The following is a 172,722-nucleotide window of genomic DNA, read 5'->3' as shown; positions in this document are numbered from 1 at the left end:
CTTCTTGAGTAAGATGAGTATAGTTCATGATGCAACTTTGACTTTGGTCGGTCGGAAGCAAAATGCTAGCTCATCTTGCTTCCTTCCAATAATTTAATCTCTGTTGCACTTCATTTGAGAATCCAAGTCATTAAAAATATCACTTTTAATATCGGTATAAATATTTAATATAGAAATTAGTTGCCCTCTAGAAAAAACTTTAAACCCATCTGACATTTCCCTAGAGTAGTTTGATTGATCATGTGTTTTAAAATAAATTGCTAATACCTTTTCGTTGATGCCATTTGCTTTTTTTAGTGCCACATCTCTATAACGTTTTAATTGATCGCCGTGTGTTTTAGAAGAAGTCTTATCTTCAATAACCACATAATAATCATTAATTTTCAAAAAAATATCAATTCCTTCGACTTGTTTAGAAAGTTCAAAAGTGATGATTTCTTCAGGCATTATTTTATCTTCTAATTCAAAAAATTTTTGAATTAGATTTAAAGCACATTGTTTAATATTTAAGTCAACAAAGTTATATTTAGGATTAGCATGGTCTAACAACCAAAAAATAAAAGCATCTTGTGATAATTCTTTTGTAGCAAAAGTAAATATATTAGGTTTGATCATAGTTTAAATATCAAAAAAATAAGGGCTGATTACTCAGCCCTTATTTTTAACTCAAAATACTTTAATTTTCAACAAATTAAGCCAATTGAGCAGCAGCAATTTTCTTAGTGTCCACGTTTTTCGCAGCATCTGTATACTCGCTCATCTTGTCGAAGTTCAAGTACTGATAGATGTCAGCAGACATGCTGTCAATTTGAGCTGCATACTGTTGATATTCTTCTGGAGTTGGCAATTTACCAAGTACAGCAGCAACAGCAGCAAGTTCAGCAGAAGCCAGGTAAACGTTAGCACCTTGACCTAAACGGTTCGGGAAGTTACGGGTAGAAGTCGATACACAAGTGGTGTTCGGCGCTACACGTGCTTGGTTACCCATACACAGTGAACAACCTGGCATTTCTGTACGAGCGCCAGCTTTACCATAAGTGTTATAGAAACCTTCTTCCATCAACTGGTGTTCATCCATACGAGTTGGAGGAGCTAACCATAGACGAGTAGACAAAGAACCACCTGGTACTTTTTCTAGAAGTTTACCAGCTGCACGGAAGTGACCGATGTTTGTCATACAAGAACCGATGAACACTTCATCAATTTTGTCGCCTTGAACGTCAGAAAGAAGTTTTGCATCATCTGGATCGTTCGGGCAGCAAAGGATAGGTTCTTTGATATCAGCAAGGTCGATTTCATATACTTTCGTGTATTCAGCATCAGCATCAGCTTTAAGAAGTGATGGGTTCGCCAACCATTTTTCCATGTTCTCAACACGGCGAGCCATAGTACGCGCATCGCCATAACCTTGAGAAATCATCCACTTCAGCATAGTGATGTTTGAGCGCAGGTATTCAGCAACTTTCTCTTCAGAAAGAGTGATAGAACAGCCCGCTGCTGAACGTTCAGCAGAAGCATCAGAAAGTTCGAATGCCTGCTCAACAGTCAGGTCAGTTTCCATTTCTGTCAGGTCGATCTCAAGGATACGGCCAGAGAAGATGTTCTTCTTACCTTTCTTCTCTACAGTCAGGTCACCCTCTTTAATTGCATAGTAAGGAATTGCATGTACCAGGTCACGTAGCGTGATACCAGGTTGCATTTTGCCTTTGAATTTCACCAGTACAGATTCAGGCATATCTAGTGGCATAACACCAGTTGCAGCAGCGAATGCTACAAGACCAGAACCTGCCGGGAATGAAATACCAATTGGGAAACGAGTATGCGAGTCACCACCAGTACCTACTGTATCTGGAAGAAGCATACGGTTTAACCACGAGTGGATAATACCATCGCCTGGACGTAAAGAAACACCACCACGGTTCATGATGAAATCAGGAAGCGTGTGTTGCATTTGAACGTCAACTGGTTTCGGATATGCAGCTGTGTGACAGAAAGATTGCATTACCAGGTCAGCAGAGAAACCTAAGCAAGCCAAGTCTTTCAATTCGTCACGAGTCATCGGACCTGTAGTATCTTGCGAACCAACAGTTGTCATACGTGGTTCACAGTAAGTGCCTGGACGAACACCCTGACCTTCAGGAAGACCACAAGCGCGACCTACCATTTTTTGAGCTTGAGTGAAGCCTTTACCTGTATTCTCAGGCTGAACTGGAGTACGGAATAAAGTAGATGGAGCAAGACCTAACTCTTCACGTGCTTTAGTCGTTAAACCACGACCAATAATCAGGTTAATACGACCACCAGCACGTACTTCATCTAGAAGTACTGGAGTTTTCAGTTCAGCTTCAGCGATTTGTGCGCCATCTTTGAACGCTGTTACTTTTGCAGCAGCATGATCAATTTTCAGAGTGATTTCATCACCCATGTTCATGTTAGAAACATCGATCTCAACTGGTAATGCACCCGCATCTTCCATCGTGTTGAAGAAAATCGGAGCAATTTTACCACCTAAGCAGTAACCACCATCTTTTTTGTTCGGGATGTGAGCAATCTCGTCACCGAAGAACCAAAGAACCGAGTTCGTTGCAGATTTACGAGATGAACCTGTACCAACAACGTCACCCACATAAGCAACTTGGTTGCCTTTCGCGATAAGCTCTTTAATTTGGCTTAATGGACCAACTTCACCAGGTTTTTCAGGGTTGATGCCATCACGTTCGTTTTTCAGCATTGCATTTGCGTGCAATGGAATGTCTGGACGGCTCCAAGCATCTTGAGCTGGAGACAGGTCATCTGTGTTGGTTTCGCCAGTTACTTTAAAAACGGTTAGTTTAATTTCTTCAGGAACGTCTTTACGGCTAGTGAACCATTCAGCGTCAGCCCAAGATTGAAGAACTGCTTTCGCGTTTGCATTGCCCGCTTTTGCTTTGTCAGCAACGTCATGGAACGCATCAAATACTAGCAGCGTTTTTTTCAGCGCTTCAGCAGCAAGTTCACCTAGAGCAGCGTCATCTAAAAGTTCAACTAAAGGAGCAACGTTATAACCACCAAGCATAGTGCCCAGTAAGTAAACCGCACGTTCTTTAGAAACCAGTGGAGAAGTTGCTTCACCTTTAGCCACAGCAGCTAAGAATGCAGCTTTAACATAAGCAGCTTGGTCAACACCCGCTGGAACACGGTTTTCAAGCAAATCAACTAAGAATGCTTCTTCGCCAGCTGGTGGATTTTTGAATAATTCAACTAATGCAGCAGTTTGAGTATCATCAAGTGGCTTCGGTGGGACTCCGAGTGCGGCACGTTCTGCAACGTGTTGGCGGTAAGCTTCTAGCACGGTGTTATTCCTCTTTTTTAAAAAATTATTTATGATTTCCTGCTTATACAAAGCTTCATAAATAATATGGACTCCAAAATTTTACTAAACTTCCAGTTAAAAGTTAATGCAAGTAAAGTGTTTCTTTGTGATGCTCGTTATTTTATAAATAAATGATACCCATAATGATCATTCAATAATCAAGAGCCATCTGCTTGCATAAATTAACGACGGTTATGAACCCTTTTAACTGAATTTGATGCATAAAAAAGGCAACACTGATGTTGCCTGATTTATATAAAAAAAGATACTCCACCTTAGTGGACTGTAGTTGAGTTTAAATATTGCTGGAATGAATCTCTACAGCCTTCAAACTTAAGAAACCATTGATCTTCACAGGTAGTGCTATGGTTGCTACTGGCAAAGGAAATATCCACCTGATACAGCTGCTTATCCTGTTCTATAATTTTTTTAAAAACCACCCGGTCACCCACACTCAATACATAGTGACCACCACTAATTATTGCAAAACCATGTTCATCTTCTAACAGCAAATCACAGTGATGCAAATACTTAACGACTTTCATCTTATGTTGCTCCTGAAGTCTTGGAGTTAAATTTATTATTCAATATTCAGATAAGCTTTTCTATATTTTAGATTTAGTAATTGTCACAAATTATATATTTACTTAGGCTATTTAATAGTCATTAAAAACAGGGGCTGAATTAAAGTTTTACAACTTTATAAGAGCAAACTGACTTCATCAGGAATAAAAAAACCGTTTCTTAGAACGGTTTATAATCTGGCATTTCATCATGCGGTGTAGCAATACACTTTTGCGTAAACTCAGCCCGCACTTTTTCACGTGCCGCAGCTACATCCTGATTAATTTCTTCTTTTGGAAGTGCATAAATTTCATCAATGATGCTCAGGATAAATGTCCGAGTTGTATCATCATCAATCTTGTTGGCATGTTCAATTGCCTTGTCTTTTTCAATCGCGTTCTGACGGTCCAGCATAATGGTACGCGCGGCATTTCCCACACTACGGCAGTAACCTTGCCATTGCTCTTCCGGGGTTAAAGGTTTCTTCTCGGCACAACCCACCAGCGCCACCATAAACGATAAGACCAATAATTTTTTCATGAACTTCTCCTTCCACAAGGCAATATAAAAGATCAGGCAGGATTTGTCATTTAAAATACAAATCCTGTGCTTTAAGTAGAAGAGTCTAATCCGGTCTTTAACAGGCGAAGCTTCGGAAGAAATTAACCGCAAGTCGCCTGTAAAACTTTTTTGCTGGTTGCATCTACAGTTACAGTGATACGTGCGTCATTATAATCCATGGTAACGACATCCCCCGGATGAATGACCCTTACCAGCTGGGCTTGAGTTTTCTGCTTGATCTGTGCTTCGGTCAAATCTGCCTGTCCAACCAAGGCCATGGCCTGTTCAGGTACACATTTGGGCTGACTCATATTGTAATATTCCCATTCTTCAATGACCTGTTGATTTTTTAGATGACAGTAACCAACTTGCCCCTGCGCTTCGGTACGTAATTCCAGTTTTCCACCTTGGCTGACACAATATTGACTTGCCGGATTGACCATGCCTAATACGGGCTGGTAGTCATGATTCTGCGTAACGCTGGTACAGCCGGCGAGCAAAAGGGTGGCCAACATGCCAGATAAACCAGATAAGATTATTTTTTGCATATTCAGCCTTCTTCTGAAATTATTGACGCTTAATTTAGCATATTCACTTCACAGCTCCAGCGATGTGCTGAGTCTGCTCCTTATATTTATGTACAAGCTGTAGTTTTATCTTTATTAAATAACTTTTCTGATTTTAAATAGGTCTTCTACTAAATGTTTTAATTCTTAGATCAGCATTAAAAAACCGCTTGATTTAAAAGCGGTTTTTTTTCAAGACAATTTACTTTTTAAACGGAAAAGCATATTTCACAATACGTTTGAGTACACTGCCATATTGTTTCACCAGACTGGCATTGTTGTAGTGCAAGCCATATTTTTTACATACCGCTTCCACTTTTGGCGCCATCTGACGATAACGGCGTGCAGGGATATCCGGATATAAGTGATGCTCAATCTGATGGCTTAAATGTCCAGTCAGGATATGAAAGGCTTCTGAACCTGTCAGATTAGAAGATCCACGTATCTGACGCATGTACCAGTGACCACGACTTTCATTTTGCATGACGGATTTCGGGAATACTTCTACATCTTTAGTAAAGTGACCACAGAAAATCACACTAAAAGTCCAGATATTACGAATGCCATTGGCCACCAGATTCCCCGTAAATACCGGCAGCGCCGCCGGACCAGCAATGACCGGAAAGAAAACATAATCCTTAAACAACTGCTTGCCAATTTTGCGCTGCATCGGTGCCCACTCTTCTTGCATTTTCTGCTTAGTTTTGCGGCCCTTCAAGTATTTACCCAGCTCAAGATTTTGAATTGCGACGCCCCACTGGAACAGCAAACAGAATGGCACGGCATAAATCGGTTGTAATAAAAAGCCCGGCTTCCAGCGCTGCTCAGGGAACAGGCGCAGCAGGCCATAACCGATATCATCATCCATCCCTTTGATATTGGTATAGGTATGGTGTTTAAAGTTATGCGTCTGACGCCAGTTATCAGAAGTACCGACAATATCCCACTCATAAGTTTGACCCTTCAGCTTAGGATCATTCATCCAGTCATACTGGCCATGCATGACATTATGACCCAATTCCATATTTTCCATAATTTTGGCAAAGCTTAATAGACCTGTCCCCAAAACCCAGGCTGGCGGAAACCAGCCTGCAAACAACAAGGCACGACCTGCAATTGAGGAATATCGAATTGCAGAATACACCTTGTGGATATACTTGGCATCTTTTTCGCCCAGATCATTCAGCACTTCCTGCTTGATTGCATCCAGCTCAGCTGCGAGCTCATCCAGTTCAAACTGGCTCAATTCACGGTTTTTAGGGTTTTTAAAATATTCAACTTTGACTGGCATATTCATAAGATAAGACTCGCTTATAGGTCAATGACTAGATCGGTCTGTGCCGAGTTAACACAAATTTTCAAGGCATTACCGGGTTCGGTACTTTGTGCGCCATTGACCAGACTTTTGGTTGCACCTTCAACTTTATTACAGACACATTTGTTGCAAATTCCCATACGGCAGCCATGTGCAGGTTTAATATTTTGATGCTCCAGACTCACCAGAATTGACTGGCCTTTAGGAATACTGACGGTCTTTTTGGACCGGGTCAGTGTGATATTCACAAAACCAGTATCAGACATATCGCCCAAACTCATACTAAAGGCTTCGCTTTTGAACAGTTTGACCGAACTAAACAGCGGTTCTGCGGTCGATACAAAGCCGGAAGGCCCACAGGCATATACCACGCTTTGCTCAAGGTTTTGTAACTGTGTCAGATAACTTGCATCTAAACGTGGCGCAGCCTGCTGTTCCTGAGTGGCAAATACCTGATAACTGAAGTTAGGATATTTACGTGCCAATGCTTCAAAGCGTGTAATAAAAGCAGCCTCCTGATTGTGCTTGACCCAATACCATAGAGTCACAGGCACGGAAAACTCAGTTTTCTGATCCAAGGCTTCCAGTATGCTGAGCATCGGTGTAATACCACTTCCTGCGGCCAGCAGAATCATCGGATGCGCTTGTTCAGGCAAGGTCATATCACCAAAAGGCTGACCAAACTCAATAATGTCGCCGACTTTGGCCTGTTCAGCCAACCAGTTACTCACCTTGCCGGCATTGACTTGCTTTACGGTAAGTAAAACATGCTGCTGATCCAGACGTGTCAGGCTATAGCTGCGTTCATAGCGAATTCCCTTGATCACTACAAATACAGGGTGATGCTGGCCGGCTTCACCAAATTTGAATAAACGATTGACCCGAATTTTGAAACTCAGCATATCCCGTGCAGCAGTTTCTATATGCACAATTTTGCCTAAAGCCTGATTGAATGACCATAAAGGATTCAGTTTTTGCGCCCAGAAGTTGATCGCATGCTGGTCGATTACACTCTCGCCGAGCGTAGTTAAAGGCATTTTAAGTTTTTCGAGTACCTGCATCGTAAAGACACCACCGTGGATTTTCCATTATTATACATCTGTATATATATTTGTATATACGAATGTATTGTTTCTAATTATTTCACAAGCCGATTCCCCTTGGTTATAATGTAATAATGCTTTAATTAACCCCTTCTCCTGAAAGAGCTTTCAATGAAAATGAGCAGTGACGCCTCCTTACAATCAAACAACATTGATGAGCCAATTGTGGTACGTAGTGTGGGCCGTAAAGCGACTATTACCAAAGAAGAACTTTTTCAGGCAGCCTTAAACCTGATTGGGCCAGAAAAGAGTATCTCGTCCTTAAGTTTACGTGAAGTTGCACGTGAAGCTGGCATTGCACCAAACAGTTTTTATCGCCATTTTAAGGATATTGATGAACTGGCAATCGAGCTGATTGATCGTGCCGGGATTGTATTGCGTCAGATTTTGCATGAAGCACGCCTGCAGGCATCACGCCAGAGCAGCATCATTCGCAGCTCAGTAGAAGTATTTATTGCCCAGCTCGATGCAGATGAAGGCAATCTGAGCCTGTTATTACGTGAAGGCTATACCGGCTCCAAGTCTTATAAGCAGGCCGTAGAGCGTCAGCTGAATTATTTCCAGCAGGAGTTGCAGGAAGATTTGATCCGCTTCGAGCGTCTGAATAATAAAAAATTATTTCATCCGGATATTGTGTCTAAGGCGATTACCCAATTGGTATTTAATATGGGGGCCAATGTAATTGATATGCCAGCTGCAGAACGTCAGGAAATCGCAGAACAAACGATGATTATGATTCGAATGATTCTGGAAGGAGCCCGTCATCTGGAACAATCCCAACTGAATTAACTGAAAGTTAAGTCAATACAACAAGAGACTCAGATCAAGCCTCTTGCTTTATGGTTTAAAGCAACTGCAGCTGGGCATTGACATGATTTGCTGTTGCTTCAGGATGTTCAAGCGGAAACATATGACCGCCCTGCACCACCGAATATTCTATCTGGTAAAACCTCTGTATTCCTTGTGGTAGTCCTTGCTGATAAAACTGGCTATGTTCAGCGGTAACCAGATGCACGGGAACTTGCGGGGGTTTACGTGGCGTTCTCCACCACCAGGCCGGCACTGTCCGGAAAATTTCAGCTTCAATCTGTTTCGGAATACGCAATGTGACTCCACCCTGTGGATTGGCCACTAGTCCACTTGCAATATAATCATCAAAACACTGCTCATCAAAATGTTTAAACAGGCGATTCATCCTGAGCGCTTCAGCCGCGGCCTGGCGCGATGGCCAGTAATCTTTACGCTTTAAGGTAATACCTGCCGGGGTAAAACGGTCAATACTTTTCAGGTTCAGTTTTTTTACCAGCTCAAAAAGTGCACTTTTTCTTCCGATAACAAACGGCGGGTCCATAATCACCAGTCTGGAAAAAAGTTCTGGCCGGCGATATGCCGCCATAAGCGTAATTAAGCCGCCAAAAGAGTGCCCTACCCCCACCACTTTCTGGCCCGGTGCCTGCTGCTGAATATCATCGATGACTTCATCCACCAGATAACGCCAGTCTTTGGTGATCGGGTAGTGTGGATTCATTCCAATCAACGGAATGGATTTGACCGTATATTCATCCTGAAAATGATCTAAAAACTTTCGATAGCTCGCAGAGGGAATACCATTCGCATGCGTAAAATATAATACGGGTTTCATTTTTATCTTTGCTTATCTTCTGAGATATTGCCTCAGCTTAATCATTCAAACTTGAATGCTATAGGGCAGAAATCATCAATCTATGACTTTAAAGTCACAGGCCTTTGATAACAGGAACTTTATAACTGGACTCAGCATTATTTTTGTGCAACCACCAGACTTTGCATCGGTAGAAAAATTGCTCCACAGGTGGTTTTATCTCCAGCCAGGACCACTGCCCGGCCATGAACCTGAAACGACGGATCAGCAGCAATCGCCATGACGACAAGCTGGCATTTTGGACAATAATGTTTCATTGCATGTAAATGAACTGCAACGCCATTGACCAGAAAAGAAGCTTCTTCTTCAACGACCACCCCACCATGTGAAGTTTTGGCTCCGATGGTAATTAAGGCTTTAGACATATTGTTTTTCTTTATAATTTTAAGGAAGTCAAAATTTTAACCAAAAATAGACCCATACACAAAATGGCCCGATTAAAGGTCTGGCTTGCTAAAAGTTTAAAAATAAAAGCAGCCCGAAGACTGCTTTTAAGAAATATCTTTTTGCTCAATGAGCGTTTATGGTTTTACCACCACCATTACCTGAATACCTTCAGGCGTCACCGATAATCCATCCAGCAGGCTTAAGCCTTCTTTTTGCAACTTCTGTAAACGGGCAATTTCATCTTCACGGATACTTGGGTTGAACTGCTTCAGATAAGTCAGACGGTCAATTTCATATTGCCATTTATTACCATACACTTCTTTGGCCTGCTGCTTGAAGTTTGGTAAATTCGCACGTGCCAGTTCAAGAGCTTGCTGGTAACGTGCCTCAATAATATCACGACGGGCTTTGACCACCTGACGGCAGCTATTACCATCTAGATGATGTAAATACGGTTTCAGGATTTCTGGGGCAATCTTCTGTGACAGATCCTGACCTTTTTCACTCAGCAAGACGCGAATCAATTGCTGTGGCAGGCTAGACGGCAGGTTCAGCGCTTTAGGTGCAATAACATCAACTTTAAACCAGACTTCCAGCAATACAGAACCTTGCGGTAAAGCGGCTGACTTTAACACAGCAACGTTGGTACTGCCAAAACCTTGAGTATTGATCATTTCCATCACACTTTCGGTAAATGGATGCTCAAGGGTCAGGTACTGTGCATCTTCCCTGATTTGCGCCTGATCACGGTAGAACGTTGCTGTCATACCATCTTCGTCCAGCGTCAAACCTTGTACCTGCATCTGATCTGTGGGCTTGATGATTACGGTTCCATTGCTTTGCTCATCAAAATCAATGTTGGTCGATGCCATAAAGCGTTTCATAAACACAGGCAGATTTGTGTTGTCATCATAGTCTTCGAGTGCCTTGACAATTTCCTGCGCCACAACAGGACGACAAGAATTATACTCAAGCAGTCGGTCACGGCCAGCCTGCAACTCGGCTTCCAGTGCTTCACGTTGTACGCTGACTTCTTCCAGCAGATCTTCAAATTCTTGGCCTTTATCCGCCAGCAGGCAATCTTTTAATGCCACAATGAAGTTTTCTTGCAAAGTTTGCGCTGTAGGTGAAATATTGCTAAAAATATTCAGGGCTTCGTTATACCAGCGGAACATCCGCTCTTGCGCTGTACCCACTAAATAAGGCACGTGAATCTGAATACGGTTTTCCTGACCGATCCGGTCCAGACGGCCAATACGCTGTTCCAGCACATCAGGATTCGCCGGCAAGTCAAATAGAATCAGATCAGAAGCAAACTGGAAGTTACGCCCTTCAGAACCAATTTCTGAACAGAGCAGAATCTGTGCACCATAAGAGTCTTCAGCAAAATAAGCCGCTGCCTGGTCACGTTCCAGCAGGCTCATCCCCTCATGGAACATCGCGGTACGGATACCGGCATGTAAGCGAAGTACATTTTCTAGCGCTTCTACCACCGGACCGCTGCGTGCAATCAGCAATACCTTCTTGTGTTTCAGATCGGTACGCAATTTTTCCATCAACCACATGACACGTGGATCAGTCTCCATCCATGAGCCATCGAGCTGGGCTTCTTCCGGCCACATCTGTTCACGTAGCTTGCCATCTTTAGACCAGTTTTCTGGTGCTGGCAGTGGTACAGGCTGACAGTCACGGCCCGGGAAGCCCTGAATGGCTTCACGCGTGTTACGAAACAGAATACGACCGGTGCCATGACGGTCCAGCAGTTCATGAATCGCACGGAAGCGTTGTTCTGCTGTATCTTCAATCGCATGACCTAGCAAGTCTTCAATTGCAGTCAGATGTTCTGCTTCAAGTGGCATATCTGACATCAAGGCTTCAGCAATTTTAGCAGTATGCTGATATTGTTCTTCTTCATCCAGGAAACGGTCCAGTGAGCTGAAACGCTGCGGATCAAGTAAGCGCAGACGCGCAAAGTGACTTTCTACGCCCAGCTGTTCTGGTGTTGCGGTAAGCAGTAAAACGCCTGCTGTGTGCTCTGCCAGCTCTTCAACCAGATCATAACGGTCATTACCGCCTTCTTCTTCGCTCCACATTAAATGGTGCGCTTCATCGACCACCAGCAAATCGAAACCCGCTTCTAAAGCCTGTTCACGCAAATCTTCATGGTCAATCATCAAATCGACAGATGCAATGATGCGCTGCTCGGTCAGGAACGGGTTAAGATCCGGATCATGTTCCTTGATCGAAGCGGTACGGGTCAGATCAAACAGGGAGAATTCCAGATTGAAACGGCGGCGCATTTCAATCATCCACTGATATTGTAATGAATCTGGAACCAGAATCAGGATACGTTCAGAACGTCCTGTTTTAAGTTGCTGGTGCATGATCAGGCCGGCTTCAATGGTTTTACCCAAGCCAACTTCATCAGCCAGTAATACACGCGGCGCAAAACGCTGGCCAACTTCATGGGCAATATACAGCTGATGGGGAATCAGCCCAACACGTGAACCAATCAGGCCACGTAAGGGACTGCTTTGCATATTGGCTTGCATCAGCAAGGCTTCAATACGCAGGTCATACCATTCTTTATAATCAATCTGGCTGGCCAGCAAACGATCCAGAGGCTTGGACAGCTGAATACTTGCACCCACACGGGTTTCATTGAGGGCTTTACGCTCTTCGCTGCCATCTTCAAGCGTGCGTACTACGTGGTAACGGACCACGCCATGACGGTCTTCGACCGATTCCACGGTCCAGTAAATACCTTCCTGATCTTGCAGCTCGTCATTGGCATTAAAAATGATGCGGGACAAAGGTGCATTGCTACGTGCATAGACACGCGTTTCATCGCTTTTTGGGAATAAAATGCTGACCGATCGTTCATCAACATCAATGAGAACTCCTAAGCCGAGTTCTGTTTCAGTATCTGATAACCAACGTTGACCAATAGCAAATTGCTGCAATTTTTCCACCTTTATCTTAAGTACAAGATTATGAATATCAGGCTCCATCACGAAATGTCATTGGAGCAAAACTTCACACCTTCAAGCAATGTATTTTGACATAAAGCCCACTAAAAAGTGAGTATAATTCACGCCGATTAAAAAACTCACCCCTAGAATGGCGCCGGACAATAAAATTCAACCGGTTGTTGTGTGTGAGGATGAGAGAAACTTAAACGTTCGGCATGCAAACATAAGCGTACGCTCAGCTGTTGCTGCTCAGGTGTAGCATACAAGGTATCTCCAATAATAGGATGTCCAAGATACTGCATATGCACACGCAGCTGATGTGAACGCCCCGTAATCGGAGTCAATTTTACACGAGTGACAGCTTGTCCCTGAATTTCAAAATGTTCAATGGCCTGCCAATGGGTGAGTGCAGGCTTATTATGATTTGGCTCTGCAATATGTAATGGCGGATGGTCCGGATCATAAATCACGGGAACATCCACCATTCCTTCGCCATCCAGAATTCCCGCCACAATTGCCTGATAGGTTTTATCCGTCTGGCGTTCCTGAAATTGGCGAGAAATAGATTTTTGCCCTTCCCGACTCAAGGCAAACACCAAAATGCCGGAGGTGTCCCGATCCAGACGATGGATGAGCAAGGTTTTGGGCTCTATTTTCATGAGACGGCTAATGAGACAGTCTTGTAAATCTTCTGTTTTCCCTGGAACTGTAAGCAAACCAGCCGGTTTATGGATGACCATAAAATCCTTATCACGATGTATCAGATGTTCGGTTAGAAAATTACTCAAAGTTCAATCCCAGGCTGATCGCGAAAAATAAGGCGGCCATAATAGAAAGCTTGGCGAATAATTACAATGCGCTTTTATATAAATGCCGAAGAAATTTCCGATTATGTGGAGTAAATTACTCAATCACTCTCTAGCGGTGTACAGATTGCAGCACAAAACTTGCCAATTCATGCAAAGAAACATGTTCAAGCACATCTTCATAACGCAGCTCTGCACCATGTGCGCGCCATACTCCAACCAGGCTGACCATTGCTACAGAGTCCAGTCCATACTGTTTTAAATCAATATAAGGATCAATTTCCAGAGCATCCATATCCAGCTGTTCAGCCACCGCTAACATAATGCCTTTGATCGACAGTACATAGTTTGACGGCGCACTTAAACTCCATAAACGTGTCAGGCTATAACTGCTCATGTGATGTAAACCCTGCTGCGAGATATTCTCAATCCACTGGATATGCTGCTCCTGATTGGCCAGAAAAACTGCATCATCCACCACACAGATGTGCTCTGTCACGCTTTGCAGATGCGGTAAAATCTGTTTCAGCATCGGCGTCACCTGTCCTGCAAAAATCAGTTGGGGGTGGGTTGAGGCATATTCACCGAGTTGTTGCATGCCCTGCATCAGGTCATCACCATATAAATCAACAATCGGAATATCCAGTGCTTTGGCTTTATTGCTAATCTGAATAAGATTTTTCATGAGTTCCGTGTCTTGTATTCCAGTCTGCATGCGCAGGTTATGTAATCCCACCAAGACCAAAACCGATTCATTGGCAGCAAGTTGCCATTTAGCTGGCGATGGAGTGAATTGGATTTTTTTAGGCATGGGATATAGCATGGGAAACTCTAAAGCGACATTTGCCGGATATTTTAGCGCAGATGAGTTTTTAAATTGAGTTTAAATCGAAATAAGCCCATAAGAGCTGTAGGTTAAGTAGGTGTCAAAAAATCTGATAAACAAGCTATTATGATTCAATAAGTGATTAAAAATCATAAGGTAGTTTATATAGACAGGATTGTCGGCATTTATTTACTTGGTTGTAAATATTGTGGGCAAGTGGAACATGGGATGGGTCTGAGTCTATCAAAGGATGGGAAATTATTTTTTCTTAAATGTGGAAGATAGTTGACATGAAGAATAGCTTAAAGCAATGGCTTTTATGTTAAATGAAGGATTTACTTTTCAACTTCCAAACCATGGTTTGCCAAATTTAGATATTCATATGGAGCATCTTCTGCTGGATAACGTAAATTATTCACACCATAAATTTGCGCAATACTCCAGATGATACTTTCACCAGCAGGCAATAAGTTTGGCTGAATTTTATAAATAGTGTCTTGATAGGCGGTATCACTATCAATAAATTTCCAGCCTTCCCTCTTGAAGGAAGCAATTATGTCTTCTAGCCAAGCGGCATTAATAGCTCTTATATGCAGTAAAAGTACATGGTTTGGAGAGCGTCCTAATGTTTGTACGGCTAAATCATCATAATATTTCGCTCGGTCAAGTAAATGAACAATGTAAGCTTGTTTTAATTTAGCCAGGCTTGTTTGATCTTTTTCTTGATGATATTTCAGAAACAATTGATTGTAATACCAATCACTCGCATCGATGCTAACAGCGCCAGATTTATAGCTATGGCTACTCAGCCATTTACGCACATTATCCCTTTTTTCTAGAGTATTTCCCTCTTTAAGAAATGGAAAGCGGTAACGTGGTATAAATCCCGCTAATGAGGAAAACATTTCATGGCCTTGTTGCATATCTTGTAAATAAGTAGATAAATTTACTTCATCTTTATTAAGATTTAGATGTAAATTTCCATGATTACCAATACGATGGCCTTGTTTACCCCAATTAGAAATTATATTTAATCCGTTTGTTCCTCCAATTTTACGTATACTCGGATAAACGATTGCCTGGATTTTATTTTGTTTTAATGTACTTAAAATATCTTCATTGATGTGTTGAGCATCTGAATTAATTGATGGGTCTAAACCATCATCGAAACTCAAAGCTACGCTTTTTGCGATAGCTACATTAGATAAACCCAAGCAAAGGCTTAAGATAATTTTTTTAAGCATCGAGTGACTCTATTATTTGAAATTACTGATAGTAAAATACAAGCTTAATATTTTATTTTATAGTAAAAATTCACTAAAATTAATATAATACAGATTATACGCAGCCCCAATCTTAGATTGGGGCTTTTTAATGTTCGGATAACCACCTTTTTATATTAAATGCAGTGGATTTATTTAATCCGCTCACCATTTTCATCAATAATCATTTCACCATCCTCTTTAGTAAAAGCTCCTAATTGAGGTGCAGACAAAATATCTAAAACGAGTTCAGAGGGTCTACAAAGCTTTACACCGACCTCTGTCACCACAAATGGACGATTAATTAAAATTGGATACTCAAGCATAAAATGAATGAGCTGTTCATCTGTCCAGTGTTGCTGATCTAATTGAAGAGTTGCAAAGGGTTCTACATTTTTACGAATAGCTTCACGTACAGAAAGGCCTGATTTTTCAATTAGATTCATGAGTTCAGTCTTGCTTGGAGGGTTAAGAAGATACTCAATAATTTCAGGTTCTACGCCTGCATTTCGAATTAGCGCCAGTGTATTTCTGGATGTTCCGCAAGCAGGGTTATGATAGATCTTAACTTTTGATGACATTGGATTTACTCAGGCATTCATAATATTGCATTTATATATGGATATACGTATATTCGCAATAGCATATATGTGAGCATCGATTATGGATCAAGCAGATTTCTTTAAGTGCCTATCTGACCCGACACGTCTAGATATTTTAAAAATTATTTTAGAAAGACAAAATGTATGTGTGTGTGAAATCACAGAGATATTACAACTGAGCCAACCTAAGATTTCTCGTCACTTGGCTTTACTTCGCAACCTCTCAATTTTGCTAGATGAGCGTAAAGGACAATGGGTGTACTACCGATTAAATCCCGATTTACCAGAATGGGTAAATGCAGTTCTCAATGTGTTAAGTAATGAAGTAGTGAATACAGCTGCGAGCAATCTATCTATCTCTATGCAATGCGAGTAATTCAATGTCCGCCTCAAAGCTCTCCTTCTTAGACCGAAACCTCACCCTATGGATTTTCATTGCCATGGCATTAGGCGTAGGTATTGGGGTATTTTTCCCTCAAACATCCGTGGTACTCGATCAATTAAGCATTAACTCAGTAAATATCCCTATCGCAATAGGGCTTATTTTGATGATGTATCCGCCACTTGCCAAGGTAGACTATGCGACCTTGCCTAAAGTCTTTGAAGATAAGCGTACCCTTGCATTATCTCTCATTCAAAACTGGCTCATAGCACCTTGCTTAATGTTTGGTTTGGCAATCATTTTTTTGCACGCCTATCCTGAATACATGACAGGTCTCATTCTGATTGGTTTAGCCCGATGTATTGCTATGGTCCTGGTGTGGAATGGCCTGGCATGTGGCGATAATCAGTATGTTGCAGCCTTAGTTGCATTTAACAGTATCTTCCAGATCTTGTTCTTTAGTACTTATGCCTGGTTATTCTTGACCTTCTTACCGCCATTCTTTGGAGTAGAGGCACAAATCATTAATGTGAGCTTTTGGACGATTACCCATGCTGTTCTGGTTTATCTAGGTATTCCCTTCTTACTTGGCTTTTTAACCCGCTTGATCTTAGTCAAACAGAAAGGCTTAGATTGGTATCAAACCAGATTTATCCCAAAGATTAGCCCTATCAGTCTTATTGCGCTTCTATTTACGATTGTAGCCATGTTTAGTCTTAAAGGTGGTGAGGTGGTTAGCCTTCCTCTAGATGTGCTTAGAATTGCTATTCCTTTGACAATCTACTTTGTTGCGATGTTCTTCATCAGCTTCTTTATGAGTAAATGGATGGGTAACGACTATCCTAAAACCACTGCTATTTCCTTTACTGCGGCAGGCAACAATTTTGAATTAGCACTGGCTGTAGCCATTGCCACTTTTGGATTAGCCTCACCTGTAGCCTTCACAACCGTGATCGGACCACTTGTTGAAGTTCCTGTATTGATTGCCTTGGTGACAGTTTCGCTATGGCTTAGAAAAAAAGTGTTTAAAGAGGTATGAGTCGAATGAGCTTACCAAATATTGATCTTAGTCTTTTAGAAAAACCTACTTTAGAAAAAGTTCAGGCACAGCACCTTGACCATCCACCGAGAATATTGCTCCTGTATGGCTCAAATCGTGAGAGATCATATAGCCGTTTAGCAGTTCAGGAAGCAGGTCGAATTTTGGAATACTTCGGTGCAGAAGTGAAAATCTTCCATCCAAAAGGGCTACCCCTCCCTGAAGATGGTGATATGCAACATCCAAAGGTAAAAGAATTGCATGAGCTTTTAGCATGGTCAGAGGGCATGGTTTGGTGCTCTCCTGAGCGTCATGGTTCAATGAGTTCAATTTTAAAAGCGCAAATTGACTGGATTCCATTAGCTGCAGGTGCAATACGTGCAACGCAAGGTAAAACTTTAGCGGTAATGCAAGTATGTGGTGGCTCACAGTCCTTTAATGCGGTAAATCAATTGCGGATTTTAGGACGCTGGATGCGTATGATCACCATCCCAAATCAGTCCTCAGTGCCTAAAGCATTTCTTGAGTTTGAAGAGGATGGCCGTATGAAACCTTCATCTTATTACCGGAGGATCGTAGATGTGATGGAAGAACTTTATAAATTTACGCTTTTAACCCGGGGGCAGTCTGCGTATCTGACTGACCGTTATTCTGAACGTGTAGAAAGTGCGGAAGAACTTTCACAACGCGTAAATCAAAAGAATATTTAAGTTTTCCAATATTAAATAATACACATTATGCGAAGCTGAAAAATAGGAACTTAAAAGTTCCTATTTTTATTTCAGCTCCCTGACCAAACCCAAAAATAGAATTACCACCAGCCTTTTCGACCTGTCAGCACTGCATCAGCACAGCGTAAAGCTTCCTGCGTCAATCCCCATAACCGGTAATCCCCTGTTAATGAACCTGTAGGAAAATTATGTGTATACGCAAAACTTAAATTACGCTCCGGATCACACCAAGCTCCGGACCCATTAAACCCCACATGCCCAAACCCTTGAGAAGCTTTACCTAAGCTTAATATCCGGTGATAGCCTAAACGCCAATGCATTGGCAAAGGCATAATCCGGTCACGGCGAGTATATTGCACTTGGCTCAGACGCTGAAAATTTTCAGTTGAAATATAGGTTTCCCCCTGCCAACTACCATGATTGGCAAGCATGGCATAGATTTTTGCCAGACTCCGCGCAGTAAATACTCCATTGGCTGAAGGAATAACGGCCTGTAAACCCTGATTACTAAAGAAACTAAAAGTCTTCATACCTTTAGGAATCATTCCGTCCTGAAAATCTTGTGGACTTTGACCACTCCATATCAATGCACGCTCCATTAAATTAGGCTTTCGAGCTGCGGTTTTTTTAACTTTGACTTGTGAAGATGACTGGGTCGTAAAAATTGGTCGTGCAACTCGTGGTAGTTCTTGCGCTGGCACACCAAAATAGGCACCATCGAGCTCCAAAGGCTGTACCAGATAATGCTGCATCAATGATTGTAGACTCTGGCCGGTGGCTTTTTCCAGTGCACCACCCACCTGCCAGCCAAAGGTCAAAGGCTGATAAGCAGCATCCGTTGCCACCTTAAAACGCGGTTTTGCTGCTGCTACCCGTTCCAGCATCTGAGGCCAGTTGGCCATTTCGGCTGCATCATCAATAATATTACGAATATCAAACAGTCCGCTTTGATGACTGAGCATATGTGCTAATGTAATTTTATCTTTAGCCTGCTGGGCAAACTCAGGCCAATAGTCAGCAACTGGTCGATCGTAATCAATCAGGTCTTGACTTGCCAGAATATGCGCCAATGTCGCCAGCACTCCCTTACCAGTGGAATAGCACAGTGACATGGTATCTGCTTGCCAAGCTTCGTTTTCCGACTTTTTACCAGTGTAAATATCCAAGACTTTTTGTCCCTGAAAATAAATCACCAGCGCAGCCCCACCCTGTTCAGTACGGGCATGCTGCAAGCGGCTAAACTGCTCTGCCAGAGCTTTAAAACGTTCATCTACCACTCCCTGGTAGTTTTCTTTGTCAGCAAGCACATAGTCTTTTAAAGGTTGTAATATTCTGTCCATAGAATCTTGATCTCATAAAAATAAAAAGCCTAAATCGAGTTTAGGCTTTTTTTAAATTAAATTGCTTTTACGCTACCACTCACATGCGGTTTTTGATTTTTACTGTTTCGAATCAGGAAGTCGGTTTGATTGGCGGCTTGTGCAGTCAGGAATTCCACTTTGGAAGGCAAATACACTGGCAACTTAAACCAGACATCTGCCTCATATGCATCAGGTAATGATAAATTAGCCAAAGCTTTGGCTTTACTCCACATTCCGTGGGCAATCGCCTGTTTAAAACCAAATGCTTTTGCAGTGAGCGCATGAATATGAATCAGGTTAAAGTCCCCTGAAGTCATAGCATAACGGCGGCCAGTATTTTCAGAAACCTCCCATTCGCCATTCAGCTGATACGCGGGTGTCTTATTTTCTGCTACTTTGACAGCAGCTTTAACACTATTCTTTTGACGGCATAAATAAGTCGTCAACGCTTCAACTACAACCTGATCACCTGCTTTCACCGTAGTAATGAAATCAAATTGCATACCTTTGTCATGCGGCTGCAATTCACCAAATTTGCAGGATAGCATGAGAGATTCATTGACCCCGATTTTACGATACTGCTTGACCTGATTACGAATATGCACCAGACCTAGAATCGGAAATGGAAATGCTTCCGAAGTCATCATGTGCATTTGCAGGCTTTGAGAAAGTACAGTCAAATAAATCGCTGGGATATAACCATTATTTTTAAAGCCACAAACTTCATTATAGATTTTCAGATGTTTCTGATCCACCTTAAATGAATCCACCACATATTCAACTTGCGGCAGAACTTTTTCAGCTTTTGGCTTTTTGAAAACCAAACCTTGAATCACTTTTGGATAAGCTAAATAAGGCTTTGGAAGTTGACTAAAATGGCGCGTATTCATACTAAACCTTCAAAATATTTTTTTCATTTATAAAGTGCTTTCTCCCTTTAGGGAGAGTTAGAGAGGGTTGATGAGGAATATTTCCTTTCACTTTCCCTCTTCTAAATCCTCTCCTGAGCTTTAAATTAAAGCGCAGGAGAGGACTTGAATGCTTTAAGCCCCTAACAGGCTCTGGCCACATACACGAATCACATTGCCATTTAAACCAGAAGATGCCGTCGATGCAAACATGGCAATGGCTTCTGCCACATCCACTGGATGGCCACCCTGACTCATGGAGTTCATACGGCGTCCTGCTTCACGAATCGCAAATGGAATTGCAGCAGTCATTTGCGTTTCAATGAAACCTGGTGCCACGGCATTAATAGTTATACCATTTTTTAATGTCGGTGCTGTGAATTTTACCACCCCGATCACACCGGCTTTAGACGCTGCATAGTTGGTTTGACCCAGGTTACCTGCAATACCTGAAATAGAAGATACACAGATAATGCGGCCATTTGCATTCAGGCCATCATTGGAAAGCAGATAGTCATTCACACGTTCAATTGCAGACAAGTTGATATTAATCACCAGATCCCAAAGTTCAGGCTTCATATTGGCTAATGTCTTGTCACGCGTAATGCCTGCATTATGCACAATAATATCCAGACCGCCCTGTGCTGCGGCAGCTGCCTTGATTTTCTCGCCTGCATCAGCTGCAGTAATGTCAAGTGCCAATGTAGAACCGCCAATTTCCCCTGCAACACGATCTAGGTCAGCTTGCTGCTGCGGAACGTCCAGACAAATGACATGTGCGCCATCACGTGCCAGTATGTGTGCAATGGCTTCACCGATACCACGGCTTGCACCTGTCACCACAGCAGTTTTCCCTGCCAGTGGCTGCGCCCAGTCCACATCGACCTTTTCAGCTTTAGATACCCGAATCACCTGACCTGAAACATAAGCTGAGCGCGGAGAAATCGCAAAACGTACAGCTGATTCAAGATTATCTTCAGCACCGGTATCCACATAGATCAGGTTTGCCGCAATCCCTTTTTTAAACTCTTTAGCGACTGATTTGACAAAGCCTTCCAGTGCACGTTGAGCAATCGCCTGACTCACCGATGTTGCAGTTTCAGGGCTAGTACCGATGACCAGTACTCGGCCAGAGCTTTGAATTTGACGGGCAATCGGATTAAAAAACTCATAAAGCGATTTTAATTGCTCGGAGTTTTCAATTCCTGAGGCATCAAAAATTACCACTTTAAATTTAGATTCTTTATCACCTGAATTAAAAGCACTCAGATTCAAACCTGACTGTGCCGCTGCATGCTGAAGTTCAGAATTATTACCCGCATAACTGTTGGCATGAATATTAGCAAGAACTTGTGCAATTGAGCCGGTTAAAGGACTTTTAGGCGCCGCACCAAATAAAACCGCTCCTTTGACTACCGGGGTTGCAGATTCAAAACGCTCTAAAGAAGTTGGGGATGGCAGCCCCAAATTTTTAATGACAAATTTACCAATAGGAGATTTTGCGAAAGTTTGATACTGATCAGTCATGCTTATTATCTCTCATAAAAATTAGTTTTTTGATCGGTCTAAAGTTATCCTTTTAACATCAATATGATGCCAAACACATCTATTTCAATAGATCTACCAGGTTTTGCCCAATAATACTTGAGATACCCAATAGATGACTTGACCTGAGCGCAGTCTGTAATGTCATTGCAGTCAATACAGCCTATGCTCATCTATGCTAATGTAAGCAGCATAAAGATGATCAATTTGCCTGGTAAAGCCTTATGAGCAAAACAACTCAAGAAAATCCAGCAGTCGAGAGTCCTGTAGAAAAAGTTGTGTCAAAACCATCAACTCGTACTAAAGCGGCCAGCAAAAGTACGCACACAAATTCTGCTACAGAAAAAAATTCGACTAAAACCACGCGTACACGCCAGATGTCTACGCGTACTAAAAACTCGACTTCAACTAAAACCGCTTCCGTTTCAAAAACACAGCCTTCTGTTCAACAGGATAATAATATGAGCCAAAACACAGTTCGCCGCGTCGCTATTATTGGTGGTAACCGTATTCCATTTGCACGTTCTAATGGTGCTTATTTTACCGCGTCTAATACAGACATGTTTACTGCCGCACTGAATGGACTAGTTGAACGTTTTAATCTGCAAGGTCAACGTCTGGGTGAGGTCGTTGCAGGTGCAGTGCTAAAACATAGCCGTGATTTCAATATGACGCGTGAGTGTGTACTGAATACCGCACTTGCTCCTGAAACACCGGCGTATGACATACAGCAAGCTTGTGGTACCGGTTTACAGGCCGCTTTTCTGGTGGCAAACAAAATTGCTCTGGGTCAAATTGAAGTCGGTGTTGCCGGTGGTGTAGATACCACTTCTGATGCGCCAATTGCATTTGGTGATGGCTTACGCAAAGCCCTACTTGAGCTGAACATTGCCAAAACAGCTAAAGACCGCTTAAAGGCTCTAACAAAAATTAATGTCAAAGATCTGATGGACGCACCTAAAAATGGTGAGCCACGTACCGGCCTATCTATGGGTGATCATCAGGCTATCACTACTCTGGAATGGGGCATTTCACGCGAAGCACAAGATGAACTGGCTGCCTCCTCACACCAGAAAATGGCAGCAGCTTATGAAGAAGGTTTCTTTGATGACCTGATCACGCCATTCCTAGGTCTGGAGCGTGACAATAACCTGCGTCCTGACTCATCTGTCGAAAAACTGGCAAAATTAAAGCCTGCTTTTGGTAAGGGTGATGCGCGTACCATGACTGCAGGTAACTCGACTCCACTGACTGATGGTGCATCTTGTGTACTTTTGGCCTCTGAGGAATGGGCGAAAGCCAATGGTCATGAAGTCCTGGCTTACTTAACTTTCCAAGAAACAGCAGCAGTTGATTTTGTGGAGAAAAAAGAAGGCTTACTGATGGCACCTGCCTACGCAGTTCCACGTATGCTGGAACGTGCAGGCTTGAAACTTGAAGATTTCGACTATTATGAAATTCATGAAGCATTTGCATCACAAGTTCTGTCTACCCTAAAAGCTTGGGAAGATCCTACCTTCTGTAAAGAGCGCTTAGGTCTGGATGCGCCATTAGGTACAATTGACCGTGCAAAACTGAATGTAAAAGGTTCTTCACTTGCCGCAGGCCATCCATTTGCTGCAACTGGTGGCCGTATTATTGCCACTGCTGCAAAACTGCTGAACCAAAAAGGTTCAGGTCGTGTCTTGGTGTCAATCTGTGCTGCGGGTGGTCAGGGTGTAACTGCGATTATTGAAAAATAACTCAGTACGGGCCTAATAAAAAAACCGCTCAAAAGAGCGGTTTTTTTATTACAGATGAGTCAACTTAAAAACGATAACCTACCCCTAGATAGGTAATAATGGGATCTATATCAATCTTTGTGGTTGCGTGAATCAATTGCTCATCGCTGGTTTGATTAATCACGCTAATCTTAGTTTTGTTATTCAGTTTCGCATAGGAAACGGAAGCTGCTGTAAACCAGTTAGGGCTAAAGTCATAAGTAAAACCGGCGGTTACGATCGGTGCAATAGCATCGTCCGCATCGACATCCACACGCATCTCTCCAGAAGATACTTTGCCATCGAGTGCTGCACCCGCTTTATCATCCTTAATATTTTGAATCATGTGGCCCGCCGCCACCAGATCTGACTTAACGCCTTTATCTAATTCAATATCATTAAAATAAGCATACATCAAACCTGCTCCCACATAGGGTCTGAACTTATTCACCCCTGATTTTCCAAATTGGTACTGTACCTGTAATGCCGGGGTCCAAGCTCTTGCAGTAGCAGCTTTACTATATTTATCTAAGTCCGTAATCGGAACCGCATAATCCAAAGGCAATCCTTCTGGAAATAACAAGCCGGCTAAGCCTCCAGGTTGTGCATTACCTGTTAATGGAGCCGTAATCATGCCCTTTCCTTTAATATCAACTTTAGGGGGAATCCCTCCAATTACCTGTAAAGAAACATGATCATTAAGATGATAATTGACCATTAAACCCAAAGTGTCGACATCATCTGCTTCCAGCCCTGTTCCTTCTGCCGACCAGCTCTCCAAACCGTTTAAGGTCGCCTTACCGGCAATTGACTCTTTAATATTGCCCTGGCCATCCGTCATCATTCCATTAATCAAGCTATTTTCAAGTAAAGTCCCAAGATACTCTTGTAGATTTACCGTATTAGCGCCATCTTGAATTGTTGCATTCGGATCAATGGCTTTTAAAAAGCCTTCTTCTGTAATTGTGCCTACTTTAGCAACCGTTCCATTTGCCACTGCAGTATTAATATTAAAAGGGTTAGCTTTTCCTTGTGGCATCACATGTAGCCAACCTGCAGAGACCGAAAAACGTTTAAATTCTTGCTCAGCACTCGCTACTTGTGTCATCCCTAATAAAATTACAGGTGTGATTAATTTAATTAATTTCATCAACTAACTCCTTGTGTTGTTTGTTTTTTTTCATCCTTAAGAAAAAATTATTATCACTTTCATATTAAAACTTATGTAATAAATATTGTTTTTTATACTTGTTTTATGTTTTAAAATTTTACTTTTTGTTAAAAAAACCTTTTTAGACAGCAAAAAAGGCCTGTATTTATCATTACAGGCCTTCTTGAGCTTTAGCACTGAAGTTTAACGATATTCTGGCTGATAACCTAAACGGGCTTCTATCTGATCAAAGCACCATTGGAAAATAAAGGTATAGACCAAAATACACATCGTCATACTAAAATCCAGTAGAATCGCCTGCCAGAGTGACATATTCATGGCATACGCCACCATCGGAATAGTCACTAGCAGCAGACCACCTTCAAAACCAATCGCATGTAAGATCCGTACACCGACTGTTCTTTTTAATTTTCTTTTGGCTTCAAATTTTTCAAAAAAATGATTGAAAATCATATTCCAAATCACAGAAGTCACCGCCATGGCTACACCCAAAGTACCTGTGACTTCCAGCGGAACTTCAAAAATAAAACTTAATGCTATCGCAATGATCACCAACAGGATGATTTCATAACTGAGTGCATGAACAATCCTTCTTTTGGAAATCAACATGTTTTCAATACTCTTCCAATTTACAATAGCAGATATTCTATTTTCATAATATTGATTAATCGAGTTAGAATCTTTCAATATTATTGAAAGGTTGAAGTCAATGAATATCAATCAAGAACAATTGATCATTTTTAAAACCGTCATTGAAACAGGGTCATTTTCTGCTGCTGCAAGAAAACTGGGTAAAGTACCCTCGGCAGTGAGCATGTCTATTGCCAATTTAGAGATTGATCTCAATTTAACACTTTTTCTACGCAAAGGTCGCGAGCCTTTGCCTACCGCCCAAGCACTTACACTCTATGAAAAAACCGAACAGCTACTGATTGAAATAAATCAATGGAAACAGCAGGCGCACGCATTAAGCACAGGTTTGGAGTCAGCCTTAAATATTGTAGTAGTGTCCGAACTTCTCCATACCCGGTGGACCGATTATATTGCTTTACTTGAAGCCGAGTTTCCAAGCTTACAAATTAATGTATTCTCAGCCCCACAAGAAGATGCCTTGAAAATGTTGATGAATCAAACTGCTCAACTCGCGCTGATGTTTGAACGTGAACAGCTCGAAAACCGTGAACAATTTGTGGAATTAAAACGAGAAACTTTAGTTCCGGTCGCCAACAAAGCCTTTGATTTAGCCCAATATCCACAGGTCAGTTTTGAACAAATCCTGCAAAGCCGCCAGATTGTTGTCGCCAGTCGGGATAAGAGCATCAAGCCGGAATTATTATATTCAAAACAATACTGGCGTACCGACAATCATCACTCGGCTTGCGCATTGATCATGCAAAATTTTGGCTGGGGTGTGCTGCCTTTAGAAATGCTCAATGAAAATCCGATCCTTAAAAAACATTTAAAAGTACTGGATCTGCTCGATTTCACGCCAAAATTTGAATATTTTGTAGATTTAGTCTGGAGCCGAGAAAATCAACTTGGCGCTGCTGCTCGTTTTTTGATTAATCACATCAGAAATCAGCGGAAAACATCAGTTTCATGACGTGTTCCGCTGTATTTTCACTTGGGTTAAAACGACTTTGTGATATAACTAATTGTACAAGTAATAACTTCAAGAATTAGATATCAATGACTCAATCTGCGTTAAACCAATTAAAAAACTTAACCACTATTGTTGCTGACAGCAGTGATTTAACTGCTATTGAAAAATTTCGTCCATTAGATGCAACAACCAATCCTTCCCTTATTACTGCTGCAGCCAATCAGGCGGAGAATAAAAGCTTAATCGAAGCTGCTTTTCAGCAGGCACAGCAGGAAGGATATTCAGAAGATGCATTGATTGAACGAAGTATTGACATTTTAACGGTCAAGTTTGGTGTAGAAATTTTAAAGCTCATTGAAGGGCGTGTCTCGACTGAAGTCGATGCTGCCCTGTCTTATGATACTAAAGCGACCATTGCAAAAGCCAAAGAATTGCTCGAACTGTATGCGCAATATGGTATTTCTTCGGATCGCCTGCTGATCAAGATTGCTTCGACCTGGGAAGGAATTCAGGCCGCCAAGGTACTGGAACAAGAAGGTATTCACACCAACCTGACCTTGCTATTCGGCCAGCATCAGGCCCATGCCTGTGCAGACGCCAAAGTCACTCTCATTTCTCCTTTCGTAGGGCGTATTCTGGACTGGTACAAAAAGGCTGAAGCGGTGGATGCCTATCCGATTGAAAAAGATCCGGGCGTATTATCGGTTAAAAATATTTATACATTTTATAAAGCCCATAGAATTCAAACTGAAATCATGGGAGCCAGTTTCCGCAGTATTGATCAGGTGTTGGGACTCAGTGGCTGCGATTTACTGACAGTTGCACCTAATTTGCTGGCTGAGCTGGAAAATGACTTCCGTGAAGTACAGCCACAGCTTTCAGCCGCCGCAATTCCTGTACAGGCCGATCTTCAGCCGATCAGCTATGCCGAATTCCAGGAGCAGCTAGAACAAGATCAAATGGCCAGTGAATTGCTGCAAGGCGGGATTCAGGGCTTTATTAAAGCACGTGAACAACTGGCTGCCTTATTACGTGAAACCTTTCTAAGCCCGACTGAAATCTAAGGAATTTTATAAATCTCTTTAAGTCGATGGGGTTATAATACTGCATCGGCTTTTTCTTTTGCGAGCTCTTCGTGTTTGGTATCACAGATATGACGACCTATATTATCGGAACAATTTTAATTGTGATACTTCCCGGCCCGAACTCCCTGTATGTCATGTCAATTGCTTCCCGTTTTGGTATCAAAACCGGCTATATGGGAGCACTCGGTGTCTATACCGGCGATACGATCCTGATTCTGTGTACAGCCTTGGGAGCTGCCTCACTTTTACATGCCTTTCCCCTTTTGTTTATCGGCTTAAAGGTTGTTGGCGCACTGTATTTAAGCTATTTAGGTATAAAACTGATTATCTCGGCTTATAAGACCTTTTTTCCACGAAAACCGGTTCAACTCCATTCAATTGATTCAACAGCCTCTAAAAGCCCGGAGACAATTCGACCTTTTAGAACAGCATTGACAATCAGTATTTTAAATCCCAAAGCGATTTTGTTTTATCTGTCATTTTTTGTGCAGTTCGTAGATCCAGCCTATTCTTATCCTGCGCTCACCTTTATCTTGCTGGCCCTCATTTTGCAAATTATCAGCATGAGCTATTTGTCTATCCTGATTTTTTCCGGGATTAAACTGGCTACTTATTTCAATGAAAACTATAAATTGACGGCTACTGCGGTCGCACTGGTAGGCTTATTATTCTGCGCCTTTGGTTTTAAACTGGCAACTTCAACCCTCTAAAATTGTTTATATGCAATCATTTTCAAGTGTGAAATGAGATAAAAAACTCCCTCATAGATTGTGTTTATAGATGAAAAGCGTATGATTTAGGCGCATTAAAAAATTGTATTATGAACGATGTCAAAACTATTACAAGATTTCTCCCTGCCGGCGGTCATGGCGGGTTTTATGACCTGCATGATTGGCATCAGTGTCTCTGCAGTACTGGTGATTGAAGCCGCTCAAAGTCTGGGAGCAAGTCCGGCACAAATCAGCTCCTGGTTATGGGCACTCGGGATTGGAATAGGCCTTTCAGGATTTTTACTGTCCTGGAAGTATAAATACCCCATTTCAACAGCCTGGTCGACGGCAGGACTGGCCCTGATTATTGCCTCTAATGGACATTATAGTCTGGCCGAAGCGATAGGCGCCTTTTTGGTCTGCGGGCTATTGGTGGCGGGTCTCGGATTTTTTGGAGTTTTTGAGCGAATTTTCCAGTTTATTCCACAAAGCTTGACGTCTGCCATGCTAGCGGGTGTCTTGCTTAAATTCGGAATTTCAGTTTTTGGCAGCCTGCAACAATCCTGGACATTTGTACTGAGTGTACTGGCCATTTATCTTATCTCTAAGAAGCTCAGCACACGCTATAGTATTGTTATCACAGTATTTGCAGCGATCTTTCTATGTCCTTTTTTTATTGAATTTCACCCGCCTGACTTGAACTGGGCTATCGCTCAACCGGTCTGGACCACGCCTGAGTTTAGCCTGTCTGCTATTTTGGGCTTGGCTTTACCTTTGCTGGTTATTAATCTGGCATCCCAATACCTGCCTGGACTGGCCGTGATTAAAAGCTATGGTTATCCGCCTAAAGTGAATCCGATTCTCGGCTGGACCGGTATGACCCAGGCAATTCTGGCACCTTTTGGCTGCTTTAGTGTCAATCTGGCCGCTATTAGTGCTGCCGTTAGCCTGGATGCCCAAGCACATCCAGATCCACAAAAACGCTATATTGCCGGTATGAGTGGCGGGCTTTGTTATATGCTGATGGGTCTTTTTGCAGCCACCCTGAGTAATTTGTTGATGGCTTTTCCCAGTATTCTGATCACTGTACTAGCCGGCATTGCCCTGTTTGGTACAATCGGTCATAACATTGCGCTGGCTTTTCAGGACAGTCATGAGCGTGAGGCGGCCCTAATGACTTTTTTATTCAGTGCCTCGAATATCCAGTTTTTAGGTATTGGTTCAGCATTCTGGGGACTGTTACTGGGTATCCTGGTGTATCTGTTATTCAAATCCAAACCGAAAACAGCCTGAATATTGGCTTAAGCACATTCGGCTTAAGCCCGTTCAGGTAAATTTCCTGAATCCAAAAGAGGCTAAAATCAAATAAAAATGAATCAAAACTCACAAGGAATACTGATGTAAAAACTCAATGGTCTTGAAAAAAGTCTGCTGGCTTTCTTTCTTGGCCATAAAAAACTGATATTCATGAATCAGCCAAGCCTTAGACTCTGGATAAAAGACGGGCATCACAGGAATATTTTTGGCTTCAAGTGCGCGTACAAAGGGAATGGATTGGGTATCGGTCAAAAAGTCCTTATTTCCCCCACTAATAAAAACAGGTGGATACGTAGTCGAAAGCTGATGAATGGGGGAAATCTGTTGAAGAAATTGTGTATTCTCTTTTTGATCCCCGATATAGGCTTGTAACAGATTATCTACACCCCACTCCATGATTTTGAGTTCAGGTGCCTGATGAATAAAGCTTTCCAGATCATAGATCCCGCAATGCAGAATCAGCCCTCTAAGCTGCTCCGGCTGAATACTCGGACTAAAACCAGACTGCCGTGCAAATTCAGGATTAGTTAACAGTGCAGCATAATGGCTCGCCAAATTGGCACCCGCAGAATCTCCAGCTAGATACAGCTGCCTTGCATCAATCTGATAGCGCTCTGCATATGTTTTAATAAATTCGAGCGCCTGATTAATCTGATGTAATTGCGCAGGATAAACCACTTGGGGTGCAAACTGATACTGTACAGCGACCACATTATACCCTTGCGCTGCTAGCAGTTTGAAATAACCACGCGCATGCTCTTTAGAGCCAGAAATCCACCCGCCTCCATGTATCCAGATAACGGTTGGTCGAGGGCCAAGCTCCTGAACATTTTGTGGTTGATACAAATCCAGATTTAAATTCTGCTCAGTCGCATAGACAATATTGGAGTGTACCCGCACCGTTTCAGGCGCATAACGGTCCATCAACTTTTGCTGCATGCCGGTAGTTAAATTAAAGGCGCTTGCAATAATCCGGTTATTTTGTACCGTGCTTTGACAGCCTGCCAGGCTCAATCCTCCAAGCAATGCCAGACAGATTCCTGAATACCTCAAAATAGCCCCCATAATATTTCAATCCTGACCAACAGCAGTCCCAGCAGAAGCATATAAAAATTATATGATGAAGGCGATAGGCCTGGGGAATAAAAACTAAAATCCGAGTATTTTCCTCAATTTTATTCGCTTAAATTTCATACTGTTTATGTGAAATATATTTGTAATTAAATGAGTTTTTATGCCCTTTCAGCTTTTTGCAATTGCACCTGTTACAGCACTGTGTTATCAATAAATCAAAGCCTAAAAAACACATGACATCCGGAGAAAAACGATGGCCTATCAAAATATTTTAGTTCCAGTAGATGGCTCAGAAATTTCTTTTTCTGCTGTTCAGCATGCTGCAAAAATTGCCAAAGCTTTTGGCAGCCGACTTTACTTGATCAGCCTGATTGCAGAAGATCCTTTTACTGAGGCAGATTTTTATTATAGCTCCACAATTATGAAAGAATATTTTGCACAGGCGCATGCCAATGCTAAAAACTCTTTAAAACAGGCGGCTGCTCTTGCAGAAGCAGAAGGTATTGAGGCCGATACGCGCATTGTGACGGGCCTGGTGAATGCGGAACATATTGTAAATACAGCACAGGAAATTCAGGCTGATTTAATTGTCATGGGTTCACATGGCCGTAAAGGATTTCAGAAAATGATTCTGGGCAGTTTCGCACAGGATGTACTCGGCGCAACACAAGTACCTGTCATGGTTGTAAAAAAATAATCTGAACAATCTTCTGGCTTTTTGCGCACCTGAACAATGCGCAAAAAACTTTAAAGACTGCCCTTAAAAACTAAGTTTCTATTCCTTCAAATAAAATTTGGATTTGTCCCTCTTGTACTGCCCATAACTGTTATAACAATGATGAGGAAACACCATGCAAAATTACGATAATCTTCTGGTCGCACTCGATGAATCCTCGATTTCCTATGCCGCGGCAGAGCATGCCTTGGAAATGGCAAAGGTTTTTCATAGCAAAGTTACCTTATTAAGTGTTATTGCTGTCGATCCATTTAAAGGCGTCGATTTTTATAAAGTTGCGCCGGCAGTAACTGATTATTTTCTGCAGGCAGAGCAACATGCCTTAGATCGTCTAACTGAACTAAAGGAAAGTTTTATTCGTGACGGCGTTCCAGTGATCACTAAAATCATTCATGGCATGGCGCCCTCGGAGGGTATCTTGCAGGCTTCTTTAGATTCACCGACTGACCTGATTATTATGGGTTCGCATGGCCGCAAAGGTTTGCAGAAGCTGATGCTCGGCAGTGTTGCACAAAATGTGCTAGCACAATCTGAAATTCCGGTCCTGATTGTAAAGCAGTAAATTTCTCCTATTAAAATAAAAAGCCTGTACTTGACAGGCTTTTCTTTTAACGCATTTTTTGGTTCAATTCATTCAGAAATCTTTCTGCATCCTGTTGACTGGCAAACACCTTTTTATGTTCAGCCGCCTGATGAACAGAATAAGGCGTATATTGGATAGAAATTTCAAATAGATTATTGACCGGTTTTTTACTAACCTGCAGCGCAATAATATGTTGAGTGTTTAGATAAAAACCATCTTCGATTTTCACTAACATCTTGAATCCCCCCTCATCATTTAATTGAAAGACATTTTCATAATTTCGATGCTCAGCAGAACAAGCAAGCGACGCTCTGCTGCAAACCATCTGTACACCTGTATGTGATAAATTAGGCAAAATCTGCTTTCAAATACGCCTTCCCTCCTTTTAGCAGAAATGACAAAGCCGGATCATCTGATCCGGCTTCTTTAATCATACTTTTTACACGTTCAGCATACTATTCAACGTTTCTGAAACGTTTTTAGATTTCACCACCGGCTTTAAAGCTTCGAGTTGGGCTTTGACTTCGCTACGCTGTGGTTCAATCAGCGTATACCAGCGAGATAATGCCTGCAGTAAACGTGAACCCACAATCGGGTTTTTCTCATCCAGATATTTCGCCAGACCAATATAATGCTCTACACCAAAACTCCAGCTATTGACCGGGTTGGCATTCAAGCCACCACTCACCGCACGGATACGGTTTGGTGTCTTCAGGTCATAATCCGGATGTGCAGTTAGCGCCTGAATCTCTTCTGCTGTTACTTGCGGATGAGCTGCTTGCAGCATAAACCATTGGTCGAGTGCCAGCGCCTCATCTTTAAAGCGGGTATAAAAGTCATCGAGCAGTGCTTTTGCTTGCGGTGCATCATTCCAGACCAGTACACGCAATGCCCCTAAGCGCTCAGACATATTGCGGGTATTTTGATATTGCTGCTCTGCCAGTTCAAACGCTGATTCATCTCCCTGACGTGCCATCATCATCAGCAGGATATTTTTCAGCGCACGTGTACCCATCGCCTGTGAGAAATCAGCTTGCAGATCAGGGTCAAGGCTCAGATAGATATCTTTGGCTGTCGCACCAAACGCACGTGCCAAAGTATGCAATAAGGCATCACGCTGTTCCTGAATCGTGGCCGGGCTATAATCCTGATTAATACGGCTGCCTAAATAGCCTTCAGATGGCACATCAAACAGGCGCGATGCCAGTAATGGATCTTTCTGGATAACCTCAGGCAGTGTCTTCAGCATGGTTTCGATATAAATATCTGAAGGATGATTGTCCAGTAGAATACGCTCTAACAGGGTTTGAGCCGCCTGCCACTGGTTAAAACCATTGGTTTCATAGTGCAGCAAGAAGGCCAGCTCTTCATCTGAATAGTTAAATTCCAGATCCACCGGTGCAGAGAAATTACGCAGTAAAGACACCACGGGTTTACTGCTTACGCCGTTAAATTCGATCGTTGCCTCATTCTGATCAAACAGGTATACCCCGTCTTTGACCAAATTCTCAAACAAGGCTTCAGAATTCAGGACCAGTTGTTCGCCGCTTGCTGCATCAAACAGGGCCAGAGCCACTGGAATTGGCACGGCTTTCAGATTCGGATATTTCGGATGCACTTTCAGGCTTTGTTTTAAGCTCAGGCGATAGGTTTGCGATGCCGCCTCATAGTGCCCTTCTGCGACCAGTTTTGGTGTACCTGGCTGGTTGTACCAAGTCAGGAAGTTGGAAAGATCAACACCTGAACCTGCCGTTAAAGCCGCAATCCAATCCTCTACGGTAACTGCCTGACCATCATGACGGCGGAAATACTCATCTGTGCCCTGACGGAATTTTTCCTTACCCAGCAGGGTTGCCATCATGCGGTTAATTTCCGCGCCTTTTTCATACACAGTTGCAGTATAGAAGTTATTGATTTCGACAAAATGATCCGGGCGCGGCGGATGTGATAAAGGGCCTGAATCTTCCGGGAACTGATGGGCTTTAAGAACGGCCACATCATCAATCCGCTGTACGGCGGCAGACTGCAAGTCTTCCGAGAAAGACTGGTCACGAAACACCGTTAAACCTTCTTTTAAACACAGCTGGAACCAGTCACGACAGGTAATCCGGTTGCCGGTCCAGTTATGGAAATATTCATGGGCAATCACAGATTGTACCCGCATGATCGCGGCATCAGTCGTATATTCCTCATCGGCTAGTACACATGAGGTATTAAAGATATTCAGGCCTTTGTTTTCCATAGCGCCCATATTAAAGGCACTGGTCGCCACAATCATATAGTTATCAAGGTCATATGGCAGGCCATAATGCTCTTCATCCCAACGCATAGAATGTTTAAGTGCTTCCATGGCAATCTTGCATTTTGGAATATCTTTTTCTTCAGCATAAATTTCCAGCGCCACATTTCGGCCTTCCGAAGTGACATAGGAGTCTTTCATGACGGCCAGATCACCAATCACGCAGGCAAATAAATAGCTCGGCTTTTTGGTGGGGTCTTCCCAAATGGCATAATGCCGGCCCTCGCCGGCTTCACCGGTTTCCAGCAGGTTACCATTCGCCAATAGCACAGGATATTTTTTATCCGCTTCGACACGCGTCGTAAATACTGACAATACATCCGGACGGTCAGGATAGAAACTGATCTTGCGAAAACCTTCTGGTTCATTTTGGGTAACAAACAGATCTGAACTGGCCTGATACAGACCTTCCAGCATGGTATTGGTTTCAGGATGAATTTTCACGACTGTTTCAATCACGGCCTGATCAGGCGCCTGAGCAATTACCAGTTGTTCACTGTCGAGCTGATAATCCTTTTCAGTCAACTGCTGACCATTTAACCTGATCGATTGCAGCTCCAGATCACGGCCCAGCAAAACCAGAGGACCCTCAGTCCGACGTTGCATAACCAGTTTGCTACTCACCAGAGTATGATCCTCATAAACCTGAATATTCAGATCAATCGAATCAACCACGAAAACAGGTTTTTGATAGTCTTTTAAATAAATGGTTTGATCAGCTTCGATCACCGGATTCGCCGCAATATTCATATCCTGTCCTAATCTTTTATCGTTCTGACATATTCGATGTCAAAAGCATCTGTCAAATGATAAACACTGTGGGTGCTTTTCTTTTCCTAGCTCTAATATGGGCGCTCAGTGCAGCACTTTCAATGCATTTTGTATAATCAGAGAGCAATTGTATCCCACGAAAAAGTCTCCCTGCCAAATGAGGAGAAGATTTGATATTTTTTATAAGCCGATGCTTTGAAAATTAAGATAAGTGAATGCTGAGCTGAAAGCTGAAAGCTGAAAGCTGAAAGCTGAATCAGGGTGACATTGAAGCTCATCAGAGCTTAGCACTTTATCTTTTCCCATTGAGCTCTTTTGTCCCAGCGCTTCCTGTTCTGTTCAGACTGCCTACTGATCGGCCCTGTCATCCTCTTGCCAGCTGTGTATAATCATCTTTCCTTTTTGAGTTTATATATGCCTTATGGTCTTTAATGTTCTGCAAAAACAGCTTGATGAAAGTACACAATGCCCGCTTTGCAGGGCGTCGATGTATTGGATTGAAGCGGAACAATATGATCAGGATATTAACTTGCATGAATGCAGTCATTGCCAGCATCAGCTTTATCCTGAGCAAAAGCACAACTGTTATTGTGAGCATTGTCTAGCACAGCGTAAACGGCTGCTCAAAGAAACCCGACTACAGGAAAATCATCAGCATCACAAGAAACAGGATCAACGTGAATATGAACTGACTCAGCTCAGTTTCCTGCATAAGCTGTTCTTGCTGGCTATTCTGGATGATCAGGTTCAGGAACATATTCATCATCACGAATATATTGACTGGCAACAGATCAAATATCACATGATTAGCCCTAACTATCTGTTCCAGCAAGGGCTGATCAAAAATCTGCTGAGAGACCAGATTTTGATTCCTAAAGATATTGCTTCGGAAAACCAGCACTATTATATCAATGTTCGTCTGGATGGTTATTCTGAACCCAGCCTGTTTAGTATTGCCCAGCAACTGCGCGCCTGGTTTTATGAAAATCTAAGCAAAGGCGTACCTTTTAAAAGTTCAGATGAAGTCAAAGATGCCCTGTATACTTTACTGTATCAGGAAATTATTCAGTTTGCCCAGTTCTATTGTCGGACTTGGGGTATCCAGATTGCAGGAAACAAAAGCTTTCAAGCCTTCTGTTATCGCTTGCTGGATGTACTGGCCGTTGGGCAGATTTATTATCTGGTTCAGAATGCGCTGGAATATCTCTATAAGCAAAAAGCCCTACAACCACGTAATGAAAATTTCATCAATACCAATCTGTTAAAGAAAACCTTGCAGCAATACCGCGAACGCGCTCTCAATGAGAAATGGGAAACCTTTACCCTGCCACGTCCCACTCAGCTTCCTTTAAGCAAGATGAGCGGCATCCTGTTTTATCGTCTGCTGGGTTATGATGAAAATATCTTTTTTCAGCCGATCTGGCGCTCATGGCATAAAATCGAACCGCGGCTAAAATTTTACTCGCAAAAACGCTGTATGCACTGTGGCTCACAAGAACTGTCTGTTGACTATGATGCCAACGACTATGTCAGCTTGTTCTGCCGTAATTGCAAGCATCAGGATCACTATTTTACGCGCTGACCGGCTTCCTCCACAGTTTTCTATTTTTAGAATTGATCATTATGAATACGTCTTCATCCAACTTAGAGCACATGCTTCTTGAGCAGATCTGTGAAGCCTGGCATCAACTTCAGCAAGAGCAGCCTCTGGTTCATATTATGACCAATGCGGTGGCCAGCAATTATGTGGCTAACGTCCTGCTCGCAGCAAATGCTTCACCGGCCATGATTGACAATCCCTATGAGGCTGAAAGTTTTATCAGCATTGCAGCTGCACTTAGTCTGAATCTGGGGACACCGACCACGGAACAGGTCGAAGCCATGCAAATCGCTGCGCGTACAGCCCATAGCTTAGGCAAGCCCTGGGTACTGGACCCGGTCGGTTATGGATCAGTATTACACTGGCGTTCAGCAGTCGTGGATCAACTTATCAACTATCAGCCGACGATTCTACGCGGCAATGCTTCAGAAATTGGCAGCATGGCTGGCAAGAAGACTGAATCTAAAGGCGTAGGCAGCACCGTAGATAGTGCCGAGGTTTATTTACAAGCCCAATGTCTGCTTGAACAAACCCCATGTATCGCGATTTCAGGCGAGTCAGATTATATTATTTCCAGAGACTATCCGGTGCTTCAGGTACTTGGTGGCTCTTATTTGCAACCCCGCGTGACGGCGACAGGATGTGCGCTGGGTGCCTTGATTACCGCATATAGCGCCGTGGCGGCGCCGGTGATTGCTGCCTTGGCTGCCCATGTACATTTTTCGATTGCAGGTCAACGGGCTTTTCAAACATCCCGGCAGCTCGGGCACTTCAATGTCGCTTTTCTGGATGAAATTCATCAGCTTAATATCGATAGCATGAGCCAGCAGGCCAATTTTAAAATTTTGCATCCTTAAAACCAGATTAGCCAGGAGGTTGGCTGCTCTCAGGCAAGTTCATGCTGTATAGCAAGTCACTTCCTATCAAGCAATCCCTAAAACTTAATGGCCAATTCAGGCCAAATAGTTCTAAGTGGATTCTGTAAAATACTGAAATAAGGATTATCTATCTTTTAAACCCATACTCCAGTTTATCTTTCCTGATAGGACGGTCTTCTTTAAATACTTAGATATAAAAAAACCAGCTGTCATGACGACAACTGGCTGGTTTGACTTATTGATAGTGGCTATTTAGCAGCCTATCCAACCGGGTAATGAATACTCACCGTCTTAATCCGGTTATTTTCAACGTCAGTCACCTTGAACTGGATACCCTGATAGTTCAATTCCGTCCCTACTTCAACCGCAGTATGGGTTTTGTCCAGAATCAGACCTGCAACACTGATATAGCCCGAATCTTCCTCAATCAGATCCATCAGGCCCAGCTCAAGTTCAAGCTGATAAAGATCCAGCATGCCTGAAGCTTTCCAGTGATTCTCATCAATTTTGACCAGATCTAGCTGCTCATCAGCATCCGGGAATTCACCAGCAATTGCCTCAAAGACATCCAGCGGTGAAATCAGCCCCTGTACATGTCCAAATTCATCGCTGACCAGTACCAGAGAGCCTTTCGAGGCACGTAAGGTATTGATTGCATCAATCACTTTCATGCGTTCAAAAATATAGATCGGACGATGACGCTTGATTAAGGCTTTGAACTCCTCCGGCTCATCCAGCACATCTAACAGCTCTTTGGCGCGTACTACGCTCAGGACTTTATCCAGCCCACCACGGCATACCGGAAAGAGACTATGTGGCACCGACAGAATTTTTTCCCGGATTTCTTCAGGACTGTCATCCAGGTTGACCCAGGAAATCTGGTTGCGCGGTGTCATAATTGAGGCCACAGAACGCTCGGCAAGTGTTAAAACACCTCCAATCATATAGCGTTCTTCATCTGCAAAGGCTTCTTGTGCCTCATTTTTTTCAGTTCCCGCAGTTTCAATACGCCCGCCCATCAACTTGAGAATAGAGTCTGCAGTACGGTGACGTAAGGGAATTTTAGCTTCATGTTTAGCAACATTACGCTGGCTAAACTGATTGAATGCTTCAATAGCAATTGCCACGCCAATACCAGAATAGATATAACCTTTCGGAATATGGAAACCAAAACCCTCGGCAATCAGGCTGATTCCAATTAATAGCAGGAAGCTGAGACACAGAATGACCACCGTCGGATGCTGGTTCACGAAAGTAGTTAATGGCTTAGATGCAAATAGCATGACGCCCATCGCAATCACCATCGCGGCCATCATGATGTAGATATTATCAACCATGCCGATGGCAGTAATCACCGAGTCCAGAGAGAATACAGCATCCAGAATCACAATCTGAACCACTACAGCACTAAAACTTGCGTAGGCTACATTTGTTGTAACTTTAAGCTCAGGCTTTCCTTCAACTTTTTCATGCAGTTCCCCCACAGCTTTATAGACCAGGAATAAACCACCGAAAAGTAAAATCAGATCACGTCCAGAAAATGTTAAATCAGATATTTGAATTAATGGCCGGGTCAGGGTGACCAGCCATGAAATTGCAAATAACAGCCCCAAACGCATAAACAAGGCCAGAGACAGGCCTATCACACGTGCCTTGTCTCGCTGCTCAGGAGGTAATTTTTCCGCCAGAATCGCAACAAAGACCAGGTTATCAATACCTAAAACTATTTCAAGAATAACAAGTGTTATTAAACCTACCCAAATTCCGGGATCTAATAAAAACTCCATTAGACACCCACCCCATTTGAGTCATTCAGAGAACAAGATGGAAGATGAGCACACGGCGAAGGATCCATTCAATTTTAACCTTTTTAACTTAGATTCCCACATTATGCATAAAATCAGAATTCTATGACCAATTAATTTACACAAAATTTACACGAGATTTACCAGAAATTTTCTCCTCCAGCTCTCTTTAAGCTGTTTTTTAACCGACAAATTTATTTTCTAAATAACTTATTACAAATTCTTTTAAAAGCTTTTATCTATTGAATAAAGTACCAAACTGATCGGGTGTGTTCGATAAAAGATCTTGTTAAGAACGGATTTTTCTATGCTCGTAAAAAAATTATTGACTCATCAGTTCAATCTCTTCAGCAAAGAAAAAATTCCGACGAAGTCATACTTCCATTCCTATTTACATGAATAACATTATTTTTTTTAAAGAATAGAGGCTTTATATACAGGCTAGAATGCTGATTTAATATATTTTTCTTATATCAAAAAGCTTGAAATTTGCACATATTATTGATTAAGATAACGTTTAATTTTTTGGGGGCTAATCCGTGAAAAATCTGATGTCATTTGGTCTGTGATTACACTTTTAATTGATTAAGCATCAGAACCGCCCTGAATTCTTGGGATTAAAGCAATTTATAAATAGTTTGGTTTTTATATTAAGAAGCTCTTAAAAAATGCCAAACAATTAACATTTTCTAAATAAAGGTTGAAACACATATAAACTTTTTCATAAAATGTTAATGCTTTAAAACAATAAATAAAAGGAACACTTTATGACTAAAAAATATGCAAAATTTCTACCTTGTGCCGACGACTTTAACCTGGAAAATTTTCCTTATTACTGGGTCACTCAAGTACATGCGCAATATGTATTAAATGTAGACCACGCGCTGAAAAAATATGGGGTAGATAACTCGCGTCGCCGTATTCTTCTGGCTCTAAAGTCCAAACCCCATGCCAGCGTGTCCGATCTCTCTGAAATGGTGGTATCGAAAATGTCGACCACCACCAAGATCGTTTATCGACTCAAAGATGAAGGTTTAGTAGAAACTTATTCTTGTGAAGATGATGCGCGTATCACACGTGTCGTACTCACAGAAAAAGGGATGCAAATGACTCACAAGATTAACGACCTGACCAATGTGGTACTTGAACAGTCTTTTGATGGGCTTACTCCACTGCAAATTGAAAAGACCATAGAAAGCTTACGTCATATTTTTAAAAATTTGGCTCGTTAAACTGTTGTTCTTTCTTGTCTAGGGGACGAAATCAATAACTATAATAATGCACGATCCGTCATGAGTTGCTAGAATTTCAAGAATCAAAAAAGTTCAGTTGCAAACTGTCTTTCTTGATTCTTTCTTTTGGCACATGTGAGCATTCAAATTCTTCGACTGGAAAGCCTTCTACAAAGCTGCGTATATCAGCATGCTTCAAGCTTAACCATTCCTCCAAACGCTCATGTGGAATCACAATCACGGAGCGTTTAATATTGCCCGGCTCATGAAAGTCTTTCATCATGGGATGGTCGATTGCATCCATGGTAAGCATGGTGGCAGAGCGCACCACTTCATTCTGTATCCGTGCAATTTCATACAGTGCTGCAATAAAGGTCGCTTTGCCATCTTTACGCCTTACTCCCCAACGCTGCGGTTTATGATCAAAGTATTTTGACTCATAAAACTCTGATACTGGAATCACCCCAAATTTGCACTTTGCTGTTGCCTCGGAAAAAGTCGGTTTTTGTAATAAGGTTTCATTTCTTGCATTGTAGGTTTTCAGCCCAATTGTTTTATCTTCTGCCCATTTGGGAATTAAACCAAAATTTACTGAACGCCATTCTAAAGCTTGGCCAGAATTAAATAATAAAGGCACAGCATAATTGGGATACACTTCCTCAACATATTCAAAAGGAATTTCCGGCAATCCCAAATCATGTAATTGTTCTACAGTTAAAGGCTTAAAATTGGCGCACATGGCTCACTGAACGTAATTTCTCTCTTGCTAATTATAAGCCATGTTTTGCCTGAAGACCTGTAGTGATTTTATACAGCTTCGTATCATACATTAGGTAGTGTAACCCACTGGGTACGGGTAAATTCCTCAAAAATCCAGCGTCCATTAAACCGCCCCAAGCCAGAGTTTTTCTCACCACCGAAAGGAGCATTTGGCTGGTCAGCCACCGTTATTCCATTGATATGGCTCATACCAATATCCAACTGTGCCACAAAGTCCAGACCGCGTTCCATATTCGAGGTACATACCGCACTAGACAGGCCAAAACGGGTATCATTCGCCAGTTCTAAAGCATGAGCTTCATTACGGGCTTTCAGGATCGGTAAAATAGGTCCAAAACTTTCCTCCTGTGCCAGTTCTGTTTCAGGTGCGACTTGAGTAAAAACATGTGGATAAACCAGATTCCCCTCAATTCCCCCCTCATAAACCAGCTGGGCGCCCTGTTCTTTGCCTCTTTGAATCAAGTGCTGATGTTTCTTGACTTGACTCTGGTTAATAATCGGCCCAATCAGAGTTTCTGGCAGATTAGGATCCCCGACAGGAATAGTTTTGATCCGCTCAAGCAGTTTTTCTACATATACATCATGAAGCGAAGCATCCACAATGACACGATTGGTGCTCATGCAGATTTGCCCTTGATGAATAAAGCGTCCCATTACGGTTAACTCAACCGCCAGATCCACGTCAGCATCGTCCAGAATCACCAAAGGGGCATTTCCGCCCAATTCAAGCGCTATCCGTTTTATTCTGCTACTGGCTAAAGCCTTGGCACCTACATTTTGTCCGACTTCGGTAGAGCCGGTAAAAGAAATCATTTTGGGCACCGAATGCTCAACAAAATAATCACCAATTTCGCTGCCTGCACCCGCAATAATATTCAGCACTCCTGTAGGAACACCGGCTTCTTCAAATAATTTTCCGAGTAATGTTCCACCTGTCACTGGCGTATCACTTGCCGGTTTGAGCACCACAGTATTACCACAGGCAATTGCTGTTGCGACAGAACGCATAGATAAATGAAATGGAAAATTCCAGGGACTAATTACCCCAATGACCCCCAAAGGCTTGCGCAATACCCAGCTTTTACGTTGCGGATCCTGGCTCTGTAATTCTTCAGTCTGCAACTGATCTGGAAAACTTTGGCTTTCTTTAATAATGCCCAAAGCCGCTTCGACTTCAAGACCCGCTTTTAGACGGGTACTACCGGATTCAACAATCAGCCAGTCAATGATTTCTTCACGGCGTAACTGAATAATCTGGTGCAGTTTATGCAAAACATCCTGACGCAATTGCACTGATTTCAGCGCAGCTTCCTGAAAAGCCTTAATTGCAGCAGTATAGGCAGCATCCACATCTGCCGTACTGGCTGCCTGTAAATTAAAAATAAGATCCTGAGTATAAGGATTAAGGTTTTGAATAATTTGTTGTGAGCGGCCTGGCTGCCATTTTCCTGCAATAAACTGCTGATCCAGAGCTGTATAATGTACCATTCTGTTACCTATTGTTTTTGATCTCTCTACTTACTTTATCAGAACAGTTTGGCTTTGCCAGTTCCTTTCCTTTTGGCTAGGTTAGCGTTCTCCCATTCCGCTCAGGCATAAAAAAAGCCCCCGAAGAGGCTTTTTTAAATTAACAGGGATTAATCACCTGTATAACCTTTAAGTTTCAAACGTGCTGCGTGTAATAGCGGCTCTGTATAACCTGAAGGCTGTTCGCCTCCTTTAAAGATCAAGTCAGAAGCTGCCTGGAACGCAATATTGTTTGCAAAGTCGGCTGACATTGGCGTATACAGTGGATCATTGGCATTTTGCTCATCCACAATTTTTGCCATGCGCTGCATCACATCTTCAACCTGCTCACGCGTTACGATACCGTGACGTAACCAGTTCGCTACGTGCTGGGAAGAAATACGTAAAGTTGCACGGTCTTCCATCAAGCCCACATTATTAATGTCTGGCACTTTAGAACAGCCTACACCCAGATCAACCCAACGAACCACATAACCCAAGATACCCTGACAGTTATTTTCCAGTTCTTTTAGCTTCTCTTCTTCAGACCAGTTAGTGTCAGTCGCAAGAGGTGGAGTTAACAAGTCATCGAGTGGCAATGCTTCAGTTGACAGCAATTCCTGCTGGCGGTCTGCCACATTGATTTGATGATAGTGAATTGCGTGAATTACTGCACCAGTAGGAGACGGAACCCATGCACAGCTTGCACCTGCTTCTGGATGCTCACTCTTGGTTTTGTACATGTCTAGCAGCATGTCCGGTTTTGGCCACATGCCTTTACCAATTTGTGCTTTACCACGTAAACCGGTTTGCAGACCTACCATCACGTTACGATTTTCGTACGCTGGGAACCAGATTTGACCTTTCACTTCACCCTTACGAACGAATGGACCCGCTTCCATAAAGGTATGAATTTCATCACCGGTACGGTCCATGAAACCTGTATTAATGAAGATCGTGCGATCTTTAGCTTGCGCAATACAGTTTTTCAGGTTGACAGATGTACGGCGCTCTTCATCCATAATCCCGATTTTCAGGGTTTTTGCAGGAAGACCGAGTGCCTGTTCAGCGCGCTCAAACAACTCAACCGCAAATGCAACCTCTTCAGGACCGTGCATTTTTGGCTTCACAATGTACATAGAACCTTTGCGTGAGTTCTTGATCGTGTTTTCACCTTTGATATCTGCAAAAGACAGCAATGGCGTAATTAACGCATCCATGATGCCTTCGTAAATTTCAGCACCATCAACCAGGATCGCCGGGTTAGTCATTAGATGACCTACGTTACGAAGTAACATTAATGAACGGCCATGAAGCTTGGTCTCGCCGCCTTCCAGGTTTTTGAACGTACGGTCAGCATTTAATTTACGAGTAATGGTTTTGCCATTTTTCTCGATAGACTCTTCCAGCGTACCTTTCATCAAACCTAACCAGTTACGGTAGCCTTCAACTTTCTCTTCTGCATCTACAGCCGCGATAGAATCTTCTAAATCCTGAATAGTTGTTACCGCAGCTTCAAGAACAATGTCTTTTACGCCGGCTGCATCTGCCTGACCAATCTGGCTATCTGCATCAATCTGGATAATTGCGTGCAGGCCATTATTTTTTAATACGATTTCAGATGGTGACGCTGCTTCGCCATTAAAGCCAACAAATTGTGCTGCATTTGCAAGAGTGGTCGTTGAACCATCTTTTAAACTAACAACCAGCTTGTCGCCCTCAACTGCATATTGGGTAGCCTCTGCATGTGAGCCTTGCGCCAGCGGGAAAGTTTCATTCAGGAAGTTTTTCGCGAATGCAATAACTTTCTCCCCACGTTTAGGGTTATAGCCTTTACCTTTTTCAGCTCCATCTTCTTCAGAGATGACGTCGAAGCCATAGAGTGCATCATATAATGAACCCCAGCGCGCATTGGCTGCGTTCAGGCAGTAACGTGCATTACGTACTGGAACCACCAGCTGCGGGCCTGCCAGTACTGCAATCTCTTCGTCTACGTTCTCAGTGCTGATGCGGAAATCTTCTACTTCTGGTAGCAAGTAGCCAATTTCAGTCAAGAAAGCTTTGTAAGCTTGTAATTCAAATGTGTTATTGCGATGCCATTCATCAATTTTAGCCTGAATCTCATCACGCTTAGCCAAAAGTGCTTTGTTTTTAGGGCTAAGATCAACAACGACTTGTTCAAAGTTTTTCCAGTAGGTTTCACTGTCCAAACCAGAACCTGGTAGTGCTTCATTTTCGATAAAATCGTAAAGTTCTTTAGCAATCGCTAACTTGCCTTTTTGAATACGTGCAGTCATTGTCTTTCCTGATATTGCTACTTTTTATACAAGAGATTCTAGTATACCGATTAAAATCTAGCTGAATAGTATTATCACATTGCTAAATACCGAGCATTTTTCCAATATGAATACCCTCATCATATTCATATAAGATCGTATTTAATTCGTGGATCTATCATTCTGCTAAATACCCTAATGACAGTGTATAAAGTTTTTGAAATGGAGACATTAGACTTAAGTTCAGATTTTTGAATAAAAGTTGTCCGTTCTTTTTATACAAGGTCATATTTAGATCAAGATTAAGCCATGTTTAATCGCGGTTGTCGACTCTTTCAGATTTTATGCTGATAAAAAAAGTGCCGGTTGAAGACCAGCACTTTTGACTTTTATTCAGGCTCACTTGAGGCAATTTTTTCAATCTGGCGATGCTCTGAGCACAGATATTCATCCGACTGCATCTCTAGTAGACGTGAACGGGTCCGTTCAATTTCAAAGGCCAGCTTCTCACCTTGGTAAATATCAATGATATTATCCTCCGAGGTGAGCAGCAATTTGACTCCACGGTCATAAAATTCATCGACCAGATAAATAAAACGGCGGGTTCCGTCGTTCAGGAAATCGGTTAAATGCGGCACATTACTGACCAGCACAGTATTATAAATATTGGAGATTTCAATAAAGTCAGCAGGACTGCGCGGTTTTAGACACAACTCTGAAAATTCACACCATAATACGTCTTCAGTATGTGCCACTGTTTCTACGATACGATTATTGATAATAATCGGTTCCTGAGATTGAACCTGGGTCTGGGTCAAGGCCTTAAAGCGTTGAGCCATCCAGTTTTTATTTTCATGCGTTAATGGATATTTAAACAGCTGTGCCTGCTTTAGCACACGCAGACGGTAATCCACGCCTGCATCGACATTTAGAATCACACAATTTTTCTTGACCAATTCAATCGTAGGCAAAAAGCGATCACGGTGAATACCGTTTTTATATAGACCATCCGGTGCAATATTGGAAGTTGCCACCAAGGTAATCCCACGCTCAAAGAGTTTCTGAAACAAATCGCTCAGAATCATGGCATCCGTAACGTTGGATACAAAAAACTCATCAAAACAGATAATGACCGCTTCTTTATAAATTTGATCGGCCACGGAATCTAATGGATTACGCTGGCCCGATAATTTGTTTAATTCACGATGTACATATTGCATGAAATGATGAAAGTGCATGCGGGTTTTGCGGCGAAATGGAATCGACTCATAAAACTGATCCATCAACCAGGTTTTTCCACGTCCGACACCGCCCCACATATATACCCCTTTGGGCGCAGTTTGGCGACGAAAACGGCGGAAGGCTTTTTTAGACGCCTTAAAACGCTGTATCAATTCCAGCCAGACACGGTTCAATTCATGTACTGCCATGGCCTGTGCATCATCCGGCATAAACTGCCCTGAAGATAAAGCCTGCGCATAACGTTCTGCAGGAGAAATCGGATTAAAAGCGGTACTGTGCTGAGAATTAAAATCGGACATAAAATTTCGTACTATTTAGGATCAATTTAATTATAGCGAAGTTCAATGATCACGCTATAACACTTTGGCATAAACAAACTTAGGCTATTTTACATATTGTCGCGGACTTTGCCCAAACCAGCGCTTAAACGCATGATTAAAAGCCGCCGGCTCAGAATAGCCCAAGAGCTCTGCAATCATTTCAATGGAATACTGTTTATACTCAATCAACCGCAAAGCTTTGTCTTTAATAATCTCTTCTCGAATCTGCTTATAACTGGTCCCCACTTGCTGTAACTGATGGCGCAAGGTGCGCTCCGGAATACTCAGGGCTTGTGCAGTTTCTGCCATTGTCGGCATCATCCCGTTTTGCAACTCCAGATAATCTTGTACCCGCTGTACCACAGTCGGTGTATTTTCATCTTCATGCAAACGCTGCACTTCGGCCAGACATTTAGCTTCATAGAGTGCAAAAGTCACTGCATCCTCTGAAGGAATCCTGATATCCAATACCGCTTCATCAAACCAGAATGCAGCACTTGTACTCGAATACTGAAGCTGCGGACCATAATAGTCACGGTACATTTTCTGGATATCAGGATCTTCCGGCTGGGCAAATGGCAGCTCGACCTTTAGATCAGGCCTGGCCAATCCCATCATTCTGTAAATATCCTGAATAAACTTATAAGTTCCTGAAATTTCACATTGGGCACGAAGTTGACCCAGGGGGGTCAGTAAATCTTCAGGCTGATAACACAACGCCACCGCATGCGCTGAACGCTTCAGGCTTAAATGTCCTGTCAGATGTGTCAAACCCTGATATTCAATGCCTTTTTTAAGCACCGTAGCGATATTATCACTGGTCACCAGCAACATCAGCAAAGGTCCATAGCCAGCAAGTGCATAATGTTGTCCAATTTCCAGGCCTGCCTCTGCTGCAACAGATTCACCAATCACCCTGAACACATCTTTTTCAAGCTCAGGATGAATCACAGCTGCAGGATCAAGAGCATCTGCATGTATACCAATACCCTGCAAACGCTCATCCACATCTACGCCTGCCTTGCGCATTCCCTGAATTATATACAGTAAACCCAGAATTGATCTTTTCATAAGTTTTTCAAATTCAGAACGTCTTTTATTTTTTACTATATTAAGGCACAGTTGCAAATTGCCGAATATATCAATATTAATGTCATCGGCATCATGTTATCGCGCTAGAAACTCTATTATGCTGGGTTAAAAATATGTATATCAGGAATATAAAAATATGCGAGATGCATCATCTACACAGAATATTCAAAAAACCACAATAGCAATTATAGGGGCTGGATTTGGTGGCCTTGGCATGGCCATACGCCTGCTCCAGTCAGGAATCAGAGACTTTATCATTCTTGAAAAAGCAGATGATGTCGGTGGAACATGGCGTGAAAACCAGTATCCCGGTGCAGCATGTGATGTACAGTCGCATCTGTATTCCCTGTCCTTTGCCCCGAAGACCGATTGGAGCAAACGTTATGCCGAAGCTCCTGAAATTTTTGCCTATATTCAGGATCTGGCTCAAAACTATAACCTGAACAACTACTGTCAGTTTAACAGTGAGGTAAAATCGGCAAGCTATCAGGAAAATGACTGCGAATGGCATCTAGAACTAAACAATAATCGTAAAGTGATTGCTCAGTTCATGGTCTTGGCTTCGGGTCCCTTGCATGTACCTCAAATTCCTCATATCAAAGGCATTGAAAAATTTAAGGGTAAAGTATTCCACTCCTCCCACTGGGATCACGAATACAATCTGACTGACAAAAATGTAGCCTCAATTGGCACCGGTGGCAGTGCCATTCAGTACATTCCAAAAATTGCAGTTGAAGTCAAAAACCTGTATGTATTCCAGCGTACCGCAGCCTGGGTAATTCCACGTGATGAGCGGGTCTATCAGGCTCTGGATAAAAAGCTGTTCAGCCGCTTTGACTGGTTCCGAAAAATTCACCGTGCGCGGCTTTACTGGTCGAATGAATCGCGGGTTGTACCTATTGTTCAACCACAGATCATGAAATATGGACAGAAACTGGCTGAAGCGTTTATCCGTTATCAGGTCAAGAATAAGGCCACTGCAAAAAAACTGACCCCTGACTATATTATGGGATGTAAGCGCATCCTGATTTCCAACACCTACTTCCCGACCTTCAACCGTCCAAATGTTGAACTGATTACTGAAGGCATTCAGGAGGTTAGGGAAAATAGTATTATTACCCAAGATGGGAAAGAACGTCCCATCGACTGCCTGATTTATGGGACTGGCTTTATTACCGATCCAAGAATCTATCTAAACTCCTTTGCATGTTATGGTCAAAATGGTCTTGAACTGAAAGATGCCTGGAAAACGGGAGCGGAAAGTTATTACGGCATCTGCACCAAAGGTTTCCCGAACCTGTTCCAATTGCTGGGTCCCAATACCATACTTGCGCACAACTCGGTTATTTTTATGATCGAATCCCAGATAAATTATATTCTACAGCTGATTCAGCTGGTAAAACGGACACAATGTGAAGCCATTGTGGTAAAAGACGACATTCAGGAACAGTTTAACCACGATATTCAGGAACAGCTAAAAGGTACAGTATGGCAATCGGGCTGCGTCAGCTGGTATCAGCAGGATGGTGGTAAAAACTTTGCCCTCTGGCCAACCTATACCTGGAAATACTGGTTACAGACCCGCAAACCAAATCCGGCAGCTTACAGATTGCTGAATAAATCTTCAGGAAACCGTGCAGCTTAAACATGATTTGGTCATAATAGGCAGGTATTCCATTACCTGCCTATTTGTATGCAATCTTTGTGGCTTATTTTTCAGTTACTGTTTTGTCTGTTTTTCGGCTTTGTTCTGGCAAAAAGAATTCCGGAGTGGCTGGAAAAATTCGCTTTTAAAATATTGCCTTATTTTACCTATATTCTATTGATTGCGATTGCAATTGAGTTTTCTCAGACGCTGCACAGCATTACCAGCCCATCGCTAATTCTCTCTAGTTCCCTCAGTATTGCGCTTGCAACTTCTTTAGGCGCTTTTATCTGCTGCTATGCGCTCTATAAAGCTATAGGTGTTACGCCCTTGCAGGGAAAGGTGTCTGCTGAATTATTGCTAAGCTCCCTGATCAATATCAGCTATGCCTTCATTGCACTTGGTTTGGGTTATGCAATTGCTGAATTTTCCAGCCACCATGATTACAGCTTGCATATCAGTACCTGGCATTTATTACTGGTCTATATGCTGCTAATCGGGCTTGACTTAGCCTATTCTCCCCTGGATAAATCCTGGCTGAACTGGCGCATCATGCTGGTTCCTGTGGGCTGTATTGTAGGCTCATTATTGGGGGTGGTCTTATATTCGTTCTGGAACTCGCACATCGCCTTAAAAGACCTGATCATGCTCTCACAAGGATATGGTTTCTATTCAATGTCCGGTGTGGTCGTAACCGAACTCAAAAATGCAGAGCTTGGCAGTATCGCACTGATGAATGACCTGTTCCGGGAGATTTTTGCCATTCTGTTTATGTACATGATCGGATGGCGCTATCCACGTTCTGCAATTTCATCTGCCGGCGCAACCGCGATGGATGTCACTTTACCTATGGTGAAACAGGCATGTGGCAATGACTTTATTCCTCATGCGATGGTTAGCGGTTTTGTGTTATCGGTATTGGCACCGATTTTAGTCAGTGTATTGGCGGCAATCTAAACTGGGTTTTAAACTCTGACTCATCACCATTTGCGAAAATCTCTCGCTCTTTTAAAGAAAAACTAGAAAATTGCAAACCTAATCATTATTTCTTAGTGTCTATTTTCTTTATCCATAAAAAAGCCTTTCAGTTGAAAGGCTTTTTTATGCTGCAAGACTTACAAAGTCAGCAAAATATCTTTTAACATCTGACGAGGATTTTCCGATTTCGTAATCGGACGGCCAATCACTAAATGCGTAGCACCATCTAGCATCGCCTGCTTTGGTGTCAAAATACGCTTTTGGTCATCAGCACTTGAGCCTTCTGGACGAATACCCGGGGTGACCAACGCAAACTCTGCACCTAAATTTTCACGCAGCATTTTTGCTTCTTGAGCTGAACATACCACCCCATCCAGACCGCTCTCTTTAGTTAATTTTGCAAGACGCTTAACCTGCTCAAAAGGCTCAATATCCAGCCCCAAATCCGCCAGATCTTCACGCCCCATTGAGGTTAATACTGTTACTGCAATCAGCTGGGTATTATAGTTCCCGGCTTTTAAACGCTCGACACAGGTTTCCATCATTTTACGTCCACCCGAAGCGTGAACATTCACCATCCATACACCCATATCCGCAGCAGCACATACCGCTTGTGCAGTTGTGTTTGGAATATCGTGAAATTTTAAATCTAAAAATACTTCAAAACCTTCACCATGTAAGGCTTTAACAATAGAGGAGCCCTCATGGGTAAATAGTTCTTTACCGACTTTTACACGGCATAATTGAGGGTCTAATTGTCCGGCAATAGTCATTGCGTCATAATGACTTTTCGCATCTAAGGCAACAATAATACTCATGAGGAGACCCTTCAAACTGACAAAATTAAGGCATTATACGGATTAAGCCAAAAACGACCAAGAATATTTTTAAAATCAATTTAAAATTCAAACCAAGCTTTTTATTTTTATAGTCTTTAATAGTGTAAAGCCTAATAAAAAACGCCTTTGAGCTGAGCTTAAAGGCGCTGAAATTAATATATTTGCATATTCAGTCAAGACCTCTGACTGCATACACTAATTTAAAGGGGTGTAGATGGTCGATCATTAGGGTTAATATCTAATACTGTTTTTTCATGGCGGCTCTGGGCAGCAGCCTCAGCAGCCATCATTTTCGCAGTATTTAACTGTTCTTTACGCAGATGATCAATATCTTTATGGAGTCGTTTAATTTCCCAACTGGTTTGAAATACACGGAATACTTGCACGCCCAATAATAAGCCAACAACGACCCCTAAAGATAAAGTAAGTAACAGTAATAGCCCCAGACGCATGGCTGGAACCTGAGTGAAAAGCAGGTCTACTGATAACTCGGTGCCATTTTGTAAAACAAGAGCCAATGAATAACCAAAAAGTACCAGTAAAAGAACAACCAGAATGTAACGCATAGCTACCCCGTAAATATTATGGCTTCATTGCCGATTCGTTTACTGCGTCACGTAAGGCTTTACCAGGCTTGAAATGTGGAACAGCTTTTGCTGCCACTTCTACTGACTTACCTGTTTTTGGGTTACGACCCACACGAGGCTCACGATGATGCAGTGCGAAGCTACCAAATCCGCGGATTTCAATACGGTTGTCGGCTGATAAAGCCTCAATCATTTGATCAATCATGATTTTAACCGCTTCTTCCACCAATGGCTCAGCCAAATGTGGATTTTTTAATGCAATACGCTCTATTAAGTCAGACTTATTAAGTGCTTCAGTAGTCATCTGCGACCTCTTTAATTATCAAGCTACTTGGGATCTATTCCCAGATAATAACCTGTTTAAATACAAAACGGTAGCGCAATAATTAAATACTACGCTACCGTTTACAGTATTTGTATAGAAAGTATCAGTTAACTTACATTAACAATACATTCCATCATCTACTATTAATTGTTCATTTGCGCCTTGATCAAGTCACCAATAGTCTTAGGACCATTGTCTTGAGCTACAGCAGTAGTTTTCAGGTTAGCAACTGCTTCTTTCTCTTCAGCTTCATCTTTCGCTTTGATAGACAAGTTGATAGAGCGAGATTTACGATCTACGTTGATAATCTTAGCTTCAACTTCTTGACCAACTTCTAAGAATTTAGTCGCATCTTCAACACGGTCGCGATTGATTTCAGATGCTTTAAGAGTTGCTTCAACTTCGTCAGCTAACTTAACAGTAGCGCCTTTAGCGTCAACTGCAGTTACAGTACCTTTCACCAGCGCACCGCGTTCGTTAGCCGCCAAGAAATCGTTGAATGGATCGCTGTTCAACTGCTTGATACCAAGGCTGATACGGTTGCCTTCAGCATCTACAGACAGGATAACCGCTTCAACAGTGTCACCTTTCTTGTAGCGACGGATAGCTTCTTCGCCTTGCTCGTTCCAAGAGATGTCAGACAAGTGAACTAGGCCATCGATACCGCCTGGTAAACCGATGAAGATACCGAAGTCAGTGATTGACTTGATCGTACCTGAAACTTTTTCACCTTTATCGTGGTTCTTAGCAAACTCTTCCCATGGGTTAGCACGAGTTTGTTTAATACCAAGAGAGATACGACGACGCTCTTCATCAACTTCAAGAACCATCACATCAACTTCGTCACCGATCTGAACAACTTTAGATGGGTGGATGTTTTTGTTTGTGTGGTCCATTTCTGAAACGTGTACTAAGCCTTCAACGCCTTCAGCGATTTCAGCGAAGCAACCATAGTCAGTTAAGTTAGTTACACGAGCTTTAACGATAGAACCTTTAGGGTAACGGCTCATGATCGCTAACCATGGATCTTCGCCTAATTGCTTAAGGCCTAAAGATACGCGGTTACGCTCACGGTCAAACTTAAGTACTTTAACAGTAACTTCTTGACCTACTTCAACAACTTCTGATGGGTGCTTGATACGTTTCCAAGCCATGTCAGTGATGTGAAGAAGACCGTCAATACCGCCAAGGTCAACGAACGCACCATAGTCAGTAAGGTTCTTGATTGTACCAGTAACTGTTTGACCTTCTTCAAGCTGAGCAAGAAGCGCTTCACGGTCAGCTGAAGATTCAGCTTCCATAACCGCACGACGTGAAACAACAACGTTGTTACGTTTAGCATCAAGCTTGATAACCTTGAACTCTAACTCTTTACCTTCAAGGTGAGTCGTGTCACGGATAGGACGAGTGTCTACAAGTGAACCTGGTAAGAACGCACGTACTGGACCGATGTCAACAGTGAAACCACCTTTAACTTTACCAGAGATAACACCAGTAACGATTTCGCCGTCTTCAAAGATTTTTTCAAGTTTAGTCCAAGTTTCAGCGCGTTTAGCTTTTTCGCGTGAAAGAACTGTTTGACCCATACCGTTGTCAAGTGCTTCAACAACTACGTCAACTGTGTCGCCTACTTGAACTTCAAGTTCGCGTTGTTCATTTAAGAACTCCGCACGGTCAACAACACCTTCAGATTTAAGACCAGTGTCAACAGTTACCCAGTCAGAGTCGATGCTTACTACAACGCCCTGGATGACAGCGCCCTTTTCAACGTTGAGGTTTAATTCACTTTCTTCAAAGAGGGCTGCAAAAGATTCGGTCATGATATTTCCGATAAAGTCAGCGGTCTTGGATCAGACAAGGCCGGTTTAATTAAGCATCTACATAGTCCTTATAAAACTGATCAAGCTATGCATTTGCTGAAAAAATAGGTTATTTGGCTAAGCGCTGATTGACATAAGTTGTCATCAACCGGAATACTTCATCGATATTCAGATCAGAACTATCGATAATGTACGCATCATCAGCAGGCTTGAGCGGAGCAACTGTACGCTCCATATCTCGTTTATCCCGCGCCTGAATATTAGCTAAAATGTCGTTTATTTTAACATCCAGCCCCATTCCCTGCAACTGCTTTAGGCGCCTTTGCGCACGTGATTCGGCCGATGCCGTCAAATAAATTTTGGCTTGTGCCTGAGGAAAAATCGCAGTCGCCATATCTCGACCATCGGCCACCAGGCCGGGCGCCTGTGCAAAAGCATGTTGACGCGCCACCAACGCTGCTCTAAGTTCAGGAATTGCGGCTACTTTTGAGGCAAACTCCCCCACCCGTTCAGTACGGATCGTTTGAGAAACATCTTCGCCCTCTAAAAGCACCTGAGTCCCGGCAATACTGCTGACAAACTGTATATCTAAATTTGTTGCAGATTGTATGCACTCTGCGAGCCGCTTATCCATTTCCTCCAGCAAGCCATGTTGATGCAATGACAGCCCTAAAAGACGATATAAGGCACCTGAATCCAATAGATGAAACTGATAATGGTCTGCCAGTTTCGCAGCCAAGGTGCCTTTACCAGATCCACTTGGACCATCAATAGTAATAATTTGAACTGTCATTACGCTTCCGTTGTTGTTTAAACAGATTTTGCAAGTTTTGCGAGTCCTAGTTTAATCCCAGTTTTTAACTGTGCAAGGATCAATTTACTGGTCAAAGGAACACGCGTCTGCAATTCGATAGTATAAGTCACCAAGGTTTTATCCGCCTCTTTTTCCTCAAACTCAATAATACCCAAATGATGCTTGATCAGAGGATTTTTAACAATTTTATATTCAATTCGCTGATTTTCTTCGAGTAAAGTAATCTGTTCCTTTAACGGTTTGATTGGACCGATTCCCATGCTCCGCACCGAACCCACTCCATCGGGGCGTTCAGCATCAGCAGAATCCTTAATACGCTTGACCTGTAATGGCGCAAAGGCAATATTATAAGTTGCATGTTTGGACAGCAGATCAAAAACCTGAGCAACAGATGCGGGAAATTCCTTTTTGACTTGAATAGAGTTCATTATTTTTCCTGTGTATGACTTGTTTTAAGGTGAGAAAATTCTAGCGGATAATATTCATTTATTTTTGGGTATTGCGTAACTTTTCTTGTCGCTTGAGCTCACGCTTCTGTTCGCGGCGCTGCTTAAAAAAAATGCTCAGCTGTTCGGAGCATTGCTGCTGCATACAGCCTGCTTCAAAGGAAAAGACATGGTTATAATACCCAGTTTCAAAAAGCTTGCGGGCACTGACCAAAGAACCAGCTTTCGGCTCGGTCGTTCCGAACACCACCCGAGATACGCGTGCATGTACCAATGCCCCTACACACATGGTGCAAGGCTCCAAGGTTACATAGAGTACAGCATCATCGGGCAGGCGATAATTTTGCAGATTGTGGCAGGCTTCACGTAACGCCACGATTTCGGCATGGGCTGTAGGGTCGTTCAGGGAGATAGGCGCATTGAATCCACGTCCAATTACCTGCTGTTGACTTACAATCACTGCACCCACAGGAATTTCCCCCTGTTCAGCAGCCAATGCAGCCTGCTCATAGGCAAGCTGCATCCAGTCTTCATCTTTATAGTGTGTTTCAGACATTCAGCTTCAGATCACACCATAATGCTTGAGCAATTCATTCCAGCTTTCAATCGTCGTGACAGGCGGGTTGGCTGAAAGAATTCCTTTCAGGCTTAAATCGCTTCCTTGGCTCCATTCTGGTGACAGGTCTTTATCGACCAGGCGGGCACGCACCCCTTCGACAAAGTCCGCATGACGAATTTTCCAGTCGGAAATCTGGGTTTCCAGTTCAAATACTTCATTCCAGGAATGTACCTGCTTCCCCCATTGCCACAATAACCAGGTCAATGCAGCCGTAGTCGGTGAACCTTTTTGCAGATTTTCACTGGCCTGACGCAACCAGTCACTACGCGCATCACTTAAACCGATAATCGACTCATAATCATGCTCAAAGTTTAGCCCACGGCAAACACTTTGAATCACATCGAGTGAGTTTTGTAATGGTCCTGGGCCTACCGGACGATGCATGCTGTTCAGCGTATCATCAATTGCTCGAAAATCGCCTGCCGGATAATGATCCCAGTCAATATTCACCACCCTGTTCAGAACAGTGTCACGTGCGGCATCACAGATATGCGTTGCCCAGCCAATTCCATAAGCACCTGCGGCTGTCATAATCGAGCCGGTCAAACCAGTAAACAGGCCAATCGCGCCACGATCCGCCAGGAAGCGTGTTGCACCAACATCCGGATACAGACCAATATTAATTTCTGGCATCGCCAGACGGGAGTACGGTGTTACCAAGCGGAATGGCGCGGCCATAAACAGGCCCAGGCCACCACCCATAACATAGCCTTCACCCCATACCAATATGGGTTTTGCATAGTTATGCAATAGAAGATCCAGCGCATATTCTTGTTCAAAAAATTTATTGGCTGTCGCTACTTCATCATTGATGACCAATTGACGCAGCTTGCGCACATCTCCACCCGCACAAAATGCTTTGGGCGTAGTAGAATCCAGCCAGATTGCTTTTACATTTTCATCCGTATAAAAATCCTGAAAAACTTCAAGCAATGCCGTCACAATCGATTCATCGAGAGCATGTAAGGATTTCGGACGATTCAAGCGAACAATGCGCCACCCGTTGTGCGCTTCTTCAACAATCAAATCCGGATGATAAGATTTATTTACAGGAGAGTAAGTCATGCGTCCAGCTGCCAATCTATAGGCTCAATGCCATGTTGTTTAAGATAATTATTTGTTTTTGAAAACACTTTGCAACCAAAGAAACCACCCCGGTTTGCGGCTAAAGGCGAAGGATGAGCAGCCTTTAATACGAGATGTTTATTCTGGTCAATGCGCTGTCCTTTACGCTGTGCGTATGCGCCCCAAAGGATAAAGACAATATGTTCGCGCTGTTCATTTAATATGTCAATCACGTGATCGGTAAACTCTTCCCACCCACGTTTTTGATGCGAAGTCGGCTGACTGGCTTCTACGGTCAGGACAGCATTGAGCAATAGCACCCCTTGCTCTGCCCAGTGGGTTAAATCGCCATGCTTAGGGCTTTCCACCCCCAGATCATTGTGCAATTCATGAAAGATATTACGTAAAGAAGGCGGCAATGGTACGCCCTTCTGCACCGAAAAACTTAAGCCATGCGCCTGATTCGGACCATGATAAGGGTCCTGCCCTAAAATCACTACTTTAACCCGGTCCAGCGGAGTGATATTTAAGGCATTAAAAATCAGATGATTCGGTGGATAAATAATTTTATCTGCTTTTTTCTCTTCAATTAAAAACGCTTTTAACGCATCCATTTTGGAACCGAGCAAAAAATCACTCAAAGCGTATTTCCAGCTTTCATCTAACTGAACTTTACTCAGTTTAGCCATTTGCTGTTCATTTAAAGACATTCTTCAATCCTAAATCTATGTCAGTATGCGTCAGTCCTGCGCTTTTAGCGTTTGACCTGTAAATCCACAGTCGGGTTGTGAAAGGCGATTCCCTGTTTCAGTTTATTATACATCTGCGGCTCAGTCCATTCGGCCTGTACCTGCTCTGAAAACTCAATCTGATCTAGAGTCAATAACCCCATCTGCTCATTTTCAATATCTTCCAGGAAGCTTTGTGCATAGCCAGTATCCGTTTCATGTACGATTACTGAATATACTTCGACATCCCCTTCACCATTCTGGGTGACGGTCGAGGCCAGCACTTGCTGTGCCAGAAAGAAGAAAATACGGGAAAACTGTTCCGCAGAGGGCGATACAGGCAAAGAGATCCAACGTGCACTAAACTTCTTGCAAGCCTGAATATACTCCGGATCGTCCTGCTGCCAGAAACAAATGGCATGATCAAAAGAATCATAAAGGTCTTTAATTACACCTTTGAGCAAACCAAAATCATAGACCATCTGACCATGATCCAATTTCGACGCTTTTAGCAGTAACTCGACTTTATAACTATGACCATGAATCGAACGCTTGCAGCGGTCCGATGTGCAGTTACGCACAATATGAGCATTTTCAAATTTAAATAACTTACGAATTAACATATGCCCTAATATCGTCAAAAAATAGGTGAATATCTTTGGATTATAGACCAAAAGTGGATAAAGAAGGATTAATTTTGCTGTTCAGGCTGATGGGAAAAAAGGATCATGTAGATGAACAATGACTTGGGCACTTTTAACCTGTCAAATTAAAACGGCGCCATGCTGCGATATGCGATATGAACCTGCTGTTCCTGACGCACTAAATCGCTGCTGAACTGGCGCTTGCGTTCACTCAGCATCACTTCAATCCGGGCCTTGAAATAATGAGATTGTATGCCTAATAAATTATTGACCAGATTACGCTTATCTGCACTGACCTGACTAAAAGGTTCAATGGCCCAAAGCTCTGACACACTGGAAAAATGCTCCAGATTTGCCTGACGTTTTTTCAAAACTTGCTGTATGCCATGAATATCCAGCTTTTCATCCATACTGGCCAGAAGAAAAGCTGATGCGGTATTAATATTCACCGGACTATCCGATAGTGGAGCAGCGGTCACATACGGGGCAATCAGTTGATATTTATTTTCCTCAAAGCCGCGTACCAATTTTAGCTGTTCCACACTATGAAATTTGGTGTTGGGAGGCAGGGCCGCATCTAGCAGGCCCTGGTAATAATTGGACTCTGCCCCCATAGGCCCGACAGGTATATCATCAGCATCCTGCCAGTCAATTACCGCTTCACTGAGCTGCTCAGGCAATCCGGCACGCTTTAAAATTTTCTCAAACCATATCTTGGCATGCTCATTAACATTACCTTCCTTGGTAAGCAGACTGTTTAGGTTGAACTTGCCCGATTCATCTTGCAATACCCCCGAGACATACCCGTCTTCCACCGGGAAAGCAGGCATGGGCTGAGCCCAGGTTTCATTTAAATGGTCTACATCTGGGGCATTTTTAGCATCATCGACCAACAACTCAGCAAAAAAAGCTTCTGCACTTTTGGCATACATTAAAGACTGATTTTGGCGCATTAAATAAGCCGTACTTTCCGCAGTGGCCGTCTGGCGCTTTGCAATAGTGGCCGCGAGAATTGTAGCCAATGCTACCATGACCAGAATGGTGATCAGTGCTATACCCTGCTGCTGTTGAATCGCGATCGTTTTCTTCATCTGTATTTCTTGTTATGGTTGGCCTTGGGGAGCAAGCAGAAAATCTGTATTTAGCAGGCTGAATATCCATTCATAATTCACCCCATTTACGGTTAATTTGATTTTAATGCCTTTCGGCAGGCGCTGTTTTTGCGCCACCTGGTTGAGATCAGCTGAAGAATCTGGCCACTGAGTCAGCTCATTCGGATTGAGCACTAAAATTTCAAATTGTTCGACATGATTGAGCAAGACGCTGGATTCTGGCTGATCACGTCCGGTCTGGTTCAGATTACGGTATTTTAAACGGTAAAGCTTTTGCTCCTCTGAACGGTACTGGTATTCCACGCGCTCATCAGGCGAAATACCTTCCTGCAAAGGATCAGTTACGCCTGTTTTACTAAAATTAAAACGTCCATTTTGTAAAACCAGTGCAGGTTGAATCTGGCCATTTATATTGGCTGTCAGTGGTACCGCCTGCACCGTATCACGTAAAATCTGCTGATAAGTATCCTGTAACTGGTTTAAACGGTATTCATGCATCGCATTCTGGTCTTTGCTTTTATTAATATAATCAAAAACCTGCCAACCTAGTGCAGAAAGCACCGCAAAAATGGTAATGGCGACCAATAATTCAACTAAGGTAAATCCTTGAGGCTTCATGGTACTGGATTCTTACGGTGATTAAAAAATGTCAGGGTGCTAATACCAGATTCCACTTGCCCACTTTCAGTATTGATGAGACTAACTTGTAACTCAATCCGCTGCACATTGGGGCTAATGGTCTGCTCGCTCCGTTTATCAATCTGCCAGGTTTCGTCCTGCTGGATGAGTTGCCTTGAAGATGTTCCACTCAGCCACTCCTGATTGATTTCCATTTGTGCCGCTTCATTCAATGCAACAAATTGGGCTTTAGTTCTAAGTACTGCATGGGCAGTAGACTGGGTATATTGCATCGCCACTTTGGTCAGGGTCATGGCCGCTGTAGCAAAGATAGCTAAAGCCACCATAACTTCTAGCAAGGTAAAACCTGAAACAGACTGAAATCGGCTCTTCTTTGAGCGAAGAGCACCTGTTTTGCAAATCATTTTGGAAACGGTGCTTGTGAAGTGAGCGTCCGCAAGGTCTTGTTTCGGCACTCGGTTCAATACAGCCTCATGCATTAAATCTTTAGCCGGCATTGATTTTACCCAGATGATCAATTTCTATTGGATGGCCTACTTCACGGTTTTCCAGAAAAAACTGGATACGTACCGGTTTCACTTCACCATTGCCCAGCCAGATCAGCTTGGGCGTATCTGCCTGAGTCAGGTCAGGGTTCTGAGCATTTGTATAACGCTGTTCCAGAGACTGCACCTGAAAAGACACCTGCTCCGGTAAATTACGCAGCTTAAATTCTGCATAATTCTGCCATTTTTGTGCATTGATCGTGGACTGGGTCTGTGGTCGATATTCCGTGACCGCATAACGAAACGGCGTCACATCTGTCGCAGGCTGAATAGTCAATGCCAATATACGTGACTGATCATTGGCTTCTCTTAAAATACGCTGTAGGTCCAGCAGCAGAACTTCCCTCGCCTGCATGGCTTTACGCTGCTCGACCCCGCCTGTATTTATCAAAACCAGTGAGGCCATAATTCCCATAATCACAATGACGACCATTAGTTCTACTAAGGTAAATCCACGGATGTGATAAGGAGAACTGGTCATACCCAAGCCTTAGACCAATTGCCCGACTGAATGCACGTGTTTGGGCAAGGCCAGAGCCTGATCAATATAAGCGACCCGCAAAGTATCTCGTGAACCCAGATAACGCTGATAGAAGCTGGAATTCAGAATCGCTGCCGCACCATAAGTCAGTGACCAGATTGAGGCCAGATAATCACGTACCGACATACTGCTATTGATGGAAGCCAGATAAGTTTCAGTCATACGGATAATCAGACGTAAACGTTGTTTACGCACCTGATAAAGTTCGCTAAACAGATGCTGAATTCCCACACCCGTTGTTGAAAGTCGTTCTTCAATCTGGTGAAACAGCACGGTACGTTCAGGATGATGTAAATGGTGCAGCATAAAGAAAGCCAGATGTTCAGGAAAAGCCTTGTCACTGTCCTGGATCATTTCCAGCAACATGCGCTCATTACGGATAATCAGCAGCATGTACAGTTCATCTTTACTTTGAAAGTGTTTATAGAGTGTCCCTTTGGCCAGATCCAGCTCGGCAGCAAGTGCATCCAGAGTCATGCCTGCTTCACCATTTTCCAGCAGAAGCTGCTCTGCCACTTGAAAAATTAAGGTTTCTCTTGCTCGAAACTGAGCCTGACGATCCATCTTCACCCTATAACTCTCTTGTCTCTTATCTAACTTTATTTACTTTAAATTAAGCAGGTTCTCAAAGTTTTGCTTTGTGATTTCAGCCATTTCTTCTAGCGACTTATCATATACATCGCAAAGCGCTTTGGCTACATAAGGAACGTATTTAGGCTCATTAGATTTACCGCGATACGGCATCGGAGCCAGATAAGGACTATCGGTTTCAATCAGCACTCGGTCCAGCGGAACCTGTTTGGCAACGTCACGCAGATCCTGGGCATTTTTAAAAGAAACAATACCGGAGAAAGACACATAGTAACCGCAGTCTAAAACGGCTTTGGCGGTTGCCCAATCTTCGGTAAAACAGTGCAAAATGCCATGTGTAGATTTTTCTGCACGAATGATGTCAACTGTATCGTGCTTGGCCGCGCGGGTATGTACCACCACCGGTTTTTTCACGATTTGTGAAGCATGAATATGACGGGCAAAACAGTCTTTCTGTTCAGAAATGAAGTCGGTACTATGATAATAATCCAGGCCAGTCTCACCAATTGCCCAGACTTTTTCAGGCTGCGCCAGCTCCACCAGATATTCTGTGGTGGCACGCGCCATAGTGGCAGCCTCTTCACAAGGATGAACGCCGACGGTATAACCGACATCTGCATGACGCGCCGCAATCTTGGCCAGCTCGATATGATCATCCAGATCGACCGAGATACTCATGAACTTTGATACACCTGCTTCACGAGCCTGCGCAAGGGCCTGATCCAGATCACCATCATAAGGTGTTAAATCAAGCATCGTTAAATGACAATGAGTATCTACAAACACAATGAGTTTCCTACCAAAGGTAAATTAACTACATAGTGTAACTTTTACGTCCTACAGATTTAAGACCTGCAACCAGACGTTCTGCTTCATTTTTGAAAAAAACGCCTTTTTCACCTGTCAACTGGATCCCGAAGCCTTGTGGTTTGAGGCCATTTTGCTTTTGGGACACCCAGATCACCTTACCGGTTAACGGAATTTTCTGGCTTTGTTCAGGCAAAGTGGTTAATACAAAAACCTCCTCACCGAGTTTAACGGGCTGCTTGGAAGGAATAAAAAGTCCACCACCCACCACATAAGGCATGTAACTGGCAAAGAGCGTTTCCAGATCCGCTATATTGGCATGAATAATCCCGCCCATACGTGGTTGCATATCGTTTCCCCTTAATTAAAGATTCATCAGTTTGATACACAATTCATCGAGTACCAGATTACTTTGTACGTTCTGCTCGAGATATCGCTTGGCTTGCTGAAAATCTTCATAAATCTTAAAAAGTGTTTCTAATGAATATTGTTCGGCCAGCACATCGAAGTTCAAATCAATGTTTTTTACCGCCTGATTTAGCTTGACACAAATCAAATCGGACAACAAGTATTCAAACATTTGACCAAATTCACCAAAACTCAAGCTTTTATTCCACTTGGTCGCAATTGCCATCGGCATATTTTTTTGGGTGACCAGTTTGCTCCAGTCTGCCAGAAATTCCTGACGTAAAGGCAACCAGCTACTTTGAGCCACTTCAACTGCCTGTAAAGGCATCTGATTTGACAGGCTCATCAGCAGCTGTTGCTGGCTTGAACCTGCGTCAGGCAATTGTTGCTGGACATACGCACTAAACTGCTCAGCTGAAATCCGGTCCAAAGCAAAGTGTTGCAGGCGACTCCGGATTGTGGCCGGTAATTTCAGATAATGATCGGCGAGCAGGATAATGACAATATTTTCACCCGGCTCTTCCAGAGTTTTTAATAAAGCATTTGAAGAGGCAATATTCAGGGCTTCTGCCGGTTCAATCACAATAACCCGCCAGCCATCTACGGTCTGTTGCACAAAAGGCAAAAGATCGCGGATTTTTTCAATCCTGATTTTGGCGTTCTGTTTTTTATTGTCTTCATCCGTGCTGATGTGCACATAATTCGGATGGGTATCGGCTTTGAGCCACTGACAGCTGCCGCATTCACCACAGGCCCCGGCAGGCTGACGATTCAGGCACAATATCCAAGCCAAAAACTGCTGGCTAAAAGCTTCTTTACCGCAACCTTTTTTTCCATAAAATAATAACCCATGCCCCAGTTTGGGAAAACGGCCAGTCAACGTTTCCCAAACCTGTTGCTGCCATGGATAAATCTGTGCTTTGACATCAAAAGGCATGTATTTGACTCTTCTTAGGCAAAATGGGAAAGATCCATCTGATTCAATCGATCCAGATCTTCCTGGGTATCTACCCCTGGCGGCAAGCTGGCTTCAGCCACCGCAATGGCAATATGATGGCCATTTTCCAGCACCCGTAATTGTTCTAGAGATTCCAGTTTCTCTAGCACACCCATTTCCCAGGTCACATATTCTTGCAACAGTTTGACCCGATAGGCATATAGGCCTAAATGACGATAGGCCTGATCATGCAGCTTTGGTTCAGCCAGCTTGGCTCCCTCACGGTCATAAGGAATGGTGGCACGGCTAAAATACAGTGCTTGATTGTGTTTTGACATCACCACTTTAACAATGCTGTCACGCTTAAATTCTGCTAGCTGATAAATAGGCTCACATAGCGTCGACATGGAAGATTCAGGCTGATCTTCTAACAACTGCGCCACCTGCTTCACCAGTTGTGCCGGCAGTAAAGGTTCATCGCCCTGCACGTTTACAATGATGTCATCACTCGCCCAACCCTTGATTCGAGCCACTTCGCTTAAACGGTCCGTACCGGAAGGATGATCAGCTGAAGTCAGCACCACATCCACACCTTCGGCTTGGCAGACTTCTGCAATACGTTGATCATCGGTCGCCACACACAGATCGTCAAAACCTTGCACTTTTTTAGCCTGATCGACCACACGCAGAATCATGGGACGTCCATGAATATTCAGCAAAGGTTTACCAGGTAAACGTGAACTCGAAAATCGTGCAGGAATGACTATATGTTTCATCGAAAATAAACCTTAGGAAATGGAAATACCCTGTTGGAGCAATTGCTGTTGTAATACCGAATAACAGGCATCAGACAAGACCGCATTTACCGGCACCACCCAGATTTCACGCTGATAATCTGGGTATTTCTGGAGCAATGTCATCATTTTGACCGCATCTTTTTCAGTGGTAATGATGGGATGATTATCTTCAAATTGCAGATCTTCAATTGCATAATCATGATGATCTGGAAATTCATGGCACTGGAACTGCTGCAAACCAAGGCTTTTTAGCGTCTGATAAAAACGTTGTGGAAAACCAATACCGACCACGGCATAAAAATTAGTTTCAGGATCAAAGCTTTTACTACTGTCCTGATTCAATAGATAAGGCTGTGATGCAGCCAGATGCATATGTAAAGAAGAGGTCGGATTGGCGGCATGTTCAATGATGGTACCCGTCTCCAGCCGCGTCACCGGTTCACGCAGATAACCTTCTGGCAAGAGCTTCTGGTTGCCCAGACCGCGATTATTGTCCAGCACAATCCACTCAATCTGACGATTTAAAGCCCAGTGCTGTAAACCATCATCGCAGATCACCAGATCCAGCGCATGCTTTTCCAGTAAAAGCTCAATACTTTTCTGCCGATTAGGCCCTACGGCCATCGGCACACCGGTCGCCTGAACAATCAAGGCAGGTTCATCTCCCACCACCTCTGGTGCAGTATTTAAATCGACATAAGCAGGAAAAGCACCTTTCCCGCCATAGCCCCGGCTAATCACCCCGACCCGCACACCTTTTTGCGTTAAATACTCTACCAAGTGAATCAGTAAAGGAGTTTTACCACTCCCTCCTACTGTAATATTGCCAATCACCATAACCGGGACAGGAGCCGTATAACTGGTCTTGATTCCTTTGCGGTAAAGCCACTGATTGCTCACAAAACCCAGACGATAGAGCCATGACAAGGGACGCAGCACCACCAGCCACTTTGCCTGTGCATTCCAAGCATCCTGAATGATCTGTGCCAAAGCCATGACTTAAGACTCCTCGAAGTTACGTTGATGCAGCTGATAATACGCTCCTTGACACGCGATCAGTTCGGCATGGCTGCCCTGCTCGACAATACGTCCCTGATCCATCACCACAATCCGGTCTGCATTTTCAATCGTGGAGAGGCGGTGAGCAATCACAATAGTCGTACGACCTTGCATGGCCTGATCAAAAGCACGCTGAATATAATATTCAGATTCATTATCCAGCGCACTCGTGGCTTCATCCAGAATCAGAATCGGTGCATCTTTCAAGATTGCCCGGGCAATCGCAATACGTTGACGCTGTCCGCCAGACAAGTTCAAGCCTTGAGCACCCAAAGGGGTATCATAGCCCTGCGGTAAAGCCCTAATAAAATCATGTGCATAAGCCGCTTTAGCCGCTGCAATCACTTCTGCATCCGTGGCATTTTCCAGCTGACCATAGGCAATATTTTCACGTACAGTACGGTTAAACAGCACGACTTGCTGGTTCACCATCGCAATCTGGGTGCGTAAAGCGGTGAGCTCAAAATCAGTAATCAGTTTTTGATCCAGTAAAATCTGCCCCGAGCTCACTTCCTGATAACGGACCAGCAGATTGACCAGCGAGGTTTTACCGGCACCAGAACGCCCGACCAGCGCTACGGTTTCACCTGCTTTAACTTTCAGACTGAAATCATGAATTGCATGATGGCCATCCGCATAGATCAGATTGACCTTTTCAAACTGGATCTCGCCTTTTAATGAATCGGTCAGCGTTCCGCTATTCTGCTCTTCCGGCATATCTAGAAGGTCAAAGACTGAATGTGCTGCTGCCATACCGCGCTGAATTTTCTCATTTACATCTGTCAAGGCTTTGATTGGTCTGGCCAGCATGCCGGCAGCGGTAATATAAGCCACAAATTCACCCGCAGAAGTGTCGCGTAGGATCTCTGGGCGCAAGGCAATAAACATCACAATGCTGAGGGAAATAGACATGATCAGCTGTACAACCGGACTGTTCAGCTGCTGTACCGCAACCATTTTCAAACCACGGCGCAGGTTTTCCATCGAATTATAGCGAAAACGTTCCTGCTCATAACTCTGACCACCAAAACCTTTTACAACCAGATTGGCATTGACCGTTTCCTGCACCACATGGTTGACATCACCCATCGTGTCCTGCACCTGCTGAGAAAGCCGGCGCATGCGTTTGGCCGCCTGACGAATAATCAAGCCGATGACTGGTCCAAAAACCAGAATACATAAGGTCAAACGCCAGTTGCTATATAGGAGATAGCCCAACAAGGCAATGGTGATCAAACCTTGCTGTATGATGGTTCTGAGTGCTTCCGTTGAGGCTCCTGTGAGCTGCTCGACGTTATACATGATTTTAGCCGTAATATGGCCGCTGGTATTGTCGAGAAAATATTGTGCGGGTAAACGCAATAATTTCGCAAACACTTCCTGCCGGATATTAAACACCAGATTACGGGAAATGACCGCCGTATAATAGCCACCCAGAAACAGCCCCAGACCACGGAAGAACATCAATATGACAACCAGGAAAGGGAAAAGTGAAGTAAAGCCCTGATCTCGATTTTCAATCGCCTCAATAATATGTTCCAGTAATTTGGCGACAGAAACCTCTGTTGCCGCATTAATGGTAAAACCCAGAAGAACAAGCAGTGCTATTCCCCAGAAGGGCTTTAAATAACTTAGCAGGCGAAGATAGACCTTGAAATCGTGCTTCACTAATAACCTCGAGTTGGTACTTTCGTACTGATATTGACATTCACAAAGCCAAGCTGCCCTGCTACATCCATGACACGAATAACATCCTGATGACTTGCTTTTGCATCCGCTGCAATCACAAACATTAAATCACGGCGCTCATTCGAAATCTGTTTAATTGCGGTATTAAGATCAGCCGCTTCTTTACTCGCTATAGACTGACCGTTGACCGCATAGTGACCATTGGCATCTACAATCACTTCAATTTTCTGATCAAAATTTTTCGGTGGCACCCCCTGTGCATCAGGCAAGGTCAGGTTCATCCGGCTCATCTGGTTAAACGTGGTAGACAGCAATAAAAACACCAGAATAAACAGCAGACAGTCAATCATCGGCGTGAGATTGATATGCACATCCTCGACCTGATTGCGTTTAAATTTCATCGCCTGCTCCTAACCTGCTTTCTTGATGTGTTCTTTGACATCCGAAGCATGGCGGTAGAACAAGCTAGCATGAAACAAGGTCGCCTGCTGTTCAAGTTCTGCGACATATTCCTGTACCAGACGCTGAAAATAACGATGTGCAAACACCGCAGGAACTGCAATCAACATCCCAGCTGCTGTGGTGATCAAGGCTTTGGAAATTCCCGGCATCATCAGCACCGGATCACTGTTTGTGCCAATATCAATCATCAGAAAGGATTCAATAATTCCGATCACGGTTCCGAGCAAACCCAGCAACGGAGCTACTGCGCTTAAAGTCCCCAGAAAATTGATATTTTTTTCTAAATAGGTGATTTCCTGAGATGCCATCGCTTCCATCTGCGCGCGGGCATACTGCTCGGACTGATCGCGTGCCTCTGCACCGACACTAAAGATCCGCCCCAATGCGCTGCTTTTTAAGGTCGCACTCTGCTGCAGCTTTTCGATGGCCTCATCTGCCCCCTGTGTCGGACCTATCAGAAGTGAGCTTGGCAGTACCAGACTCTTTTTTAAGCGAATGAGCCGCTCGACCGAAATTGCGACCATAAAAATCGAACACAATACCAGCGGCAGCATAAGCCAACCGCCTGCTTTGACCAATTCCCACATCTGATTTATTCCCCAATAAAAACAAATTATAAATTATTTATTCATCACCCAAAATTGCAAGAATACCATCCAGCTCTTCCAGAGAGTGATAGCTGATCACCAATTTTCCTTTACCTTGGCGGTTATAGTCAATTTTAACGTCTGCACTGAAACGTTCAGATAAACGCTGGCTTAATTGCTGAATATCCGGTGCGATTGCCGCTTTCTGCTTTTCTGTTTTAGGCATATTGAAATCACGCACCAGCTGTTCAGTCTGACGTACCGACAAACTCTTTTCAATCACCATATCGGCGACTTTCAGCTGATCTTTGGTTTTTAAGGTCAGGATGGCACGCGCATGCCCCATATCCAGCAAGCCCTGCTGCATAAAGTCCTTGACTTCTTCTGCCAAGGTCAACAGGCGCAGCAGGTTACTGACGGTGGTACGTGCTTTACCGACCGTATCGGCAATTTCCTGATGACTCAGACCAAACTCATCATGGAAGCGCTGCAAGGCCATTGCCTGATCAATCGGATTCAGATCCTGACGCTGGATATTTTCAATCAGGGCCAGTGCAATCGCCACCTGATCATTCAGATTACGGACAATTGCCGGAATCTCTGTCAGGCCCGCCAGTTGCGCCGCACGCCAGCGACGTTCGCCCGCAATAATTTCATATGGATAACGTTCATCATCGACCGGACGAATCACGATAGGCTGCATGATGCCATGCTTTTCAATCGAGGCGGCCAGCTCCTGCAAATCCTGTTCTTTAATATGACGGCGAGGCTGATATTCACCACGTTTAAGCAAATTTACATCAATCTGTTTCAACTGGCCATGATCGAGGCCTTGAGCTTCAAGTTGTAATTTTTCTTTTTGAATTGATCCCAGCAAGGCATCCAAACCACGACCTTTGGCGAGTCCACGTTTCTTGACGGTCATGCTTTACTTCCTTTTTTCACTCTGCTTTTCTTTAATACTTCAGCCGCCAGATTTAAATAAGCAACTGCACCCTTTGAACTTTTCTCGAAATAAATCACCGGCAAACCGTGTGCCGGAGCTTCTGCCAGACGGACATTACGCGGGATCACGGTGTCATACAGCTTTTGCCCAAAATATTGTTCGAGTTCTTCAGAAACATCACGAGTCAGGGCATTACGTGCATCATACATGGTACGTAACACACCCACGATTTGGAGTTCCGGATTCAGCGCCTGCTGGATCCGATCAATGGTCTGGGTCAGATCTGCCAACCCCTCCAGCGCATAGTACTCACACTGCATTGGAATAATCACGCCATCGACTGCAGCCAGAGCATTGACAGTAATCAGACTCAAACTTGGAGCACAGTCCACAATAATATAGTCGAATGCAGATTCGACTTCCTGCAATGCTTCGCGCAAAATGAACTCGCGCCCTTTTTGCTCCGCAATCGCCAGCTCTACCCCGGCCAGGTCACGGTTGGCACCTAAAACCTTATAACCGACTTCCGCCTTGGTAATAGCGGTTTCAATCGGCACTTCACCCAGCAATACGTCCGTAATCGAATACAGCAGGTCATTCTTTTGAATGCCTGAGCCCATGGTCGCGTTTCCCTGTGAATCCATATCCACCAGTAAAACACGTTTTTTTAACACAGCTAAGGATGCCGCCAAATTTACTGCGGTTGTGGTTTTACCGACACCACCCTTTTGGTTTGCAATCGCAATAATTTGTGCCATGTTGACCCCAATCCTTTGAAAATATCAAATATGTTTTAATAAAAGTAAATGACGCTGTTCGTCTAAACGCGGAACTTTCAGCTCAATAACCTGACAGCTAAACTCATCTTTTAATGCATCCACTTCATCGGCAGGAATCAAGCCTTTCATAGAGGCAATAATACTTTGCTCATGCATATACGGCCGAGAGGCATTGACAAAGTCAGTCAATGAGGCAAATGCACGACTGGTAATCACATCAAACTGGCCCAGCTCATTGATACTGTCTTCATTTTCTACACGGGTTTGTACCGCGATGACATTTTTTAATTTTAAATCAGCAATAAACTGCTTCAGGAAACGGATTTTCTTACCGTTTGAATCGAGTAGCACACATTCACGCTCCGGCTGACAAAGCGCAATAATCATACCCGGCATACCGCCACCTGTGCCAATATCCAGCAGACGACCTGCTGGCAGATCTTTCAAGATGCTCAGACTATCAAGCAGATGCTTGACCAGCATCTCCTTAGGATCACGAATCGCGGTCAAATTGTATGCTTTATTCCAAAGTACCAAAGCATCCTGGTACTTAAGTAATAAATTTAAAGCTTCATCAGACAGCACTAAACCTAAAGCCTGGCTACCCTGCTTTAGTTCTTGAAAAAACGTGTGCATAAACAATCAACGCTCGAAAAAGTTAGGTGGAAGTATACCGATTTCTCTATATTGGGACAGTAGGGAGTGCTTAGTGAATATTCACTTAAGTAGACTTCCCTTCACGGATCGCCAAATCCAGTGCAGTTAAACGTTCAGGTGTGCCCACATCCACCCAAAGACCGGATAGTTTAGAGGCAGCGACCTTGTTTTCCAGCATCGCCGCTTTTAATAAAGGTGCTAAAGGACGCTTTCCGGCCTCCAGTCCCTCAAACATTTTAGGATCAATCACCGATACACCGCTAAAGGTCAGGTTTTCACCTGTGACTGACTGCTCAAAGGTATATGCCTTTCCTTCAGCCAGCGTAAAGTCACCTTGCGGATGCTGCTCCGGATTTTGCACCAGAACCAGATGAGCCAGATTTTCAGCCAGCTCAATCTTTAATAGCGGCGCAAAATCCATCGTGGTCCAGACATCACCATTGACCAGAATAAATGGCTCATTTCCTAATAATGGTAAGGCATTGATAATCCCGCCCGCGGTTTCCAAGCCTTCAGCCTCACGTGTCCAGCGAATATTGACACCAAACTGTGAACCATCACCCAGCGCACCAATCAGCACATCGGCCAGCCAGGCAGAATTGATGACAATTTCAGTCACTCCAATCTGTTTAAGCTTTTCAATATGCCAAACAATTAAAGGCTTACCCCCCACTTCTAGTAATGGCTTTGGTTTATAGAGGGTTAATGGACGCATGCGATTACCGAGGCCCGCAGCTAAAATCATGGCTTTCATTTAAGCAGCCACCTCGTATAAACCATATTTTGCTTCAAAGGCTGGCATGACTTTTTCATGCATGAATTGCATGAATGGCTGTAATTCTGCATACGGTTTGGTCTCTTGCAGCAGATACCACATCACCCGTGGCAGGTCTTTGAGATAAGCTGATTTACCATCGCGTTCAAACAAACGTACAAAAATACCCAAAATCTTGATATGACGCTGAATCGCCATCATATCGGCATCTTTTTTGAACTGCTCAAAATCACGTTCTTGCTTGGATGCTGCCGGTAACAGGTCATAGAATATTTTAAACCACTGATAAACGCGGTCTGCATTCCACTGTACATAAGCATCACGAGTGATTGAAATCAGGTCATAGGTATCTGCACCGATCACCGCATCCTGAAAATCAATCACGCCCAGCTCAGTCTCATTCTCAATTTTCATCAGGTTACGGCTATGAAAATCACGATGTACAATCACTTGTGGCTGTGCCAGAGCCGCATTGGCCAGAATTGCAAAAGTACGTTTGATCAGGGCAGTATCAGCTTCTGTCGGCTGAATTTCTAGAGCTGGCAACATCCAGTCCGTCAGCAGCTCCATTTCTGAAATCAGCTTTTCATAAGAGTAGACAGGAAGCTGACCTTCTCCCGGAATCGATTGTAACTGGATTAACTGCTTAAAACTCTGCTCATAATAGGCATCCACCGTTTCATCATTCAGCAGATTGGACAGCAATACATCACCAAAATCTTCTAGCAGCAAAAAGCCTTGTTTCAAGTCTTTGGACACGATATGCGGAACGCGCACGCCATGTGCATCAAAAAACTCATCAATCGTCACAAAAGGTACACAATCTTCTTTTTCTGGAGGTGCATCCATGAGCATAAATGTTTTATTATTCAGTTTGATTCGTGCATAACGACGGAAGCTAGCATCGCCTGCTAAAAAATGAGTTTCAAACTGATCTGAACCAAGTACAGAGGCAATCCAGGATTGTATTGATTGTTCGCGTGGTGTGTTCATTTGCAATATATTCTAATACAGGCTGAGTTTTTAAAGTGCTAAGTGTAGCTACTTATCAACTTTTTCTCTATGATGCGACAATAATTAATTGCGATAAAAGCATGATTGGTTAATGAGACAAATGAAGCATCACTTTAAAATCAACCCTCTAGCGACTGCGATCTTAACCCTTTTATGTGGCAGCTCAGCATCAAGCTATGCTGCTTCAACTGTCTCATCCGATGTAAATGCAGAACAACTCAAACAGCGCATTAATGAGACCTATCCAGGTGAAGCATTTTTCTCCCAGTATTATATCGACAAGTCTGCTCCAGAAGTCCAGCAGCGCCAAGGCAAAGCGCTAAGTTCAGCCTATTGTGAGGGTGCCTGGATTACCCCGATTTCACCGGATACACCGGCGATTGATCCAGAACAGGCGACTTCGACTATTACGGCAGATTATGGACATTATAATCCGACAGGTGATTCTTATCTGGAAGGTAATGTACTTATAGACCAGCAAGGCCGCCAGATTCGAGCAGAAAGAGTCACCATTGATCAGACTCAAACCTATGCCCAGGCAGAAGGACATGTGCAGCTGGCGCAGGGCGGCCTGATCTCGCAAAGTGATGATATCAATTATAATTTAAAAACCCAGCAAGGCGACCTGAACAACAGTTTTTATATTGCAGAACAGCAACATGCTCATGGCCGTGCAAAAAAGATTGCCAAAACCTCAGACAATACCCTTGAGCTGGAAAATGCCACTTATTCTACCTGTCCACCTGAGCAAAAACCGACCTGGAAAATTCAGGCAGACGAAATCAAGCTAAACCAGGAAACCGGACGCGGGGAAACTCGCAATACCAAACTATACGTTAAAGACGTTCCTGTTTTGGCGGTGCCTTATTTCAACTTCCCGATTGATGACCGCCGCACGACAGGTATTCTCACCCCAACCTTTGGCTTTACCAATGATGGCGGCCTGGAACTTGGTGTACCCGTCTATTTAAATCTGGCGCCACAATATGATGCGACTGTGACGCCGCGGTATATCGGTGACCGTGGTGCGATGCTGGATGCGGAGTTCCGCTACTTAACTGAAAACTTTGGTGCAGGCCAGATCTGGGGGGGCTATCTGCCATCCGACGAAAGCTATGACAATGAAGACCGGAAAAACCTGCATTTCCTGCATAACTGGCAAATCAATGATCAGTTTTCTACCCATTTAGAGTATAACTATGCGTCGGACAAAGATTTTTTCTCTGATCTGGACAACAACCCGGATTCAAAAACTGACCTAAACCTGCGCCGTGCATGGGAACTGAACTATCAAAATGGTATTCCTGGACTGAAAGCGCTCTTCAAAGTTGAAGACTTCCAGACGCTTGATCCGAGTGTGTCCGATGAAGACCGCCCTTATGCCCGTTTGCCACAGCTTTTGGTGAATTATAAACGGGGCAATCCGCTTGGTTTCGAGGCTGAGTTTAATAACGATACGGCCTATTTCCAGAAAGATCTGAGAAATATTAAAGAGGCCAATCCAAATGGTACTGTTTATCAACCAAGTGGAACGCGAATCTATAATGACTTTTCAGTACGTTATAATCATCGTACGCCGTGGTCATTTGTCATTCCAGAAGTATCTGTCCGTAACATCAATACTTTTTATGATGAAGAAACTCAGAACCGCAGCTCATCCAGTGAGAACAACTCGGTGGTGGTACCAGAATTCACGCTGGATACGGGCCTGACTTTTGAAAAAGAAGGGCGTTATTTACAAACCTTAAGCCCTCGCCTGTTCTATGCTTATTCACCCTATGAAAATCAGCAAAACCAGCCGAATTTTGACTCGGTGGTGGCATCGATTAATTATGATCAACTATTCAGTCCACGCCGTTTTTATGGCCATGACCGTTTAGAAGACAATAACTTCGCATCTTTAGGGCTGAGCTATAGCCTATTTAATGAAGACGGTCTAGAGCGTTTACGTGCCAGTATCGGCCAAAGTTTCTTTTTTGAAGACCGTCGTGTAACCCTGGAACAAGACACGGATAAGTTTGATCGTGAAAGCCATACTGGCCCTGTGATTCAGCTGACCAGCCAACTCTCCAGCAATCTCCATGTCAATCTTAACTCCAGCTGGATGTCCAATGGCGATAATGCCCAGCGCGATTTGCAGGTTTATTATACGGGTGACCAGGGCAACCTGTATAACTTAGGCTATTTCTATCGCAAAGATATTCCAGAGCGCCAGGATCGTTATGATCAGGTGGTGGGCTCATTTATCCAGCCCATTGCCAACAACTGGCGTCTGGTTGGACATGCCCAGTTTGATCTGGACAATAGCGTGGCACGTGAATATTTACTTGGCGTAAACTATGAGTCATGCTGTTGGGGCATGTCGGTATATGGACGTTCATATTATAATGACCTGGACGATGTGAATGATTCGGGCGTCAAAGCCAAACGCGCAATTATGGCTGAAGTGACCTTGAAAGGCCTCGGTGGGTTAAGCAACAAACTCACTTCATTACTAGAAAATCGCATTCTAGGTTTTAACAATATCAATCAAACTTGGACAGAACGTTAATGAAGACAAAACAGTTAAAACATTTTTTTAAAGCGACCGCATTGGCACTGTGCCTTTCTTCAGCAATGACCACGTTTGCTATTGCTCAACCTAAAGATGAAGTCGTAGCTGTTGTCGACAATAGCGTTATTCTGCGTAGTGATCTGGCCCAAAGCGTAGCTGAAGTTACTCACCAGCTGCAAAAGCAGAACAAGCAGGTGCCACCCCAGCCCTATTTAGAGCAGCAGGCGCTGGAACAACTGATTTTACGTCAGGCACAACTGGAACAAGTTAAACGCTATAACATCCGTCCAGACGAAAAAGCGTTAAACGAAGCTGTATTGAAAGTTGCTCATGACTCTGGGTCATCGAGCCTCGAAGCCTTTCAGCAAAAACTGGATGCTATGGCACCAAATACCTATGCGTCTTTGCGTAACCGCATTGCGGAAGACTTGGCGCTTAACCGCCTGCGCCAGCAAATTGTGACATCACGTATTCAGATTAGTGATCAGGACGTGAAAAACTTCCTGAATACACCACAAGGTCAAGCTTTGCTCGGCAGTCAGGTGCATGTCTTGCATTTACGTATTACAGGCGAACATGCTGCACAAGTGGTCAACCAGGTAAAAAATGAGCTGAGCAAGACCAACGATATTCAGGCTATCAGCAAAAAATATACCAGCGCTGATGTGCAGGTTGAAGCTGCTGATATGGGCATGCGCAACCTGGCAGAAGTTCCAGCCGAGCTTGCCGCACGTATTACGACGCTACAGCCTGGCCAGACCTCAGAACTGATTACGGCTGCTGACGGTGTACATATACTCAAGCTTCTGGAACGTAAAGGCGGTGAGAAAAAGGCGCTTGTTCCCCAGTACCTCACTCGGCATATTCTAATTCAGCCATCTGAAGTGGTAAGCCCTGAAAATGCCAAACAAATGATTGACAGCCTGTACAACCGCTTAAAACAGGGCGAAGACTTCACCGTGCTGGCTTCCACTTTCTCCAGTGATCCGGGTTCGGCCCGTGATGGCGGCAGCTTGGGCTGGGTAAGCCCGGGAGTGATGGTACCTGAGTTTGAAGAGCGCATGAAAAATACACCTGTTGGCCAATTTAGCACACCATTCCAGTCTCAGTTTGGCTGGCATATTCTGCAAGTGACTGATACCCGCCAACAAGATATGACTCAGGAATATCAGGAACGTATGGCACGCCAGATTTTGGGTGAGCGCCAATTTGATGCCGAACTGGACAGCTGGTTACGCGAAATCCGCAACAATGCTTATGTTGAAGTTAAAGATCCGCAGCTTGATCCTAAACGCAACCATAAAGATTAAGGCGAAATTAACACGCCAGCTCTAAAACCTAATGCCGGTCAGTTTCAAAATTGACTGGCATTTTTTATTTCTTAATTTCTCGGGTGAAATGCAACAAAGCGTGATTTCTTAAAGCTCTAAGTTGATTTATAAATACTTCCATAGAATATTTAAAACCCACTCGTTCTTATTACTTCATTCAATTTCGATATAAAAAAACAGTAAAGAAAAATCCTGTATTTACAATATATTGATTTTAAAAAAATTTTATAAAACAAAGGTTTTCTATGGAAAATATTACTGAATTATTTTAAACGCTCTCTACAAAAAAATTAATAAATCTTTAGAAAAAGCTTTTAATTTCTGATTAAAAAGTCAGCCTTAAGCTTGACTGAAATAATGACTATGGTCATCTCATTCTATTAATACAAGTTTAGGTTCTTTAAATATTTTTATTGAAATAAGTCAACTAATTATTGCGAGTGAGTCATATGTAGTGAGCTCAAAATCCTTGCTGAATATTTCACTAGAGCAGACTGAGACTATTGTTAAGTATGAGCTAGCATTGCCATTAATCGCCATTACCTTCTAACAATCCTCTACCGATCCTTACAATTCAACTATACATCTTCAATGCCGGTTGGCATAAGTTCAAAACATAAGATAATAAATATTCAGTGGAGGAAAGCATATGCAAAACCTGCTAACCGTGATCTCATGGACTTATAGCCCTTCCAGCCGCCACCTGAAAATTATTTATAGTAATGGCGATATTGAACTGTACCATCCAGTTCCAGAATTTGTGTATAACAATCTGTTAAGACGTCAGGATAAAACGGCCTTTATACAAAAATATCTTGAATATAATCTACACTTTAACCGGATCGGTATTTATTAGGAGCAAATCAGACTAACTGAACTATAAATTACTACGGAGTAACCTGCACTGACTGGAATATCTTGAGCATAAAATATAGATTCTGCTGAATCAGAGGAAAAATCAACTGCTTCAGCATGAGAAATGAGATGATCAACCACGCATAAACTAACATTTGGCTTGAGTCATCGAGCCAAATGGCATCAACAAGAATAATAAGCCTTTCGTTCAATATCCAGTAAAATATCATTAAACATGCTTTGTGCTGCTTCTTGATATAACGTGTGGAACCTTCCCCCTGCCATCTCTGAATGCTTAAAGTGCTCGCACTAGCTTAAACCGCTCTACCTCACGATCATCCGGGCAAGTAATTGTTTCTGTAAACATCAATAGTGGCCGAACCCAAATCGAATAATCACCATATAAACACTGATAAACCACCAATTTTTCTTCAGTCTCACTATGGGTCGCGACATGCAGCACCTGGTAAAGTTGCCCCTTATAATGCTGATAGATTCCACGTTGTAAGTCCATTGATCTGCTCCTTAAAACTCACGCTATATTAGCTGAAAAATAGTAACTTGCCGGCTAAGTTTACTTGAAAAATTAATTATTCATGCCATATATACGTCTGAAATTCATTACGAATCTCTCCATTAATTAGCAAATACGATTAAACCAACAAAAATAAACTGTTTTGCCTATTTATGCATTTCTATTATCATTTACTTATCAAATAAATTTTTACTCCCTTGGAGATGTTAGCAATGTTGGATCAAAATACTTCCGCCCAACTCAAAACCTTACTTGAACGCCTTGAAGCGCCTATTGAGCTGGTGGCCACTTTAGATCAATCAGATAAATCTGCCAAAATCAAAGAACTGGTGGAAGAAGTCGCTGCTCTGTCTGATCGGGTGACTGCCCGTTTTGATGGTCAGAACAAACGTGTACCCAGCTTTGGAATTGCCAAAGCCGGTGAACAGCCACGGGTGTTCTTTGCAGGTTTGCCAATGGGCCATGAGTTTACTTCCCTGATTCTGGCATTGTTACAAACGTCGGGTTATGCCCCGAAAGTCTCTGATGAGGTGCTGGCTAATATTAAAAGCCTGAATATCCAGTCTGACTTCGATGTCTTTGTCTCTTTAAGCTGCCATAACTGCCCGGATGTGGTGCAGGCACTTAACCTGATTGCCATCTATAACCCGGGTACCACTGCGACCATGATTGATGGAGCCTTCTTCCAGGATGAAGTGGAAGAGCGCAAAATCATGGCGGTGCCGATGGTCTTCCAGGATAACAATCATATCGGTCAGGGTCGTATGACGCTGGAAGAAATCATTGCCAAACTGGATAGCAATGCAGCAGCCAAAGATGCAGAAAAACTGAATGCCAAACAAGCCTTTGATGTGCTGGTGATTGGTGGAGGACCTGCGGGGAATACCGCTGCGATTTATGCTGCCCGTAAAGGCATTCGTACCGGGATCGTGGCTGAGCGCATGGGCGGTCAGGTCATGGATACCATGGATATTGAAAACTTTACCTCTGTCCAGAAAACCCAGGGTCCAAAGTTTGCAGCAGAAATGGAAGCCCATGTACGTGAATACGAGGTGGACATCATGAACCTGCAGCGTGTCTCGGCGATTAAAGGTGCCGATGAAACCTCTAATGGTCTGGTAGAAGTCACCCTTGAAAATGGTGCAAAACTTGCCTCAAAAACTGTGGTGCTATCCACAGGGGCACGCTGGAGAGAGATGAATGTTCCGGGAGAGCAGGAATACAAGACCCGTGGCGTGGCGTACTGTCCGCACTGTGATGGCCCCCTGTTTAAAGGCAAACGTGTTGCCGTGATTGGTGGCGGTAACTCGGGTGTGGAGGCAGCGATTGATCTGGCAGGTCTGGTTGAGCATGTCACCCTGATTGAGTTCGATACCAAACTGCGTGCTGACCAGGTCTTGCAAGACAAGTTAAACAGTCTGCCAAATACCAGCATCATCAAGAATGCGCTGTCTACTGAAGTGCTGGGAGATGGTTCACAGGTCACCGGCCTGAAATACAAGGACCGTGCTACAGATGAAGAGCATGTGGTTGAGCTGGCCGGCATCTTCGTACAGATTGGTTTGCTGCCAAATACCGACTTTCTGAAAGGCAGCAAAGTCGAGCTAAGCAACCGCGGTGAGATTGTGATCAATGAGCGCAATGAAACCAGCATGAAAGGTGTGTTTGCTGCGGGTGACTGTACTACTGTTCCCTACAAGCAGATTATCATTGCCACTGGTGAAGGTGCAAAAGCCTCGTTGTCTGCTTTCGATTACATGATACGCTCAGGACAATAATTTCAAATTGACTGAAGGAAGTCCGCTTAATGCGGACTTTTTTATCACATCATCTTTTAAAAATTACTTTTTAATTTAAAGTTTGATCAATTATTTTTTATTATTCCCCTTTTTTTATTTCCCTTTAATTGCTCTACTTGATTGCTCTACTTGGCCTGTAATTAATTTTTATCATCTATTATCTGTATGTTATTGTCGGCAATCTCGTATTGTCAGCTTTAAAAAGCTGTCCTATGATAAAGCCACAACCTCCTCTTTCATGATCAAAAATAAAAAGGATAATATCCCGGGAGAAGAACAGTGCAATATCAATATCATTGTACGTGCTGCGAAAAAGTGGTCGACTCCACAGAAAAATCATGTCCACATTGCGGTTCACACCATATTCGCAGTCCTTTTGGTTTCTGGATTTTTTGTCTGGTTGCCTGCCTCGTTACAGCACTTGTCTTTAAAGCTGTACATGTTTATATCCAGTCTCAACAGGAAAAGCCTGCTCACTTGAGCATTCTGGATGTACTACAAGAAGAAAATAAACGTTTTCGCTAAACTGACTTAACATCCGATAACCTAGACCTGATGTTTATCAGGTCTTTTTATGCACTTAGATTAGCATTTAAAATCCTATCTCCCACCCTTTCCTGTTTTTCTCTCCAGTTCAGGATTTGCTATACTGCTTTTTTGCAGATGAGTATTTTTACTTATGGTTCAGTTGATTAAAAAAGGTGGTTTACGCGAGCGTGCCAATCGCAGTCGCCGCTATCAAGATTCAGAAAATACAATAACCACGCTAAAACCCAATCGTTATACAAATAGCCAGAAGCAGGAGGTTTTATGCTTCATGCCTGAAGAAAAAAAGACAATCCCACCTGCTCAAAAACCAGACTAACTCATCAAAACCAACGCATCGTACCAAAGCCAGAGTGCAAAGATCAGAAATAACCCACCCGAGGCAATATCAATATAACTGCCTGAGCGTTGATATAGGTTTTTAATCTTGGGCCGGGAAATCAGCAACATCAGCAAGCTGAAGGTAATGAAAGTTTGCAGCGGAATAATCACTGTCAGTTGAGCCTTAAGGTACTGTGAGGCCGTTGAACTTAATGCCAGTGAAAATACACTGCTAAAATAAATCAATGTCTTGGGGTTAGACAGATTGGTGAATAAGCCCAATGTGAAATAGTTTTTTGGCTCATTCACTGCCTTGCTATCATCAGCTGTTTGATGCCGATTTTTAAAACTTTGCCAGCTCCCACTTAGCATGGCCCACCCCATTTTTGCCAGAAACAGTCCACCCACTATCATTAGTAACTGCTGAATCCAGGGAAATTGGTTTATTAAGACCGTGAAACCGGCCAGCGTTAATACCACCCATACCACAATACCGAGTGAAATCCCGGCAATAATCTTTAAGGCATTGGTTCGTGTGGTGGAAGCTGCACTTTTCGCAATAAGGAGAACATCTGGACCTGGGCTTAGTTGAGCAACAAAATGAAGGAGACAAATGGTAAAAAGCAAAGACATTCAAATCTCATCTCTGTATAAAAACTGATTATAACTTTGCTTCAAAGAATGAGAAAGTCCCCATAAAAAAGCCGAATCATCGGATTCGGCCTGAAATATTCAGCAGTGTGTCCTAATCTTTTTTTGGACCGACATCTTTCATTCCAATTTTTTTGGCATCGGGGGTCACTTCACGTGCTTCGCCATCAATAATCGTTGAGTCACTACGTCCTTGCTGGTTTTGCATATCCTGCATTTGACGCATCAGCTCAGAAAACGGGTTTTGACCTTGAGGGCTGCCCATACCCCCCATCATTTTTTCCATCATGGCCTGTTGACGTTTCATCATCACTTTCATCATGGCAACCTTAAAGGCTTGCTGAACAGGTGGGATCAGCATCAATAGTGCCAACACATCCGTAATCAGACCTGGAATTAACAGGAAAAAACCTGCCAGAATTTTAGGCAAATTCGACGATAATGCAGGATCTGCACTCATTTGTCCCATTTGCATCTGCTGCATTTGTGGCATAACTCCCGCAGAATATTTGCGGATCATGTTCATGCCTATAAAAAACGCGGCAATAAACCAGAAAAATACGTACCACATGCTCCCGACGAGGTCACCCACGCCAATCCACACAAATACTTCGAGGATTAAGCCTGCAAGGATAATAAGAAATAATTTCATGAAAATTAATCTGATCTCAGTTCAATAAATATTAAGATGCCGTAATCAACTGCTTCATCAGGATCAAGCTTTTTTGATACGCTTATGTAACAATATGGGCATTATTTTAGTTTTAAAGTGCAGGCATGTCATTAATTATCGGGATTGATCCCGGCTCACGTTTAACTGGCTACGGAATTATTCAAAAAGAAGGCTCAAAACTGACTTTTGTCGATGCAGGCACCATCAGAACTGAAACAACAGAAATGCCTGAACGCTTAAAGCGGATTTTTGCGGGTGTAGAGCGTATTGTTAAATTTTATGGGCCAACTGAGGCGGCTGTAGAACAGGTCTTTATGGCGCAGAACCCCGACTCTGCCCTTAAACTGGGTCAAGCTCGTGGAGCAGCCGTTGCAGCACTGGTCAATCTGGATCTAAAAGTCGCTGAATATACAGCGCGACAGATTAAACAGTCGGTGGTGGGCTATGGGGCGGCAGATAAAGAACAGGTACAGATGATGGTCATGCGGATTCTTAACTTGACCATTAAGCCCCAGCAAGATGCTGCCGATGCGCTGGCTGCTGCAATTTGTCATGCTCATGCTTCAGGCAGCATGAGTAAAATGGCAGTACTGAATGCACTCGGCGGGATGGCACGTGGACGTAGTCGGGTCAGCAGTCGTCGCCGTTAAACTTTAACTTAAAATCTAAAAAATCTTGAATATCCAAGCTATTTATATCTAAAACATGCCACTGAATTTCGGTTAAGTCTGCACCTAATGGTCCAGTCAGGCTTAGCTGGAGTATTTTCTGAATAATCTTTTCTGGGCCTAATATTATCACTTTGACTTAGTCGGTAACTAAACTTCCGATATGGTCTTTCAGGTCCAGTTCAATCGCCTGCTGTTCAAACCAGCGGCAAATCCTATCCCCTTAAAATCACCAATCAGTAATTTTTGAGGTTGGCATTTTAGTGTTCTTCCCGGTTAATAACTTGATAAATCGTGTGCTTCATCTCCTGGGCCTGCAAACCGCGCTCCCCGGTTTGGGCCAGACGGTCTCCTGCTAGAGCATGCAAAGTCACTATGTCATGTAAACTGAGCTGATCGGCAAACTGTGCTTTCAAACTGGCAATCATGCCTGCCAAGACATCTCCCATACCTCCGGTGCCCATCCCGGCGTTGCCAGCAGTGCAAATATAGAGCTGATCTTCCAGAATCAGGCTACCTGCACCTTTAAGTACCCATTGACCCTGATACTGTTTTTGCAGCTGCCAGATTGCCTGTATACGGTCTGCTTCGACTTGATCAGTATGGCAACCCAGTAAAGTGGCTGCCTCGCCGGGATGTGGTGTGGCATAGGTTTTATGATTTAGATTTTGGGGCTGTCTGGCCAGAAACCATAATGCGTCTGCATCCAGCACAACTTCCAAATTACTTTGCTGAAGCAAATCAAACCAGGCGGTATATTGCTGTTCTGCCCATACATCACGCCCTAGCCCCATACCAAAACAGACTGCATCGACTTGCTGTAGCAGAGCTGCGCGCTGCTCTTGATTGAGCGCATTGATATCACGCACCATGATATTCGGTGCACGTGCTAAAATCGCTGTATGATGTCTAGCATTACAGATCACCGTCACTTTACCTGCTCCGGCCACAAAGGCCGCTTCGGCCGCCATCATCACTGCACCGCCCATATCAGCATGTCCCCCAATCACCAGAACATGACCATAACTACCTTTATGACCAAAGGCTTCGCGCTTCGGCAAATAAATATCAGTAGGTGCAAGCTGTGCCAGTGCTTGAAGCTCAGAATCGGCAGGAATGACCGGGATCAGCTCAACCGTGCCACTATATGCTTTGCCTTTTCCAGTAAATAATCCGGCTTTTAAACCCAATACGGTGAAACAGTAATCGGCTTTGACGGCAACGGGCAAAGGCTGTCCGGTATTGGCATGCAAACCGCTGGGAATATCAATAGACACTTTAAATCCGGGCTGCTGATTGATCTTCTGAATAATATGCTGCCAGTTTGTATCCAGTTTCCGGTTCAGGCCAATACCAAATAAGGCATCCACATAAGCCTGATATTCTTTTTGAAAATTAAAATTTTGATAAATTTGTAGGCCCGCTTGCTGACTTTCCTGAATAGCGTAGTGCAGTTCTTGAGAGGGACCCGCTTCGGCAGCATAAATGTCTACCTGAAACCCAGCCTGCTTTAAATACTTTGCCACCAGATAACCATCACCAGCATTATTACCCTGCCCGCAACATACTGCAATTGTTCGGATTTTTTGAGTCTCGAATAAAGCAATCAAGCGCTGACTGATCAGCCAGGCGACCTGCTGCATTAAACCATACGCACTATTTTGCCGGGCAAACCAGCGCTGCTCCCATGCTTGTACATCCTGGCTATGGTAAACTGGAGACTGCATTTTTCCTTCCCTGCTTCTGGTTTATGACTACACCCAACTCTCAAGCGCAAATACCAATTTATCAACACGATCCTGACCAACTCAAAGCCTGGATCAAAGCGCAAGCACGAGAACTGGGCTTTTCTGATTGTGTCATTGCCAAACCGGATGCTCAAGCAGAATTAGCACGTCTGCAAGAATATCTAGATCGTGGTTATCATGGCGACATGAGGTTTCTGGAAGACAATCTGGAGAAGCGCGCCAACCCCGCATTACTGGTTCCAAATACCAAATCCATCATTTGTGTGAGAATGGATTATCTGGTGGAGGTTCCTGAGCCGCGCACGGTTCCGTTTGCACCCAATTCCGCCATTATTGCCCGTTATGCACGGGGCCGTGACTATCATAAAACTATGCGCGGACGGCTAAAAAACCTGGCGGCCAAAATCCGTGAAAAAGTAGGTGAATTTGAATCACGGCCTTTTGCTGACTCCGCCCCTATTTTTGAAAAATCTCTGGCTGAAAGCGCAGGTATGGGCTGGACCGGAAAACATACCCTGCTGATCCAGCAAAAATCCGGCTCATTTTTTGTTCTCGGTGAACTGTTTAGCTCACTTGAACTGCCTTTTGATGAGCCTGCAACCAAGCATTGTGGCTCCTGTACTGCATGTATTGATATTTGCCCCACTCAGGCTATTGTAGAACCTTATATGCTAGATGCACGGCGCTGTATTGCCTATTTGACTATTGAGTATAAAGGAATTATTCCTGAAAACTTAAGACGTGGAATTGGTAACCGGGTCTTTGGCTGCGATGATTGCCAACTGATCTGCCCATGGAACAGCTTTGCCCAGACCACTTCCGTGGAAGATTTTTATCCACGACATGGGCTGGATCAGCTTAGTTTGCTGGAACTATGGAACTGGGATGAAGCCACTTTTTTAAGCTCAACCGAAGGCAGTCCAATTCGCCGGACGGGCTACCAGAGCTTTATGCGTAATATCGCCATCGGCCTTGGGAATGCACCTTTTAGTGCAGCTATTTTACAGGCCTTAACTGAACGGCGTGATTTGCATGATGAGCTTGTGCAGGAGCATATCGATTGGGCCATTCAAGAACAACTAACAAAATCACGATAATTTGCAATTTTTACTTCGGTTCACACTTTTCCGTCAAAAGCCTTACACATCTTTCCTTCAAGCTGTGGCATAAAAAAAGACAGACAGATATTAGACCGGAGGTGAATATGCAAAAATCATCTAAAGATCAAAATCAGGAACAGCTGGACCAACTGCAAGATCAGAAGCAGCAACAGCAGCAGCCACAACAAGGTCCACTTAACTCCCCAAAAAACAATCAGCACGAACAGGATGAGCGTATCTTGGACAAGCAACATCGTACGGATTTACAGAATCAGAATATTCATGGAAATCATCGCGAATAATCTCCAACTTAACAGTCCAATGCAAAGTCCACCTTGTGTGGGCTTTGTTTTTTTCTATAAGGTCATATTTTGCTAATGAAGCTGCTCTAAGTTTTACTTAAGATGTAAGAATGATAAATCATATGGATAGATCCAAGGACAAAAATATGAGTACTCACCAGCCTTTACGGAATGATTGGTCACGAGAAGAGATAGAAACCCTGTATCAACAGCCTCTTATGGACCTTTTATTTCAAGCCCAGCGTACCCATCGTGAATATTTTGATGCCAATAGCATCCAGGTTAGTACCCTGCTTTCCATTAAAACCGGAAAATGTCCTGAAGATTGCAAATACTGTTCTCAGTCAGCGCATTATGATTCCAAACTTGAAGCTGAAAAACGTATTGCAGTTGAAAAAGTCATTCAGGAAGCCAAAGAGGCCCTAGCTTCGGGCAGCTCACGCTTCTGTATGGGCGCAGCCTGGCGCAATCCGCATGAACGCGATATGCCTTATGTACTGGAGATGGTTCGCGAAGTCAAAGCACTGGGGCTGGAAACCTGCATGACTTTGGGCATGTTAAATGCCTCTCAGGCTGACCGTTTAAAAGAAGCGGGGTTGGATTATTACAACCATAATCTGGATACTTCTCGTGAATACTATTCCCATATTATCAGTACTCGTAGTTTTGATGATCGCCTGAATACCCTGGATCATGTTCGTGGAGCAGGTCTAAAAGTTTGTAGTGGCGGGATTGTCGGGCTGGGCGAAAGCCGCAATGACCGTATTGGCTTATTGTTTGAACTTGCCACCTTACCTATTCATCCGGAGTCTGTACCGATTAATATGCTGGTACCGATTGAAGGCACACCAATGGCAGATGTCGAGAAACTAGATGTTATTGAATGGATTCGTACCATTGCCGTAGCACGTATCCTGATGCCAAAGAGCTATATCCGTCTTTCAGCTGGCCGTGAATCTTTAACTGATTCCGATCAGGCGTTGGCTTTTATGGCAGGTGCCAATTCGATTTTCTCGGGTGAGAAGTTATTGACGACCCCAAATACTGCCAAAGGCCGTGACCAGCAGCTTTTTGACAAACTGGGACTTGTTGCCGAACAGCCTAAACCAAGTATCCGCACATTAGCCACCGATGCTATGGCTGATGAGGCCATTGCCAGCGCCTCATAATTCTTTCCTGTTATTCAGAGCTCACCGTCGCAAAATTATGGGCGGTGATCAAAATTCCGTAGCTTGCATTCAGATAGTCCCCTATTCGAACCTGATCAACACCATTGGCATGATAGACAGTCAGTTCTTGGGATAGCGCATCATAATGAAAGGAATCATAACAATCTTGATGCAAGCTCAGCCAGTGTAAAGTATCTGCTAAATTACTATCGACAATATATGTTTGTGCATAGAAATCTTTGGCCATTTTCTTCCGCTATCCGTTAAATTTTTCACGATAATTTTAACGGATATATATTCATGCACAAATAAAAAGTGAGCTGAAGCTCACTTTTTATATTTTTTATGCTCTTATCTTTAGTCTTTACAAGTCCCACACTTGCGACACTCCCGATCTGCCCCGATTTCCTCCATTTGCTGGTATTCATAAATGTGTAAACAAAATAGTTTTCTTAATAATTGAAGCATCTTAAAACTCCTTTCATTATTTTTTATAGGCTTCTTTGAATTATCTCCTCCTGAGATAAAGAGATTTTAATGAAAAATCTCTTACTACTTATTAACATAATTTCTTGCTTTGTAAAATACATTTTGTCCACTTTTTAATGTTTAAATCACTTGTTTAATACCGCTTCAACTTAAAGCTCAGACCAGACCCTGTTGGCAGTTCCTATTTAAATAACAACAGACTCCCAATTGACTGAAAAAAATGCCCTTCAAGAAAAAACAGAAAGGCATTTTTAGCTTAAAACCTTGCGCTAAAACCAGATGATGACATTTCTCCGATCTATATTCCTTAAAGACTTTTTAGCGATGCAGCTTAAAAGTAGATTGCTCAGGTTGTGATCAATGCATTCAACCTCGAAAGGCTGCTTCAATTGCTGCAACATCAATTTTCTTCATCGTCATCATTGCATTAAATGCCCGCTTGGCAGCGGTACGGTCAGAACTGGTAAATGCTCGCGTTAAAGCAACCGGTGTAATTTGCCATGAAATCCCCCACTTATCCTTACACCAACCACAGTCACTTGCCTGACCTCCATTACCGACAATTGCATTCCAATAACGGTCAGTTTCACTTTGATCTTCAGTAGCGACTTGAAATGAAAAAGCTTCGTTATGCGTGAATGCAGGCCCACCATTAAGTCCAACGCATGCAACACCCAGCACGGTAAATTCAACAGTCAACACATCCCCTTCTTTTCCTGCAGGATAGTCTCCAGGGGCGCGATGAACCGCACTGACAAAAGAGTCCGGAAAGGTCTCAGCATAAAATTTTGCGGCCTCCTCGGCATTGTCATCGTACCAAAGGCAGATAGTATTCTTGGCTATATTGATCATTTCATCTCTCCTATAGAGATCAGGGCAGAGACTATTTTGCATGATTTTAAAGCCCTGCAGCTATCGGCCTAACCAAATTAGTACTGCACATTTGCTATATGTTACGCAAATCTGAATTGACTTTCTGATGATTATTTTTATATTGAATCGAGCTTACGGAAGCACTTAAGCCAGCGCTGATCATTACCCTAAAGCAAATGAACCACAGGATATTTTGAATCTTTCCGATGGTAATTTATTTTTTAATTTGATGTGAATCTAAACCAGTGGCTTTGTGGCAATAGGCAAGCGCTAGAAAATGACATGTGGCAGCCATTCATAATCTACTATACATCTCACCCTAAAATAAAAAAGAGCCTCATTTGAGGCTCTTTTTTTAACTAGAATCTAATTATGTATTAGTTTCAGCTGGAATTTTTGGATAGCTTACGCCGCCCATCTGTTCAGCGATACGAAGTACTTGGCAGCTATAACCAACTTCGTTGTCATACCATACATAAGCAGTTAAACGGTTACCTGAAGTAATAGTCGCTTGCGCGTCAAATACACCTGCCGTACGCGAACCGATAAAGTCAGAAGATACAACCTCTGTAGAATTTGTATAACCGATTTGACCTTGAAGGTTAGAATTAATTGAAATTTGACGAATGTATTCATTTACTTCATCACGATCAACTTCTTTATCCAAAGTCAGGTTCAAAATAGCAAGAGATACGTTCGGAGTAGGAACACGTACAGAGTTACCTGTCAATTTACCTTGAAGCGCTGGAAGTGCTTTCGCTACTGCTTTAGCAGCACCAGTTTCAGTAATAACCATGTTCAGCGTTGCTGCACGGCCACGACGATCCGCTTTATGGTAGTTGTCAATTAAGTTCTGGTCGTTTGTGAACGAGTGAACAGTTTCAACGTGACCATTTAATACGGTGTATTTGTCATGTAACACTTTTAGCGTTGGAGTGATTGCATTGGTGGTACAGCTTGCAGCAGAGATGATCTTGTCTTCATCAAGAATGTCCGCCTGGTTCACACCAAATACCACGTTCTTCATATCACCTTTACCAGGTGCAGTCAGAATTACGCGAGCAACGCCCGAACATTGCAAGTGCTGAGCAAGACCTTCAGCATCACGCCATTTACCGGTGTTATCGATCACAAGTGCATTTTCAATGCCGTAAGCAGTGTAGTCTACTTCAGACGGATTTGATGCATAGATCACTTTGATGAACTGACCGTTTGCAATGATTGCTTCGTTCTCTTCATCTACAGAAATTGTGCCTGCAAACGGACCATGGATAGAATCACGACGTAATAAAGACGCACGTTTTTCCAGGTCACCGTCAGATGATTTACGAACCACGATTGCTTTCAGATTCAAGCCACGACCAAGACCTGACTGGCTAATCATCAAACGTGCCAGGATACGGCCAATACGACCGAAACCGTAAAGAACGACATCTTTACCTTCAACAGAAGTTGCACTGCCTTCAAGAGATTTCACGGCATCTGCAACAAAGGCATCAATATCACCGCCTTTTTCTTTGTATTCAACAGCCAGTTTGCCTAGATCAATTTCAGCAGTACCAATGTTTTGCACTTTAACCAATGCTTCAAGAATTGGGAAAGTATCTACTACAGAAAGCTCAACATCTAATACGCGAGTACGGCGATGTGCCTTAAGAATCTGGATCACAGAACGGTTAATTAAAGAACGGCCGTAAACTGTAGCTACAATATTTTTTTCACGATACAACTGACCCATCAGGGCAATCATACGCTCCGCAAGTTCCTCACGGTTTTTCCAACGACCTTGGTGCTCTGCATGAAGGGCAACGATAGTGTCTTTACTCACAGATACGTCCTCTAATTAATTGTAAATCTAAGCATAAATTTCAAAACCTGATAATTGTAATGGAATTAGCCGCAAGTTTGAATCAAAAGCTGAATAACTCTTGAGGAAAATTTCGTATATTCACTATAAATTTTAAAAATAGCTCTAATTAGTCAAATGATTTTGCTTTTAAAAATAAATGAAACAGCATATTTGGCATAGAAACAACTTTTTTGTTAAATATTGTTTATTCATTCAATCCCGATCTGAAGGGTCCACGTAGTCTGGATATTTTTCCAGATTTCGCGCCAGCGTCAGACGCCGTTTATGCTGTTCCAGCAGGTACAGTACGCCTTCAATGACCAGTAGCAATACCGCCAGCCAAATGGAAATATAAGTCAGCCATTCACCCGCCCCAATCCGCTCGCCCAAAGCCATAGACGCAAAGGCCAGCAACACAGGTTCCAAATAGCTGAGTAATCCAAAAATGACAAAAGGCAAATAACGGCTGGCCAGAATATAACTTCCCAATCCTAATGCACTTAAAAAACCCAAGACAATGACCACCAGAACAAGGTGCTGCGCTTCAAGAATCAGCTGCATGGAATCGCTATGAACAAAGCCTAAATAAATCGCAACAGGTAAGATTAAAAACAGATCCCACCAGAAACCGCCCAGATGATCAGTCTGGAATTTACGGCGCATAAAGAAATACAGCGGATACGCCAATGCAACATAGACCGTTTCCCAGGCAACTGCACCAACCCGCCAGATTTCATGTCCTACACCCAAGATAGCAAGCGCTACTGCTGCTCTCTGCCAGTGTGACAACTTTTCTTTATAGATTACACATCCAACCAGAACCATAACCAGGGGCAATAGAAAATAACCCAAGGAAACTTCCAGGCCACGCCCATTAATCGGCCCCCACAAAAACAACCAAAGCTGGGTGGTACATAGAAATGAACTAAAAAGTAACCAGACTAAAAACATCGGTTCTTTCAGAATGCGCTGAAAGATATGGCTGATATATTTTAAATCACCTGACCACCACATAAATGCAGTCAGGAATGGAATGGTGGCCAGCATTCGCCAGGCAAAGGTCTGTTCGCTGTCCAAAGGCTGCATAAACGGGGTAAAAAGATACAAGACACCAAACACCACAGATGCCAGTACTGATAATGCGATCCCTTTATACATGCTTTTAACCTATAAAACTTCAGGCATATTATAGCGATTAGCCATAAATAAAGCTTGAATATCCCGCTATTCAACTTCCTGAGTATAAGTAAAAAAAATCAGAAACAGCAGCCGTAAAAAAACCATGCTTGGACATGGTTTTTATGAGCTTAACTTTTAAGGGTCAGTGGTCTGAACCTGTTTGGTCCGGATCAGATCGCTTAAGTCATAGCCTATCGATTGAGCATATTGCAGATATTCATTAAGCACCTTTTGATCAAGCTGTGGATCACGTGACAATACCCACATATATTTACGCCTCGGCTCTCCAACGAGTACCGTCTGATAGTGATCATCAAGTTTTAATACCCAATAATCGCCACGACCAACCGGTAACCAGCGGATAAACTCGGGTAAGAAGCTGACCTTGAGTTTGCTATTGTACGGGGGATTCTGAATGTATGCTTCTCCTAATGACTGCATCACCTGACCATCTTTCTGGACGCAGCGGTTATCTACATTGACGTTGCCGTTTTCATTTAAGGTATAAGTAGCCGTGACATTACGATCACACTTTTGCTGAAAAACAAGCGGCTTACGCGCCACCTCATACCAGGTTCCCAAGTAGCGATCCAGCTCTACCTTTTCAACGGTAGGCAATGGGGCTTTTTGTGCATAGGACATCGTCGCCATACCCAAACCAACCAGCACTGCACCACCCACCGCAATTTTTGCAAGTTTAAACCCCGCACGAGGGATATTTTTATTTTTCATATCTATACCTATGACACGAGTCTGATCACAATTTGTAAGCAATTTTATAAACTCACCTTAACGTGCTTCAATCCGTTTTTATGTAGCATTATGTTAGATTTATGCTTGATTTTAAGCGGACTATAGGATGAACGGTGAGTGAATTTTAGCTCAGCATCTGGGCTTTCAGGCGTAAAATTTCATCACGAATCCGCGCAGCCTGCTCAAACTGTAAATCCTTGGAAGCTTTGAGCATTTCTTTTTCCAGCTTACTGATATGTTTAGCAAACAGTTTCGGGTCCGCCATAATATGGCGTTCATCTGCGCTAATTGCACGTGCCTGATCAGAAGCTTTTAAGGTGATTGAATCATCACTTAAGTCTTCACCCGTATCAATTTCCTTAATGACCTGGCGCACAGCGCTACGCGGTGTAATACCATGTTCCTTATTAAATTGAATCTGTTTGGTGCGACGGCGATCCGTTTCATCAATGGCTTTTTGCATCGAGTCAGTAATACGATCTGCATACAAAATCGCTTTACCTTTCAGGTTACGCGCCGCCCGACCAATCGTCTGAATGAGAGAACGCTCTGAGCGCAGGAAGCCTTCTTTATCGGCATCGAGAATTGCAACCAGGGACACTTCCGGCATATCCAGACCTTCACGTAGCAGGTTAATGCCGACCAGTACATCATAAACACCGGTACGCAGCTCATGAATAATTTTGACACGCTCCACGGTATCAATGTCTGAGTGCAGATAAGCCACCTTCACCCCATATTCTTTTAAATAAGAACTGAGATCTTCGGCCATGCGTTTGGTCAAAGTCGTTACCAGCACCCGCTCATCCAGATCTTTACGCAAATTAATTTCAGACAATACATCATCGACTTGAGTCAGCACCGGACGAATTTCTATTTCCGGATCAATCAGACCTGTCGGGCGCACCACCTGCTCGACAATCTGCTGGGATTTTTCCAATTCATAACGTGCAGGCGTTGCACTGACATACACCGTGGCAGGAATAATACGCTCCCACTCTTCAAATTTCATTGGGCGGTTATCCAGTGCACTTGGTAGACGGAAGCCATAATTCACCAGATTTTCTTTACGGGAACGGTCACCTTTATACATGGCGCCAATTTGCGGTACGGTCACATGCGATTCGTCAATAATCAGCAAGGCATCATCGGGAATATAATCAAATAAAGTTGGAGGTGCTTCACCTGCCGGACGACCGGACAAATGCCGAGAATAGTTTTCAATCCCATTGGTATAGCCGAGCTGCTGCATCATTTCCAGATCATAACGGGTATGCTGCTCAATCCGCTGTGCTTCCAGCAACTTGTCATTTTCACGGAAAAATACCAAACGTTCTTTCAGTTCTTCCCGAATCGTCTCAATGGCTCGTGCCAGATTGTCTTTAGGCGTCACATAATGACTTTTTGGATAGATCGTAACCCGTGGCACTTTACGGATCATTTTTCCGCTTAAAGGATCAAACCAGCGGATCGAGTCAACTTCATCATCAAACAGTTCAATACGAATAGCATCCTGATCCGACTCTGCCGGGAAAATATCGATGATTTCGCCGCGAATCCGATAAGTACCACGTAAAAATTCAAGCTCATTACGGGTGTATTGCATCTCGACCAGTCGGCGAATAATATCATCGCGGCTGATCCGGTCTCCTTCTACCACATGTAGTAACATGCTCATATAGGCATTCGGATCACCCAAACCATAAATTGCAGAAACCGAGGCGACAATAATCGCATCACGGCGTTCCAACAATGCACGTGTGGCAGAAAGACGCATCTGGTCAATATGGTCATTAATGGCCGAATCTTTCTCGATAAATGTATCGGAAGATGGTACATAGGCCTCAGGCTGATAATAGTCATAATAACTGACGAAATACTCAACCGCATTATTCGGAAAAAATGCCTTGAATTCCCCATAAAGCTGCGCCGCCAGTGTTTTATTATGTGCCATGACAATAGTCGGACGCTGGGTACGTGCAATCACATTGGCCATGGTATAGGTTTTACCAGAACCTGTTACTCCAAGCAGAAGCTGATCGTGATAGCCCTGTTCAATTCCCTTCACCAGCTTTTCAATAGCTTGCGGCTGATCACCCGCAGGTTGATAACTGGTCACTAGTTCAAAGGGCTTTTTATCACTCATAGCTTCAATAAATTCACTGCGGATATCGATGCAATTTATTATGAGGGCAAATCTGAATTACTCAATCCCTGGCCAGGTTTCTGTTGAGTAAATAAAACAATATTACTATTCATTATTGGCTAGCACTTTAATCACGATCTCGTTTGACAGATCATCAAAAAAAATTAAAATTATGAAAGTAATATCTACAAAATCATAAGAAATAGACAAAAAATGAAAGATCAAGAATATCGAGAAATCGCTTTTAAAAATCAGTTTCGCTATATGGGCACTGGCATATTTTGTGTGGGTCTTTTCTATTTGCTTCTGGTCATCGAGACCTTATTGAATAAATATTTTTTATAAAAGATGTCACTTATGCAAAACAATAAATTAAGCATTTTCAGACAACAACTCTATTTAGGTTTGATCGGTATCCTATTCTGGATTATTGGCGGAATTTTGACGTATCTGTTTGGGTAGCTCTGCAACAATAATGCCTTGACCCTTATTGATTTCAAAGGCAACATGAAGCTAATCAGGATAGCGAATAAAAAGCCATGACTTACCATTATCATAATGAAAGTATTGTTAAATCCCTGCCAGAAAACACTGTTTTTGTATTTGGAAGTAACATGGCAGGCCAGCATGGTGGAGGTGCTGCTAGAACAGCACTAGAACACTTTGGTGCAGTAATGGGTGTGGGGCGTGGCTGGTCCGGTCAGAGTTATGCCATTCCGACCATGAATGAGCATTTACAACAAATGCCGTTATCGCAAATTCAGCACTATATTGATGACTTCAAGCTTTACACCAAGAACCATCCTAAAATAAAGTATTTTATTACTTCAATTGGATGCGGTATTGCCGGCTATAAAGTCGAAGAAATCGCGCCCATGTTCAAAGGCATTTCCCATAATGTCATTTTGCCGCAATCGTTCCGTCCTTTTGTAGAAAAGCCGCTCCCTAAAGTGACAGCAAAGTTTCTGCATACCATTTTTCGAGACTCTGTGATTTTCACGCCGGCCACAGATGAACTGATTGAAGTCCTCGCCCTAAGTGAAAATGAAAAAAGTCTGGCCAAAATCCTGTTAAATACCCAGATTTATCCAACAGATAGCAATGGACGAGAGCGGGTTTTTGAAATTGAAGATATTCTGCACAATCTAAGAGGAAAAATATTTGATTTTCAAGATAACTCAGAAGGTGCAATGTTATTTGGCGCGGTGATTTTGGCTTTATTAGAGCTGTATAATATCAATGAAAAAGACTTTATTGATGTCTGGAAGGGGAAACGGGAAATTTCGCCGCCCAAACCAGAAAATAAGGCACGTAAAAGTTTAAGATAATTCAAAAAGTATAAAAAAAGCCATGATCATCATGGCTTTTCTATGTCCGACGCTCTAATGTTTAGAGTGCTTAACGTTTTCCCATCGCACGACGGGTGCCACGTGGTGGCATCCAGGTACGGTCTGCATAACGCTCAGGTTTTGGTCTCAGATCTTCCAAGACTTCCTCTGCAGCAGACTGCTCGGCTTGTTTTATAGGAAAGGGCAAATTAACCAGCGGCTTTTTTTTGGGAGAATTTTGCGAATTCATGTGATCTACTCAATAATTTATGCGTTCTATTGTACAAAAAAATGAGCACTCCTGGGTACAACTCGTTCTAGTTAAATTTCTCACTTTCTTGGCTCAAAATTAAAATAAAAGCCTTTTTAAATCTCAAAATCTATATATTTTTTTTCAAAAAAACTTCATAAAAAAGCTAGAAAATGCCAATTACTAGCTTCGATGCAAGCTGAATAAGCAGAGTTTGACCCGCTCAGAAATTCAATTTTCACCCCATATCCCACTTGTTATTACACAAAAACATCGCAAATTAACCCAATAGTCATACTGATTACCAAACAAAACCCGTTCGTTACTTTTAGCTACTTGTTCAGCAGCTGAGTTTTTTGATGATATTCACATAAATTGTTCAATACAAAAACAAAGAAACACAACGAACATGGAGTTCTGGTTTAATGAAAACAATAATGCTTTGTATGGCAGGTATGGCCTCTTTACCTGTGCTTGCACATGCAAATTCACCTTATTTCAGCTTGCAAGATGGGGATGGCTTTAAACGCTTTTCTGTATCCGTCGGTGCCTTACATGTCATGCCACAAGGCAAAGCTCAACCTTTTAAAGTCAATACGGCGGTCGAGAATGGGAAAAGCTATACCAATGGCCCTATTCAGGTAGACACCGTTTTAAATAATCTTGATCCAAATGAAAAACAGGAAGCAGTCAAAATTTTATTAGAAGGAATTGGCTTTTTCACTGGAGGCACATTACCTGCTGGAATGAGTGGAACGACACAGATCAATGGTCTTTCTGAATGGAATAATTCTGGGAGTGGCTTAGAAGCAGATGATGTGACCACCCTGGGGATCATGACCAACTACTTCTTTACCGATAATGTTTCTTTCGAAATGAAAGCCGGTATTCCCCCTAAAGTTGACCTGCAAGGAAAAGGAAAGATTTTTGCCCCTTTCTCTGGCACTGCAACTCCTACACTGGGAAGCATTACCCTTCCACTAGAAATTGAGTTAAAGAAAGATATTGAAATTACAGACTTAGAAGCTTATGGTGCAGCCGCTTCTGCACGTGCCTGGACACCTGCTTTTGAGTTTCAATACCACTTCGGAAAAACTGGTGTAAATAAATTCCGCCCCTATGTTGGCTTAGGTTTGCTGTATGCTTATTTTAATGAGCTTGAAATTAACCCTCGAACAGAACAAGATCTGATTGCTGCCGGACATATGATTGCAAATATTCTCGATGGGAAAGCGGGCGCATCTTTAGAAAATAAACCAAATAGCAAGGCAAATCCAAAAGTAAAAGTCGAAGCTTCGGATGCCTTCGCTCCGGTTGCCACTGTCGGTTTTACTTATGATTTTAATGACCGATGGTTCGCGGTAGGTTCACTGTCTTATGCTCATTTAAATAATGAGACAACGATTACTGTCACTGACTCAACATTCGGGAAACTAATTGAATCTAAGGCAGAAATTGAGGTTAATCCTATTCTCGCTTATGCAGGTATTGGTATTCGCTTCTAGCCCTCTTGTGCTAAAAAGCAGAGCATGGACTCTGCTTTTTTATAATCTACTTTAAGCTATAAAACTTTAAATTTTCATAAATAAAAATTATAATTCAATTAATTTTTATTTTATCGCCTCCCCCGATTGAATCGAATACTATAACAATTAACTCTATATTCACGACGCACTTATGGCTGACAGTCAATTTTCCAGAACACTCATTTTTATGCTAATTGGTGCTGCCATAATTTTGGCGCTGTCCTTAGGTATCCGTCATGCCTTTGGACTCTATCTGATGCCAATGAGCGAGGAGTTTGGCTGGGGTCATAATGTTTTTAGCCTGGCAATTGCCATGCAGAACCTGATCTGGGGTGCGGTCCAGCCCGTGACTGGCGCCATTGCTGACAAATATGGCAGTAAAATTGTCGTTGCGGTGGGTGGAGTCTTATATACACTTGGTTTGCTGCTCATGGCAGTCAGTTCGACGGGGCTATTATTAAACCTGAGTGTGGGAGTGATTCTCGGATTAGCCTTATCTGCGACCTCATTTCCAGTATTATTATCTGCCGTAGGTCGGGCAGCTCCGCCAGAAAAACGCAGTCTGGCGATGGGGATTGCCAGTGCAGCCGGTTCCTTTGGCCAGTTTATTATGCTGCCTTCGACTCTGCTCCTTTTACAAAATGTAGGCTGGTCAGCCGCTCTGGTGGTCAGTGCCATTTTAATTGCCCTGATTATCCCCTTGGCCTGGATGCTGAAGGCACCTCTGTATGTTGATCCAAATGCCGTAGCTACTGCATCTAAAAGCCCGCTTAGCTTTAAACAGATTCTTGTGGTCGTTAAAAATCATAAACCGTTTTGGTTTCTGGCCATGGGCTTTTTTGTTTGTGGTTTTCAGGTGGTCTTTATTGGCATTCACTTACCTGGCTACCTGATTGATCATGGCTTTAATACCACGACAGGTACGGCTTTCTTGGCACTGGTGGGTCTGTTTAATATTGTAGGGACTTATACTGCCGGCTGGCTGGGCGGCAAATATTCCAAGCCTCATTTGCTGATGGGATTATATGGCCTGCGGGCGATTGCGATCAGTGCTTTTTTACTCCTGCCTTTAAGCACCTGGACGGTATATGCCTTTGGTATCATTATGGGGCTGTTATGGCTCTCTACCGTACCACTGACCAATGGTATTGTGGCAAATATGTTTGGGGTAAAATACCTGACGATGCTGAGTGGTATAGTATTCTTTACCCATCAGGTCGGTTCGTTTTTTGGTGGATGGCTCGGTGGTCTTAACCACGATTTAAGCGGTAATTATAATGCAGTCTGGATGCTGTCGATTGCTTTGAGTATTTTCGGGGTATGGGTGCATTTCTGGGTTAATGAGGAGCAAATTGTCCATGACTGATTCTACTGTGCTACTGAAGCTCTTGATTATCATTGCCCTAATCTTATTACTGATTCTGGCTATTGTGCTCTGGAGTCAGACACCCCAGCTGTTTGAATATTTTAATCAGGCTTTTTGCGCGCACTGATTGGCAAAAACTCAAAGATGTAACTTGTTCTAAGCATTTGTGAAATTAGTCTTGTTCAATCTAAAAACTCCGACCCATTATTTATTTTTATATAATTTTTCATAAAGTTATAAACTTTTTAGGTTTCATAGACGCTGAATTTTCTCAGATTACCGCTACTAAAAACTCAGCTGCCTTCGATAATGGTCGAAGCCATTAATCTGTTTTTCTATCCTTCAAACTCTTCTCTATTGATTTGATTTTTAAGAGTTATTCAGCTTATATTTCTGCTGACTTAAATTTAAACAAGCGGTAATCTACTTCTAAAATTACGTAACAAAACCTATGATTATTTTACTTTTCCTCACCTAATCCGCCTAGTGTATATGCCTTTTTCTGATTAGCTTATTCCTAAATCCAATCACTCAAGGAGAGGAAGATGAATGATATCCAGTTTGCAGATTGCGTGAAAACCTGTATGACCTGTTCCCTTACCTGTACCTATTGTGCAAGTGCCTGTTTAAAAGAAGAAGATCTGGAGATGATGCGGGAATGTATTCAACGCTGTCTGGACTGTGCAGATATTTGCCAGCTGTGTGCCCGCATGGAGCAGAAACAATCTCCTTTTATGAAAGAAATTTGTGAGCTTTGCGCTCAGGCCTGTGAATACTGCGCAGAAGAATGCGGCAAACATGAGCATGAACACTGCCAGCAATGTGCAGAAGCTTGCCGTCGCTGTGCGGCTGAATGTCGAAAAATGGCTGCCTGATCATTCACAAAGAAGTGTAGATAAAGTTAAAAAATCAGGAAAAATAAAAATCCCTCAATCTGCTTTGATTGAGGGATTTTTATTGACAACTGAACCGGGTGATTAGAATAGACGGTTCATGCCATTTAATGTTGCTACACGATAAGCTTCCGCCATGGTCGGATAGTTAAAGGTGGTTTCCACAAAATACTTGATGGTATTGTGCGGGCTGTTCATCACAGCCTGACCGATGTGGATAATTTCTGAAGCGTTATTGCCAAAACAATGCACCCCTAAAACTTCTAAAGTTTCACGATGGAACAAGATCTTCAATTCCCCAACGGTATCCCCGGTAATCTGCGCGCGTGCCAGATGACGAAATGACGCCTGCCCCACCTCGTATGGAATTTTCTCTTCGGTTAACTGTTGTTCAGTTTTACCGATAGATGAAATTTCCGGAATGGTATAAATTCCTGTTGGAATATCCGTAACTGGTGCGACGTTTTCCTCACCGTTCATGTTTGCACCGGCACAGCGACCCTGGTCATAGGCAGCAGAAGCCAGTGAAGGCCAGCCAATCACATCACCCGCAGCATAGATATTTTCAACTTCGGTCTGATATTGATCATTCACCGTCAGTTGACCACGGCTATTTGGTTTCAGGTTCACATTTTCCAGGCCTAAACCATCCGTATTACCTGAACGACCATTACACCATAAAATCGCATCTGCTTTGATTTTCTTGCCACTTTGAGTATGCAAGATCACATAGTCATCTGAAGTTTCCAGGAAGTCGATCTGTTCATTGTGACGAATTAACACGCCCTGCTCACGCAAGTGGTAAGACAGTGCATCAGAAATTTCATCATCTAGGTAGCTGAGCAACTTCGGCTGCGTATTAATGAGATCAACCTTATGACCCAAGCCGATAAAGATTGAGGCATATTCGCAACCAATTACCCCGGCCCCATAAATAATAATTTTTTGAATGGTGAAATCCAGTTCCAGAATTTTGTCTGAATCAAAGACACGCGGATGATTGAAATCAAGAATATCCGGACGGTATGGACGAGAACCGGTCGCAATCACCAGTTGCTGGAACATGATCGTTTCTTTAATCCCATCGGGTGCAAAGACAAAAATGGTATTTTGGTCCTGGACATAGGCACGGCCATGGTAAATATCAATTTTGTTACGGTCATAGAAGCGTGAGTGAGTGTCTACCTGCTGCTGAATGACTTTATGTGCATTGCGTAGCACTTGCTTCATCGTGAACTGTTTCCAGTCTCCTACTTTCTGGAACATTGGATCACGTTGATAACGGATAATACTGGATACCGTTTGACGCAATGCCTTACTTGGAATGGTTCCTACATGAGTACAGTTACCACCAAGTTGTTCACGCATATCAACGATTGCAACACGCTTGCCAGATTTGGCAAGTTTCATTGCCGCGCCTTCGCCCGCAGGGCCCGAACCTAGAACTACCGCATCGTACTTAACGAAAGTCCCACTAATGACCTCTTTCTTACGTGGCATTCAACGCTCCTTAAAATTAAAAAATTTTGCTTTAATCTACGCTATATTATGACGTAATTGCTGTCAGTTTGGTGTATTTAACTTACATATATTGTGTGATAAGAACATTTTTTAAATGAATAACCCTTTTCGCCCTATTTTGCCCAAGTTTCGGTATAATAAAAAAATACTAATGGTGATTATCTCCCTTCAAAATAGTGGAAAAGTTGAATATGTCTGAGAACCGTAAACCTGAACAGGGGGTCAAACTTCGCGGCGCAGAGAAAGTCGCTCGTATTCCTGTAAAAGTTGTTCCTACGGTTGAAACGCCTCGGAAGCCCGACTGGATTCGGGTCAAGATGGCAGCTCCGGAAGAAGTTCAGCGTATTAAAACTACACTTCGTCAGCAGAAACTGCATACCGTCTGTGAAGAAGCTGCCTGTCCGAACCTGCCTGAATGTTTTGGCGGCGGTACGGCAACCTTTATGATCATGGGAGATATCTGTACCCGTCGCTGTCCATTCTGTGACGTGGCTCATGGTCGTCCAAATGCGCTTGATCCGGATGAACCGCGTCATATGGCGGAAACCATTGCCAATCTGGGGTTAAAATATGCAGTGATTACCTCGGTAGACCGTGACGACCTGCTCGACGGCGGTGCACAGCATTTTGTGGATTGCATTAAAGAAGCACGTGCTTTAAGTCCAAATACCCTGCTAGAAATTCTGGTACCTGACTTCCGTGGCCGGATGGATATCGCGCTGCGTATCATGACTGAGTGTCCGCCTGATGTATTTAACCACAACATTGAAACTGTGCCACGTTTATATAAAGCCATGCGTCCAGGTTCTGATTACCAGCACTCATTAAATCTTTTGAAAATGTTTAAAGACTACTGCCCGGATATTCCAACCAAATGTGGTCTGATGGTCGGTATTGGTGAAACGGAAGAAGAAGTCATTGCGCTACTCAATGACCTGAAAGCACATGATGTCGATTATGTGACCATTGGTCAGTACTTGCAGCCATCTAAACAGCATGCTCCAATTGACCGCTTTGTTACCCCAGAAGAATTTGAACGCTATGCTGAGCACGGCCGTAAACTCGGCTTTAAGAATATCTGGTCCGCACCAATGGTACGTTCAAGTTACTTCGCTGACCGTCAATATTACGGCGAACCTGTCCCAGCAGTACGCCGCAAAACTGACCCTGCTAAAAAAATTGCAGTTCAAACGATTGAAGCTTAAAAAGCTTTAAAGCCAAAGCCCTCTAAATTAGAGGGCTTTTTTGTGTGTATTTAAATAAATCTCGTTTTAGCACCTTTAAAGACCATATCTATAAAAGAATTTAATGGGCTGAATGATCGAACAAAGATATTTACTTTGATTGGTTTTTAAACCCTCTCACGCCTACTAACTAAAAATTAAGTCATTACTTATCTTCACATTTCTTTGCGCGTTCTCACTTGAAGAATGCTCATTTTTCAAACAATCTCAAAAAATAGCTAAACGACTTAACGATATCGTTGAAATACTTGAAAACGATAATTCTCACAAGAACAATGCTGCGCTTGCCTGATTCTCAAATAATGCAAAAAAGAGTTGATGAAATATTGCGAAATAAAGAGGAGGAATTTAGGCAAAGCTACTGTTGCATAACGCTGGAGAAATATAACAATGTTCTTTATTTTCGCTGTACTGCTTCTACTCCTGAGTTTATGGGCCGTTTTCTATTTTCAGCTCTCACGTAGCAGTGGAGCCATCGTGCTGCTAGTCATGTCGATGGTATGTACCTTTATCAGTCCCTGGTCACTCCTTCTGGGTATTCCACTCATTCTCATCAGCCTAGTACTGCTCGTTGCACCTTTGCGCCTGTCACTGATTTCCAAACCGGCGTATAAGGCACTCTCGAGTGCTATGCCCAGCATCAGCCCAACAGAACGTGAAGCACTGGACTCTGGTACCAGCTGGTGGGAAAAAGAACTGTTTATGGGTGCTCCAAACTGGGAAAACTTTAATAACTATCCTTATCCAAAACTATCACTTGAAGAACAGGCTTTTCTGGACAATGAGGTTGAAACCTTATGCAGTATGCTGGATGAATGGGAAATCCATGAGCAAAAAGCTTTACCTGACGCTATCTGGGCATATATTAAGGAGCACGGTTTCTTAGGTCTGATCATTCCCAAGGAATATGGTGGTCGTGCATTTAGCTCCTTCGCCCAAAGCAGGGTGATGAGTAAAATTTCCTCACGTTCTCTTACTGCAGCGGTTAGCTGTATGGTGCCCAACTCGCTTGGACCAGGTGAACTGCTCTTACATTATGGCACCGAGGAGCAGAAAGACCGCTATCTACCTGGCCTGGCCAAAGGTGAGGAAATTCCCTGCTTTGGCTTAACCAGCCCTGAAGCTGGCTCAGATGCTGGTGCCATCCCCGACACCGGCGTGGTTTGTTATGGTCAGTTTGAGGGTCAGGAAGTTCTAGGCCTTAAAATGAATTTTTCTAAACGCTGGATCACCCTGGCACCAATTGCCACTGTCATTGGTCTGGCTTTTAAAATGTATGATCCCGATCATCTTTTGGGTGAACAGACCGAGTACGGCATTACCTGTGCTCTGCTCCCTGCGAGTCATAAAGGTGTGAAAATCGGACCACGCCATAACCCTGGCTCGCCATTTATGAATGGTACAGTTGAAGGCAAAGACGTATTCATTCCGCTGGACTGGATTATCGGTGGGGTGAAAAATGCCGGTAAGGGTTGGCGCATGCTGATGGAATGCCTGGCGGTAGGCCGTGGTATTTCCCTGCCTGCCCTATCTACCGCTAGTGCCGAAATGACTTACTTGAATGTCGGCGCTTTTTCTCGCATTCGCCAGCAATTCAAGATTTCAATCGGTAAATTTGAAGGTGTGCAGGAAGCCAATAGTGAAATTGCCAGTGATACCTATATGCTGGAAGCGTTCCGTTATCTGGTCACATGTGGTCTGAATCAGGGGGGTAAGCCTGCGGTCATGACGGCCATGGCCAAATACTATGCCACTGAAACCATGCGTAAAGTGGTAAATCATGGCATGGATGTGGTTGGTGGCCGTGCCATTCAGATGGGTCCACGTAACTTTTTGGTTTTAAATTACCAAGCCATTCCTGTCTCCATTACCGTAGAGGGTGCCAATATTCTGAGCCGCTCCCTAATGATTTTTGGTCAGGGTTCTATGCGCTGCCATCCCTATCTATATGAGGAATTACAGCTATTACAGGCAGAGGATCGGACAGCTGCCCTGCAGCCTTTCGATAACTTACTGTTCCAGCACCTCGGCTATACGTTTAACCGCGCAGCCCGCTCTCTGGCTTATGCTTTTAGCGGTGGTTCAAGTAATGCTCCTCAAAGCGCGACTGATTTTACCCGTGCTTATTACAAGGTCATTAACCGTCTGAGTGCCAACTTTGCTCTGACTGCCGATATGTGTCTGGGTTTATTGGCCGGCGATATTAAACGCAAGGAAATGCTATCTGGGCGTCTGGCTGATATTCATGCGCATCTCTTTATTGCTTCATCCATCTTGAAATACTTTGAACACAGCAAAAAGACCGAGGCTGAGCGTTTACATGCTCAGCTGGCGGTAGAGAAATCACTTTATACTGCACAAGAAGGATTTTACGACCTGTTTGCAAACTTCCCACGAGGAAGCGCAGCAGCTATGGTGAAGTTAATATGTTTCCCATTTGGCCGCCCACTCAAAAAACCATCAGATCAACTTAGACAGCAGGTGGCCATGAGCATGATGGAAGACAATGCCTTCCGTCAGTCTTTAAAACAACATGTTTATTATAATACTCTAGAAGATGATATTACCGGGCGCATGGAATCTACCTTTAATATGTTACTTGAAATAGAACCGCTTTGGGATCGTTTCAAAAAGGCAGAATCCAAAAATCAGTTTAAAGGCCTGAGTTTTGAAGAGCGGCTCATAGATGCACAGCAAAAGGGTTTTATTGATGAGCATGAAGCTGAACAGCTGCGTCATTACAATGCCAAACGTTATGACAGCATGCTGACGGATATTTTTGACCTGGAACTTAAAGAGGTACTAGAACTGGATAATCCACATCTGTCTCAAGCCGCCCAGCCGGAGCCAGAAATAGCGGTTGAAAACGGACTCTATAAATCCTCTTCTGCGCCTGTGGCCTCCCTTGCAAAAGATGAACATCACAATCATAAAGAACCGGAAGAGGAACCTTTCCTGCGCTTTTAAATAAAAGCCTTAAAAAAGTGGCGCAACCGCCACTTTTTTTACGACCATCTGACTATGGGTCTCAACGATTAAAAACGTTAAGCTAGACTGATAATGAATGTGAGGGAAGATAATGTCACAACAAGATTATGAAAATGGTCTGAAAGTCCGCACTGAAGTGATGGGCGCAAGTTTTGTGCAACGTGCTCAGGAAAATACCGTGCCTTTTACCCAGCCGTTACAAGACTGGATTAATGAGCATGCCTGGGGTTCGACCTGGCAGCGTGAAGGTGTATTGCCACGTAAATACCGCTCTCTGATTACGCTTGCATTTCTTACCGCACTCAAAAGCCCAACCGAACTTAAAGGCCATGTTCGAGGTGCCTTGAATAATGGTGCGACTGTTGAAGAAATTCAGGAAGTCCTGCTCCATAGTCTGCCTTATTGCGGCGCACCTGCGACACAGGAAGCCTTTCGCGCAGCACTTGAAGTAATTCAGGACTATCAGGCAAACCAGCAGAATTAAATAATCCGTTTATCTTATGGCAATAGCTTAAGCAGGATTAAAATTAACAACATACTTAGGCTATTCCCAAGTTAAAGACTTGGAGATAAAATCTCCCCTTTAAACATATATGTATGCCAAGCATATTTATCAGCCGAACCATTCAGTCGGTTGCTCCAGACTTATTTCTCAGACTTCAGATAAAAATATAACCTGAACACCTATCTTCCTGATATAAATCAATATATCAAATCCTGCTTCCTTAATCATTTTAAAAATTGAGCGGTATGGTTGTCATCACAATCGCCTTTATATCATCAAACCTGTTGAAGCTCTGAGAGTGGTAAGCAAAGCAAGAAGCAAGAAGCAAGAAGCAAGAAGCAAGAAATATTAGAACTATAGCCGACACTTATTAAAACGATAATAAAATTCTGGTACTTCAAAACCTAAAAAATCCAGCTCAACTCACATGACTGACCAAGCCTGAATATTATCTGTGGATATAATACTGGGCAAAAATGATCAGTACGGCTGTATTACTACCTCCTACAGATAAGAAAATAAAAAATCCCTCAGGTGAGGGATTTTTTAATGATGAGTTCTTTAACCTGGCAAAGGAATGTATTGTGAAGAACTATTTTGTGTCTTACGCTCACTCACCACCACGTCCAATATCAAGATTTTACCGTTACGTTCGACTTCAACCTGCATCGTACTGTTAGGTGCCTGTATGGCGACAAAGTTAATCAGATGCGATGCCGAAGTAATCACTTCATTATTAACCTTCAGAATTTTATCGCCACGCTGGATACCAGCCTTGGCTGCTGGACCATCTGCAAGTACTTCCGCAACCATGACACCAGTTTCTTTCGGCTGTAGCACATCATTTCGCTCACTTGGCAATAAGCTAATCCCCAACCAGCCACGTACTACACGCCCATCTTTTAAAATTGCATTCATGACCTGCTGACAAATTTTAGCCGGAATGGCAAAACCAATACCCAAAGATCCCCCAGTTTGCGAGAAAATTGCGGTATTTACACCAATCAGATTACCCGCTACATCAATTAATGCGCCCCCTGAATTACCCGGGTTAATGGCCGCATCCGTTTGAATAAAGTCTTCATAGGTATTAATCCCTAAATCCGAACGACCAGTTGCCGAGATAATCCCCTGAGTCACAGTTTGTCCCACACCAAAGGGGTTACCAATCGCCAGAACCACATCACCCACCTCATTGCCACTAAGCTTGAATGGCAGTACCGGCAATTGATCCAGTTCAATTTTAATGACAGCCAGATCAGTATCAGGATCGGTGCCGACGACTCTGGCTTCAGCACGACGGCCATCATGTAACGCAACCACAATCTGATCTGCCTGAGCAATCACATGATTATTCGTTAAAATATAACCATCCGGGCGTACAATTACCCCCGAACCCAGACTGTTTTCATTCGGGCTTTGGCTAAACTGCTCTGGCAACTGGTCACCAAAAAACTCACGAAATACCGGATCAGTCAGTAAGGGATGAGCCTGCTGTTTCACCTTTTGGGTGGTAAAAATATTGACAACAGCTGGTGCCGCGACTTTTACTGCTGCGTTATAAGAAACAATTCCGCCTGAACGTGTCGTATCAATCAGGGGTTCTACTTTTTCGGCTGGCATTTTGACGCCATCAGGCGCAATTGGTGCTTTCGGTTTTTGCAGTTGTTGCCACCCCAAAAAACCGATAATGACTAAAATCAGTAATACCCATGGTAACCATGTAAAGGTCCGGCGCACGTTGCAATCCTCTAAAATATTTTAATTCGTTGATGGCTAAGTAATTTGTGCTCTATTGTAATGCCAAATACATAACTAAACACAAAAATATGCCAAGATATTTGTGCAGCTTTAGTTACAATTAATCTTATATTTTAATGATGACAAGTTTTTAAACTGGCGGAAATTTTATGGCAGATTTAAACGATATTATTCAGTGGTGTAATCAGACTTTACTTACGCATGAGTTCAAGGATTATGCACCAAATGGTCTACAGATCGAAGGCCGCGCTGAAGTAAAAAAAATTGTATGTGCAGTCAGTGCCTCACAAAGCGCAATTGAAGCAGCGATTGAACAGGGCGCCGATTTGTTATTGGTGCATCATGGCTATTTCTGGAAAGGTGAACCTTACCCCATTACCGGTATGCGCGGTAAACGGATTAAAGCCTTAATCCAAAATGATATCTCTCTGGTTGGCTATCATCTGCCTTTAGACAGTCATCCAACTTTAGGCAATAATGCGGCGATTGCAGATTTATTAGGGTTGGAAAATATCGAACAGTTGGATCCGAGTGAACGCCATCCAATTGGCAATATTGGCTATTTAAAACAACCGATGAGTCCTGAATATTTTAAAAGCCATGTTTCAGAAAAACTTGGCTTTGATGCAATTCATCTTCCTGCGGACAAGACTCAAATCCATAAAGTCGGTTTCTGTACCGGTGGTGCGCAGGATTATATTCATAAAGCAGCGGCCGCAGATTGTGATGCCTATATTTCTGGCGAAGTGAGCGAACGTACTTTTTATGAAGCTCAGGAGCTGAATGTACATTATTATGCCTGTGGCCATCATGCCACTGAAAAATACGGTGTGCAGCGCTTGGCCAAAGCGATTTCAGAACAGTTTAATATTGAGTATGCTTATTACGAATTAAACAATCCGATTTAATTCTCGCTGACAGCATTTTTCAAGAGCTTTATTTATATATTTTCAGGATTTATTGTGTATTGTTATTTATACGCAATGCCCATTTTGTCCGATTATCTATTACAATAAAGCCACTTATTGTTAAAACCCAGCTAAATGCAAGGAATTGAGAACATGACAACCATTACTTTACCTGCTCTACCTTACGGTTATGAAGATCTTGCTCCTCATATCAGCAAAGAAACTTTAGAATACCATCATGATAAACACCATAATACTTATGTGGTTAACCTGAACAACCTGATCAAAGGTACTGACCTTGAAGGTAAAACTTTAGAAGAAATCATCATGGCAACTGCTGGTGATGCATCTAAAGCAGGTGTGTTCAACAACGCAGCTCAAGTTTGGAACCACACGTTCTACTGGAACTGTATGGCTAAAAATGGTGGCGGTAAAGCAACTGGCACTTTAGCTGCAAAAATCGACGAAGCTTTCGGTTCTTATGAAAAATTTGCCGAAGAGTTTGCAACTGCTGCAACCACTCAGTTTGGTTCAGGCTGGGCTTGGTTAGTAGCTGATGAAGTGAATGGTAAACTTTCTATCATGAAAACTTCAAACGCAGATACACCAATGGCTCACGGTAAAGTTGCAGTGTTAACAATTGATGTTTGGGAACATGCTTACTACATCGATTTCCGCAATGCGCGTCCTAAGTACATCTCTACTTTCTTGGAAAGCTTAGTAAACTGGGATTACGCAAACGCAAAATATGCTGGCCAACCTGCTGGTGTTGAGAAATAATTTTTTATTTCCTGCATAAAAATCACCCTTTATGGGTGATTTTTTTATTTTTAAGGCCAGGCTGCATATTAAAAAAGCAAATGATTCATTTCTTTACATGAATTGATTGACGGCTTTTAGTTTCCTGCCTAAAATGCCCCTCAGATTCTCCAATAGCTCAGTCGGTAGAGCGACGGACTGTTAATCCGCAGGTCCCTGGTTCGAGCCCAGGTTGGAGAGCCAATCTATTCTCCCATAGCTCAGTCGGTAGAGCGACGGACTGTTAATCCGCAGGTCCCTGGTTCGAGCCCAGGTGGGAGAGCCAAGATTTTTATAAAACCCACTCATTGCGAAGTGGGTTTTTTTATATCTGTTTTTTTCAGCTTTAGTTTATATCAGGTAGGGCTAGCCTCTGACCTCATCGTCTTTAAGCTCGTTTTTAACGATGAGCGCTCAGCTTTATATTCCTACTCAAGCTTCGATCTAAACATAACAGCTTGAACTACAACCATTTCCGATTACTTTTAAAACACTTGAGTCAATTTCTTTGGCTTTTTTTTAAAAGTGTCTTGACCCCTTTTTAAATCCCTCTATAATCGCTGTCAGATTCTCCAATAGCTCAGTCGGTAGAGCGACGGACTGTTAATCCGCAGGTCCCTGGTTCGAGCCCAGGTTGGAGAGCCAATCTATTCTCCCATAGCTCAGTCGGTAGAGCGACGGACTGTTAATCCGCAGGTCCCTGGTTCGAGCCCAGGTGGGAGAGCCAAGATTTTTATAAAACCCACTCATTGCGAAGTGGGTTTTTTTATTCTTCCCTGTTTTAGTCTGTGTTTAATTTGAGTCAGTTTATATTTTTTGTGATTGGCTGCATGGCGAGTTTTGCCTTAATTTGCCTGCTCTTTCCACGCCTGTTTACCCGTCGGCAGAAGTTTTATCCCAAACCTGTCATTACTGCTTTTGAAAGCAGAATGTTTGTACGCCTAAAAGAAGCTTTTCCTCATCATCATATTTTGGCACAAGTTGCATTTAGCGCCTTAATCACTCATGACCACATGAAAATGCGCAATCAATTTAACCGTAAAGTAACCGATTTTGTGGTACTGGATCGTGAGTATAAGGTGGTTGCCATTATTGAGCTGGACGACCCCAGCCATATCGGTAAAGAACAGGAAGATGCGGAACGTGATGCCATGCTAATTGCAGCAGGTTATACAGTCATCCGCTATACAGACATTCCAAGCATCCGACAATTACAACAGAATTTAAGATAAGCACAACAGCTTATACTCAGCGGTATTTTAACTTCAAAACTCGCCTGATGGCCAAGGATTCGATTTTGAATCTTTTGGCTGCTTGCCTGCCCCAACACAACTTATCATTTTCCTGATTAATCGCCCTACTTTTAAAAAGTTGCCTTTTAAACTTTTCTTTGTATATTTTTAGGGTGATAAAATTTAACTTATCGTTTTATAATCTCTTAGAAAATAACATATAAGTAAGATGCAATGAGCCAGCTATTGCATTTCCGGTCATGATCATCTTACTTATTTTAATACTCCTTCTTATTCAGTGATCGTCCATTTATGCAAAACTCTATTCGTATTGGTATCGCAGGTTACGGTAATCTTGGCCGTGGTGTTGAAACTGCAATTCACAAAAATCCTGATATGCAACTTGTGGGTATTTTCACTCGCCGCGCACCTAGCAGTGTTACTCCCTGCTTTGCAGAAACTCAGGTTTATAGCATGGATGCATTATTAAATGATTTTAGCGATAAAATTGATGTGCTTATTCTTTGTGGCGGCTCTAAAGATGACCTACCGCAACAAGGCCCGATTTTTGCAAGTAAATTCAATATCGTAGATAGCTTTGATACCCATGCACGCATTCCGGAATACTATGCAGCAGTAGATGGGCCTGCAACTGCCAATAATAAAACAGCCCTGATCTCTATTGGTTGGGATCCAGGCATGTTTTCAATTAATCGTTTATTTGGTGAAGCTTTATTGCCAGATGGTGAAACCTATACATTCTGGGGTAAAGGCTTAAGTCAGGGCCACTCCGATGCAGTCCGCCGTGTACCAGGCGTGAAAGCCGGTGTTCAATATACCATTCCATCTAGCGATGCAATTGAACAGGTACGCAGTGGCGCTCGCCCTAACTTAAGCACTAAAGATAAGCATCATCGTGAATGTTATGTGGTATTAGAACAAGGTGCTGATGCTGTAACAGTTGAACAGGCTATTGTGACAATGCCGGATTACTTCGCCGACTATAATACGACTGTGAATTTTATCAGTGAGGAAACCTTACTGAAAGATCACCAGCGTATGCCACATGGCGGTTTTGTTATCCGTAGCGGCAATACCAGTGATGAGCAGGCTCAAGTCATTGAGTTTTCTTTGAAACTGAATAGTAATCCTGAATTTACTGCAAGCGTTTTAGTGGCATATGCCCGTGCCTGCTACCGCCTGAATCAAACTCAGCAGTATGGTGCCAAAACAGCATTCGATGTAGCACCTGGATTGCTTTCAATCAAAACACCTGAGCAATTACGTAAAGAACTGCTCTAAGGCCATTTAAATATAACCACTGATCAGGTGATCAGTGGTTATATCCTGTCTATTTAAGCAGAATGCTGTGATGCAACATTAAATATTTATAATGAGATCAGACAATACTCGTATGCGGATGGCATGAGCCTTCAACATTTGAAACAAGAAAAAGAAATCTCGTCCCGGATGCTCTGCGCCTGATAGCCAACTATGCAGCTGTTCAGTATAGACCTATAAAGTATCAAACCATCACCCCACTATTGAAGATCATAAGAACAACTAGTAAGGAGAAGCCTATTGGGTTTCAGAAGCAGCTTGACTCGCCTGAGCTTGCGGCTCTACCTTTAATTTCTCGGCGGCCTCTCGTGCTTCAATACGCGCGATCATCTCAGCTTGCTGCTGCTTATATTTTTCCTGATTTTTCGCATCACTGTTGACGGCCAAAAATGCCATGGTAATTAAAAAAATCGGGATACATAAAGCCAGTGTTCCAAGAATCACCAGCTTTTTAATACTGCGCTGTTGTGGCTGTTGCGACATAAACCGACCTGCTTTTCTCTATCATTCATTGCGCTGCCCAATATAACAAAATAAAGCAATTGCTCAAGCTATAAAAAGGAGCCGAAGCTCCTTTGGTATTAAGGACTGACACCAGCCGGCATATGCGTTTCAATAAACGATACCAGCAGATCATTACTTTTTACAATAGCTTCGGTATGCGTTGCATTTGACACAGGTACAAAAGTGACAGCGGTACCCATATTTGCCAAGTTTTTCTGTAAAGCATCAGTGATTATATAAGGCACTGCCGTATCTGCCGTTCCCTGGATAATCATGACTGGCACATTGATTTTTTCAGTTGCAGGCTGGTTTTCAAGCAGGAACTTTTTGACTGAAGAATTATCCTGAAAGTTCGCAACCAATCCTGGATAATCAATAACAGTTTTCCCCGGATTAGTATTCAGGTAAAGATTAATATCATTAATATATTCAGTAATTAGAGGCTGTAGACATAATCCATTTTCCCCCGTCGTCCCTTCGGCTTTTTCAGCAACAATGCCAGCTCGTTCCGAAAAAATATTGCGATAGTTAAAAGCTGGTTCATAGGCCTTAATCCCGACGCCCACATAGGCTGCATAAGCCAGCAACTCAGCATAGACCGCTTTGGCCCTCTCATCTTGCCCAGCATCCACCATAGCTTTTAAAGCTTGTGGTGCTATTTCACCAATAATACGTCCTAAGCTTGATGCCGGAGCTGCTGCAACTGCTGCCTTATAATTTGAATCACGATCCGCAAACTCTGCTGTTGCCAGAGAGGCATGCCCTCCCTGAGATTGCCCGACAGATACCCAAGCCCCATTAAATCTACTGCCCTGCTGCTGTTTAAATGCTTTTACTGCATAAATTGCTGATTGAGCAGCACTATCCAGATTCAAATAAGGATGGATTCCCTGGGTGCCCAAACCCTCATAATCTGGTGCCACAATGACATATCCTTGTGTAAGCAGGCTACGTGCAAGCACTTTAAAGTTAGAGTTGAGCAGGTTATTCGTTGGCGCACATGAATCACCACTACCTACCGTACCATGTTCCCAGACAACGACACGCCAGCCATCTTTTGGCTGTGGTGTATTCGGATACAGAACCATCGCCGTAGCCTCAACCCGCTCACCACGTACATTTGGCATGTTATAGCGCATGACCTGAATATTGGATGCTTCCGCAAGTATATCTGCACTATAGGCTTTCTGACCCAAGAATACTTTTTCCTGGGGCTGAAATGAACTGTTATCATCATCGTTATGACACGCCGTCAGGAATAATGTCATTGAACACATCACTGCCAGACAGGTCTTTTTAAAACCGTTTTTCATTATCTTATTCATATGGTAATCCCTTATTGTTCTTTATAATTCTCATGCAAGAGCTTTGAATAAAACATAAAAAAAAGCATCCTTATAGGATGCTTTTGTAAGTCTGCAATCACCAGTTTTTTTACCAGAGTGCCAGAAAAATTCCGGTGAATATTATCAAACCTACCCAACGATTATGACGAAATGCCCAGAAACACCAGTGCGGCTCTTTCTCTTTGGTTTTAGTCCATTGATAGATAAAATCTGCAATCACCACCAGTAAAGCAATCAGGCCAAATGGCACCAACAGGTGTTCTATATATAGTGCACTACCTATGAGCACAACACTCACAGCCTGTAGCGCAGAAATCATTGTAATATCGTATTTCCCAAAAAGAATAGCGGTCGATTTTACCCCGATTTTTAAATCGTATTCACGGTCAGTAATTGCATATTGAGTGTCATAAGCCACAGTCCAGGCCAGATTACCAAAATACAGCAGCCAGCAACTCCAATCGAGCGGCTTGCCCATTGCTGTGAATGACATGGGAATTCCCCATGAAAATGCCATGCCCAGCACGACTTGCGGCAAATGCGTATATCGCTTCATAAAGGGGTAAATAAACGCAAGCGCCAGACCAGCAAGCGCGCAATAGAATGTCGCTATGGGCAGAAAAAACAAGGTGCAGGCGCTGGCAGCGACCAGAGCCAAAAATACCCAAACCGCTTCACGTGCTGAAATAACTCCGGTTGCCAGCGGCCGGTTTTTGGTGCGGTCTACATGAGCATCCACTTTTCGGTCGGCAAAATCGTTGATCGCACAACCCGCAGCTCGCATAAAAATAGTGCCTAAAATCATGGCAATTAAGATGGTTAAATCAGGAATACCTTCCGCAGCAATCCATAACGCCCACATGGTTGGCCAGAATACCAGTTCTGTACCAATCGGCTTATCAAAACGACAGAGATAATAATAAGCCTCAAAACGCTGACGCCATGTGGTCGTTTGCAAAGTTGCCATGTTTATCCTTAACGATGTTGTAATGAAGTCTGATGTTGTAAAAACTGCTCAAAACTGGGCAAAAAAGTCTCTTGCACAATAAATTTACAACCGTGCCAAGTATAGCAGCTCTGCCTGGTCCAGCCATCTTCAAGCCATAACACACGGCGCTCACACTGAGGATTGGTACGTTGAAATAAAAACCAGCCAATCGGCTTTTTACCAATATGCTGAAAAATCCGCGCCCGTTTTTGCAAACTTAAAATAGGAAAAATACTTTTTGCTTTCACCCAAGGCTGAGCTTCACAGCCATATAAATGGCTTTCCCGTACCCATGAGGTATGCTGATGTGGCATTCCCATCCACCGTGCATCACTGAAGCTTAAGCGCTGAAAATGCTCTTTGACTGGCTGAACATTGAATTTTCCATTCGCTAAATCTGTCAGCTGCTGCGTTAAAGACCCTGAAGCATACAGCCATGATTTCAATTCAGCAGAGATTTGCTGCATAAGTTTACCTGTACACTCAACCTGCAAGATATTTGACTGCTTAATATGCATCTTGCACTTTATTCCATAACCAATGTTTAGCCATTGTCTGTTTTGGCAATAATTTCAAACTGACCATTTGCCTTTTTCAGCAAGATAAAACCCTCAGCACTTAAATAAAAACTTTGCGGATAATCATAATCCAATGCCAGCTCAGGGTTTTTCAATGCAATAAATTGCGCCTGTTTATAGCCTTCGGGACTACGTCCAACTTCAATATAAGTTACTTCTGAAAAATTGAGTTTGAAACCTTTTGCATGATCGTTCGGATCATTCCAGGGGAAAAATCCTGTGTGCTTTTTACGTTGCGCCATATTATCTACTAATTGTAAATCTCTAAACAGATGATACAAAAAAACCCGCGCAAGGCGGGCATTTTTTACAGTGAAATTCTATAAAGAATTAAAGACTGTAGTACATATCGAATTCAACCGGGTGAGTTGTGGTATTTAAACGGCGAACTTCTTCCGTTTTAATTTCGATATAGGCATCAAGCATATCTTTAGAGAACACGCCACCTTTTAACAGGTAGTCATGGTCAGCTTCGAGTGCCTCCAGTGCCATTTCCAGACTATGAGCCACTGTAGGGATTTTTGCTTCTTCTTCAGGAGGAAGATCATACAAGTTTTTATCAGCAGCTTCACCTGGGTGGATCTTATTTTGGATACCGTCCAGACCTGCCATCAACAAAGCAGCAAAACCCAGGTACGGGTTCATCATTGGATCAGGGAAGCGCGCTTCAATACGTTTGCCTTTCGGGCTAGATACGTATGGAATACGGATTGATGCAGAACGGTTACGCGCTGAATAAGCCAGCATAATTGGTGCTTCAAAATGTGGTACTAAACGCTTGTACGAGTTAGTAGAAGGGTTAGTGATCGCATTTAATGAACGCGCATGTTTGATGATACCGCCAATGAAATACAGGGCCATTTCTGAAAGGCCTGCATATTCATCACCTGCAAACAGGTTCTTGCCATCTTTAGAGATCGACATGTGAACATGCATACCAGAACCGTTATCGCCAACCATCGGTTTAGGCATAAAGGTTGCAGTTTTCGCGTATTGATGGGCAACGTTCCAAACCGCATATTTGAACTGTTGAACTTCATCAGCTTTACGCACCATAGTATTAAAGCTCACCCCAATTTCTAATTGGCAAGATGCAACTTCGTGGTGATGTACTTCTACACGGCCTGGCCCCATAATATCTTCAATTTTTGCACACATATCTGCGCGCATATCTTGTGAAGAATCTACAGGAGGAACCGGGAAATAACCGCCTTTAACACGTGGACGGTGACCAGAGTTACCGGCTTCATAATCGTTACCGGTTGACCATGCAGCTTCTTCAGCGATCAATGTATGGCGTGCGCCAGACATGTCGATTTCCCATTTCACTTCGTCAAATACGAAGAATTCTGGTTCTGGGCCAAAGAATGCTGTATCACCAATACCTGTCGACTTTAAATACTCTTCTGCACGGCGAGCGATAGAGCGTGGATCACGGTCATAACCCTGACCAGTCGATGGTTCAATGACATCACAAGTTACAACAACTGTTGGCTCTGCGAAGAACGGATCTAAGAAGCAAGTCTCTGCATCTGGACGTAAAATCATGTCGGATGCTTCAATGCCTTTCCATCCAGCGATTGACGAACCGTCAAACATTTTCCCGTCTTCAAACGTATCTTCATCAATACTGTCTGATGGGTAAGTGACATGCTGTTCTTTACCCTTGGTATCAGTAAAGCGAAAATCGACCCATTTTGCGCCACTTTCTTGTATGAGTTGAAGGACCTTGTTCGCCATGCTCATTTTGCTCCGATGGTTTTTGTTGCACTCGCAAAGTGCGTGTTAGTAGTTGGCATTCATTAATGCAATTATCGTACCAACTCTTAAAAGCATAGTTAAAATTCTGAATTCTTTATAAGAAAACATCTTAAGCTAAAAATACTTTGCGCCTATTATACTGGGAGTGAAAGGAAATGCACTATATTCAGGCACGCTGGATATATTTTATTGGTACTTATTTTCTAACGCACTTAAATAGTGCGCATGACCTTTTTTAAAGATAAAAATATAATTCTTAAACATATTTCTATAAATTTAGTAAATTTTAGCTTAAAGATTGCTCAATTCTAGCAAATAGCCATAAAGCCATAACAATTCAGCAACATAAAAGACAAGTTCACCGACTGCTCTCTTTTCTGTTTTATATGATTTTTTGCAAAATCCGTACAATTATTCTGCTTTTCTTAGAGTATTGACAACCATTTAAGTGATGCTTTTTAGATCAAGTTGTGGATAGGCTGTTTTATCGTTTTTTATTTTTATCCCCTCGTTTTTTTCATTTTTCACCACCTTTCTATCTAAAAGTAAGCTTATAACTTTAATATAGTCAATTACTCATCATCAGTTTATGTGCAACCTAAAATAATAAGATTCTGGTACATCATTGCTGGAGCATCGCAAAACCCAAGCAGTACGGTTTGCCAAAAATACTATTTCTCAAAAGCAGATCGTTCATCATAAAAAATTCCAGGAGTAGAAGTATCCTTAGCATGCTTACATCAAGCCTACTTTTATCATTTTACAGCTATGCCTGAATTAGAGTAACGCTTTGAATTTGGTTACCATCACATTGCGGGCTGATAAAAAGAAAATGATTGTGAATCAATCACAGCCTCTAAAAAAACAAAGCATAAGAAATAAATAACACCCAAATAATTGGACGAATGAAATCATCACAAGACATTCAAAAACTGCTAAAGTAGCCGCTTGATAGTGCAGCTGTCTTAATGCCTGCAAAATCAATCACTTTATACAAAGTGAGTAACATTGTGGTTAACAAACTCCCATAGTGTTATAAAATATATAAACTTCAAGAGGTTATGCTCAAAATGCTTCTCATGATCGACAACTATGACTCTTTTACTTATAACATCGTCCAGTATTTTGGCGAACTGCAACAGGAAGTAAAAGTAGTCCGTAATGATGCCGTGACTTTGGAGAATATTGAGCGATGGCGACCGAAGTATTTGGTCATTGGTCCTGGTCCCTGCTCTCCAAGTGAAGCGGGTATCTCTATTCCGGCTATTCAGCACTTTGGCGGGAAAATCCCTTTACTCGGCGTCTGCCTGGGTCATCAAAGTATTGGACAGGCCTTTGGCGGTGAGATTGTTCGCGCCAAACGCGTGATGCATGGACGTTTGTCTGATATGTATCACAGCGATACCGGGATTTTCAGTCACCTGCCTTCTCCCTTTTCGGCAACCCGTTATCACTCCTTGGTGATCGATCAAGCGACGTTACCGGACTGTCTGGAAGTGACTTGCTGGACCAATGAAACAGATGGTTCGATGGAAGAAATTATGGGAATTAAACATAAGACATTGCCGATCGAAGGCGTGCAGTTTCACCCGGAATCCATCCTGAGCCAGCATGGTCATCAGATCTTTAAAAACTTTCTTGAAATTTATGCATAATGGGCGAAGCACAATAAATGAACATTCAACAAGCATTAAGTAATATTACAAAAAATATTCATCTGACTCAGGAACAAATGGAAGATGTGATGCGTAGCATCATGTCGGGCGAAACTACCGATGCACAGATTGGTGCCCTACTCATGGGTTTACGCCTGAAAGGTGAAAGTATTGATGAAATCACCGCCGCAGCACGGGTCATGCGTGAACTTGCAACTAAAATTGAAGTCAGCGACATACCGCATCTGGTCGATATTGTCGGTACAGGTGGCGATGGACAGAACCTGTTTAATGTCTCTACCGCCTCGGCCTTTGTGATTGCGGCGGCAGGCGCAACTATTGCCAAACATGGGAACCGTGGAGTTTCAAGTAAATCTGGTTCTTCTGATTTGCTGGAACAGGCCGGTATCCATCTTGACCTGAACATGCAGCAGACTGAGCGCTGCATCCGTGACATTGGTATCGGCTTCCTGTTTGCACCCAATCATCATAAGGCCATGAAATATGCGATTGGTCCACGTAAAGAGCTGGGTATTCGCAGTATTTTTAACTTACTTGGCCCGCTTACGAATCCGGCCGGAGTAAAGCGTCTGGTGATTGGTGTATTTTCTAATGAATTATGCCGCCCAATTGCAGAGGTCATGAAACAGCTCGGGGCAGAACATGTGATGGTGGTGCATTCACGTGATGGTTTAGATGAAATCAGTCTGGCTTCTGCGACCCATGTGGCCGAGCTTAAAAATGGTGAAGTGAGTGAATGGGAAATTACGCCTGAACTCGTGGATATTGAATCCCAGACATTAACCGGGTTAATTGTGGAAGATTCTGCAACAAGTCTGGCGCTGATTAAAGATGCTCTCGGCAAGAAAAAATCCGAGATTGGTTATAAGGCCGCCAATATGATTGCTCTGAATGCAGGTGCCGGAATCTATGTATCTGGTTTAACCACCAGCTATAAGCAAGGTGTGGCGCTGGCGCATGATATTATTTATGGCGGTCAGGCACTTGAGAAAATGAGTGTACTTTCTGAATTTACAAAAACCATCAAGCAATATGAAGTTTAAACAGGTCAGGAGTTTTTATCATGGTTGATATCGCCAATACAATTTTAGGTAAAATTATTGACCGCAAGAAAGAAGAATTTGCACTACGTTTAAAGCAGCACAGCTACAAAGACCTGGAAGAGCTGGCACAGGCAGCGACGCCAGTGCGTAGTTTTACCCAATCGCTCCTGTCTAAACGTCCCGGGGTGATTGCTGAAATCAAGAAAGCCTCACCTTCAAAAGGGATTATCCGGGAAAATTTTAATCCGGCAGAGATTGCACAGCAGTATGAAGAAGCTGGTGCAGCCTGTTTATCGGTACTGACCGATGAGGATTTTTTCCACGGTGCAGATGCAAATATTCAGATCGCACGTTCACATTCTAGCCTGCCTGCCCTGCGTAAAGACTTCCTGATCGACCCGTATGGGGTCATCGAGGCACGTGCCCTGCATGCTGACTGTATTTTGCTGATCGTGGCATCTTTATCAGACCAGCAATTAGAGGAAATGTCCAAGACTGCATTTGAACATAATCTTGATGTGCTGGTCGAAGTACATGATGAGGAAGAGCTGGGACGTGCCTTAAAACTTTCTGACCGCTGTCTGCTTGGTGTGAATAACCGTAATTTAAAAACCTTTGAGGTGGACTTAAACACCTCAATTCGGCTGAAAAAATTACTTGATCCGTCACGCTTACTGGTCACTGAAAGCGGTATCGCTACACCTGCTGACGTCAGCATGATGCAGGAACAGGATATTCATGCCTTTCTGGTCGGTGAAAGCTTTATGAAACAGCCGCGTCCTGACCATGCTTTCTATGAGTTATTTGGTGAGCCAGAAACTGTTTAAGAATTAACAAGCTTTTAAAAAACCCGATTTCAGAATCGGGTTTTTAATTTTTCACTCAAGCTTTACTATGGCCTAAGTATCAATAGCAGCTCTAAGCGCTTAAGTAAAAAAGACCGTTTGAGAATACAATAAGCGCATATGGGCCAGCTGCTGCTTTCATCCTCTCCACATAAATAGCTCTTCTGATAAGTTCTCCTGATTATATTTTGTCTACTCAATCCCCCTGATAGAGACTTAAATCACACTTATTTATCCTCATAACTACGTGAAGATCTTATGATTTCCCTGTAACTCTCCGGCCTTGAATTTTTCTATATGCAGCTATAAATGCAAGTCAGTTCTCTTTTATGCAATTCAGGACTATAATTTAGTTAAATTTTGCATTTCTCTCCTGTTTTTTTCATTATGAGCAAACACGATTCTTCACTTTCCAAAGACCAGTTCAATTTGCTGAAACAGTTTAAAAAACAAATCAGCAATCCACACCCACAGGTGGCTCCTGTTACGCCTGTTGAAAAGACACCTGAACAAGCGCAGGAGGATGATCTTGAGCTGTTTCGCAAGCAGATGCAGGGAGTGCAAAAAATAACTCAGGGCAATATTGCCAAAATAGAGAAAATGCCAAAAAAGAAAGTGGATGCCCAGACGCTGGCCAAGCGTGCAGCTGCCGAAGGTCCAATGGAAACGGATCAGGCTGCCTTATCCGATACTCAGGCGATGCTCAATCCTGTTGGAAGTCAGGCAAACTTAAGTTACCGTATTGCAACTTTACAGCACAAAGTCTTTGAAGATTTAAAAGCCGGCAATTTACGCTGGTTTGAAGCCGTTGACCTGCATGGCTGTACTGTCGAGGAAGCCCGTCAGGCTGTACTACAAATCATTCAGATGGCCAAAGACGAAAACCAGAATGTGATCAAAATTGTTCATGGCAAAGGTCCTGAAGCAATTTTAAAAACCTATGTCAACGGCTGGTTACGTCAACATCGTGATGTTCTGGCCTTTGTCAGTGCACCGGAAAGACAGGGAGGCACTGGTGCCGTGCTGGTTCTGCTAAAACGCGCAGAAAAAAATCCAAAGTTTAAACATTAATCGGATTCCACCCTAAAATAAGGCATTGTAATAGTTTTCTGCTACAATGCCCTCCTTGTTTCATTCTCAGTTTAAGTGAATATGTCATATGACTATGCAGCAATCCTACGCAAACATTCTTACTGCCGTTGGTGAAGATTTAAATCGCCCTGGCCTCAAAGATACGCCCATGCGTGCTGCGAAAGCCTTTTCGTATTTAACCTCAGGTTATAGCCAAGTTCTTGAAGAAGTCACCAACAGCGCGGTGTTTCCTTCGGATAACCGTGAAATGGTTTTGGTAAAAAATATCGAGTTCTATTCACTCTGTGAACATCATTTATTGCCATTCTATGGTCGTGTACATATTGCCTATCTGCCTGAAGGTCATGTGCTCGGCTTGTCCAAATTTGCCCGTATTACCGAAATGTTTGCGCGTCGCCTGCAAATTCAGGAAAACCTGACCCAGCAAATTGCCGAGGCTGTCGCAGAAGTGACCAAAGCGCGCGGTGTTGCGGTCATGATCGATTCTGCACATATGTGTATGATGATGCGTGGTGTAGGCAAACAGGAATCAACGACACGTACGGTTTCTTTTATCGGAGATTTTAAAACCAATAAAGAAGAACGTCGTGAATTTTTAAGTGCCGTGCCAGAAAGTTATTAATCCCTCAAAGCCTCAACGCATGTCGAGGCTTTTTTATCCGGATAAGGTTATCAGAAAATGTCAATTTGGATTGCAGGTCAGGGTTTAAGTCAAGCTGAGGCCAGTGTCGATTATCCAAGGCCAGAGCGTCTGGTTCAGGGAAATCCAAAACGTCTGACCTATAGCGCTTATGAGCATCCACATATGGACTGCGGAATCTGGAATTGTGAAGTAGGGGCATGGAATATTCAATTTTCTGAAAATAAACAGGAATTTTTTCAGGTGATTAAAGGTGTAGTCCGTATACATGATACCCAGAACCAGTCATTTATTGAGGTAAAAGCGGGCGAAGCCGGTATCATTCCCCCTGCATTTACCGGCACATTTGAAGTCGTCGAAGCGGTTAAAAAGTATTATGTGGTGGTTGAATACTAAATATCTTTCACACAATAAGAAATTTTAAACTGTTTGATTCAGCCCCCGACTCCTTAATACTGAAATCATTTCAGTATTAGTCCATTCAAAATAACCATAAGAATCAGCTACATTTGCTTTATTTTAAATTGATAATACATTTCCTGTCATAATGTCCTACTGATTTTTTACTGCTCTCATTGCAACATATATAGCACTTCTATTTGCTGGAGTAGTAAAGGCATGAGCAAGAAACCGTTAGACCCACCTAAACGTACTTCACGTGTATATTCATCTAGCTTTGATTATTCTCTCGATTTTAAAAAGATCGATTTTCGTAAGCGTCCGGATTTATACCGGATTGGTCGTGGAGAACAAGGGGTCTTGTTGGTCGAACCTTATAAATCGGAAATTCTGCCGTACTGGCGCTTTGCCGATGCAGAAAAAGCTCAGCTTAGCAGCGCAAAAATTTATGCTCTATTCTTAGAATATTTACAGCAGAATGATTTTGTAGGCGCAGATATGGCACGCAAGTTTTTGCAGATGGGTTATACCCGTGCCCGGCGCTATGCCAATCATAAAAGCGGTAAAAAGTATGCAGGCCCTGTACCTGAAGATAAAAAAGGGTTAAGCGGTTCACATGGCCGGGATGAACTCCCACGAAGTCCAGAAGACCCCGTCAAAGCAGCGGCAGCAAAAATATTTAAGCAAAAGTGGGATGAAGCTAAAGCTCATCCCGATTATATTCAGCTAAAACAAAAGTTTCTGGCTTTTATCCAGCAGCAGCCCTCAGATTAAAACATACGCTCTCCAGCATTTAAGCCCTTCTTTGCTGTTTAATCTGTCCACAAGATGGAGGCTTAGCCATATAAACCAGATTTCGGCCAGTATTTTTTGCCATATACAATGCAGCATCAGCTGCATCCAGGAATTTCTGATAATCAGGATGACCATCAAATAAGACACAGCCGATACTGACCGTCAGTTTAAAGCACTGTCCCTGTCCGTCATTGATCAGGCTATTTTCCACATATTGACGAATACTCTCTGCAATATGGCGCGTACGTTTCTCATCGGCATCTACTAGCAGCAGTAAAAATTCTTCGCCACCGAGACGAAAAGCATAATCACTGCCCTGACTATACCTCTGCAAGGCTTCAGCAATAAATTTCAGCGCAACATCCCCCGCTGTGTGACCGAACTTGTCATTAATATTTTTAAAAAAGTCGGCATCAATTGCCAATAGGGACAAAGGCGTCTGGTTTTGCCGCGAGTAGCTGATTTCGCGAGAAATAATCGTATTTAAATAACGGCGATTGAGCAGCTGAGTCAAGGAATCATTCCCGGCTTCAATATAATCAGCCACCTGAAACAATTGGTCTACCAGATGCTGGATTTCACGGTTAATATCACGGATGTGTTGAATCAACCCCAGCATGTTAGTGTTTTCTGTACATTCCCCTACAGCTTTATTCACTTCATCAACCTGATAAATCCGCTTGATGACCAGATCGACCTGATCTGACTCCGCAAAAGCATAGGCTGCCTTATGAATAAACCAAAGTCCAAATTCAGACTTGGACAACATCGGATGTCTGAATGGGCCAGTGCCTGAAAACACCTTGAACATCAAATCATTTTCCCAGTCCAGCAAGGCACTGCGCTGCTTGTCTTTTTGTACTGCAACATCCTGCATCGCAGAAAATACACGATAGCTATGCTTGACTTCCTGATTCGCTACTGTTTTGGCCTCATAGGAGCGGCACATAATTTCTGTAGCAAATCCCATGACTTCTATAATATAACTACAGGTGGTAAAAGCATGGGCAGATGGGTTTAAACCCAATAATTGAAAGACCATATACTGGATTTCACGCACACCGCGCATAATGAGCCAGGCAGGAATACCAATACGCGCATGGACATGGCCGACCATCGCCTGTCTTTGTACCGCTTGCATATAATCCTTATTTACCGGAACACTAAAACTTTCCGATAACCATTGGATTAAGGTCGTATGCAAGCGCTGCTGGACCAGTTTATCTGTTAAAAATTGTGCAGATTCTTTTTCGAGCAGCATATTTTTATAAAACTCATCCACCAGAACAACCGAATGCTCCTGAACAAACTGTAAGGCTTGTAATAAAGCATCAGATGAATAATTTTGACATATCTGTTCCCACTGCTCAGCCAGCATTGCCATATTTTCATTATTCATAGGATGGAGTTCCTGATATTTGCAATTTTCAATGACATTATTTAATAAATACAATACAATTTATACATTATAGTATGAATATTATCACTATTATTTAAATAATAGTGATCAAGTTAACAAAATAACCAAACCTCCCCTATAATAATACCGCCTATATTTTAAGCTCAGGTCAAAAGTTAGAATAGCCAACTCAATTTTTATTCTCTAGAAATAACGGATCAGGCTCAGACTCCACTGTTCCCAATCTTGATGGTTTTGTCGCTGATATTCCCAGGCCCCCCGAATTGCATATTGTAGGGTCCAGGTATACTGAAATTGGGTCTTCAATTTCAGCTGCCATTGATGTGAATCTTCCCAATATGGCAATTCTACTTGTATCAGACTATTGAGCTGCTCATTCCAGACATTCTGACAGCCGATGGTCGGACCAGCTCCTACACGCCAACCTTGATCCAGGGCTTTGCCTGCCTGTAAATGATTTTGTAGCTGTGTATAACATAGATGTTCACGTGTTGCATTGGCCCAGCTATAACCGGCCTGCACGTTTAAGTTAGCGACCCCATGCTGGCTTTCACGACTAAAATGGCCCGCTGAATTCAGAGCTTCTTGTTGCCAGCCCAAGTTAAATCCCCAGGATAAGGGTGTTTTAAAAGCATGAATCGGGTTATAGGAATTGACGGTTAATAGATCCAGATGCTTCAGCTTCAACCGATCCTGGCGATATTGCAGAGCACCATCCAAAAACAGCAGTTGGGTTCCGGTACGCAATCCTCCTTGTGGATCAATCAGGTCATGATAAGCTTGACGATGACCGATCTCGACAAAGGTCTGGCCTTGAACCTCACCAGCTTTAAAAGAAAGATGACGTGCATCATGCGCTTGCACAGGATTGGTCTTGGGTACGGCGACATTCAGGCGTTGCTTCTCAAGGGCCAACTGGCTTCGTTGCACCAGAATCTGCCTTAAACGTGGCTGCGCCACTTGAGGATCAATTTTTCGGGCGAGAAAATGCAGATACAAGTCGTCATAGGCCATTTCCAGAATCTTGGCCTGGTTTTCAGCTGAGTAAGATTCGAGTATCTGACCATGTTCCCACGGTTCAGACATGGCAATTTGATGGGCTACTTTTGCCAGCTTGTGACCATGCTGTCTGGCCTGTGCCAGTAACTGGGTTTCCAGAGCAGGACGATATACCACGTCTTTGATCAGCTGTTCATCATCCAAGGCTTTAATAGTCTCAAGCGGAATGGAGACTGCCTTAAACTGCTGCTGCAAATTGGCGTGTGGGCGTACCAGATCAATTAAGCCTAATAAACGGTAAGCACAATTGTCCTGAATAAAATAATAGGGAAATTGTACATGTTTCATTTCCCAAATATGCTGGACCAGAAATCTGGTTTCTTCCGCACTTAAAGCCAGTTCATATTCCCAAAGGTCGCGACTTTCGAAATCCCCATATTCTTTAACTTTACGATAATACGGCATCAGGGAATATTCACCTGGATACTGCCCGGTTAAACCTTTCCAGGCATAAGACCAGCTTTGCTCACCTTCGATGGTGGCCGCATAGTTCACCGCATAAGACACCAGATTTAGCTGTTGCTGATCTTTAGGGTCCAAACGCAGCAAAGTATGTCCGAACATTGAGCTGGGATTGCCCATAAAGTCGGTGGCATAAATCAGCGTCGCTTTATACGGTTTAATTTCGGTCAGCCACTGATTCAACTCAGGACAAGCCACCTCTGGTAAAGCAGCATGAGGTATCGTTAAGCTTTCAATGAGAAACTGGCTCCGCGCCGGGAAACGGCAACGAATAGATTGATCAGGTTCAGCCGTTTGAAACAGTGCCTGAATATTACTGGCCAATTCCAGTTCCAGATTTTGGGCACCCTGTTCATGATAGAAATAGCCTGAATAGCTCACTTCGCTATGCTGTTTGGCATCAGCGTACATTAAACGTTGCCAAGTGATATCTTGAGCCAGCTTATTAATTTGAGCCTGTTGAATAAATGGATCTGCCGGACTGGCAAAGGATGGACAACTTAGTGTAGACAGTGCAGCAAGGATTATAAGGGCAACGCAAGATTTCATATTAGAACAGGAAATTTATTTTTAGATAGAAAAAAACCCTGTCAAGCGACAGGGTTTTTGACATATTAAACGTAAGCTTTTAATACGTCGTCATTTGCCATGACAGTTTGCAGAGAAGATAATACTTCTAGTGAAGTTTCATTTTCAGTTGCATAGATTGAAGCAAAGTTTTGCTTAGAAATAGCGAAGAAGCGTGCTTTATCTTCAGTTTTGATATTTAGCAATTCAGCCAATACGTTTAAGCTTTCGCCCTGACCAACCGCCATATCACGCGCGAGTGATTCAGCATTTTCATTGGTAAATGTCACCACTTGGGCGGTTACTGTACCGGTACCGCTACAACCCAAAGTACCAAAAGTGATACCGAATAACTGGTTAGCAAAAATACCGTTGGTCGTTGCTGCCAAAATTTTAGGCACTTTACCAGACTGACCTGCCCAGACTTGACTTCCAATACCACAACCTGCATCACGGTCAGCAAATGCTGCAGTTGAACCCACTGCAAGTACTGCAGCTAAAGCTAGTTTTTTCAACATGATTACTTCTCCAAAAAGTTTATCTAAGTGTTTTTAATTATTCACAATTAGGTAATTTTTATTACACCGTGGCTAGAATAACGTCAACGGTGCTTAAAGGCAAAACATTTTGTTTCAAGTTCGACAGGTTGCTTTCTCAGCAACCGGCTCAATCTTGTTCTTTTAAATGCCAGGCTCCATCGAGCTGACGTTGCCCGAGAATTTTCAATACCAGCACCAGACTGAGCAGCAGCAGCAAGTACCATGAACCGAGTTTCCCCCAGCCCACCATATGCCATTGTTCAATCTGACTCGGATAAAGCCAGATCTGATAAAAGGTACTGATATTTTCAGCGAGCCAAATGATAAATGCCAATAGCAGCAGCACGGGCAACATCGGCAACTGAAAAGCATGTCGATTCAATTGAAAACGGATTTTGGTTTTCCAGAAAATCACCACACTCCAGGCAAATAAAATCATCCGGTAATCCGGAATAAAAAATTTGCTCATAAAGTTGATATAGGACAGAACCGCCAGCGCCAGCATATTAGCAAAGCTCGGTAATCTCTCAAATGACACCTGATAAAGACGTAAGGAACGCGCAAAGAAGCTTCCGACAGCCGAATACATAAATCCGGCAAATAAAGGCACAGTCAGAATTTTAAAAATGGCGGGTTGCGGGTAATGCCACGAGCCAATCGCTGGATGGGTCAGGAAAATTTCCATCACCATGGCCATCAGGTGAAATAACGCAATAACTTTCGCTTCTGCCCAAGACTCCAGCTTGGTATATAGCAGAACCACCTGAATTATCAGGGCAAAAAACAAGAGATAGTCGTAACGATAGAAACCATACAACAGTTCGCTTCCCATGGAAGCTGTCAGGGCAAAGGCGAGCAACAGTAGAATCCCAAATAAGGCAGCCGAAGCTGCCTTATAAGTAAATTCAAACCCTGATTTTATAAAATCAATCAAGGCTTACATCCTACAGGTACTTGGCACTATACTCATGTACGGTATCAACAAAGGCTGTCGGGTTGGCAGGATCAACCCACTGGGTAATACCATGCCCCAAGTTAGCGATATAACCTGTTTTTTCGCCATTGGCATAGGCATCATCCAGCATCAGCTTGGTGGCTTTCACAATCGACTCATGGGATCCATACAAAGTTGCCGGATCAAGGTTACCTTGTAGCGCGGCACGGCCCGCAACGGTTTGGCGCGCTACATTCAGTGGCGTCGTCCAGTCCAGACCAAAAGCATCTGCACCAGTAGCAACCATTGGCTCCAGCCACTGTCCGCCACCTTTGGTGAACAGGATGACCGGAATCTTGCGACCATCTTTCTCACGCTGCAAGCCAGCCACAATTTTCTGCATATAATTCAGTGAAAACTCAATATATTCACGGTGCGCCAACGCCCCGCCCCAGCTGTCAAAAATCTGTACGGCCTGGGCACCTGCGTCAATCTGGGCATTCAGATATTCGATCACTGCATCAGCCAGACGCTCTAACAAGGCATGCATGACTTCAGGCTGGGCATACATCATGTTTTTGGTAAAGCGGAAATCTTTGCTCGAACCACCTTCAACCATATAAGTGGCCAACGTCCATGGACTGCCAGAGAAACCGATTAACGGCACCTGCCCCCCCAAGGCCGAACGGATGGTAGATACCGCCTTCATGACATAGTCCAGGTCAGACTTGGCATTAAATGCAGGTAAATTTGCTACATCCTGCTCGGTGCGGACTGTCTTATGAAACTTTGGACCTTCACCCGCTTCAAAATACAATCCCAAACCCAAAGCATCGGGTACGGTCAAGATGTCTGAAAACAGGATCGCAGCATCCAGATCATAGCGGCGTAAAGGCTGTAAGGTGACCTCACACGCCAACTCAGTATTTTTACAAAGAGAAAGGAAGTCTCCCGCCTGGGCACGGGTTTCACGATATTCTGGTAAATAACGGCCTGCTTGACGCATCATCCACACAGGTGTGGTGTCTACAGGTTCACGTAATAATGCGCGCAGAAAACGATCATTTTTTAAGGTCGTCATTCACTTTCCTATCTATACTTGAAGATGAAACCCATCATAACAAAAAGCCCGCATTTTGAATAACTTCTCATAACTTTAAAAACCGATCATGAGAAATGGTAAGGGATAGATTTACACAAAAGAACTACTGCATCTACACATTTTTTCTGTAATACTTACAGTGTTTTTTCACATAGTTAAAGAAGTAAATTAAGGTTGAGTTACATGTTCGTTCGCACAATGCTCGCTGTGAGTCTAGGTTGCATTTTCGCAGGTACTGTTTTCGCTGCGTCTACTGCTGAACAACCATTGAACCCGCAAATGGCCACTGATGTTTCAGTGCAAGACCCTATTGATCCTCTGGCACTTGAGTCCTCGGCGGCACAAGCTCCTGCAACCCGCCAGACGACCACTGCCCCAACAGAAGAAGCTCAAATTACAGCACAAGAAAAAAAAGAGCTGGATCAAGCATCTGCAGCTTTAAATACCTTGCAGAATACTGAAGACCAAAATGCCGATAGCGGCGTTGCACCTGCAGCCGCCAGTAAAACTGCCAGTTCGGCAGCAACTAAAGCGTCGTGGACCCTAGAGGGTCTCAATAACGCCACCTGGTATGAAAATATTGGTGCGGGTCAGTTCCCGGTATATGCACGTGCGCATGTCATGTTGAATAATGCTCATGCTTCACCAGGTGCAATTGATGGAACCAGCGGTAAAAATACCCTGAAAGCTATCGCGTCTTTTCAGCAAATGAACGGCATTAAGCCTACAGGTGTACTGACCAAAGAAACCTGGGATAAACTGATTGAACGTCAAGGTTCCAAGCCTGCTTTTGTTGAATACACTATCACTGAAAAAGATCTGGCGGGTCCTTTTGTCAAGTCTATTCCTTCCAATTACGCTGAACAGGCAAAAATGAAAGGCTTGTATTACACCAGCTCGCTAGAAATGCTTAGTGAAAAGTTCCATATGGATCAAAACTTCATGCAGAAGTTAAACCCGAATGCGAACTTTAATAAAGTCGGCCAAAAAATTCTGGTAACAAATGTACGTAATGAACTTCCAGAAGGTATTCATTTGATTGTGGCGCATAAAGGTGCAAAACAGCTGTACTTATTTAACAGTAAAAATCAAATGATTGGTTCATTCCCGGCCAGTATCGGGAACACCAGCACCCCTTCACCAACGGGTACTTACAAAATTACTGGTGTTGCGCCGAACCCTTGGTATAGCTACTCACCGTCAAACTTTATTCAGGGTAAAAACTTAAAGCCACTGTCTTTACCACCAGGTCCAAACGGTCCGGTAGGGAATATCTGGATTGGCTTGAATAAAAAATCATTTGGTATTCACGGTACACCGAATCCTTCTCTGATTTCCAAATCTTATTCACACGGTTGTATCCGTCTAACCAACTGGGATGCCAATGACCTGGGTAAAAAAGTAAAGTCTGGTGTGACTGTTAAGTTCCTTGAATAATCTTTGAATATTCAAACAAAAAGCCAGTCGTGAAGACTGGCTTTTTGTTTGAGAATCTAAATTGATAATTGGTTTTTTATTGCATCTCGGCAATTGCGGTACCCTTTTGCTTAGGGTCGGTATTTCCTAAGGCCGGATTGGCAATTGCATTTTCACACTGCTTTTTGTCCCGCTCATAATCCGCCTGCTTTTGAGCCACACTACTCCCATTTTCCAGGGTAGTGCGTGCCCAGATTTCCAGACTGGTTAAGGCCTTACGGCATAATGCGTATTTACCTTCAGTTACCGAGTCAGTCATTTTGACATTAATCCGCCAGTCGGTGCTGAGCTTACGGGCAGGTTCACGTACCTGTTTTTCCAGTTGATCCAGCTGTCTGTTATACACCAGAGGGTCGACTTCATTGATCAGTTTCCAGGCCGCATTGGCATAGGTCGTAGCATCATTTGTCAGCTTTGGTGCAGGTTTAATCTGAGCTTGTTCAGGCGACTGGTGGTCATTTCCACAAGCTTGCAGCAACAATACACTGCTTATTAAAGAAACAGTCAGCAGTGCACGTGTCTTAAACATCAGCATATCAGGCTCGCCTTTTTAAAAAATTCGGCACTATGCTAGTAAATTCGCGTACAATACACAATCTTCATTTGACCTCTTGTTCAACTCTCCTGCAGGTGTTTCGTGACAGAGCACAATCCATCCGCAATGCAGCCTGCCGGATTCTGGCAAGGTGCAAAAGACAGCCAGGCGATTATCTTCACCTATCTGCCGGTGTCGTTTGCTTTCGGTGTTTCAGCGACTCAATTCGGCTTTACGGCCTGGGAAGCCCTGTTCCTGTCCTGTTCGATGTATGCTGGTGCCAGTCAGTTTCTGGTGGTTGCGTTACTCGGCAGTGGTACTTCCATCTGGATGACGGCGCTGACTGTCATTGCTTTAGACATTCGTCACTTGTTGTATGGCCCTGCCCTGCAAAACCTGATTCAGGATCGTCTGAACCTGAAAAAAACAGCTGTCTGGTCTTGGGGTCTGACCGATGAAGTCTTTGCTTCTGGCATGATCAAACTATCACAGCGGCGTCAGGAATGGTCTGAATCCTGGATGCTTGGCCTCAGTCTGTTCAGCTGGCTATCATGGGCATTGGGTTCTTTTCTGGGTGGTTTATTTGCCGATCAGGTCAGTAATTTACCGCAATTTTTGCAAGCAGCACTGGACTTCTTGCTCCCTGCCTTATTCCTGAGTTTTCTGCTGGCAGCCTTTGAGAAGAAACATAGCTTTGTCGTGGCAGTTACCATTATTGTCTCGGCGGTTGCCTGCTATCTTATTGACCTGTCCGCAGCCATTTTTATCGGTATCAGTTCCGGTATTTTTGCTGGCCTGTTCAAGCATTATGTTTTACAGAGACCTGATCCTGAACATGCAGGAGACCCTCGATGAATCTCGAAATTATTCTGGTCGGAATTCTGGTGGGGATTGCCAACTTTGCTTCCCGCTTTGGACCATTTTTTGTTATTCAAAAATTTCAGCAAGGCTCACAAAAACGTGGTGCCTTATGGTTAAAAATTGCCTTGGGTTCCATTGGAATTGCTGCAATTAGTTCGATGCTGGTCGTTGCAACCTTGCCCCCCCTTTTAGAAACGCCCAATAAAAGTTTTGCCATGCTGATAGGCTTCATGGTGCTGAGTGGTCTGTATTTTAAATTTAAGAAAATTGTCATGGCGACCTTGATTGCCGCTTTAACCTACGGTCTGGTTTATACCTATGTTCCGGTGTCTTTTTAAGTTTTTATTCAATAATCCAAGCACATAAAGCCTTATCCTATTAATAGCATAAGGCTTTATAAGTCAGAAGAAAAACAAGAAAATCATTGTGCAGAGCATGAAAAGTCTTTATTCATCTTAAACAGGATGACGTTCTACCTATTTTCAAAACAAATTCCCGAGCAGTTACTTTGAGTGTATCATCAATACACAAAATTTTAATGGTCATTTCACTGAAGTTCATTACCATGCTGCCGATCTGATTCCTATCATTTATCTTCAAAAACATGATCAAAATAAAATCATTATCATGTTGAATCAAATTCAGCTGGTTCTACACTTATATCCTAAAAATAATTATTAGTCTTTGGAGTCTGCTTTCCTCCATTCTTCCCACTATACATTCAAAATACTCTGACTTTTTCTTGCTGATGAAAGGAAATTTCACTCAATTGCTTAATGATGCAATGTTTTTTACAGGTGTCGAAAGCGGCTTAGCTCTCCTCTTTATCGCTCTACCACTAGGCCGTTTGTATTATTTTCGGCGCATGCAGACTTTAAAAACGTGTACTGCTTGGTCTTCTGCCCAATCAAATCCTATAAGTGGAAAAACACATCCTCAAAGCTGTATTTATCCCCTGCAAAATTTCCCCAACAGCCAACCGAAACCTGCGCCCACATCAACATAATAAAATGATCAGAACCTTATGAATAAAGCTGCTGGGCAATATCATAATTTTATGTGAATCAAGGGTTATCTGAACACGCAGTTCTGCTATGCTAAAAGCCCATAAAATCAAGCATGGATAATACACATGAACGTGACGATTGGTACTCCACTACAGGCTTCAGCGTATAAAGTTCTTTTACTGGGTTCAGGAGAACTCGGCAAGGAAGTGGTTATTTCACTCCAACGTTTGGGTGTTGAAGTCCATGCGGCTGACCGTTATGCGGACGCGCCTGCCATGCAGGTGGCCCACTATTCCCATACGCTCAATATGGCAAATGCCACAGAACTCAGACAGTTGATTCAGCAAGTTCAGCCTCATCTGATTGTTCCGGAAATTGAAGCGATTGCCACCGAAGTTCTGCTAGAGATTGAAGAACAGAAAATTGCAACGGTGATTCCTTCTGCTAAAGCGGTGAATCTGACCATGAACCGTGAAGGTATTCGCCGTCTGGCCGCCGAAGAACTGGGCTTGCCGACCTCGGCTTATCGTTTTGCAGATACCCTAGAATCGTTCCGTGCTGCCTGTGATGACATTGGTTATCCAAACTTTGTGAAACCGGTGATGTCCTCTTCAGGCAAAGGTCAGTCCCGCGTAAAAAGCTTTGCAGAAGTAGATGCTGCCTGGGACCATGCACAGACTGGGGGCCGGATCAATCATGGTAAAGTGATTGTTGAGTCGCAGATTGATTTTGATTTTGAAATTACCTTGCTGACAGTACGTGCAAAAAACCCGCAAACCGGTGTAATCGAAACATCCTATTGTGATCCAATCGGGCACCGTCAGGATTCAGGCGATTATGTGGAAAGCTGGCAACCTCAGCCGATGACCCCGGCTGCGCTGGAAGAGTCGCAACGCATTGCCCATAAAGTCACAACAGCACTCGGTGGCTGCGGGATTTTCGGTGTGGAACTCTTTATTAAAGGTGACAAAGTATGGTTTAGTGAAGTTTCACCGCGCCCGCATGATACCGGTCTGGTCACCTTAGCTTCACAATTCCAGAGCGAGTTTGAACTGCATGCCCGTGCGATTCTTGGCCTGCCTGTCAACACCGAACGTCATAGCATTGCAGCCAGTGCCGTGATTTATGCAGGTGTAGATGACCATAATCTTTCATTTTCTGGCTTAAATCTTGCTTTAGCAAATCCGAATACGGATGTGCGCCTGTTCGGCAAGCCTGAGGGCTTTAAGCGCCGTCGTATGGGTGTGGCGACTGCACGCGCAGAAACCATTGACCAGGCACGCGAACTGGCCCAGCAGACTGCCGACCAAATTAGCGTTCATCAAAATTAAGCTGAAATACTAACGGATCCCTGTTCATGATCAATACCTTACCTTTGCTGAATTATATTCAAAGCAACCATGACATTCAGGCCATTAACCAGTGGCGTAGCGATGTTGAAAATCAGCTGCAGGAATGTTTTGAAAATGGACAGTCGATTCGTGACATCATTCTGGCGCGCTCCAACCTGATTGATGAAGCCTTGCAGTTCCTCTGGAAACATGCCGGGCTGGATCAGACTGAGCTCAGCCTGTTTGCTGTAGGTGGTTATGGCCGCCGCGAAATGCTGCCTTATTCCGACGTTGACATCATGATCCTGTCCGAAAATAAGATTATTCCTGAACAGGAACAACGCATTTCGACCTTTATTTCCTCTCTTTGGGATGTGGGTAATTTCAAGCCCGGCATCAGTGTCCGTACGATTAATGAATGTGTGACTCAGGCAAGCAGTGACTTAACAGTGGCCACCTCCCTGATTGAAGCTCGTCTGATTATTGGCAATGAAAACCTGTCTAAATGGCCTCGGCGGATTGTTTCACAGACCTGGACGGATAAGACCTTCTTTGATGCCAAGGTCAATGAACAGCATAAGCGCTATGCTCAGCACAATGACACCGAAAGCAATCTGGAACCAGACATCAAAAATGCCCCAGGCGGCATCCGGGATATTAACCAGATTGGCTGGATTGCCAAACGGCATTTTCGGGTCAACCGTATTTATGACTTGGTGCATCTGGGTTTTATTTCAGAATTTGAACTGGCCGTACTTGAAGAGGCAGAAAGCTTTCTCTGGGAAATCCGCCATCATTTGCACCGTCTGACCAAGCGTGATGAAAACCGCCTGCTGTTTGATTATCAGCGGGAAATTGCGGCCAAATTCGGTTATGTACGCGAAGAAGGCCATCATCAGAATTATCCGATTGAACAGTTCATGAAGCGCTATTATCGCAGCGCACAACAGGTATCTACCCTGAATGAAATGTTGCTGGCTTACTTTAGTGAATCGGTGATTACGCCACGTTTACCGCAGTATGAACGTCAAATTGAAGAAATTAACGAAAATTTCAAGCTGGTCGATGGCAAGCTTGCCGTTCAGCATCACAAAGTTTTTTCAGAAAATCCCAGCGCTATCTTGGAAATTTTTTATTTACTGGCCAACCGCCCGGAAATTGAAGGTATCCGTGCCCGCACATTGCGTCTGCTGACGCTGGCAGCGAAACGGATTGATCAGAGTTTTCGCGATAATCCAATTCATCAGGCACTTTTCATGGCGATTATCCGCTCGCCATATCGCCTGTATGACACTCTAGTAACGATGAAGCGTTATGGCGTACTGGGCAATTATATTCCGGCCTTTGGCCAGATTACCGGCCTGATGCAATATGACCTATTCCATATTTATACCGTGGATGCTCATACTCTGCTCTTACTGCGTAATCTGAACCGCTTTAAGGAACCCGGTTTTGCCAAAGATTTTCCAGTGGTCAGCTCTGTGTTCCAGCGTCTCAGCCGCCGCGATATTGTCTATCTGGCTGCCATTTTCCATGACATTGCCAAAGGGCGTGGCGGTGACCATAGCGAACTCGGAGCAGCTGATGCCATCAAGTTCTGCCGGACGCATGGCTTTACCGAACGCGAATGTAATCTGGTTGCCTGGCTGATTCAAAATCATCTGCTCATGTCAGTTACTGCACAGAAAAAAGACATTTCTGACCCGGATATAGTACGGGAATTTGCAGAAAAAATGGGAGATATGGAACATCTGGATTATCTATACACCCTCACCGTCGCCGATATCAATGCAACCAATCCAAAACTCTGGAATACCTGGCGTGCCTCTTTAATGCGTCAGCTATACACCCATGCCCGTGATGTCATCCGGTCCGGTCTGGGCCGCCCGGTCGATTATAGAATGCTGATTGAAGATACCAAGTTTGCAGCCAGTGAACTCTTGGTTAATGATTTCTCACTTTACGATGTAGAAACCGTCTGGCAGGAGCTGGGCGATGATTATTTCCTGAAAGAATCAGCCGATGAGATTGCCTGGCACACACGCGCCATTTTGGAGCATGGGGACAATCCTGCACCTTTGGTATTAATGCGCGCGCACCGCAAATATGCACAAGATGCAGTCCAGATCTTCATTTATACCCAAGACAAGCCGAACCTGTTTGCCACCACTGTGGCCATTTTGGACCGCATGAATCTGGATGTGCAGGATGCCCGTATTATTACTGCGACCAAAGCCTTTAGTCTGGACACTTATGTGGTGCTGGACCGTTTTGGCACTCTGCTCACTGATCCAGAACGTGAAGCAACTGTCATTGACGCCCTTAAAGAGGCCTTGAGTCATTCAGACGAATATCCGGGCCTGATGCAGCGCCGTATTCCTCGCCAGTTACGCCATTTTGATATTGAAAATACGGTCGATATTACTTTAAACCCGGCCTTGAATCAGAATATGGTTGAAATTGCGACGCTGGATCAGCCGGGTCTGCTGGCCAAGATTGGCGGCCTGTTTATGATGCGCGGCCTGGATATTCACTCTGCCAAGATTGCCACCCTAGGCGAACGTGCTGAAGATATTTTCTTCGTCACTAAAAAGGATGGAATTCCGATGACTCAGGCTGAGTCGCTTAGCTTTGCAACTGCGCTCAAAGCGGCTCTGGATGAGGCGTCTCATCAGGTCAATGCTCAACACTAACCCTTTGCTCGGGAATACACGCATGAACTCCAGCTTGTCTTTATTACATCCTTATCCCTTTGAAAAGTTAAACCAGCTTTTTGCCGGCATTCAGCCCGCGGATCTGCCTCTGATTCCTCTGTCTATTGGCGAACCCAAACATCCTGCACCTGAGTTTGTAAAACAAGCAATTATTGATAATTTACAGCACCTTTCGACTTATCCAAATAGCAAGGGTCTATCCGAGTTACGTACCAGTATTGCCAACTGGCTGAGCCGACGTTTCAAGCTGAATACAGTCAGCGCCGAAAGCCATATTTTGCCAGTTTCAGGCACCCGTGAAGCAATTTTTTCCTTTGTCCAGGCACTCATTAACCGGGAAGATGCCCCTTATGTGGTCATGCCCAATCCTTTCTACCAGATTTATGAAGGGGCAACCTTATTGGCAGGTGCCCAGCCTTATTTCATTAACTGTACCGAAGAAAATGACTACTTGGGTGATTTTGACGCTGTGCCGGCCGCAGTCTGGGAAAAAACTGCCCTACTCTTTGTTTGTACGCCTGGCAATCCGACAGGTGCGGTACTGTCCAAAGAACAGTTTAAAAAGCTGATTTCCCTTTCAGATCAATACGGTTTCGTAATTGCCTCAGATGAATGTTATTCCGAACTCTGGTTTGACGAAGCCCCGACCGGCTTATTGGAAGTTTGTGCTGAAATTGGCCGTGATGATTATAAAAACTGTGTGGTCTTCCATTCGCTGTCTAAGCGTTCCAATCTGCCTGGGATACGTTCAGGCTTTATTGCAGGTGATGCGGCATTACTACAGCCCTATTTACAGTACCGGACCTACCACGGTGCAGCCATGCCGGTCCAGCATCAACTGGCCTCTATTGCAGCCTGGAATGATGAAACCCATGTGGAAGAAAACCGGGTACAGTACCGAGCCAAGTTTGACCTGTTTCAAAACGAGCTAGGCACTTTATTGCCCCTCAAAAAACCAGATGCCGGTTTTTACTACTGGCTGAAAGTCGATCATGACGAAGAATTTGCCAAAACTCTGATGGAAAAAGTCCATATCAAGGTGCTGCCGGGCCGTTATCTGTCGCGTGAAACTCCAGAGGGCAATCCGGGTGAAAATCATGTACGTTTGGCTCTGGTTGCTAACCTTGCCCAGTGTGAACAGGTGGTGCAGCGTTTAAAAATGATTCTCTGATTGCAGAGCCTCAATCAAAATAAAACCCACTTGCCAGAAGTGGGTTTTTTCATGAAGTTTTATTTTAGTTTAGATATTTGTAGTCAGAATCCCTACGCCTTAGCTTTCGACTTCACTTCAATCACAACGCCTTTTGAATCTCTTCTTCCAGATCTTCCGGCTTGGTCGTGGGTGCAAAACGGTTCAATACTTTGCCATCACGCCCTATCAGAAATTTGGTGAAGTTCCATTTAATGCCATTGCCCAGAATACCTTTAGAATTATTGGTCAGATAACGGAAAATTGCATGAGCTTCCGGACCTTTTACATCGACTTTGGAGAACATCGGAAAAGATACTCCGTAATTCTTCTGGCAGAATGTACCGATCTGCTCATTGGTACCCGGGTCCTGGCCGCCGAACTGGTTACACGGAAAACCCAATACTTCCAGACCTTGGTCCTTATATTTCTGGTACAGTTTTTCTAATCCGGCGAATTGCGGCGTAAAACCGCATTTACTTGCAGTATTCACGATTAAGAGAACTTTACCTTCATAATCTGCAAGGCTTTTATTTTTTCCATCTAACAATTCAGCTTCAAGCTGATAGATGCTGGTCATGGATAGGTTTCCTCATCATTTTTTTCTTGTGTTTTTAAGTCTAAAGAGGCTGAGTTTACACAATAGCGTAAACCCGTCGGTTCTGGGCCATCTGGAAAAACATGCCCTAAATGTGCGTCACAATGATGACAGGCAATTTCAGTTCTGATCATGCCATGCGAATGATCTGATATTTCTTCAATGGCCGAGTTATTTACCGGACGAAAGAAACTTGGCCAACCAGAGCCGCTGTCATATTTTGTCTCTGAAGAAAAGAGCGGCGTTCCGCAGCAACGGCAGACATACACGCCATCCTGTTTGGTATTCCAGTACTTCCCGGTAAATGCCGGCTCGGTTCCTTTCTCGCGAGTAATGCGAAACTCTTCTGGTGATAACTCTCTTTGCCATTCCCGGTCGGTTTTATTGAGTTTTCCCATCACTAACTCCTTTAAATCTTTGACATTCAGTGTCATGCTTCAGTACTTCCATATTTACGCTAGAGATGAAAAAAATTCTAGCGAAATTTCAGCATAGATTGTGACATTTGCGTAATCTATAGTTTTAAACTCTAAATTAATTGGATGGAATTATGTCCGGCATTGCTAACACAACCCCTCGCGAAATCAAAAAATCATCTAAGCTCGAGCATGTTTGCTACGACATTCGCGGACCTGTGTTACGAGCGGCCAATGAAATGGAAGAAGCCGGACATAAAATTATCAAGTTAAATATTGGCAACCCCGCCCCCTTTGGCTTTGAAGCGCCTCAGGAAATTATTAATGATGTTGCGCTCAATCTGCCAAATGCAGTCGGTTATACCGACTCTAAAGGGATTTTCCCGGCACGTAAGGCCATTTGCCAGTATTATCAGCAGAAAGGCATTCTGGATATGCACGTTAATGACGTGTATGTCGGTAATGGCGTTTCCGAGCTGATCGTGATGGCCATGCAAGGCCTGCTGGATGATGGCGATGAAATGCTGATTCCAATGCCGGATTATCCGCTCTGGACTGCGGCAGTCAATCTGTCTGGCGGTACAGCCATCCATTATAAATGTGATGAAGAAAATCACTGGTATCCGGATATTGCGGATATGGAAAGTAAAATCACGCCAAATACCCGTGGTATTGTGATTATTAACCCGAATAACCCGACCGGTTCAGTTTATCCACGCCACGTGCTGCAACAAATTGTAGATCTGGCTAAAAAATATGACCTGATCCTGTTTGCTGACGAAATTTACGACAAAATCATTTATGACGGGATTGAGCATGTTTCTGTCGCTGCTCTGGCCGGTGACCAGCTATGTATCTCGTTTAACGGTTTATCCAAGGCCTACCGTATTGCAGGTTACCGTTCTGGCTGGATGGCAATTACGGGTGACAGATCACGTGCCATGGATTATATCGAAGGTCTGGACATGCTGGCCTCAATGCGTCTTTGTGCCAACCATCAGGCACAATATGCAATTCAAACGGCGCTCGGCGGCTATCAGTCAATTAATGACCTGATCCGTCCAGGCGGACGTTTATATGAGCAGCGCAATATTGCCTGGGAAATGCTGAACGAGATTCCAGGTATCTCCTGTGTCAAACCTGAAGGTGCAATGTACTGCTTCCCGAAACTTGATCCAAATGTCTACCCAGTCGAAGATGATGAAAAACTGATGCTTGATCTGCTACGTGCCGAGAAAGTTTTACTGGTTCAAGGTACGGGTTTTAACTGGCCAACCCCAGATCACTTCCGGGTCGTCTTCCTGCCAGCTGAAAATGAACTGCGTGAAGCCATCACCCGCTTGGGCCGTTTCTTCGCAAAAATGCGTTAATTTTCCAGAGCCAAATAAAAAGCCGCATATATCTATGCGGTTTTTTATATCTGTAGCAAGTTTCCAGTGTGTACCGTGGCTGAACTCTTTAAAACTGGCCTCTCTAGAGGCCATTTACTGAACCCATGGGTTCCTCAAGCGGTGATTTTTGCCACAAACCCGACTATTCATGCTATTTTTTGATCAAATATTATAATTTGATGAGCACATGGATGTCCTCAAATACAATCAAACTCAGTCTGTTTCTCTGCCTGAGCATGTGCCTCGGCATTGGTATCCTGCGTTTTTCTTATACGGCACTTTTGCCTGGCACCCGAGAAGCATTTGCCTGGACGACAAGTTTTGCCAGCCTGCTGGGCAGTGCCAATTTGCTCGGTTATCTGATCGGGGCGTTTACAGCCATGCGGCTGCCGCAAGACCGGAGCATGGCTCATTATATTCAGATGGCAGCCATTGCAGGCGTGTTCAGTTTACTATGCTGTGCTTTTTCAGGATTTTCCGAGATTTGGTATATCTCTTGGCGTGTCATTTCCGGAATCAGTGGTGGACTCTTGATGATCTTATCGCCGAGTGTGGTGGCGCAGTGTTGCGACCTTCAGGATCGGCTGAAAATCAACTTTATTGGATTTAGCGGAATTGGCCTAGGTGTGCTAGTCGCCACCCTGTTCCTGCCTTATCTGGATCAGATGTCTATCCAGACTGCCTGGCTAATCTTATGTGGTTTTGCCTTGTTTATTTGTTTATGTTTAAGTTTATTGCTCCAACAGTTTAAACCCTATTTGTCCACACAAGCAGCCACCAATTTACCCAAAAATTCTCTAAATTCAGTTTTTTATAGCTTATTGACCGTTTATGCCTGTAGTGCGTTTGCCTATATTCCGCATTCACTTTTCTGGGTTGATTACTTAAGCCATCAGCTTGAACTCAGTTTATTCTGGATTAACTTTAACTGGATTTTATATGGCCTAGGAAGTGCATTAGGTGCCTTAACGGCCTATGCACTGGCGAGAAAATTCGGTAACTTTAGCGCCCTGAAAATTCTTTACAGCTTGTATATTGTCGCTATATTACTGGCAACAGCAAAACAGAGTTCTCTGCTCACTTTCGGCTCTTCTTTTTTTACCGGCCTGCTTAACCCGGCGGTTGTATTTCTGACTTCTTATACCATTTTACAGCTATACGGACTGGCTTATAAAAAGCTCTGGAGTATCGCCACCCTATGTTTTGCTGCTGTTCAACTGATTGGTGGCCTTAGTTTTAGTGCTTTGCAATATTTAGGCTTAAGCTATTATCAGCAATTTGTATTGGCTGCGTGTGTGCTTTTGTTGGGAGCACTACAATTATTCTGGTGCACACGCCCCGCCCGACTCAAGTCTCATGAATCTACCCGCTCTCTTGTCGCTCAGGAAGAAGGTAGCAAATAGGGATAGGGATTAGTGGCGCCTTGCCTGCTAAAGTAAATACCATAATGCAAATGCGGTGGAGTGTTTTTGGCATTGCCCGTATTCCCCACATAAGCAATGACTTCTCCGGCTTCCACCCAGTCACCCTCCTGAATGTGTGCAGCATAATCTTCCAGATGGGCATAATAATGGTGGCTTAAATTCGGCCCAGTTATCCAGATGACTTTTCCACCCAATGAATTGGTTCCCACACGGCGAACAATCCCTTGGGTTGTACTCAGCACAGCTGTTCCACGTCTGGCAAAAATATCAATTCCCTGGTGTTTACGTCCTTCACTGCGCGCAGCACCCCAGGTATCTTGAATCTGGCCGGGTTGAATGCCTTGTACCGGCATGGTCAGCGGTCCGACCAGTTCCGCCTTCTGCAACTGCCAATAGAGATAAGGCGTCTTCCAGCTTCCAGCCTCGCCTGAAGGGGGTGGCTGACAGGCCATTAAAAGCACCGCCAAACTGAATAGCATAATAATGGTTTTTATAATTTTCACTCCTACTTATATACCAAGTTTTCCGTTTCCCCTCTTAAGTAAAAATCTCAATATATTCGGGTCTGTTATTTTGAGTGATGATTCTTATAAGCAAAAGACTAAAACAAAGCCCTCACAAGAGGGCTTTGTTGTTTAAATGAGGGTTGGAGAAATTTATTTACGCTTTTTTGCACGAGATGGCTTGGAAGGTTGTTGCTGTTGCTGTTGTTGCTCGTCATTCTGAATATTATCTTTTTTGTCCTTTTGCTGGACTTGACGATGTTTAGCCTTGGTTTTTGCCATAAGTTACACTCCTTTGGAGAAGATCTCTATCACTGGAAGTTCATTCATCACTCTAACGTTTATATGAAATAAGCCAATCACCAAGCTGTATCTAAACACGTCAATGTAAAATGACTTCCATTAAACGCTTGAAATTATGTGGGTACTTTTTTAGTTTTTTACAAATTTTACATAAAACTTCATGCTGATACCTGTTTTAACTTTTGTTTGTTTTTTAAACCCAATTTACTTAAGTCTTCCAGTTTCTTTTTATAAAAACCCGCATTAAATACGGGCCTTTTATGTCAGTACGCCGCGTCCTATTCATCCATCTTGTCAATAATGGCATCACCAAATTCGGAACAGCGCAATAAGGTAGCATCTGGCATGAGGCGTTCAAAATCATAGGTCACAGTTTTATCGGCAATCGCACCAGAAACTCCCTTGATGATCAGATCGGCTGCCTCAGTCCAGCCCATATCACGGAGCATCATTTCGGCGGAAAGGATGATTGACCCTGGGTTAACCTTATCCTGGCCGGCATATTTAGGTGCTGTACCATGCGTGGCTTCATAGACCGCAATCGAACCGCCAATATTGGCACCTGGAGCAATACCGATACCACCCACCTCGGCTGCAAGCGCATCGGAAATATAGTCCCCATTCAGGTTCAAGGTCGCAATTACGGAATAATCAGCAGGACGCATCAGAATCTGCTGCAGGAAAGCATCTGCAATCACATCTTTAATAATAATGTCTTTACCTGTTTTAGGATTTTTAATTTTTACCCATGGGCCACCGTCGAGCAGTTCACCGCCAAAGCGCTCCAGCGCGACTTCATAGCCCCAATCCTTAAACGCCCCTTCAGTATATTTCATGATATTGCCTTTGTGCACCAGCGTTACACTTGGCTTGTTATTGTCAATTGCAAACTGAATGGCCTTACGCACCAGACGCTGCGTCCCCTCTTTAGATACCGGTTTAATGCCAATTCCGCAATTTTCCTCAAAGCGGATTTTGGTCACGCCCATTTCTTCTTTTAAAAACTTGATGACTTTTTTAGCTTCTGGTGAGTCCGCCTTCCATTCAATACCCGCATAAATATCTTCGGAGTTTTCCCGAAAAATAACCATATCGGTCAATTCAGGATTTTGTACAGGAGAAGGTACGCCTTCAAACCAGCGTACCGGGCGCACACAGACATACAGGTCTAATTCCTGACGTAATGCAACATTCAAGGAGCGAATCCCGCCACCCACAGGGGTAGTCAGCGGGCCTTTGATGGAGATTACATAGTCACGTAGCGCTTCGAGGGTTTCTTCCGGCATATAGGTGCCATAAATCTTGTTGGCCTTTTCACCGCAATAGACCTCCATCCACTCAATGGAACGCTTGCCCCGATAAGCTTTTAAAATGGCAGCATCTACCACTTTTTGCATGGTCGGGGTAATATCTACACCAATACCGTCCCCCTCAATAAAAGGAATGATAGGATTATTGGGTACATTTAATGAGATCTGCATTGACGGTTATTTTATTCCCATCCGCAGGCACCACGATTTTTTGATAACCCATTGTACAAGTTCTCCCTTTGTAGCTGGCGAATTTCAAAATATTTGCCAAATAGACAATACGTTCAACTTTTCTTCACGCCTCATATTCTAATCGTATTTCAAACTGTTTGAGATTTATACAGGCAATAGCCACATTTCCCGGTTAAATAAAACGCAATGTTTTGCAGTTTTATGTAATTACAGAAGCCATTTCCTATAAAAATCGTCATTGAATATCAGATTCTGTCTTAATCAATATTAGTCTGTGAGAGCCACCTGGCTTTGTTACATACCGCTGCTCTTAAAGGCATCTTCAACACGATCATTTCACAATCAAGAAGCCAGTATCTACAATCTATTGCACCGCCCATTGCTCTTCCTATAACCAAGCTTTAATTAAGCCAGGCAATCTCTCCATCTGGTTTGATCCTAAGACTCAAAGATATGCCCAGCCATAAGGTAAATACGGGCGAAATCCAACCTATGCTGACACAGCGCTTCAATGCTGTAGACAATTGATTCAGATCGTTCAGCACATGCCGTGATTCCTCCAAGAAAAAATGTAAAGCCTTAGAAAGACAAAAAAAATGGATCTTGAGAGAAATGAATTATTGAAAATCATCAAACGTTTAGGAAGAACGATGGGAAAAAATAGTTTGAGTCTCATCACCGCAGCTTGGTCGAAACTAAGCTGCATTGCATCCAACTATTGAGCGATAAATTAAGGGCTAGAAACTTTCCTGGTCAGGTGGATAAAATTCACACACGTTTAGCAGTTCTCAACAGATTCACAGAATTAGGTCAACCTCATACCCAAGTCGTGTCTTGGATTTGAACTGTTTGGGGTAACTCTGACTTCTAAATCTTTATGCAACAAAGCCAGTTTTAATTTTACCGAATACTCACAATTTTGAAATTGCCCATTAATCCTTATCCGCTGCCGATAAAAAAATCCCCCGCCAATAATGCATATTTAGCAGGGTTTTGTATGCTGTAATCTCTCTGGCGAAAAATATAAAACTATACGATTAATACCGAAGATTCGTCTTCGGATTTTCCAGATGAGTTCACTTAAATTATTAAATTTGACGACTGGATAGAATTTTGTGTTACTTTTCATTTAGTTTTCTTACAGAACCAAGACAAACAATAACACCCTCCAAGTAATTTCTTCATTAAGGTTTAGTCTTATTTTTTTGTCTAATGTAAGAGTAAATACATGAATACTTTATCTAAAATTGCTTTAGCTACTTTAATTTCTGCTAACTGTGCTGTTGCTGTTGCTGCTGAAGCTCAACCTACTGAAGCTCCTGCATCAGAAGTCGCTACTCAAGAAGCTAGCGCTTCTGAAGCTACAACCAACGAAAGTGCTGCAACTCAAGAAGCAACAAAATAATTTTAATCTAGGTCTGCACAAACCTAAAGAACCCACATATTTAGTGGGTTTTTTTATTTTATCCAAAACACTTTGGCATAGACCTAAGCAGAGCAAATTACAGGTTTGCACAGCGCCATACTTTCTGCGAATTAGTTAATTCCTCTCAAATAATCCCGACACACTTTCATTTTTTCATCATTAACTGTGGACTCAATTTCAGGCGTACTATGCAAGCCAAATAGGCAAAACCAGAATTAATAGCTTTATTGGAACTCATTCAATAAAACCTCCCGCAGGAGGTTTTAAAAATAATGAATGCTGCAGCTTATTTTTTATAAATCGGATCAGGTAAATCCATTCTATTTTCAGACATTGCTTTTCTGGCTACATCTGGCAAATCGGTAATAACACCATCCACACCAATACCGATCAAATGATTTATAGTTTCAATATCAGATACAGTCCACGGAATAACTTTTAAATTATTTTGATGTGCTTTTTCCACCATTTCTTTAGTCGTATATGGCACATAGTTAAAATCGCCTATTTTTCCATTCTGTGGATTACCATGTACGGGTGAAACAGCATCTGCACCAAATGATTTAACCGCTGCTATTAAGTCACTATTAAAATCATCAATATCTAACCCACCTAACCAAGGGGATTTACCTGGTTGACCTACTTGTAAAAACTGCTGTCCATTTGTTAAAGCAATAATCGGTAATTTAGGATTTAGCTCTTTCACAAGCATTAAAGCTCCCCAATCAAAACTCTGAATTGTAATCTGATTTTCAAATCCTGATTTTTTCACTTCCTCTAAAACAGCTTTAACGAATTGCTCGCGCGGTGCAGTTTGCTCTGGCGCTCCGGCCTCTATCTTGGTCTCAATATTCATTAAGACATTTTCTGATTTATATTTTTTAACTAAAGTAAAAAATTCTTTAAGAGTTAGCATTTTAGCACCAGGGCTAGTCAGCTGCTGTGGGTAGTCTTTTAAGCGCAAAGAACCACAATCCATTGTTTTAATCTGCTCTAAAGTTAAGTCTTTTATATATTTTCCAACATACGGGTAATCTAGATCCCCCACAAAAGCAGGGCCTGTATCTAGACACTTATTTTTAGAAATTTGACGATCATGTGTTACTACTACTTTTCCATCTTTAGTAACTTGTGTATCTAATTCTAATGTAGTTACTCCCATTTCAAGCGCATTGCTAAATGAGGCAATACTACTCTCTGTTCTTAAACCTAATCCTCCTCTATGTGCCTGAAGATCAAAGTCCCTGTCTTTAAAGAACAAATGTTTTTCTTCTGAATCAAGATTTGATACTTGGATATCATCATTTTCATTATCACACCCTGATAAAAAAAGTACTGAACTGATTAAAATTGCTAAAAGTGACTTACTCATATTAAAGCTTCATATTTTTTTAAGAAGCAGCAAGATTAAGTCATGCATATTACAAGATGATTAGAACTCTATAATTTCATAGTGTTTAATAATAAAAAGCCCATCATTTGATGAGCTTTTTAACACCGGGTCAATTTTGTATAGAACGACCACTCTACAAATAGTAGTGTCTTATATAAGGCTTTTCTGTCAATTCAGCTTTTCTCAAGTTTTCATGGTAAATATCAGCATAAAAACTATCTCATCACGCATATTTAAAAGAATGATTTCCACCATATCTTCGATTGAAGCAATAGCACCACAACGATTTCCACAAAGGTTGAAGAGGTCTCATGCTGGAAAGTGATCGTGGAATCCGGGCGAAAGAGTTTATGCAATTACTGGCTATTGAAAAGGATAAATTTTATGCGCTAGTAAATTCTGGCGACCTTCAGCAACCAATTAGACTGTCCGAAAAAGACGTGTGCTGGTAGCCATCGTACGTAAAGAATAAAGTTGAAGAACATAAAACAGAATCTGCTATGATAGCCCACACATAGTGGGCTTTTATTTACCAACTTTTACCCCTACTTCTCCCAAAGCGGGTAACCAAACGGGTAAGATTAAAACCACAATAAAATTATCTTATATTTTTTAGTAGGTTACAGTGAAAATTGTCATTCTAAACAAACCTTATGACGTCCTCTCCCAATTCCGCGCTGATGAAAAACATCAGACCATGGCGGATTTCATTGATGATCCGGATTTACGCATCGCAGGCCGTCTAGATATGGATTCGGAAGGTCTGATGTTCCTGACCGATCATGGCGGCTTGAACCAGTTTATTACCAACCCGGCCAATAAAAAATTCAAGACCTATCTGGTTCAGGTCGATGGTGAGATGACCGAAGAAGCGCTAGAGCAGCTTCGTAAAGGTGTCGAGCTGAATGATGGAATGACTTTGCCAGCACAGGCGATTAAAGTCGCTGAACCGGAATGGTTATGGGAGCGTAATCCTCCAGTACGTTATCGCGCTTCAGTGCCGACGTCGTGGGTGGAAGTTTCGATTTGTGAAGGCCGTAATCGCCAGGTTCGTCGTATGACCGCTGCTGTTGGCTTTCCAACGCTGCGCCTGATTCGTACTAAAATCGGTTCAATTGATCTGGTACAAATGGGCCTACAACCGGGTGAAACCAAAGAAATCGAACCGCTGCTGTATCCAGACTTTAAAGATGTGCCTGCGCAAGAACCTTATCGTTCACGTTCTTATGTGAAGAAACCGGGCGGCAGCGGCGGCAAACCTATGCATAAAAATGCCAGTAAAGCTGGGGCAGCCAAGAAAAAAACGGGTACCCCACGTATCTGGCAAATGGAAGAAGGTGAAAAGCCTCGTCGCAAGACCAATGGTACTACCCGTCCAAATACCAAATCACGTGGTCGTGGACGAAATGGTCGTTAATATTTAGCGCTCCTGGCCAAAATGATAGACAGTTCCTGCCTCTAAAGATAACCTAACTTTAATCTTTGGAGACATATTGAGGGCTATCTTGTACAGCAGTGCTGCTCAAGTCCTAAGAGGATTTGGAATTAAAGAAAGAAGTCAAACAAATGGCATCTTAAAAAAAGCGCGTGTGTACTTTCTGACAGATCATGCCAAGAAAAGTACACGGTAATGCAAGATAGACTTAATTTTTAAGCTTCGTATAACCTGTATTATGTTAATTTTAACCCGAATCGCGGATAAGAAATTAACTTGAAAAAAGGTGGCTGAAAACCATTAGGAAGTTACCACACCACCTACGCCTTCAGCCACCATGTTCGATTTTACATATTTCTTCTGCATCATTGATGATTTTTTTCAGAAGTTTGAAGCAACCTATTGGGATTTTTTAAAATACAGCCACAAACGTTTGAGAATGTGACCTTCTCAATTGAAACTTTCAGAAATTGTGTTCATTGCTATTTGGTATAAGTGCTCTCATTTCAAGAACTTTAAAGCCTTCTTCTTTTCATTAAAGCAAAATCAACTCTTTAGCTCTTTGCCGTGCTACCAACGAATGATTCATCTCATCAGAACACATCAACTGGCACTGCATGCTTTACACTTTGCCTTGATGAAAGATTGTCACAGTTATTATTTATGGATCGATTCGACGACGCTACCTGTATGTAAAAATCAGCGGATTCAACGGCATAAATCCCTGATAGCGATTGCGACCCGCGGCAAAAGCTCAATGGGCTAGTTCTACGGCTGTAAATTACATATTGTGATGAATCAACTTGGAGAAATAGTTTGTTCGGCATTATCCAATAGACATGTGGCTGATATAAAAATGGTTGAACAGTTGGTAAACGGATTAAAGATAAAGCTCTACGCTGATCGTGGCTATATCAGTCAGGAATTAAAGAGCAGATTAAAAGCACGAGGTACTGATTTGATTACCTATCACCGAAAGAATATGAAATCTGTACAACTCTCCATATCAGATGAATATCACTTAAGGCAGCGTAATAAAATAGAGACTTTATTCAGCCTGTTAAAAGTGAAATATCATTTAGTGACGAGTAAAGCCAGAAGCATTGAAGGATACTGAGCTGGAATTTATGCCTCTTTATGTGCTTACCAATTATGCCATCAAAACAAGCCAATTATTCGAATAATGGAATGATTGGCTTAAGCAGGATTCGGGTTAATTTTAGGAAAACTTTATAATCTTTGTGAAAATGACATAATAAAAGAAGCTTCGAGTATCACTATAAAGCTTAGGCGCACACCGAATTTTTAATACTTTATTTAGAAAGCTGGATAAAGCTGATACATTAAGAATGACATTATAAAGATGGTACCAGTAATGAAAATTAAATATCCCATTCTAAAATTGGTCGTAAGCTGCCTTTGCTTTAACTCCACATATGCAATAGCCTCTCCTGTCCTTCCCAATAATAATAAAGTCCAAACGTCGAATATCTCCAGTAAAACGCCAGGAACAATACTATCGATAAAAGAAGAGAATATCGATCTATTTACCAATGCTTCACAGCGGTTCTTGATCACTTACCGTAGTCGCGGAGTACAGTCTGAACCAATTGTGACTTCAGGATATCTCTTACTCCCTAAAGGTAAAGTACCCCAAGGAGGTTGGCCTGTTCTTGCTTGGGCTCATGGCACAACTGGTGTAGCAGACACTTGTGCGCCTTCAGGAGATTATGCCGACGGTCCAGTTCATCCTTATCAACAAATTGCTGCGAAAGCACTAAATGCCTGGCTTGCTCGCGGATATGCAGTCGTCGCCCCTGATTATCAGGGTTTAGGTACCCCAGGTGGACATCCCTATATGAATGCGCAAAGTCAGTTATATACTGTCGTTGATGCTGTCCGGGCAGCTCACCTTTTAAAGCCTTATAAATTTAGTAAAGACTGGTATGTTATGGGTCATAGTCAAGGAGGTGCAGCTTCCCTTAAGGTTGCTACTGATGGCCGAAAAGATGCACCTGAGCTCAATCTAAAAGGTGCCATTGCACTCGCACCAGGTGGCTATCAATACCAAGGAATCGCTGAATACGTAACAACCCATACTCCAATTGAAACCGGTGTGGCCGCATTTTTTCCAATTGTGCTTTTGGGAGCAGAAGCAGCAGATCCTAGCCTGGCTCCAGCAAATTTAGTTAGCTCAGACATGACTAAAGTTCTAAATTATGCACGTAATCGCTGTTTGTCAGAATTACAATATGAGCTAAAGGCAGCACCTCAAACAGTTTTTAAACCAAATGTAAATTTGGCACCTTTGACAAATTATTTAAAAAAACAGTCTATTGAGAATATGACACCTATTGTGCCAACGCTCATTGTACAAGGTGATAAAGATCAGCTGGTAGATTACCGTGATACTTATGCTTACTATCAGCAAGTATGTAAGAAGCAAAAACCTATTTCCTTTCACCTAATCAAAAATGGAGATCATCGTGACTCTTTAAGACAAAGTGAACTCCTGATTGGAAGCTTTATCAATTCAGTTGAACAAGGGAAAATTGTAAATACCTGCAATTCAAAATGATGCGGTAGATTTAGGATTTTGAACTCAAAATAAAACTCTGCCGTAGAAGAATTAAATATTTCGAGTCTTAATATACACATGGGAATAAATCAAAATGATGCCACAAAGTTTATTATCACTGACGAATAAAATAGCACTTGTAACAGGCGGTGCAGCAGGTATTGGGAAAGCCAGCGCTCTCATTCTTGCACAAGCAGGCTCGGACGTTATGATTGCCGATTTAAATGTAGAAGCAGCTAAACATACAGCAGAAGAAATCAAGAAACTGACCGGACGCAACATACAATATGTTGCATGTAATATTCTGCAAGATGATCAATTGGTCAATGCAGTGAATAAAACAATCGAAACCTTTGGCCATATTCACATCTTGGTGAACAATGCGGGAGGTGGCGGCGGTGGCCGTGAATCTCCTGATCAAATTAGCGTATATACTATAGAGCGTGATTTTCAGCTTAATGTGTTTGCTGCTTGGCGATTGTGTCAACTCGTCGCGCCGCATATGAATAAAGCTGGCTATGGTTCAATAATAAATATCAGCTCTATGAGTTCAATTAACAAAAGCCCTGCTATGAGCGGATATGCATCATCAAAAGCTGCTTTAAACCATATGGTCGCTAATTTAGCCCATGATTTTGGTCCGAATATACGTATTAATGCGGTAGGACCTGGAGCGATTCGTACCGTAGCATTAGAAAAAGTACTGCAGCCTGACATTGAAAAAAGAATGCTTTCCCATACCCCATTACAACGATTAGGTGAACCGGAAGATATCGCGAGAGCTGTATTATTCTTTGCCTCACCTATTTCATCATGGGTTTCTGGCCAAACCTTATTTGTAAATGGTGGTGGTGTACAAACACTTGATTAAAAGTGCGATCTAAAACCTAAAATTATTTTAAGTTGAATAGGATGTGCTATCTGTATTTGCCGGCATAGTAATAGGCCTAAAGCTGCTACATAGATCTCAACTGAATCTACCTCCATTTAATATAATGGGTGTATATGAAATAAGAAAATCCTAGACCAGTGTCTAGGATTTTAACTTAAAAAAAATATAAAAATTAATAATATAGAATAAATTTTTCAGCTTATATAATTGGTATTAGGTTAATTTCAGGGAAACTTAATCACGTTCTAATAGAACTTTAGATGATGCTGATTAATCAGCTAGAGATAACTTTTTAGAAGAGCGACAGTTTAAAAATTTTCTCTATTTTTAGTGCATAGCAATAAGTTGGACTTTATTCTCTATCTATTGGATAAAATTTTTTCTTTAATACTGGCTAAAATCAGCTCATATAAATGATAATTATGGCTCATAAAAACACAGTTGTTTAATAAATAAACAGGCTTTTAAGTTTCCTTTTATATTACTGACTATAATTAAAATTCTTTTATCAACATCAACATTGAGTTAAAAATGAAATTTAAAGCACTTATGGTTTTAACGCTCTTTGCGTCTAATGCAGCATTTGCTGGAGCTAATTTAGATTGGGGCTATGCAAATCAACAAGCACCCGAGCACTGGGCTGATATCAGTGAAAAATATGCTGCATGTAATGGTAAAAACCAGTCACCAATTAACATTGATCAGACTATAAAAGCAGAATTACCTCCATTGAAGTTCAATTATGTATCTAACTCTAAAAGCATTATTAATAATGCACGTACGGTACAAGTGAATTTCAACGAAGGTAATTACTTGTTATTAGACAATAAAAAATTTGAATTAAAACAATTCCATTTACACAGCCCGAGTGAAAATAGAATTCATGGCAAAACCTACCCAATGGAAATGCATTTAGTTCATGCATCACCAGAAGGTGAATTAACAGTGGTTGCCCTAATGTTTGAAGAAGGCAAAAAGAATGAAAAACTTGCTAAATTATGGAAGGAATTTCCTAAAACTGCAGGTGATACAAAAACTTTAAAACACCAAGATATAGCAAGTGCATTTTTACCAGAAAATCTTGATTATTATCGTTTTAATGGTTCATTAACTACACCTCCTTGTTCAGAAGGCGTGAGATGGATTGTTCTCAAAGATGTTCAACAGGCATCAGCAAAGCAAATTAAAGCGTTCTCAAAATTAATGGAACATCCTAATAATCGCCCTACACAAGCTCAAAATGCCAGATTAGTACTCGAATAACTTTACAAATCTTAATTTTATAAAAATGGGAGCTTTAAGCTCCCATTTTCGACTTCATCTAATGTATCTTATGTTCATTTTATTCATTCAAAGATCGGCTTTTTCAAATTGGATTTGAAGTAATTAAAGCTTTACTTTTTAATATAGAAAAATTATCAGCATGCTGACTGAGTAATTCTATAAAAGGTGGAATCGTAGAACTGCTTAATAAATACGGATTAAAAATATCATTATGATTCTCTGAGAAAAAATCAACTACCTCCTGATCAATGTTGGCATATTTCATATACCAATTAGAAAAAAGATATGTATCGATCTTCTCAAGATAAAGAACTTCACAATTTTCATGACGTGGATCTTTTAAAATTTTATCATGAAAAAGATGTTTTACTTTATCTTCTTGCCCCTCTAGACATTGAACAAAGTAATCATTTCCATAATAAAGCGCCCCATAGATTTGATTCGCTCCATTAAACTTTAATGCTTCGGTTAAAATTTCATAAAGTTCAGACTTAGAATAAACTTTAGATCTGAACTTACTTACATATAATAATCGTATATTAGTCATTGGTAGTTCTTCTTAAGCTTTATAGACTTAAGTATATAATAGAAACAAATAATCCCCTATTTTTAGGGGATTATTTGTTGATTTAACATAAAATCTCTTGTGGGTAATATTCGATCAAGTCTGAATTAATACACCGCACCGGTTCTACCTTACATTAATCCAGTTTACCAATTAAGCTTTTAACCATTTCTCAACTTTGGCCTGATCTTCAACTTTGAGTTCCACTTCTGTCAACTCAGAACCACCTGCCTGAACTTCAAAACGCATCAGCTCATCGCGGCGGAAAGCATGAACAGCATAACTCCCTTCTTGCTTCGCATATTTCTCTACAAGTTTAGTCGTCGCTTTCAGACCATCAATCGCAACAATCACATCATGGGCAGATAAGCCTGCTGTCACCCCAGTACCATTACGGCGAGCGGATTGAATCAGCACACCTTCAGGTTTATCTAAGAGTTTCAGACCGAATGGGAGCGATTTGTCATTTTTCAGACTATAGCTCAGGCCAAACTCAGGGAAAAGCTGATCCAATGGTAACTCATCTGTCGTATTAATCAGGTGATTGATCTGCTCGACCCAGTCATCACCCGTGAGTTCCTGACAAAGCTCAAAGATCGTGCGTTCATTGACCTGAATGCCGTTTTGCGCATTTTCATACAGTTTACGCATCAAAGCATCCAAACTTGAACCGCGCAGACGCAGGCCGAGGTCCAGACACAAAGCGACCAGACCGCCCTTATTATAATAACTGGTGCCCGCATTATTCGTGTTTTCATCCTGACGATAGAACTTCACCCAGGCATCAAAACTCGACTCCGCCACAGACTGAACAAAACGTCCCGGATTTTGCAGATAACGGTCAATCTGTGCCTTTAATAAGCTCAGATAAGATTCCTGATTGATCACACCGCTACGCAGCAAAATCAGGTCATCATAATATGAAGTAAAACCTTCAAAAATCCACAGCAAAGAAGTATAGCCTTCTTTGTTCAGGTCATAATTAACAAAGTTTTCAGGACGGATAAATTTCACTAACCAGGAATGAAAATACTCATGACTGCACAGTCCGAGGAAACGCTGATAATCTTGGGAAGGCTGTTCCGGCTCATCCGCCTTAGGCAGGTCATCACGTGGCGTAATCAGGCTGGTCGAGTTCGGATGCTCCAGACCACCATAACTATTCCCGGTTGCCATGGTCATAAAGGTATAATTTTCAAAAGGAGCTGAGCCGAACATGGCGATTTCTGTAGCACAGATTTTTTCAATATCCTGCTGCATGCGCTCCACATTCATGCTGTGTTTACCTGATACAACAAACTCATGCGGAATGCCATTGGCCTCAAAACTGAAACGGGTCTGCTCTGCCAGCTCAAATGGTGCATCAATTAATTCGGCATAATTTTTAGCTTTAAGGGTAAAGCGGCCTTTGACCAGACTTTTGGCTTGCATGCCAGTAGCGAGCTGGAAATGCTTCAGCTCATCAGGCAGAAATACTTCCACTTCCACTTCTTTATGTTCATGGCCTTCCAGTCCCAGACAGGCGCAGGCTGGGTTTACATAAAGACGGTTCTGATCTACATAGGCACCACGCACCGACAAATCATAGGCATAAACATCATATTCCACCGTAATCAGTTCATGATCGGTATTAAATAAACGCCATTTGTTTTTTTCAAATTTCTGGATTTTTAGCTGACGGCCTGCCTCATCATAAGCCTTGACCGCTTCAATATGCTTGGAGAACTCACGAATCAGGTAACTGCCCGGAATCCAGGTCGGTAAAGAAAGCACCTGCGTTGGATCTGCCAAAAAGCGAACAGTTACGTGAATAAGATGCTGACGGTAATCGTCAAATTCGATTTGATAATGCAACATAATAGGCGATATAAAATACAGATAAATAAGTTATGGCTTAGCTTAGCATTTTTTAGACCTGTATTGCTCGGCTGTCGCATTTGTCTACATTTCTGACTAGCTATCCTGAAAAAAAAGGCATAGCATGCCTAAAAATTAAATCGTTCATCGACCATCTGGTTATAAAGGAACATCTTTGAAATACATCATCTCACTGATTGCAGTGCTCAGTCTGTTTGTCCCTGCAATTTCGTATGCTGCCCTACTGAATATTCTTCCAGAAAGTGTAGAAGCAGAAGCCTGGACGATTCTTGATGCACAGTCTGGTCAAGTCATTGCCGAGCATAATGCAGATGTTCAGCGTGCGCCAGCTTCGCTGACCAAAATGATGGTGGCCTATATTGTCCTCAAAGATATTCAGGCCGGGAAACTGGATAAACATACAGTTTTAACAGCGAGTCCTGTGGTGAAAACCATCATGTGGGATGAGTCGCAGATGTACCTAAAAGAAGGTGAGCAGATTTCCGTTGACCAGTTACTGGCTGGTCTGATTATCATGTCAGCAAATGATGCAGCAGTGACTTTAGCAGAAAAAGTTTCTGGCAATATCCCTAAATTTGTAGACCGGATGAATCAGGAAGCCAAAGCTCTGGGCATGGAGCATACCTATTTTCAAAATCCAGCCGGTATTACCATGCCTCAGCATTATTCAACAGCAGCCGATCTGGCACGTTTGTCGATGGCGGTGGTGAATGAAACTCCGGATTATCTGTATTATTCCAAGCAGCCGAGTTTTAGCTATAACAACCATTTTCACCGCGCCACTAACTTGGTGCTCAAGCTTGATCCGAGTGTAGATGGCTTAAAAACCGGTTTTACTCGCGCTGCTGGTTATAATCTTGCCTTGACTGCTAATCGCTTAACCCATGATATTGAAATACCGAATCGTCGTCTGGTTGTGGTGGTACTGGGCAGCAAAAGCGCCCTAAAACGTGCGGAAATAGCGCATAAGCTGATGAATTTGGCTTATACCTACACCCGTAATGAAGTTGCAATTAAAGATCAGCAATTATTGGCTGAGCTGCCAGTAATTAAATCAACTTTAAACATGTTTAAGGTCCAAACCAAGCAGCCGCAGATTGTGACCACTTCGCTCTATGACCAGCACTACACCATTGATCTGAACCAGTTTGATCAGGCCCAGCAACGTGTCATGCTCGATACTGGTAATGGTATCTTACAAAGTATCGAACCCTTACCAGAAACCCAGACCCACATTAATGTGGAAATCACTACGCCTGAATTGATTGCCCCTTTGGCAGCTGTCGTGCCGTTAGCAACGGTACAAATCTACCAAAACAACCAGCTTATTCGTACCATCCAGATTGAAGATCGGGTCGATATTGAAGAGGCAAATATTTTTCAAAAAGCGTTCATCTGGTTAAAAAGCCTGTTCAGTTTCTTTACAGATAGTGCTCCTGAAGTAAAGCTTTATCCAATTGAAAAATAAACCCACCCTATTTAGCTTTGAATATTCTGACTAGAAGATAAGCATGTTATCTTCTAGCTTTCTTCTCTCTTTTCCTACTTATAATTCTAAATTTTAGGGAAAAACGTTTTTCTGAATCACGCTTATAAAACTACTACGTTTTATAATTTTTCTAACAATTTTACTTAAGACCTGTTCAAGCCCATACATAGTATAAGTAATTGCATACTTACTGTATTTGCACGAGAAACATAACAACAAGCAGGTTAATCATATAACCGCGCATAAAAATCATTGTAATAACAAAAAGTGGTGGGCGAATTATTAGGACAGGTCAATGTATCAGGTTTTATGGCTAAATTCATATATCTCCTTATATCGACTTCATCAGGCTACTATTCATGCTTATGCCGATGCAGGCCTATTAATCGCTAAAGATTTTGTTACAGGTAAAATTTCTCCAAAGCTAAAATTGCATTGAAATACAGAAATTTGTCCTCATTATTTAAAAAATCGTCATTAAAAAGGTCAAATTGCATTTTTTTGCTAATTTTAGTCTACAAAAATACAATTTCACTTTATGATGTACCCTTAAGAAAATTGAATGGATCAATAACATGACTGCTATTGCAAATGACCTCGTGGTTTCTTTCCACTACACATTGACTAACGCAGAGGGTGAAACTCTCGACAAATCTCAAGGTGAACCACTTGCCTATTTGCACGGTGCAGGTAACATCATCCCTGGTTTAGAAAAAGCTCTAGAAGGCAAAACCGTAGGTGAAAAATTCACTGTGAATGTTCCTGCTGCAGAAGGTTATGGCGAATATAACCCGGATCTGGTACAAGAAGTGCCTAAGCAAATGTTCCAAGGTGTAGACAATATTCAGGCAGGTATGCAGTTCCAGGCTCAAACTGATGATGGCGTTCAAATCGTAACTGTTAAAACAGTTGAAGGCGATAACGTTATTGTTGATGCAAACTTCCCGCTTGCTGGTCAAGATTTGACTTTTGAAGTTGAAATTGTTAAAATCCGTGAAGCTTCTCAAGAAGAACTGGATCACGGTCACGTACACGGTGCGGGTGGTCACAACCACTAAGATCATCCGATCTTAAGTTAAGCATAAAAGGCAAAGTATTTTACTTTGCCTTTTTTATTTAATATCTACTTCATTTCTAAATAAATCACCATAAAAAAAACAGAGCCTGTGCCCTGCTTTTTAAACTCCCCTGATCTTACTGGACCAGAGCCTATGATCATTTATGCTGATTATAAATCTGCATGGCAGCTGGCAGATTCTGACGCATCGCAGCAATACGCTGTGCATTAGATGGGTGAGTGGACAGGAATGTTGCTCCTGTGCTGCTACCTGAAAGCTTGTTCATTTTTTCCCATAAGGTAATAGCTGCATTCGGATTGTAGCCCGCACGTGCCATCAAGCCTAAACCGCCTTGGTCAGCTCGGCTTTCAAGATTACGTGAATATGGCAAGCCTATACCGATCTGGCTGCCTAACTGAGCAACGGCTGCTCCACCCTGTCCAACCCCTGCTGCACTCAGGCCAATGCCTAGTGCCAGATCAGTCAAGGCTTGCGCACCGATTTTCTGCTTAGAATGTTCTTCTAGCGCATGCACCATTTCATGCCCCATAATTGCGGCAATTTCAGCATCAGTCAGATTCAACTTGGTCACAATACCAGTATAAAATACTACCTTACCACCTGGCGCCACAAAAGCGTTTACCTGGTCAGATTTAAGTACAGCCAATTGCCACTGAAATGGTGTACCCGTCTGATTCATCTGGTTCGCATAAGGCTTTAAACGGTTAAATACCGTATTGATACGTTTATAAGTAGCAGAGCTGGTGTCCAACTGGCCTTTTGCTCTGGCATCTGTCACCATGGCATTATAACTTTGTGAAGCGGTGGCATTTAAAGTGACCGTGTCTGCGCCCGCCATATCCGCAATAGTTGTACAACCCGACAAAGTAATAGCTGCTGTGGCACTCATCGCGCATAAAAATTTATTTTTCATTATAATCATTTCCACCTTAAGCAAACGCTAATTGATCTTGTAAAAAATTATAGTTGAAAGATTGTAACAACTAAACGTTGATTTACTTCATCTTCTTATAATTTATGTAATTTTAACCCCAATACTGTATGGCCAGCCAATAGACCAGACAGGCGACATTTAAACCCAAATACAGCTGACAGAGCGGTCTAATTTTCTCTTCCAGAACGACACTTTTACGCTTAAAAAACAGTATCCCATTTTGCAGCAAAATTACCGGTACCAGTACACAGGCAATAATGACACTTAAACCAATGAATGCACCATAAATAATATCAGGGTCTTGGGTTTGGGCACGAATAATCAGCATGGCAATGGTCGGAGCACCACCCATGGCAAACAGCAGTGAATAGAACATGGTTCCTGAAATATTTTTATGCATCCTGCATTCCAGATTTTATCGTGCTCTTATTCTAGCAAGGCTTCACACTTTGCACATAACGGAATAAATTAACTTTAGTCTGAACAAGACCATGATTTCTATATTCTCAAACTATTTTAAAGCCTGAAAAATAATATTTTTCTATAAAAAAACCCTGTGGATTCACAGGGTTTTTTTATCATTCTTGGCTTAAATTAAGCTTCAAACGGGTGGCGAAGAACAATAGTTTCTTCACGGTCTGGGCCTGTTGAGATGATGTCGATTGGACATTCAATCAGCTCTTCCAGACGTTTCACATAGTTGATTGCTGCTTGTGGCAACTGGTCTAGCGATTTGGCTCCGAAAGTTGATTCTTTCCAGCCTGGCATGGTTTCATAAATTGGCTTTAAGGTTTCAAATGCCAGCGCATCAGAAGAACCGACACAACCCGAATCAGCCGCCTCATAACCCACACAAATTTTCACTTCTTCCAAACCATCCAGAACGTCAAGTTTAGTTAAGCAAATACCAGAAAGGGAGTTAACCTCTACCGAGCGGCGCAGGATTTCTGCATCGAACCAGCCACAACGACGCTGACGGCCTGTAGATGCACCAAATTCATTACCTACTGTACCCAGGTGCTTACCGATAGCATCACCTGTATCATTGGCTGCATCATAGATCAGCTCAGTCGGAAATGGGCCTGCACCCACACGCGTTGTATATGCCTTGGTAATACCCAACACATAGTTCAGATGTAATGGTCCTAAACCTGAACCAGAACTTACACCGCCCGCAGTCGTGTTTGAAGAAGTCACGTACGGATAAGTACCGTGATCGACGTCTAGCAGTGAACCTTGTGCGCCTTCAAACATAATGTTGTCACCGTTTTTACGGTATTTGTGCAATTCGCCAGTAACGTCAATTACCAGCGGTGCAACAACTTCACGCCATTGATCACAAAGCGCCAGCACATCCTCAAGTTTAACTGCATCTACACCGTAGAATTCGGTTAACTGGAAGTTATGGTATTCAAGCAGCTCAGTCAGCAGTGCGGTCAGATGCTCGCCACCACGAACCAGGTCAGCCACACGGATTGCACGGCGAGCCACTTTATCTTCGTATGCTGGACCGATCCCGCGACCTGTCGTACCAATTTTCGCATTACCACGCTTTTTCTCACGCGCCTGGTCAAGTGCAATATGGTTCGGCAGGATTAATGGACAGTTTGGAGAAATACGTAAGCGCTCTTTAACTGGTACACCTTCTTTCTCAAGAATATCCATCTCTTTGATGAGGGCTTCAGGAGAAAGAACCACACCATTACCAATTAAGCACAGTACGTTTTCACGTAAAATACCAGATGGAATGAGGTGTAATACAGTTTTCTTACCACCAACCACGAGAGTATGACCTGCGTTATGTCCGCCTTGATAACGAACTACCGCAGCCGCTTGATCTGTGAGCAGGTCGACGATCTTACCTTTACCCTCGTCGCCCCATTGGGTACCAAGTACCACAACATTCTTGCCCATAATAGCCTCATTACATCATGCTGTTAAAATTGAAAGCTTTGCTCAGCGACATGAATGCTGAGCCTAGCGATTTAAATGGTTTTGACAGTCCACTCACCGTTTGCATTCACCAGCTGGTGAGTGGCATACGGAATTGAACTCAATTCATCATTACCTAATAACTGAATCACGTTTAAGCCTTGAGCGCGCGCATTTTGAATGGCCGCCACAAGTGCTGTATCGGTGCCTTTTGGCGCTACGACAACCTGTATGGCTTTAAATTTACCTGTGCTCAATGCATATAAGTCGCACGAGAAACCTGTTGCAGGACGTGCACGACCAAAGTGTCGACCAATTCCGTCATAACGCCCACCTTGTGCCAGTGCGGCAGCACGATTCGGCGCATAGACAGCATACATCAGGCCAGTATGATAGTGATATGAACGCAGCTCCACGACATCCACACCGATGTGTAAATTTGGCCAGCGGGCCTGCACTTCATTTTTCGTACTGAATAAAGCTTCAAAGGCCTGTTTAAAGTCTGGGTTTGCCAGCACGTCTTCACTTAAGTGGGCTTGCAATGCATCAAGATCACTTGCATAACGGCCCAATGCATAGAAATCTTGTCCGAAATTCAAGCCTGCAGTGTATTCCTGCAGTTCTGGCAAGGCTTTACGCTGGTAAAGATCAGACAAACGTCGCTCATCTGCTTTAGTTAGACCGGCTTGCGCTACCATACTACGGAATAATCCGACATGACCCAAGTCCAGGTGAATCCCCTCAGCCACACCAGCTTCCTGAATCAGGCTGATCATCAAATCAACCATTTCCACGTCAGCATCAATACTGTCTGAACCGAACAACTCCGCACCTAACTGCAAAGGCGCACGCGTGGTATTAAAGCCCTGAGGCTTGGTATGAAGTACTGTACCTGCATAGCAATAACGCGCCACGCCTTCTACTGGATGTACATGCGCATCAATACGTGCCACTTGTGGTGTCATATCGGCACGCACACCAAGCAAACGACCTGAAAGCTGGTCGATGACTTTAAAAGTGGCCAGATCTAAATCTTGATTCGATTCTGAAAGAGAAGAAAGAGATTCGATGTATTCAATAAATGGCGTGTAGACCAGCTGATAACCTCGAGATGCAAGGAAATCCAGTGATTGACGACGCATAGTTTCAATGACTTGCGCTTGTTCTGGTAATACATCAGCTACACCATCAGGTAATAACCATGTCTCTGAAATGGGCATGTTGTAAACCTAAATTCTTGTCAGCGCGGAACGAATCCGCATAAAAAAATCGGGAACACACCCGATTTCTCCTAGTCTAACACGATAGTTTTGCCTATGCATCGCAAATTTTATAATTTTCGCAGTCGACTTAGGTTAATCGCTCTCGCGCCTAGACCAGATCAGAGCGAGCTGAATAAATAAGCCATTCAAAAAGTTAAGCGTTTTACATACAATCCTGATTTTACTCAAGTTTATAGATAAAAAAGATATTTATGCCAAACAGGATCATGAGCTGTGTACGATTCCATCTTATTGCCTTATGAACTGTCTGCAATCCAAATACCCCTGCAATTCCTACGCAAAATCCAGTAGCCAGAGATTCTTCCACTCAAAATAATGAAGATAGCACCCGGATTTCATCCAGATGGCCAGAGGAAGATGATAATAAAACTGAAACTCCGGTAGTAGGCTTTAAACTTGGGGTTCCACTGATCAGTCAGTGATATGCAATTTATCGAGCTGGAACGACTTAGGTACAAATAGGTATAAGTCTAGACCAAGTTGGCTCAACCAATGGTTACGGCGTAGATAAGCGACAGAAAGTCACCTATATCTTTACTCCTGTTGATTCATCACAAGCGGTATCATGCAACTGGATAACCGCGACAGGATGAATAACATAAACTTAAAAAGTTTAAAGACTCTATTGAAAAACATAGCTAGAAGCGCATCAGCAATCAAAAAAATTGTGAATAATCAGTATGCCGAATGTCTCACACCAGATGGCGACAGCTGAAATTAGTGCTTCATATATGAGTTTTGATCTCAATATCGACTATTAAAACAGGGCGCTCAGCAAGATCTTTAATTCTCAGCTGCCATAACAAATTGAGCCGGCGAATACCGAGACTGCTTCCTTCTAAAGTTTCTAAAATTATTTAAAGGGTAATATTCGGGAAAAACTTCCCGAATATTTTCCAAAACAAATCGGGTAACCTTGGCCACTTTTTAAATGGATTTATTTCTTGTTATTTTTTCAGATCAACCACTTGTGCCAGCAAACTGACCAGCTCGGCATTTTGTAGCTCCACTTTTTGTAACTTGGCCGTAGTCTGATCCAGCATTTCCTGCTGTACATGCATTTTCTTTGCCAGATCCTGAACGATTTCCAAGGTCTTTTTTAAATTTTCCTCTAAATGTGCCACCTTATCTTCAACTGATACCCCCTGTACAGCAGTTGAATAACCATTATTATTGAATTGCAACCAGATCAGAAAAATGACAGCCACAGTCAATAGTATAATAAATCCCCAAATCAACATCGTATCGTTGCTCTTATTTCATTTAATTATCCTTATCTTAACCAAAAAACCTGTAGTTCATAGAGCTTTTATACATAAATCCAGTGCTTTTCGATCAATTGCTTCACTCCTGTTCTGCCGCTCTGTTTGTTATCTGCCTTTTAATCAAAAAGCACCCGGTTCAGGGTGCTTTTGTAAAATAAACTTAATGTGACTGAAAAGACTCACAGAGGTCTAATAAACGGTTGGCATATCCCCATTCGTTATCATACCAGGCAAAGACTTTGGCTTGATGCCCAACGACCAGCGTCTGGGTCAGGTCTACGATCAGCGAATAAGGCGAATGGTTGAAATCCGAAGATACCAAAGGCTCATCAGTGACGGACATAATCTCGGCAAAGTCTTGACGCGCCGCCTTGATCAGCACTTCATTTAAGTTGTGCTCAGTAATCGGTAACTGAGAAATAAAGGTCAAGTCAATTGCGGCCACATTAATGGTGGGCACCCGTATTGAATATCCATCAATCCGGTCAGTCATTTTCGGCATGACCTGTTTTAAGGCACCGAGCGCACTTGAAGTGGTCGGAATAATATTCTGTCCCGAAGCCCGCGCACGTCTTAAATCACGATGCGCCTGATCCAGTACACTTTGATCTGCGGTGACGGCATGAATTTCTGTCATCAGGGCGGTATCTATCCCAAAGGCATCATCAATGATTTTCACCAAGGGAACCAAAGCCTGTGTGGTACAGGAAACACTGGAAATGATCTGGTCAGACACTTTGACCTCATGATGGTTAACGCCATATACAATCGCGGCATCTACCGTATCGAAGGGTGCCGCCCCGATAATCACACGTTTTGCACCGGCATGAATATGCTGGGTTGCAGCTTCACGGGAACGGAACAGACCGGTACACTCCAGCACCACATCGACTTCCAGGTTTTTCCACGGCAACTGCACCGGATTGGCCTGGCATAAGACCTGGACTTTTAAGCACGCCTCTTGATAGGCAACATGCAGATAAATATGTTCAGCATCATAGCTTAAGTCCACCTGTCCAGGAAAACGGCCATGCGTTGAATCATACTTGAACAGATGCAGTAAAGTTTCGACATTGGCAATATCGTTAATGGCAACAATCTCAAAATTAAAAGCTTTCGGATTTTCAAACCAGGCACGCAGCACATTTCGTCCAATACGCCCAAACCCATTGATTGCCACTCGTTGCATGACCTAACCTTTTATGTGCCGATATTAAAAACGCTTCTATATTAATGGATTTCTCTCACAGTACCGCAAAAACTTTAGGGAAAATAGGAATTTTCGATGTTTCCATTTCCGATCAAACAGACCATATTCAGAAATCCTGTTTTTCTGTCTGCTCAAAAAAGCCTGAAATGTCATATTCTTCTTTATAAGTTTTGATTTGGAAAATCTCCGGCTTGCCCCTGCAAATAAATCATAGCAATTGATTTTAAAATGATTGGTCGAACAGCCATTTTCCGTTATAATTTGGCGTTTTTAAAAATTTAAGCCTGCACGGCAGCAAAGAACTTACCCTCTTGTCAGACTGTCCTGCTTTTAGCCAAACCAGAAATTATGGAGTGACTTGGTTGTGAGTACTCGTTTTATGACATCAGCTGAAATTCGTGAAGCATTTTTGCGTTACTTTGAATCGCAAGGGCATACACGTGTCGCTTCGAGTTCTCTGGTACCGGCCAATGATCCTACCTTGCTGTTTACCAACGCAGGGATGAACCAGTTCAAAGACTGCTTCCTAGGGCTTGAAAAGCGTGACTATGTGCGTGCCGTGTCATCACAGAAATGTGTCCGTGCTGGCGGTAAACATAATGACCTGGACAACGTTGGCTATACCGCACGTCACCATACTTTCTTTGAAATGCTGGGTAACTTCTCTTTTGGTGATTACTTCAAACGGGATGCGATCAAATTTGCCTGGGACTTCCTGACAGGTGACGACTGGCTGGCGCTGCCTAAAGATAAACTGTATGCCACTGTTTACCACACCGATGACGAAGCCTTCGACATCTGGAACAAAGAAATTGGCCTAGATGCAAGCCGTATTATTCGTATTGGTGATAATAAAGGCGAAAAATACGCATCAGACAACTTCTGGGCGATGGGTGACACCGGTCCTTGCGGTCCATGTTCTGAAATCTTCTTTGACCATGGCGAGCATATCTGGGGCGGCTTGCCAGGCACACCTGAGGAAGATGGTGACCGTTTCATTGAAATCTGGAACAACGTCTTTATGCAGTTCAACCGTACGGCAGATGGCGTGCTTCACCCGCTTCCAGCACCTTCTGTGGATACCGGCATGGGCCTGGAACGTATTTCTGCTGTTCTGCAACATGTGAATTCCAACTACGAAATTGACCTGTTCCAGCACTTGCTTAAGGCTGCGGCTGAAATCATTGGTCTGGATACTGCCACACTTCAAGCTGAAGCTGCCGATAAAGGCACGCCAGTTCAGTACCCTGCTTCATTAAAAGTCGTGGCTGACCACGCCCGTTCTTGCTGCTTCCTGATTGCTGATGGTGTCAATCCATCTAATGAAGGCCGTGGCTATGTACTGCGCCGTATTATCCGCCGTGCGGTTCGTCACGGTAACAAGCTGGGTGCGACTGGCTCATTCTTCCATAAAATGCTGCAACCTTTAATTGAAATCATGGGTCAAGCTTATCCTGAACTTGAAGCAAATAAAGCACGTATCGAAGCTGCATTGCTGAAAGAAGAAGAACAGTTTGCAAAAACACTTGAACAAGGTTTGAAATTACTTGAAGGCGAACTGGCAAATCTAAAAGGTTCAGTTATTCCGGGCGAAATAGTATTCAAGCTTTATGACACCTACGGCTTCCCGACCGACCTGACTGCAGATATCGCGCGTGAGCGTGATTTGACTATTGATGAAGCTGGCTTTGATGTCGAAATGGCTGCACAACGTCAACGTGCACGCGATGCAGGTAAATTTTCCATCGACTATAACAGCGTGGTTAAAGTTGAAGGTGAAACCCAGTTTGACGGCTATGATGCCACTCAGGGCCAAGGTCAAATTATCGCGATCTATAAAGATGGTGAACAGGTTGATGAAGTCGTTGAAGGCGATGAAGCACTCATCGTACTCAACCAGACACCGTTCTATGCAGAAAGCGGTGGTCAGATTGGTGATACAGGACTCTTCAAAAATGACACAGGCATTTTTGAAGTACAAGATACCAAAAAATCGGGCGGTGCATTCGTACACCAGGGTATTGTGACTATGGGTAACTTAAAAGTTACTCAAAACGTAGAAGCAACAGTAAAAGCGGACATCCGTGCAGCCACTGCACGCAACCACTCTGCAACTCACCTGTTACACGCTGCCCTGCGCCAAACTCTAGGTTCACACGTTCAACAAAAAGGTTCCCTGGTTGCCTCTGACATCTTGCGTTTTGACTTTGCCAATGACCAGCCTGTAACATTTGAACAGCTGCAAGAAATTGAACGTCTTGTGAATGCGGAAGTAATTGCCAACACTCCCGTGACCACTGAGCTTCTAGACATCGAATCAGCCAAAGCCAAAGGCGCAATGATGCTATTTGGTGAAAAGTATGGTGATGAAGTTCGCGTACTTTCTATGGGCTCAGTGATTGATGAGAAAAACTTCTCGATCGAACTGTGTGGCGGTATTCACGTCAAACGCACAGGTGACATTGGCCTGTTTAAAATTACTTCTGAAGGTGGTGTCGCAGCGGGTATACGTCGTATCGAAGCAGTGACCGGCACTAAAGCGATAGAAGTGGCGCAAAAAGCAGATCGCGACATCAATACCATTAATGGTCTGTTAAAAGCACAGAAAGATCAAACGATTGAAAAAGTTGAAGCACTGGTAGATACAGCATCCCGCCTGCAAAAACAGATTGAACAGTTCAATCAAAAGCTGGCGAACTTACAAGCGGGCGAACTGTTAAGCCAGGTTCAAGAACTTGCTGGTCGCAAAACACTGATTACCACTGTTGAAGGCGTGGATGCCAAATCACTCCGCAACTTACATGATGGTGTGAAATCAAAATTAGAAAATGCAGTCATTGTGCTTGCAGGTGTAGAGGGTGACAAGGTGAGCTTGATCGCATCTGTAGCGAAGGACTTTACTGCGTCTATTAAAGCAGGTGACATCATCAAACATCTGGCGACTGAGCTAGGCGGTAAAGGTGGTGGTAAACCTGACTTGGCACAAGGTGGCGCGCCACTTAACGAGAAGTTTGCTCCTGTCATGGCTGACCTGTCAGCCTGGCTGCAAGCAAAATAAAAAACTTCATTTTGTGTAACTGACTCTGATAGGTACATCAGGGTCATGGTTTAGATGGAACAACTATGGCATTAATCGTTCAAAAATATGGCGGTACCTCAATGGGTACTCCCGAGCGCATTTTAAATGTTGCTCGTCGTGTGAAGCGCTGGCATGACCATGGCCACAAGGTGGTTGTGGTTGTATCTGCTATGAGTGGTGAAACCAACCGCTTGCTTGCTCTCGCGAAGGCCATTACCGAAACCCCTGACCCACGTGAGCTTGACCAGATGGTTTCTACGGGTGAGCAGGTAACGATTTCCATGTTGGCGATGGCGCTCAACTCAATTGGGGTGGCAGCGACTTCCCTTACCGGTCGCCAGGTTGGTATTAAAACTGACAGTTCGTTCACCAAGGCACGTATTGAGTCTATCGATACTGCCGTGTTGACCGAGAACCTTGATGCAGGCCGTGTAATTGTGGTTGCAGGCTTCCAGGGTTTTGATGCCAATGGCAATACAACCACTTTAGGCCGTGGAGGTTCTGATACCTCGGGTGTTGCCCTTGCTGCTGCACTAAAAGCCGATGAATGCCAGATTTACACAGATGTTGACGGCGTGTATACCACGGACCCACGTGTTGCACCTAAAGCGAAAAAAGTAGACCGTATTTCTTTTGAAGAAATGCTGGAAATGGCGTCTTTAGGCTCTAAAGTTCTACAGATTCGCTCTGTTGAATTTGCAGGCAAGTACCAGGTACCTTTACGCGTATTATCAAGCTTTGATAATGAGGACGATGGCGCATTTGACGAAGACTTCAAAAATAACGTCGGAACTCTTATTACTACTGAATCGGAAGACAATATGGAACAGCCAATCATTTCGGGTATCGCATTTAATCGTGACGAAGCAAAACTGACTATCTTAGGTGTTCCTGATGAACCCGGTATTGCGTCTAAAATCTTGAAGCCAATTGGTGATGCCAATGTCGAAGTGGATATGATTATCCAGAACGTTGAAGAAGATGGTACAACGGACTTCACATTTACTGTTAATCGTAGTGAACTGGCCAAAGCCAAAGCTATTTTGGAAGAAACAGCCCGCGCAATTGGTGCACGTGAAGTGGCAACTCGTGATGACATCGTAAAAGTATCGATTGTTGGTGTAGGCATGCGCTCTCATGCAGGCGTGGCCAGCAAAATGTTCACTGCTCTGGCGGATGAAAGTATCAACATCCTGATGATCTCTACATCTGAAATCAAAATTTCTGTGATCATCGAAGAGAATTATCTGGAGCTTGCCGTTCGTTCGCTGCACACTGCCTTCGGTCTAGACCGCGAACAAGGTGAATCTAACGCACGCGCTTAAGAGAACCTGCAAAATACTGTGTTTGTCTGACAGTATTTTATAAATCTCTACAAAAATGCAGAGCCACTATAGTTTTTTTTATAGTGGCTCTGTTATATTAAGCCTAAGGAATTTTTTGTAAATTTGGACAGATTCAAATCTGTAGCTTAGCTAACAGGCTTTTTTTTAGTTCAAATTTTATTTTTGTGATTTTAGGTTGTGTTTTTAGTACATCAATAAATTGCAGGTTTTGCGTTTTGCAAGGAGAAAAACATGCTGATTTTGACTCGACGTGTCGGGGAAACTTTAATGATTGGAGACCAGGTCAGTGTGACTGTACTTGGCGTAAAAGGTAATCAGGTTCGTATTGGGGTCAATGCTCCGAAAGAAGTCTCTGTGCACCGTGAAGAGATTTACCAACGTATCCAGCATGAACGCGCGATGCATGAACATCTTCAACATATCGATCAGGATTATCAACCTTCGTATGAAGATGAAAATCAGACACCCAATAACTTTAACCGTTAATTAAGTGTCCATTATAAAGCGGCTTTAAAGCCGCTTTAAATTTATCTGCCTTCGCTTTTATGCCGTTTAGCCCAGTATAAATCAAGATTTAAACTGCTTGCTGCTGCTCAAGTACAGCTGCCAAGACTTTCTTTACCGGCCCAAAACTGCGGCGGTGTTCATCAATGACACCGTGTAAAGCAATGGCTTCAAAATGCGCTTTGGTCGGATAGCCCTTATGTTTGGCGAAACCAAATTGCGGATATTTCTGGTCCATCTCCAGCATCTGGCGATCACGGCTGACTTTAGCCAGAATACTGGCTGCGGAGATTTCAGCATGTAAAGCATCTCCCCCTACAACCGCCTCACAACTCATCATCAGACCTTCGGGGACTTTATTACCATCCACCAGCACATGATCCGGCTGGAGATTTAAAGCTTCTACGGCACGGCGCATCGCCAATAATGAGGCCTGTAAAATATTGTGTTCATCAATTTCAGCTGCTGACGCCTCTGCAATGGCCCAAGCCAAGGCTTTTTCCTGAATTTCGATAAAAAGCTTTTCCCGTTTCTTTTCACTGAGCTTTTTAGAATCGTTCAAGCCTTCAATCGGATTATCCGGATCCAAAATTACAGCCGCGGCCACCACCGATCCCACCAGTGGACCCCGCCCTGCTTCATCTACACCAGCAATTTTCATTTCATTTCCCATAAAAATAGGCTGTACCTGTCAGCCTATTCAAATTTCATTGCCGCTTAGTTTACAGCTTCTGCGACACAGGCGTGAATCGTTTTTGCTACGACATTGCTTACAATTGTTGCACGTGCAGCAGGATCAATAGCGGCTGTTGCCAAATCAACGGCTGTCACGCTTTGTGGTGCTTTTTCACTCACACAGCCACAGATTTCTGTCTGGACTTCCTGTTTTTGCGTAGCCGTCATCAATCGGGTGACTGTCTGCCAAGCAGGCACATTATTCAATTCAGTTGTACATTTTGCATTGATTGCAATTTTTAAGGCCGCTGTACCCAATTGCTGACTTGTGCTTGGCTGGGTGTTCTCTGGGCCTGTGGCTGCACATGCAGAAAGAAGCAGAGCCAGGGGAGCCATCACAGCTACTATTTTTTTCATCAGGATGTCCTTTTTCAAATAGAAAAATATGGGGTATTGTGCCGAAATTCCAATGATTAAGGAATCTAAAAATAACAAAACTGCTTAGACCTTGTTAATCATTCACCTGTTTGCGAAGTAAGGAAGATATCTCGCAAGATTTTTTAGCTGATATAAGGAATGCGGCAGGAACTTGAGTCATTCTAAATGAATGTCTCATAATGAGGTAGCAGTAAAAAAACATGCTCATCCTCCTGCGCTATGAACAAAGCGATGCTTTGTTCTTGCTTATATAGCTAAAAATTTCTCAGATTTTATGAAGTCTGACAATAGTCTCGATATTTCCTAGGTTTCATGCCTGATCTGCTCAGTTTAAGCTTACAGCGCCAGCCGCTATTCATCAAAGAGAACAACCTAATCTGCAGCCAGCCAAATGCGACATGAAAGCGACGGACAGCCTTGCAGATTTAGAATTACTTCTCTCCTCTGTGTTTGACACGGATCTGGCTATCTTTCCAATTTGGTAATAACAGCATACAAAGCAAAATATCACCCACCTACAACATAGTGGCTGGCTTTATATTTCATGTTAATTGTCCTGCATCTTACTGGTTGCCCATATCGCTAGAGCTTAGGCTATCCGGTGCCTGTTTTATATTTATTTAATATGCCTGCTTTGATTTCAGAAAACCCAGCCAGGACTAGTATTGTCAAACCACTAGCTATCTGGCTATCCTGGATGTTGGCAGTCTGATTGCTCAGTCATATTACAGTGGCGATCAAACATCAATTTTTCGATAAAAACCATGTGCGGAAGAGCATGACAGCCCCCCCAATAATTGCAGAATCAAATAAATAGCTCTAACAACTCAGGCTATTTATTTTGAAGATACTCAGTGGCACAGCCTTTTAGGCTATTGGCAAGCGCCTGCTTGGTCAGCTCAGCCTTAAGTTCCTCATCCACAGTGGCTTTTAATAAGGTCGTAGCCGGTATCTCTTTCAGCGCATGTTCACCAACGCAGCCACACACCTCTTGTTCCAGTTTTTGCTGCTGTAATTCACTCATCAGATAAGTGCTTATTTTCCAGACTTTAGGGCGTGTCCTCATTTGAAGAATTGGTTTTAAATACTTAAAATCCTCCTTTGAGTTATTTTTATTTCTACATTTTCAATGGCACGCACTCTTCTTACCGATGATATCTGGCAGAAAATTCAAGAT

Annotated in this window: 161 protein-coding genes, 4 tRNA genes and 4 pseudogenes; 71 read left to right on the top strand and 98 right to left on the bottom strand. The window is 43.0% G+C overall.

Annotated features, from left to right (window positions below; translation table 11 throughout):
- Positions 1 to 93 precede the first annotated feature (93 nt).
- The 7 genes from E2K74_RS06895 to E2K74_RS06865 all read right to left on the bottom strand — a co-directional run bounded on the left by E2K74_RS06895 (position 94) and on the right by E2K74_RS06865 (position 7,419).
- Positions 94 to 615, bottom strand: coding sequence for a PD-(D/E)XK nuclease family protein (locus E2K74_RS06895; protein WP_151206848.1), 522 nt, complete (start codon positions 613 to 615; stop codon positions 94 to 96).
- A gap of 76 nt (positions 616 to 691) precedes the next feature.
- The gene (locus tag E2K74_RS06890; RefSeq protein ID WP_151206847.1) at positions 692 to 3,331 is read right to left on the bottom strand and encodes a bifunctional aconitate hydratase 2/2-methylisocitrate dehydratase; all 2,640 of its coding nucleotides are present in this window, start codon (positions 3,329 to 3,331) and stop codon (positions 692 to 694) included.
- 296 nt (positions 3,332 to 3,627) lie between these two features.
- Positions 3,628 to 3,897, bottom strand: coding sequence for a hypothetical protein (locus E2K74_RS06885; protein ID WP_151206846.1), 270 nt, complete (start codon positions 3,895 to 3,897; stop codon positions 3,628 to 3,630).
- A gap of 199 nt (positions 3,898 to 4,096) precedes the next feature.
- Positions 4,097 to 4,456 carry a hypothetical protein gene (locus E2K74_RS06880; RefSeq protein ID WP_151206845.1) on the bottom strand — a complete coding sequence of 120 codons (360 nt, stop codon included), beginning with the start codon at positions 4,454 to 4,456 and terminating at the stop codon, positions 4,097 to 4,099.
- Positions 4,457 to 4,578: 122 nt separating this feature from the next.
- The gene (locus E2K74_RS06875; protein ID WP_151206844.1) at positions 4,579 to 5,025 is read right to left on the bottom strand and encodes an I78 family peptidase inhibitor; all 447 of its coding nucleotides are present in this window, start codon (positions 5,023 to 5,025) and stop codon (positions 4,579 to 4,581) included.
- Between the two features lie 220 nt (positions 5,026 to 5,245).
- Positions 5,246 to 6,340 carry a fatty acid desaturase family protein gene (locus E2K74_RS06870; protein WP_151203242.1) on the bottom strand — a complete coding sequence of 365 codons (1,095 nt, stop codon included), beginning with the start codon at positions 6,338 to 6,340 and terminating at the stop codon, positions 5,246 to 5,248.
- 14 nt (positions 6,341 to 6,354) lie between these two features.
- A complete protein-coding gene (locus E2K74_RS06865) occupies positions 6,355 to 7,419 on the bottom strand; it encodes a flavin reductase family protein (RefSeq protein WP_151206843.1) in 1,065 nt (354 codons plus the stop codon).
- A gap of 153 nt (positions 7,420 to 7,572) precedes the next feature.
- Between E2K74_RS06865 and fabR the strand changes: the two genes are divergently transcribed.
- Positions 7,573 to 8,250, top strand: coding sequence for an HTH-type transcriptional repressor FabR (gene fabR, locus E2K74_RS06860; protein WP_151206842.1), 678 nt, complete (start codon positions 7,573 to 7,575; stop codon positions 8,248 to 8,250).
- 55 nt (positions 8,251 to 8,305) lie between these two features.
- Here fabR and E2K74_RS06855 read toward each other — a convergent pair whose 3' ends face one another.
- The 7 genes from E2K74_RS06855 to arsC form a co-directional block, all read right to left on the bottom strand.
- Positions 8,306 to 9,103, bottom strand: a complete 798-nt coding sequence (locus E2K74_RS06855) for an alpha/beta fold hydrolase (protein WP_151206841.1) — start codon at positions 9,101 to 9,103, stop codon at positions 8,306 to 8,308.
- Positions 9,104 to 9,240: 137 nt separating this feature from the next.
- Positions 9,241 to 9,507: a PAAR domain-containing protein gene (locus tag E2K74_RS06850; protein WP_151206840.1), complete on the bottom strand. Its 267-nt coding sequence runs from the start codon at positions 9,505 to 9,507 to the stop codon at positions 9,241 to 9,243.
- A gap of 156 nt (positions 9,508 to 9,663) precedes the next feature.
- Entirely contained in the window at positions 9,664 to 12,501 is a 2,838-nt protein-coding gene (rapA, locus tag E2K74_RS06845; RefSeq protein WP_151206839.1) for an RNA polymerase-associated protein RapA, read from the bottom strand.
- 143 nt (positions 12,502 to 12,644) lie between these two features.
- The gene (locus E2K74_RS06840; protein ID WP_151206838.1) at positions 12,645 to 13,289 is read right to left on the bottom strand and encodes an RluA family pseudouridine synthase; all 645 of its coding nucleotides are present in this window, start codon (positions 13,287 to 13,289) and stop codon (positions 12,645 to 12,647) included.
- 130 nt (positions 13,290 to 13,419) lie between these two features.
- On the bottom strand, positions 13,420 to 14,130 hold the full coding sequence (locus tag E2K74_RS06835) for a phosphopantetheine-binding protein (protein WP_151206837.1): 711 nt from the start codon (positions 14,128 to 14,130) through the stop codon (positions 13,420 to 13,422).
- Between the two features lie 338 nt (positions 14,131 to 14,468).
- Positions 14,469 to 15,377, bottom strand: coding sequence for a polysaccharide deacetylase family protein (locus E2K74_RS06830; protein WP_151206836.1), 909 nt, complete (start codon positions 15,375 to 15,377; stop codon positions 14,469 to 14,471).
- A 170-nt stretch (positions 15,378 to 15,547) separates the two neighbouring features.
- Positions 15,548 to 15,976 (bottom strand): arsenate reductase (glutaredoxin), encoded by a 429-nt coding sequence (arsC, locus tag E2K74_RS06825; RefSeq protein WP_151206835.1) that lies wholly within the window; start codon positions 15,974 to 15,976, stop codon positions 15,548 to 15,550.
- Between the two features lie 82 nt (positions 15,977 to 16,058).
- Between arsC and E2K74_RS06820 the strand changes: the two genes are divergently transcribed.
- From E2K74_RS06820 to arsH, 3 genes are read left to right on the top strand one after another with little or no spacing between them, the layout of a single operon-like run.
- The gene (locus E2K74_RS06820; RefSeq protein WP_151206834.1) at positions 16,059 to 16,373 is read left to right on the top strand and encodes an ArsR/SmtB family transcription factor; all 315 of its coding nucleotides are present in this window, start codon (positions 16,059 to 16,061) and stop codon (positions 16,371 to 16,373) included.
- Positions 16,374 to 16,377: 4 nt separating this feature from the next.
- Positions 16,378 to 17,418, top strand: a complete 1,041-nt coding sequence (gene arsB / locus E2K74_RS06815) for an ACR3 family arsenite efflux transporter (protein WP_151206833.1) — start codon at positions 16,378 to 16,380, stop codon at positions 17,416 to 17,418.
- 5 nt (positions 17,419 to 17,423) lie between these two features.
- Complete coding sequence (gene arsH / locus E2K74_RS06810; protein ID WP_151206832.1) at positions 17,424 to 18,128, top strand: arsenical resistance protein ArsH; 705 nt, start codon at positions 17,424 to 17,426, stop codon at positions 18,126 to 18,128.
- A 101-nt stretch (positions 18,129 to 18,229) separates the two neighbouring features.
- On the opposite strand, the gene E2K74_RS06805 is transcribed toward arsH, so the two are convergent.
- The 3 genes from E2K74_RS06805 to E2K74_RS06795 all read right to left on the bottom strand — a co-directional run bounded on the left by E2K74_RS06805 (position 18,230) and on the right by E2K74_RS06795 (position 21,945).
- Entirely contained in the window at positions 18,230 to 19,489 is a 1,260-nt protein-coding gene (locus E2K74_RS06805) for a serine hydrolase domain-containing protein (RefSeq protein WP_151206831.1), read from the bottom strand.
- A 56-nt stretch (positions 19,490 to 19,545) separates the two neighbouring features.
- Positions 19,546 to 20,400: a MaoC family dehydratase gene (locus tag E2K74_RS06800; RefSeq protein ID WP_151206830.1), complete on the bottom strand. Its 855-nt coding sequence runs from the start codon at positions 20,398 to 20,400 to the stop codon at positions 19,546 to 19,548.
- Between the two features lie 153 nt (positions 20,401 to 20,553).
- Positions 20,554 to 21,945, bottom strand: a complete 1,392-nt coding sequence (locus E2K74_RS06795) for a 3-oxoacyl-ACP reductase (RefSeq protein WP_151206829.1) — start codon at positions 21,943 to 21,945, stop codon at positions 20,554 to 20,556.
- 242 nt (positions 21,946 to 22,187) lie between these two features.
- Here E2K74_RS06795 and E2K74_RS06790 point away from each other — a divergent pair, with 242 nt between their 5' ends.
- Positions 22,188 to 23,705: an acetyl-CoA C-acetyltransferase gene (locus tag E2K74_RS06790; protein WP_151206828.1), complete on the top strand. Its 1,518-nt coding sequence runs from the start codon at positions 22,188 to 22,190 to the stop codon at positions 23,703 to 23,705.
- Between the two features lie 64 nt (positions 23,706 to 23,769).
- Here E2K74_RS06790 and E2K74_RS06785 read toward each other — a convergent pair whose 3' ends face one another.
- Entirely contained in the window at positions 23,770 to 24,873 is a 1,104-nt protein-coding gene (locus E2K74_RS06785; RefSeq protein WP_151206827.1) for an OmpW/AlkL family protein, read from the bottom strand.
- Positions 24,874 to 25,077: 204 nt separating this feature from the next.
- The gene (gene aceI / locus E2K74_RS06780) at positions 25,078 to 25,503 is read right to left on the bottom strand and encodes a chlorhexidine efflux PACE transporter AceI (protein ID WP_151203268.1); all 426 of its coding nucleotides are present in this window, start codon (positions 25,501 to 25,503) and stop codon (positions 25,078 to 25,080) included.
- A gap of 100 nt (positions 25,504 to 25,603) precedes the next feature.
- Between aceI and E2K74_RS06775 the strand changes: the two genes are divergently transcribed.
- The 4 genes from E2K74_RS06775 to E2K74_RS06760 all read left to right on the top strand — a co-directional run bounded on the left by E2K74_RS06775 (position 25,604) and on the right by E2K74_RS06760 (position 29,585).
- The gene (locus E2K74_RS06775) at positions 25,604 to 26,497 is read left to right on the top strand and encodes a LysR family transcriptional regulator (protein ID WP_151206826.1); all 894 of its coding nucleotides are present in this window, start codon (positions 25,604 to 25,606) and stop codon (positions 26,495 to 26,497) included.
- Between the two features lie 86 nt (positions 26,498 to 26,583).
- Positions 26,584 to 27,561 carry a transaldolase gene (gene tal / locus E2K74_RS06770; protein WP_151206825.1) on the top strand — a complete coding sequence of 326 codons (978 nt, stop codon included), beginning with the start codon at positions 26,584 to 26,586 and terminating at the stop codon, positions 27,559 to 27,561.
- Positions 27,562 to 27,632: 71 nt separating this feature from the next.
- Entirely contained in the window at positions 27,633 to 28,292 is a 660-nt protein-coding gene (gene leuE / locus E2K74_RS06765) for a leucine efflux protein LeuE (RefSeq protein WP_151206824.1), read from the top strand.
- Between the two features lie 117 nt (positions 28,293 to 28,409).
- Positions 28,410 to 29,585 carry a benzoate/H(+) symporter BenE family transporter gene (locus tag E2K74_RS06760; RefSeq protein ID WP_151203261.1) on the top strand — a complete coding sequence of 392 codons (1,176 nt, stop codon included), beginning with the start codon at positions 28,410 to 28,412 and terminating at the stop codon, positions 29,583 to 29,585.
- A 90-nt stretch (positions 29,586 to 29,675) separates the two neighbouring features.
- Here the strand turns inward: E2K74_RS06760 and E2K74_RS06755 are convergent, their stop codons facing one another.
- Positions 29,676 to 30,674: an alpha/beta hydrolase gene (locus tag E2K74_RS06755; protein ID WP_413773041.1), complete on the bottom strand. Its 999-nt coding sequence runs from the start codon at positions 30,672 to 30,674 to the stop codon at positions 29,676 to 29,678.
- Between the two features lie 262 nt (positions 30,675 to 30,936).
- Between E2K74_RS06755 and E2K74_RS06750 the strand changes: the two genes are divergently transcribed.
- Together E2K74_RS06750 and E2K74_RS06745 are read left to right on the top strand one after the other, a co-directional pair.
- The gene (locus E2K74_RS06750; RefSeq protein WP_151206823.1) at positions 30,937 to 31,380 is read left to right on the top strand and encodes a universal stress protein; all 444 of its coding nucleotides are present in this window, start codon (positions 30,937 to 30,939) and stop codon (positions 31,378 to 31,380) included.
- A gap of 154 nt (positions 31,381 to 31,534) precedes the next feature.
- Entirely contained in the window at positions 31,535 to 31,981 is a 447-nt protein-coding gene (locus E2K74_RS06745) for a universal stress protein (RefSeq protein ID WP_151203263.1), read from the top strand.
- A gap of 46 nt (positions 31,982 to 32,027) precedes the next feature.
- On the opposite strand, the gene E2K74_RS14845 is transcribed toward E2K74_RS06745, so the two are convergent.
- Both E2K74_RS14845 and pepN read right to left on the bottom strand, forming a co-directional pair.
- A complete protein-coding gene (locus tag E2K74_RS14845; RefSeq protein ID WP_227548015.1) occupies positions 32,028 to 32,357 on the bottom strand; it encodes a hypothetical protein in 330 nt (109 codons plus the stop codon).
- 84 nt (positions 32,358 to 32,441) lie between these two features.
- Entirely contained in the window at positions 32,442 to 35,051 is a 2,610-nt protein-coding gene (gene pepN, locus E2K74_RS06735) for an aminopeptidase N (RefSeq protein WP_151206822.1), read from the bottom strand.
- A gap of 442 nt (positions 35,052 to 35,493) precedes the next feature.
- Between pepN and E2K74_RS06730 the strand changes: the two genes are divergently transcribed.
- Positions 35,494 to 36,654: a hypothetical protein gene (locus E2K74_RS06730; protein WP_151206821.1), complete on the top strand. Its 1,161-nt coding sequence runs from the start codon at positions 35,494 to 35,496 to the stop codon at positions 36,652 to 36,654.
- Between the two features lie 41 nt (positions 36,655 to 36,695).
- Positions 36,696 to 37,529 (top strand): hydroxyethylthiazole kinase, encoded by an 834-nt coding sequence (gene thiM, locus E2K74_RS06725; RefSeq protein WP_151206820.1) that lies wholly within the window; start codon positions 36,696 to 36,698, stop codon positions 37,527 to 37,529.
- 281 nt (positions 37,530 to 37,810) lie between these two features.
- On the opposite strand, the gene E2K74_RS06720 is transcribed toward thiM, so the two are convergent.
- Complete coding sequence (locus tag E2K74_RS06720) at positions 37,811 to 39,337, bottom strand: TerC family protein (protein ID WP_151205120.1); 1,527 nt, start codon at positions 39,335 to 39,337, stop codon at positions 37,811 to 37,813.
- A gap of 785 nt (positions 39,338 to 40,122) precedes the next feature.
- On the opposite strand from E2K74_RS06720, the gene E2K74_RS06715 reads away from it, so the two are divergent.
- On the top strand, positions 40,123 to 40,587 hold the full coding sequence (locus E2K74_RS06715) for a MarR family winged helix-turn-helix transcriptional regulator (RefSeq protein WP_151205119.1): 465 nt from the start codon (positions 40,123 to 40,125) through the stop codon (positions 40,585 to 40,587).
- Between the two features lie 76 nt (positions 40,588 to 40,663).
- On the opposite strand, the gene E2K74_RS06710 is transcribed toward E2K74_RS06715, so the two are convergent.
- From E2K74_RS06710 to E2K74_RS06690, 5 genes are all read right to left on the bottom strand, one after another.
- Positions 40,664 to 41,326: an SOS response-associated peptidase family protein gene (locus tag E2K74_RS06710; protein WP_151206819.1), complete on the bottom strand. Its 663-nt coding sequence runs from the start codon at positions 41,324 to 41,326 to the stop codon at positions 40,664 to 40,666.
- A gap of 83 nt (positions 41,327 to 41,409) precedes the next feature.
- Positions 41,410 to 42,855, bottom strand: coding sequence for an aldehyde dehydrogenase family protein (locus E2K74_RS06705; protein ID WP_151206818.1), 1,446 nt, complete (start codon positions 42,853 to 42,855; stop codon positions 41,410 to 41,412).
- 149 nt (positions 42,856 to 43,004) lie between these two features.
- Positions 43,005 to 45,170, bottom strand: a complete 2,166-nt coding sequence (locus E2K74_RS06700; RefSeq protein WP_151206817.1) for a malate synthase G — start codon at positions 45,168 to 45,170, stop codon at positions 43,005 to 43,007.
- A gap of 368 nt (positions 45,171 to 45,538) precedes the next feature.
- On the bottom strand, positions 45,539 to 46,690 hold the full coding sequence (gene zapE, locus E2K74_RS06695; protein ID WP_151205116.1) for a cell division protein ZapE: 1,152 nt from the start codon (positions 46,688 to 46,690) through the stop codon (positions 45,539 to 45,541).
- An 84-nt stretch (positions 46,691 to 46,774) separates the two neighbouring features.
- Positions 46,775 to 47,782: an AraC family transcriptional regulator gene (locus E2K74_RS06690; protein ID WP_151206816.1), complete on the bottom strand. Its 1,008-nt coding sequence runs from the start codon at positions 47,780 to 47,782 to the stop codon at positions 46,775 to 46,777.
- A 157-nt stretch (positions 47,783 to 47,939) separates the two neighbouring features.
- Between E2K74_RS06690 and E2K74_RS06685 the strand changes: the two genes are divergently transcribed.
- Together E2K74_RS06685 and E2K74_RS06680 are read left to right on the top strand one after the other, a co-directional pair.
- Positions 47,940 to 49,448 carry a flavin-containing monooxygenase gene (locus tag E2K74_RS06685; protein WP_151206815.1) on the top strand — a complete coding sequence of 503 codons (1,509 nt, stop codon included), beginning with the start codon at positions 47,940 to 47,942 and terminating at the stop codon, positions 49,446 to 49,448.
- A 48-nt stretch (positions 49,449 to 49,496) separates the two neighbouring features.
- Complete coding sequence (locus E2K74_RS06680) at positions 49,497 to 50,405, top strand: lysine exporter LysO family protein (protein WP_151205113.1); 909 nt, start codon at positions 49,497 to 49,499, stop codon at positions 50,403 to 50,405.
- Between the two features lie 158 nt (positions 50,406 to 50,563).
- On the opposite strand, the gene pyrF is transcribed toward E2K74_RS06680, so the two are convergent.
- From pyrF to E2K74_RS06540, 28 genes are all read right to left on the bottom strand, one after another.
- On the bottom strand, positions 50,564 to 51,244 hold the full coding sequence (gene pyrF, locus E2K74_RS06675) for an orotidine-5'-phosphate decarboxylase (RefSeq protein ID WP_151206814.1): 681 nt from the start codon (positions 51,242 to 51,244) through the stop codon (positions 50,564 to 50,566).
- Between the two features lie 221 nt (positions 51,245 to 51,465).
- On the bottom strand, positions 51,466 to 51,831 hold the full coding sequence (locus E2K74_RS06670; protein ID WP_151206813.1) for a lipopolysaccharide assembly protein LapA domain-containing protein: 366 nt from the start codon (positions 51,829 to 51,831) through the stop codon (positions 51,466 to 51,468).
- A gap of 16 nt (positions 51,832 to 51,847) precedes the next feature.
- Complete coding sequence (locus tag E2K74_RS06665; RefSeq protein ID WP_151205611.1) at positions 51,848 to 52,156, bottom strand: integration host factor subunit beta; 309 nt, start codon at positions 52,154 to 52,156, stop codon at positions 51,848 to 51,850.
- Between the two features lie 164 nt (positions 52,157 to 52,320).
- The gene (gene rpsA / locus E2K74_RS06660; protein WP_151206812.1) at positions 52,321 to 53,997 is read right to left on the bottom strand and encodes a 30S ribosomal protein S1; all 1,677 of its coding nucleotides are present in this window, start codon (positions 53,995 to 53,997) and stop codon (positions 52,321 to 52,323) included.
- Between the two features lie 109 nt (positions 53,998 to 54,106).
- Positions 54,107 to 54,790 (bottom strand): (d)CMP kinase, encoded by a 684-nt coding sequence (gene cmk / locus E2K74_RS06655; RefSeq protein WP_151206811.1) that lies wholly within the window; start codon positions 54,788 to 54,790, stop codon positions 54,107 to 54,109.
- 17 nt (positions 54,791 to 54,807) lie between these two features.
- Positions 54,808 to 55,239 carry an SRPBCC family protein gene (locus tag E2K74_RS06650; protein WP_151206810.1) on the bottom strand — a complete coding sequence of 144 codons (432 nt, stop codon included), beginning with the start codon at positions 55,237 to 55,239 and terminating at the stop codon, positions 54,808 to 54,810.
- 58 nt (positions 55,240 to 55,297) lie between these two features.
- Positions 55,298 to 55,813, bottom strand: coding sequence for a tRNA adenosine(34) deaminase TadA (tadA, locus tag E2K74_RS06645; protein ID WP_151206809.1), 516 nt, complete (start codon positions 55,811 to 55,813; stop codon positions 55,298 to 55,300).
- 6 nt (positions 55,814 to 55,819) lie between these two features.
- Positions 55,820 to 56,941, bottom strand: a complete 1,122-nt coding sequence (locus tag E2K74_RS06640; protein ID WP_151205049.1) for an enoyl-CoA hydratase/isomerase family protein — start codon at positions 56,939 to 56,941, stop codon at positions 55,820 to 55,822.
- Positions 56,938 to 57,651: a uracil-DNA glycosylase gene (ung, locus tag E2K74_RS06635; protein ID WP_151206808.1), complete on the bottom strand. Its 714-nt coding sequence runs from the start codon at positions 57,649 to 57,651 to the stop codon at positions 56,938 to 56,940. Before ung ends, E2K74_RS06640 begins: the two co-directional genes overlap by 4 nt.
- 44 nt (positions 57,652 to 57,695) lie before the next feature.
- The gene (locus E2K74_RS06630; protein WP_151206807.1) at positions 57,696 to 58,292 is read right to left on the bottom strand and encodes a 6-pyruvoyl trahydropterin synthase family protein; all 597 of its coding nucleotides are present in this window, start codon (positions 58,290 to 58,292) and stop codon (positions 57,696 to 57,698) included.
- Positions 58,293 to 58,438: 146 nt separating this feature from the next.
- Positions 58,439 to 59,404 carry a type II secretion system minor pseudopilin GspK gene (gene gspK, locus E2K74_RS06625; RefSeq protein WP_413773040.1) on the bottom strand — a complete coding sequence of 322 codons (966 nt, stop codon included), beginning with the start codon at positions 59,402 to 59,404 and terminating at the stop codon, positions 58,439 to 58,441.
- A gap of 12 nt (positions 59,405 to 59,416) precedes the next feature.
- Positions 59,417 to 60,043, bottom strand: coding sequence for a type II secretion system minor pseudopilin GspJ (gene gspJ, locus E2K74_RS06620; protein ID WP_151205052.1), 627 nt, complete (start codon positions 60,041 to 60,043; stop codon positions 59,417 to 59,419).
- Positions 60,040 to 60,468, bottom strand: a complete 429-nt coding sequence (gene gspI, locus E2K74_RS06615) for a type II secretion system minor pseudopilin GspI (RefSeq protein WP_161982781.1) — start codon at positions 60,466 to 60,468, stop codon at positions 60,040 to 60,042. The genes gspJ and gspI overlap by 4 nt, the downstream gene beginning before the upstream one ends.
- A gap of 82 nt (positions 60,469 to 60,550) precedes the next feature.
- On the bottom strand, positions 60,551 to 61,090 hold the full coding sequence (locus E2K74_RS06610) for a Tfp pilus assembly protein FimT/FimU (RefSeq protein ID WP_151205053.1): 540 nt from the start codon (positions 61,088 to 61,090) through the stop codon (positions 60,551 to 60,553).
- 9 nt (positions 61,091 to 61,099) lie between these two features.
- On the bottom strand, positions 61,100 to 61,714 hold the full coding sequence (locus tag E2K74_RS06605; RefSeq protein WP_151205054.1) for a TetR/AcrR family transcriptional regulator: 615 nt from the start codon (positions 61,712 to 61,714) through the stop codon (positions 61,100 to 61,102).
- Between the two features lie 39 nt (positions 61,715 to 61,753).
- Positions 61,754 to 62,527, bottom strand: a complete 774-nt coding sequence (locus tag E2K74_RS06600; protein ID WP_151206806.1) for a TatD family hydrolase — start codon at positions 62,525 to 62,527, stop codon at positions 61,754 to 61,756.
- Between the two features lie 28 nt (positions 62,528 to 62,555).
- Entirely contained in the window at positions 62,556 to 62,897 is a 342-nt protein-coding gene (locus E2K74_RS06595; protein WP_151205056.1) for a PilZ domain-containing protein, read from the bottom strand.
- A gap of 15 nt (positions 62,898 to 62,912) precedes the next feature.
- Entirely contained in the window at positions 62,913 to 63,893 is a 981-nt protein-coding gene (locus tag E2K74_RS06590) for a DNA polymerase III subunit delta' (RefSeq protein ID WP_151206805.1), read from the bottom strand.
- Between the two features lie 14 nt (positions 63,894 to 63,907).
- Positions 63,908 to 64,669 (bottom strand): 3-deoxy-manno-octulosonate cytidylyltransferase, encoded by a 762-nt coding sequence (kdsB, locus tag E2K74_RS06585; RefSeq protein ID WP_151206804.1) that lies wholly within the window; start codon positions 64,667 to 64,669, stop codon positions 63,908 to 63,910.
- A 12-nt stretch (positions 64,670 to 64,681) separates the two neighbouring features.
- On the bottom strand, positions 64,682 to 65,686 hold the full coding sequence (gene lpxK, locus E2K74_RS06580; protein ID WP_151205059.1) for a tetraacyldisaccharide 4'-kinase: 1,005 nt from the start codon (positions 65,684 to 65,686) through the stop codon (positions 64,682 to 64,684).
- Between the two features lie 3 nt (positions 65,687 to 65,689).
- Complete coding sequence (gene msbA / locus E2K74_RS06575) at positions 65,690 to 67,417, bottom strand: lipid A export permease/ATP-binding protein MsbA (RefSeq protein ID WP_151205060.1); 1,728 nt, start codon at positions 67,415 to 67,417, stop codon at positions 65,690 to 65,692.
- Positions 67,417 to 67,839: an ExbD/TolR family protein gene (locus tag E2K74_RS06570; RefSeq protein WP_151205061.1), complete on the bottom strand. Its 423-nt coding sequence runs from the start codon at positions 67,837 to 67,839 to the stop codon at positions 67,417 to 67,419. The genes msbA and E2K74_RS06570 overlap by 1 nt, the downstream gene beginning before the upstream one ends.
- Positions 67,840 to 67,848: 9 nt before the next feature.
- Positions 67,849 to 68,487, bottom strand: coding sequence for a MotA/TolQ/ExbB proton channel family protein (locus tag E2K74_RS06565; protein WP_151206803.1), 639 nt, complete (start codon positions 68,485 to 68,487; stop codon positions 67,849 to 67,851).
- A 37-nt stretch (positions 68,488 to 68,524) separates the two neighbouring features.
- Positions 68,525 to 69,412: a ParB/RepB/Spo0J family partition protein gene (locus tag E2K74_RS06560; protein WP_151206802.1), complete on the bottom strand. Its 888-nt coding sequence runs from the start codon at positions 69,410 to 69,412 to the stop codon at positions 68,525 to 68,527.
- Entirely contained in the window at positions 69,409 to 70,191 is a 783-nt protein-coding gene (locus E2K74_RS06555; RefSeq protein ID WP_151204526.1) for a ParA family protein, read from the bottom strand. Before E2K74_RS06555 ends, E2K74_RS06560 begins: the two co-directional genes overlap by 4 nt.
- 24 nt (positions 70,192 to 70,215) lie before the next feature.
- Positions 70,216 to 70,848 carry a 16S rRNA (guanine(527)-N(7))-methyltransferase RsmG gene (rsmG, locus tag E2K74_RS06550; RefSeq protein WP_151206801.1) on the bottom strand — a complete coding sequence of 211 codons (633 nt, stop codon included), beginning with the start codon at positions 70,846 to 70,848 and terminating at the stop codon, positions 70,216 to 70,218.
- A gap of 85 nt (positions 70,849 to 70,933) precedes the next feature.
- Positions 70,934 to 71,623, bottom strand: coding sequence for an N-acetylmuramate alpha-1-phosphate uridylyltransferase MurU (gene murU / locus E2K74_RS06545; RefSeq protein WP_151206800.1), 690 nt, complete (start codon positions 71,621 to 71,623; stop codon positions 70,934 to 70,936).
- On the bottom strand, positions 71,624 to 72,637 hold the full coding sequence (locus E2K74_RS06540; protein ID WP_151206799.1) for an aminoglycoside phosphotransferase family protein: 1,014 nt from the start codon (positions 72,635 to 72,637) through the stop codon (positions 71,624 to 71,626).
- A 121-nt stretch (positions 72,638 to 72,758) separates the two neighbouring features.
- Here E2K74_RS06540 and E2K74_RS06535 point away from each other — a divergent pair, with 121 nt between their 5' ends.
- The 3 genes from E2K74_RS06535 (at position 72,759) to E2K74_RS06525 (ending at position 77,399) form a co-directional block, all read left to right on the top strand.
- Complete coding sequence (locus tag E2K74_RS06535) at positions 72,759 to 75,209, top strand: LPS-assembly protein LptD (RefSeq protein ID WP_151206798.1); 2,451 nt, start codon at positions 72,759 to 72,761, stop codon at positions 75,207 to 75,209.
- Positions 75,209 to 76,522: a peptidylprolyl isomerase gene (locus tag E2K74_RS06530; protein ID WP_151204531.1), complete on the top strand. Its 1,314-nt coding sequence runs from the start codon at positions 75,209 to 75,211 to the stop codon at positions 76,520 to 76,522. Before E2K74_RS06535 ends, E2K74_RS06530 begins: the two co-directional genes overlap by 1 nt.
- Before the next feature lie 670 nt (positions 76,523 to 77,192).
- Positions 77,193 to 77,399, top strand: a complete 207-nt coding sequence (locus tag E2K74_RS06525; RefSeq protein WP_151204532.1) for a KTSC domain-containing protein — start codon at positions 77,193 to 77,195, stop codon at positions 77,397 to 77,399.
- Between the two features lie 294 nt (positions 77,400 to 77,693).
- Here the strand turns inward: E2K74_RS06525 and E2K74_RS06520 are convergent, their stop codons facing one another.
- Complete coding sequence (locus E2K74_RS06520) at positions 77,694 to 77,912, bottom strand: DUF1653 domain-containing protein (protein WP_151204533.1); 219 nt, start codon at positions 77,910 to 77,912, stop codon at positions 77,694 to 77,696.
- Between the two features lie 233 nt (positions 77,913 to 78,145).
- Between E2K74_RS06520 and ahpF the strand changes: the two genes are divergently transcribed.
- The 3 genes from ahpF (at position 78,146) to E2K74_RS06505 (ending at position 80,597) form a co-directional block, all read left to right on the top strand.
- On the top strand, positions 78,146 to 79,711 hold the full coding sequence (ahpF, locus tag E2K74_RS06515) for an alkyl hydroperoxide reductase subunit F (protein ID WP_151206797.1): 1,566 nt from the start codon (positions 78,146 to 78,148) through the stop codon (positions 79,709 to 79,711).
- 300 nt (positions 79,712 to 80,011) lie between these two features.
- On the top strand, positions 80,012 to 80,257 hold the full coding sequence (locus tag E2K74_RS06510; RefSeq protein ID WP_151206796.1) for a hypothetical protein: 246 nt from the start codon (positions 80,012 to 80,014) through the stop codon (positions 80,255 to 80,257).
- 154 nt (positions 80,258 to 80,411) lie between these two features.
- Positions 80,412 to 80,597 carry a hypothetical protein gene (locus E2K74_RS06505; protein WP_151206795.1) on the top strand — a complete coding sequence of 62 codons (186 nt, stop codon included), beginning with the start codon at positions 80,412 to 80,414 and terminating at the stop codon, positions 80,595 to 80,597.
- On the opposite strand, the gene E2K74_RS06500 is transcribed toward E2K74_RS06505, so the two are convergent.
- Positions 80,594 to 81,232: a LysE family transporter gene (locus E2K74_RS06500; protein ID WP_151206794.1), complete on the bottom strand. Its 639-nt coding sequence runs from the start codon at positions 81,230 to 81,232 to the stop codon at positions 80,594 to 80,596. The two genes, E2K74_RS06505 and E2K74_RS06500, sit on opposite strands and share 4 nt — an antisense overlap.
- Before the next feature lie 112 nt (positions 81,233 to 81,344).
- Positions 81,345 to 81,902: an FxsA family protein gene (locus tag E2K74_RS06495; protein WP_151206793.1), complete on the bottom strand. Its 558-nt coding sequence runs from the start codon at positions 81,900 to 81,902 to the stop codon at positions 81,345 to 81,347.
- Between the two features lie 125 nt (positions 81,903 to 82,027).
- On the opposite strand from E2K74_RS06495, the gene ruvC reads away from it, so the two are divergent.
- Positions 82,028 to 82,573: a crossover junction endodeoxyribonuclease RuvC gene (gene ruvC / locus E2K74_RS06490; RefSeq protein WP_151204539.1), complete on the top strand. Its 546-nt coding sequence runs from the start codon at positions 82,028 to 82,030 to the stop codon at positions 82,571 to 82,573.
- Between the two features lie 278 nt (positions 82,574 to 82,851).
- Here the strand turns inward: ruvC and E2K74_RS06485 are convergent, their stop codons facing one another.
- A complete protein-coding gene (locus E2K74_RS06485) occupies positions 82,852 to 84,318 on the bottom strand; it encodes an NAD(P)H-hydrate dehydratase (RefSeq protein WP_151206792.1) in 1,467 nt (488 codons plus the stop codon).
- Between the two features lie 23 nt (positions 84,319 to 84,341).
- Between E2K74_RS06485 and queG the strand changes: the two genes are divergently transcribed.
- The 3 genes from queG (at position 84,342) to bioB (ending at position 86,910) form a co-directional block, all read left to right on the top strand.
- Positions 84,342 to 85,436, top strand: coding sequence for a tRNA epoxyqueuosine(34) reductase QueG (queG, locus tag E2K74_RS06480; RefSeq protein ID WP_151206852.1), 1,095 nt, complete (start codon positions 84,342 to 84,344; stop codon positions 85,434 to 85,436).
- Between the two features lie 107 nt (positions 85,437 to 85,543).
- Positions 85,544 to 85,741, top strand: coding sequence for a hypothetical protein (locus tag E2K74_RS06475; protein ID WP_151206791.1), 198 nt, complete (start codon positions 85,544 to 85,546; stop codon positions 85,739 to 85,741).
- Between the two features lie 146 nt (positions 85,742 to 85,887).
- Positions 85,888 to 86,910, top strand: coding sequence for a biotin synthase BioB (bioB, locus tag E2K74_RS06470; protein WP_151206790.1), 1,023 nt, complete (start codon positions 85,888 to 85,890; stop codon positions 86,908 to 86,910).
- A gap of 10 nt (positions 86,911 to 86,920) precedes the next feature.
- Here bioB and E2K74_RS06465 read toward each other — a convergent pair whose 3' ends face one another.
- The 6 genes from E2K74_RS06465 to uvrB all read right to left on the bottom strand — a co-directional run bounded on the left by E2K74_RS06465 (position 86,921) and on the right by uvrB (position 94,199).
- Entirely contained in the window at positions 86,921 to 87,157 is a 237-nt protein-coding gene (locus tag E2K74_RS06465) for a hypothetical protein (RefSeq protein WP_151204546.1), read from the bottom strand.
- A 608-nt stretch (positions 87,158 to 87,765) separates the two neighbouring features.
- Positions 87,766 to 88,251 (bottom strand): VOC family protein, encoded by a 486-nt coding sequence (locus tag E2K74_RS06460; RefSeq protein WP_151204548.1) that lies wholly within the window; start codon positions 88,249 to 88,251, stop codon positions 87,766 to 87,768.
- Positions 88,252 to 88,642: 391 nt separating this feature from the next.
- Positions 88,643 to 90,100 (bottom strand): glyceraldehyde-3-phosphate dehydrogenase, encoded by a 1,458-nt coding sequence (locus E2K74_RS06455; protein ID WP_151206789.1) that lies wholly within the window; start codon positions 90,098 to 90,100, stop codon positions 88,643 to 88,645.
- A gap of 234 nt (positions 90,101 to 90,334) precedes the next feature.
- On the bottom strand, positions 90,335 to 91,279 hold the full coding sequence (gene rarD / locus E2K74_RS06450; protein WP_151206788.1) for an EamA family transporter RarD: 945 nt from the start codon (positions 91,277 to 91,279) through the stop codon (positions 90,335 to 90,337).
- A 156-nt stretch (positions 91,280 to 91,435) separates the two neighbouring features.
- Positions 91,436 to 92,032: a lipocalin family protein gene (locus E2K74_RS06445; RefSeq protein ID WP_151206787.1), complete on the bottom strand. Its 597-nt coding sequence runs from the start codon at positions 92,030 to 92,032 to the stop codon at positions 91,436 to 91,438.
- 145 nt (positions 92,033 to 92,177) lie between these two features.
- On the bottom strand, positions 92,178 to 94,199 hold the full coding sequence (gene uvrB / locus E2K74_RS06440) for an excinuclease ABC subunit UvrB (protein WP_151206786.1): 2,022 nt from the start codon (positions 94,197 to 94,199) through the stop codon (positions 92,178 to 92,180).
- Positions 94,200 to 94,738: 539 nt separating this feature from the next.
- Here uvrB and E2K74_RS06435 point away from each other — a divergent pair.
- Complete coding sequence (locus E2K74_RS06435; RefSeq protein ID WP_151203834.1) at positions 94,739 to 95,527, top strand: hypothetical protein; 789 nt, start codon at positions 94,739 to 94,741, stop codon at positions 95,525 to 95,527.
- Between the two features lie 70 nt (positions 95,528 to 95,597).
- On the opposite strand, the gene E2K74_RS06430 is transcribed toward E2K74_RS06435, so the two are convergent.
- Positions 95,598 to 95,777: a hypothetical protein gene (locus E2K74_RS06430; RefSeq protein WP_151206785.1), complete on the bottom strand. Its 180-nt coding sequence runs from the start codon at positions 95,775 to 95,777 to the stop codon at positions 95,598 to 95,600.
- Positions 95,778 to 96,202: 425 nt separating this feature from the next.
- Between E2K74_RS06430 and E2K74_RS06425 the strand changes: the two genes are divergently transcribed.
- The 4 genes from E2K74_RS06425 (at position 96,203) to E2K74_RS06415 (ending at position 99,544) form a co-directional block, all read left to right on the top strand.
- Positions 96,203 to 97,282, top strand: a complete 1,080-nt coding sequence (locus tag E2K74_RS06425) for an OmpW/AlkL family protein (protein WP_151203838.1) — start codon at positions 96,203 to 96,205, stop codon at positions 97,280 to 97,282.
- A gap of 172 nt (positions 97,283 to 97,454) precedes the next feature.
- Positions 97,455 to 98,669, top strand: coding sequence for an MFS transporter (locus E2K74_RS06420; RefSeq protein ID WP_151203840.1), 1,215 nt, complete (start codon positions 97,455 to 97,457; stop codon positions 98,667 to 98,669).
- Positions 98,662 to 98,796, top strand: coding sequence for a hypothetical protein (locus E2K74_RS14960; protein ID WP_264766492.1), 135 nt, complete (start codon positions 98,662 to 98,664; stop codon positions 98,794 to 98,796). The genes E2K74_RS06420 and E2K74_RS14960 overlap by 8 nt, the downstream gene beginning before the upstream one ends.
- A gap of 418 nt (positions 98,797 to 99,214) precedes the next feature.
- Positions 99,215 to 99,544, top strand: a complete 330-nt coding sequence (locus tag E2K74_RS06415; protein ID WP_151203841.1) for a four-helix bundle copper-binding protein — start codon at positions 99,215 to 99,217, stop codon at positions 99,542 to 99,544.
- Positions 99,545 to 99,646: 102 nt separating this feature from the next.
- Here the strand turns inward: E2K74_RS06415 and sthA are convergent, their stop codons facing one another.
- Complete coding sequence (gene sthA, locus E2K74_RS06410) at positions 99,647 to 101,062, bottom strand: Si-specific NAD(P)(+) transhydrogenase (RefSeq protein ID WP_151203842.1); 1,416 nt, start codon at positions 101,060 to 101,062, stop codon at positions 99,647 to 99,649.
- A 212-nt stretch (positions 101,063 to 101,274) separates the two neighbouring features.
- On the opposite strand from sthA, the gene lipA reads away from it, so the two are divergent.
- The 3 genes from lipA to E2K74_RS06395 all read left to right on the top strand — a co-directional run bounded on the left by lipA (position 101,275) and on the right by E2K74_RS06395 (position 105,799).
- Positions 101,275 to 102,288 carry a lipoyl synthase gene (gene lipA / locus E2K74_RS06405; protein WP_151206784.1) on the top strand — a complete coding sequence of 338 codons (1,014 nt, stop codon included), beginning with the start codon at positions 101,275 to 101,277 and terminating at the stop codon, positions 102,286 to 102,288.
- A gap of 429 nt (positions 102,289 to 102,717) precedes the next feature.
- Positions 102,718 to 105,294, top strand: a complete 2,577-nt coding sequence (locus tag E2K74_RS06400) for an acyl-CoA dehydrogenase (protein WP_151206783.1) — start codon at positions 102,718 to 102,720, stop codon at positions 105,292 to 105,294.
- 112 nt (positions 105,295 to 105,406) lie between these two features.
- Positions 105,407 to 105,799 carry a carboxymuconolactone decarboxylase family protein gene (locus tag E2K74_RS06395; RefSeq protein WP_151206782.1) on the top strand — a complete coding sequence of 131 codons (393 nt, stop codon included), beginning with the start codon at positions 105,407 to 105,409 and terminating at the stop codon, positions 105,797 to 105,799.
- A gap of 582 nt (positions 105,800 to 106,381) precedes the next feature.
- On the opposite strand, the gene E2K74_RS06390 is transcribed toward E2K74_RS06395, so the two are convergent.
- Entirely contained in the window at positions 106,382 to 107,560 is a 1,179-nt protein-coding gene (locus E2K74_RS06390; RefSeq protein ID WP_151203846.1) for a S1C family serine protease, read from the bottom strand.
- Between the two features lie 170 nt (positions 107,561 to 107,730).
- Here E2K74_RS06390 and E2K74_RS06385 point away from each other — a divergent pair, with 170 nt between their 5' ends.
- The 8 genes from E2K74_RS06385 to E2K74_RS06350 all read left to right on the top strand — a co-directional run bounded on the left by E2K74_RS06385 (position 107,731) and on the right by E2K74_RS06350 (position 111,821).
- Positions 107,731 to 108,489: a Nif3-like dinuclear metal center hexameric protein gene (locus tag E2K74_RS06385; protein ID WP_151206781.1), complete on the top strand. Its 759-nt coding sequence runs from the start codon at positions 107,731 to 107,733 to the stop codon at positions 108,487 to 108,489.
- Positions 108,490 to 108,642: 153 nt separating this feature from the next.
- Positions 108,643 to 109,269: a superoxide dismutase gene (locus E2K74_RS06380; protein WP_151203848.1), complete on the top strand. Its 627-nt coding sequence runs from the start codon at positions 108,643 to 108,645 to the stop codon at positions 109,267 to 109,269.
- A 146-nt stretch (positions 109,270 to 109,415) separates the two neighbouring features.
- Positions 109,416 to 109,491 (top strand) — tRNA-Asn (locus E2K74_RS06375).
- Positions 109,492 to 109,497: 6 nt separating this feature from the next.
- Positions 109,498 to 109,573: transfer RNA gene (locus tag E2K74_RS06370), tRNA-Asn, on the top strand.
- A gap of 283 nt (positions 109,574 to 109,856) precedes the next feature.
- Positions 109,857 to 109,932 (top strand) — tRNA-Asn (locus E2K74_RS06365).
- A 6-nt stretch (positions 109,933 to 109,938) separates the two neighbouring features.
- A tRNA-Asn gene (locus E2K74_RS06360) sits at positions 109,939 to 110,014 on the top strand.
- Between the two features lie 61 nt (positions 110,015 to 110,075).
- Positions 110,076 to 110,519, top strand: coding sequence for a DUF2726 domain-containing protein (locus E2K74_RS06355; protein ID WP_151203849.1), 444 nt, complete (start codon positions 110,076 to 110,078; stop codon positions 110,517 to 110,519).
- Between the two features lie 312 nt (positions 110,520 to 110,831).
- Positions 110,832 to 111,821, top strand: a complete 990-nt coding sequence (locus E2K74_RS06350) for a diaminopimelate dehydrogenase (protein ID WP_151206780.1) — start codon at positions 110,832 to 110,834, stop codon at positions 111,819 to 111,821.
- A 276-nt stretch (positions 111,822 to 112,097) separates the two neighbouring features.
- Here E2K74_RS06350 and E2K74_RS06345 read toward each other — a convergent pair whose 3' ends face one another.
- The 6 genes from E2K74_RS06345 to glnA form a co-directional block, all read right to left on the bottom strand.
- Complete coding sequence (locus E2K74_RS06345; RefSeq protein WP_151203851.1) at positions 112,098 to 112,343, bottom strand: hypothetical protein; 246 nt, start codon at positions 112,341 to 112,343, stop codon at positions 112,098 to 112,100.
- 98 nt (positions 112,344 to 112,441) lie between these two features.
- Positions 112,442 to 113,689: a lipase family protein gene (locus E2K74_RS06340; protein ID WP_151206779.1), complete on the bottom strand. Its 1,248-nt coding sequence runs from the start codon at positions 113,687 to 113,689 to the stop codon at positions 112,442 to 112,444.
- Positions 113,690 to 113,798: 109 nt separating this feature from the next.
- Complete coding sequence (ubiA, locus tag E2K74_RS06335) at positions 113,799 to 114,677, bottom strand: 4-hydroxybenzoate octaprenyltransferase (RefSeq protein ID WP_151206778.1); 879 nt, start codon at positions 114,675 to 114,677, stop codon at positions 113,799 to 113,801.
- Positions 114,678 to 114,685: 8 nt separating this feature from the next.
- Positions 114,686 to 115,165, bottom strand: a complete 480-nt coding sequence (locus tag E2K74_RS06330) for a chorismate--pyruvate lyase family protein (RefSeq protein ID WP_151203871.1) — start codon at positions 115,163 to 115,165, stop codon at positions 114,686 to 114,688.
- Positions 115,166 to 115,242: 77 nt separating this feature from the next.
- On the bottom strand, positions 115,243 to 115,518 hold the full coding sequence (locus tag E2K74_RS06325; protein WP_151206777.1) for a hypothetical protein: 276 nt from the start codon (positions 115,516 to 115,518) through the stop codon (positions 115,243 to 115,245).
- Between the two features lie 88 nt (positions 115,519 to 115,606).
- Entirely contained in the window at positions 115,607 to 117,022 is a 1,416-nt protein-coding gene (gene glnA / locus E2K74_RS06320) for a type I glutamate--ammonia ligase (RefSeq protein ID WP_171480655.1), read from the bottom strand.
- Between the two features lie 1,085 nt (positions 117,023 to 118,107).
- Between glnA and E2K74_RS06315 the strand changes: the two genes are divergently transcribed.
- From E2K74_RS06315 to E2K74_RS06285, 7 genes are all read left to right on the top strand, one after another.
- A complete protein-coding gene (locus E2K74_RS06315) occupies positions 118,108 to 118,692 on the top strand; it encodes an anthranilate synthase component II (protein WP_151206775.1) in 585 nt (194 codons plus the stop codon).
- Between the two features lie 17 nt (positions 118,693 to 118,709).
- Positions 118,710 to 119,756: an anthranilate phosphoribosyltransferase gene (gene trpD / locus E2K74_RS06310; protein WP_151203856.1), complete on the top strand. Its 1,047-nt coding sequence runs from the start codon at positions 118,710 to 118,712 to the stop codon at positions 119,754 to 119,756.
- A 20-nt stretch (positions 119,757 to 119,776) separates the two neighbouring features.
- Complete coding sequence (gene trpC, locus E2K74_RS06305) at positions 119,777 to 120,583, top strand: indole-3-glycerol phosphate synthase TrpC (protein WP_151203857.1); 807 nt, start codon at positions 119,777 to 119,779, stop codon at positions 120,581 to 120,583.
- Positions 120,584 to 120,988: 405 nt separating this feature from the next.
- Positions 120,989 to 121,672 carry a Smr/MutS family protein gene (locus E2K74_RS06300; protein ID WP_151203858.1) on the top strand — a complete coding sequence of 228 codons (684 nt, stop codon included), beginning with the start codon at positions 120,989 to 120,991 and terminating at the stop codon, positions 121,670 to 121,672.
- A gap of 94 nt (positions 121,673 to 121,766) precedes the next feature.
- Positions 121,767 to 122,315 carry a GTP cyclohydrolase I FolE gene (gene folE / locus E2K74_RS06295; protein WP_171478796.1) on the top strand — a complete coding sequence of 183 codons (549 nt, stop codon included), beginning with the start codon at positions 121,767 to 121,769 and terminating at the stop codon, positions 122,313 to 122,315.
- A gap of 57 nt (positions 122,316 to 122,372) precedes the next feature.
- Positions 122,373 to 122,729: a cupin domain-containing protein gene (locus E2K74_RS06290; RefSeq protein WP_151206774.1), complete on the top strand. Its 357-nt coding sequence runs from the start codon at positions 122,373 to 122,375 to the stop codon at positions 122,727 to 122,729.
- A 222-nt stretch (positions 122,730 to 122,951) separates the two neighbouring features.
- Entirely contained in the window at positions 122,952 to 123,506 is a 555-nt protein-coding gene (locus E2K74_RS06285) for a DUF4385 domain-containing protein (protein WP_151206773.1), read from the top strand.
- 19 nt (positions 123,507 to 123,525) lie between these two features.
- Here E2K74_RS06285 and E2K74_RS06280 read toward each other — a convergent pair whose 3' ends face one another.
- The 5 genes from E2K74_RS06280 to hemE form a co-directional block, all read right to left on the bottom strand.
- Positions 123,526 to 124,926, bottom strand: a complete 1,401-nt coding sequence (locus E2K74_RS06280; RefSeq protein WP_151206772.1) for a diguanylate cyclase — start codon at positions 124,924 to 124,926, stop codon at positions 123,526 to 123,528.
- Between the two features lie 204 nt (positions 124,927 to 125,130).
- On the bottom strand, positions 125,131 to 127,017 hold the full coding sequence (locus E2K74_RS06275; protein ID WP_151206771.1) for a DUF4105 domain-containing protein: 1,887 nt from the start codon (positions 127,015 to 127,017) through the stop codon (positions 125,131 to 125,133).
- Positions 127,018 to 127,082: 65 nt separating this feature from the next.
- Positions 127,083 to 127,553, bottom strand: coding sequence for a DUF3015 family protein (locus tag E2K74_RS06270; protein ID WP_151206770.1), 471 nt, complete (start codon positions 127,551 to 127,553; stop codon positions 127,083 to 127,085).
- A gap of 148 nt (positions 127,554 to 127,701) precedes the next feature.
- Complete coding sequence (locus tag E2K74_RS06265) at positions 127,702 to 128,508, bottom strand: DUF817 family protein (protein ID WP_151206769.1); 807 nt, start codon at positions 128,506 to 128,508, stop codon at positions 127,702 to 127,704.
- 10 nt (positions 128,509 to 128,518) lie between these two features.
- Complete coding sequence (gene hemE, locus E2K74_RS06260) at positions 128,519 to 129,589, bottom strand: uroporphyrinogen decarboxylase (protein WP_151206767.1); 1,071 nt, start codon at positions 129,587 to 129,589, stop codon at positions 128,519 to 128,521.
- A gap of 204 nt (positions 129,590 to 129,793) precedes the next feature.
- On the opposite strand from hemE, the gene E2K74_RS06255 reads away from it, so the two are divergent.
- Positions 129,794 to 131,047, top strand: a complete 1,254-nt coding sequence (locus tag E2K74_RS06255) for a L,D-transpeptidase family protein (RefSeq protein ID WP_151206765.1) — start codon at positions 129,794 to 129,796, stop codon at positions 131,045 to 131,047.
- Between the two features lie 76 nt (positions 131,048 to 131,123).
- On the opposite strand, the gene E2K74_RS06250 is transcribed toward E2K74_RS06255, so the two are convergent.
- Entirely contained in the window at positions 131,124 to 131,621 is a 498-nt protein-coding gene (locus E2K74_RS06250) for a hypothetical protein (RefSeq protein WP_151206764.1), read from the bottom strand.
- A 126-nt stretch (positions 131,622 to 131,747) separates the two neighbouring features.
- On the opposite strand from E2K74_RS06250, the gene E2K74_RS06245 reads away from it, so the two are divergent.
- The 5 genes from E2K74_RS06245 (at position 131,748) to dapC (ending at position 138,705) form a co-directional block, all read left to right on the top strand.
- Positions 131,748 to 132,476, top strand: a complete 729-nt coding sequence (locus E2K74_RS06245) for an AzlC family ABC transporter permease (protein WP_171478799.1) — start codon at positions 131,748 to 131,750, stop codon at positions 132,474 to 132,476.
- Positions 132,473 to 132,820: an L-valine transporter subunit YgaH gene (ygaH, locus tag E2K74_RS06240; RefSeq protein WP_151203869.1), complete on the top strand. Its 348-nt coding sequence runs from the start codon at positions 132,473 to 132,475 to the stop codon at positions 132,818 to 132,820. Before E2K74_RS06245 ends, ygaH begins: the two co-directional genes overlap by 4 nt.
- Positions 132,821 to 133,605: 785 nt before the next feature.
- The gene (gene purT, locus E2K74_RS06235; protein WP_171480657.1) at positions 133,606 to 134,820 is read left to right on the top strand and encodes a formate-dependent phosphoribosylglycinamide formyltransferase; all 1,215 of its coding nucleotides are present in this window, start codon (positions 133,606 to 133,608) and stop codon (positions 134,818 to 134,820) included.
- A 26-nt stretch (positions 134,821 to 134,846) separates the two neighbouring features.
- On the top strand, positions 134,847 to 137,513 hold the full coding sequence (gene glnD, locus E2K74_RS06230; RefSeq protein WP_151206762.1) for a [protein-PII] uridylyltransferase: 2,667 nt from the start codon (positions 134,847 to 134,849) through the stop codon (positions 137,511 to 137,513).
- Positions 137,514 to 137,535: 22 nt separating this feature from the next.
- The gene (dapC, locus tag E2K74_RS06225) at positions 137,536 to 138,705 is read left to right on the top strand and encodes a succinyldiaminopimelate transaminase (RefSeq protein ID WP_151206761.1); all 1,170 of its coding nucleotides are present in this window, start codon (positions 137,536 to 137,538) and stop codon (positions 138,703 to 138,705) included.
- Positions 138,706 to 138,826: 121 nt separating this feature from the next.
- Here the strand turns inward: dapC and E2K74_RS06220 are convergent, their stop codons facing one another.
- Together E2K74_RS06220 and msrB are read right to left on the bottom strand one after the other, a co-directional pair.
- On the bottom strand, positions 138,827 to 139,303 hold the full coding sequence (locus E2K74_RS06220; RefSeq protein ID WP_151204749.1) for a glutathione peroxidase: 477 nt from the start codon (positions 139,301 to 139,303) through the stop codon (positions 138,827 to 138,829).
- The gene (gene msrB, locus E2K74_RS06215; protein ID WP_151206759.1) at positions 139,300 to 139,719 is read right to left on the bottom strand and encodes a peptide-methionine (R)-S-oxide reductase MsrB; all 420 of its coding nucleotides are present in this window, start codon (positions 139,717 to 139,719) and stop codon (positions 139,300 to 139,302) included. Before msrB ends, E2K74_RS06220 begins: the two co-directional genes overlap by 4 nt.
- A gap of 152 nt (positions 139,720 to 139,871) precedes the next feature.
- Between msrB and E2K74_RS06210 the strand changes: the two genes are divergently transcribed.
- On the top strand, positions 139,872 to 141,107 hold the full coding sequence (locus E2K74_RS06210; RefSeq protein ID WP_151204751.1) for a pyridoxal phosphate-dependent aminotransferase: 1,236 nt from the start codon (positions 139,872 to 139,874) through the stop codon (positions 141,105 to 141,107).
- A 212-nt stretch (positions 141,108 to 141,319) separates the two neighbouring features.
- The gene (locus E2K74_RS06205) at positions 141,320 to 142,531 is read left to right on the top strand and encodes a YbfB/YjiJ family MFS transporter (RefSeq protein WP_151206758.1); all 1,212 of its coding nucleotides are present in this window, start codon (positions 141,320 to 141,322) and stop codon (positions 142,529 to 142,531) included.
- Here the strand turns inward: E2K74_RS06205 and E2K74_RS06200 are convergent.
- The 3 genes and pseudogenes from E2K74_RS06200 to icd form a co-directional block, all read right to left on the bottom strand.
- Positions 142,510 to 143,031 carry a M23 family metallopeptidase gene (locus tag E2K74_RS06200; protein WP_151206851.1) on the bottom strand — a complete coding sequence of 174 codons (522 nt, stop codon included), beginning with the start codon at positions 143,029 to 143,031 and terminating at the stop codon, positions 142,510 to 142,512. The two genes, E2K74_RS06205 and E2K74_RS06200, sit on opposite strands and share 22 nt — an antisense overlap.
- A gap of 177 nt (positions 143,032 to 143,208) precedes the next feature.
- The gene (locus tag E2K74_RS14955) at positions 143,209 to 143,337 is read right to left on the bottom strand and encodes a hypothetical protein (protein WP_257234961.1); all 129 of its coding nucleotides are present in this window, start codon (positions 143,335 to 143,337) and stop codon (positions 143,209 to 143,211) included.
- A 299-nt stretch (positions 143,338 to 143,636) separates the two neighbouring features.
- Positions 143,637 to 144,891 (bottom strand): annotated as a pseudogene (gene icd / locus E2K74_RS06195) (NADP-dependent isocitrate dehydrogenase).
- Between the two features lie 310 nt (positions 144,892 to 145,201).
- On the opposite strand from icd, the pseudogene E2K74_RS14840 reads away from it, so the two are divergent.
- Together E2K74_RS14840 and E2K74_RS14690 are read left to right on the top strand one after the other, a co-directional pair.
- Positions 145,202 to 145,704, top strand: a pseudogene (locus E2K74_RS14840) (hypothetical protein).
- Between the two features lie 384 nt (positions 145,705 to 146,088).
- Positions 146,089 to 146,265: a hypothetical protein gene (locus E2K74_RS14690; RefSeq protein ID WP_162850566.1), complete on the top strand. Its 177-nt coding sequence runs from the start codon at positions 146,089 to 146,091 to the stop codon at positions 146,263 to 146,265.
- Between the two features lie 307 nt (positions 146,266 to 146,572).
- Here E2K74_RS14690 and E2K74_RS06185 read toward each other — a convergent pair whose 3' ends face one another.
- Positions 146,573 to 147,658, bottom strand: a complete 1,086-nt coding sequence (locus E2K74_RS06185; protein WP_151206757.1) for a glycerophosphodiester phosphodiesterase — start codon at positions 147,656 to 147,658, stop codon at positions 146,573 to 146,575.
- A 332-nt stretch (positions 147,659 to 147,990) separates the two neighbouring features.
- On the opposite strand from E2K74_RS06185, the gene E2K74_RS14835 reads away from it, so the two are divergent.
- From E2K74_RS14835 to E2K74_RS06160, 6 genes and pseudogenes are all read left to right on the top strand, one after another.
- Complete coding sequence (locus tag E2K74_RS14835; protein WP_413773039.1) at positions 147,991 to 148,131, top strand: helix-turn-helix transcriptional regulator; 141 nt, start codon at positions 147,991 to 147,993, stop codon at positions 148,129 to 148,131.
- A 173-nt stretch (positions 148,132 to 148,304) separates the two neighbouring features.
- On the top strand, positions 148,305 to 149,096 hold the full coding sequence (locus E2K74_RS06180) for an rRNA large subunit pseudouridine synthase E (protein ID WP_151206756.1): 792 nt from the start codon (positions 148,305 to 148,307) through the stop codon (positions 149,094 to 149,096).
- Positions 149,097 to 149,451: 355 nt separating this feature from the next.
- Positions 149,452 to 150,306 (top strand): annotated as a pseudogene (locus E2K74_RS06175) (IS982 family transposase).
- 171 nt (positions 150,307 to 150,477) lie between these two features.
- Entirely contained in the window at positions 150,478 to 151,692 is a 1,215-nt protein-coding gene (locus E2K74_RS06170; protein WP_413773038.1) for an alpha/beta hydrolase family protein, read from the top strand.
- 97 nt (positions 151,693 to 151,789) lie between these two features.
- A complete protein-coding gene (locus E2K74_RS06165) occupies positions 151,790 to 152,563 on the top strand; it encodes a glucose 1-dehydrogenase (protein WP_151206850.1) in 774 nt (257 codons plus the stop codon).
- Between the two features lie 552 nt (positions 152,564 to 153,115).
- On the top strand, positions 153,116 to 153,847 hold the full coding sequence (locus tag E2K74_RS06160) for a carbonic anhydrase (protein WP_151206754.1): 732 nt from the start codon (positions 153,116 to 153,118) through the stop codon (positions 153,845 to 153,847).
- A 103-nt stretch (positions 153,848 to 153,950) separates the two neighbouring features.
- Here the strand turns inward: E2K74_RS06160 and E2K74_RS06155 are convergent, their stop codons facing one another.
- Both E2K74_RS06155 and E2K74_RS06150 read right to left on the bottom strand, forming a co-directional pair.
- A complete protein-coding gene (locus E2K74_RS06155) occupies positions 153,951 to 154,415 on the bottom strand; it encodes a BLUF domain-containing protein (protein ID WP_151204483.1) in 465 nt (154 codons plus the stop codon).
- 171 nt (positions 154,416 to 154,586) lie between these two features.
- Entirely contained in the window at positions 154,587 to 156,290 is a 1,704-nt protein-coding gene (locus E2K74_RS06150; protein WP_151206753.1) for a M61 family metallopeptidase, read from the bottom strand.
- 175 nt (positions 156,291 to 156,465) lie between these two features.
- Here E2K74_RS06150 and E2K74_RS06145 point away from each other — a divergent pair, with 175 nt between their 5' ends.
- From E2K74_RS06145 to slyD, 3 genes and pseudogenes are all read left to right on the top strand, one after another.
- On the top strand, positions 156,466 to 157,779 hold the full coding sequence (locus E2K74_RS06145; protein ID WP_151204481.1) for a D-alanyl-D-alanine carboxypeptidase PBP6B: 1,314 nt from the start codon (positions 156,466 to 156,468) through the stop codon (positions 157,777 to 157,779).
- Positions 157,780 to 158,064: 285 nt separating this feature from the next.
- Positions 158,065 to 158,239, top strand: a pseudogene (locus tag E2K74_RS06140) (NAD(P)/FAD-dependent oxidoreductase); the annotation flags it as partial.
- 136 nt (positions 158,240 to 158,375) lie between these two features.
- Positions 158,376 to 158,858 (top strand): peptidylprolyl isomerase, encoded by a 483-nt coding sequence (slyD, locus tag E2K74_RS06135; protein WP_151206752.1) that lies wholly within the window; start codon positions 158,376 to 158,378, stop codon positions 158,856 to 158,858.
- Positions 158,859 to 159,015: 157 nt separating this feature from the next.
- Here slyD and E2K74_RS06130 read toward each other — a convergent pair whose 3' ends face one another.
- The 6 genes from E2K74_RS06130 to E2K74_RS06105 all read right to left on the bottom strand — a co-directional run bounded on the left by E2K74_RS06130 (position 159,016) and on the right by E2K74_RS06105 (position 165,482).
- On the bottom strand, positions 159,016 to 159,792 hold the full coding sequence (locus E2K74_RS06130; RefSeq protein ID WP_151206751.1) for a M48 family metallopeptidase: 777 nt from the start codon (positions 159,790 to 159,792) through the stop codon (positions 159,016 to 159,018).
- Between the two features lie 112 nt (positions 159,793 to 159,904).
- Positions 159,905 to 160,213 carry a hypothetical protein gene (locus E2K74_RS06125; RefSeq protein WP_151206750.1) on the bottom strand — a complete coding sequence of 103 codons (309 nt, stop codon included), beginning with the start codon at positions 160,211 to 160,213 and terminating at the stop codon, positions 159,905 to 159,907.
- A 194-nt stretch (positions 160,214 to 160,407) separates the two neighbouring features.
- Entirely contained in the window at positions 160,408 to 161,727 is a 1,320-nt protein-coding gene (locus tag E2K74_RS06120) for an adenylosuccinate synthase (RefSeq protein WP_151206749.1), read from the bottom strand.
- A gap of 71 nt (positions 161,728 to 161,798) precedes the next feature.
- Complete coding sequence (locus E2K74_RS06115; RefSeq protein WP_151206748.1) at positions 161,799 to 162,965, bottom strand: ATP phosphoribosyltransferase regulatory subunit; 1,167 nt, start codon at positions 162,963 to 162,965, stop codon at positions 161,799 to 161,801.
- Between the two features lie 1,010 nt (positions 162,966 to 163,975).
- Complete coding sequence (locus E2K74_RS06110; RefSeq protein WP_151206747.1) at positions 163,976 to 164,269, bottom strand: hypothetical protein; 294 nt, start codon at positions 164,267 to 164,269, stop codon at positions 163,976 to 163,978.
- Positions 164,270 to 164,453: 184 nt separating this feature from the next.
- A complete protein-coding gene (locus E2K74_RS06105; protein ID WP_151204474.1) occupies positions 164,454 to 165,482 on the bottom strand; it encodes a type I glyceraldehyde-3-phosphate dehydrogenase in 1,029 nt (342 codons plus the stop codon).
- Between the two features lie 385 nt (positions 165,483 to 165,867).
- Between E2K74_RS06105 and alaS the strand changes: the two genes are divergently transcribed.
- The 3 genes from alaS (at position 165,868) to csrA (ending at position 170,414) form a co-directional block, all read left to right on the top strand.
- A complete protein-coding gene (gene alaS, locus E2K74_RS06100; RefSeq protein ID WP_171480654.1) occupies positions 165,868 to 168,561 on the top strand; it encodes an alanine--tRNA ligase in 2,694 nt (897 codons plus the stop codon).
- A 65-nt stretch (positions 168,562 to 168,626) separates the two neighbouring features.
- Positions 168,627 to 169,907, top strand: a complete 1,281-nt coding sequence (locus tag E2K74_RS06095; protein WP_151204473.1) for an aspartate kinase — start codon at positions 168,627 to 168,629, stop codon at positions 169,905 to 169,907.
- Between the two features lie 252 nt (positions 169,908 to 170,159).
- The gene (gene csrA / locus E2K74_RS06090; protein WP_151204472.1) at positions 170,160 to 170,414 is read left to right on the top strand and encodes a carbon storage regulator CsrA; all 255 of its coding nucleotides are present in this window, start codon (positions 170,160 to 170,162) and stop codon (positions 170,412 to 170,414) included.
- Between the two features lie 88 nt (positions 170,415 to 170,502).
- Here csrA and rnhB read toward each other — a convergent pair whose 3' ends face one another.
- The 3 genes from rnhB to E2K74_RS14830 form a co-directional block, all read right to left on the bottom strand.
- Positions 170,503 to 171,093 carry a ribonuclease HII gene (rnhB, locus tag E2K74_RS06085; protein WP_151206746.1) on the bottom strand — a complete coding sequence of 197 codons (591 nt, stop codon included), beginning with the start codon at positions 171,091 to 171,093 and terminating at the stop codon, positions 170,503 to 170,505.
- A gap of 56 nt (positions 171,094 to 171,149) precedes the next feature.
- A complete protein-coding gene (locus tag E2K74_RS06080; RefSeq protein ID WP_151206745.1) occupies positions 171,150 to 171,524 on the bottom strand; it encodes a hypothetical protein in 375 nt (124 codons plus the stop codon).
- Positions 171,525 to 172,377: 853 nt separating this feature from the next.
- Positions 172,378 to 172,569 (bottom strand): hypothetical protein, encoded by a 192-nt coding sequence (locus E2K74_RS14830; protein ID WP_227548012.1) that lies wholly within the window; start codon positions 172,567 to 172,569, stop codon positions 172,378 to 172,380.
- Between the last annotated feature and the right edge of the window lie 153 nt (positions 172,570 to 172,722).

It is taken from the genome of Acinetobacter sp. RF15B (genome assembly GCF_007558235.1).
Classification (GTDB): Bacteria; Pseudomonadota; Gammaproteobacteria; order Pseudomonadales; family Moraxellaceae; genus Acinetobacter; species Acinetobacter lwoffii_C.
This window is presented reverse-complemented; position numbering and strand designations above follow the sequence as displayed.

Coding starts and splice junctions, on each gene's coding strand:
- E2K74_RS06895 (WP_151206848.1), bottom strand. CDS start 615: ATGATCAAACCTAATATATTTACTTTTGCTACAAAAGAATTATCACAA.
- E2K74_RS06885 (WP_151206846.1), bottom strand. CDS start 3,897: ATGAAAGTCGTTAAGTATTTGCATCACTGTGATTTGCTGTTAGAAGAT.
- E2K74_RS06880 (WP_151206845.1), bottom strand. CDS start 4,456: ATGAAAAAATTATTGGTCTTATCGTTTATGGTGGCGCTGGTGGGTTGT.
- E2K74_RS06875 (WP_151206844.1), bottom strand. CDS start 5,025: ATGCAAAAAATAATCTTATCTGGTTTATCTGGCATGTTGGCCACCCTT.
- E2K74_RS06870 (WP_151203242.1), bottom strand. CDS start 6,340: ATGAATATGCCAGTCAAAGTTGAATATTTTAAAAACCCTAAAAACCGT.
- E2K74_RS06865 (WP_151206843.1), bottom strand. CDS start 7,419: ATGCAGGTACTCGAAAAACTTAAAATGCCTTTAACTACGCTCGGCGAG.
- fabR (WP_151206842.1), top strand. CDS start 7,573: ATGAAAATGAGCAGTGACGCCTCCTTACAATCAAACAACATTGATGAG.
- E2K74_RS06855 (WP_151206841.1), bottom strand. CDS start 9,103: ATGAAACCCGTATTATATTTTACGCATGCGAATGGTATTCCCTCTGCG.
- E2K74_RS06850 (WP_151206840.1), bottom strand. CDS start 9,507: ATGTCTAAAGCCTTAATTACCATCGGAGCCAAAACTTCACATGGTGGG.
- E2K74_RS06835 (WP_151206837.1), bottom strand. CDS start 14,130: ATGCTATATCCCATGCCTAAAAAAATCCAATTCACTCCATCGCCAGCT.
- E2K74_RS06830 (WP_151206836.1), bottom strand. CDS start 15,377: ATGCTTAAAAAAATTATCTTAAGCCTTTGCTTGGGTTTATCTAATGTA.
- arsC (WP_151206835.1), bottom strand. CDS start 15,976: ATGTCATCAAAAGTTAAGATCTATCATAACCCTGCTTGCGGAACATCC.
- E2K74_RS06820 (WP_151206834.1), top strand. CDS start 16,059: ATGGATCAAGCAGATTTCTTTAAGTGCCTATCTGACCCGACACGTCTA.
- arsB (WP_151206833.1), top strand. CDS start 16,378: ATGTCCGCCTCAAAGCTCTCCTTCTTAGACCGAAACCTCACCCTATGG.
- arsH (WP_151206832.1), top strand. CDS start 17,424: ATGAGCTTACCAAATATTGATCTTAGTCTTTTAGAAAAACCTACTTTA.
- E2K74_RS06805 (WP_151206831.1), bottom strand. CDS start 19,489: ATGGACAGAATATTACAACCTTTAAAAGACTATGTGCTTGCTGACAAA.
- E2K74_RS06800 (WP_151206830.1), bottom strand. CDS start 20,400: ATGAATACGCGCCATTTTAGTCAACTTCCAAAGCCTTATTTAGCTTAT.
- E2K74_RS06795 (WP_151206829.1), bottom strand. CDS start 21,945: ATGACTGATCAGTATCAAACTTTCGCAAAATCTCCTATTGGTAAATTT.
- E2K74_RS06790 (WP_151206828.1), top strand. CDS start 22,188: ATGAGCAAAACAACTCAAGAAAATCCAGCAGTCGAGAGTCCTGTAGAA.
- E2K74_RS06785 (WP_151206827.1), bottom strand. CDS start 24,873: ATGAAATTAATTAAATTAATCACACCTGTAATTTTATTAGGGATGACA.
- aceI (WP_151203268.1), bottom strand. CDS start 25,503: ATGTTGATTTCCAAAAGAAGGATTGTTCATGCACTCAGTTATGAAATC.
- E2K74_RS06775 (WP_151206826.1), top strand. CDS start 25,604: ATGAATATCAATCAAGAACAATTGATCATTTTTAAAACCGTCATTGAA.
- tal (WP_151206825.1), top strand. CDS start 26,584: ATGACTCAATCTGCGTTAAACCAATTAAAAAACTTAACCACTATTGTT.
- E2K74_RS06760 (WP_151203261.1), top strand. CDS start 28,410: ATGTCAAAACTATTACAAGATTTCTCCCTGCCGGCGGTCATGGCGGGT.
- E2K74_RS06755 (WP_413773041.1), bottom strand. CDS start 30,674: ATGGGGGCTATTTTGAGGTATTCAGGAATCTGTCTGGCATTGCTTGGA.
- E2K74_RS06750 (WP_151206823.1), top strand. CDS start 30,937: ATGGCCTATCAAAATATTTTAGTTCCAGTAGATGGCTCAGAAATTTCT.
- E2K74_RS06745 (WP_151203263.1), top strand. CDS start 31,535: ATGCAAAATTACGATAATCTTCTGGTCGCACTCGATGAATCCTCGATT.
- pepN (WP_151206822.1), bottom strand. CDS start 35,051: ATGAATATTGCGGCGAATCCGGTGATCGAAGCTGATCAAACCATTTAT.
- E2K74_RS06730 (WP_151206821.1), top strand. CDS start 35,494: ATGGTCTTTAATGTTCTGCAAAAACAGCTTGATGAAAGTACACAATGC.
- thiM (WP_151206820.1), top strand. CDS start 36,696: ATGAATACGTCTTCATCCAACTTAGAGCACATGCTTCTTGAGCAGATC.
- E2K74_RS06720 (WP_151205120.1), bottom strand. CDS start 39,337: ATGGAGTTTTTATTAGATCCCGGAATTTGGGTAGGTTTAATAACACTT.
- E2K74_RS06715 (WP_151205119.1), top strand. CDS start 40,123: ATGACTAAAAAATATGCAAAATTTCTACCTTGTGCCGACGACTTTAAC.
- E2K74_RS06710 (WP_151206819.1), bottom strand. CDS start 41,326: ATGTGCGCCAATTTTAAGCCTTTAACTGTAGAACAATTACATGATTTG.
- E2K74_RS06705 (WP_151206818.1), bottom strand. CDS start 42,855: ATGGTACATTATACAGCTCTGGATCAGCAGTTTATTGCAGGAAAATGG.
- E2K74_RS06700 (WP_151206817.1), bottom strand. CDS start 45,170: ATGACTGCACGTATTCAAAAAGGCAAGTTAGCGATTGCTAAAGAACTT.
- zapE (WP_151205116.1), bottom strand. CDS start 46,690: ATGTCCGATTTTAATTCTCAGCACAGTACCGCTTTTAATCCGATTTCT.
- E2K74_RS06690 (WP_151206816.1), bottom strand. CDS start 47,782: ATGAAAAGATCAATTCTGGGTTTACTGTATATAATTCAGGGAATGCGC.
- E2K74_RS06685 (WP_151206815.1), top strand. CDS start 47,940: ATGCGAGATGCATCATCTACACAGAATATTCAAAAAACCACAATAGCA.
- E2K74_RS06680 (WP_151205113.1), top strand. CDS start 49,497: ATGCAATCTTTGTGGCTTATTTTTCAGTTACTGTTTTGTCTGTTTTTC.
- pyrF (WP_151206814.1), bottom strand. CDS start 51,244: ATGAGTATTATTGTTGCCTTAGATGCGAAAAGTCATTATGACGCAATG.
- E2K74_RS06670 (WP_151206813.1), bottom strand. CDS start 51,831: ATGCGTTACATTCTGGTTGTTCTTTTACTGGTACTTTTTGGTTATTCA.
- E2K74_RS06665 (WP_151205611.1), bottom strand. CDS start 52,156: ATGACTACTGAAGCACTTAATAAGTCTGACTTAATAGAGCGTATTGCA.
- rpsA (WP_151206812.1), bottom strand. CDS start 53,997: ATGACCGAATCTTTTGCAGCCCTCTTTGAAGAAAGTGAATTAAACCTC.
- cmk (WP_151206811.1), bottom strand. CDS start 54,790: ATGACAGTTCAAATTATTACTATTGATGGTCCAAGTGGATCTGGTAAA.
- E2K74_RS06650 (WP_151206810.1), bottom strand. CDS start 55,239: ATGAACTCTATTCAAGTCAAAAAGGAATTTCCCGCATCTGTTGCTCAG.
- tadA (WP_151206809.1), bottom strand. CDS start 55,813: ATGTCTGAAACACACTATAAAGATGAAGACTGGATGCAGCTTGCCTAT.
- E2K74_RS06640 (WP_151205049.1), bottom strand. CDS start 56,941: ATGACTTACTCTCCTGTAAATAAATCTTATCATCCGGATTTGATTGTT.
- ung (WP_151206808.1), bottom strand. CDS start 57,651: ATGTCTTTAAATGAACAGCAAATGGCTAAACTGAGTAAAGTTCAGTTA.
- E2K74_RS06630 (WP_151206807.1), bottom strand. CDS start 58,292: ATGTTAATTCGTAAGTTATTTAAATTTGAAAATGCTCATATTGTGCGT.
- gspK (WP_413773040.1), bottom strand. CDS start 59,404: ATGAAGAAAACGATCGCGATTCAACAGCAGCAGGGTATAGCACTGATC.
- gspJ (WP_151205052.1), bottom strand. CDS start 60,043: ATGAAGCCTCAAGGATTTACCTTAGTTGAATTATTGGTCGCCATTACC.
- gspI (WP_161982781.1), bottom strand. CDS start 60,468: ATGATTTGCAAAACAGGTGCTCTTCGCTCAAAGAAGAGCCGATTTCAG.
- E2K74_RS06610 (WP_151205053.1), bottom strand. CDS start 61,090: ATGACCAGTTCTCCTTATCACATCCGTGGATTTACCTTAGTAGAACTA.
- E2K74_RS06605 (WP_151205054.1), bottom strand. CDS start 61,714: ATGGATCGTCAGGCTCAGTTTCGAGCAAGAGAAACCTTAATTTTTCAA.
- E2K74_RS06595 (WP_151205056.1), bottom strand. CDS start 62,897: ATGCAACCACGTATGGGCGGGATTATTCATGCCAATATAGCGGATCTG.
- E2K74_RS06590 (WP_151206805.1), bottom strand. CDS start 63,893: ATGCCTTTTGATGTCAAAGCACAGATTTATCCATGGCAGCAACAGGTT.
- kdsB (WP_151206804.1), bottom strand. CDS start 64,669: ATGAAACATATAGTCATTCCTGCACGATTTTCGAGTTCACGTTTACCT.
- lpxK (WP_151205059.1), bottom strand. CDS start 65,686: ATGGCTTTGGCACAGATCATTCAGGATGCTTGGAATGCACAGGCAAAG.
- E2K74_RS06570 (WP_151205061.1), bottom strand. CDS start 67,839: ATGAAATTTAAACGCAATCAGGTCGAGGATGTGCATATCAATCTCACG.
- E2K74_RS06565 (WP_151206803.1), bottom strand. CDS start 68,487: ATGTGGGAATTGGTCAAAGCAGGCGGTTGGCTTATGCTGCCGCTGGTA.
- E2K74_RS06560 (WP_151206802.1), bottom strand. CDS start 69,412: ATGACCGTCAAGAAACGTGGACTCGCCAAAGGTCGTGGTTTGGATGCC.
- E2K74_RS06555 (WP_151204526.1), bottom strand. CDS start 70,191: ATGGCACAAATTATTGCGATTGCAAACCAAAAGGGTGGTGTCGGTAAA.
- rsmG (WP_151206801.1), bottom strand. CDS start 70,848: ATGCACACGTTTTTTCAAGAACTAAAGCAGGGTAGCCAGGCTTTAGGT.
- murU (WP_151206800.1), bottom strand. CDS start 71,623: ATGAAAGCCATGATTTTAGCTGCGGGCCTCGGTAATCGCATGCGTCCA.
- E2K74_RS06540 (WP_151206799.1), bottom strand. CDS start 72,637: ATGAACACACCACGCGAACAATCAATACAATCCTGGATTGCCTCTGTA.
- E2K74_RS06535 (WP_151206798.1), top strand. CDS start 72,759: ATGAAGCATCACTTTAAAATCAACCCTCTAGCGACTGCGATCTTAACC.
- E2K74_RS06530 (WP_151204531.1), top strand. CDS start 75,209: ATGAAGACAAAACAGTTAAAACATTTTTTTAAAGCGACCGCATTGGCA.
- E2K74_RS06525 (WP_151204532.1), top strand. CDS start 77,193: ATGCAAAACCTGCTAACCGTGATCTCATGGACTTATAGCCCTTCCAGC.
- E2K74_RS06520 (WP_151204533.1), bottom strand. CDS start 77,912: ATGGACTTACAACGTGGAATCTATCAGCATTATAAGGGGCAACTTTAC.
- ahpF (WP_151206797.1), top strand. CDS start 78,146: ATGTTGGATCAAAATACTTCCGCCCAACTCAAAACCTTACTTGAACGC.
- E2K74_RS06505 (WP_151206795.1), top strand. CDS start 80,412: ATGGTTCAGTTGATTAAAAAAGGTGGTTTACGCGAGCGTGCCAATCGC.
- E2K74_RS06500 (WP_151206794.1), bottom strand. CDS start 81,232: ATGTCTTTGCTTTTTACCATTTGTCTCCTTCATTTTGTTGCTCAACTA.
- E2K74_RS06495 (WP_151206793.1), bottom strand. CDS start 81,902: ATGAAATTATTTCTTATTATCCTTGCAGGCTTAATCCTCGAAGTATTT.
- ruvC (WP_151204539.1), top strand. CDS start 82,028: ATGTCATTAATTATCGGGATTGATCCCGGCTCACGTTTAACTGGCTAC.
- E2K74_RS06485 (WP_151206792.1), bottom strand. CDS start 84,318: ATGCAGTCTCCAGTTTACCATAGCCAGGATGTACAAGCATGGGAGCAG.
- queG (WP_151206852.1), top strand. CDS start 84,342: ATGACTACACCCAACTCTCAAGCGCAAATACCAATTTATCAACACGAT.
- E2K74_RS06475 (WP_151206791.1), top strand. CDS start 85,544: ATGCAAAAATCATCTAAAGATCAAAATCAGGAACAGCTGGACCAACTG.
- bioB (WP_151206790.1), top strand. CDS start 85,888: ATGAGTACTCACCAGCCTTTACGGAATGATTGGTCACGAGAAGAGATA.
- E2K74_RS06465 (WP_151204546.1), bottom strand. CDS start 87,157: ATGGCCAAAGATTTCTATGCACAAACATATATTGTCGATAGTAATTTA.
- E2K74_RS06460 (WP_151204548.1), bottom strand. CDS start 88,251: ATGATCAATATAGCCAAGAATACTATCTGCCTTTGGTACGATGACAAT.
- rarD (WP_151206788.1), bottom strand. CDS start 91,279: ATGTATAAAGGGATCGCATTATCAGTACTGGCATCTGTGGTGTTTGGT.
- E2K74_RS06445 (WP_151206787.1), bottom strand. CDS start 92,032: ATGAAAAATAAAAATATCCCTCGTGCGGGGTTTAAACTTGCAAAAATT.
- uvrB (WP_151206786.1), bottom strand. CDS start 94,199: ATGAGTGATAAAAAGCCCTTTGAACTAGTGACCAGTTATCAACCTGCG.
- E2K74_RS06435 (WP_151203834.1), top strand. CDS start 94,739: ATGACTTACCATTATCATAATGAAAGTATTGTTAAATCCCTGCCAGAA.
- E2K74_RS06430 (WP_151206785.1), bottom strand. CDS start 95,777: ATGAATTCGCAAAATTCTCCCAAAAAAAAGCCGCTGGTTAATTTGCCC.
- E2K74_RS06425 (WP_151203838.1), top strand. CDS start 96,203: ATGAAAACAATAATGCTTTGTATGGCAGGTATGGCCTCTTTACCTGTG.
- E2K74_RS06420 (WP_151203840.1), top strand. CDS start 97,455: ATGGCTGACAGTCAATTTTCCAGAACACTCATTTTTATGCTAATTGGT.
- E2K74_RS14960 (WP_264766492.1), top strand. CDS start 98,662: ATGACTGATTCTACTGTGCTACTGAAGCTCTTGATTATCATTGCCCTA.
- E2K74_RS06415 (WP_151203841.1), top strand. CDS start 99,215: ATGAATGATATCCAGTTTGCAGATTGCGTGAAAACCTGTATGACCTGT.
- sthA (WP_151203842.1), bottom strand. CDS start 101,062: ATGCCACGTAAGAAAGAGGTCATTAGTGGGACTTTCGTTAAGTACGAT.
- lipA (WP_151206784.1), top strand. CDS start 101,275: ATGTCTGAGAACCGTAAACCTGAACAGGGGGTCAAACTTCGCGGCGCA.
- E2K74_RS06400 (WP_151206783.1), top strand. CDS start 102,718: ATGTTCTTTATTTTCGCTGTACTGCTTCTACTCCTGAGTTTATGGGCC.
- E2K74_RS06395 (WP_151206782.1), top strand. CDS start 105,407: ATGTCACAACAAGATTATGAAAATGGTCTGAAAGTCCGCACTGAAGTG.
- E2K74_RS06385 (WP_151206781.1), top strand. CDS start 107,731: ATGGCAGATTTAAACGATATTATTCAGTGGTGTAATCAGACTTTACTT.
- E2K74_RS06380 (WP_151203848.1), top strand. CDS start 108,643: ATGACAACCATTACTTTACCTGCTCTACCTTACGGTTATGAAGATCTT.
- E2K74_RS06350 (WP_151206780.1), top strand. CDS start 110,832: ATGCAAAACTCTATTCGTATTGGTATCGCAGGTTACGGTAATCTTGGC.
- E2K74_RS06345 (WP_151203851.1), bottom strand. CDS start 112,343: ATGTCGCAACAGCCACAACAGCGCAGTATTAAAAAGCTGGTGATTCTT.
- E2K74_RS06340 (WP_151206779.1), bottom strand. CDS start 113,689: ATGAATAAGATAATGAAAAACGGTTTTAAAAAGACCTGTCTGGCAGTG.
- ubiA (WP_151206778.1), bottom strand. CDS start 114,677: ATGGCAACTTTGCAAACGACCACATGGCGTCAGCGTTTTGAGGCTTAT.
- E2K74_RS06330 (WP_151203871.1), bottom strand. CDS start 115,165: ATGCAGCAAATCTCTGCTGAATTGAAATCATGGCTGTATGCTTCAGGG.
- E2K74_RS06325 (WP_151206777.1), bottom strand. CDS start 115,518: ATGGCGCAACGTAAAAAGCACACAGGATTTTTCCCCTGGAATGATCCG.
- glnA (WP_171480655.1), bottom strand. CDS start 117,022: ATGAGCATGGCGAACAAGGTCCTTCAACTCATACAAGAAAGTGGCGCA.
- E2K74_RS06315 (WP_151206775.1), top strand. CDS start 118,108: ATGCTTCTCATGATCGACAACTATGACTCTTTTACTTATAACATCGTC.
- trpD (WP_151203856.1), top strand. CDS start 118,710: ATGAACATTCAACAAGCATTAAGTAATATTACAAAAAATATTCATCTG.
- trpC (WP_151203857.1), top strand. CDS start 119,777: ATGGTTGATATCGCCAATACAATTTTAGGTAAAATTATTGACCGCAAG.
- E2K74_RS06300 (WP_151203858.1), top strand. CDS start 120,989: ATGAGCAAACACGATTCTTCACTTTCCAAAGACCAGTTCAATTTGCTG.
- folE (WP_171478796.1), top strand. CDS start 121,767: ATGCAGCAATCCTACGCAAACATTCTTACTGCCGTTGGTGAAGATTTA.
- E2K74_RS06290 (WP_151206774.1), top strand. CDS start 122,373: ATGTCAATTTGGATTGCAGGTCAGGGTTTAAGTCAAGCTGAGGCCAGT.
- E2K74_RS06285 (WP_151206773.1), top strand. CDS start 122,952: ATGAGCAAGAAACCGTTAGACCCACCTAAACGTACTTCACGTGTATAT.
- E2K74_RS06280 (WP_151206772.1), bottom strand. CDS start 124,926: ATGAATAATGAAAATATGGCAATGCTGGCTGAGCAGTGGGAACAGATA.
- E2K74_RS06275 (WP_151206771.1), bottom strand. CDS start 127,017: ATGAAATCTTGCGTTGCCCTTATAATCCTTGCTGCACTGTCTACACTA.
- E2K74_RS06270 (WP_151206770.1), bottom strand. CDS start 127,553: ATGTTGAAAAAACTAGCTTTAGCTGCAGTACTTGCAGTGGGTTCAACT.
- hemE (WP_151206767.1), bottom strand. CDS start 129,589: ATGACGACCTTAAAAAATGATCGTTTTCTGCGCGCATTATTACGTGAA.
- E2K74_RS06255 (WP_151206765.1), top strand. CDS start 129,794: ATGTTCGTTCGCACAATGCTCGCTGTGAGTCTAGGTTGCATTTTCGCA.
- E2K74_RS06250 (WP_151206764.1), bottom strand. CDS start 131,621: ATGCTGATGTTTAAGACACGTGCACTGCTGACTGTTTCTTTAATAAGC.
- E2K74_RS06245 (WP_171478799.1), top strand. CDS start 131,748: ATGCAGCCTGCCGGATTCTGGCAAGGTGCAAAAGACAGCCAGGCGATT.
- ygaH (WP_151203869.1), top strand. CDS start 132,473: ATGAATCTCGAAATTATTCTGGTCGGAATTCTGGTGGGGATTGCCAAC.
- glnD (WP_151206762.1), top strand. CDS start 134,847: ATGATCAATACCTTACCTTTGCTGAATTATATTCAAAGCAACCATGAC.
- dapC (WP_151206761.1), top strand. CDS start 137,536: ATGAACTCCAGCTTGTCTTTATTACATCCTTATCCCTTTGAAAAGTTA.
- E2K74_RS06220 (WP_151204749.1), bottom strand. CDS start 139,303: ATGACCAGCATCTATCAGCTTGAAGCTGAATTGTTAGATGGAAAAAAT.
- msrB (WP_151206759.1), bottom strand. CDS start 139,719: ATGGGAAAACTCAATAAAACCGACCGGGAATGGCAAAGAGAGTTATCA.
- E2K74_RS06210 (WP_151204751.1), top strand. CDS start 139,872: ATGTCCGGCATTGCTAACACAACCCCTCGCGAAATCAAAAAATCATCT.
- E2K74_RS06205 (WP_151206758.1), top strand. CDS start 141,320: ATGTCCTCAAATACAATCAAACTCAGTCTGTTTCTCTGCCTGAGCATG.
- E2K74_RS06200 (WP_151206851.1), bottom strand. CDS start 143,031: ATGCTATTCAGTTTGGCGGTGCTTTTAATGGCCTGTCAGCCACCCCCT.
- E2K74_RS14955 (WP_257234961.1), bottom strand. CDS start 143,337: ATGGCAAAAACCAAGGCTAAACATCGTCAAGTCCAGCAAAAGGACAAA.
- E2K74_RS14690 (WP_162850566.1), top strand. CDS start 146,089: ATGAATACTTTATCTAAAATTGCTTTAGCTACTTTAATTTCTGCTAAC.
- E2K74_RS06185 (WP_151206757.1), bottom strand. CDS start 147,658: ATGAGTAAGTCACTTTTAGCAATTTTAATCAGTTCAGTACTTTTTTTA.
- E2K74_RS14835 (WP_413773039.1), top strand. CDS start 147,991: ATGCTGGAAAGTGATCGTGGAATCCGGGCGAAAGAGTTTATGCAATTA.
- E2K74_RS06170 (WP_413773038.1), top strand. CDS start 150,478: ATGGTACCAGTAATGAAAATTAAATATCCCATTCTAAAATTGGTCGTA.
- E2K74_RS06165 (WP_151206850.1), top strand. CDS start 151,790: ATGCCACAAAGTTTATTATCACTGACGAATAAAATAGCACTTGTAACA.
- E2K74_RS06160 (WP_151206754.1), top strand. CDS start 153,116: ATGAAATTTAAAGCACTTATGGTTTTAACGCTCTTTGCGTCTAATGCA.
- E2K74_RS06155 (WP_151204483.1), bottom strand. CDS start 154,415: ATGACTAATATACGATTATTATATGTAAGTAAGTTCAGATCTAAAGTT.
- E2K74_RS06150 (WP_151206753.1), bottom strand. CDS start 156,290: ATGTTGCATTATCAAATCGAATTTGACGATTACCGTCAGCATCTTATT.
- slyD (WP_151206752.1), top strand. CDS start 158,376: ATGACTGCTATTGCAAATGACCTCGTGGTTTCTTTCCACTACACATTG.
- E2K74_RS06130 (WP_151206751.1), bottom strand. CDS start 159,792: ATGAAAAATAAATTTTTATGCGCGATGAGTGCCACAGCAGCTATTACT.
- E2K74_RS06125 (WP_151206750.1), bottom strand. CDS start 160,213: ATGCATAAAAATATTTCAGGAACCATGTTCTATTCACTGCTGTTTGCC.
- E2K74_RS06120 (WP_151206749.1), bottom strand. CDS start 161,727: ATGGGCAAGAATGTTGTGGTACTTGGTACCCAATGGGGCGACGAGGGT.
- E2K74_RS06115 (WP_151206748.1), bottom strand. CDS start 162,965: ATGCCCATTTCAGAGACATGGTTATTACCTGATGGTGTAGCTGATGTA.
- E2K74_RS06110 (WP_151206747.1), bottom strand. CDS start 164,269: ATGTTGATTTGGGGATTTATTATACTATTGACTGTGGCTGTCATTTTT.
- E2K74_RS06105 (WP_151204474.1), bottom strand. CDS start 165,482: ATGCAACGAGTGGCAATCAATGGGTTTGGGCGTATTGGACGAAATGTG.
- E2K74_RS06095 (WP_151204473.1), top strand. CDS start 168,627: ATGGCATTAATCGTTCAAAAATATGGCGGTACCTCAATGGGTACTCCC.
- csrA (WP_151204472.1), top strand. CDS start 170,160: ATGCTGATTTTGACTCGACGTGTCGGGGAAACTTTAATGATTGGAGAC.
- rnhB (WP_151206746.1), bottom strand. CDS start 171,093: ATGAAAATTGCTGGTGTAGATGAAGCAGGGCGGGGTCCACTGGTGGGA.
- E2K74_RS06080 (WP_151206745.1), bottom strand. CDS start 171,524: ATGAAAAAAATAGTAGCTGTGATGGCTCCCCTGGCTCTGCTTCTTTCT.
- E2K74_RS14830 (WP_227548012.1), bottom strand. CDS start 172,569: ATGAGTGAATTACAGCAGCAAAAACTGGAACAAGAGGTGTGTGGCTGC.